The sequence below is a fragment of the Bradyrhizobium ontarionense genome (genome assembly GCF_021088345.1).
Classification (GTDB): Bacteria; Pseudomonadota; Alphaproteobacteria; order Rhizobiales; family Xanthobacteraceae; genus Bradyrhizobium; species Bradyrhizobium ontarionense.
The window spans coordinates 173,014-403,699 of the sequence record NZ_CP088156.1 but is presented as its reverse complement, the minus strand read 5'-3'; the positions used below and the strand labels follow the sequence as shown (position 1 = coordinate 403,699).

General features: G+C 63.4%; 199 protein-coding genes, 2 tRNA genes and 3 pseudogenes (2 of these 204 running past the window's edge). 67 read left to right on the top strand and 137 right to left on the bottom strand.

Translation table 11 applies throughout. From position 1 onward, the window contains the following. A protein-coding gene (locus tag LQG66_RS01580) for a Ppx/GppA phosphatase family protein (protein ID WP_231322669.1) crosses the window boundary here: on the bottom strand, positions 1 to 940 show its 5' portion. It extends 134 nt beyond the left edge of the window; the window shows 940 of its 1,074 coding nt (coding positions 1–940); its start codon is at positions 938 to 940; the stop codon falls past the left edge of the window. A gap of 200 nt (positions 941 to 1,140) precedes the next feature. On the opposite strand from LQG66_RS01580, the gene LQG66_RS01575 reads away from it, so the two are divergent. After that, a complete protein-coding gene (locus LQG66_RS01575; protein ID WP_231322667.1) occupies positions 1,141 to 3,513 on the top strand; it encodes a xanthine dehydrogenase family protein molybdopterin-binding subunit in 2,373 nt (790 codons plus the stop codon). A gap of 480 nt (positions 3,514 to 3,993) precedes the next feature. On the opposite strand, the gene LQG66_RS01570 is transcribed toward LQG66_RS01575, so the two are convergent. Next, a complete protein-coding gene (locus LQG66_RS01570; RefSeq protein WP_231322665.1) occupies positions 3,994 to 4,794 on the bottom strand; it encodes a hypothetical protein in 801 nt (266 codons plus the stop codon). A gap of 124 nt (positions 4,795 to 4,918) precedes the next feature. Between LQG66_RS01570 and LQG66_RS01565 the strand changes: the two genes are divergently transcribed. The 3 genes from LQG66_RS01565 to LQG66_RS01555 all read left to right on the top strand — a co-directional run bounded on the left by LQG66_RS01565 (position 4,919) and on the right by LQG66_RS01555 (position 8,481). Beyond that, positions 4,919 to 5,425: a YaiI/YqxD family protein gene (locus LQG66_RS01565; protein ID WP_231327661.1), complete on the top strand. Its 507-nt coding sequence runs from the start codon at positions 4,919 to 4,921 to the stop codon at positions 5,423 to 5,425. A gap of 4 nt (positions 5,426 to 5,429) precedes the next feature. Continuing rightward, positions 5,430 to 7,250: an ABC-F family ATP-binding cassette domain-containing protein gene (locus LQG66_RS01560; RefSeq protein ID WP_231322661.1), complete on the top strand. Its 1,821-nt coding sequence runs from the start codon at positions 5,430 to 5,432 to the stop codon at positions 7,248 to 7,250. Positions 7,251 to 7,401: 151 nt separating this feature from the next. Further along, on the top strand, positions 7,402 to 8,481 hold the full coding sequence (locus tag LQG66_RS01555) for a D-TA family PLP-dependent enzyme (RefSeq protein WP_231322660.1): 1,080 nt from the start codon (positions 7,402 to 7,404) through the stop codon (positions 8,479 to 8,481). 364 nt (positions 8,482 to 8,845) lie between these two features. On the opposite strand, the gene LQG66_RS01550 is transcribed toward LQG66_RS01555, so the two are convergent. The 10 genes from LQG66_RS01550 to LQG66_RS01505 form a co-directional block, all read right to left on the bottom strand. Then, a complete protein-coding gene (locus tag LQG66_RS01550) occupies positions 8,846 to 9,136 on the bottom strand; it encodes a hypothetical protein (RefSeq protein ID WP_231322658.1) in 291 nt (96 codons plus the stop codon). After that, positions 9,129 to 10,403, bottom strand: coding sequence for a TIGR03862 family flavoprotein (locus tag LQG66_RS01545; protein WP_425601280.1), 1,275 nt, complete (start codon positions 10,401 to 10,403; stop codon positions 9,129 to 9,131). The genes LQG66_RS01550 and LQG66_RS01545 overlap by 8 nt, the downstream gene beginning before the upstream one ends. A 130-nt stretch (positions 10,404 to 10,533) precedes the next feature. Next, the gene (locus LQG66_RS01540; protein ID WP_231322656.1) at positions 10,534 to 11,451 is read right to left on the bottom strand and encodes an SDR family NAD(P)-dependent oxidoreductase; all 918 of its coding nucleotides are present in this window, start codon (positions 11,449 to 11,451) and stop codon (positions 10,534 to 10,536) included. A 154-nt stretch (positions 11,452 to 11,605) separates the two neighbouring features. Further along, positions 11,606 to 12,082: a MaoC family dehydratase gene (locus LQG66_RS01535; RefSeq protein ID WP_231322654.1), complete on the bottom strand. Its 477-nt coding sequence runs from the start codon at positions 12,080 to 12,082 to the stop codon at positions 11,606 to 11,608. Positions 12,083 to 12,145: 63 nt separating this feature from the next. Further along, positions 12,146 to 13,876 (bottom strand): AMP-binding protein, encoded by a 1,731-nt coding sequence (locus LQG66_RS01530; protein WP_231322652.1) that lies wholly within the window; start codon positions 13,874 to 13,876, stop codon positions 12,146 to 12,148. Next, on the bottom strand, positions 13,876 to 14,766 hold the full coding sequence (gene mmsB / locus LQG66_RS01525; protein ID WP_231322650.1) for a 3-hydroxyisobutyrate dehydrogenase: 891 nt from the start codon (positions 14,764 to 14,766) through the stop codon (positions 13,876 to 13,878). The genes LQG66_RS01530 and mmsB overlap by 1 nt, the downstream gene beginning before the upstream one ends. Positions 14,767 to 14,794: 28 nt before the next feature. Next, on the bottom strand, positions 14,795 to 15,871 hold the full coding sequence (locus LQG66_RS01520; protein ID WP_231322647.1) for an enoyl-CoA hydratase/isomerase family protein: 1,077 nt from the start codon (positions 15,869 to 15,871) through the stop codon (positions 14,795 to 14,797). Beyond that, entirely contained in the window at positions 15,868 to 17,013 is a 1,146-nt protein-coding gene (locus LQG66_RS01515) for an isobutyryl-CoA dehydrogenase (RefSeq protein ID WP_231322645.1), read from the bottom strand. The genes LQG66_RS01520 and LQG66_RS01515 overlap by 4 nt, the downstream gene beginning before the upstream one ends. Before the next feature lie 206 nt (positions 17,014 to 17,219). Beyond that, the gene (locus LQG66_RS01510) at positions 17,220 to 18,716 is read right to left on the bottom strand and encodes a CoA-acylating methylmalonate-semialdehyde dehydrogenase (protein WP_231322642.1); all 1,497 of its coding nucleotides are present in this window, start codon (positions 18,714 to 18,716) and stop codon (positions 17,220 to 17,222) included. A 165-nt stretch (positions 18,717 to 18,881) separates the two neighbouring features. After that, entirely contained in the window at positions 18,882 to 19,538 is a 657-nt protein-coding gene (locus tag LQG66_RS01505) for a TetR/AcrR family transcriptional regulator (RefSeq protein WP_231322640.1), read from the bottom strand. Between the two features lie 152 nt (positions 19,539 to 19,690). Here LQG66_RS01505 and LQG66_RS01500 point away from each other — a divergent pair, with 152 nt between their 5' ends. The 3 genes from LQG66_RS01500 (at position 19,691) to LQG66_RS01490 (ending at position 23,174) form a co-directional block, all read left to right on the top strand. Then, complete coding sequence (locus LQG66_RS01500) at positions 19,691 to 20,461, top strand: enoyl-CoA hydratase (RefSeq protein ID WP_231322638.1); 771 nt, start codon at positions 19,691 to 19,693, stop codon at positions 20,459 to 20,461. Between the two features lie 139 nt (positions 20,462 to 20,600). After that, complete coding sequence (locus LQG66_RS01495; protein WP_231322636.1) at positions 20,601 to 21,809, top strand: thiolase family protein; 1,209 nt, start codon at positions 20,601 to 20,603, stop codon at positions 21,807 to 21,809. Positions 21,810 to 21,890: 81 nt separating this feature from the next. Then, entirely contained in the window at positions 21,891 to 23,174 is a 1,284-nt protein-coding gene (locus tag LQG66_RS01490) for an MFS transporter (protein WP_231322634.1), read from the top strand. 78 nt (positions 23,175 to 23,252) lie between these two features. On the opposite strand, the gene LQG66_RS01485 is transcribed toward LQG66_RS01490, so the two are convergent. Beyond that, positions 23,253 to 24,812 (bottom strand): acyl-CoA carboxylase subunit beta, encoded by a 1,560-nt coding sequence (locus LQG66_RS01485; RefSeq protein ID WP_231322632.1) that lies wholly within the window; start codon positions 24,810 to 24,812, stop codon positions 23,253 to 23,255. Next, positions 24,742 to 25,728 carry an IclR family transcriptional regulator gene (locus LQG66_RS01480; protein WP_231322630.1) on the bottom strand — a complete coding sequence of 329 codons (987 nt, stop codon included), beginning with the start codon at positions 25,726 to 25,728 and terminating at the stop codon, positions 24,742 to 24,744. The genes LQG66_RS01485 and LQG66_RS01480 overlap by 71 nt, the downstream gene beginning before the upstream one ends. Before the next feature lie 396 nt (positions 25,729 to 26,124). Here LQG66_RS01480 and glsA point away from each other — a divergent pair, with 396 nt between their 5' ends. Then, positions 26,125 to 27,987 carry a glutaminase A gene (glsA, locus tag LQG66_RS01475; RefSeq protein WP_231322628.1) on the top strand — a complete coding sequence of 621 codons (1,863 nt, stop codon included), beginning with the start codon at positions 26,125 to 26,127 and terminating at the stop codon, positions 27,985 to 27,987. A 660-nt stretch (positions 27,988 to 28,647) separates the two neighbouring features. Here the strand turns inward: glsA and LQG66_RS01470 are convergent. The 4 genes from LQG66_RS01470 to LQG66_RS01455 form a co-directional block, all read right to left on the bottom strand. After that, positions 28,648 to 29,004, bottom strand: a complete 357-nt coding sequence (locus tag LQG66_RS01470) for a Zn-ribbon domain-containing OB-fold protein (RefSeq protein ID WP_231322625.1) — start codon at positions 29,002 to 29,004, stop codon at positions 28,648 to 28,650. Next, complete coding sequence (locus LQG66_RS01465; protein ID WP_231322623.1) at positions 29,001 to 30,137, bottom strand: thiolase family protein; 1,137 nt, start codon at positions 30,135 to 30,137, stop codon at positions 29,001 to 29,003. Before LQG66_RS01465 ends, LQG66_RS01470 begins: the two co-directional genes overlap by 4 nt. 139 nt (positions 30,138 to 30,276) lie before the next feature. Further along, a complete protein-coding gene (locus LQG66_RS01460) occupies positions 30,277 to 31,443 on the bottom strand; it encodes an acyl-CoA dehydrogenase family protein (protein ID WP_231322621.1) in 1,167 nt (388 codons plus the stop codon). 4 nt (positions 31,444 to 31,447) lie between these two features. Beyond that, the gene (locus tag LQG66_RS01455; RefSeq protein ID WP_231322620.1) at positions 31,448 to 32,653 is read right to left on the bottom strand and encodes a CaiB/BaiF CoA transferase family protein; all 1,206 of its coding nucleotides are present in this window, start codon (positions 32,651 to 32,653) and stop codon (positions 31,448 to 31,450) included. A gap of 260 nt (positions 32,654 to 32,913) precedes the next feature. On the opposite strand from LQG66_RS01455, the gene LQG66_RS01450 reads away from it, so the two are divergent. Then, positions 32,914 to 33,339 (top strand): GFA family protein, encoded by a 426-nt coding sequence (locus LQG66_RS01450; protein ID WP_231322618.1) that lies wholly within the window; start codon positions 32,914 to 32,916, stop codon positions 33,337 to 33,339. 1,027 nt (positions 33,340 to 34,366) lie between these two features. Here LQG66_RS01450 and ybaL read toward each other — a convergent pair. After that, positions 34,367 to 36,109 (bottom strand): YbaL family putative K(+) efflux transporter, encoded by a 1,743-nt coding sequence (ybaL, locus tag LQG66_RS01445; protein ID WP_231322616.1) that lies wholly within the window; start codon positions 36,107 to 36,109, stop codon positions 34,367 to 34,369. Between the two features lie 169 nt (positions 36,110 to 36,278). Here ybaL and LQG66_RS01440 point away from each other — a divergent pair, with 169 nt between their 5' ends. Continuing rightward, the gene (locus LQG66_RS01440) at positions 36,279 to 36,842 is read left to right on the top strand and encodes a DinB family protein (protein WP_231322613.1); all 564 of its coding nucleotides are present in this window, start codon (positions 36,279 to 36,281) and stop codon (positions 36,840 to 36,842) included. 252 nt (positions 36,843 to 37,094) lie between these two features. Here the strand turns inward: LQG66_RS01440 and LQG66_RS01435 are convergent, their stop codons facing one another. From LQG66_RS01435 to LQG66_RS01420, 4 genes are all read right to left on the bottom strand, one after another. Beyond that, positions 37,095 to 37,268 carry a hypothetical protein gene (locus LQG66_RS01435; RefSeq protein ID WP_231322610.1) on the bottom strand — a complete coding sequence of 58 codons (174 nt, stop codon included), beginning with the start codon at positions 37,266 to 37,268 and terminating at the stop codon, positions 37,095 to 37,097. A 298-nt stretch (positions 37,269 to 37,566) separates the two neighbouring features. Then, positions 37,567 to 37,737 (bottom strand): hypothetical protein, encoded by a 171-nt coding sequence (locus tag LQG66_RS01430; RefSeq protein ID WP_231322607.1) that lies wholly within the window; start codon positions 37,735 to 37,737, stop codon positions 37,567 to 37,569. Between the two features lie 78 nt (positions 37,738 to 37,815). Further along, on the bottom strand, positions 37,816 to 38,031 hold the full coding sequence (locus tag LQG66_RS01425) for a hypothetical protein (protein ID WP_231322604.1): 216 nt from the start codon (positions 38,029 to 38,031) through the stop codon (positions 37,816 to 37,818). 52 nt (positions 38,032 to 38,083) lie between these two features. Then, complete coding sequence (locus LQG66_RS01420) at positions 38,084 to 40,090, bottom strand: PatA/PatG family cyanobactin maturation protease (RefSeq protein WP_231322601.1); 2,007 nt, start codon at positions 40,088 to 40,090, stop codon at positions 38,084 to 38,086. Positions 40,091 to 40,283: 193 nt separating this feature from the next. On the opposite strand from LQG66_RS01420, the gene LQG66_RS01415 reads away from it, so the two are divergent. Continuing rightward, positions 40,284 to 43,343, top strand: a complete 3,060-nt coding sequence (locus LQG66_RS01415) for an ATP-binding protein (protein ID WP_231322599.1) — start codon at positions 40,284 to 40,286, stop codon at positions 43,341 to 43,343. An 8-nt stretch (positions 43,344 to 43,351) separates the two neighbouring features. On the opposite strand, the gene LQG66_RS01410 is transcribed toward LQG66_RS01415, so the two are convergent. From LQG66_RS01410 to LQG66_RS01375, 8 genes and pseudogenes are all read right to left on the bottom strand, one after another. Next, positions 43,352 to 44,455, bottom strand: a complete 1,104-nt coding sequence (locus LQG66_RS01410) for a catalase family protein (RefSeq protein ID WP_231322596.1) — start codon at positions 44,453 to 44,455, stop codon at positions 43,352 to 43,354. 169 nt (positions 44,456 to 44,624) lie between these two features. Further along, positions 44,625 to 44,774 (bottom strand): annotated as a pseudogene (locus LQG66_RS01405) (VOC family protein); the annotation flags it as partial. A 250-nt stretch (positions 44,775 to 45,024) separates the two neighbouring features. Next, positions 45,025 to 46,194: an acetyl-CoA acetyltransferase gene (locus LQG66_RS01400; RefSeq protein WP_231322594.1), complete on the bottom strand. Its 1,170-nt coding sequence runs from the start codon at positions 46,192 to 46,194 to the stop codon at positions 45,025 to 45,027. A 31-nt stretch (positions 46,195 to 46,225) separates the two neighbouring features. Further along, positions 46,226 to 47,209 carry a D-erythronate dehydrogenase gene (denD, locus tag LQG66_RS01395; RefSeq protein WP_231322592.1) on the bottom strand — a complete coding sequence of 328 codons (984 nt, stop codon included), beginning with the start codon at positions 47,207 to 47,209 and terminating at the stop codon, positions 46,226 to 46,228. 265 nt (positions 47,210 to 47,474) lie between these two features. After that, positions 47,475 to 48,383, bottom strand: a complete 909-nt coding sequence (locus LQG66_RS01390; RefSeq protein WP_231322590.1) for a carbohydrate ABC transporter permease — start codon at positions 48,381 to 48,383, stop codon at positions 47,475 to 47,477. Further along, positions 48,380 to 49,336 carry a carbohydrate ABC transporter permease gene (locus LQG66_RS01385; RefSeq protein WP_231322587.1) on the bottom strand — a complete coding sequence of 319 codons (957 nt, stop codon included), beginning with the start codon at positions 49,334 to 49,336 and terminating at the stop codon, positions 48,380 to 48,382. The genes LQG66_RS01390 and LQG66_RS01385 overlap by 4 nt, the downstream gene beginning before the upstream one ends. Before the next feature lie 222 nt (positions 49,337 to 49,558). Beyond that, entirely contained in the window at positions 49,559 to 50,881 is a 1,323-nt protein-coding gene (locus LQG66_RS01380) for an ABC transporter substrate-binding protein (protein WP_231322584.1), read from the bottom strand. Between the two features lie 66 nt (positions 50,882 to 50,947). Further along, a complete protein-coding gene (locus LQG66_RS01375) occupies positions 50,948 to 52,009 on the bottom strand; it encodes an ABC transporter ATP-binding protein (RefSeq protein WP_231322581.1) in 1,062 nt (353 codons plus the stop codon). A 268-nt stretch (positions 52,010 to 52,277) separates the two neighbouring features. On the opposite strand from LQG66_RS01375, the gene gntR reads away from it, so the two are divergent. The 7 genes from gntR (at position 52,278) to LQG66_RS01340 (ending at position 59,013) form a co-directional block, all read left to right on the top strand. Further along, positions 52,278 to 53,357: an HTH-type transcriptional regulator GntR gene (gene gntR / locus LQG66_RS01370; RefSeq protein WP_231322577.1), complete on the top strand. Its 1,080-nt coding sequence runs from the start codon at positions 52,278 to 52,280 to the stop codon at positions 53,355 to 53,357. 179 nt (positions 53,358 to 53,536) lie between these two features. Then, positions 53,537 to 55,360, top strand: coding sequence for an IlvD/Edd family dehydratase (locus tag LQG66_RS01365; RefSeq protein WP_231322573.1), 1,824 nt, complete (start codon positions 53,537 to 53,539; stop codon positions 55,358 to 55,360). Positions 55,361 to 55,497: 137 nt separating this feature from the next. Then, on the top strand, positions 55,498 to 56,232 hold the full coding sequence (locus LQG66_RS01360; RefSeq protein WP_231322571.1) for an SDR family oxidoreductase: 735 nt from the start codon (positions 55,498 to 55,500) through the stop codon (positions 56,230 to 56,232). Between the two features lie 193 nt (positions 56,233 to 56,425). Beyond that, positions 56,426 to 57,172, top strand: coding sequence for an SDR family NAD(P)-dependent oxidoreductase (locus LQG66_RS01355; RefSeq protein WP_231322569.1), 747 nt, complete (start codon positions 56,426 to 56,428; stop codon positions 57,170 to 57,172). Positions 57,173 to 57,424: 252 nt separating this feature from the next. Beyond that, positions 57,425 to 57,814 (top strand): GFA family protein, encoded by a 390-nt coding sequence (locus LQG66_RS01350; RefSeq protein ID WP_231322567.1) that lies wholly within the window; start codon positions 57,425 to 57,427, stop codon positions 57,812 to 57,814. Positions 57,815 to 57,870: 56 nt separating this feature from the next. Continuing rightward, on the top strand, positions 57,871 to 58,551 hold the full coding sequence (locus LQG66_RS01345; protein WP_231322565.1) for a site-2 protease family protein: 681 nt from the start codon (positions 57,871 to 57,873) through the stop codon (positions 58,549 to 58,551). A gap of 57 nt (positions 58,552 to 58,608) precedes the next feature. Continuing rightward, a complete protein-coding gene (locus LQG66_RS01340; protein ID WP_231322563.1) occupies positions 58,609 to 59,013 on the top strand; it encodes a hypothetical protein in 405 nt (134 codons plus the stop codon). 16 nt (positions 59,014 to 59,029) lie between these two features. Here the strand turns inward: LQG66_RS01340 and tolA are convergent, their stop codons facing one another. The 7 genes from tolA to LQG66_RS01305 form a co-directional block, all read right to left on the bottom strand. Further along, complete coding sequence (gene tolA / locus LQG66_RS01335) at positions 59,030 to 59,818, bottom strand: cell envelope integrity protein TolA (protein ID WP_231322561.1); 789 nt, start codon at positions 59,816 to 59,818, stop codon at positions 59,030 to 59,032. Positions 59,819 to 59,837: 19 nt separating this feature from the next. Then, on the bottom strand, positions 59,838 to 60,305 hold the full coding sequence (exbD, locus tag LQG66_RS01330; RefSeq protein WP_231322559.1) for a TonB system transport protein ExbD: 468 nt from the start codon (positions 60,303 to 60,305) through the stop codon (positions 59,838 to 59,840). Positions 60,306 to 60,311: 6 nt separating this feature from the next. Then, the gene (gene exbB / locus LQG66_RS01325; protein WP_231322557.1) at positions 60,312 to 61,247 is read right to left on the bottom strand and encodes a tonB-system energizer ExbB; all 936 of its coding nucleotides are present in this window, start codon (positions 61,245 to 61,247) and stop codon (positions 60,312 to 60,314) included. Further along, complete coding sequence (locus LQG66_RS01320) at positions 61,244 to 61,933, bottom strand: Fe2+-dependent dioxygenase (protein WP_231322555.1); 690 nt, start codon at positions 61,931 to 61,933, stop codon at positions 61,244 to 61,246. Before LQG66_RS01320 ends, exbB begins: the two co-directional genes overlap by 4 nt. 2 nt (positions 61,934 to 61,935) lie before the next feature. Further along, positions 61,936 to 64,365, bottom strand: a complete 2,430-nt coding sequence (locus LQG66_RS01315; protein WP_231322552.1) for a TonB-dependent receptor — start codon at positions 64,363 to 64,365, stop codon at positions 61,936 to 61,938. 253 nt (positions 64,366 to 64,618) lie between these two features. Next, positions 64,619 to 64,879 (bottom strand): hypothetical protein, encoded by a 261-nt coding sequence (locus LQG66_RS01310; RefSeq protein WP_231327659.1) that lies wholly within the window; start codon positions 64,877 to 64,879, stop codon positions 64,619 to 64,621. Between the two features lie 442 nt (positions 64,880 to 65,321). Next, complete coding sequence (locus LQG66_RS01305; RefSeq protein ID WP_231322550.1) at positions 65,322 to 65,783, bottom strand: MarR family winged helix-turn-helix transcriptional regulator; 462 nt, start codon at positions 65,781 to 65,783, stop codon at positions 65,322 to 65,324. A gap of 157 nt (positions 65,784 to 65,940) precedes the next feature. Here LQG66_RS01305 and LQG66_RS01300 point away from each other — a divergent pair, with 157 nt between their 5' ends. Continuing rightward, complete coding sequence (locus LQG66_RS01300) at positions 65,941 to 67,110, top strand: efflux RND transporter periplasmic adaptor subunit (protein ID WP_231322548.1); 1,170 nt, start codon at positions 65,941 to 65,943, stop codon at positions 67,108 to 67,110. Then, the gene (locus tag LQG66_RS01295; RefSeq protein ID WP_231322546.1) at positions 67,107 to 70,253 is read left to right on the top strand and encodes an efflux RND transporter permease subunit; all 3,147 of its coding nucleotides are present in this window, start codon (positions 67,107 to 67,109) and stop codon (positions 70,251 to 70,253) included. The genes LQG66_RS01300 and LQG66_RS01295 overlap by 4 nt, the downstream gene beginning before the upstream one ends. Positions 70,254 to 70,367: 114 nt before the next feature. Here LQG66_RS01295 and LQG66_RS01290 read toward each other — a convergent pair whose 3' ends face one another. The 12 genes from LQG66_RS01290 to LQG66_RS01235 form a co-directional block, all read right to left on the bottom strand. Continuing rightward, complete coding sequence (locus LQG66_RS01290; protein ID WP_231322543.1) at positions 70,368 to 71,402, bottom strand: Gfo/Idh/MocA family protein; 1,035 nt, start codon at positions 71,400 to 71,402, stop codon at positions 70,368 to 70,370. A 6-nt stretch (positions 71,403 to 71,408) separates the two neighbouring features. Beyond that, positions 71,409 to 71,858, bottom strand: coding sequence for a type II 3-dehydroquinate dehydratase (gene aroQ / locus LQG66_RS01285; RefSeq protein WP_231322540.1), 450 nt, complete (start codon positions 71,856 to 71,858; stop codon positions 71,409 to 71,411). Between the two features lie 13 nt (positions 71,859 to 71,871). Beyond that, positions 71,872 to 72,618, bottom strand: a complete 747-nt coding sequence (locus tag LQG66_RS01280; protein WP_305879309.1) for an amino acid ABC transporter ATP-binding protein — start codon at positions 72,616 to 72,618, stop codon at positions 71,872 to 71,874. 62 nt (positions 72,619 to 72,680) lie between these two features. After that, positions 72,681 to 73,508, bottom strand: a complete 828-nt coding sequence (locus LQG66_RS01275) for a transporter substrate-binding domain-containing protein (RefSeq protein WP_231322538.1) — start codon at positions 73,506 to 73,508, stop codon at positions 72,681 to 72,683. Between the two features lie 51 nt (positions 73,509 to 73,559). After that, positions 73,560 to 74,216, bottom strand: a complete 657-nt coding sequence (locus LQG66_RS01270) for an amino acid ABC transporter permease (RefSeq protein ID WP_231322536.1) — start codon at positions 74,214 to 74,216, stop codon at positions 73,560 to 73,562. A gap of 10 nt (positions 74,217 to 74,226) precedes the next feature. Then, the gene (locus LQG66_RS01265; protein WP_231322534.1) at positions 74,227 to 74,895 is read right to left on the bottom strand and encodes an amino acid ABC transporter permease; all 669 of its coding nucleotides are present in this window, start codon (positions 74,893 to 74,895) and stop codon (positions 74,227 to 74,229) included. A gap of 51 nt (positions 74,896 to 74,946) precedes the next feature. Further along, positions 74,947 to 75,801 (bottom strand): shikimate dehydrogenase, encoded by an 855-nt coding sequence (locus tag LQG66_RS01260; RefSeq protein ID WP_231322531.1) that lies wholly within the window; start codon positions 75,799 to 75,801, stop codon positions 74,947 to 74,949. 15 nt (positions 75,802 to 75,816) lie between these two features. After that, positions 75,817 to 76,644: a shikimate dehydrogenase gene (aroE, locus tag LQG66_RS01255; RefSeq protein ID WP_231322527.1), complete on the bottom strand. Its 828-nt coding sequence runs from the start codon at positions 76,642 to 76,644 to the stop codon at positions 75,817 to 75,819. A 3-nt stretch (positions 76,645 to 76,647) separates the two neighbouring features. Beyond that, complete coding sequence (locus tag LQG66_RS01250; protein WP_231322525.1) at positions 76,648 to 77,874, bottom strand: CaiB/BaiF CoA transferase family protein; 1,227 nt, start codon at positions 77,872 to 77,874, stop codon at positions 76,648 to 76,650. Next, positions 77,871 to 78,341, bottom strand: coding sequence for a MaoC family dehydratase (locus LQG66_RS01245; RefSeq protein WP_231322523.1), 471 nt, complete (start codon positions 78,339 to 78,341; stop codon positions 77,871 to 77,873). The genes LQG66_RS01250 and LQG66_RS01245 overlap by 4 nt, the downstream gene beginning before the upstream one ends. Before the next feature lie 19 nt (positions 78,342 to 78,360). Next, on the bottom strand, positions 78,361 to 78,747 hold the full coding sequence (locus tag LQG66_RS01240; protein WP_231322521.1) for a VOC family protein: 387 nt from the start codon (positions 78,745 to 78,747) through the stop codon (positions 78,361 to 78,363). A gap of 4 nt (positions 78,748 to 78,751) precedes the next feature. Continuing rightward, entirely contained in the window at positions 78,752 to 79,696 is a 945-nt protein-coding gene (locus LQG66_RS01235; protein WP_231327657.1) for a ketopantoate reductase family protein, read from the bottom strand. Positions 79,697 to 79,800: 104 nt separating this feature from the next. On the opposite strand from LQG66_RS01235, the gene LQG66_RS01230 reads away from it, so the two are divergent. Continuing rightward, entirely contained in the window at positions 79,801 to 80,796 is a 996-nt protein-coding gene (locus tag LQG66_RS01230) for a LysR family transcriptional regulator (protein WP_231322518.1), read from the top strand. A gap of 65 nt (positions 80,797 to 80,861) precedes the next feature. Next, positions 80,862 to 81,152, top strand: coding sequence for a hypothetical protein (locus LQG66_RS01225; protein ID WP_231322516.1), 291 nt, complete (start codon positions 80,862 to 80,864; stop codon positions 81,150 to 81,152). 16 nt (positions 81,153 to 81,168) lie between these two features. Here LQG66_RS01225 and LQG66_RS01220 read toward each other — a convergent pair whose 3' ends face one another. The 4 genes from LQG66_RS01220 to LQG66_RS37370 all read right to left on the bottom strand — a co-directional run bounded on the left by LQG66_RS01220 (position 81,169) and on the right by LQG66_RS37370 (position 84,247). Continuing rightward, entirely contained in the window at positions 81,169 to 81,927 is a 759-nt protein-coding gene (locus LQG66_RS01220; protein WP_231322514.1) for an aldo/keto reductase, read from the bottom strand. 265 nt (positions 81,928 to 82,192) lie between these two features. Continuing rightward, complete coding sequence (locus LQG66_RS01215) at positions 82,193 to 83,032, bottom strand: acyl-CoA dehydrogenase family protein (RefSeq protein WP_231322512.1); 840 nt, start codon at positions 83,030 to 83,032, stop codon at positions 82,193 to 82,195. Between the two features lie 185 nt (positions 83,033 to 83,217). Next, positions 83,218 to 83,904: a class I adenylate-forming enzyme family protein gene (locus tag LQG66_RS01210; RefSeq protein ID WP_231322509.1), complete on the bottom strand. Its 687-nt coding sequence runs from the start codon at positions 83,902 to 83,904 to the stop codon at positions 83,218 to 83,220. Then, a complete protein-coding gene (locus LQG66_RS37370; RefSeq protein ID WP_425601279.1) occupies positions 83,894 to 84,247 on the bottom strand; it encodes an AMP-binding protein in 354 nt (117 codons plus the stop codon). Before LQG66_RS37370 ends, LQG66_RS01210 begins: the two co-directional genes overlap by 11 nt. A 171-nt stretch (positions 84,248 to 84,418) precedes the next feature. Here LQG66_RS37370 and LQG66_RS01200 point away from each other — a divergent pair, with 171 nt between their 5' ends. Beyond that, positions 84,419 to 84,805 carry an ectoine synthase gene (locus LQG66_RS01200; RefSeq protein WP_231322503.1) on the top strand — a complete coding sequence of 129 codons (387 nt, stop codon included), beginning with the start codon at positions 84,419 to 84,421 and terminating at the stop codon, positions 84,803 to 84,805. Between the two features lie 446 nt (positions 84,806 to 85,251). Here the strand turns inward: LQG66_RS01200 and LQG66_RS01195 are convergent, their stop codons facing one another. From LQG66_RS01195 to LQG66_RS01125, 15 genes are all read right to left on the bottom strand, one after another. Next, complete coding sequence (locus LQG66_RS01195) at positions 85,252 to 85,959, bottom strand: hypothetical protein (RefSeq protein WP_231322501.1); 708 nt, start codon at positions 85,957 to 85,959, stop codon at positions 85,252 to 85,254. Between the two features lie 155 nt (positions 85,960 to 86,114). Further along, positions 86,115 to 86,726 carry an HAD family hydrolase gene (locus LQG66_RS01190; RefSeq protein ID WP_231327656.1) on the bottom strand — a complete coding sequence of 204 codons (612 nt, stop codon included), beginning with the start codon at positions 86,724 to 86,726 and terminating at the stop codon, positions 86,115 to 86,117. Positions 86,727 to 86,762: 36 nt separating this feature from the next. Beyond that, the gene (locus LQG66_RS01185; RefSeq protein WP_231322498.1) at positions 86,763 to 88,067 is read right to left on the bottom strand and encodes an FAD-dependent oxidoreductase; all 1,305 of its coding nucleotides are present in this window, start codon (positions 88,065 to 88,067) and stop codon (positions 86,763 to 86,765) included. Continuing rightward, the gene (locus tag LQG66_RS01180; RefSeq protein ID WP_231322495.1) at positions 88,064 to 89,200 is read right to left on the bottom strand and encodes a DegT/DnrJ/EryC1/StrS family aminotransferase; all 1,137 of its coding nucleotides are present in this window, start codon (positions 89,198 to 89,200) and stop codon (positions 88,064 to 88,066) included. The genes LQG66_RS01185 and LQG66_RS01180 overlap by 4 nt, the downstream gene beginning before the upstream one ends. Before the next feature lie 518 nt (positions 89,201 to 89,718). Beyond that, the gene (locus LQG66_RS01175) at positions 89,719 to 90,306 is read right to left on the bottom strand and encodes an NADPH-dependent FMN reductase (RefSeq protein ID WP_231322492.1); all 588 of its coding nucleotides are present in this window, start codon (positions 90,304 to 90,306) and stop codon (positions 89,719 to 89,721) included. A 157-nt stretch (positions 90,307 to 90,463) separates the two neighbouring features. Then, positions 90,464 to 91,339, bottom strand: a complete 876-nt coding sequence (locus LQG66_RS01170; protein WP_231322489.1) for a phytanoyl-CoA dioxygenase family protein — start codon at positions 91,337 to 91,339, stop codon at positions 90,464 to 90,466. A 66-nt stretch (positions 91,340 to 91,405) separates the two neighbouring features. Beyond that, a complete protein-coding gene (locus LQG66_RS01165; RefSeq protein WP_256460600.1) occupies positions 91,406 to 92,566 on the bottom strand; it encodes an MFS transporter in 1,161 nt (386 codons plus the stop codon). Continuing rightward, the gene (locus tag LQG66_RS01160; RefSeq protein ID WP_231322485.1) at positions 92,557 to 93,288 is read right to left on the bottom strand and encodes a DUF6182 family protein; all 732 of its coding nucleotides are present in this window, start codon (positions 93,286 to 93,288) and stop codon (positions 92,557 to 92,559) included. The genes LQG66_RS01165 and LQG66_RS01160 overlap by 10 nt, the downstream gene beginning before the upstream one ends. Beyond that, positions 93,285 to 94,451 (bottom strand): hypothetical protein, encoded by a 1,167-nt coding sequence (locus tag LQG66_RS01155; protein ID WP_231322483.1) that lies wholly within the window; start codon positions 94,449 to 94,451, stop codon positions 93,285 to 93,287. The genes LQG66_RS01160 and LQG66_RS01155 overlap by 4 nt, the downstream gene beginning before the upstream one ends. Continuing rightward, positions 94,451 to 96,136, bottom strand: a complete 1,686-nt coding sequence (locus tag LQG66_RS01150) for a GH3 auxin-responsive promoter family protein (RefSeq protein ID WP_231322481.1) — start codon at positions 96,134 to 96,136, stop codon at positions 94,451 to 94,453. Before LQG66_RS01150 ends, LQG66_RS01155 begins: the two co-directional genes overlap by 1 nt. After that, entirely contained in the window at positions 96,133 to 96,873 is a 741-nt protein-coding gene (locus LQG66_RS01145) for a hypothetical protein (RefSeq protein ID WP_231322479.1), read from the bottom strand. Before LQG66_RS01145 ends, LQG66_RS01150 begins: the two co-directional genes overlap by 4 nt. 519 nt (positions 96,874 to 97,392) lie before the next feature. Next, on the bottom strand, positions 97,393 to 98,145 hold the full coding sequence (locus tag LQG66_RS01140; protein ID WP_231322477.1) for a DUF3102 domain-containing protein: 753 nt from the start codon (positions 98,143 to 98,145) through the stop codon (positions 97,393 to 97,395). A 298-nt stretch (positions 98,146 to 98,443) separates the two neighbouring features. Further along, positions 98,444 to 99,190, bottom strand: coding sequence for a thioesterase II family protein (locus LQG66_RS01135; RefSeq protein WP_231322475.1), 747 nt, complete (start codon positions 99,188 to 99,190; stop codon positions 98,444 to 98,446). Beyond that, positions 99,183 to 101,765 (bottom strand): non-ribosomal peptide synthetase, encoded by a 2,583-nt coding sequence (locus tag LQG66_RS01130; RefSeq protein WP_231322471.1) that lies wholly within the window; start codon positions 101,763 to 101,765, stop codon positions 99,183 to 99,185. The genes LQG66_RS01135 and LQG66_RS01130 overlap by 8 nt, the downstream gene beginning before the upstream one ends. After that, on the bottom strand, positions 101,762 to 103,681 hold the full coding sequence (locus LQG66_RS01125) for a class I SAM-dependent methyltransferase (RefSeq protein WP_231322468.1): 1,920 nt from the start codon (positions 103,679 to 103,681) through the stop codon (positions 101,762 to 101,764). The genes LQG66_RS01130 and LQG66_RS01125 overlap by 4 nt, the downstream gene beginning before the upstream one ends. 43 nt (positions 103,682 to 103,724) lie before the next feature. Here LQG66_RS01125 and LQG66_RS01120 point away from each other — a divergent pair, with 43 nt between their 5' ends. Then, positions 103,725 to 109,475: a type I polyketide synthase gene (locus LQG66_RS01120; RefSeq protein WP_256460599.1), complete on the top strand. Its 5,751-nt coding sequence runs from the start codon at positions 103,725 to 103,727 to the stop codon at positions 109,473 to 109,475. Between the two features lie 10 nt (positions 109,476 to 109,485). Next, on the top strand, positions 109,486 to 112,626 hold the full coding sequence (locus tag LQG66_RS01115; protein WP_231322464.1) for a non-ribosomal peptide synthetase: 3,141 nt from the start codon (positions 109,486 to 109,488) through the stop codon (positions 112,624 to 112,626). A 61-nt stretch (positions 112,627 to 112,687) separates the two neighbouring features. Here the strand turns inward: LQG66_RS01115 and LQG66_RS01110 are convergent, their stop codons facing one another. The 15 genes from LQG66_RS01110 to LQG66_RS01040 form a co-directional block, all read right to left on the bottom strand. Next, the gene (locus LQG66_RS01110; RefSeq protein WP_305879308.1) at positions 112,688 to 113,284 is read right to left on the bottom strand and encodes an NUDIX hydrolase; all 597 of its coding nucleotides are present in this window, start codon (positions 113,282 to 113,284) and stop codon (positions 112,688 to 112,690) included. A gap of 73 nt (positions 113,285 to 113,357) precedes the next feature. Then, positions 113,358 to 116,825, bottom strand: a complete 3,468-nt coding sequence (locus LQG66_RS01105; RefSeq protein ID WP_231322462.1) for a non-ribosomal peptide synthetase — start codon at positions 116,823 to 116,825, stop codon at positions 113,358 to 113,360. Positions 116,826 to 116,937: 112 nt separating this feature from the next. Continuing rightward, positions 116,938 to 118,209, bottom strand: coding sequence for an MFS transporter (locus LQG66_RS01100; RefSeq protein WP_231322460.1), 1,272 nt, complete (start codon positions 118,207 to 118,209; stop codon positions 116,938 to 116,940). Positions 118,210 to 118,247: 38 nt separating this feature from the next. Then, entirely contained in the window at positions 118,248 to 119,174 is a 927-nt protein-coding gene (locus LQG66_RS01095; protein ID WP_231322458.1) for a cupin-like domain-containing protein, read from the bottom strand. Positions 119,175 to 119,422: 248 nt separating this feature from the next. Next, the gene (locus tag LQG66_RS01090; protein WP_231322456.1) at positions 119,423 to 121,165 is read right to left on the bottom strand and encodes a condensation domain-containing protein; all 1,743 of its coding nucleotides are present in this window, start codon (positions 121,163 to 121,165) and stop codon (positions 119,423 to 119,425) included. Further along, a complete protein-coding gene (panD, locus tag LQG66_RS01085) occupies positions 121,162 to 121,701 on the bottom strand; it encodes an aspartate 1-decarboxylase (protein ID WP_425601278.1) in 540 nt (179 codons plus the stop codon). Before panD ends, LQG66_RS01090 begins: the two co-directional genes overlap by 4 nt. Before the next feature lie 156 nt (positions 121,702 to 121,857). Further along, positions 121,858 to 123,021: an LLM class flavin-dependent oxidoreductase gene (locus LQG66_RS01080; RefSeq protein WP_231322453.1), complete on the bottom strand. Its 1,164-nt coding sequence runs from the start codon at positions 123,019 to 123,021 to the stop codon at positions 121,858 to 121,860. A gap of 159 nt (positions 123,022 to 123,180) precedes the next feature. Continuing rightward, positions 123,181 to 123,843 carry a DUF3102 domain-containing protein gene (locus LQG66_RS01075; protein WP_231322451.1) on the bottom strand — a complete coding sequence of 221 codons (663 nt, stop codon included), beginning with the start codon at positions 123,841 to 123,843 and terminating at the stop codon, positions 123,181 to 123,183. A gap of 294 nt (positions 123,844 to 124,137) precedes the next feature. Then, positions 124,138 to 124,497, bottom strand: a complete 360-nt coding sequence (locus LQG66_RS01070; RefSeq protein WP_425601277.1) for a PPC domain-containing DNA-binding protein — start codon at positions 124,495 to 124,497, stop codon at positions 124,138 to 124,140. 25 nt (positions 124,498 to 124,522) lie between these two features. After that, positions 124,523 to 125,056, bottom strand: a complete 534-nt coding sequence (locus LQG66_RS01065; RefSeq protein WP_231322425.1) for a PPC domain-containing DNA-binding protein — start codon at positions 125,054 to 125,056, stop codon at positions 124,523 to 124,525. A 192-nt stretch (positions 125,057 to 125,248) separates the two neighbouring features. Continuing rightward, entirely contained in the window at positions 125,249 to 126,001 is a 753-nt protein-coding gene (locus LQG66_RS01060) for an SDR family NAD(P)-dependent oxidoreductase (RefSeq protein ID WP_231322423.1), read from the bottom strand. A gap of 68 nt (positions 126,002 to 126,069) precedes the next feature. Further along, complete coding sequence (locus tag LQG66_RS01055) at positions 126,070 to 127,704, bottom strand: acyl-CoA synthetase (RefSeq protein ID WP_231322420.1); 1,635 nt, start codon at positions 127,702 to 127,704, stop codon at positions 126,070 to 126,072. Then, the gene (locus tag LQG66_RS01050) at positions 127,701 to 128,870 is read right to left on the bottom strand and encodes an acetyl-CoA acetyltransferase (RefSeq protein ID WP_231322418.1); all 1,170 of its coding nucleotides are present in this window, start codon (positions 128,868 to 128,870) and stop codon (positions 127,701 to 127,703) included. Before LQG66_RS01050 ends, LQG66_RS01055 begins: the two co-directional genes overlap by 4 nt. 31 nt (positions 128,871 to 128,901) lie before the next feature. Continuing rightward, complete coding sequence (locus tag LQG66_RS01045; protein ID WP_231322416.1) at positions 128,902 to 130,806, bottom strand: TRAP transporter large permease; 1,905 nt, start codon at positions 130,804 to 130,806, stop codon at positions 128,902 to 128,904. Between the two features lie 16 nt (positions 130,807 to 130,822). Further along, positions 130,823 to 131,845 (bottom strand): TRAP transporter substrate-binding protein, encoded by a 1,023-nt coding sequence (locus LQG66_RS01040; RefSeq protein ID WP_231322414.1) that lies wholly within the window; start codon positions 131,843 to 131,845, stop codon positions 130,823 to 130,825. Between the two features lie 208 nt (positions 131,846 to 132,053). Between LQG66_RS01040 and LQG66_RS01035 the strand changes: the two genes are divergently transcribed. Together LQG66_RS01035 and LQG66_RS01030 are read left to right on the top strand one after the other, a co-directional pair. Continuing rightward, positions 132,054 to 132,920, top strand: a complete 867-nt coding sequence (locus LQG66_RS01035; RefSeq protein ID WP_231322412.1) for an IclR family transcriptional regulator — start codon at positions 132,054 to 132,056, stop codon at positions 132,918 to 132,920. Positions 132,921 to 133,240: 320 nt separating this feature from the next. Further along, on the top strand, positions 133,241 to 133,480 hold the full coding sequence (locus LQG66_RS01030; RefSeq protein WP_231322410.1) for a hypothetical protein: 240 nt from the start codon (positions 133,241 to 133,243) through the stop codon (positions 133,478 to 133,480). Between the two features lie 160 nt (positions 133,481 to 133,640). On the opposite strand, the gene LQG66_RS01025 is transcribed toward LQG66_RS01030, so the two are convergent. From LQG66_RS01025 to LQG66_RS01015, 3 genes are all read right to left on the bottom strand, one after another. Then, entirely contained in the window at positions 133,641 to 135,113 is a 1,473-nt protein-coding gene (locus LQG66_RS01025) for a ketol-acid reductoisomerase (RefSeq protein ID WP_231322406.1), read from the bottom strand. A 346-nt stretch (positions 135,114 to 135,459) separates the two neighbouring features. Then, positions 135,460 to 135,666, bottom strand: coding sequence for a transposase (locus LQG66_RS01020; protein ID WP_231322404.1), 207 nt, complete (start codon positions 135,664 to 135,666; stop codon positions 135,460 to 135,462). 243 nt (positions 135,667 to 135,909) lie between these two features. Then, positions 135,910 to 137,160 (bottom strand): MFS transporter, encoded by a 1,251-nt coding sequence (locus LQG66_RS01015; protein WP_231322401.1) that lies wholly within the window; start codon positions 137,158 to 137,160, stop codon positions 135,910 to 135,912. A 496-nt stretch (positions 137,161 to 137,656) separates the two neighbouring features. On the opposite strand from LQG66_RS01015, the gene LQG66_RS37365 reads away from it, so the two are divergent. Continuing rightward, positions 137,657 to 137,980 (top strand): pyridoxal-phosphate dependent enzyme, encoded by a 324-nt coding sequence (locus tag LQG66_RS37365; protein WP_425601276.1) that lies wholly within the window; start codon positions 137,657 to 137,659, stop codon positions 137,978 to 137,980. Here the strand turns inward: LQG66_RS37365 and LQG66_RS01010 are convergent. Next, a complete protein-coding gene (locus LQG66_RS01010) occupies positions 137,956 to 138,123 on the bottom strand; it encodes a hypothetical protein (protein ID WP_231328092.1) in 168 nt (55 codons plus the stop codon). The genes LQG66_RS37365 and LQG66_RS01010 overlap by 25 nt on opposite strands. Positions 138,124 to 138,563: 440 nt before the next feature. Here LQG66_RS01010 and LQG66_RS01005 point away from each other — a divergent pair, with 440 nt between their 5' ends. Beyond that, positions 138,564 to 139,337 (top strand): helix-turn-helix transcriptional regulator, encoded by a 774-nt coding sequence (locus LQG66_RS01005; RefSeq protein WP_231322399.1) that lies wholly within the window; start codon positions 138,564 to 138,566, stop codon positions 139,335 to 139,337. 151 nt (positions 139,338 to 139,488) lie between these two features. Here LQG66_RS01005 and LQG66_RS01000 read toward each other — a convergent pair whose 3' ends face one another. From LQG66_RS01000 to LQG66_RS00985, 4 genes are all read right to left on the bottom strand, one after another. Next, positions 139,489 to 141,291 (bottom strand): AMP-binding protein, encoded by a 1,803-nt coding sequence (locus LQG66_RS01000; protein ID WP_231322396.1) that lies wholly within the window; start codon positions 141,289 to 141,291, stop codon positions 139,489 to 139,491. Between the two features lie 171 nt (positions 141,292 to 141,462). Further along, positions 141,463 to 141,879, bottom strand: a complete 417-nt coding sequence (locus LQG66_RS00995) for an NUDIX hydrolase (RefSeq protein WP_231322394.1) — start codon at positions 141,877 to 141,879, stop codon at positions 141,463 to 141,465. Positions 141,880 to 142,015: 136 nt separating this feature from the next. Further along, entirely contained in the window at positions 142,016 to 142,774 is a 759-nt protein-coding gene (locus LQG66_RS00990; protein ID WP_231322391.1) for a sulfotransferase family 2 domain-containing protein, read from the bottom strand. Positions 142,775 to 142,778: 4 nt separating this feature from the next. Then, positions 142,779 to 147,239, bottom strand: coding sequence for a non-ribosomal peptide synthetase (locus LQG66_RS00985; protein ID WP_231322389.1), 4,461 nt, complete (start codon positions 147,237 to 147,239; stop codon positions 142,779 to 142,781). A gap of 326 nt (positions 147,240 to 147,565) precedes the next feature. Here LQG66_RS00985 and LQG66_RS00980 point away from each other — a divergent pair, with 326 nt between their 5' ends. Both LQG66_RS00980 and LQG66_RS00975 read left to right on the top strand, forming a co-directional pair. After that, positions 147,566 to 148,432 (top strand): TauD/TfdA dioxygenase family protein, encoded by an 867-nt coding sequence (locus LQG66_RS00980; RefSeq protein WP_231322386.1) that lies wholly within the window; start codon positions 147,566 to 147,568, stop codon positions 148,430 to 148,432. 77 nt (positions 148,433 to 148,509) lie between these two features. Beyond that, positions 148,510 to 149,382, top strand: coding sequence for a class I SAM-dependent methyltransferase (locus LQG66_RS00975; RefSeq protein WP_231322382.1), 873 nt, complete (start codon positions 148,510 to 148,512; stop codon positions 149,380 to 149,382). 246 nt (positions 149,383 to 149,628) lie between these two features. On the opposite strand, the gene LQG66_RS00970 is transcribed toward LQG66_RS00975, so the two are convergent. Beyond that, positions 149,629 to 149,711 (bottom strand) — tRNA-Gln (locus tag LQG66_RS00970). Further along, positions 149,691 to 151,970, bottom strand: coding sequence for an arylsulfatase (locus LQG66_RS00965; RefSeq protein WP_231322379.1), 2,280 nt, complete (start codon positions 151,968 to 151,970; stop codon positions 149,691 to 149,693). Before LQG66_RS00965 ends, LQG66_RS00970 begins: the two co-directional genes overlap by 21 nt. 161 nt (positions 151,971 to 152,131) lie before the next feature. Between LQG66_RS00965 and LQG66_RS00960 the strand changes: the two genes are divergently transcribed. Next, entirely contained in the window at positions 152,132 to 152,854 is a 723-nt protein-coding gene (locus LQG66_RS00960) for a TetR/AcrR family transcriptional regulator (RefSeq protein ID WP_231322375.1), read from the top strand. A gap of 409 nt (positions 152,855 to 153,263) precedes the next feature. Continuing rightward, positions 153,264 to 153,337 (top strand) — tRNA-Gln (locus LQG66_RS00955). 121 nt (positions 153,338 to 153,458) lie between these two features. Here LQG66_RS00955 and LQG66_RS00950 read toward each other — a convergent pair. Beyond that, entirely contained in the window at positions 153,459 to 154,754 is a 1,296-nt protein-coding gene (locus LQG66_RS00950; protein WP_231322373.1) for a sulfotransferase family protein, read from the bottom strand. A gap of 225 nt (positions 154,755 to 154,979) precedes the next feature. On the opposite strand from LQG66_RS00950, the gene LQG66_RS00945 reads away from it, so the two are divergent. Beyond that, entirely contained in the window at positions 154,980 to 155,138 is a 159-nt protein-coding gene (locus LQG66_RS00945; RefSeq protein WP_231322371.1) for a hypothetical protein, read from the top strand. Between the two features lie 87 nt (positions 155,139 to 155,225). Here the strand turns inward: LQG66_RS00945 and LQG66_RS00940 are convergent, their stop codons facing one another. After that, positions 155,226 to 155,759: a hypothetical protein gene (locus tag LQG66_RS00940; RefSeq protein ID WP_231322369.1), complete on the bottom strand. Its 534-nt coding sequence runs from the start codon at positions 155,757 to 155,759 to the stop codon at positions 155,226 to 155,228. A 201-nt stretch (positions 155,760 to 155,960) separates the two neighbouring features. On the opposite strand from LQG66_RS00940, the gene LQG66_RS00935 reads away from it, so the two are divergent. After that, positions 155,961 to 157,523, top strand: a complete 1,563-nt coding sequence (locus tag LQG66_RS00935) for a toll/interleukin-1 receptor domain-containing protein (protein WP_231322367.1) — start codon at positions 155,961 to 155,963, stop codon at positions 157,521 to 157,523. Positions 157,524 to 157,575: 52 nt separating this feature from the next. On the opposite strand, the gene LQG66_RS00930 is transcribed toward LQG66_RS00935, so the two are convergent. Continuing rightward, entirely contained in the window at positions 157,576 to 158,364 is a 789-nt protein-coding gene (locus tag LQG66_RS00930; protein ID WP_231322365.1) for a hypothetical protein, read from the bottom strand. A 514-nt stretch (positions 158,365 to 158,878) separates the two neighbouring features. On the opposite strand from LQG66_RS00930, the gene LQG66_RS00925 reads away from it, so the two are divergent. Then, on the top strand, positions 158,879 to 159,886 hold the full coding sequence (locus tag LQG66_RS00925) for a toll/interleukin-1 receptor domain-containing protein (protein WP_231322363.1): 1,008 nt from the start codon (positions 158,879 to 158,881) through the stop codon (positions 159,884 to 159,886). A gap of 62 nt (positions 159,887 to 159,948) precedes the next feature. After that, the gene (locus LQG66_RS00920; RefSeq protein WP_231322361.1) at positions 159,949 to 160,110 is read left to right on the top strand and encodes a hypothetical protein; all 162 of its coding nucleotides are present in this window, start codon (positions 159,949 to 159,951) and stop codon (positions 160,108 to 160,110) included. Positions 160,111 to 160,258: 148 nt separating this feature from the next. Here LQG66_RS00920 and LQG66_RS00915 read toward each other — a convergent pair whose 3' ends face one another. The 3 genes from LQG66_RS00915 to LQG66_RS00905 all read right to left on the bottom strand — a co-directional run bounded on the left by LQG66_RS00915 (position 160,259) and on the right by LQG66_RS00905 (position 162,418). Beyond that, entirely contained in the window at positions 160,259 to 161,074 is an 816-nt protein-coding gene (locus tag LQG66_RS00915; RefSeq protein WP_231322359.1) for a TIGR02391 family protein, read from the bottom strand. Between the two features lie 268 nt (positions 161,075 to 161,342). Further along, positions 161,343 to 161,843 carry a hypothetical protein gene (locus LQG66_RS00910; protein WP_231322357.1) on the bottom strand — a complete coding sequence of 167 codons (501 nt, stop codon included), beginning with the start codon at positions 161,841 to 161,843 and terminating at the stop codon, positions 161,343 to 161,345. After that, positions 161,840 to 162,418 carry a hypothetical protein gene (locus LQG66_RS00905; protein WP_231322355.1) on the bottom strand — a complete coding sequence of 193 codons (579 nt, stop codon included), beginning with the start codon at positions 162,416 to 162,418 and terminating at the stop codon, positions 161,840 to 161,842. The genes LQG66_RS00910 and LQG66_RS00905 overlap by 4 nt, the downstream gene beginning before the upstream one ends. Before the next feature lie 1,140 nt (positions 162,419 to 163,558). Here LQG66_RS00905 and LQG66_RS00900 point away from each other — a divergent pair. After that, positions 163,559 to 164,008: an NUDIX hydrolase gene (locus LQG66_RS00900; protein WP_231322352.1), complete on the top strand. Its 450-nt coding sequence runs from the start codon at positions 163,559 to 163,561 to the stop codon at positions 164,006 to 164,008. Positions 164,009 to 164,021: 13 nt separating this feature from the next. Here the strand turns inward: LQG66_RS00900 and hpaD are convergent, their stop codons facing one another. Together hpaD and LQG66_RS00890 are read right to left on the bottom strand one after the other, a co-directional pair. Then, entirely contained in the window at positions 164,022 to 164,939 is a 918-nt protein-coding gene (hpaD, locus tag LQG66_RS00895; RefSeq protein WP_231322349.1) for a 3,4-dihydroxyphenylacetate 2,3-dioxygenase, read from the bottom strand. A gap of 213 nt (positions 164,940 to 165,152) precedes the next feature. Beyond that, positions 165,153 to 165,482 (bottom strand): annotated as a pseudogene (locus tag LQG66_RS00890) (Hsp20/alpha crystallin family protein); the annotation flags it as partial. A 300-nt stretch (positions 165,483 to 165,782) separates the two neighbouring features. Here LQG66_RS00890 and LQG66_RS00885 point away from each other — a divergent pair. Continuing rightward, positions 165,783 to 167,537 carry an ATP-binding protein gene (locus LQG66_RS00885; protein ID WP_231322346.1) on the top strand — a complete coding sequence of 585 codons (1,755 nt, stop codon included), beginning with the start codon at positions 165,783 to 165,785 and terminating at the stop codon, positions 167,535 to 167,537. 114 nt (positions 167,538 to 167,651) lie between these two features. Further along, positions 167,652 to 168,236: a peroxidase-related enzyme gene (locus tag LQG66_RS00880; RefSeq protein ID WP_231322344.1), complete on the top strand. Its 585-nt coding sequence runs from the start codon at positions 167,652 to 167,654 to the stop codon at positions 168,234 to 168,236. 6 nt (positions 168,237 to 168,242) lie between these two features. Here the strand turns inward: LQG66_RS00880 and LQG66_RS00875 are convergent, their stop codons facing one another. After that, the gene (locus LQG66_RS00875; protein WP_231322342.1) at positions 168,243 to 168,869 is read right to left on the bottom strand and encodes a ParB-like protein; all 627 of its coding nucleotides are present in this window, start codon (positions 168,867 to 168,869) and stop codon (positions 168,243 to 168,245) included. A 258-nt stretch (positions 168,870 to 169,127) separates the two neighbouring features. Between LQG66_RS00875 and LQG66_RS00870 the strand changes: the two genes are divergently transcribed. The 7 genes from LQG66_RS00870 (at position 169,128) to LQG66_RS00840 (ending at position 174,453) form a co-directional block, all read left to right on the top strand. Continuing rightward, a complete protein-coding gene (locus tag LQG66_RS00870; RefSeq protein ID WP_231322340.1) occupies positions 169,128 to 169,478 on the top strand; it encodes a hypothetical protein in 351 nt (116 codons plus the stop codon). Positions 169,479 to 169,693: 215 nt separating this feature from the next. Beyond that, on the top strand, positions 169,694 to 169,975 hold the full coding sequence (locus LQG66_RS00865) for an acyl carrier protein (RefSeq protein WP_006609130.1): 282 nt from the start codon (positions 169,694 to 169,696) through the stop codon (positions 169,973 to 169,975). A gap of 9 nt (positions 169,976 to 169,984) precedes the next feature. Beyond that, positions 169,985 to 170,455, top strand: coding sequence for a 3-hydroxyacyl-ACP dehydratase FabZ family protein (locus LQG66_RS00860; RefSeq protein WP_231322338.1), 471 nt, complete (start codon positions 169,985 to 169,987; stop codon positions 170,453 to 170,455). Beyond that, entirely contained in the window at positions 170,452 to 171,657 is a 1,206-nt protein-coding gene (locus tag LQG66_RS00855) for a beta-ketoacyl-ACP synthase (protein ID WP_231322336.1), read from the top strand. Before LQG66_RS00860 ends, LQG66_RS00855 begins: the two co-directional genes overlap by 4 nt. Positions 171,658 to 171,691: 34 nt before the next feature. Continuing rightward, positions 171,692 to 172,969, top strand: a complete 1,278-nt coding sequence (locus LQG66_RS00850; protein ID WP_231327654.1) for a beta-ketoacyl-ACP synthase — start codon at positions 171,692 to 171,694, stop codon at positions 172,967 to 172,969. A gap of 16 nt (positions 172,970 to 172,985) precedes the next feature. Beyond that, positions 172,986 to 173,918, top strand: coding sequence for a lipid A biosynthesis lauroyl acyltransferase (locus LQG66_RS00845; RefSeq protein ID WP_231322333.1), 933 nt, complete (start codon positions 172,986 to 172,988; stop codon positions 173,916 to 173,918). A 157-nt stretch (positions 173,919 to 174,075) separates the two neighbouring features. Next, a complete protein-coding gene (locus LQG66_RS00840; RefSeq protein ID WP_231322331.1) occupies positions 174,076 to 174,453 on the top strand; it encodes a VOC family protein in 378 nt (125 codons plus the stop codon). Positions 174,454 to 174,553: 100 nt separating this feature from the next. Here LQG66_RS00840 and LQG66_RS00835 read toward each other — a convergent pair whose 3' ends face one another. The 13 genes from LQG66_RS00835 to LQG66_RS00775 form a co-directional block, all read right to left on the bottom strand. Next, on the bottom strand, positions 174,554 to 175,660 hold the full coding sequence (locus tag LQG66_RS00835; RefSeq protein WP_231322329.1) for a polyamine ABC transporter substrate-binding protein: 1,107 nt from the start codon (positions 175,658 to 175,660) through the stop codon (positions 174,554 to 174,556). Between the two features lie 12 nt (positions 175,661 to 175,672). Next, positions 175,673 to 176,836: an aminotransferase gene (locus tag LQG66_RS00830; RefSeq protein ID WP_231322327.1), complete on the bottom strand. Its 1,164-nt coding sequence runs from the start codon at positions 176,834 to 176,836 to the stop codon at positions 175,673 to 175,675. Between the two features lie 9 nt (positions 176,837 to 176,845). Further along, positions 176,846 to 177,169: a rhodanese-like domain-containing protein gene (locus LQG66_RS00825; RefSeq protein ID WP_231322325.1), complete on the bottom strand. Its 324-nt coding sequence runs from the start codon at positions 177,167 to 177,169 to the stop codon at positions 176,846 to 176,848. Positions 177,170 to 177,301: 132 nt separating this feature from the next. Further along, entirely contained in the window at positions 177,302 to 179,224 is a 1,923-nt protein-coding gene (locus LQG66_RS00820; protein WP_231322322.1) for a potassium transporter Kup, read from the bottom strand. Between the two features lie 152 nt (positions 179,225 to 179,376). Further along, complete coding sequence (locus LQG66_RS00815; RefSeq protein WP_231322320.1) at positions 179,377 to 181,275, bottom strand: potassium transporter Kup; 1,899 nt, start codon at positions 181,273 to 181,275, stop codon at positions 179,377 to 179,379. A 159-nt stretch (positions 181,276 to 181,434) separates the two neighbouring features. Continuing rightward, entirely contained in the window at positions 181,435 to 182,265 is an 831-nt protein-coding gene (locus LQG66_RS00810) for an OmpA/MotB family protein (RefSeq protein ID WP_231322318.1), read from the bottom strand. 36 nt (positions 182,266 to 182,301) lie between these two features. Continuing rightward, complete coding sequence (locus LQG66_RS00805; RefSeq protein WP_231322317.1) at positions 182,302 to 183,075, bottom strand: motility protein A; 774 nt, start codon at positions 183,073 to 183,075, stop codon at positions 182,302 to 182,304. Between the two features lie 178 nt (positions 183,076 to 183,253). Then, complete coding sequence (locus LQG66_RS00800; protein ID WP_231322316.1) at positions 183,254 to 183,610, bottom strand: Hpt domain-containing protein; 357 nt, start codon at positions 183,608 to 183,610, stop codon at positions 183,254 to 183,256. Continuing rightward, entirely contained in the window at positions 183,607 to 185,802 is a 2,196-nt protein-coding gene (locus tag LQG66_RS00795; protein ID WP_231322315.1) for a hybrid sensor histidine kinase/response regulator, read from the bottom strand. The genes LQG66_RS00800 and LQG66_RS00795 overlap by 4 nt, the downstream gene beginning before the upstream one ends. A gap of 369 nt (positions 185,803 to 186,171) precedes the next feature. After that, positions 186,172 to 186,891, bottom strand: coding sequence for an RraA family protein (locus tag LQG66_RS00790; protein WP_231322314.1), 720 nt, complete (start codon positions 186,889 to 186,891; stop codon positions 186,172 to 186,174). Positions 186,892 to 187,004: 113 nt separating this feature from the next. Then, positions 187,005 to 187,892, bottom strand: a complete 888-nt coding sequence (locus LQG66_RS00785) for a CDP-alcohol phosphatidyltransferase family protein (RefSeq protein WP_231322313.1) — start codon at positions 187,890 to 187,892, stop codon at positions 187,005 to 187,007. 87 nt (positions 187,893 to 187,979) lie between these two features. Next, complete coding sequence (locus tag LQG66_RS00780) at positions 187,980 to 188,678, bottom strand: phosphatidylserine decarboxylase (RefSeq protein ID WP_231322312.1); 699 nt, start codon at positions 188,676 to 188,678, stop codon at positions 187,980 to 187,982. A 294-nt stretch (positions 188,679 to 188,972) separates the two neighbouring features. Then, complete coding sequence (locus tag LQG66_RS00775) at positions 188,973 to 190,916, bottom strand: ABCB family ABC transporter ATP-binding protein/permease (protein WP_305879307.1); 1,944 nt, start codon at positions 190,914 to 190,916, stop codon at positions 188,973 to 188,975. 231 nt (positions 190,917 to 191,147) lie between these two features. Here LQG66_RS00775 and LQG66_RS00770 point away from each other — a divergent pair, with 231 nt between their 5' ends. Next, positions 191,148 to 191,750 carry an LOG family protein gene (locus tag LQG66_RS00770; protein ID WP_231322309.1) on the top strand — a complete coding sequence of 201 codons (603 nt, stop codon included), beginning with the start codon at positions 191,148 to 191,150 and terminating at the stop codon, positions 191,748 to 191,750. 3 nt (positions 191,751 to 191,753) lie between these two features. Here the strand turns inward: LQG66_RS00770 and LQG66_RS00765 are convergent, their stop codons facing one another. The 5 genes and pseudogenes from LQG66_RS00765 to cysS all read right to left on the bottom strand — a co-directional run. Then, positions 191,754 to 192,131 carry a VOC family protein gene (locus tag LQG66_RS00765; RefSeq protein ID WP_231322307.1) on the bottom strand — a complete coding sequence of 126 codons (378 nt, stop codon included), beginning with the start codon at positions 192,129 to 192,131 and terminating at the stop codon, positions 191,754 to 191,756. 115 nt (positions 192,132 to 192,246) lie between these two features. Further along, positions 192,247 to 193,854, bottom strand: a complete 1,608-nt coding sequence (cimA, locus tag LQG66_RS00760) for a citramalate synthase (RefSeq protein ID WP_231322306.1) — start codon at positions 193,852 to 193,854, stop codon at positions 192,247 to 192,249. Next, positions 193,851 to 194,354, bottom strand: a complete 504-nt coding sequence (locus tag LQG66_RS00755) for a GNAT family N-acetyltransferase (RefSeq protein ID WP_231322305.1) — start codon at positions 194,352 to 194,354, stop codon at positions 193,851 to 193,853. Before LQG66_RS00755 ends, cimA begins: the two co-directional genes overlap by 4 nt. 114 nt (positions 194,355 to 194,468) lie before the next feature. After that, a complete protein-coding gene (locus tag LQG66_RS37360; RefSeq protein ID WP_425601321.1) occupies positions 194,469 to 194,795 on the bottom strand; it encodes a CysS/YqeB C-terminal domain-containing protein in 327 nt (108 codons plus the stop codon). A 78-nt stretch (positions 194,796 to 194,873) separates the two neighbouring features. After that, a pseudogene (gene cysS, locus LQG66_RS00750) lies at positions 194,874 to 196,121 on the bottom strand (cysteine--tRNA ligase); the annotation flags it as partial. Positions 196,122 to 196,522: 401 nt separating this feature from the next. Between cysS and LQG66_RS00745 the strand changes: the two are divergent. Together LQG66_RS00745 and LQG66_RS00740 are read left to right on the top strand one after the other, a co-directional pair. After that, a complete protein-coding gene (locus LQG66_RS00745; RefSeq protein ID WP_231322303.1) occupies positions 196,523 to 196,831 on the top strand; it encodes a hypothetical protein in 309 nt (102 codons plus the stop codon). Between the two features lie 152 nt (positions 196,832 to 196,983). Further along, on the top strand, positions 196,984 to 198,156 hold the full coding sequence (locus LQG66_RS00740) for a DUF2865 domain-containing protein (RefSeq protein WP_231322302.1): 1,173 nt from the start codon (positions 196,984 to 196,986) through the stop codon (positions 198,154 to 198,156). A gap of 24 nt (positions 198,157 to 198,180) precedes the next feature. Here the strand turns inward: LQG66_RS00740 and LQG66_RS00735 are convergent, their stop codons facing one another. The 4 genes from LQG66_RS00735 to pip all read right to left on the bottom strand — a co-directional run bounded on the left by LQG66_RS00735 (position 198,181) and on the right by pip (position 204,133). Next, positions 198,181 to 199,884 (bottom strand): NAD+ synthase, encoded by a 1,704-nt coding sequence (locus LQG66_RS00735; protein WP_231322299.1) that lies wholly within the window; start codon positions 199,882 to 199,884, stop codon positions 198,181 to 198,183. 10 nt (positions 199,885 to 199,894) lie between these two features. Continuing rightward, positions 199,895 to 200,248: a diacylglycerol kinase gene (locus tag LQG66_RS00730; protein ID WP_231322296.1), complete on the bottom strand. Its 354-nt coding sequence runs from the start codon at positions 200,246 to 200,248 to the stop codon at positions 199,895 to 199,897. Next, a complete protein-coding gene (locus LQG66_RS00725) occupies positions 200,248 to 201,636 on the bottom strand; it encodes a class II 3-deoxy-7-phosphoheptulonate synthase (protein ID WP_231322294.1) in 1,389 nt (462 codons plus the stop codon). The genes LQG66_RS00730 and LQG66_RS00725 overlap by 1 nt, the downstream gene beginning before the upstream one ends. A gap of 1,537 nt (positions 201,637 to 203,173) precedes the next feature. Then, a complete protein-coding gene (pip, locus tag LQG66_RS00720; protein WP_231322292.1) occupies positions 203,174 to 204,133 on the bottom strand; it encodes a prolyl aminopeptidase in 960 nt (319 codons plus the stop codon). 356 nt (positions 204,134 to 204,489) lie between these two features. On the opposite strand from pip, the gene LQG66_RS00715 reads away from it, so the two are divergent. Further along, positions 204,490 to 204,813 (top strand): hypothetical protein, encoded by a 324-nt coding sequence (locus tag LQG66_RS00715; RefSeq protein WP_231322290.1) that lies wholly within the window; start codon positions 204,490 to 204,492, stop codon positions 204,811 to 204,813. A gap of 93 nt (positions 204,814 to 204,906) precedes the next feature. On the opposite strand, the gene LQG66_RS00710 is transcribed toward LQG66_RS00715, so the two are convergent. After that, the gene (locus LQG66_RS00710; protein WP_231322288.1) at positions 204,907 to 205,953 is read right to left on the bottom strand and encodes a sensor histidine kinase; all 1,047 of its coding nucleotides are present in this window, start codon (positions 205,951 to 205,953) and stop codon (positions 204,907 to 204,909) included. Positions 205,954 to 206,824: 871 nt separating this feature from the next. On the opposite strand from LQG66_RS00710, the gene LQG66_RS00705 reads away from it, so the two are divergent. Then, positions 206,825 to 207,340: a hypothetical protein gene (locus LQG66_RS00705; RefSeq protein WP_231322286.1), complete on the top strand. Its 516-nt coding sequence runs from the start codon at positions 206,825 to 206,827 to the stop codon at positions 207,338 to 207,340. Between the two features lie 489 nt (positions 207,341 to 207,829). Here the strand turns inward: LQG66_RS00705 and LQG66_RS00700 are convergent, their stop codons facing one another. Together LQG66_RS00700 and LQG66_RS00695 are read right to left on the bottom strand one after the other, a co-directional pair. Further along, positions 207,830 to 208,558 carry a sulfite exporter TauE/SafE family protein gene (locus LQG66_RS00700; RefSeq protein WP_231322283.1) on the bottom strand — a complete coding sequence of 243 codons (729 nt, stop codon included), beginning with the start codon at positions 208,556 to 208,558 and terminating at the stop codon, positions 207,830 to 207,832. Between the two features lie 39 nt (positions 208,559 to 208,597). Next, on the bottom strand, positions 208,598 to 208,780 hold the full coding sequence (locus LQG66_RS00695; protein WP_231322281.1) for a hypothetical protein: 183 nt from the start codon (positions 208,778 to 208,780) through the stop codon (positions 208,598 to 208,600). Positions 208,781 to 209,143: 363 nt separating this feature from the next. On the opposite strand from LQG66_RS00695, the gene LQG66_RS00690 reads away from it, so the two are divergent. The 4 genes from LQG66_RS00690 (at position 209,144) to LQG66_RS00675 (ending at position 210,937) form a co-directional block, all read left to right on the top strand. Beyond that, entirely contained in the window at positions 209,144 to 209,467 is a 324-nt protein-coding gene (locus LQG66_RS00690) for an ArsR/SmtB family transcription factor (protein ID WP_231322278.1), read from the top strand. After that, entirely contained in the window at positions 209,464 to 209,874 is a 411-nt protein-coding gene (locus tag LQG66_RS00685) for an SRPBCC family protein (protein WP_231322276.1), read from the top strand. The genes LQG66_RS00690 and LQG66_RS00685 overlap by 4 nt, the downstream gene beginning before the upstream one ends. A gap of 36 nt (positions 209,875 to 209,910) precedes the next feature. After that, on the top strand, positions 209,911 to 210,132 hold the full coding sequence (locus LQG66_RS00680) for a hypothetical protein (protein WP_231322273.1): 222 nt from the start codon (positions 209,911 to 209,913) through the stop codon (positions 210,130 to 210,132). 169 nt (positions 210,133 to 210,301) lie between these two features. Further along, positions 210,302 to 210,937, top strand: a complete 636-nt coding sequence (locus LQG66_RS00675; RefSeq protein ID WP_231322271.1) for a LysE family translocator — start codon at positions 210,302 to 210,304, stop codon at positions 210,935 to 210,937. A gap of 25 nt (positions 210,938 to 210,962) precedes the next feature. Here LQG66_RS00675 and gor read toward each other — a convergent pair whose 3' ends face one another. Genes gor through rpiA form a run of 3 tightly spaced genes read right to left on the bottom strand, consistent with a single transcriptional unit; the run spans position 210,963 to position 213,667 of the window. Next, entirely contained in the window at positions 210,963 to 212,348 is a 1,386-nt protein-coding gene (gor, locus tag LQG66_RS00670; protein ID WP_231322268.1) for a glutathione-disulfide reductase, read from the bottom strand. Positions 212,349 to 212,379: 31 nt separating this feature from the next. Continuing rightward, positions 212,380 to 212,919 (bottom strand): DUF2059 domain-containing protein, encoded by a 540-nt coding sequence (locus LQG66_RS00665; RefSeq protein WP_231322266.1) that lies wholly within the window; start codon positions 212,917 to 212,919, stop codon positions 212,380 to 212,382. Between the two features lie 49 nt (positions 212,920 to 212,968). Next, positions 212,969 to 213,667 carry a ribose-5-phosphate isomerase RpiA gene (gene rpiA, locus LQG66_RS00660; protein WP_231327653.1) on the bottom strand — a complete coding sequence of 233 codons (699 nt, stop codon included), beginning with the start codon at positions 213,665 to 213,667 and terminating at the stop codon, positions 212,969 to 212,971. Positions 213,668 to 213,840: 173 nt separating this feature from the next. Between rpiA and LQG66_RS00655 the strand changes: the two genes are divergently transcribed. From LQG66_RS00655 to LQG66_RS00630, 6 genes are all read left to right on the top strand, one after another. Further along, positions 213,841 to 214,527 carry an HAD family hydrolase gene (locus LQG66_RS00655; protein ID WP_231322264.1) on the top strand — a complete coding sequence of 229 codons (687 nt, stop codon included), beginning with the start codon at positions 213,841 to 213,843 and terminating at the stop codon, positions 214,525 to 214,527. Between the two features lie 245 nt (positions 214,528 to 214,772). After that, entirely contained in the window at positions 214,773 to 215,252 is a 480-nt protein-coding gene (locus LQG66_RS00650; protein ID WP_231327652.1) for a hypothetical protein, read from the top strand. A 161-nt stretch (positions 215,253 to 215,413) separates the two neighbouring features. Beyond that, positions 215,414 to 216,445 carry a GTP 3',8-cyclase MoaA gene (gene moaA / locus LQG66_RS00645; RefSeq protein WP_231322262.1) on the top strand — a complete coding sequence of 344 codons (1,032 nt, stop codon included), beginning with the start codon at positions 215,414 to 215,416 and terminating at the stop codon, positions 216,443 to 216,445. Between the two features lie 447 nt (positions 216,446 to 216,892). Continuing rightward, complete coding sequence (locus tag LQG66_RS00640; RefSeq protein WP_231322260.1) at positions 216,893 to 217,525, top strand: DUF1326 domain-containing protein; 633 nt, start codon at positions 216,893 to 216,895, stop codon at positions 217,523 to 217,525. A 36-nt stretch (positions 217,526 to 217,561) separates the two neighbouring features. After that, positions 217,562 to 218,383 (top strand): DUF2182 domain-containing protein, encoded by an 822-nt coding sequence (locus tag LQG66_RS00635; protein ID WP_231322258.1) that lies wholly within the window; start codon positions 217,562 to 217,564, stop codon positions 218,381 to 218,383. A 137-nt stretch (positions 218,384 to 218,520) separates the two neighbouring features. Further along, complete coding sequence (locus LQG66_RS00630; RefSeq protein WP_231322255.1) at positions 218,521 to 219,201, top strand: spermidine synthase; 681 nt, start codon at positions 218,521 to 218,523, stop codon at positions 219,199 to 219,201. 109 nt (positions 219,202 to 219,310) lie between these two features. On the opposite strand, the gene LQG66_RS00625 is transcribed toward LQG66_RS00630, so the two are convergent. Continuing rightward, entirely contained in the window at positions 219,311 to 219,610 is a 300-nt protein-coding gene (locus LQG66_RS00625; protein WP_231322252.1) for a hypothetical protein, read from the bottom strand. A gap of 739 nt (positions 219,611 to 220,349) precedes the next feature. On the opposite strand from LQG66_RS00625, the gene LQG66_RS00620 reads away from it, so the two are divergent. Continuing rightward, positions 220,350 to 220,745, top strand: a complete 396-nt coding sequence (locus tag LQG66_RS00620) for a nuclear transport factor 2 family protein (protein WP_231327651.1) — start codon at positions 220,350 to 220,352, stop codon at positions 220,743 to 220,745. Between the two features lie 159 nt (positions 220,746 to 220,904). Here the strand turns inward: LQG66_RS00620 and LQG66_RS00615 are convergent, their stop codons facing one another. Next, positions 220,905 to 221,972: an aldo/keto reductase gene (locus LQG66_RS00615; RefSeq protein WP_231322249.1), complete on the bottom strand. Its 1,068-nt coding sequence runs from the start codon at positions 221,970 to 221,972 to the stop codon at positions 220,905 to 220,907. 289 nt (positions 221,973 to 222,261) lie between these two features. Between LQG66_RS00615 and LQG66_RS00610 the strand changes: the two genes are divergently transcribed. The 4 genes from LQG66_RS00610 to LQG66_RS00595 all read left to right on the top strand — a co-directional run bounded on the left by LQG66_RS00610 (position 222,262) and on the right by LQG66_RS00595 (position 226,430). After that, positions 222,262 to 222,534, top strand: coding sequence for a hypothetical protein (locus LQG66_RS00610; RefSeq protein WP_231327650.1), 273 nt, complete (start codon positions 222,262 to 222,264; stop codon positions 222,532 to 222,534). Between the two features lie 307 nt (positions 222,535 to 222,841). After that, positions 222,842 to 223,732, top strand: coding sequence for a cation diffusion facilitator family transporter (locus tag LQG66_RS00605; protein WP_231322247.1), 891 nt, complete (start codon positions 222,842 to 222,844; stop codon positions 223,730 to 223,732). Between the two features lie 560 nt (positions 223,733 to 224,292). Continuing rightward, the gene (locus LQG66_RS00600) at positions 224,293 to 224,832 is read left to right on the top strand and encodes a TRAP transporter small permease subunit (RefSeq protein ID WP_231322245.1); all 540 of its coding nucleotides are present in this window, start codon (positions 224,293 to 224,295) and stop codon (positions 224,830 to 224,832) included. Continuing rightward, the gene (locus LQG66_RS00595) at positions 224,829 to 226,430 is read left to right on the top strand and encodes a TRAP transporter large permease (RefSeq protein ID WP_231322243.1); all 1,602 of its coding nucleotides are present in this window, start codon (positions 224,829 to 224,831) and stop codon (positions 226,428 to 226,430) included. Before LQG66_RS00600 ends, LQG66_RS00595 begins: the two co-directional genes overlap by 4 nt. 183 nt (positions 226,431 to 226,613) lie before the next feature. On the opposite strand, the gene LQG66_RS00590 is transcribed toward LQG66_RS00595, so the two are convergent. The 4 genes from LQG66_RS00590 to LQG66_RS00575 form a co-directional block, all read right to left on the bottom strand. Next, a complete protein-coding gene (locus LQG66_RS00590; protein WP_231322240.1) occupies positions 226,614 to 227,702 on the bottom strand; it encodes a TRAP transporter substrate-binding protein in 1,089 nt (362 codons plus the stop codon). Positions 227,703 to 227,877: 175 nt separating this feature from the next. Next, positions 227,878 to 229,041 carry a TRAP transporter substrate-binding protein gene (locus LQG66_RS00585; RefSeq protein ID WP_345778930.1) on the bottom strand — a complete coding sequence of 388 codons (1,164 nt, stop codon included), beginning with the start codon at positions 229,039 to 229,041 and terminating at the stop codon, positions 227,878 to 227,880. Positions 229,042 to 229,145: 104 nt separating this feature from the next. Next, entirely contained in the window at positions 229,146 to 230,276 is a 1,131-nt protein-coding gene (locus LQG66_RS00580) for an Mrp/NBP35 family ATP-binding protein (protein WP_231322236.1), read from the bottom strand. A gap of 132 nt (positions 230,277 to 230,408) precedes the next feature. Beyond that, positions 230,409 to 230,686 carry the 3' portion of a VOC family protein gene (locus LQG66_RS00575; protein WP_231322234.1) on the bottom strand. Its footprint extends 169 nt past the window's final position, so 278 of the gene's 447 nt are visible here — the last part of the coding sequence; its start codon lies beyond the right edge, outside the window; it ends in the stop codon at positions 230,409 to 230,411.

Sequence of the window (230,686 nt, the reverse complement as noted above, 5' to 3'; positions counted from 1 at the left end):
GCACGAGGTCAGCCCGGTCGATGCTGATGCAGTTGTTCTCGGCCCGCTGCTGATAGCTCATCGCCAGCAGCCGCGCGATGGTCGCGGTGATGTCGGCGTCGTTGATCCAGATGCCGTCGACCCGGCGACGGTCATAGCGGGCCAGATTGAGATGAATGCCGGCGAGCGTCGTCACCGTGCCGGATGTGCCGAGCAGATGCATGCCGCCGAGATCGCCGCCATGCTCGGCCGCGAACGGGCCGACGTGCCCGGCCACCGCTTCGACCATGCCGGCATAGACCTCCGGCGTGACGTCACGGCCGCCGAAGCGCTCGGCCAGGGTGACGACCCCGAGCGGAATCGACATCCAGGCCTTGATCCGCGGTTCGGCGGTGCGATCGGCCGGATTACGTTCGATCCGGACCAACTCGCTGGAACCACCGCCGATGTCGAACAGGATGGCGCCTCGCCCGACCGGATCGAGCAGCGGCGAGCAGCCTTTGACAGCCAGCGCCGCCTCGGTCTCGCGGTCGATCACCTCGAGCTCGATGCCGGTCTCGGCCGCCACCCGGCTGCGGAACCCCTCGGCATTGGAGGCGGCGCGGCAGGCCTCGGTCGCGATCAGGCGCAACCGCCGCGCCTTCTTCGACTGGATCTTGTCCCGGCAGATGCTGAGGGCGGCGATGGCGCGATCCATCGCCGCATCGCTGATGCAGCCGGTGGTCGAGATGCCCTCGCCCAGCCGGACGATGCGCGAGAAGGAGTCGACCACGCGGAAACTGTCGCCAGAGGGACAGGCGATCAGGAGCCGGCAATTGTTGGTTCCGAGGTCCAGTGCCGCGTAGACGCTGCTGCCATTGCTGGCGCAGGAAGGCGTCGCGACGTCCAGACCCGGACGCAAGCCGGGCTCCAGGTTCCCGCGCGGCGTCGGACTCTCCCGCAGCCGCGTGTCATTGATCATTCAAATGTCTTTCCGCTGGCCGAACCGGCCCAGATGGAAGTTCTCTTTCATGAGACATTATCAGTGGATAGCGCCGGCGCAACAGCCCCTCCGTCAGGCGTGATGCACCATTCCTAATCAACCGTTGTCCGGCCGCGGGCGCTGCACTATCTGGGAACAGCCCGCATTTGCGACCAATCCAGCTTCCGGATCCTCAATCCATGCAAGATCACACCTCCCCGGCCCTCGAAAACGCGATCGCGCTGCAGAAATACGGCGTCGGGCAGCCGGTCCGGCGCAAAGAGGATGACACGCTGGTCCGCGGTCACGGCAAATATACCGACGATGTCAACCTGCCCGGCCAGGCTCATGCCTGGATCGTGCGCTCCAGCCACGCCCACGGCGTCATCAAGGGGATCGACACCAGTGCGGCCAAGACGATGCCGGGCGTGCTCGGGGTGTGGACCGGCGCCGACCTCGCCGGCGCCAATTACGGCCCCTTCACTTGCGGCCTGCCGCTGAAGGGCCGGGACGGCTCGCCGCTGCTGCAGACCAACCGCGCCGCGCTCACCAGCGACAAGGTGCGTTTCGTCGGCGACCCCGTCGCCTTCGTGGTGGCGGAGACCCTCGCTCAGGCCCGTGACGCCGCGGAGGCGGTCGAGCTCGACATCGAGCCCCTGCCCGCGGTGACCAATGCGGAGGAAGCGGCCAAGCCGGGCGCGCCCCAGCTCTATGATCACATCCCGAACAACGTCGCGCTCGACTATCATTATGGCGACGCCGCCAGGATCGAGGAGGCCTTCGCCAAGGCCGCACACGTGACCAAGCTCGACATCGTCAACACCCGCGTCGCCGTGGTGTCGATGGAGCCGCGCGTGGCGCTCGCCGCGTTCGACGGCAAGACCGAGCGCTTCACCCTGCAGGTGCCGACGCAGGGCGTTTCGGGGAACAAGGCGACGCTCGCCAAGATCCTCAACGTCGCGCCGGAGAAGGTCCGCATCCTCACCACCAATGTCGGCGGCTCGTTCGGGATGAAGAACGTCTCCTATCCCGAATATGTCTGCATCCTGCATGCCGCGAAGCAGCTCGGCCGGCCCGTGAAGTGGCGCGACGAGCGCACCACGAGCTTCCTGTCCGACAGCCAGGGCCGCGACCAGATCATCCATGGCGAGCTGGCGCTCGCCGCCGACGGCAAGTTCCTCGCCGTGCATCTCTCCGGCTACGGCAATCTCGGCGCCTACATCATGGGCGTGGCGCCGCTGCCGCTGTCGCTCAACACCGGCAAGAATCTCGCCAGCGTCTACAAGACGCCGCTGCTCGGCGTCGATATCAAGACCGTGTTGACCAACGTTACCCTGATGGGCGCCTATCGCGGTGCCGGCCGCCCCGAGGCCAACTATTTCATGGAGCGGCTGATCGACACCGCCGCGCGCGAGATGGGCATCGACCGGCTGACGATCCGCAAGCGCAACTTCATCAAGCCGAGCCAGATGCCGTTCCCGGCGGCGTCGGGCGTCACCTATGATTCCGGCGATTTCGCCGCTGTCTTCGAGAAGGCGCTGGAGGTCTCGGATTACGCCGGGTTCGCCAAGCGCAAGCGCGAGAGCCGCAAGGCCGGCAAGCTGCGCGGCATCGCGGTCGGCTCCTATCTCGAGGTCACCGCGCCGCCGTCAGGCGAGCTCGGTAAGATCACCTTCGATGCCGACGGCGGCGTGACCTTGACGACCGGCACGCTCGATTACGGCCAGGGCCATGCCACGCCGTTCGCGCAGGTGCTGTCGGCAGAGCTCGGCGTGCCCTTCGAGAAGGTCCGGCTGGAGCAGAGCGACTCTGATCTGGTGCGGTTCGGCAACGGCACCGGCGGCTCGCGCTCGATCACCGCGACCGGCCAGGCCATCGTCGAGTCCTCGCAGCTCGTGATCGCCAAGGGCAAGCAGGCCGCCGCGCATCTGCTCGAAGCGTCAGAGGCCGACATCGAGTTCAACAACGGCCGGTTCACGATCGCGGGCACCGACCGCAGCATCGACATCATGGAGCTGGCGCGCCGCATGCGCGAGGGCAAGATGCCCGACGGCGTGCCGGCCTCGCTCGACGTCGACCACAACTCGACCGTGACCGAGTCGACCTTCCCCAATGGCTGCCATGTCTGCGAGGTCGAGGTCGAGCCGGACACCGGCGTGGCGCAGATCGTCGCCTATACCGCCATCAACGATTTCGGTACGGTCATCAATCCGATGATCGTCGCCGGCCAGCTGCATGGCGGCGTCGCCCAGGGCATCGGCCAGGCGCTGATGGAGCACCTGCGCTACGACGAGAGCGGCCAGCCGATCACGGGCTCGCTGATGGACTACGCGCTGCCGCGCGCCTCCGACGTGCCGATGATGACGGTCGACAACCATCCGGTGCCCGCCAAGAGCAATCCGCTGGGCACCAAGGGCTGCGGCGAGGCCGGCTGCGCCGGCTCGATGGCCTCAGTGATCAATGCCGTGATCGACGCGTTGTCGGACTACGGCGTGAAGCATCTCGACATGCCGCTGACCACCGAGAAGCTCTGGCGCGCGATCCAGGACGGCAAGGCAACCAGGGCGGCGTAGTTGGTCAACGTGGACCAGTGCGGCGTGCGGACAGTGCAGCGCTGCACGGAACAGCGCGGCCTCACATCACGGCAATTCTCTCGTCATGGCCGGGCTTGACCCGGCCATCCACGAGCCCCGAGCGAGGAAAGACGTGGATGCCCGGGCCTTCGCCGCGCCGAAGCGGCTTCGGCCGCGCAGGCAGGACATGCCCGGGCATGACGAGTAGTTGTCGAAAGACGGCGTCATTGCGAGCGCAGCGAAGCAATCCAGACTGCCTCCGCGGCAACACTCTGGATTGCTTCGCTGCGCTAGCAATGACGGGAGTGTGGGGCGACCAGCGTGCCCCAATCTCAACTGTCATCGTCCGCGCAGGCGGACGATCCAGTACGCCGAGGCGACTGTGATCAACAGAGAGTTCACAGCGTACTGGATGCTCCGCCTTCGCGGAGCATGACAGCTGTTTTGTGGATGCCACGTGCCTCTTACCGGTTCTACCCGCTACGCCGCCGCCTGCACGCGCGGCTGGTAGATTGCGACATGATGACAATGCGCCAGCGCGCGGCTGCCATTCGCCACCACCAGCGCGTCGATCTCGACAAAGCGATGGCCCTTCTTGTCGTAGTTCGCGATCACGCGGCCGCGCGCGGTGATCTCGTCGGTCTCCTCGATCGCCGACAGCAATTGCATCCGGCTGCCGACGTGAATCCAGGGTCCGAGGACGACATTGTCGACGAGCAACCGGTTCATCACCCGCTGCAGGATGCCGGGATGACCGAGCCGCCCGCCGGCATAGATCGGATCGGACTCGCGGATCTCGGCGAGATAGGTCGTGGCCGCCTGCCCCGGCCACGCGCGGGGCGCGGTGCCGAGCCAGCTGCCCACCGCGAACGACTCCGCGCTAACCGGCGGCCGCACGCCGACGGCCGGAACATCGCGATACTCCGCCAATGCGACATCAGGCGCCGACGCCGGCAGCGACGCGGAACCGGTGGCGCAAAGCTCGCCTTTGCTCATCACCTCGAGGCTGAGCCCATCGCCCGCCTCGCTCGCGCGGACCTCGGCGATCTCGCCGTCATAGACCGGCTTGATGAAGCGCGCCTCGATCAGGCCGCGCTCGAGGAACGCCCGGCCCCAGCGCGCCACCGGCTGATGCAGCATATAAGCCAGCACCTCGACACCGGGCACGAGGCCACCGGAGAAGCCGAAGCGGCGCGCCACACCGTCGTCATGCATCTTGTTCTCGGACTGTTTGGCCGTGTTGAACGCCTCGACCGCATAGGTCGTGATCGACCCCGTCATGAACACCTCCGTTTCGCCCATTTTGGGCGATGGTAACCGCCGGAAAGGTCCTGGCAAGCGGCGCGTTCGGCTCGCAATTTGGCTTGCGATAGGGTACCAACCGGCCATTCGAACAGATGGCCCGATGACGACCGAAACCACCGAACTCGCCCCTATCAGAATCTATGTCGACGCCGACGCCTGTCCGGTGAAGGACGAGATCTACCGGGTCGCGCTCCGGCATGGCGTGCCGGTCAGCGTGGTCGCCGGCAATTTCATCCGTGTGCCGCAGGACCCGCTGATCGAGCGCATCGCGGCCGGCTCGGGCATGGATGCCGCCGACGACTGGATCGCCGAGCGCGCCAGGACGGGCGATATCGTGATCACGTCGGACATCCCGCTGGCGAGCCGCTGCGTCAAGCTGGGCGCAGCCGTCATTGCCCCCAACGGCAAGGCGTTCACAGAGGAATCGATCGGAATGGCACTGGCCGTGCGCAACCTGATGACCGACCTGCGCTCGTCCGGCGAGGTGACGGGCGGGCCGCGCGGCTTCACGCCGCGCGACCGCTCGGCGTTCCTGTCCGCACTCGACCAGGCCATTCGTCGCAGCCAGCGCCAGCGCGCCGACCAACAAGCGCAGCAACAGAGTTAGCATCATGGCGCCCCCGCTCATTCAACTGAAAGACATCCGCCTGACGTTCGGCGGCACGCCGCTGCTGTCCGGCGTCGAGCTGTCGGTCTCGCCCGGCGAGCGCGTCTGCCTGATCGGCCGCAACGGCTCCGGCAAATCGACGCTGCTGAAGATCGCCGCCGGTCAGGTCGAGTCCGACAGCGGCACCCGTTTCGTGCAGCCCGGCGCGACGGTGCGTTATCTGCCGCAGGAGCCGGACTTCTCCGGCCACGCCACCACGCTGTCCTATGTCGAGGCCGGCCTCGGCCCCGGTGACGATCATTACCAGGCGCGCTACCTCGTCGAGCAGCTCGGTCTCACAGGCGAAGAGGATCCCGCGCATGTCTCCGGCGGCGAGGCCCGCCGCGCTGCGCTGGCACGCGTGCTCGCCCCGAACCCCGACATCCTGCTGCTGGACGAGCCGACCAACCATCTCGATCTGACGACCATCGAATGGCTGGAGAACGAGCTCGACGGCCGCCGCTGTGCACTGGTGCTGATCAGCCATGACCGCCGCTTCCTCACCAATCTGTCGCGCGCGACCGCCTGGCTCGACCGCGGCCAGATCAAGCAGATCGACCGCGGCTTCGCCGGCTTCGAGGCGTGGCGTGACGAGGTGCTGGCGGAAGAAGAGCGCGAGCAGCACAAGCTCGACCGTAAGATCGTCAACGAGGAGCACTGGCTGCGCTACGGCGTCTCCGGCCGGCGCAAGCGCAACGTCAAGCGGCTCGCCAACCTGCACGCGCTGCGCCAGCAGCGCCGCGACTATCGCGGCGCGGCCGGCAGCGCCAACCTCGCTGCCGCCGAGGCCGACAAGTCCGGCAAGCTGGTGATCGAGGCCAAGGGCGCATCGAAGGCGTTCGGCGATCGCAAGATCGTCGACAATTTCTCCATCCGCATCCAGCGCGGCGATCGCATCGGCATCGTCGGCCCCAACGGCGCCGGCAAGACCACGCTGGTCAATCTGCTGACCGGCGCGGAGCCGCCGGACTCAGGGATGATCCGGTTGGGCGTCAATCTGGAGATGGCGACGCTCGACCAGCATCGCGAAAGCCTCGATCCGAAGACGACGCTGGCGGAAGCGCTGACCGGCGGGCGCGGCGACCATGTCATGGTCGGCGGCAAGCCGAAACACGTCGTCGGCTACATGGAGGACTTCCTGTTCGCGCGCGAGCAGATGCGCACGCCGCTGGAGGTGCTCTCCGGCGGCGAGCGTGGCCGGCTGATGCTGGCGCGCGCGCTGGCCAAGCCATCGAACCTGCTGGTGCTGGACGAGCCGACCAACGATCTCGACCTCGATACGCTCGATGTGCTCGAGGACATGCTCGGCGACTACGAAGGCACCGTCATCCTGATCAGCCATGACCGCGACTTCCTCGACCGGGTCGTCACTTCGGTGATCGTGCCGGAGGGCGACGGCAAATGGCAGGAATATGCCGGTGGCTACAGCGACATGCTGGTGCAACGCGGCGCCGATCTCAAGCGCGCGCATGCCATGGCAGCCGCGACCGCAGCCGACGAGAAGAAGCCGGCGAAGACTGCCGCCTCACCATCGAGCGCGCCGAAGCGCAAGCTCTCCTTCAACGAGAAGCACGCGCTGGAGACGCTGCCCAAGACCATCAAGAAGCTGCAGGCCGAGATCGCGAAACAGCAGAAGCTGCTCGACGACCCCGCGCTCTACGCCAAGGATCGCAAAAAATTCGACGCCGCCTCGCTTGCGCTGGCCACGGCGCAGGCCGAGCTCACCGCCGCCGAAGACCGCTGGCTGGAGCTCGAAATGCTGCGTGAGGAGATCGAGGGCGCGTGAGCGGTCCCGTAGGGCGGGCAAAGGCGCAGCGCGCACAACGCGTTGCAACGTGCCCACCGCGTTCTTGCACGACAGAAGACGGTGGGCACGCTTCGCTTTGCCCGCCCTACCTTGATGGCGCGATGCCACGACCAACCATGGAGCATCAGATATGACCACGCCGCTCGCCGCCAAGATCGCCAGGGAGTACGGCACCCCGTGTGCCGTCATCGACATGGACAGGGTCGAGCGCAACATCGCGCGCATCCAGGCACAGTGCGAGGCGGCCGGCGTCGCCAACCGTCCGCACATCAAGACGCACAAGAGTCCGGTGCTGGCGAAGCTGCAGATCGAGGCCGGCGCGCAAGGCATTACCTGCCAGAAGATCGGCGAGGCCGAGATCATGGCGGATGCCGGCATCGCCGATATCCTGATCAGCTACAATCTGATCGGCGAAGAGAAGATGGCGCGGCTCGCGGCGCTGCAGGCCAAGGCCGGCATGACCGTGGCCGCCGACAACGCCACCGTGATCGCCGGCCTGCCACAGGCGGCGAAGCAATCGGGCCGCACGCTCTCGGTCGTGGTCGAATGCGACACGGGCCGCAAGCGTGCCGGCGTCGAGACGCCGACCGAGGCGATCCAGCTCGCGCGCCAGATCGCAGCATCGGACGGTCTGCGCTTCGCGGGCTTCATGATGTACCCGACCGAGACCGGCTGGGACGACGCGCAGCGGTTCTACGACGAAGCGCTGGCCGGCGTCCGCGCTGAGGGACTGGACCCCACTATCGTCTCGACCGGCGGATCGCCCAACCTGAAGAATCTCGGCAAGCTCAAGGGCGCCACCGAGCACCGGCCCGGCACCTACATCTACAACGACCGCATGCAGGTCGCCGCCGGCGTCGCCAGCTGGGATGACTGTGCGCTGAACATCTATTCGACCGTCGTCAGCCGCGCCGCGCCCGAGCGCGGCATCCTCGACGCCGGCTCGAAGACGCTCACCACCGACACCGGCGGGCTCGACGGCCACGGCCTGATCCTGGAGCACCCGGAAGCGAAGATCGCCCGCTTCGCCGAGGAGCACGGCTTCCTCGACCTGTCGCGCAGCAACACCCGCCCCAATGTCGGCGACGTCGTCCGCATCGTCCCCAACCACGTCTGCGTCGTCGTCAACATGATGGACGAGGTCGTGATGGTCCGCGGCGAGGAGATTCTGGGCACGCTGCCGGTCGCCGCGCGGGGCAAGCTGCGGTAGACCGCGCTCTCTCCATCGTCATTGCGAGGCGGCCCTTGCGCCGAAGCAATCCAGGGTCACGCACGCCGCCCTGGATTGCGTCGCTTCGCTCGCAATGACGACAAACAAGTAGGGTGGGCAAAGAAGCGCACGCGGCAACGCCGCGTCGCATCGTGCCCACCGTGGTTAACGCAAGAGCGGATGGTGGGCACGCTGCCGGTCGCGGCGCAAACTGCGATAGGGCAAGACTCTCTCTACTCGTCATTCCGGGGCAGCCGCGCCAGCGGCTGAGCCCGGAATCCATACGCCCGATCGTGGTTATGGATTCCGGGCTCGTCCTTGCGGACGCCCCGGAATGACGGTGAGTTTGTGGCGGTCGGCCTGGCTACTCACCGCAGCTGTTCCGCCAATCATCCATGGAATCGTAGATCACGGCCTCGGGCCAGCGAGGGCCAAACTCCCGGCGCCGTGTCCACGTCAAATGGACTTGAGCCACGCGGCCTCCGTCGAGGGCAACAAGAACGTCGTCGCAGTCATCGCGTCGGGCGACGATCCTGAGGGACAGATTGGCCAGCGCATGATTGGGACCAACTTCGCGCGTAAGTTCTTCTTCGAACGTGGCGCGGAGCCGATCGTCAGTCATCCAATACCACGGCTCAGGAAGCTGGTCAGTCATTGCCTGCCGTTCCCCCTGCAAGCCACTTCAACACGCCCTTCCCCGCAGCCACGCCGGTCGCAAATGATGCCTGCAGCAGATAGCCGCCGGTCGGCGCTTCCCAATCGAGCATTTCGCCGGCGGCGAATATGCCGGGCAGCCGCTTGAGCATGAAGTCCGCGTCGAGCTCATCGCGCGCGATGCCGCCGGCGCTGGAGATGGCGCGCGCCAGTCCGGCGGTGCCCGTCAGCCTGACCGGTACGGCATTGATCAGCGGCGCGAGGCGGTCCGGCGGCAGCGATGACAACGCCAGGCCTTGCGCCTTCGCCGCCTCCTGCAACAGCCCGGTCGCCACAGGTGACAGCTGCACCAGCTTGCGCAGCACGTTGGACAACGACTGCTTGCCGCGCGGCGCCGACAGGCGTCTGATCAGCTCAGTGGCCGCAAGGTCGGGCCGCAGCGCGACGTGTAGGATCGCCTCGCCTGTCGCCGCGATCGCCTCGCGCAGCTCGGCCGACAGCGCATAGACCGCGCCGCCTTCGATGCCGTCGCGCGTGATCACGGCCTCGCCGCGCACGCTGCGGTCGCCGAACGACAGCGCGATGCCCTTCAGCGGCTGGCCCTCGAAGCGGTCGCGGAAGATATCCGACCAGGCGATGGTGAAGCCGCAATTGGCCGGCCGCAGCGGCGCGATCGCGAGACCCTTCGCGGCGAGAAGTGCTGCCCAGCCGCCGTCGGAGCCGAGCCGCGGCCAGCTGGCGCCGCCGAGCGCGAGCACGGTCGCATCGGCCGTGATCGCACGCAATCCAGCTGGTGTCTCGAACGTCAGCCGCGCCTCGCCGTCCCATCCGATCCAGCGATGCCGCAGCTCGAAGCGGACACCCTGCGTGGCAAGCCGGCGCAACCACGCCCGGAGCAGCGGCGAGGCTTTCATCGCCACCGGAAACACGCGGCCGGAGGAGCCGACGAAGGTGGGCTCGCCCAGCGCCTCGCACCAGTCGCGCAGCCGCTGCGGCGGGAACGCGCGGATCGCGGGCTCCAGCCATTCCGCCGCCTCGCGATAGCGCGACAGGAATGCTGGCAACTCCTCACTGTGGGTGAGGTTGAGCCCGCCGCGGCCGGCCATCAGGAACTTGCGCGCCACCGACGGCATCGCGTCGTAGACAGTGACGGCGGTGCCGCCCTCGGCCAGCACCTCGGCCGCCATCAGCCCAGCCGGCCCGGCTCCGATGATGGCGACATTCTTGTGAAGGCGGCTGGTCGCGTCCGACACGACATCTCCAGGCATCGGCTTAGCCCCTCATCCTGACGAGCGGCTGCAAGCCGCGTCTCGAAGGATGAGGCCCGTGCACGGCCTCATGGTTCGAGACGCACGGCTTTGCCGTGCTCCTCACCATGAGGGTCTTCCGACTTTGCACTTACAGCTTGAGCCCCAGGCGCGCTGCGGCCTGACCGACGTATTTCTGCGTCTGCTCGAACGCGCCCTGCAGCGCCCTCGCCTTCGACATGTCGCTGATCTCGGCGAAATGTGCAGCGATCGCGTCCGGCGTCCACTCCTCCGGCGGCAGGTTGATGCCCTCGCTCTCCAAAATCTTGATCACCGCGAATGAGCCGGCACCGGCGCCCATGATGGTGCGGGTCGGGGCGTCCTCGCTGAGCAGATACTCCACCGCCGGCGTGATCGATTCCGGCCGCATCAGCTGCAGCGCCTGCGGCGGCAGCAGTTCCTCGGTCATGCGCGTCGCTGCCGTCGGCGAGATGATGTTGACGCGGATGTTGGTCTTGCGCCCCTCCTCCGCCAGCACGTTCATCAGGCCGACCATGCCGGTCTTGGCGGCCCCATAATTGGCCTGGCCGAAATTGCCGAACAGGCCGGATGACGACGTCGTCAGCACGATGCGGCCGTAGCTGCGCTCGCGCATGCCGTTCCACACCGCCTTGCAGCAGTAGAAGCTGCCGACGAGATGCACGTCCAGCACCTTGGCGAAATCGGCCACTTCCATCTTGCCGAACGACTTGTCGCGCAGGATGCCGGCATTGGCGCACATGATATCGACGCTGCCCCACTCCTTGGTGGCGCGCTCGACCATCGCGGTGACCTGCTCGAAGTTCGAGACGTCGGCACCGTCAGCGATCGCCGTACCGCCCGCCTTTCGGATCTCCTCAACGACGGTCTCGGCCGCCGTCATCGAGCCGCCGGTGCCGTCGCGCGCACCGCCGAAATCATTGACCACGACCTTGGCACCGCGGCTCGCCAGCCCCAGCGCATGCGCGCGTCCCAGACCATTGCCTGCGCCGGTGACGATGGCGACACGTCCGTCAAATCTGATTGCCATAATTGCGTTCCTGTTTGTTCGTCGTCATGCCCGGGCTTGACCCGCCTGCGGGGCCGAAGCCCCTTCAGCGCGGCGAAGGCCCGGGCATCCATCAACTTGGAGAAACCCTCGGTCTTGATGGATCGCCGGGTCAAGCCCGGCGATGACGATTGAGTTAGCTGAGATAGATGAGGCCGATCCAGTCGGCGAGCAACGCGGGCTTGTCCTCGCCTTCGATCTCGACCGCCACGTTGGTGACCGATTGCAATTCCTTCGGCTTGCGCAGCGTGGCCTCGGTGAGAACGAAGCGTCCGCGCACGCGCTTGCCGGATTTCACCGGCGCCAGGAAGCGTAGCCGGTTGAAGCCGTAGTTCACGCCCATCGTCGTACCCTCGATCGCCGGCATCACCTCGTAGGACATCACTGACAGCAGCGACATCGTCAGGAAGCCGTGCGCGATGGTGGTGCCGAACGGCGTCGCCTTCGCCCGCTCGGGATCGACATGGATGAACTGGTGATCCTCGACCACGTCGGCATAGGTGTCGATCCGCTTCTGATCGAGCACGTGCCACGACGATACGCCGATCTCCTCTCCGACCATGGCCTGATAGGCTTGGAGCGAAATCGGAGGCTTCTTCCAGATCTGATTCATTCGTCTTCGTCTCTCTCCAACACCATCAATCATCCTTCAGCACTGATCGGTGCCACCACCGCTCTAGCCTTCCGGCCCCGGCCGCGCCTTCTGCAGCTCCGGAAAATCCTCTTCACGAAACTCGACGCCGCGCAAGCCATCGCTGCGGTTGTCGTCATGCTCCAGCCGGCGCAGCTGCACGCGGCGGATCTTGCCGGAGATCGTCTTCGGCAGCTCGCTGACCAGCTCGAGCCGGCGGATGCGCTTGAACGGCGCCAGGCGCGCCTGCAGATGCGTGAAGATCGACAGCGCTGTCTCGCGAGACCGTTCTGCGCCTGATGTGAGCAGCACATAGGCCTTGGGGATCGCAAGGCGTATGGGATCGGGGCTCGGCACCACGGCGGCTTCGGCGACGGCTTCGTGCTCCAGCAGCACGCTCTCCAGCTCGAACGGCGAGATGCGGTAGTCGGACGATTTGAACACGTCGTCGGAGCGGCCGACGAAGGTGAGGTAGCCCTCCTCGTCCTGGAATACGACGTCACCGGTGCGGTAGCGCTCACCATCGGCGCCCGAGAGCTTGCCGTCGTCGCCCTGATAGCCCTGCATCAGGCCGGCCGGACGCTCGCCGTACAATGCGAGCGTGATCTCGCCCTCCTTCGCCGGACCACCGTCGATGTCGGCGACCTCGACGCGATAACCCGGCAGCGGCCGTCCCATCGAGCCGATCTTCAGCTTCTGGCCCGGCGAGTTGCCGACGATCGCGGCGGTCTCGGTCTGGCCGTAGCCGTCGCGGATTGTCAGGCCCCAGGCGGCGCGCACCTGATCGATCACCTCGGGATTGAGCGGTTCGCCAGCGCCGCAGGCCTCGCGCAACGCGATCTTGAAATCCGCGAGATGCTCCTGGATGAACAGCCGCCACACCGTAGGCGGCGCGCATAAGGTCGTCACGCCGCAGCGTTTGATGATCGCGAGCAGCCCCTTGGCATCGAAGCGCGGCTGGTTGACGACGAACACGGTCGCACCGGCATTCCATGGCGAGAAGAAGCAGCTCCAGGCATGCTTGGCCCAGCCCGGCGAGGAGATGTTGAGATGCACGTCGCCTGGCTGCAGGCCGAGCCAATACATCGTGGAGAGATGACCGACCGGATAGCTGCGATGGCTGTGCCGCACCAGCTTCGGCTTGGCGGTCGTACCCGAGGTGAAATACAGCAGCATCGGGTCGTCGGGCTTGGTCGGCCCGTCCGGCGTGAACGCCTCGGGCGCATCGGCGGCCTGCTCGAACGCCAGCCAGCCCGGGGGCGTGGCCGGTGCACCCGCCACGATGCGGACCAGACCATCAGCACCGAGATTGGCGAATTTCGCGACCTGGTCCTGCGTGACGACCACTGCCCTGGCGCGGCCGCGCTCGAGACGATCGCGCAGCTCGTCGATGGTCAGAAGCGTGGTCGCTGGGATCACGACGATCCCGAGCTTCATCGCCGCCAGCATCGTCTCCCACAGCGGCACGACGTTGCCGAGCAAGAGCAGCAGATGGTCGCCGCGCTTCAGCCCCTGCGCGCGCAGGAAGTTGGCGACCTGGTTGGAGCGGCGCGACAACGCCGCGAAGGACAGCTTGGTCTGGCGATCGTGCGCGGCATCGAAGATCCACAGCGCGGCACGGTCGCGGCTGTCGGGATCAGCGGCCAGCTCGGCATCGAACCAGTCGAGCGCCCAATTGAACGGCACGGCATCCGGCCAGCGAAAGCCTTTCACCGCCGCATCGTAGTCGGTGCGATGCGCGAGCAGAAACGCGCGTGCGTCCTTGAATGTCGTCATCAGGTGATCCCGGCAAGTGTCCGAACGTGCTGGATGATTCCCGAAAAATCGACGCCGCCATGGCCGGCCGCCTCGAACGCCTTGTAGATCTCCTGGGCATGCTGGCCGAGCGGCGTCGCAGCACCTGCGGCCTTGGCCGCGTCCTGCGACAGCGTCAGGTCCTTCAGCATCAGCGCGGTCGCGAAGCCGGGCTTGTAGTCGTTGTTGGCGGGCGAGGCCGGCACCGGTCCCGGCACCGGGCAATAGGATGTCAGCGACCAGCACTGGCCCGACGAGGTCGAGGCCACGTCGAACAGCGCCTGATGCGACAGGCCGAGCTTTTCACCGAGCGCGAAGGCTTCGCTGACCGCGATCATGGAAATGCCGAGGATCATGTTGTTGCAGATCTTGGCCGCCTGACCGGCGCCGGCGCCGCCGCAATGCACGATCTTCTTGCCCATCTTTTCCAGGATCGGCTTGGCCATGGCGAACGCGCCCTCCTCGCCGCCGCACATGAAGGTGAGCGTCGCGCCCTTGGCACCGCCGGTGCCGCCGGACACCGGCGCGTCGACAGCGGCAATGCCGTGCTTCGCGGCCAGCGCATGCGCCGCGCGCGCGCTCTCCACATCGATGGTGGAGGAGTCGATGATCAGCGCGCCCTTCGACATTGCCGGCACGACCTCGGTCCAGACCGCCAGCACATGCTTGCCGGCCGGCAGCATGGTGACGACGGCATCCGCACCCTTCACTGCCGCGACGGCGCTGTCGGCAATGTCAGCACCGTCAGCCTTGGCCTGCGCCCGCGACGCCTCGACCAGATCGAACGCCACCACCTTGTGGCCGGCCTTGATCAAATTGGCGGCCATCGGCCCACCCATGTTGCCGAGGCCGATGAATGCGATCGTTGCCATGGTTCGTTGTCTCCCCTCGACGTGCTTGTTATCTGCTTTGCGGGAATGTCAGCTCGTCGGCGCCGATCTCAGCGAGATACGGCGCCAGCATCTCGGGCGTCACCTGATCGACGTCCGGCGGCGACCATCTGGGACTACGATCCTTGTCGATGATCGCCGCACGCACGCCTTCGCGGAAATCGTCGCTGCGGAACACTTCGAGCGCCGCGCGGTATTCGCGCACGAGGCACGCTTCGAGCGAGACCGCTCCTCGCGCCAGTCGCAGCAGCTTCAAGGTCACGACCATGCCGCGTGGCGATTTCTCCCGCAGCGTCTTCAGGGTCGCAAGCGCCAGCTCCGAACCATCCTTTTCAAGCGCGGTGAAAATGTCGTGCATGCTGTCATGGGCGAACCATGCATCGATCCGCGCCTGCTGCGCGGCGACCGGCCCCGCAGCATCGCTCGTGGCGAAGCCCGCGATCAGCCGATCGACCTCAACTGACAGCGTGCCGGGCCCGACCTTGGTCAGAACGTCGCGCAGCGCCGGCCACTCCTCGGTCGGCACCACGGCGTCGGCAAAGCGGGCGTGAATCGCGTCAGGCCCGTTCATCGTCTGCCCAGTCAGGCCGAAATAGGCGCCGAGCTCGCCGGGCGCGCGCGACAACAACCAAGTGCCGCCGACATCGGGAAAGAAGCCGAGGCCCACTTCCGGCATCGCCAGTTTCGTCTTCTCGGTCACGATGCGGTGGCGGCCATGCGCCGACAGCCCGACGCCGCCGCCCATCACCAGCCCGTCCATGTACGCGACATAGGGCTTCGGGAACGCCGCGATGCGCGCGTTCATGATGTATTCCTGGCGCCAGAATACCTTGCCGAGATCGCCATTCGCCTTCGAGCTCTCGTAGAGCCCGCGGATGTCGCCGCCCGCGCACAGCCCGCGCTCGCCGGCGCCTTCCAGCACCACGACGGCGACGGCAGGATCCGCCTCGAACTGATCGAGCGCGGCGTCGATGCCCATCGACATTTCGAGCGTCATCGCATTGATCGCCTTGGGACGGTTGAGGCGGATGATCCCGGCCGAACCTTCGCGGCGGACGATCAGGTCGCCTTCCACGGCCTCGCTCATCGCGCGCCCTCGATCAGCTTGCGCGATACGATCAGCCGCATGATCTCGTTGGTGCCCTCCAGGATCTGGTGCACGCGCAGATCACGCACGATCTTCTCGATGCCGTACTCGCTCAAGTAGCCGTAGCCGCCGTGCAGCTGCAGCGCCTGGTTGGCGACCTCGAAGCCGACATCGGTGCCGAAGCGCTTGGCCATCGCGCACAGCATGGTGGCGTCAGCATCCTTGCGGTCGAGTGCGGCCGCGGCGCGCCAGACGAACGTGCGGGCGGCTTCCAGCTCGATCGCCATGTCGGCGATGCGGAACTGCAGCGCCTGGAATTCGTCGAGCCGTTTGCCGAACGCCTTCCTCTCCCTGGTGTAAGCCAGCGTCTTGTCGAGCGCCGCCTGCGCGCCGCCGAGCGAACAAGCCGCGATGTTGAGGCGGCCGCCGTCGAGCCCGGCCATCGCGATCTTGAAGCCGATGCCCTCCTCGCCCAACCGGTTGGCGACAGGCACCCGGGCATTCTCGAAAATGACGGCGCGGGTCGGCTGCGCGTTCCAGCCCATCTTGCGCTCGTTGGCGCCGAACGACACGCCGGGCGTCTTGGCATCGATCACCAGCGTAGAGATGCCGCCGGGGCCGTCAGCACCCGTGCGCACCATCGCCACGAGGATGTCCGTTGCGCCGGCCCCGGAGATGAACTGCTTCTGACCGTTGAGCACGTAGTCATCGCCGTCGCGCACCGCGCGTGTGCGCAGCGCCGCCGCATCCGAGCCGGCGCCCGGCTCGGTCAGGCAGTAGCTCGCGATCAGATCCATGGTGCAGAGCCTCGGCAGATAGGCCTGGCGCTGCGCCTCGCTGCCGAAGGTATCGATCATCCACGACGCCATGTTGTGGATCGAGATGAAGGCCGACACCGTCGGACATCCCGTCGCCAGCGCCTCGAAGATCAGCGCCGCGTCGAGACGCCCCAGCCCCGAGCCACCGACGTCGTCGCGGATGTAGATGCCGCCCATGCCGAGACCAGCCGCTTCCCGCATCACGTCGAGCGGGAAATGCTTCTCCTCGTCCCAGCGCAGCGCATGCGGCGCGATCTTCTCCGCCGCGAAGGCGCGCGCCATGTCGCGCACTGCGATCTGATCCTCGTCGAGAGCGAACTGCATCCGTTCTCCGCGTTTCCGTGGCTTTGTTATGTTGGCCGTGGCGCTTCTTCACACTCCGTCATTGCGAGCGACGCGACGTGTCCGCCGAAGCCTCTTGGCGTAGGCGGAAGCAATCCAGAATCTTTCCTCGGAGGCAGTCTGGATTGCTTCGTCGCTTCGCTCCTCGCAATGACGAACGTGGGAGCCCTTGCAGGCCCCCACGCACATCACTTCATCAGCGGGATCGAGAACTCCGCGCCTTCCTTGACGCCCGACGGCCAGCGCGAGGTCACCGTCTTGGTCTTGGTGTAGAAGCGGATCGAATCCGGACCATGCTGGTTGAGATCGCCGAAGCCGGACTTCTTCCAGCCGCCGAAGGTGTAATAGGCGATCGGCACCGGGATCGGCACGTTGATGCCGACCATGCCGACATTGACCTTGGCGGCAAAATCGCGCGCGGCGTCGCCGTCGCGGGTGAAGATCGCGACGCCATTGCCGTAATCATGCTCCGACGGCAGCGCCAGCGCTTCGGCGTAATCCTTGGCACGCACGACCGACAGCACCGGACCGAAGATCTCTTCCTTGTAGATCCGCATGTCCTTGGTGACGTTGTCGAATAGCGACCCGCCGAGATAGAAGCCGTTCTCATAGCCCTGCATCTTGAAGCCGCGACCGTCGACGGCGAGCGTCGCGCCCTCCTTGATGCCGATATCGATGTAGCCCTTGACCTTCTCGACCGCCTCGCGCGTCACCAGCGGGCCGAAATCGGCCGACGGATCGATCGAGGTGCCGATCTTCAGGCTCTCGACGCGCGGGATCAGCTTCTCCATCAGCCGGTCAGCCGTGGTCTTGCCGACGGGCACAGCGACCGACACCGCCATGCAGCGCTCGCCGGCCGAGCCGTAGCCGGCGCCGATCAGCGCGTCGACGGCCTGGTCGAGATCGGCGTCCGGCATGATGATGGCGTGGTTCTTGGCGCCGCCGAAGCACTGGCAGCGCTTGCCGTGCGCGGCCGCGCGCTCATAGATGTACTGCGCGATCGGCGACGAGCCGACAAAGCCGATCGCCATGATGTCCGGATCCTCTAGGATGGCGTCGACCGCCTCCTTGTCGCCGTTGACGACGTTGAGAATCCCGGCCGGCAGCCCGGCCTCGATCATCAGCTCCGCGAGCCTCATCGGCACGCCCGGATCGCGCTCCGACGGCTTCAGGATGAAGGCGTTGCCGCAGGCGATGGCGGGCGCGAACTTCCACATCGGAATCATCGCCGGGAAATTGAACGGCGTGATGCCGGCAACGACACCGAGCGGCTGGCGCATGGAATAGATGTCGATGCCGGGGCCGGCACCTTCGGTATATTCGCCCTTCATCAGATGCGGGATGCCGCAGGCAAACTCCGCGACCTCCAGGCCGCGCTGGATGTCGCCCTTGGCGTCCGGAACGGTCTTGCCGTGCTCGCGGGCGAGCAGCTCAGCGAGCTGGTCATAGTCACGCTGGACGAGCTCGACGAATTTCATCATCACGCGTGCGCGGCGCTGGGGATTGGTCGCCGCCCAGGCTGGCTGCGCCGCCTTGGCGTTCTCCACGGCGGCCCGCAGCTCCGCACGGGAGGCGAGTGCGACCTTCGCCTGAACGTCACCGGTCATCGGCTCGAAGATATCGGCCGTCCGACCAGACGTGCCCTTGACCTCTTTGCCACCAATGAAATGACCGACTGAACGCATGGGGTATCCTCCGCAGGGGTAAGCAGTGCCGATTTGGCCGGCATCTTGCAGTCTTTGCGCCGTTTGGGAAGGGTCTAAGCGCTGACCGGCGCTGCGAAAATGCCGCCCCTTCGCTCCGCGGAGAAGACCCGCGGCCACACCCCGTGTCCCAGCGTGGCCGCCGGCTCAGCGCTTCCCTGCAGCCGACTTGCTGACGCGCTTCTTGACCGGAGGCCGCGCCGGCGACTTGGCGGCCGATCCGCAGCCGCTGCCGATTGCCAGAGCCACCTCGCGCCCGGAGTTCAGGATCTCATCGGACAATTCGCCGCTGCCGGTCACACGCGCCATGACCAACGTCCCCATCAGCGTCGCTAGCATCGCCGACGCCCGCTTTCGTGCGGCCTTGCGTGGCACGTCGACGATGTAATCGGCGAACAGGTCGATCAGCTCTTCGAGCTTCGCCGCAAAGGCCTTGCGGGTCTTCGCACTCTCGCGCGCGATCTCCGCTCCGAGCGCGGGAATCGCACAACCGTGACCGGGATCGTCGCGATGATCAGGCGAAAGGTAGCCGTCGACGATCGCAGCCAGCCGTTTCTGCGGTGGAAGTTCATCCAGCTGGTTGCGCCAGCGCTCCACCGAACGGTCGATCGCATAGCTGAACGCCTCGACGACCAGCGCCTCGCGAGATTCGAAATGCGCGTAGAATCCGCCATGAGTCAGCCCGGCCTCCTTCATCAGGTCGGCGACGCCGACGCCGTGAGCGCCCTTCTCGCGCAGCCGCACCGAGGCCTTGCGCACGATTCGCGCGTGGGTTTCCGCCTTGTGTTCCGGAGAATAGCGCATTGCCGTCCCATTGAATGTCTGTAGTCATACAATAGCAGTTTTGCGCCCTGCTTGCCGCATGAATTTGATGAATTCGAGTTGATCTGGATCAAGAACGCTGATCCGATTCCGGCCCGCTGCTTTCCCGTCCGACAATCCCGATGAGGCCCGCCATGGACATGCTCAATTCTCACTGCGGCGTGAGTCGCGACAGCCGCGGCGTCGTCCGGCTTGCGATCTGCAATGCCGGCGCGCTCAACATTCTCGGATCTGCGGCGATCCTTGACCTGCAGACCGCTCTGCAGACGCTCGCCTCCGATGACACCGTCCGCGCCGTCGTGCTGGCGGGGGCGAGCGAGAAGAGCATGATCGGCGGCGCCGACATCAAGGAAATGGCGACGCTCGACCAGGCCTCCGCGGAAGCGTTCATCACGCGGCTCGCCGGGCTCTGCGAGGCGGTGCGGCGATTCCCCGCCCCCGTGATCGCACGGATGCCCGGCTGGTGCCTCGGCGGCGGGCTGGAGGTCGCGGTCGCCTGCGACATCCGGGTCGCGGGACACGACGCCCGATTCGGCATGCCAGAGGTGCGCGTCGGCATCCCCTCGGTCATTCATGCCGCGCTGCTGCCGCGGCTGGTCGGCTGGGGCCGCACGCGCTGGCTGCTGATGACGGCCGAGACGATCGACGCGCCGACCGCATTGGCCTGGGGCCTCGTCGATGCCGTTGCAGCCGAAGGAGAACTGGACTTCGCGGTCGAGAAGGTCGTTGCATCGCTGCTCGCCTGTGGCCCCGAGGCGCTGCGGGCTCAGAAGGCCTTGCTGCGGCAATGGGAGGACCTGCCGCTGAAGGACTCGATCGAGGTGTCGATCGGCGCCTTCGGACGATCGTTCCTGACCGACGAGCCAAGACGGCTGATGCAGCAGTTCATCGACAGGAAACGGTAGCAAGTTTCTCCAAGATTGCTGCCGCAGACCCCAGGCAGTCTCGCTTCGTCTTCACGACAAGTTCAGCGTGGCCGCCGGGGTTTGCTTTTCCAGGACATCATTATATGATGATCGTAATATTTTCTTGAAGGAGCCTGCCATGGCCTCGTCCGATCCCGTCGTCATCCTGTCCGCCGTACGGTCCCCGCTCGGGCGTTTCATGGGCGAATTGTCGCCGCTGAGCGGGCACAAGCTTGGGGCGCACGTGATCCGGTCCGCGCTCGAACGCGCCACGGTCGCGCCCGATGCGGTCCAGGAGATCTTCATGGGCAACGTGCTGCCCGCCGGTCAGGGCCAGGCTCCGGCGCGGCAGGCCGCGCGCGGCGCCGGACTGCCGGACGCGACCGGCGCCACCACGATCAACAAGGTCTGCGGTTCCGGCATGAAGGCGACCATGCTGGCGCACGACATCATCCAGGCCGGGTCCGCCGACGTCGTCGTGTCCGGCGGCATGGAGAGCATGAGCAACGCGCCCTATCTGCTGATGAAGGCGCGCGGCGGCTATCGCGCGGGCCATGATCGCATTCTCGACCACATGATGCTGGACGGGCTCGAGGACGCCTATGAGACCGGCCGTTCGATGGGCGATTTCGGCGAGGCCACGGCTGAAGCCTATCAGTTCACGCGCGCCGACCAGGACGCCTACGCCATCGAGACCCTGACTCGCGCCCGCAGGGCGGTCGAGGGGGGCGCGTTCAAGGCCGAGATCGCGCCGATCACGATCGTCGAGAAATCGGGCCCTCGACTGATCACCAACGACGAGCACCCGCTCAAGGTCGATCCCGCGAAGATCCCGACGCTGAAGCCGGCGTTCCGCAAGGATGGCACCATCACGCCGGCGGCGTCTTCGGCGAATGCCGACGGCGCCGCGGCGCTCGTTCTCGCGACACGATCGCGCGCCGACCGCGGCGGGCTGCCGGTGATCGCGGAGATCAAGGGCCACGCGACGCACAGCCAGGAGCCGCAATGGTTCACGACGGCGCCGATTCCGGCGATCAGGAAACTGCTCGACAAGGTCGGCTGGCGCGTCGAGGACGTCGATCTGTTCGAGATCAACGAGGCCTTCGCGGTCGTCGCCATGGCGGCGCAGCGCGATCTCGGCATTGACCGCGACCGGCTGAACGTCAACGGCGGCGCCTGCGCGCTCGGCCATCCGATCGGCGCCACCGGCGCACGGCTGATCGTGACGCTGCTGCATGCGATGGAAGCCCGCGGGCTGAAGCGCGGTGTGGCAGCGCTATGCATCGGCGGCGGCGAAGCCACGGCGATCGCGGTCGAGCGGGTCGCAACATCGCCGGCAATGTCCTGAAATGAGGGAACATTGTCATTCGCGTCACGCGCTCGTTCTGGCAGGATGAGCCAACCTCTCCCCGATCGGACCAGGAATCTCATGATCTCGAACCAGCTCGCGGCGGCACTCGACAGGCGCAACATCCACTACGGCTGGGTCATGGTCGCCGTGACCTTCTTCGCGGCGCTGGTGTCCGCCGGCACGGTGGGCGCACCCGGCGTGTTCATCGTGCCCCTGCAGCAGGAGTTCGGCTGGAGCACCGCGGAAATTTCCTCTGCGCTGTCGATCCGCTTCGTGCTGTTCGGGCTGATGGCGCCGTTTGCCGCCGCCCTGCTCAACCGCTACGGCCTGCGCAACATCACGCTGCTGGCGCAGCTGATCGTGGTGTCGGCGCTCGTGGGCTCGCTGGCGATGACGCAGGTCTGGCACCTGGTGCTGCTGTGGGGCGTCGTGATCGGCATCGGCACCGGCATGACTGCGCTGGTGCTGGGCGCGACCATCGCCACGCGTTGGTTCGTCGCGCGCCGGGGCCTCGTCGTCGGCATCCTGACCGCCAGCGTCGCCACCGGACAGCTGGTGTTCCTGCCGCTGCTCGCGAGCCTCACCGAGCGGCTCGGCTGGCGGGTGGCGCTCGCCCTCGTCTGCGGCATGCTCGGCGTGTCCGCGACCGCCGTGCTGCTGCTGATGCGGGACCGGCCTAGCGATCTCGGCCTGCGCCCGTTCGGCGACAAAGGCACCGAGCCGATCGCCGCGCCTGCGCCCGTCACCACGCCGATCCTCGCCGCCGCGCTCGGCACGTTGCGCGACGCCTCGCGCGCGCCGGTGTTCTGGATGCTGTTCGCGACCTTCTTCATCTGCGGCGCCTCGACCAACGGGCTGGTCCAGGTGCACCTGATCCCGATGTGCCTCGATTTCGGCATTCCGCAGGTGCAGGCGGCGAGCCTGCTGGCCGCGATGGGCATCTTCGATTTCTTCGGCACGATCGTCTCAGGCTGGCTGTCGGACCGCTACGACAACCGCTGGCTGCTGTTCTGGTATTACGGCCTGCGCGGCCTGTCGCTGCTGTTCCTGCCGTTCAGTGACTTCTCGTTCTATGGCCTCTCATTATTTGCGATGTTCTACGGCCTCGACTGGATCGCGACCGTGCCGCCGACGGTGCGGCTGACCGCGCAGCGGTTCGGCACCGAGCGGGCCAATCTGGTGTTCGGCTGGGTGTTCGCCGGACACCAGCTCGGCGCCGGCACCGCGGCCTTCGGCGCGGGCCTGTCGCGCACTTTGCTGCAGAGCTATCTGCCCGCTTTCTTCATTGCCGGCGCGCTGTGCATCGTCGCGGCCCTGTTGGCGCTCGCCATCGCGCGGCAAGCCAAGCCGGCGACGGCGTGAGACCGGCGAATAGTGAGTAGCGAATGAACTTTCAGTTTGCTCTTCCCTATTCGCCACTCCCTATTCGCCATTCGCATCTCAAGGCCGCGTCGTCATCGCCGAAGGCGGCCCCGGGGTGCGCAGCGGTTCGGCGAGACGCGCGAACTCGCACAGCAGCGTCCGCGTCTTGCGTGGGTCGATGATCTCCTCGACCCAGAACTTCTCGGCCGAGCGGAACGGCGAGCGCAGCTTGTTCAACCGGTCCTCGATCTCCTTCAGCTTGGCCTTCGGATCCGGCGCGGCATCGATCTCGGCGCGGTACGCCGCCTCGATGCCGCCTTCCAGCGGCAGCGAGCCCCAATAACCCGACGGCCAGGCGTAGCGGATCGAGAACCGGTCCGCCGGCTGATGCACGACACCGGCGACGCCGAAATTGTTGCGCACGATCACCGTGCACCACGGCACCGTCGACTGATTGACCGCGGCCATCGCGCGCACGCCGTGGCGGATGGTCGCGGCCTTCTCCGCCTCGAGGCCAACCATGAAGCCGGGGCAGTCCATCAGATAGACGATCGGCAGATGGAAGGTTTCGGCGAAATCGACCCAGCGGATCACCTTCTGGCAGGCATCCGCCGTCCACGAGCCGCCATAGTGATAGGGATCGCTCGCGAGCACCATGACCGCGCGGCCTTCGAGGCGCGCCAGCCCCACGATAATCGGGCGGCCGTAATTTTGCGCCACCTCGAAGAACGAGCCGTTGTCGACGACCGCCTCGACGATCGGCCGCATCTTGTAGACGTGCCGGCGATGCCGCGGCACGGCGCTGATCAGCTGCTCGTCGGTGCGCTGCGGATCATCCGTGCACGACAATGTCGGCGGCAGCTCATAAACGGAGGACGGCAGGTAGGACAGGAAGCGGCGCGCGCAGGCAAACGCTTCCTCCTCGGTGTCGACAGCGTGGTCAACGCCGCCGGCACGAGTCTGGATGTCGGCGCCGCCGAGCTCCATCTTGCCGAGGTCCTGCCCCAGCCGCTTCACCACCGGCGGTCCGGCGACGAACATCGCCGACGTCTTGGTCATGACCGAGTAATGGCTCGCTGCGAGCCGCGCGGCGCCTAACCCGGCGACCGAGCCGAGGCCGAGCGCAATCACCGGCACCAGCGACATGTTCTCCGTGGTGTAGCGGTACCAGCGATTGCCGCCGATGCCGCCCGGCAGATTGGCCGCGCCCTTGGTCTCGATGGTCTTGACCGAGCCGCCGCCGCCCGAACCCTCGATGATGCGGATGATGGGCAGGCGGAAGTCGTGCGCCATCTCCTCCGCCATCAGCGGCTTGGCCGCGATCGACGCATCGGCTGAGCCGCCGCGCACGGTGAAGTCATCACCGACCACGACGACGGTGCGGCCGTCGATGCGGCCGCGTCCGAACACGCAGTTGGCGGGCGTTACATGCGTGAGCTCGCCCTGCTCGTCATACTCGCCGAGGCCGGCGACGGCGCCGATCTCGTGAAAGCTGCCGGGATCGACGACCCCATCGATGCGCTCGCGGACAGTGAGACGGCCCTGATCATGCTGACGCTTGACCTTGTCAGGCCCGCCCATCTCCCGCGCGAAGGCCTCGCGCCGGGCCAGTTCCTCGAGCTCCGGCTGCCAACTCATTCGTGTCCCCCGTCCCGGTGATGGTCTTGTTCTTCTGGTTGGTCTTCGCGTTCACCTGGAGCGGCTTTCTCTCCACCCGGCTGTTGAAGACATCGGCTTCGGCGCCCTGCAGCAACGCGGCGATGCTGCGGCCGAGCTCGCGCATCGGCTGGGCGACCTCGTCATGCAGGCGCTGCTCGTCGTACATCGCCGACAACAGGCCGATCGTGAGGACGACATAGGTCTGGTATTGCGGCGACCAGATCGGCAGCGCGACGCCGTTGATGTGCGGGCTCCACAGGCCACAGGCGACGACGTAGCCATGCTCCTTGAGGAACTGCCTGTTGTGCTCGAGACGCGGCCGCAGCAGCTTGGCCGCGTCCGGCAGCTCCCGCTCCATCTCGGTGAGCAGCGCGTCGCCCATTTCGGGCTCGAGCGCGGCGACATAAGCGTGACCAGCGGCGGTCGAGGCCATCGAGATGCGGCTGCCGGTGGTCTCGTGCAGACCGAGCGCGTTCGCGGCGCGGCCGAACTCCAGGTAGACGAGATGAAACTGGTCCGGAATGACGAAGCCGACGGTGCCCGGCAATTGCTCCGCGACATCCTGCAGCCGCTGCCGGATCAAATTGCGCAGTTGCAGCCCGCGCGTCATCGACGTGCTCATCGCGACCGCGCTCGGGCCGATGCGGTATTTCTGGTCGCGCGGCAGATAGACCAGCTGTCCCATGCGGGTCAGCGTGTGCGTCAGGCGCGACACCGTCGACCGCGGCAGACCGCAGCGATTCGAGATTTCGAGATTTCCGAGCCGAGAATCGTGCCCCTCGAAACAGCGCAGCACGTCGAACGCCCGCGACACCACCTGAATGACCTCGCCTTCGCCAGCGAGATCTCCGGGCAGCATGCCCACCCTGCTCAATCGCTCAGACCGTCGTCCCATGCGTTTCCCACCAATTCCATCCTGCGGAATGATATTCCGCTTATTGAACAAGCTAGCCCAGCCGTTTTGCCGTCACAACACCGGACCATGCCGGAAAACCATCGTTCTTCAGCGTGTTGGCACAAGACTCGGCATCGCCATGCCAATCGGGCGTGGCCCGCCGGTGATGGGGTAACGGCCGGTGCCGGCGCGGCAGCATCGGGCCCAGAGCGACCCGTTCGGCAACGAGCCGAGCACGCCGACATCGCCCTGAGTCGCGGTGACCGCGAGCCCCGCCCCCCGCTCAATCGGTGAGCAGCGGCAACATTTGACCAGCGTTGCGACAAGTGTGGGCTGGCTGCCCCGTCGCGGCTGCGACATAACCAGCGCGCAACCTTGTCCCCGCCGAGCTTCCCCATGACGACGCAACATCCGAGGCCGATCCGCCATCCGCAGCATTGGGCGTCCGCCGCGATGCCGCCGCTGCAGCGCTTCCTATCGGCCTGCCACGCCGACTTCTGGCCCGATCATGACGGCGCGGTCGCGAACTACATCCCCGAGCTGGGCAAAGCCGATCCGGCGCATTTCGGCATCAGCCTCGCCACCCTCGACGGTCATGTCTACGAAGTCGGCGACAGCCGCGTGCCGTTCACGATCCAGTCGATGTCGAAGCCGTTCGTGTTCGCGCTCGCGCTCGATGCGCTCGGCTCGGATCAGGTCGAACGCGTGATCGGCGTCGAGCCGTCCGGCGATCCCTTCAACTCGATCCGGCTCAATGCCGAGAACCATCCGTTCAATCCGATGGTCAATGCCGGCGCGATCACCTGCAGCGGCTTGATCCGCAAGGCGAGGGGCGCGGATGCCTTCGAGGCCATCAGGGATGCGCTCGGCCGCTTCGCCGGCCGCAAGCTCGACGTCGACGATGCCGTGTTCGCATCGGAAGTCGCGACCGGCGACCGCAACCGCGCCATCGCCTATCTGCTGCGGACCTCCGACGTCATCAAGGAGCCCGTCGACGACGTGCTCGCGGTCTACTTCCGGCAATGCGCCGTGCTCGTCACCGCGCGCGACTGCGCGATCATGGCCGCAACGCTGGCCAACCGGGGCGTCAATCCCGTGACCGGCGAGCAGGTGGTGACGCCCTACGCCGTGTCACGCACACTCTCGGTCATGACCTCCTCGGGCATGTATGATTTCGCCGGCGAATGGATCTACCGCGTCGGCATTCCCGCCAAGAGCGGCGTCGGCGGCGGCATCCTGGCGAGCCTGCCGGCGCGGCTCGGGCTCGGCAGCTATTCGCCGCGGCTCGACGGCCACGGCAACAGCGTGCGCGGCATCAAGGTCTGCGAGGCGCTGTCGGCGCATTACGGGCTGCACATGCTGAACCGCTCGGATGATGCCCGCACCTCGATCATCGCCGACTACGACATCGGCGCCAATCCGTCGCGGCGCAGCCGCCGCGCGCAGGAGCGCAAGATCCTGGCCGCGCATCCTGACGCGGTGCGCGTGCTCGAGCTGGTCGGCACGCTGTCTTTCTCCAATGTCGACTACGTCTCGCGCCAGCTCGCAGCGAGCGCGCGCCCGCAATTCGTGATCTTCGATCTCCACCGCGTCACCGCCATGACGCCCGCAGGCCTGCGCCTGCTCGCCGAGCTGTTTCACGAGCTGGCCGACTTTCAGGTCACCGTGGTGCTGTCGGGCATCCGTCGTTCCTCCTCGGAGTGGCAGGAGATCACCGCGCTCACCGGCGACATCAGCAACGTGCGTGATTTCTACCTGCTCGACACGGCCATCGAATGGGCCGAGGATCAGATCGTCTACCGCTACGGCGGCGCGATCGATTTCCTCGAGACCACCGAGCTTGCCGAGCAGCCGCTCCTTGCGGGACTTTCCGGAGACGAGCGCCACGAACTCGCCGCGCTTGCCACCATCAGACACTATCAGCAGGGCGAACGCATCCTCGCCGCCGGCGAGCCGGCGACCTCGCTCTTCTTCCTGCGCTCCGGCGTCGTCCACGTCACCCTGCCCGACGGCATCCGGCTGGCGACGCTGACGGCGGGGCAATGCTTCGGCGAGATGGCACTGCTGGAGCCCGTGCGCTCCGCCGATGTCATAGCCGACTTCTCGGCCACCGCCTTCGAGATCACGCTGGATGATTTCGAGCGCTTCCGCGCGCGGCATCCGAAGGCGGGCGAGCGCATCATGCGCAACCTTGCCCAGCTCCTTGCAGAGCGCCTGACGATCGCGAATGCGCGGCTCAACCTGCTCGCGGCGGACTAGGACAGTCATCGCAGCGTCACATCCACGCGACGCAGACGAACACTCAAGGTTGCAATTCACAGCAACTGATAGCTTCCGGTCGAGATCTTTCATCACTCGTAATTGTACGGGCTCGCCTAAACGTTACCGGAACTCGGTCGCAGGACAACCATAAGCGAGCCCAATTCGCGCCGCATTACCCGACGATGTTCTGAACCGTCGATGAACGCCGAGTGGGGACTCGCGAAGCAGACGTCGATGTGGGGTGTTCCGAGTAAAATTCCAGCCGCCGTCGCGTGTGTAGTTGCGCAACGGAGAGTCGTGTCCAGTGTCCAGGGAGGAAACGGCATGAAGGAAGCCACTAAGAGGGCAACATCGGAAGCACTCGCGCACATGCTGGCGGTGACGTCGATGATTGTCATCGCCAGCGTCCTGTTCTACGGGCGATGAAGGGCTGTCTGGAGGTTCTGCGTCGCAGTTTCTTCATCGCCCGTAGGTAGGAATGTGAGCTTGATTGCTCACGCGAACGACCGAGTAGAGTTGCGTTTGAGTTAGTAAGCGTAGCGTAACAGTTTTGCGTCAATCGCGCGGCGATCCGGGTCGGGACGAACTTGTAATGCGTATCGTCCCGCCTCGGTCGCCCGCGTTCGACCGCTTGCCACGCCGTTCGGCGACATCGCGTCATTTCGCTTTCCCAAAGTAAGGCACAATGCCGCCTGCAAAGGCTGTGAAGCGCGCTTCGACCGAATCGCCGATCGCAAGATCGTGGTCGCCATGGGCCATCATGCGAAAGCCCTCCCGCATATCCACCAGCACGATGTTGTACGGCACATGCGCGCGCGTCTCCGGCGTCGCGGCACGGCAGACCAATGACGCCGCGTAGACGGTGCCCTCGCCGCCCGCTTCGTGCTCGGTGAGCGCGGGCGAGCCGCAGGCCGCGCAGAAGTCGCGGCGGAAATACTGCACGTGGGCGCAGCACGCGCAGCGCTGATAGCTGATCGCCGCAAAGCCCTTGGTCCAGTCGGCCGATTCGCTCATCGCACCCGCTCCCAGAACATGCTGACATGGGACGACAGCACGCCACCATCACCATGCAGCAAGGTCAGCGTGGCGTCGCGCACCTGACGGTGACCCGCCCGCTCCGTCATCTGCAGATGTGCCTCGCTGAGATGCGCCATCGCGCCGCCGACGCCGCAATGGCCGTAGCTCAACAGCCCGCCATGGGTGTTGAGCGGCACCGCACCGTCGCGGCTGAAATGGCCGGCCCTCACACGCGCCGCAGCCTCGCCGCGACCGGCGAGGCCGAGGTCCTCGAGCAGCATGCACAGCGTGATCGTGAAGCTGTCATAGACGGCGGCATAGTTGATGTCTGCGATCGCCACGCCGGCAGCAGACTTGGCCTTTGCAATCGCGATCTCGGCGCCGAGCTCGCTCAAGGCGGGTGCCGCCGTGACGTGCTGGTGGGTGTGCGCCTGGGCGCAACCGCGCACGCGCACGGCGATGGCGCCGGTCGGCTCGCGGCTGACGATGATGGCGGCGCCGCCGTCGGACACCGGGCAGCAATCGAGCAGCTTCAGCGGCCGCGCCACCGGCTTCGACGCCATCACCTCGGCAACGGTGATCGGCTCATGGAATTGCGCGCCGGGATGGTCCAGCGCATGCGCGCGCATCAGCACGGCGAACTCGGCGAGATCCTGCTCGGTGACGCCGTGCTCATGCATGTAGCGCGAGGCGACGAGGCCGTAATAGGCGGGGATCGTCGGCCCGAGCGGCAGCTCGTAGTCGGGATGACCGACCTGGGCCAGCGCCTGGATCGAGACATCGCGGCTCTGCCCGGTCAGGCGATTCTCTCCGGCGACAACGAGCATATGCTTGACCACGCCGGCCTCGACGAGGTGATGCGCCAGCATCACCATCGCCAGCCCGGTGGCGCCGCCGACCTGGACGGCGTGGGCATAGGATGGCTGGATGCCGAAATGCTCGGCGAACATGGTGGCGAGCATGATGTGCGGCGACACCGTCGAATAGCCGCACAGGATGCCGTCGATGTCGCGACGGGTGAGCCCGGCATCGTCGAGCGCAAGCTGGGCGGCCATGCTCATCAGGTCGAGCGAGGAGCGGCCGTCATGCCTGCCGAACGAGGTGAGGCCGGTGCCGGTGATGTAGGTCATGGTGCAACGCGCTCCGCCGTCATTCCGTGGCGCGCGTCAGCGCGAGCTACGATGCGCAATTGCGCATCGTAGCTCGCCCTTCGGGTGCCCCGGAATGACGCGTGGAGAGAGCGCGTGCATGTCATGATCAGAGCCATCCTCAATACGATTTCGGCAGGCCGAGGACCTTCTCGGCGATGAAGCTCAGGATCAGTTGCGGGCTGATCGGGGCGATGCGGGGGATCAGGGATTCGCGCAGGTAACGCTCGACGTGATACTCGCGCGCATAGCCGAAGCCGCCATGGGTCATCACGGCCTGCTCGCAGGCCTGGAAGCCGGCCTCGGCGGCGAGATATTTCGCAGCGTTCGCCGCCGGGCCGCAGGGCATGCCCTGGTCGTATTGCCAGCCGGCCTGCAGCACCATCAGCCAGGCGGCTTCCAGCTCCATCCAGTTCTTCGCCAGGGGATGCTGGATGCCCTGGTTCTGGCCGATCGGGCGATTGAACACGTTGCGCGCCTTCGCATAGGCCGACGCGCGCGACAGCGCGAGATGGCCGAGCCCGACGGCTTCAGCGGCGATCAGGATGCGCTCCGGATTCATGCCGTGCAGGATGTAGTCGAAGCCGCGCCCCTCCTCGCCGAGGCGATCCTCGACCGGAATCTCGAAATCCGCGAAGAACAGCTCGTTGGAATCGACCGGCTTGCGGCCCATCTTCTCGATCTCGTGCACCGTGATGCGGCTGCGATCGAAGTCCGTGTAGAACAGGCTGAGCCCGTGGGTCGGACGCTTCACCTCCTCCATCGGCGTGGTGCGCGCCAGCAGCAGGATCTTCTCGGCGACCTGCGCGGTCGAGATCCACACCTTCTGGCCATTGACGACGTAGCGGTCGCCCTTGCGCACCGCGCGGGTCTTGAGCTGGGTGGTGTTGAGGCCGGTGTTGGGCTCGGTCACCGCGAAACAGGCCTTCTCGCTGCCGTCGACGATGCCCGGCAGCATGCGCGCGCACTGCTCCTTCGTGCCGAACACAACGACCGGGTTGAGCCCGAACACGTTCATGTGGATTGCCGAGGCGCCGGACATGCCGGCGCCGGACTCCGAGATCGCGCGCATCATGATCGCGGCATCGAGAATGCCGAGACCGGAGCCGCCATACGCCTCGGGAATGCAGATGCCGAGCCAGCCGGCATCGGCCAGCGCCTTGTGGAAGTCGAAGGGGAAGCCGCCCTCCTTGTCCTTCTTCAGCCAATAGGCATCGTCGAAATCAGCGCAGATTTTCGCGACCGCATCACGGATCGATTCCTGGTTGGCCGAGAGCGCGAAATCCATCGTCTCACTCCTTGGCAGGCGCCGGCGTCGTTGCACCGTCGCGGATCATCGCAGCGATCTCCTCACCCGAGAAACCAAGCTCGCGCAGAATCTGCTCGCCATGCTCGTTCGGCCGCGCCGCCAGACGTTGCGGCTCTGCCTTGGTCTCGGACCAGGTTGCGGAGACGCGGGTGCTGCGGATCGGGCCTTCGGTCGGATGGTCGACCACGGGAAAGAAATCGGTCGCCACCAGGTGCGGATCGTCCAGCAGGCTTTCGAGATCGTGCATCGGCATCACCGGCACATCGGCCGCATCCAGCAGTGCCGTCCACTCGGCGGTCGTGCGCGTCTGAAAGATGCGCGCGAGCTCGGCATAGACCAGATCGATATTGGCGGCGCGGCTCGCGAACGTGTTGAACCTGTCATCCGCGCGCAGGTCGGTGCGGCCGGACGCGGTGAAGAAGGCGTCCCATTGCTTGTCGTTGTAGACGATCACGCAGATGTAGCCGTCGGCGGTCTTGTAGGGCCTGCGGTCGGGCGACAGGTGGCGCGGATAGCCGCCTCTGTCGAGCGGCGGCTCATAGGTGAGCCCGCCCATGTGGTCGCCCATGATGAAGGCCGACATGGTCTCGAACATCGGCACGTCCAGGCGCTGGCCGCGCCCGGTGCGGTCACGATGCACGAGGCTCGCACAGATCGCGCCCACGGCGGTGAGGCCGACGATGCGGTCGACCAGCGCATTGGGCACATAGCGCGGGGTGCCGTCGCCGGCGACCGCCATCAGATGCGACAGCGCCGCCCCGCCCTGGATCAGGTCGTCATAGGCGGGCTTGGCCGCATAGGGCCCGTCCTGGCCGAAGCCGAACACGCCGGCATAGACGAGTCGCGGATTGAGCACCGAGACCACGTCGTAACCGAGGTTCAGCCGGGCCATCGCCTGCGGACGGATGTTGTAGAGCAGCACGTCGGCGTCCTTGACCAGCCGCAGCACGGCCTCGCGCCCCCTGGGCTTCTTGAGATCGAGGCAGATCACGCGCTTGCTGCGGTTGGTATTGAGATAGACCGGGCCCATGCCGGGATGGTGCCACGGGCCGATCTTGCGGGTGACGTCTCCTTCCGGCGATTCCACCTTGATGACGTCGGCGCCGTAATCGCCGAGGGTCTGGGCGGCATACGGCCCCATCAGCACGGTGGTCATGTCGATGACCTTGATGCCCGCAAGCGGTCCCATCGCGGCGTGTGCTCCCTCGTTCCCTGTTGTCACCGGAGCTAACGGCACCACGGGTTCCGGAGCAAGCCGCCGCGTGCGTATGGAGCCATGCGTCGGGCCTTTCTGCCGCAACATTCCGCCGCGCGGATCACGGAACGATAGCCGCTGCGTTGCACCAGATGTTCCCTGCGGCGAGGCGCATTCTGCGATTCCCTTTCGCCGCTCTTGTGTGTCAGCATGCTGGTCCAACAATCGAAAAACACCACATCGGGAGAACGCTCATGACGCTTTATCAGGGCAAATGCTTCTGCGGCGCGGTCGAGCTCGAGACCGACGGCGAGCCGGAGGCGATGGGCTATTGCCATTGTTCATCCTGCCGCTCCTGGTCGGCTGGTCCCGTCAACGCCTTCACCTTGTGGAAGCCGGCAAATGTGCGCGTGACCAAGGGGGCGGATGCGATCGGTACCTATCACAAGACCGACATGAGCCATCGCAAATACTGCACGCGCTGTGGCGGGCACCTGATGACCGACCATCCGCCGCTCGGCATGATCGACGTCTATGCCGCGACGCTTCCGACGCTGAAGTTTGCGCCCGGCGTCCACGTCAATTACGCGGAGAGCGTGCTGCCGATCAAGGATGGCCTGCCGAAGCTGAAGGATTTTCCGGCGGAGTTCGGCGGCTCCGGCGAGATGATGCCGGAGTGAGGCAGGCCTAAGATCAGTCGTAGCCCGGATGAGCGCAGCGACATCCGGGGTCACACGCGCCGTGTCGATGAACCCGGATGTCGCTGCGCTCATCCGGGCTACGCGCTCGCCGGCGGCGAGGTGATGCGGCCATGAGGCAAGGTCTTCGTCCAACAGTGCGCAAGCATCCATGGCCTCGCGACAGGATCTGTCCGAGCTTTGCTGATCGAGCCCGCCCTCTCCGAGAGAGAGGGCGCAGGGAAGGCCGGGTGCCGACTGGCACCCGTGGCCCCCGTGCGAAAGAAAGCACGGGGAGAGAACCACAGGTTCAGCCGGATCAACCCGGCCCTCCCTGCGCGATGGTCTTCACGCTTATATCGCGCTCTCCTCGGTGCACCGGGCTCTTTGGCCACCGTCGCCGGCTGGATCATCACGCCCCGCCGGCTTGGCATCAGCGTCGGGATGCCGGGACCACGCGACTTCACGTCCGCGCCACGTCGTTCGTCCGCGCAGGCTAGCTACGCTGCGACATGTCGCGGCCACCGCATCCCACCTCAACGTTCGTGACGATCGCGAAGCGCCCCTCGTGGCGAAGCAGGATGGCGACACTCAACCACATTTTCTGGAAAAACGAAAGTTAAATATTTTTCGCGACAGGACTGGACAGCCAAATCAGCCTTGAACGGACGGGTGAAATTCGCCGATTGGCGCAGCGCGTAGCCCGGATGAGCGTCAACGACATCCGGGTTCACACGCGCTGCGCGGCCGGACCCGGATGTCGCTTCGCTCGTCCGGGCTACGCACTGTTGCCTCCGGCCGGTGCGTGATCGATCACGCCGCCTGCGGCCATCCTTCGAGACGCCCGCCTACGGGCGGGCTCCTCAGGATGAGGACCAACTACGCCACGCCATCTCGTCAGACCCTCATGGTGAGGAGCGCCGCGAGCATCAGCAGGCTCATCCAGGCGAGCCCTCCGAGGAGCGGCGCGTCTCAAACCATGAGGCCCGGCTCTGTGCCGGTACGTGACGGTCTCGGCGGCGCGATCAGTTCACCCCTGAACACTCAACGCCGCCCGCTGCGGCACCAGTTCAGGCGCGGCATCCGGCGGCCGCCGGTCGAGCTCCTCGATCATGCCGCGCGCGATCTCCCGTTCGCCCATGATGACGACATCCGCCCCCAGCGATTTGAGATGATCGACCTCGGCATCCGAATGCGCCCGCGCGACGATGCGCAAAGCAGGATTGGCACTGCGTGCCTGCTCGACGATCTGTCCCGCTTCGAACGCTTCGGGAATGGCGATGACGAGCGCATGCGCAGCCGTTGGATTGGTGGCGCGCAGCACGTTGCTGCGCGCCGCGTTGCCGATGATGGTCTCGACGCCGGCGCTTCTGAGCTGCTTCAGGATGTCGTCCGACGTCTCCACGGCGAGGAAGACGTGCCCGCGCTGCTGCAGGGCCTCGCCGACGAGGCGCCCCACGCGGCCATAGCCGACGACGATGGTGTGGTCGCTCAGCCGCGTCACCGGGATGTCGGCCGGCGGCGGCGCGGCCGGCGCGGATGGATCGGCACGGCGTTGCTCCAGCCGCGACAGCAGCCAGTCGAGCGCCGCGAACAGCAGCGGATTGAGCATGATCGAGATGATGGCGCCGGCCAGGATCAGGTCGCGGCCCGCCTTGGGAAGAAGATTCGAGGCGCCGCCAAGCTCGGCCAGGATGAAGGAGAATTCGCCGATCTGGGCGAGGCTGGCCGAAATCGTCAGTGCGGTCGAGACCGGATGGCGGAAGGCAACGACGATCAGGAACGCCGCGGCTGATTTGCCGAAGATGATGATGAACAGCGTCGCGAGCAGCGGCCAGGGCTCGCGCATGATGCTCGCCGGATCGAACAGCATGCCCGCCGAGACGAAGAACAGCACGGCGAAGGCGTCGCGCAACGGCAGCGATTCCTGCGCGGCGCGCTGGCTCAGCGGCGACTCGCCGAGCATCATGCCGGCGAAGAAGGCGCCAAGCGCGAGCGACACGCCGAACAGCTTGGTCGAGCCGAAGGCGACGCCGAGCGCGATCGCCAGCACCGCCAGGCGAAACAGCTCGCGCGAGCCGGTGTGGGCGATGTAGTGCAGGATCCACGGGATCAGCCGCCGGCCGACCACCAGCATCAGCGCCATGAACACGCCGATCTTGACGAAGGTCAGCAGCAGCACGCCGGTCAGACCGAGGCCGAACCAGGCGGCGAGCGGGTCGGCGGTGAGCGCCTCGCCATTGCCGTTGGAGAGGCTGGCGAAGGCCGGGATCAGCACCAGCGCCAGCACCATCGCGAGATCTTCGACGATCAGCCAGCCGACGGCGATGCGGCCGCGCTCGGTGTCCATCAGCCGCCGCTCCTGCATCGCGCGCAGCAGCACCACGGTGCTGGCGACCGACAGAGCGAGACCGAACACGAGGCCCGCGCCGATCGACCAGCCCATCATCCAGCCCAGCGCCATGCCCATCAAGGTGGCGGCGGCGATCTGTACGATCGCGCCGGGCACGGCGATGGCGCGCACCGACATCAGGTCCTTGAGCGAGAAATGCAGGCCGACGCCGAACATCAGGAGGATGATGCCGAGCTCGGCGAGCTCGGTCGCCAGCGCCTGGTCGGCGACGAAGCCGGGCGTGAACGGGCCGACGGCGACGCCGGCGAGGAGATAGCCGACCAGCGGCGGAAAACGGAACCGCTGCGCCAGGGCTCCGAAGACGAAGGCAAGGCCGAGGCCTGCGACGATGGTCGCGATGAGAGGTGTGTCGTGCGGCATCTGAACTTCTTGCACAGGTCGGGCGCCGATGCACCGCGACCAAGTGAGGCAGAGTTCCGGCGGTTTCAGACAGACAAGCTGTGGAACCTTCGGCGGTACGTCGAATCCATGATGAATGATCGCGCGGGTTCCGTATGATCGGCGTCGACAGCACGGGGACCGCCAGCCAATGCCCGCCGATCTCGTCCAGCCGTTTCGCGCCTTCGCCTACAACAATGCGTGGGCCAATCACCGCCTGCTGACCGCCTGCGGCCAGCTCAGCGCCGAGGAATTCGGCGCCGACCGCGCGGGTTTCTTCCCGAGCCTGCAGAAGACGCTGAACCACATCTACATCATCGACCTGTTCTACATCGATGCGCTGGAGGGCGGCTGGCTCGGCCCGATGGCGTGGCAGGATCAGATCCCGTTCCCGCGCCTGCCCGACCTCGTCAAGGCGCAGGGCGCGATGGACCGCCGCCTGATTTCGTTCTGCGAGGCGCTGACGCCGGCGCGGCTCGACGACACCGTGCGGATCAACCGCGAGACAAGGGTGCAGAACGAACGCTGCGACCGCCTGCTGCTGCATCTGTTTCAGCACGACATCCATCATCGCGGCCAGGCCCATGCGATGCTGTCGAGCACCTCCGTCAAGCCGCCGCAGCTGGACGAGTTCTTCCCGGCCGACGATGCGGCCTTGCGAGCCAGCGAGTTCAGCGCGCTCGGCTTCAGCGAGGAGAAGGTGTGGCGGAGCTGATCGGGCCATAGGGTGGGCGAAGGCGATGCTTGGCTGTCTCCTCACGGGCGATCACAATGGCGCCGTGCCCACCATCTCACTCTGAGTGCGCCGAGCTGGGCGACGTTCTCTGGACCGCGCAGCAAAACATACGCAGCTTGCAGGACCAGGCGCATATGAGCGGCCCGGCGAGTGCAGGACGGAGCCCACGCACGCCGGACCGCCCACAAGCTGGCGGGTACGCGACAAGCCGACGCGCGTGCGCCAGCTCCGTCACAGCCTGCTGCAAACCTCCATGCAGGCGGCCTGCATCGGTGCGGGCAAAACCTTGCAGCCGGCCGCACACAACTGCTTCAAATCAAGCGACGGCGTGACCCGGGATCCAAAATCCACGGCAACGGTGTTGCCGCTTCTTTGAACCGGGGTGTTCTGGATCGGGAGTTTCATCGGCATTCTCCTTTGGATGGTTAATCGAAGACCACGCTAGCCGGTGACGGCCGGACCTCTGCCGTCACCATTCGAAGATGCAGAAGGAGCCCAACGGTGTGTTGATTTTACCAAAACACCAAGACGGCTGGATCTGGGGCTTCGGCGTCGCAGACTGTGGCAGTTGCCGGTCTACGGGCTTACTCTGATTGGGCAGTCTCATCTGACGATCCTTTCCTGTTGTGACCGGTGCGGGACTTCCGGCCGCGTTGACACAGCACCCGCTCCCGCTACGGGTATCGTGGCGCATGCGCCGCGATCAGTTCGGCCAGTCGCATTGCGACTTGCACATCGATCGTGCCGGCTCGGGCAAGCGGTTGCAGGCGATCTTGCAGGCCGCGGTGTCTTTGTCAGACGCGGCGAGGTGCGGAACGAACATCGTGGTGGCCGGTGTTCTCGTGACCGGTGCAGCTTGGGTGGGCAGTCTCATGGCTTCTCTCCGTTGCTGGGACAGGCGCGGCCGACGTGTCGGCCGCGGAATTGGCGATCAGGGTTGCGACGCCGTCTGTCAGGACAGGCAGTCGACGCAGGAGGTCTGGCCGAGCGCCGCGAAGCAGGCAATGCAGGCTTCCGGGCCGACGAGGCAGGTGTCGGCGCACAGTCCGACTGCGGCGGCGCAGGCCGCAGCCTTGTACCAGGGGCAGTCCGACGGCTGCAGGCCGCCGGACAGGCGGTCCATGCCGAGGTTTCGCGTCACAGGGATGGTCTGGCTGGGCAATCTCATCGTCGTCTCTCCTCTGCTTGCTTGTGGTCAGTGATAGATGGTGGAATTTGCGTCAGCGCGGGCGGCAGTCGCGCTGGGCCCAGCCGCGGGCCGGGCCGATGCTCACCGGCATGCTGTCGGTGACGTCGACGGTCAGCTTGATCACCTGGTCCGACTCCAGGACGTTCTTCGGATTGAAGAAGCACAGCTTCACGTCGTAGCATTCGGAATCGACGCGGCAGATCGGGCTTCGCTCGACGCAGATCGTGTCGAGCTCGTATTCCGAGGTGACCCGCTTGTGCGCCTCGAGCGACTGCACCAGGTTGGTCGCCGAGAAATTGAGGGCGCGGTCCTCGCCGGTGAGGCCGAGATTGCGCAGGTCGTAGTAGACGCGGAAGATGAAGGTCCTGATCGCCTGCGTCTGCGCGTCGAACGCGCTCCGTGCCGCGGCCTCGTCCGGACGCGGCCCCATCACCCGCTCGACCAGGGCCTTCGACGACCAGGCGAACATGCCGAGCGCGCGCGGGACGACCACCGGAACGACCTGCCCCGAACGAAGCCGCATGCTGCCGGCGATGATCCCGGGCACCGAGACCAATTCGACCACGGCATCCGGATCGTTCTGCTTCGGCAGCTGATCCGCCAGCGTGCTGACCAGGAACTCGTAGATCTGGTTCGCAAACGGGCCCGCCGGCTGGATCGCGTAGATCGGCGTCTGGTCCAGCTTCAAGAGCCAGGTCAGCGACGCCGCTTCGAACTGGAAGTCGTTCGAGCGGAGATAGGCGATCATGTTGGCATGAAGCTCGGGCTGGTTGGCACCCGCCGGCATATGCTGGATGAAGGTGTCGCGCCGGGCTTCGCTGGCGAACTCATAGTCGAGCTGGCCGAGCGCAAACACGAGCGCGGGTGCCTGCTGGCCGCCGCCGCAACCGCAGCCCCCACCACCGCCACCGCAGCTGCACTTGCCGCCGCCGCATGAGGGTACAACTCCGCCGCCCCGCGGCGTCGACCGCGCCGGCATCACACCACGGGCCGCGACCGCCGATGGTGCGAGCACGTCAGCAGCGGCAGATGACGGTGCGTCTTCCGACATATGCACGCCACCGCCGGCCCGCTGCATGCTCGGCTCCACTTGCACCGGCACGAAGGTCTCCTGCAGCGAGGACTGCGTCGCCTCGCCGAATTCCATTGCATCTTCCGTCATCGCGTCGTCTCCCTCTGTGATGGCCCTGATGGCCGCATCGATATCGAGGACTCCGGCCAGTGATCTGCGGCAGTCGGTGGAGTCCGTTGGCACGCATGGCGTTGCGTTCTGCAGGACGGCGGCACGGATCGCCTGCGGGTTCGGGCTTTCGCCGTGCGCGACCTGCCGGCTCGCGAGCAGGCCGACCAGTCCGGAGACAAAAGGCGCAGCGAAGCTGGTGCCGCTCTTGCGCGTGGTGCCGCCACCGGGCACCGCCCCCAGCACATCGGCGCCGGGTGCGAGAATTCCCTGGGTGCGGTAGGCTTCACCCCAGTTGCTTGATGAAAGCGGTGCGCCTGCCGGGTCCATTGCGCCGACCGCGAGCACCGAGCGGGCCGCGGCAGGAACATGCAGGCAATCGCAGCCATCATTGCCGGCGGCTGCCACGATCAGGATGTTGCGCCTGGCGCAGGTCTCGATCGCCTGGGCCAATACCGGCGCAGGCTCACCCGACCGCGTCAGTTCTCCGCCGCTGATGTTGATCACGTGCGCACCATTTTCGGCGGCCAGCAGAATCGCCCGGGCGAGATCGAGCTGAGAGCAGCCGAGATGATCGTTTCGCCGATCGGATGCGAAGACGGGGATGAAGAGACCGCGGCAGCGCGGCGCGACGCCTTCGACGTCCGAGCCCGGCTGGCCGAAGATGATGCTGGCGACGTGCGTGCCATGCGCCAGCGCCGGCCCGCACGCCTCGCCCGGCGGCAGCAGGGCATTCACGACCGTGACCTGCGCACCCGCAAAACAGGGATGCGTCATGTCGACCGGCCCGTCGAGCACCGCAATGCAGATGCGGTCATCACCCTGGCCGAGATGTGCGTATGCTTCGGCGTTGTGCACGGGACATGTCTCCGCTGAACGATTGACTCAGGGCAGCTACGGCGGCGTCGAATGGATCACCGGCAGGACGATGGTCTTGTCTTGCCCTTGGACTTGCACTGACGATGCTAGGGCCCCCGCCGGCCGGACGTCCTTAGGATGTCCTTACATTTCGCTGAGGCTTCTCTTAAGATCGGGCAACGGGAGGTTGCATGTGAAAGCAAGGCAGCTCACCTTCGGCGAATTCAGGCTCGATCGGGCCAATGCCCTGCTGTGGCGGGGAACTGATCGCGTCTTGCTCGCGCCGAAGCCGTTCGAGGTGCTCTGCCATCTCGTCGAACACGCCGGCGAGCTCGTCACGAAAGACCATCTGCTCGACGCGGTGTGGGCCGGTCTGCATGTCAGCGAGTCCAGCCTCTCCGTGGCGATGAACACGCTCCGCGCCGCGCTCAGTGATGACCGGCAGACACCGCACTACATCGAGACCGTGCCCCGCCGCGGATACCGCTTCATAGCGCCGGTCGGTGTGGCCGAAACGGTGGCCGCCGAAGCGGCGACACTCGCCGCGGATTCAGCCGTGCCGGACGACACCCCGGAGCGGCGTCGCGTCTGGCGCGTCGGGCGCGCGCCAGCGCTCGATGGGATCGACCGCGCGCTGCAGAAAGCGGTGGCCGGCCAGCGCCAGATCGTCTTCATCACCGGCGAGGCCGGAATCGGCAAGACCACGCTGGTGCAGATGGCCCTCGAGCGCATGCAGCAAAGCCGCCTTGCCGTGCTGCACTGTGCCTGCAACGAGCTATTCGGAACCCGCGAGGCGCTGCTGCCGCTGATCGAAGCGCTGCACGAGCGATGCCGCGGGCCCGACGGCGCGGATCTGCTCAAGTCGCTCCGGCAGTTGGCGCCGACCTGGCTGGCGCAGATGCCCGGCATTCTCGGCGAAGACGACCGCGCCGGCGTTCAACAGGAGATCTTCGGCGCGACGCGGGAGCGCATGCTGCTCGAATTCGCCGATCTGATGGAGAGCCTCAGCACCCAGCGGCCCTGGACCATCATTCTGGAGGACCTGCACTGGAGCGATTTTGCGACCGTGGACGTTCTGTCACGACTGGCGCGGCGCGATCGCCGGGCCGCCATCCTGGTGCTCGCCACCTACCGGCCCATGGAGGTCGCGGTCGCAGGCCATCCGATCCGCTCCGTGCACGAGGATCTGCAGATCCACGGCCAGAGCACCGAGATCGCCCTCGACCGGCTGTCGCAGGCGGAAACCGAACGCTATCTGCTGATGCGCTTCGATTCACCTGCACTCGCGCGGGAGCTCTCGGAGCGGATCTTCGCGCGCACGGCCGGACAACCGCTGTTCGTGGTCTCGCTGGTTGATCACCTTGTCGCCGAGGGTGCGATCATCGAGACCGCCGGACAGTGGCGGCTGGGCAGCGTCGAGGCGATGTCACGCGAGAGCCTGCCGCGCGACCTCGAAGGCATGATCCTCCGACAGATCGATCACCTCGGCACCGAGGAGCGCGGCCTGCTCGAAGTCGCGAGCGCGGCCGGCGCCGAGTTCTCCGCGCTTCACGTCGCGGGCGCGCAGGAGCGCACCGTGCTCGAGGTCGAGCAGCTATGCGAAGATCTGGTGAAAGCCGGCCGCGTCATCGCCGGCGCCGGCATGGCGGAATGGCCGAATGGCGCGGTGTCCGGCCGCTACACGTTCCAGCACGCGCTGTATCAGGAGATCCTCTACCAGCGGCTTGCACCGGCCCGCCGCATGAACACGCATGCGCGGCTCGGCGCCAGCCTCGAACGCGGCTACGACGCCAAGGCTCAAGAGGTGGCCGCGGCGCTCGCCTTGCATTTCGAGCTCGGTCGCGACTTCGTAAAGGCGATCCACTATCTCGCGGCGGCCGCCGAAAGCTCGGCGCGCCGGTTCAGCAGCCGTGACGCGGCAACCTATCTGACCCGGGCGCTCGGTCTCGTGCCGCTGCTGCCGGAGAGCGCTCAGGTCGGCGCACGCCTGAAGCTGCTGCTGCAGCGGGCCTGGGCCTGGCGTGCCGGCGGCGACTTCGTCCGTTCGATCGCAGATCTCCAAGCCGTGGTGGCCCATGCGGCGGAGAACGGGCTGCTGCGCGAGGAGGTCAACGCGCTGGTCGATCTCAGCCGGTTCTGTCTCTACGTCGACCGCCGGCAATGCCTGCCATACGCCGACCAGGCGCTGGCCAAGAGCCAGGCCATCGACGATCCCACGTTTCGCGCCCTGGTCCAGGGCAACGCCGCCAATCTCCGGCTGATGCTGTGCGGCTGGGACAAGAACGATGCCGAATTCTGCCGCCGGGCCGCGGCATCGATGGCCGGCGCCACCGACCTCAGCATGCGCCTGCGGCGCTGCGCCTTGAACATGGTGCTCGAGTATCTGGAATCGAACTACCAGGCCTGCTGCACTGCGACGGCCGAAGGCAAGGAGTTGACCCGTGTCGTCGGCGACGTCTATCTGTACGTTCTGTACAACACCGTCGAAGCTTTCGCCCTGCTCTATTCCGGCCAATGGGGCAGACTGCGCAGCAGCGTCGCCGCCGCGCTAGCGATGTCCGAGCGGAACGTGAACCCGCAGGCGAGCGCTCTGAGCCAGGTCACGATCGGCTGGCTGCAGGCGGAAGCACAGGATTTCGAAAGCGCTGCGCGCTCCGGGCAGAACGCGCTCGACGCCCAGGTCGAGGCAAACCCCTTCACCTTCTTCGTCGGCAGGACCCTTCTGGCAAGGGCCCATACCGGGCTGGGCGATCTCGCCTCGGCTCGCCAACATCTGGACGCGATCGAACGGCGCATGGTGCTAGCGCATGCGCCGATGGAGTCGCTCGTTGTTCCGCAATATCTGCTGTGCCTTTGCGACTACGCGATCGCGGCCGGAGATCTCGAACAGGCGCGCAACTCGGCCACCCGGCTCCGCGAGGCGACCCGCGCCGCCCCCGATCGGCCCTTTCTTGCGCTCGCCCATTGGGCGCTGGCCAGGATCTCATCGCGGACGGGCGACACCAAGGCTGCCAGGCACCATCTCGCCCAGGCTCACGCGATCATCCGCCGCGCGCAGTTGCCGCTTGCCGCCTGGCGCGTCTACGACGCCATCGCAGACTTCTATGCAGGCGTCGGCGAGGCTGCGAAGGCGGACCGATGGCGCCAGCGCTCGAACTCCGTCACTTTCGCCTTGGCGGCCTCGCTCGCGCCCGACGATCCCTTGCGATCCGCGCCGCTGCTGGCCGGCCGCGGCCCGGTGCAGATGTCCTGACGGCGCCCTCAATCCGGAAACTCGGAGATGTCGGCGGGCTCGCGCAGGCGCTGGCCGTTCTTCTCGTCGCGGAACGTGCGCGACAGCCGATAGGCGTCTCGCCGCACGCGCATGATCGAGCCGAGCGGGCGATGCGCGGCCAGACAGCGCCACGGGTCGAACGACAGCACGTCATCGGCATAGGCTCGGCGTGCCGGGCTGTCGGCAATCTGGGCTGGCAGCCGAATGCTGCCGAGCGCCTGCGCCGGCGCGACGTCTTCCGGCCAGTCGATCGACGCGTCCTCGACCGGCGTCCGTGCCAGATCGGTGCCGAGTTGCGCGCAGATCTGATACTCCGCCGCATTCGCCCTGAAGAATGCGGTCACCGCGTCCAACACGGCATGGTCGCCGTCATGGCACGGCTGACCTGCCAGGCTGCGGAGTGCAGGAGAGACCGGATTGGCGCAGAGTCTTGCGACGTAGTCGCCGAACCTGAGTGCCGCCTGGGAATAATATCGCTCGCCGAGGATGTTGTTGCCGTCGTCGCCGAGCGCCCTGGCGACCATCAGGAGCGCATGGCCGCGAGGCTTGGCAAACAGCCGCACCACGCCGCGAGAGATCAGACCGATCGCGCGGAGCGCGATGTCCGGCGTGCTCGGCTGCAGCTCGAAGCTGCGCTGCGCCGTCAGATAGGCGCGTGCATCGGAGAAATAGCTCTTGTGATTGACGAGGAGGAAGTCCTGGTTGGCCGAACTGTCCTCGGGCAGCGCCTTCGCGCCAGTGATGCCGAGAACCTTGATGGCCATGCCGCGCGGCACGCGGATGCGGTCGCTGCGAATGTCGCCAAAGGCGGTGGAGAGCCGGACGATGATCGGATAGCTGCCGGGAGTGGCGAACAGGCCCTGCCGGAGATGGTCCGGCAGGCCGTCATGGACGGTCAGCTCGCCTTTCAGATAGCCCTGTCCTTTGGCGTGTTGCTGGCGGATGCCATGGTTGTGAGCTTTGAAGCTTGCGACGTTGGTCCGCGCGATCGACTCCAGGATCGCCTGCGTCACCTCCGTCTCGTCCGGCAGCGCCTGTTCGATGGAGGGGTCGTAACGAAGATAGGGATCGGACTGACGATCACGTGACATGGCACTGACCTCCGTCCACGAGCCGCATCCGAGAATGCTGGCGCGGGCCTCGCGGCGGATCCAGTGTAGAAGCATGCCCGGTTCGCGCGCAACCTGCGAAGCGAGCATATGCTCGCCTCCGCTCGATGCGTTGAGCACATCACCGGTCATTGCGCGCGGCAACCGCCGCTCAACACGGCGGCGGCTTGCCCGTCTGCTCGCGGGTGATGTAGTCGGCATACCAGTCCGGCCAGTTCTGATCGTGGCCGCCGAGGCGCGCCTCGTGATCGCCATGAGCGGCGGCCGCACGCCGGAGCGCCGCGGTCAGATCGGCCGCCGACGAGGACGTCACGACATCAGGCGCGACCCTAGCCCGGATGAGCGAAGCGATATCCGGGGTCACACGAAATGCCGCGATGAACCCGGATGTCGCTTCGCTCATCCGGGTTACGCGATGGCGCTCGGCACGTAGCCCATCACCGTCATTGCGAGGAGCAACGCGACGAAGCAATCCAGAGTCGCGCGCCTGGCTCTAGATTGCGTCGCTTCGCTCGCAATGACGAAGGATAGATCTCTGCTGAAACGACGCGCTACTTCGCCGGCTCCAGGATCGACACGTAGTTGGCGACAGCCGCGCCACCCATGTTAAAGATGCCGCCGAGCTTGGCGTTGGGCAGTTGCATGCCCTCGGGCGCGGTGCCGGTGAGCTGCATCGCCGTCATCACATGCATCGAGACGCCGGTGGCGCCGATCGGGTGGCCCTTGGCCTTGAGGCCGCCGGACGGATTGACCGGCAGCTTGCCGTCCTTGAGCGTCCAGCCTTCCTTGATGGCGCGGGCGCCCTGCCCCTTCGGGGTCAGGCCCATCGCCTCGTACTCGATCAATTCGGCGACCGTGAAGCAGTCATGGGTCTCGACGAAGGAGAGATCGGACAAGGTGACGCCGGCCTTCTCCAGCGCGCGCTGCCAGGCCACGGTGCAGCCTTCGAAGGCCAGGATGTCGCGCTTGGACATCGGCAGGAAATCCTGCGCATGCGCCGTGGCGCGAACGTTCACCGCCTTGGCGAACGACTTGGCGGTCTCGCTGTCGGCCAGCACCAGCGCCGCGGCGCCGTCCGACACCAGCGAGCAGTCAGTGCGCTTCAGGGGGCCGGCGACGTAAGGATTCTTCTCGCTCTCGGAGCGGCAGAACTCGAAGCCGAAATCCTTGCGCATCTGCGCATAGGGATTGGCGACGCCGTTCTTGTGGTTCTTGGCCGCGATCAGCGCCAGCGCATCCGACTGGTCGCCATACTTCTGGAAATAGCCCTGCGCGATCTTGCCGAACACACCGGCGAAGCCGCCGACCGTGTCGCCGTCCTCCGGCAGATAGGAGGCCTTGAGCAGGTTCTTGCCGATCTCGGCCGAAGGCGTGCGCGTCATCTGCTCGACGCCGACGACGAGCACGATTTTCGCGGCGCCGGCGGCGATGGCGCGGATACCCTGATGCACGGCGGCCGAGCCGGTGGCGCAGGCGTTCTCGACCCGGGTCGCCGGCTTGAAGCGCAAGGCGGGGTCGGCCTGCAGCACCAGCGAGGCGGTGAAGTCCTGCGGCGAGAAGCCGGCGTTGAAATGGCCGAGCACGATCTCATCAACGTCGCCGGCCGTAATGCCGGCGTCGGCGAGCGCTTCGTTGGCGACCTTGACCACAAGGCTTTCCACGGTCTCGGCGTCGAACTTCCCAAACGGCGTGTGCGCCCATCCGACGATGCTGGCTGTCATGATGTCTCTCCCAAATTTGCGCGCGGCGTCTTTAGGCCACGAACTTACCACCGAGTTCGTCCTCGATGTGAATCCGGATGATGTCGTCGAAGGTCTTTTCCTCGGTGGTGAAGCCGAGCTCGCGGGCCCGCTTGGCCTCGAAGTTCCGCGGCCAGCCGGCGACGATGCCGACGATGAACGGATCGGGCTCGCGGCGGATGCGGGCGGCGACGGCGTCGCCGGCGACGCGCTTGAGCGCCGCGATCTGCTCGCCGACGGTCGCCGACAGGCCGGGCATGGTGAGGTTGCGGCGCGGGCCGATCTTGCCCGTGTCCATGGTCGCGGCGTGCAGCAGGAAGCCGACGGCCGAGCGCGGCGTCGCGTGCCAGTGGCGGACGTCCTCGGACACCGGCAGCACGGCCTCCTTGCCGGCCAGCGGCTCGCGCAGGATGTTGGAGAAGAAGCCGGAGGCCGCCTTGTTGGGGGCGCCGGGGCGGATGCAGATGGTCGGCAGGCGGATGCCGACGCCGTCGAAGAAGCCGCGGCGGCTGTAGTCGGCCAGCAGCAGCTCGCCGATCGCCTTCTGGGTGCCGTAGCTGAGCAGCGGCGCATTGACGAACTCGTCGCCGATGGCATCGGGGAACGGCGCGCCGAACACCGCGATCGAGGAGGTGAAGACCAGCCGCGGCTTGTAGCCGTCGCCGATCAGCCTGACCGCGTCGAACAGCATCCGCGTGCCGTCAAGATTGATGCGGTAGCCCTTATCGAAATCGAACTCGGCCTCGCCCGAGACGATCGCGGCGAGATGGAAGATCACGTCGGGACGCGCGGCGACCAGCTTCTCGGCAAAGCCCGCGACGGCAAAATCGCCGGCGACGGTCTCGACCGCGATGCTCGTGTCGGGCTTGGCCGGCGCCACGATGTCCTGCAAGGTCATGCGGGTGATGGCGCTGTTGCCGAGGCGGCCGTCGCGAACGAGACGCTCGACCAGTTTGCGCCCGACCATGCCGGCGGCGCCGAGAACGAGAATATGCAAGGGATGCTCCTTGTTTCTTTTTGTTTGATCACGTCAGCCGCGATGATCGGCGCTGCGCCCGCGGTCCACATTACTGCGCCCTCTCCCCCTGCGGGAGAGGGCATCACCGCCGGTGCCGCACACGCACACGGGTGAGGGGTTGGTCCCACAAACTCCGTCTTCGCGGAGAGAGACCCCTCACCCGGCGCCTTCGGCGCCACTCTCTCCCACAAGGGGAGAGGGTGCACTACCCGTGCGGCAACGTCGAAATCACTCGAGAGCCCGCCTACTCCTTCACCGCGCCGGTCATGGCCGACACATAATGCTCGACGAAGAAGGCGTAAAGGATCACGAGCGGCAGCGAGCCGACCAGGGCGCCGGCCATCAGCGATCCCCATTTGTAGATGTCGCCGTCGACGAACTCGTTGACGATCGCGACCGGCACCGTCTTGTTCGGCGTCGACTGCAGGAAGGTCAGCGCGTAGATGAACTCGTTCCAGCACAAGGTGAACGAGAAGATGAAGGCCGAGATCAGGCCGGGGATCGCCAAGGGCACCACGATCTTGACCAGGATCTGCCAGCGGCTGGCGCCGTCGATCAGGGCGCATTCCTCGAGCTCGAAGGGAATCGTCTTGAAATAGCCCATCAGCAGCCAGGTCGAGAACGGGATCAGAAGCGTCGGATAGACCAGGATCAAGGACAGCGGCGAGTCGAACAGGCCGTAGGCCTGGATCACCGAGGCCAGCGGGATGAACAGGATCGACGGCGGCACCAGATAGGCGAAGAAGATCAGCACACCCACCGTGTCGGCGCCCTTGAAGCGCAGTCGCACGATGGCATAGGCCGCGAGCACGGAAGCGAAGATCGACAGCGTGGTGGCGCCGACCGCGACATACATCGTGTTCCACAGCCAACGCGGATACTGCGTCTCGAACAGCAGCTTGGAGATGTGCTTGAAGGTCGGATGCACCACCCAGAACGGGTTGTACTTCTCCATGTCGATCAGCTGCTCGTCGGGTTTGATCGACGTCAGGCCCATCCAGTAGAACGGGAACAGCAGCACCACGAGGATGATGAACAGCGGCAGATAGAGCGTGATCAGCCGCCGCGGCAACGACTCCAGGTAGCTCATGCCCTCGGATTCGTCGGTGCCGGCCGTGGTGGGCGCCTTTGTGTGCAGCGTGGTGTCGGTCATTGATCTGATCCTTGCTGCCATTTGCGCCGTTGCATGCCGAACCAGGAGATCGCGATCGCGGCCATCAGGAACGGGATCATCGCGGTGGCGATCGCGGCGCCCTCGCCGAGCCTCCCCGAGATGATGCCGCGCTGATAGCTCAAGGTCGCCATCAGGTGGGTGGCGTTGACGGGGCCGCCGCGGGTCAGCGCCCAGATCAGCTGGAAGTCGGTGAAGGTGAAGAGCACCGAGAACGTCATGACGACCGCGATGATCGGGGTCAGCAGCGGATAGGTGATGTAGCGGAATCGCTGCCAGCTGGTGGCGCCGTCCAAGGTCGCGGCCTCGTAGAGCGAGGGCGACACCGTCTGCAGACCGGCCAACAGCGTGATCGCGACGAAGGGCACGCCGCGCCAGATGTTGGCGATGATGACGGAAGCGCGCGCCCAGCTGGTGTCGCCGAGGAAATTGATGTTGTGACTGATCAACCCGAGCTTGGTCAGCGACCAGGAGATGATCGAGAACTGCGCGTCATAGATCCACCAGAACGCGATCGCCGACAGCACGGTCGGCACGATGAAGGGGATCAGCACGATCGCGCGGATCATCGCCTTGAACGGCATATGCCGGTTCAACAGCAGCGCGAGATAGAGGCCGATCGCGAATTTGATGGCGCTCGCCACGATCGTGTAGAGCAGCGTGTTGAACACCGACAGCCAGAAGATCGAGTCGTCCCACAGCCATTCGTAGTTCTCGAGCCCGACGAAGACGCCGCTGCGGCCGATCTTCTCGTCGGTGAAGCTCATCCAGACGCCCAAGCCGAGCGGATAGGCCAAGAACAGGATCAGGAAGGCCGCCGCGGGCAGCATGAACCACAGCGCGATCACGTTGCGGTTGGTCGAAAGGCGTACCCACAGGGATGGCTCGCCGATAGCGGCCGCACGTGCGGGCAACGAGGTCTGAATGGTACTCATTCTTCGAGCAGCTCCCTTCGCGACGGATCCGTAGGGTGGGCAAAGGCCCTCGGCACGATGCATGCATCGTGCCGAGGGCCGTGCCCACCGCCAGGTGTGCGACCGATCCTCGGTGGGCACGGCGCGGGAGACATCACGATCACTCGCGTCGATCTCGGCGCGCCTTTGCCCACCCTACGGCGATGACGACCGGCGCTCTCTCACGCGCCAGCCGTCCTCGCCTCAGCGGAAGATGCGCTTGGCCGAGCGCTCCGCGCTCGCCATCGCCGTCTTCACGTCCTCGCGTCCGGTGCAGTAGTTCGCGAACATGTCGACCAGGACGAAATCCGCGATCGCGGCCGCAGCCGCCTCGCCGAGCTTGCCGACGCCGGCCGGCGTGGTCGCGGTTGCGGCGACCTCGCGATACGGCGTGTTCTTCGGATCGACCGTCCAGATCGGGTTGGCGTCGTAAGCCTTCAGGAAGTGAGACAGGTAGCCCTGCGCCGCTTCGATCCACGGATTGAACTGCTCCGGCTCCAGCATGAACGCGGTGAACGCCTTGCAGGTCTGCGGATACTTCGAGAAGTTGAAGACCAGGATCGGGAAGCCGAGATGCATCTCGCGGGTCTTGCCGTCGAGGCCGGGCGGCAGATGCGCGTGGTTCATGTCCTCGGCGATCTGCGGCGCCTCCTTCTTGGCGGTGACGTAGATCGAAATGCCGTTGACGGTCGCATAGAGCTGGCCGGCCAGGAACGCCTTGTTGTTGGAGCTGTCGTTCCACGATGCCGTGCCCGGCACGAAGTTGTCGTACAAGCCCTTGACGTATTCGAGCGCCTTGGCGGTCTCCGGCGAGTTGATGACGACCTTGTTGTCCTTGTCGATCAGGTTGCCGCCATGCGCCCACAGCGCCCAGTGCACCCAGCCATTGGCGTCGCCCGAGGCGTGGCCCAGCGCCATGCCGCCCGGGGTGCCGTTCTTGTTCATCGCCTTGAAGAACTCGGAGAGGCCGGCGAGATCCTTCGGGAACTGCTTGAAGCCTGCCTTCTCGGCCGCCGAGATGCGGTAATTGACCAGGCCGCCGGTGGCCGCCACGGGAATGCCGATCCACTTGCCGTCGAGCATGCCATAGGCCTTGCCCGAGTCGCTCCAGCCGCCGCACTTCTTGCCGAGGTAGTCGGCGACGTCGGTCATGTCGACGCACTTGTTGGAGAACAGGAACGGCAGCGTGTAGAGGCCCCACACCATGTCGAGCCCCTGCCCCGTATTGGCCGCCACCGAGGCCTTGGGCTGGACGTCGTCATAGGATTCGTTGGAGATGTTGATCGTGACGTTGTTGGCTTTCTGGAAGGCGTCGACGATCTTCATGAAGGCCACGTCCTCGGCCTCGACGAAGCGCTTCCAGCGCATCATGTTGATCTTGGCGCCGGGCTCCGGCTTGAACGGCGAGGTCTGCGCCCAGGCCTTGGCGTAGCCGAGCAGGTCCTCGGCCGACATCGTTGCCGCAGCCGCCAGCAAGGTCGCGCCGCCCTTGAGCAGAGACCGTCGGTCAGTGGGGAAATGAGTCATCTGAAGTTTTCTCCCGTTGAATATTTTGCTTGTTTTGTTTGTTGTATTCTTGCGTCGACGGCCGGATCAGAGCCTCCGGCCGCTATCCTTGTCGAACAGATGCGCCGCCGACGCGCGTGGGCGCAAATGGATCTTCTCGCCGGGATTGACCTCGTGGCGATCGCGGAACACTGCGATGATGTCCTGGGTGCCGATGCGAGCGACGATCTGGGTCTCCGAGCCGGTCGGCTCGACCACGACGACCTCGGCCTCGATGCCGTCATCGGCGAGCTCGAGATGCTCGGGCCGCACGCCGTAGACGACGGGGCGGCCGTCGGACGCAGCCGGTGCGGTGAGGATCGGCAGCTTGGCACCGTTCTCGGTCTCGACATAGACCGAGCCGTTGGACTTCAGATGGCCATTGAGGAAGTTCATCGCGGGCGAGCCGATGAAGCCGGCCACGAACTGATTGTCCGGCTTGTCGTAGAGATCGAGCGGCGAGCCCATCTGCTCGACGATGCCGTCATGCATCACCACGATCTTGTCGGCCATGGTCATGGCCTCGATCTGGTCGTGGGTGACGTAGACCGTGGTCGTCTTGAGCCGCTGATGCAGCTCCTTGATCTCGGTGCGCATCGCGACGCGCAGCTTTGCGTCGAGGTTCGACAACGGCTCGTCGAACAGGAACACCTGCGGATCGCGCACGATGGCGCGGCCCATCGCCACGCGCTGACGCTGGCCGCCGGAGAGCTGGCGCGGATAACGGTCGAGCAGTGGCGTCAACGCGAGGATTTCCGCCGCGCGCGCCACGCCCCTCTTGATGTCTTCGGGCCTGGCGCCGCGCAGCTTGAGCGAGAAGCCCATGTTGTCGGCGACCGTCATGTGCGGATAGAGCGCGTAGTTCTGGAACACCATCGCGATGTCGCGCTCTTTCGGCTGCACGTTGTTGACCACGCGCTCGCCGATCGAGATCGTTCCAGCAGTGATGTTCTCGAGCCCGGCGAGCATGCGCAGCAGCGTCGACTTGCCGCAGCCGGACGGCCCGACCAGCACGACGAACTCGCCGTCCTCGATCGGAATCGTCACGCCGTGCAGGACCTCGAATCCGCCGAACGATTTGCGCACGTCGCGAATTTGCACCGACGACATCAATTTCCTCCTCAATGACCGACAGCGCTGGCTGCATGTCGGCGGCATCCTGACCGTTGTTCTCGGCCGTTTTTGGTGGCCGCTTGTCGTTGTCTGCTCTTGCTGTCTTGTTCTTGTTTTTTGTCGTTCTTGCCGCTTGCGGAACTGGGACCAGCTCCGAACACATTGTCGGCAGTTTGGATCTCTTCCGCAATGCTTCGCTTAGCAACCGCGTGATAGCGCTGTCAATATCGCTTGTGTACCAGACCGCCTATGCTATGAGCAGCGCATGGGACGGACACGCATCAAGCCGGGCAAAGTGCGCCTGACCGAAGTCGCGGAGCTCGCGGGCGTCAGTCCGATCACCGTCTCACGTTTCTTTCGCAATCCCGACACGGTCTCGCCGGGTCGCCGCGCCAGGATCGAGAGCGCCGCCAAGGAGCTCGGCTATGTGCCGAACCTCGCCGCGCGCGCGCTCGCCTCGCAGCGCACCGAGGTGATCGGCGTGCTGATCCCCTCGCTCACCAACAACGTGTTCGCCGACCTCCTGCGCGGTATCTATGACGCGTTCGAGGGCAGCCGCTACGGCATCCAGCTCGCCAACACGCGCTACAGCGTGCTGCAGGAGGAGCGCCTGCTGCAACTGTTCCTGATGCAGAAGCCGGCCGGGCTGATCGTCACCGGCCAGGATCAGACCGCCGAAGGCCGCACCGTCATCGAGGCGGCGGACTGCCCGGTCGTGCAGATCATGGAGCTCGGCGCCGATCCGATCGACATGATGATTGGATTTTCCCACGTCGACGCGTGCTACGCAGCAATTTCGCATCTTCTCGGCCAGGGCTGCCGCCGCATCGGTTTCATCGGCGCGCGCATGGACCCCAGGGTGCAGCGTCGCCTGCAGGGCTACCAGAAGGCGATGAAGGACGCTGCATTGTTCGACCCGCGGCTGATCGTGACGGCGCCGGTCCCGACGTCCGCGACGATGGGCGGTAGCCTGTTCTCCGACCTCCTGCTCAAGGCGCCGGATCTCGACGCCGTGTTCTGCGCCAACGACGACCTCGCGCTCGGCGTCCTGTTCGAATGCCAGCGCCGGCACATCGCGGTCCCCGAGCAGGTCGCGATCGTCGGCTTCAACGACATGGAGTTCATGGCCGCGGCCGTGCCGAGCCTGACCAGCGTGCGCACCAACCGCTACGACATGGGCCGGCGCGCGGCGACGATGATCATGGACGCGATCGAGGGACGTCCCGTCGCGCAACGCGTCGTCGACCTCGGCTTCGAGGTGATCCAACGCGAGAGCTCGACCCTGCAACGCGCCGCGGCGACGCTGCCGCCGCAGGCCGGTCGGATCTCAGGAACAAAATGGTAGCGCAACCAAAATTCGTGAACTAGAACGACTTCATCCAGGACGACTTGAACGAAAGACGTAGGCGATCTTCGACGGCTGGCCAATCGCACATGACTGCGGCGCTTCGTCTCGGATGAACGATGCGCCGGTCAGCATCACGACGGACCGGCATCGCCACGTTTGCACTGCGGGAGAAAACGATGACAAAATCCAACGGACATGCCGGCAACGGCGCTGACAAGGGCCGCAAGCTGCGCTCGCAGGCGTGGTTCAACGATCCGCACAATCCGGGCATGACTGCGCTCTATCTCGAGCGCTATCTGAACTACGGGCTGACGCGCGCCGAGCTGCAGTCCGGCAAACCGATCATCGGCATCGCACAAACCGGCAACGATCTCTCGCCCTGCAACAGGCATCACATCGAGCTGGCGCATCGCGTTCGCGAGGGTATCCGCGCCGCCGGTGGCATCGCGATGGAATTTCCGACCCATCCGATCCAGGAGACCGGCAAGCGCCCGACTGCGGCACTTGACCGCAACCTCGCCTATCTCGGCCTCGTGGAAATCCTGTTCGGCTACCCGCTCGACGGCGTGGTGCTGACCACCGGCTGCGACAAGACGACGCCGGCCTGCCTGATGGCGGCGGCGACGGTCAACATTCCCGCGATCGTGCTGTCGGGCGGGCCGATGCTGAACGGCTGGCACGAAGGCGAGCGCACGGGCTCCGGCACCGTGGTGTGGAAGTCGCGCGAGCGGCTCGCCGCCGGCGAGATCGGCTACGAGGAGTTCATGGAGATCGTCGCCTCCTCAGCGCCCTCGATCGGCCATTGCAACACCATGGGCACCGCTTCGACCATGAACGCGCTGGCAGAGGCGCTCGGGATGTCCCTGCCCGGCTGCGCCGCGATCCCGGCGCCCTATCGCGAGCGCGGCCAGATCGCCTACGAGACGGGAACGCGCATCGTCGACATGGTGTGGGAGGATCTGAAGCCGTCCGACATCCTGACACGCAAGGCGTTCGAGAACTGCATCGTCGCCAACTCCGCGATCGGCGGCTCGACCAACGCGCCGATCCACATCAACGCGCTGGCGCGGCATGTCGGGGTCGAGCTCGATATCGACGACTGGCAGAAATTCGGCCATGACGTGCCGCTGCTCGTCAACATGCAGCCGGCCGGCTTCTATCTCGGCGAGGAGTTCCATCGCGCCGGCGGCGTGCCGGCCGTGATCGGCGAGTTGATGCGGCACAAGCGGATCCACGAGGACGCGATCACCGTCAATGGCCGCAGCATGGGCGACAATTGCCGTGACGCGCAAAAGCCCGACGGCGACGTGATCTGGTCCTACGACAAGCCGTTGGTGAAGGATGCCGGCTTCCTGGTGCTGCGCGGCAATCTGTTTGACTCCGCGATCATGAAGACCAGCGTGATCTCGAAGGAATTCCGCGATCGCTATCTGATCAACCCGAAGGACCTCAACGCCTTCGAAGGCCGCGCCATCGTGTTCGAAGGGCCGGAGGACTATCACGACCGCATCGACGATCCCCAGCTCGAAATCGACGAGCACTGCGTGCTGTTCATCCGTGGCGCCGGCCCGATCGGCTATCCCGGCGGCGCCGAGGTCGTGAACATGCAGCCGCCGGCGGCGCTGATCAAACGCGGCATCCTGTCCCTGCCCTGCATCGGCGACGGCCGCCAGTCCGGCACCTCGGGCTCGCCCTCGATCCTCAACGCCTCGCCGGAGGCCGCGGCCGATGGCGGGCTCGCGATCCTCAGGACCGGCGACAAGGTGCGCATCGACCTCAACAAGGGCTCGGCGAATATCCTGATCTCCGACGAGGAGCTCGCCAAGCGCCGCGCCGAGCTCAAGGCCAAGGGCGGCTTCCCGCATCCGGCCAACCAGACGCCGTGGCAGGAGCTCTATCGCAACACCGTCGGCCAGCAGTCGACCGGCGCCTGCATGGAGTTCGCCACCCGCTACCACGACATCGCCGGCACCGTGGGTGTGGCAAGGCATAATCACTAATCACAGCGTACAAATCCAACCAACGTCATTGCGAGGAGCGAAGCGACGAAGCAATCCAGAGTCCTCGTCCGGCCCTGGATCGCTTCGCTGCGCTCGCGATGACGGAAGAAGATCAAATCGCATTGCAGGGAGACCCCATGTCCGACCGCCTCAAGGGCAAACGCGCCTTCGTCACTGCCGCCGCCGCCGGCATCGGCCGCGCCTGTGCGATCGCCTTCGCGCGTCAAGGCGCCACCGTGTTCGCCACCGACATCGACGAGAAGGGCCTGTCGACGCTGAAAAGCGAGGGCATCACCGAGGTCGCGACGCTCGACGTCCGTAACACCGCCGCGGTGACTGCCATGGCGGAGCGGGTCGGCAAGGTCGAGATCCTGCTCAATGCCGCCGGCTTCGTTCACAACGGCAGTATCCTCGACTGCTCCGACGACGACTGGGATTTCTCCTTCGACCTGAACGTCAAGTCGATGCACCGGACCATCCGCGCCTTCCTGCCGAAGATGCTGGCTGAGGGCGGCGGCGCCATCGTCAACATCGCCTCGGCCGCCGGCGTGTTCAAGGCGGCGCCGAACCGCTACGTCTACGGCGCGACCAAGGCCGCGGTGGCGGCGCTGACGCGCTCGGTCGCCGCCGACTTCGTGGGCAAGCACATCCGCTGCAACTGCATCTGCCCGGGCACCATCGAGACGCCGTCGTTGCTCGGCCGCGCCGCCTCGGCCGGCCCGAACGGGCTTGAGATGTTCATCTCGCGCCAGCCCATGGGCCGGCTCGGCACCGCGGAAGAGATCGCCCATCTCGCGGTCTATCTCGCCAGCGACGAGAGCGCCTTCACCACCGGCGTCGCCCACACCATCGACGGCGGCTGGACGTTGTAGCTCTTACCTCTCCCCGCCTGCGGGGAGAGGTAAGATTGCATCGAAGATGCAATCCGGGTGAGGGGTACGGGTCTCACCACGCGCACCACCCGTGCGTCTGCCCCTCACCCCTGCCCTCTCCCCGTGAAGAACGGGGAGAGGGAGCGCACCGAGCACGCCGCAGGAAGCCGGGCTCTCAGGAGGGGAAACACCAATGAACCACATCGACCTCACCCACCGCTGCGCCGTCGTCACCGGCGGCGCGCAAGGCTTCGGCCGCGCCATCACCGAGCGCTTCAAGGCATCGGGAGCGAAGGTCGCGATCTGGGACCACGACATTGCGCTGGCCGAAAAGACGGCGAAGGAGATCGGCCCGGAGGTGCTGGCGCTGAAGGTCGACGTCACCGACACCGTGGCCGTCGAGGGCGCGCGCGACGCGACGCTGGCCGCCTTCGGCACCATCGACATCCTGGTCAACAATGCCGGCATCGCCGGCATCAACAAGACAGTGTGGGAGACCGATCTCGAGGAATGGCGCAAGGTGCTGCGCATCAATCTCGACGGCCCCTTCATCTGCGCGAAAGCAATCGTGCCGGTCATGCTGAAGCAGGCCTATGGCCGCATCGTCAACGTCGCCTCCATCGCCGGCAAGGAAGGCAATCCGAACGCGGCGCATTACTCGGCCTCCAAGGCAGGCCTGATCGCGCTGACCAAGTCGCTCGGCAAGGAGCTCGCGCAGCACGACATCACCGTCAACGCGGTGACGCCGGCCGCGGCGAAAACCGCCATCTTCGACCAGCTGACGCAGACCCATATCGACTTCATGCTGTCGAAGATCCCGAAGGGCCGCTTCGTGCTGGTCGAGGAGCTCGCGGCGCTGGTATCGTGGCTCGCTTCAGAAGAGTGTTCGTTCTCGACCGGCGCGGTGTTCGATATTTCGGGCGGACGCGCGACTTATTAGTCTCGATATGAGCATGATCGTTGAGGGCAATCTGTCATCGCCCGGCTTGACCGGGCGATCCAGTAATCGCCGGCGGCGGTGCTGGACCGAGAGGCCGCAGCGTACTGGATCACCCGCCTTCGCGGGTGATGACAGCGTGTTTCGTGGCGACATCACGGGTTTAGGAAGCATCCTGTCGGCGAACTCTCTCCGTACAGCTTCGACTGCGGCTGCGCTGGGCACCCGATCCCCTCCCTTCAGGAAGTCCACATCATGACCCACCACGGCGGCTGTTTCTGCGGCGCGGTGCGCTTTCAATGCGAGGGCGAGCCGATCAATGTGCGGATCTGCCATTGCCGCAACTGCCAGCGGGCGACGGCCGCACCTTTCTTCGCACGCGCGCTGTTTGCGCATGACGCGCTCACCATCCAGGGCGAGACCGCGCGCTTCCCCTCCTCCGATGCGCTCGACCGGATGTTCTGTCCGCGCTGCGGCACACGGCTGTTCTCCTGGCGCAAGACCCGTCCCGTGGTCGGCGTGGCGCTGGCCTGCTTCGACGACTGCAACGCATTTGCACCGACCGAGCACATCTGGGTGTCGGAAAAGATGGACTGGGTCCAGCTCAACGACGGCCTGCCGCAATTTCCGGAAAATCCGGCGTAGCATCGGGGAACCGTCGTGCCTATGTAGGTGGTCGAACGCGTCCGGAACCTTAATCCTTGAACATCTCGCTCTACGGCATCTCCATCTGGATCCTGCCGGTCATCATCGCCATCACCTTCCATGAGGCCGCCCACGCCTTCGTCGCCTGGCGCTTCGGCGACGACACGGCGATGAAGCTCGGTCGCGTCAGCTTCAATCCGATCAAGCACATCGATCCGTTCGGCACGATCCTGCTGCCCGGAATGCTGCTGCTGTCCGGCTCGCCGTTCCTGTTCGGCTATGCCAAGCCGGTGCCGGTCAATTTCCGCAACCTGCAGCCGCTACGGGCCGGCATGGTCATGGTGGCGCTCGCCGGGCCCGCGACCAACATCGCGCTGGCGCTGGCCGCCGGGCTCGCCTTCCATGCCCTGCCCCTGGTGCCGCCGGACGCCGCCCGATGGGTTGCCGGCAATCTGCTCAACGCGTTTTCCTTCAACATCCTGCTCGCCGTGTTCAACATGCTCCCGATACCGCCGCTCGATGGCGGCCGGGTGGCGGTCGGCCTGCTGCCCGGTATCCTCGCGCGCCCCCTGGCCCGGCTGGAGCCCTATGGCATGCTGATTCTGATCGGATTTTTGATCATTCTGCCGCTGGCGGGTTCCCAGTTCGGTCTCAATCTTGATCTTGTGTCAGGGCTGCTCCGCGCCACGACTGATTCACTGAAGCAGCTGCTTCTGCTATTGACGGGCAACGCCTAAATTTGACGCCAGGGATGGTGAACGAGCTCCGAGGCACTCTTGGTAAAAGCCGCTGACATGATGATTGCACGCCGCGCCGACACGCGGGCTCGCGCCGATTTCGCGACATGGAAGATGATCGCCAAGCTGAACGGCGCGTCCGGCCTGCCGCCACCGGCGCAGGAGTTCCTGGCGAGCTACAAGACCCGTCTCAACGACGTGTCGGAGGACGAGGCGACCGAGGCCACCATCCGCGAGATGTACAAGGCCTATTATGCCGAGATGGGCGGCGGCGGCGCGCCCCCCGAGGTCAAGCCGGTCGCAGCCGAGCCCGTGACCGACAACGTCACCGCCTTTCGCAAGCTGCCGCCCAAGCCCAAGGCGGCACAGAGCAGGCCCTCGACCCGGCCGCGGCTTCCGGTCGCGCTGATCTTCGCCGGCCTCGCCGTGGTCTATGTCGGAGTCAGGCTGTATCTTCAGTAAGCGCCGGCCGATCCGCTCATTTCGGCGGCTTGAAGTTGACCGGCAACGTGAACGGGAATTCCTCGTCGGTCAGGCCGGCCGGCGGCTTTGGCACGGGATCGGAACGGCGCACCATCGCAAGGGCCGCTTCGTCAAAAACTGAAATGCCGGACGATTCCTTGACGCTCAATGCAACAATTCGTCCAAGGCGATTGAGCACGACGCTCAGCTTGACCGTCACGTCCTTGTCCTGACCGGGCGGGTATTTCTTGTGTAGATAGACATAGGCGCTGATCTTGCGGCCCCAATTGGCCGTGAGCTTCTCGCGGTCCTTGCCGATGCCGACATTCGGCGCCTTCGTCTTCTCGGCCTCCGGCGCCTTGTCGTCGAGCGCCTTCCGCGCGCTGTCCTGCGAAGCCTCGTTGTAGTCCTGCGCCTCGGTCTTGATTGCGACCTTCTGTTCTTCCTCGACGGGCTTCACGATCTCGCTGGTCGTGACCTGCTGATCGGCCTCCTCGGCCGTCGTCGGAGTGGCCTTGATGGCGGCGGTCTGCTCAGCCTCCTTGACCTGCTCCGGCATAAACTGACTGGCGTTCTGCGCCTCCGAGTCCTGCCCGACCGGCACATCGTCGTTCTCGACCTTCGGCGAGGCGAGATCGATGTCGATGACCTCTGCGCCGGCCGCGCCCAGGCCGCCGATGTCCTCCTCCTCCCTGAGATGCGTCAGGGCCAGCGCCGCACCGCCGACGTGCAGCATGAGCGCCCCGATCGCGGCGAAGAACCACATGCGGCGGGAGGAGCTGTGTCCGGTGTCGAGATCACTCATCGGCAAGCGGCTCACGGTCTCATGGCTGTGCAGGCTGAGGCGCCGCCGGCTGTAACGGCGCCACGGGCGGCGCCTCCAGCGCCACCAGCTTGATCTTGGTGTAACCGCCGGCGCGCAACAGCTCCAGCACGCCCATCAGCTCGCCATAGGGCACTAGCTTGTCCGCGCGCAGGAAGATCGGCCGGTCCTTGGGGACATCGGGCATTGCATCGAGCTCGCGCACGAGATCGACGCGCTTGACCAGCGTTTCGCCGATCGCGAGCCCGAGATCCGGCTTGATCGACACATAGGTCGGCTTGTCCGGCTTCTTCTGCGGCGTCGCGCTCGACGACGGCAGGTCGATCGGCAGGTCGACGGTCGACAGCGGCGCCGCCACCATGAAGATGATCAGCAGCACCAGGATGACGTCGATGAACGGCGTCACGTTGATGTCATGGGTCTCGTCGAAATCGTCGTCGAGATCGCCTTCGGAAAGCGAAACGGCCATCGCCTGCTACTCCGCCGCCCGCACGTGAATGCCGATCTGGCTGCGATCGAGATCGCGGGAGTCGCGATCGAGATCGCGCGACAACAGCCGCCCGGCCGCGCCCGAGGCGCGGTTGACCAGCTCGAGATAGCCCTTCGTGACACGGGAGAAGTGATTGTAGATGATGACCGCGGGGATCGCGGCGGCGAGCCCGATCGCGGTCGCCAGCAGCGCCTCGGCAATGCCCGGCGCGACCACCGCGAGGTTCGTGGTCTGCGATTTGGAAATGCCGATGAAGCTGTTCATGATGCCCCAGACGGTGCCGAACAGTCCGACGAAGGGCGAGATCGCACCGACGGTGGCGAGCAGGCCCATGCCGGTCCGAACGCGGCGCGCCTCGGCACGCACGATTTCGATGAAGCTCGACGCGGCGCGCTCCTTGATGCCTTCGTCACTGCCGAGCCCAGCCGACAGCCTGGTCTCGGCGATCGCCGCCTGAAGCAGCACCGCCGCGACGCTCCTGCCATTGCCGAGCGCAAGCTGCGCTTCGGCCAGCGTCTTCGCACCGCTAAGCTTGCGCAGCGCGCCGCCGAGCCTGCGACGCAGGACGGAGAATTCGAGGCTCTTGGCGATCAGGATCGTCCAGCTCGCCACCGAGGCCAGCGCCAGCGCCAGCATGACCGCCTTGACGACGATGTCCGCCTTGAGGAACATGCCCAGAGGCGAGAGCTCATCGAGACCGGTGGCAATCCCCTTTCCACCCCGCGCATTCGCCGCCGACGGCGCCGCAGCGCCTGCCGAACTGCCGTTCACGACGTTGCCGTCGCTCGGCGTCGGGACCACCGGATCGATCGAGGTCGCCGCCGCCTGCCCCGTCACCTGCTGCGCATGTGCAGGCAAGCCGGCCGAAACACTCAGAAATGACAGGACGATTGCAAACCTAACGAGGAACGATGTCATCATATCTCGGCCCAGTGGCGGATCAGATTGTGATAGATGCCGGTGAGCTTGACGGCATCGGGATCGTCCCTCCCGAGGCGTTCGGTCAAACTCTGGATCGCCGTATCCAGATCGAAGATCATGCTCCGGACGTGGGACTCCCGTACCATGCTCTGCATCCAGAAAAAAGAGGCGACGCGGGCGCCGCGCGTCACCGGCGTCACCATGTGAAGGCTCGATGACGGATACAGCACCGCGTGCCCAGCCGGCAACTTGACTTCGTGCGAGCCGTAGGTGTCCTCGATCACGAGTTCGCCACCGTCATAGGTGTCCGGCTCGGCCAGGAACAGCGTTATCGACAGATCGGTGCGGATGCGCAGGCCGGTAAGCGGATCGCCGCGCACGGCATTGTCGACATGGATGCCGAAATGGTCGCCGCGAGACGCCGTATAGCGGTTGAACAACGGCGGAAAGATCTGCAGCGGGATCGCCGCCGAGAGGAAGCGCGGATGTTTCGTCAGCGCCGTGATGATGCGCTGGCCCAACGTCCGCGCCACCTCGCCGTCGGGCGGCAACTGCTCGTTGCGCTTGACCATGGCCGACTGCGCCCCGGCCGTCGAGCGGCCGTCCTCCCATTCCGCCGCATCCATGATGCGGCGGAACTCGGCCACCTCGTCCTTCGACAGCACGTCGGGGATGCAGATCAGCATGATCAGAACTTCGCGGTTGTCACGACGTAGAAGGCGCGCCCCGGGGCGACGGCCACGAATGGCGCCGCGCTCCGGTACAGCGTGTCGTAATAGAGCTTGTTGGTCAGGTTCTGCGCATAGAGCTTCATGGTCCAATGCGCGTCGATCTTCTTCTCGACGAACGCGTCGAACCGCCAATAGCTCGGGATCAAGGTGCCGGTGTTGGCGCCGAACGTGCCGCCATATACCTTCGACCTGAACACCGCCTGGCCGCCGAGCTCCCAGCCGTCATCGAACTTGTACTTCGACAGCAGACTGAACGATTGATGCGCGACGTTGGCGAGCTGCAGGCCGATGTTGGAGGCGACGCCGCTCTGCGTGACCTTGGACTGCATCAGCACCAGGCCGCCGAAGATGCTCCAGCGGTCCGTGAGATTGCCGCTCGCCTCGAGGTCGATGCCCTGGATGCGGTAGGCTGCGCCCGAGGTGAGAACGCCATTGATGGTCTCGCGCGCATTCTCCTTGGTGGTCTGGAACAAGGCGCCGCTGACCAGCAAATGGCGGTTGAACAGCTCCCATTTGGTGCCGAGCTCGGCGCCCTTGTTGCGCTCGGGCCCGAGGATCGTGCCGCCCGGGATCGGCGCGCCATAATCGGTACCGGTGCCGTCGAGCTCCGAGCCGAACGGGTTGGTCGAGGTCGCATAGGCCGCGTAGATGCTGCCGATCGGCAGCGGCTTGTAGACGACGCTGCCGTTGTAGTTGATGAAGTCCGAGTTCAGCTTGGTGGCATTGGCCGCGGTGGTCGAAGCCCACATGTTGTAGTTGTCGTAGCGGACGCCACCATTCAGGATCACCGTATCCTGCCAGTTGGCGGTGTCGGTGACGTAGAGCGAGCGGGTGTCGACGTCATAGCGCGTTGGCGTCGGTCCCAGCGAAGGCAATGTGCTGAACGGGATGCCGGTATAGGCCGGCGCGGCAATCGACTGGCCCGCCAGCGCACCGGTGCCGCTGAACGCACCTCCGCCGAAGAATTCCGACGACAACCCGGTGTAGCGGTTGATGTAGACCTTCTCGTTGGAGACCTCGGTGCCGACCACGGCGGTGTGCTTCACCGAGCCGGTGTCGAACTTGATGTTGACGTCCTGCTGGTTGGCGACGACGTCGACCCACTGGTTGCGGCTCTGCGGGCTCGCCGTGAACGTCCACAATTGCGGATTGGAGCTCGTCGTCACCGGACTCTGCGGCAAGGTGCCGATATAGATCAGGTCCGAATGCTCCATGCGGGTGCGGCTGGTCAGGGTCACGCTGTCGGTCAGCTTGAACTCGCCGGTCAGCGTGCCGAAATCCTGCCGCGCCGTCTGGAAGTCGCGGTTGAGGAAGCCATACCAGGTGTTGCGCGAGATGCCCGCTTCCGTGACCGGCACGTTGCCCTGCTTGTAGTAGGGCACGCCGAAATCCGGCCGGCCGCTGGAATCGGTGTGGACGTAGTTGGTAGTGACCTTGATGGTGTCGGTCGGGGTCCATTTGGTGGAGATGAAGCCGCCCCAGCGATTGTCGGTGACGTAGTCGCGGCCCGCGACATTGGCGTCCTGGAACAGCCCGCCGGTGCGCACCGAGAAGGTCGGCGAGATCACCTGGTTGACATCGAGCGTCACGCGCTTGGTCTGGTCGGTGCCGAACGTCGACTCGGCGTTGTAGAAGTTGCGGTCGCCGGCCTGCTTGGTGACGATGTTGATGGCGCCGCCGGCGGTGCCGCGCCCGGCATAGGCCGATGCCGGTCCGCGCAGGATCTCGATCTGCTCGGTGAAGAAGTTCTCGCGGATCGAGACGGCGGGATCGCGGATGCCGTCGATGAACACGTCGTTGCGCGCATCGAAGCCGCGGATGAAGAAGCGGTCGCCGAACGCGTTGCCGCCCTCGCCCGAGCCGAGCGTCACGCCCGCGGTCGAGCGGCCGACTTCCCTGAGCGAGGTCGCATTCTTGTCCTCGAGCACCTCCTTGCTGAGGACGGTGATCGTCTTGGCCGTGTTGAGCAGCGGCTCGGTGAACTTGCCCGACGCCACGCGGTCGATCTTGTAGGGCGCCGCCGCATCCGCATAGGGATTGGCGTCGGGAGCGGCCAGGCCGCCCGCGTTCGGAAACGGGACTGCAGCCTGCTGTGCGGCCTGCTGACGGGCCGCGCGACGCAGGGCATTGCGGGCGCGAACCTGCTCGGCGGTCGGCTTGGAGGCCGCAGGCCTGGCGCGCGCGATCGGCGCATCGACGTTGACGGGCGGCAAATCGGACGCCGGCTGTGCTTCAGCTGCCGACATCGTCGCCGCGGCCATCAATCCCGCCACCGCCGACGCTCTGCCGAGGGAAGGCCCCTCCGCCCTTCCGTCTGCTTGTCGTCCGTCCGCGAAGCTCATCGCTGCCACCGCTCGCAGCGAACGCGGTGCTCTCACCTGTCCCATTTTGTTTTCACGCGCCCCAGATTTTTCATTCCAACGTCGCGAACGCGGATCATTCGCGCTGCAAACATGCATCGTTGGTATCGAGGGCGTTTCAGGGGGTCAATTTGAGGAGCCCCAATTTGGCCTTGAATAGTTCCAGATCAAAACAATTCTAAACACACTCAACTAACAACGCGCGGAACTTGAAATCATTCTAAACAGCGCAATTTGACCCGCGCTGTCCGAGAATCGTCGATCGCAGCTCGTGCGCGGTTCAGTTCGACGAGCCGATCTGCTCGTCGCTGCTCGGCGGCTTCATCAATGAGAACAGCTCGTCGACGGTCTGCACCGCGATTTGACGCACGCGATCCGCATCGTCGACGCCCGCGATTCGCACGCCCTTGACGACGGCCCTGATCTCGTCCCGGAAATCGGTGAGGAATCGCAACGGATCGCGCTGCTCGTTGGCAACGCGCGCGATCAGGCCGGTCACCAGGATCTGGCACGCGAGCATCTTTCCGTTCAACTCTTCCATCTTCGGCTCCAAATCCTCGTTGTCATCACATGCCCGGCCCTCGCGTGTGCGGACGACGGGCCCCGGCCGGTTGAAATCGGCAGTCGTCCGGCGGCAGCATCGCGCCACCGGATCCATCCGCTTCTAATCAGCTCTCATCGGACGCGACAAGAAGGCGACAATAGGTCGGATCGCGGGCAGGACGACCAGGCAGAGTGCCGTGCGCGGCACCGGATGCGCAGCGTGCAACGAAGCATTCGGCTGGTTCGAGCCCCAGCGAGCCGTACTGACACCAGCACCGGCACCGTTGTGGCATCCTTGTTCGGGCACGCTGCGGGGAATGCTCCCCGCGCGCGATCGCCGATGGGAGAACAAGCTTCCCGGCAAAACTTCGCACTCAAGATGTTATTACGAGACGACACAACTCAAGATCGGACTTTCTCGTCCCGCGATCGTTGCTCGGCTACTTGGCGGCAACGCCGGCCTCCGTCTCGGACAGCGCCTTGATCCGCTCCTTGACGCCGCGCAGCGTGGCCAGGCTGGTCGCCACCGCATCGTCCGGAATGTCGTGCAGGACGTCCGCAGCGATCGCATCGCGCAGACCATCGAGGTCGTCGACGAGCTTTCGGCCGGCCGCGGTGAGATGGAGCCGATTCGCGCGGCGATCCTTCGGATCGTGCCGACGCTCCACCAGCCCCTGCTCCACCAGCCTGTCGAGCAGGCGCACCAGCGAAATCGGCTGCAGTTCCAACACGTCCGCGAGATCGACCTGTGACAACCCCTCCTGCGCGCGCAGCCGAAACAACACCACCCATTGCGCGCGCGTCGTGCCGCGCTGCTTGGCACGATGATCAATATAGTTGCGCAGAATGCGCGAGCTTTCGACAAGCTGCGCAACGAGCTGGCGTCTCTCGTCCAGCGACATGGCCGTGACTCCCTTGGCGTCCCTCGAAGCTTGCGAATTGTTTAGGTTTGTCCACGCCCTCGTGTGTTTACACATTAAGTGCGTGCATACTATATCTGGCGCGCTGGGAATGGTTTTAAAGACCGGTTATCCTGTCCGTCTCAGCATATGGGCCACCATGAAGACATCACGAACCATCGGTTGGATCCTGCTGGTCGCAGCGCTCGGCGGTACCGGCTATTACGGATGGCAGCGTTATCAGGACGCTGACGCGGCGAAGAAGACGGCGGCGAAGAAATCGAACCGGCCACCGGCCGTTCGGGTCTCGGCCGTCCCGGTCGAGAAGGCCGACTTCCCGGTCTTCCTGACCGGCCTCGGCACCGTGCAGGGCTTCAACACCGTCCAGGTCCGCACCCGCGTCGACGGCCAGATCGACAAGATCGCCTTTACCGAAGGCCAGCTCGTGAACCAGGGCGACCTGCTGGTCGAGATCGATCCGCGGTCCTTCCAGGCCGCGCTCGATCAGGCCAAGGCCAAGCGGGCGCAGGACGAAGCCAACCTCAACAACGCCAATCTCGATCTGCAGCGCTTCACCAAGCTCGGCGAGTTCGCGACGCGGCAGCAGACCGATACCCAGCGCGCCACCGTGGCGCAGCTCACGGCACAGATTGCGTCCGACGAGGCCGCGATCTCCAACGCCCAGACTCAGCTCGATTACACCCAGGTCAAGGCGCCGATCTCCGGCGTGGCCGGCCTACGTCAGGTCGATGTCGGAAACATCGTCAACGCATCGACCCAGACCGGCGTCGTCTCGATCGCGCAAATCGAGCCGATCGCGGTCATCTTCACCGCGCCGGAGGAGCAGCTGCCCTACATCAACGAGGCGCAGAAGGTCGCTCCCCTGAAGGTGATCGCGTTCTCCACCGACGGCAAGAAGCAGCTAGCCGAAGGCAAGCTCATGGTCGTGAACAACCAGGTCGACACGACCAGCGGAACAATCCGCCTGAAGGCGGTGTTCGACAACAAGGAGCACGTGCTCTGGCCCGGGCAGTCGGTGTCGACGCGGCTGCTGGTGCGGACCCTGAAGGACGCCACGGTGGTTCCTGACGACGCGGTCCAACACTCGACCAGCGGGCTTTACTCATACACGGTGAGCCCGGACAGCAAGGCCGAGTTGCGCAAGGTGAAGGTGGGCGTCTCGTTCGATGGCCGTACTGTCGTGGAAGAAGGCCTCACGCCGGGCCAGCAGGTGATCACCGGCGGTCAGTTCAAAGTGCAGCCAGGATCGGTCGTGACCACCGCGGTGGCCAGTTCGGACCCGGCGCCAGCTAAGGTCCGGGCGGAATGAACGGCGGCGGCATCTCGGCACCCTTCATCAAATACCCCATCGGCACATCGCTGCTGATGGCGGGCATCCTCTTCATCGGCCTCGTCGCCTATCCGCTGCTGCCGGTCGCGCCGCTGCCGCAGGTCGACTTCCCGACGATCCAGGTGACGGCCAACCTGCCGGGTGGAAGCCCGGAGACCATGGCGACGTCGGTCGCCCAGCCGCTGGAACGGCAGTTCGCCCAGATTCCCGGCATCGCTCAGATGACCTCGACCAGCTACCTGGGCACCGCCGCGATCACGATCCAGTTCGACCTCAACCGCAACATCGACGGCGCTGCCAACGACGTCCAGGGCGCGATCAACGCCGCCTCCGGCCAGCTGCCGAAGAACCTTCCATCGCCGCCGACCTATCGCAAGGTCAATCCGGCTGATTCACCGATCCTGCTGTTGTCCGCGACCTCGGAGACCCTGCCGCTGACCACGGTCAGCGACGCGGTCGACGCCGGCCTCGCCCAGCAGATCAGCCAGATCGCAGGCGTCGCCCAGGTGATCATCGGCGGCCAGCAGAAGCCATCCATCCGCATCCAGATCGATCCGGCCAAGCTCGTCGCCAAGGGCCTGTCGATGGAGGACGTGCGCAGCCAGATCGCGATCACCACGGTCGACGCGCCCAAGGGCAACATCGACGGCGAGCGGCGCGCCTACACGATCTACGCCAACGACCAGCTCACCGAGTCGAAGGACTGGAACGACGTCATCATCGCCTACCGTAACGGCGGTCCGCTGCGCATCCGCGACATCGGCAAGGCCGTGACGGCGGCCGAGGATGCCAAGCAGGCGGCCTGGGCCAACGGCCAGCGCGGCGTGTTCCTGGTGATCTTCAAGCAGCCGGGCGCCAACGTCATCGAGACCGTCGATCGCATCAAGTCGCTGCTGCCGCGGCTGGTCGCAGCGATCCCGCCCGCGATCAAGATCGACCTGATCTCCGACCGCACCACGACCATCCGCGCCGCGGTCGAGGACGTCCAGTTCACGCTGATCCTGACCATCTTCCTGGTGGTGATGGTGATCTTCGTCTTCCTGCGCAGCTTCTGGGCCACGGTGATCCCGACCATCACGGTGCCGCTGGCGCTGCTCGGTGCCTGCGCGATGATGTGGGGGGTCGGCTACACGCTCGACAACCTGTCGCTGATGGCACTGACGATCGCGGTGGGCTTCGTGGTCGACGACGCCATCGTGATGCTCGAGAACATCTCGCGCTACGTCGAGGAAGGCGAATCGCCGATGGCCGCCGCCTACAAGGGCGCCAAGGAGATCGGCTTCACCATCGTCTCGATCTCGATCTCGCTGGTCGCGGTGCTGATCCCGCTGCTGCTGATGGGCGGCATCATCGGCCGCCTGTTCCGCGAATTCGCGGTGACCTTGGCGATGACCATCTTCGTCTCGATGATCGTCTCGCTGACGCTGACGCCGATGATGGCCTCGCGCTTCCTGCGCAACGAGCACGCCGCCCAGCACGGCAAGTTCTACCAGTGGAGCGAAGCCGCGTTCGACGCGCTGCTGCGCGCCTATGAGAAGGGTCTCGATCTCGCCCTGCGCTGGAGATTAGTCACCCTGATGGTGTTCTTCGCCACCCTCGGCCTGTCGGTCTACCTGTTCATCCTGATCCCGAAGGGCTTCTTTCCGCAGCAGGACGTCGGCCTGATCACCGCGACCTCCGAAGCCTCGCAGGACATCTCGTTCCAGGCGATGCAGTCGCGCCAGGAGGCGCTGGCCAAGATCGTGATGGCCGATCATGACGTCGCCAGCATCGCCATGAACATCGGCGGCTCCGGCCGCGCCGGCAACAACGGCAACATGTTCATCACGCTGAAGCCGCGCGAGGAGCGCTCCGCGACGGCACAACAGATCATTGCGCGCCTCAGGCCGCAGCTCGAAAAGGTTGAGGGCGCGCGCCTCTACATGCAGGCGGCGCAGGACATCCGGCTCGGCGGCCGCCCGTCCCGCACCCAGTTCGAGTTCACGCTGCAGGATCCCAATGTCGCCGAGCTCAACGAGTGGGCGCCCAAGGTCCTGGAGAAGATGCGCTCGCTGCCGCAGCTGCGCGACGTCGCCACCGACCAGCAGGCCGACGGCACCACCGTGCAGCTCGTCATCAACCGCGACACCGCCTCGCGCTATGGCATCTCGCCGCAGCTGATCGACGACACGCTCTATGACGCCTTCGGCCAACGGCAGGTCGCGCAGTACTTCACCCAGCTGAACTCCTATCGCGTGATCCTGGAGATCCTGCCCGAGCTGCAGGGCAATCTCGACACGTTGAACAAGCTCTATGTGAAGTCGCCGACGACCGGCGACCAGGTGCCGCTGTCCACCTTCGCCAGCTGGACCACGGTGCCCGTGCGGCCGCTGTCGATCAGCCACCAGGGCCAGTTCCCGTCGATCACGATCAGCTTCAACCTCGCCCAGGGCATAGCCCTCGGCCAGGCCACCGACGCGGTGCAGCGCGCCATGGTCGAGATCGGCGCGCCGTCGACGCTGAATTCGAGCTTCCAGGGTACGGCGCAGGCGTTCCAGCAGTCGCTGTCGACCGTGCCGCTCCTGATCCTCGCGGCCCTGGTCGTGGTCTATCTGATCCTCGGCATCCTCTACGAGAGCTACATCCACCCGATCACGATTCTGTCGACGCTACCCTCGGCCGGTGTCGGCGCGCTCGCGATCCTGATGGCGTTCGGCTACGACTTCAGCCTTATTGCCTTGATCGGTGTCATTCTGCTGATCGGCATCGTGAAGAAGAACGGCATCATGATGGTCGACTTCGCGATCGCAGCCGAGCGCGACCAGCATCTGGCGCCGGAGCAGTCGATCCGCCAGGCGGCGCTGCTCCGCTTCCGTCCGATCATGATGACCACCATGGCCGCGCTGCTCGGCGGCGTGCCCTTGATGCTCGGCAACGGCACCGGGTCGGAGATCCGCCAGCCGCTCGGCTACGCGATGGTCGGCGGCCTGATCGTCAGCCAGATGCTGACCCTGTTCACGACGCCGGTGATCTATCTCTATCTCGACAAGGTCAACAACGCCTTCTCGCGCTGGGGCCGCGCGCACATCGATCACGAGACCGACACCGCGGCGCCCGACCCGGTCAAGGAAGCGGCGGAATAATCAGTTTGATTATTCAATGATTTCAATCCGCGTTTGGAAAAAAGCGCAGAATTCCGCCCTAGTAATGTCAATAGCTTGGCGGTTGTTTCCAAATGAAAAGCGAGCTTGCGAATTTCAGACCGATACGAAATCTCCAGTTTCCGCCGCGCGTTTAACCGCCTCGATCACTCTGAGGGTTTTCAGCCCTTCACGCCCGCTCACCACAGGCTCGGCCGTACTGCGGACGACTCCGCAGAAATTGGCGATCTGCAGCCCGAGCGGGTCTTCCTTCTCGTACCTCAGCCGCTCGCGCTCGATCGGCGCCCACCAGCTAGCCTTGCTTGGGTGATGCCATAGATCGAGTTGCGGAATAGCCAGCGAAGCCTTGGTGCCGCCGATCTGGTAGCAAGTCTCCCGCGTATGGCTATAGGCTGGATTCTCACCAGCAGTGAATTCCCAGCTCCAGGGCGACTGGATGGCATCGGAGACATTGACCGTTCCCAGCGTGCCGGAGGCGAAGTGCAGGATGATCACCGCCGTCTCTTCAACCGCATTTCCACGCAGTCGATTGGATTGCGCAGCCTGTACCCCCACGATATCCCCACACAAGTACCGCAGCAGGTCGACATCGTGGATGAGATTTAGGAAAACAGGGCCCGCCCCTTTTTCGCGGCGCCAGGACACTTCGAAATAATCGTCCGGCTTGATCAGCCAGAACATGCCATGCACGGATATGATCTGACCGAGCCGGCCGCTGTCGATCTCCGCCTTGGCGCGCTGGATCATCGGGTTGTGGCGGCGGTGGTGGCCGGTGAGCAGCGGCACGCCCGCCCGCTCGGAGGCTTCGACCAACGCCTGTGCAGCCACGACGTCATCCGCTAACGGCTTTTCGATCAGCGCCGGAATGCCCGCAGCAATGCAATCCATGCCGTTCGCCACGTGCATCTGGTTGGGGGTGGCGATAACCACCCCCTCCGGCCGATTTTCCGAGACCAAGTCCCGAAAGGACGGAAACCAGTCCACCTTCAGCGATACCGCCAACTCTCGTGCCGCCGGCATCGGATCGACGATCGACGATAGTGCCGCCTCCGGCCGTGCGAGAATGTGCTCAATATGTCGCTTGCCGATGAGACCCGCTCCCATCACTGACAGGCGGACGGGGGCACTCATACGATACTATCCCTTCTTCTCATCAAGCAACTTGGCAACACGACGCAAGCCGAGCAGATAACCCTGAGTGCCGAAGCCTGCTATGACGCCATCAGCTCGTTTGGAAACGAACGAGTGGTGGCGGAATTCCTCGCGTTTGTGCACGTTGGAAATGTGCACCTCGATCACTGTACCCTCGAACGTGTTCAGAGCATCCAGGATGGCGATCGACGTATGGGTGAAAGCTGCAGGATTCATCACGATACCGGCAGCCGTCTCGCGCGCCTCGTGGATCCAATCGATCAGCTCGTATTCTCTGTTCGACTGGTGAAAGCGCATCTCCAGCGCGAGCTCCGTGGCTAGCCCCCGACAATCTCGCTCCACATCCGCAAGCGTCTCGTGGCCATAGATGTCGGGCTGGCGCTTGCCGAGCAAATTGAGATTTGGCCCGTTCAGGACGTAGACAAGACGACTCATGGAAGAACTCCGTTCAGTGATGGGCAAGAATCTCTCCAAGGAACTGCCTGGTGCGGGCGTGCTGCGGATTGCGGAAGAAAGCGTTGGGCGCGCCTTCTTCGATGATCTGCCCTCCAGCCATGAAGATGACACGGTCGGCAACCTGGCGGGCAAAACCCATCTCGTGGGTAACGCAAATCATGGTCATGCCGTCGTTGGCGAGGCCGATCATCGTATCGAGCACTTCCTTGACCATTTCCGGATCGAGAGCCGAGGTCGGTTCGTCAAACAGCATCACCTTGGGCTGCATGCAGAGCGCACGCGCGATCGCGACACGTTGCTGCTGACCGCCCGAGAGCTGAGCCGGATACTTCTCGGCCTGATCACCAATGCGCACCCGCTCGAGATATTTTTGCGCGGTCGCCTTCGCCTCGGTCTTGCTGATGCGGCGCGCGCGAATGGGGGCGAGCATGCAGTTCTGCAAGACCGTCATATGCGGAAAAAGGTTGAAGCTCTGAAAGACCATGCCGACGTCCTGACGTACGACATCGATGGCTTTGATGCTGTCGTCCAACCGATGACCGTTCACCACGATACCACCCTGCTGGATCGCCTCGAGGCGGTTGATACAGCGTATCAGCGTCGACTTGCCCGAACCGGACGGACCGCAGAGCACGATCTTTTCGCCTCTGCGCACAGTAAGATCAACGTTGCGGAGGGCCTGGTACCCGCCGTACCACTTCTGAACGCCCTTCATTTCGATCAGGATCTTGTCCTGCATGGATTCGGCCTCCGCTATCGGACGGCGGCCAACGCGCCCAGCGCGTCGGCCGCTTGCAGTGATTATTGAACTGTGAACGGAACGCCGGGGATCGAGTCGGGGAAGGTCGGCACCGCCACCTTCATCCACTTTGCGTAGAAACCGGCCAACTTGCCGTTAGACTTGATCTGGTCGATGAATTTGTTCGCCGTCTCGTTCCACTCCTTCTCTCCCAGGCGCGTGCAGGCCCCGTTGTACAAAGCGGTGAAGTGAAGCTTGGGCTCGAACCCAAGTTCCGGCTTTGCGGCGTTCAGACGCTGCGGGTAGAACAAGTTCGCACCGACGGCCTGGACCTGGCCGGAGAGCAGTGCCTGGATCGTGGCCGCGTCATCGTCGAATCTGCGGATCTCGGTGCCCGACGGGGCGTTGTTGGTAACCTGAGTATCTTGCGTGGAGGAGCGCGGGACGCCGATGACATATTTGCCCATATCGGCATTGCTGTTGATCGGCGTTGCCTGGGCAGCGACAAGGGTAATCTCGTTGGCAACATATGGTTTGGAATATTGTACCGCCTTCGCGCGCTCGGGCAGCATGGCCATCGTCGCGAACAGAATGTCTACGCGGCCTGTGGTCAGCGCCGGAATACGATTGGCCACCGCCAGCGGGACGAACTCGGCCTTCACGCCGAGATATTCAGCGAAGGCGCGCCCCATGTCGGCATCGATTCCGTCCTGCTTTCCTGAGCTATCGACATAGCCCCAGGGCGGATTATCGCCCTGAATGCCGATGACGACGACGCCCTTCTTCTTCACGTCCTCCAGAGTGCCCGCCTGCGAGCCGCCTGCGGCAACGATGGCAGACAGCGTCAGCAGCGCAATGCCGAACTGGCGGCGATTGAGCGAAAACAACATGAGTATCTCCTCCTGGTGATGGCTGTGTTTGATTGAGTAGGTGCGCCGAACCTACCTTTGACCGGCCAGGGCGAGCCTGGCCTCCACCCGACTGCCCCACCATGAGAGTGGCCAGCAGAGGATGAAATACATCGCGCCGACCACACCGAAGACGAGCAGCGGCTGGTAGGTCTGGTTCGATATGATTTGACCGGCGCGGGCGAGTTCGATGAAGCCGACGATGGCAGCGAGCGAGGTGCCCTTGATGAGCTGCACGAGATAGCCGATGGTCGCCGGCAGCGCGATGCGAATGGCTTGCGGCAGCACGATGTCGCGCATGCGCGACGAGTAATGCAGACCGAGCGCCATTGCGGCCTCGGTCTGACCGCGAGGCACGGCCTGGATTGCGCCGCGCCAGATCTCGCCCAGAAAAGCCGAGGCGTTGACGGTGAACCCGATCGCGACCGCAACGAATGCTGACAGCTTCAATCCGAGGAGCGCTAAGCCATAGTACACCACGAACAGTTGCAGCAGCAGCGGTGTCCCCTGGAAGATTCCGATATAGATCCGGACCATCCATTCCACGGTCGTGCGACCGCAGGTGCGCAACAGTGCGACGATCAGGCCGGCGGTACAGCCACCGACGAATGCAACCAGCGTCAGCAGCACCGTCCATTGCAGACCACGCAGGAGGAAGCCGAACTCCGGAAGACCGAACTGCGGTGTCATGATCTGCTCCTCAGCGCGTCGGATATGAGAAGAAGCGGTGGGAGATGATTGCGAAGCCCGACATCAGCAGCCAGGAGATCGCGAGGTAGAGGAAAGTGACGAAGAAATAGACCTCGAAGCTGCGGAATGTGTCGCTTTCGATGCGCTGCGCAACCGACGTCAATTCATAGGCGGACACAGCCGAACAGATCGACGAGGTCAGCGTCAGCATGATGAACTGCCCGGTGAGCGAGGGATAGATCGCGCGAAGCGCGGGCTTGAGTACGATGGAACGGAATACCTGCCCTTTGTGCAGTCCGAGCGCGTAGCCGGCCTCGATTTGCCCTTTGTGAATCGATTGCACGCCGCCGCGGATGATCTCGATGGCGTACGCGCCTCCGTTCACACCGAGTGCGATAATGGCGGTGGCGGTCGGATTGAGCTTCAACCCGACGAGCGGCAGTGCAAAGAACAGAAAGAAGATCTGCACCAGGAACGGCGTATTGCGCACGATCTCGACGAAGCCGATCACGATGGCGCGCAACCAGGCCGACTTCGCATCGCGGGCCGCGACGCCCGCGACGCCGATCATCATGGCGAGCGTCATGCCAGCAAGCGCCAAACCCAACGTCCCCACGCATCCCCACAGCAGCGCGGGCATTGCGTACCAAACCACCGAGAAATCGAGCGTGTAGCCCATCTTGCGTTTCCTCTCGGGCGTTGTGAGTGCCGCTCGCCCATCGGCCGGGTGTCACCCTCCCAGGGATGCGAAAGTTGCGAAGAAGACGTCTGGATCAGGCGAGACGCCCGTGAACAGGCGGAATGCTTCGGTGCCCTGGAAGATCGCCATTCCGCCACCATCGACCGTGCGGCAGCCGAGGGTACGCGCCGCGCGCAGCAGCGCGGTCTCGAGGGGGAAGTAGATGATCTCAGCGACCCAGAGCCTGGAACGCAGCATCGCCAGCGGCAGCGGCGTTCCCGGATACTTGTCCATGCCGATCGGCGTCGCGTTTACAATTCCGTCTGCGGCAGCCACGGCCGCTGCGACATCCTGGCCGGCCCTCAAGCGCCCGTCTACAAATCGAGGGGACAAGCCGTCGACTACGCTCTGCGCCTTGGCCAAGTCGACGTCTATGATGGTCAGTTCCTGCACGCCAAGCTTCATGAGCGCGAAAGCAACCGCTGCGCCCGCGCCGCCTGCACCGAATTGCACGACGCGACCGAGTGGTGCACCTTGCATGTTGCGGCGAAAATTCTCGGCAAAACCGAACCAGTCGGTGTTATGGCCGGTCATTCGACCATTCCTGACGACCACGGTGTTCACGGCACCAAGCGTCTCCGCGTCAGGCGAAAGCTCGTCCAACAATGGAATGATCGCCTGCTTGCAGGGATGGGTCACATTCAATCCGTCAAAGCCAAGCCGCCTTGCGGCCGTGAGCAATTCCGGCAACGCTTCGACCCCTAGGTTCAACTCGGTCAGATCGATCTTCTTGTAGAGATAGCGGATGCCAGCGGCGTCGGCGGCCGCTTCGTGCATGGGCGGCGTGCGAGACGCCGCGATGCCGCTGCCGATCAGGCCGACGAGAAAGCTGGGTTTTGGATGCATTGTCGGCGTCGTCCGTCAGCTCAATGGGACAGTCAATTCGGCGATGACCTGGGCCGTGCTTGGTCGGACGCCACGCCACCAGACAAAGGCTTCCGCCGCCTGCTCGACCAGCATGCCGACGCCGTCAGCCAGCTTGGCCACGCCTTCGGCGCGGGCCGCTTGCAGAAAGGGAGTCAATCCTTTGCCATAGGCAAGTTCGTACGCCAGCTCCGCGCCCTGGAAGACATTGCCCGGAAGCGGCGGCATTTCACCTCGCAGGCTGGCAGACGTCGCGTTGACCACGACGTCATAGCCCTCGGCAAGGTCGGCCAGTTCAGCGTAGCCGCTCACGATCAGGGGACCACAGCCGGCAAACTCTTCGGCCAATGCCACGGCTTTGGACAGCGTTCGATTGACGAGAGCCAGCTCCGACGGTTGCTGGCGCAGGAACGGCAGCAGCGCGCCACGCGCTGCTCCTCCAGCGCCGAGCATCAGGACGCGCCGGCCGGCCATTTTGACGCCGAGATTGACGGTGATGTCACGCACCAGGCCGATCCCGTCGAAATTCTCGGCGATGATCCGATCGCCGTCGAATTTCAGGCAATTTGCGGCACCTGCCCGTCTGGCGCTCTCTGAAAGTTCGTTTGCATAAGCGAAGGCATCGAGTTTGAACGGGGCGGTGATGTTCAGCCCTTTGGCGCCCTCTGTCCGGAATTGGTCAACCCGTCCGCTGAAGCCATCGATGGGTCCCTCGATCGCCTCGTAGACAAGATCCTGTCCCGTCATTTTTGCGAAAGTGCCGTGGATGAAGGGTGATTTGCTGAAGCCGATCGGATTGCCAATCACCGCATAACGATCGCTCATCGCTCACTCCTGCACTGAAACTTCGTTGTACAGCACGCCGTCGCGCACCATCGCGTCGACGGTCTGCTTCGACAGCCCCAGCGACGCGGCGATGCGGCGATTGTCCTGTCCAAGCAGTGGCGCCGGAGTGCGCAACGTGGTGTCGCAATCGGAGAACCGGAACGGCAGGTTCGGCAGCGTTACCTTGCCGAGCACCGGATGCTCCTGCTCGACCAGCATGCCGCGCGCATGGATCTGCGGATCCCTCACGACCTCTTCGATGGTCTGCACGGGAGCGGACGGCACTCCTGCTTCCTCGAGTGCCGCAAGACACGCGTCCCGAGACGGCTGCGATAGCGTCCAGTTGCGCACCATCTCCATGGCTTCGGTATAATGGGCGTTCCGCGCAGCGGGCCTGGCGAAGCGCTCGTCCGATGCCAGCGTGTCTCCTCCAATCAGGCGCGCCAATCGTCGCCAGGCGTCATCGACTTGCGCAGCAATGACAAGATTGCCGTCCTTGGCCGGAAAGACGCCGTAAACCGTCGAATCCGGCTGTCCGCTGCCGGTCTGCTTCGGCAGGTCAGCGCCGCCGGAGAGGAAGTAACGCTGAACTGCATAGTCGTGCATCGAAACCATGCAGTCGTACAGCGCAAGATCGATATGTTGGCCGCGCCCGGACGACGCGCGGCCAACCAGCGCGGCATTGATAGCCGCGACGCCATGAATGCCAGTGTACATATCGGCCAGCGGCATCCGCAGCAGCGGCGGCGCTTCGCCGGGATTGCCCAATTGCGCCAGGGCCCCCGACATCGCCTCTGCGATCAAGCCAAAACCCGGACGGTCGGCATAGGGACCGGTATGGCCATAGGCGGAGACCGAGCAATAGATCAGTCTGGGATTCCGCGCCGACAGCGCCTTGTAACCGAGCCCGAGACGTTCGAGTGCGCCGGGTCGGTAATTCTCGATGAAGACATCGGCTGTGTCGACCAGCTTCATCATCATGTCGAGACCACGCTTGTCGCGCAGGTCGATGCAAAGTCCCTGCTTCCCCATGTTCTGCTGCAGGAAGTAGCCGGATTGTCCGTCCTTGAAATACCCATGGGCGCGGCCTGCGTCCCCGCTCTTTGGACGCTCTACCTTGACGACCTCCGCGCCCATCGCGGCGAGGCAACGCCCCATGAACGGGCCCGCCAGGAAATGGCTGTAGTCGATGACGCGAATGCCCTTGAGCGGCAGGTTCTGCGTGCTCATGTGTGCTCTCCCGCCGCCTTGGTCGTCGGGCGCATCGGGATCATCAGCCGATGTTCGCCTAGCTGAACCACTTCGCCCCGCTGATTGATGAGCTCCGAGGGCAGCACAACGATGCCCCACCCGTCCCGCTTTGTGCTGCGCATTGAACCAACGCGAAACTTCACGTGCACGGTGTCGCCGAGCTTGATCGGCAGCTTGAAATCCCACGTCCAGCCCAGCGACATTCCCGGAAGGAAGCGATAGTCGGCACGGGTCTTCAAACCGTCGGCCAGTGACAGACCAAACAGCCCGTGCGCGACGCGCGTGCCGAATGGTGTGGTCTTGGCGTATTCCTCGTCGACGTGGACCGGCGTAAAATCACCCGTCAGTTCGGCATAGGCATTCACCATCGCTTCGGTGACCGTCACTGAGGGGGTGACGCATTCGTCACCGACCTTGGCATCGTCCCAGTAGCGCTCATCGGTCATGTCGCGTCTTCCTCTAACTCTAGGCACGGGGATTGATCGCCAGGGCGGCTTCCACGGCGCCTGCACTGGCTTGCAAGATTTCGACGTTGAGCCCGCCCGGCAGTTCGAGCCAGTTCGGCCCGGCGGGCAGTACCTTGGCACCCCAGGCGGCGGTACGGGCGAGCACACCTTCGTAATCGTCGACCATGATGCCGAGATGGGCGAGACGCCCCTCTGGTCCGACGAAATTCGGATCCTCGATGAGTTGCACGCTTCCTAGCACCCACACCTGGCGCGGCCGCGCACCATCGGCGATTTGCTCGTCGCGAATCGCGAGACCGAGCACCTCACGAAAGAAGTCGACGTGACGATCAACGTCCGGCACACGGATCGCGACGTGTTCGACATAGGCGCGGGGCAATGACATCGTCTCAGGACTTTCCAGGATAGTCGCTGCGGGCGTATTCAAGCCCCTTGACCAACGCGACGAGGGTTGAATTGACCGGAGTTGGCACGTTGAGCTTGGCGCCCCAACGCACGACGGAGCCGTGGATGTAATCAACCTCGGTCAGATTGCCGGACTGCAAGCTCTGCAACATCGACGTCTTGAACTCGGGCGGCAGGCCAGCGGATGCCATCGACCAGGCGCGTCGCGGATCGGTAATCGAGATCTTGACGCCGGCGGCCTGCGCGACCGCGATGCCCTCTGAGATCGCGGCCAGCGCACAATTTTCCAAGATCGGTAGCGAATAGAGGCCGCCATAGGTCAGCCCGGTAATGGCGGTAACCCCGCCGCCGGCGACGTTGATAAAAAGCTTGTCCCACATCGTGCCCAAGATGTTGTCACTGAGCAGCGTGAGGATGCCGGCGCGATTGAAAGTCTCGGAGATTCGTTGCGCACGTTCTGTCAAACGGCCATCGAGCTCGCCGATGATGGTCTCCTTGCCGATGATCCCGGAGCGAACATGACCGGGGCCCAGCAGCACGCCACCAACGTAGGTCTTGCCCGCCATGACACGGTCGCGACCAACCTCCTCCGACAGGATGTCCTCGTGGCCAAGACCGTTCTGAAGCGACATCACGATCGTCTGCGGCCCGATGATCGGCGCCGCCGCACGGATGGCATCCTGCGTGTGGTAGGATTTGACGAGAACAATGACGAGGTCCGCCTCTACCCCAACCTGGGTCGCGGAGGTGCACGCAGTGACCTTCACAACGGTCTCGGCGCCACCTTCGAGCAACCGTAGACCACCGGCGTTGATAGCGTCGACATGAGCTTGGAACGGATCGATAAGCCAGACCTCGGCTCCACCACGCGCCAGCGTGCCGCCGATGGTCGAGCCCAGAGCTCCCGCTCCGATAAAGCAGATCCTCATCCGAACGCTTCTCCCGCGCGCCTTTCTCGGCGTTGGAAGCATGGTAGCCGGCCGCTCGACATTTAGATATATTATGATTCTTATATCAATTATTGTGAATCGCAATGAGGCACCAGGATCACGCCGAGACCAACCTGCTGGACCCGCGCCTGCTCCGGCTCTTCGACGCATTGTTCGCAACCGGCAGCGTCACCAAGGCAGCCGAGAAGCTCGGCCAAAGTCAGCCGACCATTTCGATCTGGCTGGCGCGTCTGCGAAAGGAATTGGACGATCCGCTCTTCGTCCGGTCAGCAGACGGCATGCTGCCGACGCCGCGCGCGGAGGCTCTCATCGGCACGGCGAGGCAAGCGCTGGAGATGCTGCGTCGTCTGGCCGAGCTTCGCACGGACTTCGATCCGACAACCGCAAAGCGCCGTTTTGCGATCTGCATGACGGACGGAAGCCACGTCACGCTGCTTCCGTCCATTCTCGCTCACGTTCGCCGCGTTGCCCCGCGCGTTCGTATCGAGGCGACACTGATCGGCGCCGACACTCCACGCATGCTGCAATCGGGCGAAGCCGACCTGGCGCTCGGCTACATCTCGGATCTCGATGCTGGACACTTCCAACAGGCTCTGTTTCCGCAGGATTGGGTCTGCCTGGCGAACGCAAAACATGCTCGAATCCGCGACCGTATCACGGTAAAGGAGTTCAGGCGGGAGGCGCACGTTCTCATTCGCTCCGGCACTGGACATCAGTTGCTCGCGGGCGCGCTGCAGGAGCAGCGAATGGTCCTGGACGTTGCGCTGGAGTTGCCCGGCTTTTTGGGACTACCCGCAATCGTCGGGACGACTGACCTGATCGCCACCCTGCCAAGGCACATTGGCGAAACGCTGGCTCACTATTACGGGTTGCGCGTGCTCAACTGCCCGCTCGCGATCGCCGAGTTTACAGTGAAACAATATTGGCACGCCCGCTTCCATCACGACCCCGCAAGCCAATGGCTGCGTGGCGTCTGCGCGGAGCTTTTTCAACAACAGGAAGTGCGGGGTCTGCATCGTTCTAGTCGGTCACGGAAACGACGGCCTCGCGATTTGCAGTCGCAAGGGAGCGCTCGCTGAGGCCGGCTTTCGGCCCTTCTTGCGTCTGGGTCTTGAGGGAAACCACAGAATGGCTGCAGCCTCGGTTGCAGCAGACCAAATACAACAGCGGCGCTCTGCGACCTTTTGCTCACTGTCTCATTTCAAATTGCCGGCGTCTTGATCAGATTGCGATGGCAATGGACAGCAGGCACAGGACTGGCTTTGGCAACAATGGCCAGCAGCCGAACAAGGCTGAGAGCCCGCCGCCCCTGCTCCATCCCGAGATGGCGACGTTCTACCGCGAACAAGTCAACGCTCTTCACGAGGCGTTACAGGATGATACTGAGGCAACGCGCCTCAAACTCGAGATGACCGCCACCGCCGCGCGACAATAGCGGCGGACCGTTCGCATCACTGGGATTTGCGAACGGCTGCCTGAAACGCCGCGACATTTTGGAGAAGATGCGCTTCGCGCGAGGTGCCGGTCAGAACGACACCCGACGACATGTGCTCGAGTACGAATTTGTAAGCGGCGGCCAGGGAGGCCGGCTCTCCATTTGCAAGGGCACCCATTGCAAGCGGCCGATTGACGATCGGTCTCATCCCACGTGCCGCCAGCAGATCGAAGGCAGGCTTCATTGCCTCGTTCTGCCGATTGAAGGCAAACTGGACGAATGCGTATTGGCCGGACTTGCACGCGAGTTCCGCCGTTTCCAGATCGCTCACCGACACGCCAAATTGCCGGACATCGCACGTGCGGGCGTGGTCAAGGGTCTCCAGCACCGCGTCGGCTCCGACATTGGCCGCAGACGCCTTGTGGATCTGCAGGATATCGATGCGGCCAAGCCGGCTCAGGCTGTTCTCCAGGCTGCGGACCAGATCCTCCCGCTCATGACTGACCCAAGAAGTCTGGGAGCGTTCATCCCAATGCTCACCCATCTTGGTCGCAACGAGACTGTCCTTGGCCAAGGCCGGATTCCTGCGCAACACCCGGCCAAGAATGAGCTCACTGCGTGCATAGGCCGGAGCCGTGTCGAAGAAGCGGATGCCCGACGCGAACGCCGTTTCGATCAGGCGCTCCGCCATGACCTCGTCCGGTGGAAGCACATTGGATACGCCCCAGGTGCGGCCTATCGACAGTAGGCCCAAGCCGAGTTCTGCCGCTTTCACGTTCGGGTCTCCAGATGAAATTCCATCGATGGCAAGCGTGGTGCGGGTGGAGGCAATTCGGCTCTCGTCGCGAGGCGACGAACGGCGAGACTACAGACCCATCCGCCGACTTTCTCCCGCCACACCATCGAGGCCGGCAGCCTTACCTACGAGTGTGAAGCCGGATTGGCAAACTCAAAGAGTCGGTCGCCGCGGCGGAAACCGGCACGTTTGACGGTGAGCTAGCGGACGCTCGGATGTTTGCAGGCTGCGGACGCACTCGCTTTCAGCCTTGCGCAAGAACGGCCGTGCCGTAGTCCGCTATGGCACTGTCCCAGCTCACATCCATGTGCGCCGCCATCACCTGGAGATCGCACCAGTGCCGCTGCACGGGATGGTCCTGCGTAATCGCGGAGGTTCCGAGCAGGGACACGAGTTTCTGCACGGCATTCAGACGCACGCGCGTCAGCTTGGCCCGGTCTCGCCTGATCGCGAGATAGTCCCTGACGGAGATGTCGCGGTCGTCGCACCCGGCGCGGTGCAGCCTCGCCAAAACGTCATGGTAGAGCAGACGTGCGCATTCGATGTCGGCCACGATCTCTCCGGCGCCCGTCGCGAGCGCCCATTGGCTCCCGGTCGGCTGACGTGCAAAGCGCGCGCGCATGTGCGCAAGCCCTTCGGTGACGGCGCCTTCCGCACAGCCGAGCACGGGTCCGATGATGGCGCTGGTCAGATGGGGAATGAGCGGCACCGACTGCAGATAGTGATCACCGCGCCCGGTTGAACGGCCCAGAACCTCCTCCAACGGACGCACCCGGTCCTCTGCAATCGGCCGGTCACGAACGACGATGTCGTGCGACCCCGTTCTGGCCATCCCGATGGCCTGCCACTCACCGCCGATCTCGATGTCGGCGATCGACAGCAGCGCCAGAACCTTTCGATCCTTTCCCGGAGACGGATGCCAACATGAACCGGACACGACCACCCAGGTCGCATGGTCCACGCCTGAGCCGAGCCGCCAGCGTCCATCGGCCCGGTATGCGCCGCGATCGGAAGAGATTCCACCGTCGCTCGGTGATCCCGTCGCGACGAGCTGACGGGTGCCACCGCGGAAGCCGGCGTTCACGACCTCTCTCGGAAATCGCGATGCGATATGGATGTGTCCGCCGACGAGTGCGATCGTCTATGCCGTCGACGGACACGCGCGGGCGGCAATCCTTGCCACTTCCGCAATGACCGGCCAGTCCAGCTCAAGTCCACCGAAGCATTTCAGCATCACCAATTGCAGCAATCCGGCGTCGAACAGCCCGTCTATGGTCTCGCGCGGCAATTTTCCGTGCCTGCGCGCTCCTCGGTCCGCCCGCGCCATCGCGGCAGAGCAACCGCGGGATGAGATATGAGCAGTTGCTCGACCTCCCTCGGATTGACCTTGAAGCCGCTCCGCGCGAAGGCGTCGTCCTTCCTCGCGACATGATAGAGATATCCTTCGTCATCGACGCGAAACAGATCGCCTGTGAGAAACACCCGCGCTTCGCCGGCCACGTTCTCGATCATGCGACGAGCGGTTTCTTCCGGCATGTTCCAGTATCGCTGCATCGGGAGCTCGCCGGCGACGCCGAGCTCACCGACCTGCCCCGGCACGGTCAAAGGCGCATCGTCCTCGCCAAACAGATAGGTTCGCACGCCGGGAATGGCGCGCCCGACCGACCGCGGCCGGCGGTCAATCTCGTCGGGCGGCAGGAACGACACGCGTTTGCACTCCGTGAGGCCGTAATAACTGGAGAAGATCTGAACGCCCGGCCAGGCTTCCCGCAACCGGCGGATATGCTTCACCGGCAGCGCCTGACCGCTGGTCGAGACATAGCGGACCGATTTGGGCAGACGCCCCTCCAGATCGGGCAGCTTCAAGAGGTGGAAGATGAAGGGAGGAAAGACCTGGAGTCCGGTGACGCCATAGGCCTCGATGGCATCGACGATCCGGCCGGGATCATCCGGCAAGGCCCGCTCGATGATCGCAGTGATATTCTTCTCCGTAATCATAAGCCGCCACACCCGGCCGCGTCTCCCGCACCTCGCTTGCGCGATCGGTGATGACGGCGCGCGCGCCGGAGTCCTGAAGCTCGAACATCAGCTTCCGCAGTCCGAAAGTGTGATGAACTCCGACCAGGACCGCGCCGGCCTTGAAGATGCCGAGGACCGCACCAAGCAATTGAACGGAGATCTGGCCATAGATCGCGACACGGTCTCCGGCGACGATGCCGTCATCGACGAGACGTCCGGCGACCTGAATGGCGATATCATCGCGCTCGCGATAGGTCGCACCGACACCGTCGATCCTCACCGCGATTTTGTTTGAATGGTCTCGAACGCTTCTCTCGACATAGTCGGTGGAAAAGGCACAGCCGAGACCTCGACCCAACCTAAGGATGATTTTCCAATAACAGAAAGATGCTACCCATGGTAGATACTTTTCTCGCGCGCGTGTTGTGTTGCACGAGATGACTGAGGAAACATGTTTGTACGCAATCTCGAAGACGTCGAAAAAACCGGCAGATATGTCGAGTGGGGAAATGGCACGAGCCACCGGCTGTTGACAGCGAGCGATGGCATGGGCTTCACGGTGTGCCACACCGTCGTTCGCGCCAGCACGGAGTCGCGGCTGCAATACCGGGCTCACCTGGAGGCCTGCTACTGCATCGCAGGCGAAGGCGAAGTGGAGGACATGAAGGGTAATGTCTATTCGCTGCGACCGGGCAGCATCTACGTGCTCAACGATCATGACGAGCACTTTCTGCGCGCCAGCCCGACGCAAGACCTGGTTCTGGTGAGCGTATTCAATCCGCCGCTCGCCGGTCACGAGCGGCATAGTCTCGACACGGGCAACGGATCCTCTTACTGAGGCCGGTCCGCGGCAGGGTCAAGGTTGCCCGATGGGCTTGAAGAAGCCAAGCTTTCTTCCACTCCCTCTTCCTTTCACGGCTCGCGGACCAGATCATTCTTTTTCTGGTCCCGCTGCTGGTGTTTCAGTTGACCGGCAGCGTGTCCCGGTCCGACGCGGCGTGTTTCGTCGAGACGCTGCCGCGCTATCTGTCATTTCCAGTCTGCGGCGCGCTGTGCGATCGGAAGTCGCCGCTGATGTTGCTGCACGTCAGTCAGCAGCTCCGTGCGGTCGCCTGTTTCGCCGGCATGATCGCCCACGCCGCCTTTGGCGGCGTCGGCTGGCTGATCGGAATCTCGGCCGTCTGCGGCGTTCTGACGACGCAGGGCCTGATGGCCCGCGAGGCTGCCACAGGTCTTTCATCAGCACCGATTCGAGAAGATCATCTCCTACACCCAGATCGCCGATCAGCTCGGTCTCGTGCTCGGCCCCCTCGTCGCCGCGGCTCTACTCAAACTGTGGTCGTGTGAATACGTCGTGATTTCGGCTGCCGCATTGTTCCTGGCGGCGGACGGCGCCATAATCATCTGGCAGAGGTTGGCACGGCCGGTGCTGCATGAGCCCGCGACGGCGCCGAACGGCTGCGCCTTGCCGCTGACGACCGCGCTACGGCACATCATCGATCGACCTGGATTGATGGAAACCGTTCTGCTTGCGGCCGCCGTCAATCTCGTCATCGGCGTGACGCTTGCAACATCGGCGGCGATAATGTTTGCTGCCAATCCTGGCGCCGCGATCCCCAATGCCCTTGGGACTCCACCGCAAGCGCGGGACGTCGCAAGGTCCGATATCTCGTCGGCTGCCATTGCACGCAGATCCAGCCGGATTGTTTGACGAACGGCAATCGCCAGAGCCCAATCGTCAACCGGATGGCGCTCCGCGAACTGCCAGCCTTGGGAATATTCCGGGACGTGCATCCGCTGCGATATGAACCTGATGCGTACCGTATCCAATGAAAATGAAAATGAGAGGAGCGGACGGCTCAGCCCGTCGCCTTCACAAACGTCTCCTTGAGCGTCCAAAGCCAAAAGAACAATGATGCGCGCATATCGGGAGGCGAAAACCTTCGCCAGTACGACAAATGTCGCGCGCCGATCTGGTCGATCGGCTCCCACCGTACCCTAACCTCGTCACCGCCCAATGGCTTCATCATCGCCTCTTGCCCAGCTCCTCAGGCGACGGACGAAAGCAACATCTCGCCATGACCGCTTCGGCTCGCCAGCATGCACGTCGAATTCCCGACACCTGGGCACGCAAGGCCTGGTCGATCTCAGATGAGCTGATACGCGGCCAATTCTTTCTCGAGGGCCGCTGCGGATTTGAAATGATGCGCCGCCATTCCCACCGCTCTTGCGCCGGCGACGTTATCAGCGGAATCGTCGATGAACAGGCACTCCTCTGCCTGTAGCCTATAGCGCGCGAGCAGCAACTCGAAAATCGCGCGCTCGGGTTTCAGGAGCCGTTCGTGGGCCGAGACGATCGTGCCACGGAAGCGATCGAAGAACGGAAAGCGCAGACGCGACTCGGCGAATTTCTCGGCCGAGAAATTGGTGATCGCGTAGAGGGGCGCGCCGCGCGCCTCGAGCCGTTCCATCAGCGCCAGCGTACCCGGGACGAGACCGGGCACCATCTCATTCCATCGCCCGTCGAACGCGCGAATTTCCATCTCATGTTCGGGGAAGCGGGCAACGAGCTCCTCGACTGCCTCGGCAAACGGCTTGCCGCCATCGATCTCCAGGTTCCAGGCACTGGTGCAAACATTGCCGAGAAAATGCTCGACCTCATCGTGCGTCGCGAAAATCCGCCGATAAAGATGGCGGGGGTCCCATTGGACCAGCACATTGCCGATGTCGAAGACGACCGTCGTAATTCTCTGCGTCATCGTCCCCACCGCCTCACACCAAAGCCACGGTTCGGTCTACCTCGCGGAGCGGACATCGTCCAAATTGGACGCCGCTTCGTCCAACTTGTAGCCCGGCCTGTCGCGGTCCATTTGAAGGCTACGCCTTGCCTGAAGCAGGGCTGCCGCCACGAGCTCATGTTTCGGAGTGGCCACCATCGCCGTGTCGCGGCGGCCCGACAAGGCTGTCGACGATGGAATGTCTTTTCCCTCCATGACGCGAAGCGCGAGATTGTGCGCCAACAGAAAGGCGAACGAGAATTTCCCTGGGATCGCGCCGATGACATTGCGCTCCAATTCCACAATCGTCGGAGAATAATCCCGCCGATCCTCGCGATGCAGCCGATCGACCTTCGTTCCAAAGTACAGTTCGTGCGACGACGCATCAAACCTGGATGGGAAATGGGTTCTTGTAACCTGCTTCAGCAGCATTGCGGCCCGGTGGCTGCCTTCTTCATCGCCGACGTCCGCGCTGTATGCCCCGGACACCACGGAATACCTCTGTCCACGGTGGCTGTGCACGATGTGCGAGAACGACGCGTGATCCTTGGCCTCGACCACCACGATGTTCTCATTGCACAGTGCCGGCGTGACAACCATGATCGGACTGCGTCGCACGACCAGGCGGTGAGCATTCCAGCCGCAGGACGCCAACTGCTCGCCGGAACAGACGACGCACACGTCGGCATGAACTGTCGTGCCATCCACGAGCGTGACCTTGACTCCACCCGCCGCTGTCGAACCATGCGACAGGTATTTTGACGAGAGTCTTATGTCGCCCCCGTTGGTCTGGAAGCTGCAGACCAGATCATCGAGTATCTTCTTGGTCCTCATCGGAAGATCGGAGCTGACGATCTTCACCCCGGACCACACCCTGTTGAACTTGAGAAGCTGCCCCAGGGCCGCTCCCGCGGACACGATATCCTTCGAGAAATGCAGAAACCCGTCCAGCTCCTTGCTGTAGGCCCCCTGCCTGACGTCGTAAGGCAAATGCCAACCGCCCGGGAAGAGATAGCTGATCGGCTCGTCGACAAACCACGTGTTCCGATTTCTGTTTCCCGGCTCAGCGGTTTCCTGATTGACATAGCTCTCATAGTAGCGCGTCAGAATTCTGACGTTCTTGACCGCCGAGGTGACGCTTTCTTCGAGGCTCTGGATGGAATAGAGACTGCCCATGTGGAACCAGCCATGCTGGTCCATGCTCGCGCCGGTGCCGATCTGGCTCTTTGCTTCGATCAACGTCACGCGATTTCCTGGATATCGCTGCAGCAGCTCCGCGGCAGCGACACCAGCGACACCCGCACCGACGACAACTATCTTCATGACGGTGATCTTTGCAGAACGCGCTTCACGGCATTCGCCACACGATGCGCGTCGTTGACGTCCATGCTGGACGTGATCGGCAGGCAAAACTGGCGCGGGCACATCTGCTCCGATATCGGACAGGGCGCGTTCTGCTTGGAGAGCGCGCTGAACACCGGCTGCCTGTGACATGGAACGTCGTAAACCGCTCCTCCCAGGAAGATGTCGTCCTTGGCGAGCTCGCTCTTGATATCGACGTCCGTGGACGGCGACACTGCAATGACCTTGTAATTGCTGCATCGATCCATATGACCGGTCGAGACGTATGCGATGCCCGCAGATTCAAAGCAGTCGACGTACACCTTGGCTATCGACGCGCGCCGATCGAGCATCGCATCGAGCTTCTTCAATTGCGACAGGCCGAAAGCCGCCGCGAATTCGCTCATTCTCCAGCTATTGCCGAGATCGACATGGAGCGCATTGTAATTCCCCGCTCTCTTGCCTTGGTTGCGATAGGAACGCACAGCAGTAGCGTATTCCTCGTCGTCGGAGACGATCATCCCCCCTTCCATCGTGGTCATGACCTTGGTGGGGAAGAACGAAAATGCTCCGCTCACACCAAATGTACCAGCGTGCTTCCTCTGCAGGACACTGCCGTGCGCGTGGGCACAGTCTTCAATCAAGAACAGACCGGCCCTGCCGCAGTACTCGACGATCTCGAGCATATCCGGGGCGATAACGCCTCCGATGTGGACACATACGAACCCGGCAAGATCCGGATGAATGCGATGAGCGCCTTCCAGCATCGCGGGAGTTGGCATGAACGTCGACGCGTCCATGTCCAGGAATACCGGCTTCCCACCGGCATGGATAATGGCTGCCACGGTTGCAAAGTTCGTGTTGGTCGGGACGGCAACTTTCCGATCGACGACATCGGCCAGTCTCAGCTGGATCTCCAGGGCGCTGGTCGCACTGTTGAGCGAGACCGCGTACTTCGTGCCGACATAGGCGGCGAATGCCTTTTCGAATTCATCCGTATACTTGCCGAGAATGAGCGTGCCGGAATCGAGGATGTCGTCCAACGCACCATGCAGGTAGTCGCGATCCTTCGGCGTGATGTCCAGATGAAACGGACGTATGATTTTAGGGCTCACCTTGTTCCCTCTGCAGCCGTTGCCGATTTGCGTTTCTTGAAGGCGCGTGACGCGACCGCCTTGCTCGTCCTATCCGGCGCCTGTGAAACGGCTTCGACTAGGCCGTAGCCGGCGCGAGATTTCCAACCGCCTGCTGACGTCGATTCCCGTCGCAGGACACAACGCGCTCGACAACATCGCGCCGCGCTCCGCGGCTGTCGACATCGCCCTTGAGATGAATGTCGGAATTGCACTGGGTGATTTTCCGAGGCGGCCGAATGTCGTCTTGTCGCGCGACGGTGTGACGACTTGCCGATTGTAGCAGTCACTCGTACCACGCACTATGAGTATTTCCTGCGTGAAAACATGCATCGCATGAGGCCGATCTTTTTGCAGACGATCAATCATCGTAAATTGTAAATTGGAATTCTTCGACACACCGCGTAGCGATTTTCCAAGGCGATCAGCTGCGCTGACGTCGCCCCCGCGCGCGTCGCCCGGCGGCATCGCACTCGAGCGACCCGCCTATCGATGACGATCTACATTGATGCTTCGCGCGCGTCGCAATGGACCCGACGCAGCTCTGCGAACTCGACGACCTGGGAGCCGACGATCGAGAGCTGCCTTTGAAGCTCGGGATCAACGCGCCTGCCTTCGCCGAACATGTATTCCGACGTATTGATGCCCACGCCGAAGGGCGTCGGCCACCCGCGAAGCGCATGAATCACCGACCGCAGGGCCGACAAGGTTGACCCCGCAGCCTGCCAGCCGGCCGCGCAGGCAATGCAACCGACGGCCCGCTCGTCGAAATACGGGCGCCTGTCGTCGCGCATGTCTTCAGTATAGTCCAAGGCGTTTTTGATCAGCCCCGAGATCGACCCGTGATAGCCGGGCGAGCTGATGATGACGCCATCGGCACGCCGCAGCGCCGCGATAAAGGCCGTCGCATCCGCACCGCGCTCGGAACGTTCCGGTGTGAACATCGGAAGCGCGATCGCGCGCCCGGCAAATATCTGCGTCCGCGCGCCCAGCCGTTCCGCAGCCTCCATGGCGATCCGTAACGCAGCCTCCGAAGATGATCCAGCGCGAGTCGTTCCACCGACGCCCACTATCAGAAGATCGCGCATTCTACCCTCCTCTACAGTCCTCTACGCGGGCATTCCACATTGGCCATGCCCTGTTGGGCATTTCGCCTGCGCGTTCACAGCAAGCTGGATCTGGATTTGGAAGCCGGCCGCCTGCCGAACGGAAGTGGCGTGGAAGGACCGCAAACCCGGGCTGGGCTCACGCCTTCATCGCAATACGAAACTCTTCCATGCGCGATCGGTACGGAGGGGCCGGGCGACGCAATATGTCATCATCCTGATGACTGGCCAACGCCACGATCTCGCGTTCCGCCAAGTGGGCGTGCGAGGCATCCGTGCCTGCCGTAAGCACATTGCTGACGGCGTTGTAGGTGACCAAGGCCAAGGCCCGGTTGAACGGCGATATGTTTGGCGGCGATGCATGAGCGATGAGGCCGCCGAACACCAGTAGCGTTCCGCGCGGACCGGTCGCCGCTTCTATACCAAGTTCTGCAACCAATTCTTTGACATGGTCATGCGGCATCAACTCCTTGCCCTGTGACGGAGCCAGGCCGCGCTCGTGAGAACCAGGCAGCAGATAGATCGGCGCATTGAATATGTCGACATCATCGAGAAACACGATGAAGTTGACGACGTTCGGCTTGGGCATCCCATCGCGACCGTGCCAGAACGCAAAGTCCTGATGCCATTCGAATCCGCTGCCCTGGAAGCCAGACTTCATGTTCAACTTGGATTGGTGGACATAGACTTGTTCGCCAAGAAGACTCATCGCCAGTGGCAGCATCCGTGGATGACGCGTCAGCGCGTCGAACAACGGACTTATTTGATGCACGCCGTAGAAGATCCTGACGGATTTCTTGTCCGCCTCCGTCGTGCGGCCTGGCGAGTCGTGATTCAGAAGGCTTGGCAACTCGGCGCGTAGAGTGTCGACCTCTTGATTGTCAAACCAGTCCGGCAACAGAAGATAGCCGCGACGATGGTAACGCTCTATCTGTTCACACGTAAGCATGATGGCACCCATGTCGACACGAAACGAAGCCGACTCTACCTCAAATTTTGTTCTATGAAAATACATCTACACATTGAGTTGCTCCGGATGACTGAACAGAAAATTATTTCGTCGGCAGGTGAAGATTCGGCCTCATGCCTTTCTGGATTCGCTTCCGTTCGAAGCAAGGGAGAGGCCCAGCGCGATCATCATGGCAAGAGCACCAATCGAAGGTATGGTCGCAACGCCGAAGAAGGCGACGACAGCGCCGCCGACGAGTGCACCAAGCGACTGCCCGAAGAAGCTCGATGATGAATTGAGCGAAACGGATGCCGTCGCCAGCGACGGCGCGGTCGCGATCAGTCGGTACTGCTGCGCACTGTTCACCGCAAACGAGCTCAAGCCCCAGAGGAGGATGAGCAGCGTCACCCCTGGAACGCTTCCGCCGATGAAGGGCCACACCGTCATCACCGCGCACATCAGAATGATCGATGCATTGGCAACCAGAGCCGCCCCCACCCGATCCATGAGACGGCTGGCGGCGAACGTCCCGGCGATCCCTGCCCCGCCAAACACCATGAGCAACGCACTGATTTCCGCGACCGACGCATGACTTTCGACCCGCAGCAATATGGCGAGGTAAGTCAAGATGGTGGCCTGCCCCAGCACCTGAAACAGCGTTACCGCCAGCATGAAGATGATGGCGCGATGCGCAAAGACCTTGCGCCAACCGCCGAGGTCGATGGGTGGGATATTGAGCTGCCCTGGCACCGCGAGGCGGACCCCGACAGCCCCGGCGAGCGCGAGCAGGGAAATCACGCCGAAGGCCGCACGCCAGCCGAAGACAGCGCCGACCATGGTGCCGAGCGGCACCCCGAACACGGTCGACGCTGCAAAGCCCAGAAGCACGAGAGCGATCGCTCGGCCCCGGCCGCTCTCCTCTGCCAGCAAGGATGCGGTCGTCGCGGCATGCGGCGTCACCAGGCTGCCGGCAACCCCCGCGACGATCCTCGACAGCATCAGGACGCCGTAGTCGGGGGCCAGCGCCCCCAGCACTGCGGCCAGCGAAAACAGGAGCAGTCCCGCCGTCAGCAGAGTCCGCCTATCAAAGCGGCTCGTCGGAGAGGCAAGCAGCGGCCCGCCAAGTGCAAACGCGACGGAAAATGCCGTTGCGGTCTGTCCGATCTCGAAGACCGTGCTTTCCAGACTGTCGGCAACCATCGGGAGGATGCCTGAGATGATGAAGGCGCCGGTCCCGACTGCAAAATTTCCAAACGACAGTGCCGCAATGCTGAGGTTCGGCCCTACTCGCACGCACTCACCCCCGCATAGGCACGTAACCGGCTTCCATCGGTCCTGTCATTGAGCACGCGCAACCACAGAAACTCCTCCGGACAGCCATGAAGTCGCGGGACATGCCGGATTCTGATGGCGCTTCCCGGGGCGATCAAGCCAAGCAACACCGATTCAGCGAGCGTATGGTTCAAATGAACCAGATAGTCGACCGCTGTCATCCCTGCGGTTCCGAGATGGATCTGCATTTGCCGCGGCGTTTCGGTCGCACCACATATCTCTCCGTCCGGCAGACCAATGGAAAACTCACCCGAGGGTACGCTGCTCTCGCTTCGGAATGGCACCAACAGGCGCCGCAACGTCATGGCCACGTTGGCGGGCGCCGGCCCGAGCCACGCACAGGACCGATCCTCGGTCACGTGCTGGAATGGGAACCGCGACAGGAGATTTGCCGGATTACCGGCAAGGAAGATGGTCCGGGTGTAGGTTCCAAACCATCTGTCACGCCAGCGTTCGGGCAGCGAGGCTGCGAAGGCAAGCGACGACTGGGCAAATACTTTCGGATTGAAATCACGCAGCACGGCAAAGGCTGCGATGTCGGCCCCGGCGACCGCATCGCCAACGACCGGGCTCCTCATTCCGGCTGACGAGGGAACAGCCGCCGCCGCATACGCCCATTTATGCCGCGCGATCTCAATCCGGCGCGAGAGCTGCAACGAAAGCGAGGTCTGCGTAATCGTCATGTGAAGATCGCTTTCACAAGATCGTGGATTGGTACATGTCTTCCGCGGATCAGCAAAGCCCCAGCAAGCCGGTACGGATCCACATAGGCCTTGTGGCCCGTCAAGCGCAGGAGAAATTCGTGCATCTCGGTATCGCGCTCTTCGGGGTCCGCGTGGCCAAGGAGCCTCTCCGCATCACGAATGCGGCGGCGGAGCAGGCGAAAGTCGAAGGACAGCCCCAGGCCGATACCTATCGTCGCCAGAAGGAACAGTCGCAGCCCCAGCCGAAACCGATCCGGATATTCGTTCGCCGAACAGGCTGATGCTATCTCCGGAACGGTATATCCCGCCCATCCGCCCATCCGACCTGAGCGCACGACCCCATCGATCGCCACTCGATCGACCGCTATGCGCGTCGCCTGACCGCCCAATTGACCAATGGCGCGCTGCAGCAGCAGATAGTCTGCCGTCATCTCGCGATCATGCAGCAGAACGATCTGATCGTAGCGACGAACGAGCGGAACGATGTCGCGGAGCGTACACGCCAAATGGTTCATCAGACCATCAGCCGTGACGAGCTTGCGCAACGGCAGGCCGAATGCCGTCAGGTCCATGTAGATCCCGTCCGACTCTGAACGCATGTCGAGGCACAGATCATGGGCGCTCAGAACATCGACGAGCTCTTCGATGTCCATCGAAGCACGAGTGGGTCGCCTCAAACCCGGATCGTACACTCCCAACGTCTCGTAGTGCTCGTTCCAGGCATGCAACAGACGAGCACTCGCCGGATGAACCCAACCGTGATTTTCGTAGGCGTCGCGATATGGCGCCAATGCGCTGCCACACGCTTTGACCGGCTCCGCCTGATACGCGATGTATTGATTTCCGACGTCCTCCTCCGACCAGCTCGCATAGTCCGTATCACCGCTGGTGCGGTCGAGATATTCCCAGAAACCGAGCGTCTGCTGGCAGGCGTTCCCGGTCGTGTGGCCGTAAAGAAAGTCCACCGTGGTGATCCGCGATGTCGCGCGATAAAGCACATCGACCCACAGGAGGAATTTGACGTGGCTCGGCGTCAACGGCTTGGTCGGCGTGACCGGGATCGGTGCGACGAGCACGCGGGGACGCGCCGTCGTCGCGGCCAAGGCAGACAGCTCGGATCGAGACCGCGCGCGCGCATCCATCAGACGCTCCGCAGTCCTTCGGCGGTTCGGCCTATCAGCCGCCGCCAAATCTCGGCATCGCTCGTGAAGATACGGTCCTTTGCCTGCGCCGGCCGAACGCCGCTCGTGATCCGTGCCTGCCACTCCCTGAAGAATGCGTCCGGCTCGGTGACGTGGAATACGGACTTCCCCAAGCGACCGCTCTCGCGGGCATGTCTATAACATCGGGAAACATCCTGAAGCGCCCGATCGAACCTGACTTCCAGCGCCCCAATCTCGTGCGCCTGGAACGACCCGCGAGGCGCTATCGCAACCCCGTAGCCCATGTCGTCCCCCCGCTGCTCAACGTGACACGTGACGTTGCCGATTTCCATTCCCGTACTCAGCAAGGCGTCCTTCACCGCGCGAACGACCTGCGATTCCCGCAGTCTTTCTCCGGCCACGTTCGAGAGCGTCCGGCGACCGGCGTATTCAAGGCGAGGTACCCCTTGCAGCCGATCGACGACGCGGACGACATCACCCAGCGCGTAGCGATACAGTCCTCCGAGTTGACTGATGATCACGTGGTATTCCCGCCCGGCGTCGAGGTCGGAAAGCCCCAGGGTTAGGCTATCAGGCAAAATGTCCTCGTCTGCTTCGATGAACTCCAGGAGCATCGCGGCGACGACGGGAGATCCTGCGCTCCGGTGTCCGTCAACGGTCACGGCCACGGGACCTTCAGAGGCAGCGACCGGCGCAGGAAAGACGCGCACATTCGTGCCGAAGCTCTCCGCAAGACGCGGCATATAGAGCGAGGACACACCGGTATTCCAGCAGAAGAGGCTCCGCAGGTTCGGCCAGAGATGCGACGGCAACAGCGTGCCGAAGTACGTGGCGAGCCGCTCGAGCGTGGCCGCACGCTCAGGATTTGGTGTCATTGCGGGCACTCCGCCGACCGTTCCGTCACGAATATCCTTGGCCAACCGTGGCCACCACAGCGCGAGCTGCCGGGGGAGAGCCGCAACCATCGCCGGGTTCAAGCCGACGATGCACAGCAGGTCGTGCTGGGCAGCCATGCACAGGCGCGCATAGGCTCGTCCCAGATGATCGTCGTCCGCGAGCTTGACCGGCAAATGCTTCCAGGGCGCACGTGTCCCGGGCTCGATCAGGCTTTCGCCAAAGATCCCTTCGAAATCGGTCTGACTGACGCCGAGATGCGGTCGCCCGGAGTTGGTCGATGGATATCGGCCATGCGGATCGAACTTCAGGCTGTAAGTCGCGTCGTCTCGCAACAACGCCTCGGGCACGGACTCGACCAGACCCGCCCACATCGCAAAATAGAACGGAAAAAAGCTCTGGCGCATGAAGCTCCGGGTCACCGGGATCTTCTTGTTGCGACCCGTGGTGCCGCTGCTCATGAAGAACAGGACTGGGTCTTCTGCCGTCAGGACATTGCTCTCGCCGTCCGCGGCACGGTCGATCCATGGTTCAAACTCGGCATAGTCGCGAATTGGCACGGCCTTCTTGAAATCAGCGATCGACCCCAGCAGCGAGAAATGGTGCAGCCGGCCAAAATCGGTATCTGCGTTCTCGGCAATGAGCTGCCGCAGGACGCGCTCCTGACAGGAGTTCGTATCGGTCAATGACCTGGCGAGCTGGTTTCGCTCGGCCATCATTCTCAGCCGGCAGTTCTCCAACTGATCATCGTGCGCCTGACGTGCTTTCATCGGGCACTCCATTCTCGAATGGTGATCTCGATTTCGTCCAGGACGCACCGCGGCTCGCAGTCGGCCGCGACTCTGCAGACCGGGACATCGTCGACTTCGCGCAGCAGCGCGTTGGCGAGATCGCGTTGAAACATCCGGAATCCATCCCGGGTCGGTTCGGACCCGTAATGCTCGAACGGATTAAGACGATCGGTTCCTACGCGCTGCCAGGTCGTTTCCGGGTTGGTGTCGAGGTAGATCACGAGCGCCGGACGCGGAAATCGTCGCCATGATGCAAACAGCTCGTCATCGACGAGCCCCAGCAAGCGGCACTTCGACAGTATCTTGTAGTAATATCCATCAACGATGATCCGCTCTCCTGCTTCTGCAGCCATGACCTGTTCGCGCAGATAGGCGACGATCGGCTGCAGCAGGCTCAGCAGGAATTTTTCGGAGAGGCGGAAAGTGCTCCGCATGTCGAGGCGGCGAAGAAATTCGCGTTTCAGGCAACAGATCAGAGACGCATCATCTCCCAGAAATACGTCGTCGTGGGAGACGAATTTTCCCTCCAGGCGTTGCATCAGCCCCTTCATGGCCGAGGTCTTGCCCACATAATCAGGCCCCAGCAGAACAAAGAAGTTCGAAACGACGGCTGGCGATCTGGTTTCCTGCTCTCCGACCAGGGTTTCGTGAAAGACCATACCCGGATGCGGACGATGCAGATCCCACTTCACCTCTGTCTGTTGTCTGTCACTCATCACTAGCCAACTCCCTGCTTAAAAGAGCGGCACTGGCAGTTCGGCTCGCGCCGACTGCGGCACTGCACGTTGAACGAACTCATGTGATCGACCTCAGCGCGGACGAACGATAACTGCCTTATGCTGCTCGCTCATCTTCGATCGTCGCCGTCGCGATGAAGTCGACAGGTGTTGGCGAAGTATGACACTGGCGCGACAAACCGACAACGCGAAGTGGGGGCGTCCACTTCTGCCACTCTGCCGGGCACCCACAATTCCCATCTATTGGGTCGCGCCCTTCTGCTTTGGCTTTGTCAACCATCGCTGTCGCTGATGGTGCTGGCCTATCCGCATGATCGCGCTCAGTTTCGACAGCGCAGTCCGAGATCACGGCTTGATCAGGAAAACCGGAACACCAAAAAAGGACGGCCGGCATCTCGATGAACCGATTTGCCAGCTACGAAGTCCCAGCCCCGAAGGCGATCTGGAATTCTGCAAGCCGCGGTCGCTCGATCAACCGGCCGTCCGATGCTCGCCGTTTCACATCCGTGGGACGAGCTCGATCAGCTCGACATTGGCCGCCGTGCGCAGGAATGGTGGCGGATTTTCAAACGCACGCCGAAGCTTGTTCGGCAGTTCCGGATCGTTGAGCACCGTCGTGCTGGTCATGATCTGCTGCACCCGCTCGAACTCCATCGCGGACAGCCGTGTCGACAGCATCTCGACGAATTCGGTCAATTCGCTGGAACCTCTGCAGGTTTCGGAGCCGATCGAGTCCGACCGTCCGACACCCGACATCAACACGGCTTCGAGATCGTTCTGGCCGCCGGCGCGCTCCTGCATTCGCCGCACCTTCAGCGCCTTGCGCAGGGCCGAAGGTGCAATCGGCTCCCCGGCTTCGACCTGAGCAAGGATTTCCGCCGAGAAGTCCTCGGGCGTGCTCGGCGCCGAGAGCAGATAGAGCACCGTCGGAGTCAAATGCGCAACCGTTGCGCGTTTGTTTGAGGCCCAGCTCGCAACCCGCATGTACGCCTGAGCCGTGCGCACGGGAAGATGAACCTCGTATTGCACCCACCGGAGGAAGGCACCGTGTGACAGGTGCCGCTTGGCTTCAACCAGCGATTTCCCGATTTGGATGATCGAGGTCACGCACTGGTGCTGTATCCGTTCCGCTTGTCCCTTTAGAAATTTGGCCAGCGACGGCGATACACTGCTGTAGTCAAAACGCTCGTTCGGGCAGTTAGCATCGCTATCGACATTCGACTTAACATTGACGCTTGCTCGGCTACTCATGTCTTTGTCCTCGATCAGTCGTACTACTGGTTAGAACCAACGTAGGCGCGGTCTTGCTCTCGCACTTCGCTCTTAAGTTGTTCAGATTCAATATGTCCACTTTAAGGAATGGCCTCATTTTCGGTCGGATGAATCCGCGAGCTGGATCCTTGCCCATCTCATCTATTAAAAATGGACTCGAAAGCTGCAGACGGTCGCCTGCTTTCCGGGCGCAGCCGTTTGACGACGACAATTCGAGGGATGTCGTGCAAGCCGCCTGAGCGCGTCTTTGACGGGCTCGCGCTCCACGCGGCTCTTCCTAATGCCTGTCCAGGATACTTCGCTTGATGGCAGGTCTGACGACGCAATTCGGATCCGCTGCCAACAAATGGCCATAGGGAACGGTGACGCAATTCCATGGTCCTCGCGTAACTCCGGCCCACCTCTCGAAGACGACCGGATCGAGCCGATCCTCCATGCCGATCAGGCCCGTGATGGGACAATCGAGCAGCAGATCCGCGCCTTCGAACAGCTCGCAAATCCTGAAATCGGCCAGTATCTGCGGCAGGAAAAATTCGATGGTTTGTGGATTCGCAGCGAGCTCCGGCGGAATGAATCCGAGGCCGAGAACCTCGTCCCTGAACGCGTCCGGCGCCAGGGCGTGCAGTTTTCCCGAGGCATGTCCCGGGGGCGGATAGCCGGCAACGAAAAGGTGGGCGACTTTCTCTCCGTAGGTCTTCGCCAGTTCGTCGACCAACGCCGTAGCGATGAGCGCCCCGGTGCACTCGCCATATATGGCCAGCGGCGCGCGGTTCTGCCGATCATGAAGAGCCCGTGCGAGACGTCCCACCAGTTCCTGCATCGTGTCGCACGCGGGTTCGCCAAAGCGCACACCTCGTCCGGGCAGGCAAATCGCGCCAATGTCGATCTCCGGCGCAAAGAACCGGACCCATCCCTCGAATACGGCGTGAGTTGCTCCGGCATGAGGAAGGCAAACCAGACAAACCTCTGCGCTCGTTTCGTCCTGAAGCCATTCGGTCGCGAGCCAACTGTCCGAACTATCCATGAAGCCCGCGTTCTCCATTCCGTGCGACACGGCGCATGGCGGCCCGCGAACGGGCACTGGCCACGCTGGCTCCCTCATCGACCCCATTCAGGATTCTCGCCGCCAATGTGCGCGGGGTCGGAAACTGAAAGAAATCGGACAGCTCGAGCTTGCAGCCGGTCATTCTCTGCAATTGACCCCGGATATCGACGATCGCGAGGGAATCGATCCCGACATCCATGATCCTGTCGTCGAGCTCGACATCATCGGTGCCGGAATATTCCTGCCAGAGAAGCCGGATCAATTGCTCCAGTCCCTGCTGCGAACGAAAGTCCATGTTGGGCATCGCGGCGGGGTGAGCAATGACCGCGCTCAAGGCGCGCCTGTCCACCTTGCCGGATTTCGTCATGGGGAACTCGTCGAGGCGCGAAAACGCACTTGGAATCATGAACCTCGGAATGCGCGCTGAAAGATAGGCCCGTAACACACCACGACTGAGCGGCTCATCGGCGCAATAGAAGGCGTGCAGAGCGCGCCGGCGCACCGAGGATTCGGTGACAAACGCGATGGCGTCCCTGATCTTTGGATGAGCCTTCAAGGCGAATTCGACATCCCCCAGGGCGATGCGAAAGCCGCGAAGCTTTATCATGTGGTCCATCCGGCCGAGCAACTCGACGTGCCCGTGCCCGTTCATGCGTGCGCGGTCGCCCGTGCGGTAAAGGACCCGATGCCGGCCGTCCGCTGCCGCGAACGGATTGTCGATGAATTTGTCTTGAGACGAGCTATCCCGGTCGAGATATCCGTCTGCAAGGCACGCACCGGAAACGCACAGTTCGCCGATCCCGCCAAGGGGAACGACCGCCAGATCGTGATTGAGAATGTACAGCCGTACATTTGCGATCGGCTTTCCGATCGGGACCCGGTCCTGATGGGGATGGAGGTCCATGGAATCGAACCAGGTGGCATTCGACGAGCATTCCGTCGAACCATAGAGATTCAGGAGCTGCGTCCTTGGAAATTTCTGATGCCACTGCTGCACCAATTGCGGCGTCAGCGCGTCGGCGCTCGAGTACACGATCCGCAAAGACGATTTCATGCCGTTGCCGGCGCCATCGCCAATCAGCAGATTCTCCAGGACCGGGGGCGATCCCGCAATACGGGTGATCTGATGTTTCCGGACGAAAGCTGCGAACCTGTCGGGATCCGTGATGTCCTGTGGATCGGCGATGACGGTGCATATGCCCGCCAGCAGCCCGCCATAGAGCTCCCAGAGCGCTCCGACGACGGCGGGCGATTTCTGCAGCAAGATCTTGTCGTCGGCCGCGAACGGAAAATGCTTCCACATCCAGGACAGCCGGTTGAGGAGAGCAGATTCCAGCAGCACGACCCCCTTCGCCCTCCCCGTCGAGGAAGAGGTGTAAAACACGCTGAAGCGCCCCTGAGATTTCGACGCCGGCGCCAGATGACGTTGCTGCGGCCGCGCGAGCTCCGACGAGACGACCGTCGGCCAGATGTCGGGCACCGAACCCGGGCTGTCGGTGACGACCAGGGCGGCGCGAGTGTCCGCGACAATCTCGTTCAAGCGCAGCGCCGGATAGTCGAACGGCAGCATGACGTACACCGCGCCGATACGATGTGCCGCGATCACGCACGTGATCAGATCGAGGCCCGGCCGCAAATGCAGCGCGACGGTAGCCCCTTCGTCCACGCCCCTGGACGCCAACCCGGCCGCGAAGAGGTCCGCACGATCGCTGAACTGCCGATAGGTTACCTTCTCGTCTTGATAGACCAGCGCGCAGGCGTCCGGCCTTTGCCTGGCCACATCGGAAAATCGCTCGAAGATTCCTCGCGACTCCAGAGATAGCGGCTCGCCCAAGAGAGCAGCCTCGAACGCCGCAAACTCGTTGTCCCTCACGCGAACATGGGGAAATCGCAACAGCCGATCCAGAGCAACCCCGATGTCTCTGCTCAGGTCGGCCGCCGTGGACCTTGCGAAGAGATCGGTTCGATACAGCAGCGTCGCCGAGTGACGTTCCCCCTGCCAGCTCACCCGGACCTCGAGCGGCCATCCTCCCTCATTCGCCGCGGCACAGCGGTCGTCAAACGCCAGGAGAAGATCGACCCGCCGGATCTGGGTTTCCGCCGCGAGCATCTGCTTCAGCGAGCCTTGAGAGCCGGCATTCGCTCTCGCATAGGCTCCCATCAGCGCGCGATAGGTCGCCTGCCATGTCGCCTCGAACGTCTGATCCGGCTCGAACGGGACGAGAATTGGCAGCACGTCTCCTGCAACGCCCGCCTTCTCCGACAACGGCGGCACGCCAATGACAATCGTCCCCGACAGCCGAGCCTGCACCGCCAAGATGATCGCAGTAGCCAGAAGCGATTCCACGGGCGACGGATCAACCGCCCGGGCAAGGGCCAATCGGCGCTGACAGGCATCCGAGAACGGGATCTCCAGCTCGGCTATACTTATCTGTCGGCCATTTTCGCGATAATCCGTCGGTATCGAGGCGACTTCATCGTGCCCCCCCAAACGCCGAAGCCATGACTGCCGAAGCGCGCGAGATGCCGTGAGCCCGGCGAGAGCGCCGATCATAGGCCGTGCTCCAGAACCAATGCCGACGGCATCGCGACCGTTCGATAGACGAGCTCGCTGCTCACGGACCACGTCATGCTGAGACCTCCAGTCGCGCTGTTCCATCGTTCCACTGTCGAGAATCCCGCCAGGGACAAAGCGAGCTCGAACTCCACGAACGGCATCAAGAATTGATTCGACGGAAAGTGAACGCCCCATACCGCGGGCGCGGGATCGACCTGGGTTCGATCGCGATTCGAGCCGTTGATCTCGTCCAGTCTGGGAACATGAGGCTCGACGATGACGATGCCGAACGGCGCGTATGAACGCCAACGCTCGAGCAACGCAATCAAGTCTGCTCCCACCACGACCGCCGGAACGAGCTCGCCTCGATCGCAACACGACGTCGTGAAGGCATTGACGATTTCGGCGCCGACCTTGCCGGATTCGCTCTCGGACCAGGGCGGCGGCGGAATGTCTTTCCCGACAGACGAAATTGCATCCTCGATCGCAAATGGGGATGTCCGGCTGATCGCGATATTCAACTCCTCGGAAGCCTGCTCGCAATCATCGATCAGACGGCGCCGATCATGCAGGAGAAACAACTGGGTATGCAGGAAACTCGACGCATTCGCGCGGCCCTCATCCCAATGTAGGGATCGAAGCGCCCGATCGAAGGCCGACGGATCCGAAACATCGCCCTCGATGACGGCCGTCATGACGCCCTTGCGCCCGGCGAACCTCTTCAGGTTTCGCGAAGCGGCCGCGCGTGAGATCGGGCTGATGTCTGCGCCGACGAGATGCAGCGGGTGCGACGCGAGATTTTTGCCGCGCTGCGTCCCTTCGATGACAAATTCGGCGAACTCCGCGAGAGCGCGCCCGTCTCCGCATCCCATATCCGCAATGCCAAGCGGCTGCTCATCCAGCGGCAGCTCGTCAAACAAGGTCGTCAGGACACACTCGCAGATGTTCTGACGGATGGCTTTGGCCGTGGTTGATCCGCTGCTGCCCCAGATATTCAACGCGCGGTCCACATGCTCGTCCAGATCGACATCGAACACGTCGCTTGCGCCCGCCAGATAGTCCCTGAAATGAGCGAACGTATTGAGATATGACGTCACGACACCGAAATTGGCCGCCTCTGACGCCAGCGACTTGCCTTCGTCAGTCAGGCTCCAGCCCTCGTCGTCCGAGACGACAACGCCTTGATCCTGCAGAAATTCGAGCATCGCCGTCAGCAGCGAGCCAAGCGGTTCCGCGTACGATTGAAGCGGCCAGTCCGCTCCAGGACGACCTTTAATCATTTCAAAGACCGACAATTCGCCCAGCAGCCCGGGCCGGGCGAAGAGAACGAGGACGGGACACAATATAAGTGCATCGACATAGCGGGCTATCTGAACAGAGACCGCATCCTGATCGTCGTCGGACGTCGGTAGAAGCTCCCAGCCGGCGGAAGACAGCTCGGCGAGATTCCGAATTGCAGCCGTGCAATTCGCGACGCCGGACTCATTCGCGTTGACAACGATATCCGGGAGCCGCGACAACCACGCAATTTCGGCAATGGCAATCGAAATCGTCGTCGCAGTCCGATCGAGCAGCGCGAGAGCCATCGTGCCTTCGCGCGTCAACTCCAGGCGCGTGTCAAGCCCGCAATCTTCGAGCGACAACCATCCCTGGAATGTCAGCGTGCGAAACGCGCCGAGCAAACATCCCGCGCGCATCGCCGGGTGTTTTTCCTGAACGCGTTTCAGAAAATTTCTGAATCTCAGGCGCTCTTCGCCATCACCAAGCCGCAGCAACGGAAGGACATCGAGTTGATGAAGCGCGTGCCATATCGGAATCACAGCGATTCCATTCAGCCACTGATAGATGTGCGGATTGTTAGCGAGTCGCCGCGAAAAATTTACGGAAGTTGCGTCGGATCTGATGACACTCATTTCGATATCAGCGCAATGTTGACAACCTGAATTAGAGTATACAATGCTTAGTCGCTGTCAACGACCTCTCGATTTCGCGCAACGTCAGTTCGACTCCGCATTCGCAGAGGTGCTCCTGAAAGAGGGATTCAAGGTGTCAAGTGATAGCGACGTTTCTTCGCCCAATAACATAGCCGTGGTTGGAATGGCCGGTCGGTTTCCCGGCGCGTCCGACCTCGATGAATTCTGGCAACTGATCCGGCAAGGCCGTGAAGGCATTTCCTTCTTCTCGGATCAAGAGCTCGTCGCTAATGGCGTTCATCCTCGACGACTGAAAGATTCCAACTACGTTCGGGCAAAGGGAATCATCGCGGACGCAGACGCATTCGATGCCGGCTTTTTCGGCTACGCCCCTGCTGAAGCAAAATCGATCGACCCGCAGCAACGGGTGTTCCTCGAGTGCGCATGGCACGCGCTGGAAGACGCCGGATACGATCCGCGGAATATCGACGCTCTCGTTGGCGTGTACGGCGGAGCGCGATTCAACACTTATGCGTTCGGCCTGAAGGCCGGCACTCCCTATGATGCGCAGGATCTGGACGAGATCGATTTTCTGACGGGAAACGACAAAGACTATCTTACGACCAGGGTTTCGTTCAAGCTCGGTTTGCGCGGCGCGAGCGTCAACGTCCAATCCGCTTGTTCGACATCCCTCGTTTCGGTCGTGCTCGGGATTCAAAGCCTTCAGAACTTTGAAAACGACGTCGTTCTCGCGGGCGGCGTACGCGTCTCCTATCCGCTCAAGGCCGGGTACCAGTTCAGCGAAGACAGTATTCTGTCAAGCGACGGCCATTGCCGCACCTTCGATGTCGACAGCTCGGGCACGGTTTTCAGCGACGGCGTCGGAATTGTCGTGCTCAAGCGGCTGGCGGACGCCATCCGCGACCGCGACCGAATTCGCGCCGTCATCAAAGGCGGCGCTGTCAATAATGACGGCAGCCTCCGCGCCGGCTTCACGGCGCCCAGCGTGACCGGACAGGCCGACGTCGTTGCGATGGCGCTTGAGAATGCCGCGATCGATCCGGAGACCGTTGGCTATATCGAATGCCACGGAACGGCAACGCAACTTGGCGATCCGATCGAGGTGACTGCGCTCACGCAGGTCTTCCGGAGCTACACGGCGAAGAATGCGTTCTGCGTGCTTGGTTCCGTCAAACCAAATATCGGGCATTTGAGCGCGGCTGCGGGTATTGCCGGCCTCATCAAGACCATCCTCATGCTGGAACGGCGCGAGATCCCTCCCCTCGCTCTGTTTCGAAAGCAGAATCCCGCTTTGCCGCTGTCGGACGCTTCACCCTTCATCATCAACACGGAGCTGCGTGAGTGGCAATCGACCGGCGGTCCAAGACGAGCCGGGGTCAGTTCCTTCGGCCTGGGAGGCACCAACGCACACGTCGTCCTGGAAGAGGCGCCACAGCTGCACCAGCCGATCGAGCGCGACATGCAGACTGAGATCTTTCCCATTTCGGCGCGTTCGCGATCGACCCTCGATCAAACGCTGCACCGCCTTTCGCAGCATGTTCAGAACTCGTCCGGGCCTCTCTCGGACATTGCGTATACGCTTCAAAGCGGTCGCACGGCGTTCACGCATCGACGGGCGATCGTCACGCGCGAAGGCGCAGCCCCCAATTTTCTCGGCGAAGACACCGTCGAAGGAGCCGCCGACCCCACCGCGCCCGACGTGGTATTCCTGTTTCCAGGCCAAGGGGTCCAGATCCCAGGAATCGCGCGGGGCCTTTCGCGAAGCGACCCCGCATTTGCCGAGGCTGTCGAGACCGCAGTCTCCCTGCTCCCCGACAGTATCAAGGACGACATCAGGCTGGTTCTGTTCGCGACGGGCGAGAAGGCACGGCTTACGTTCCTCGACACCAGCATCGCCCAGCCCGCGCTCTTTATTCTCCAATATGCGCTGGCTCGCCGCTTCACTGACCTCGGCGTGCGCCCTTCTCTCCTGATCGGACACAGCGTCGGGGAGTATGCGGCGGCTCACTTCGCGGGGATTTTGGCGCTCAAGGATGCATTGAACTTGCTCGTCGAGCGTGGGCGGCTGCTCAAGTCGACGGGCGAAGGTTCAATGCTCGCACTCGCCCTGGGAATTGAGGAGGCCCGTCGCCTTTTGGGTCCCGGCTGCAACATCGCCGCTTTCAATGCGCCTGACTCGGTTGTCGTGTCGGGTCACCCGGCCGCAATCGACGCCCTCGCAGCTTCCGCCGAAAACGCCGACTTGCCTTTTGCCAGATTGCAGACGTCTCGCGCATTTCATTCCGCCCTCGTCGAACCGATCCTGTCGCAATTCCGGGCGTGCGCCTCGGCGGTCGCGTTCTCGCCTGCCAAGGTGCCCGTTATTTCCACCGTGACTGGAATGATCGTCCCCCCCGGGGATCTCATGGACGCCGACTATTGGACGCTCCAACTGCGACAGCCGGTTCGCTTTCAGCAAGCCATCATGACGGCGCTCGAAAAGCCCGGGCGGGTGTTTCTGGAAATCGGTCCCGACGCCACGCTTTCGCGCCTCGCCCAACGAAACGACCAGAAGCACACCTCCAAGGCGATCATACCCGCAATGGACGGATCGAACGATCTGCCCGTGGCGCACAGGCTGGCTCGGTCAGTCGCGAGACTATGGACGACTGGTGTCCCGATCAAATGGGACGCATGGCGTGACAGAAGCACTTCGCGGCGCGTGGCTCTTCCCCTCACGTCTTTCGAGCGCACGCGCCATTCTTTCGATCCGCCGCGATATGACGCGACCGATGCGAACGATCGGCCGCCTGCTGCGATCGAGCGCCGCGCCGTTGACCGCTGGCTGTATCAGCAGGCCTGGCGCCCAGCCAAACTCGACGATTTGCCGGCAACGCCGGCGGGCCAGGGGACGGTCCTGATCCTTGCCAACCAGAATGCATTCGGCGTCGCGCTCGAGCGAGAGGTTCGACAACATGGCTGGGAAACCGTCAAGGTCACACCGGGCACGGCGTTTCGGGACGACGGCGCCGAGATTACCGTCGACCCATCCGAGGAAAATGCCTGTCGCAAGCTTGACGAGCTCCTGGCGGCACGCGGCGTCAGGCTCAGCGCGATCTTTCATGCGTGGCTGATCACCGACCAGACGGCGTCGCACGACCGGACAGTCGAGCTCGGCTTCAACACACTCTTGAATCTGAGCGCGGCGTTCGTGGACGGAGCCGACGATCCCCCGTCCGTCGTCGCTTTTTCGCGTCAGCTCTTTGGTGTCGTGCCTGGCGATGACGTGTCGCCCAACGCAGCGCTGTTGCAGGGACCGATCAAGGTCATCCCGCAAGAATATCCCCATGCGCGAAGCCGGCTCGTCGACCTGCCCGCCGGACGCTTCTCCATCGCAGCCGCCGTTCGAGCTGCCCTGGCTCCCTCACTCGGCGACGTTGTGGCGTTGCGCGGGGAGGATGTTTACGTTCCCTTCTTCGAACCGATTCCAAAAACAGTCCGCGAAGATCTCCGCCTGCGAGACGGCGGCACCTATCTGATCACCGGTGGACTCGGCGGGATCGGCCTGTCGATCGCGACGTACCTCGCCCGCAACTATCGAGCCAATTTGATCCTCACAGGCAGAGAAGGACTGCCCGAACCGGCCACCTGGGAGCGGCTCCTCGCGGAGCGCGATCCCAACGATCGCGTATGCAAGCGAATACGATCCGTGCTGGACCTGAGGAAGCTCGGCGCGGATGTCACGACCTGCTGTGCAGACACCTCCGACGCCCGCGCGATGGGTGAGGTCGTCCAGGCAGCGATCGCCCGTTTCTCCACCATTGATGGCGCCATCCATGCCGCCGGCCTTCCCGGATCCAGCCTGCTGTCCACGCTTTCCACGACCAAGGCCCTCGCTGTCCTCAGGCCGAAGACGCAGGGCGCCCTCGTTCTCGCCGACGTCCTTCGGGCGGCGTCGCCCAAATTCATTGCGCTCTGCTCCTCCCATAACTCCGTGCTCGGCCGCGTTGGACAGAGCGACTATTGCGCCGCCAACGCGTTTCTCGATGCGATGGCGACGGCCGGCCTCGATTACACGCATGTCGTTTCGCTGAATTGGGGGGCGTGGAAAGACGTCGGGATGGCGGTCGACACCGTCGTTCCCCAGGAGCTCAAGGACTGGCGCGAGCGAACGCTGGCCGGTGCAATTTCGCCACGCGAAGGAGCGGAGGCTTTCGAACTCGCGGTGACCACCGGCCTGCGCCAGGTCATCATCTCGGTCGACGATTTTCAGACCGTGGTCGAGCGGCATCTGCATTCGGAGCAGGACCGGATCGGTCATGCCCTGCACGAGCTTGCGGCAACAAAGCCGACGCATGTTCAATCCGAAGGACGTGCCGACTACGTCGCCCCCCGGAACGACCTCGAACGTCAGATTGCCCGAATTTGGGAGCAAGTCCTGGGCGTCGCGACGATCGGCATTCGAGATGACTTCCTTTCGCTCGGCGGTCACTCGCTCGTGGCGACAAAGCTGCTTGCCCGCTTGCGGAAGGAGACCGGCAAGCACCTCAGCCTCCGCGACTTCATGGCGGCGCCGACCATTGCAGGCATAAGCGAGGCGCTGAAGGACGGCGCATACCAGCAGGCGCCTTCGCTGGCAGCACCAACGATCACCCGCGTCGCGAGGCTGCAGAGTGCCAGCGTGCCGCAATTGTCCCCTAACTGGCTGAACTCGGACGAGACCCTCACACCCCTGGGATTCAGCCTGTTCTTCTTCTCGGCTTGCGACAGCTCGCAAGGGCGCTCCAAATACGATTTGCTGATGAACTGCGCGCGATTTGCCGACGAGAGAGGCTTTGAGGCCATCTGGACGCCGGAGCGTCATTTCAACAATTTCGGCGGGCTTTACGCCAACCCGGCGATCACAGGCGCAGCTCTTGCCACCACCACCTCCCGTGTTGGAATCCGCGCCGGAAGCGTCATCCTGCCTCTTCACCATCCCGTTCGCGTCGCCGAGGAATGGTCGATGGTCGACAATCTGTCCGGCGGCCGCACAGCGATCGCTTTCGGCTCGGGCTGGCACGTCAACGACTTCGTTCTGGCGCCAGACGCACATCAAAAGCGCAAGGACATGATGCTAAAAGGCATTGAGGTCGTTCAAAAGCTTTGGCGCGGCGAGACCATAGCCGCGGTCAACGGCGCGAACCGCAATGTGACAACGCGGACATTTCCGAGACCGACGCAGAAGGAGCTGCCGATCTGGCTGACCGCAGAATCACCGGATTCATTCGTCACGGCCGGGAAATTGGGCTTCAACGTGCTGACGGCCCTGCTGCATCAGTCGATGAACGATCTGGAAAAGAACATCGCAGCTTATCGTCAGGCCTATGTCGCATCGGGACGCGATCCGCGGGGCGCCAAGGTTACGCTCATGCAGCATACCTATGTCGGAGACGATGAGCCGACTGTTCTGACGAAGGCCAAGGCCGGCTACACGGAGTATGTCCGATCCAACATGTTGCTGCAGTCCAGCAACGCCCAGGGCATCGGCGGCGAGGACTTCGAGACCGCGTCCGAAGCCGACATCCGGCAACTTGCCGACCGTGCGTTCGACCGAATCCGGGAAATAACGGGGCTCGTGGGAACCGTCGAAAGTTGCGTGAGGAAAGTCCAGCGTCTGCGGCAGGCGGGCGTGAATGAAATTGCGTGCCTGATCGATTTCATGCCGAACGAGGACGAAATCCTGGAGATGCTCGAGGCCCTCGATCGTCTCAGGCTCGAAAGCGCCGCCCATCCCCTAGCGACCACAGCGTGACGAGATACGAATGAGCGTTGATAGCCAGCAGACGTTTCCCGCGACCCACGGCCAACAAGGACTCTGGCTGCTCGATCAACTCGATCCAGGGCGGCCGATCTTCAACGTCCCGCTGGAGCTTGAGCTTGACGGCCCGCTCTCCGTGCCTTGCCTGCAATCCAGCCTCAACGCGCTGGTGGTCCGGCACGAATCCTTGCGAACGATCTTCCGCAGCGAGGGAGGGCTACCATACCAGGTGGTGGTCGAGCCGGCGCCTGTAACCCTGTCTTACAACGATTTCGAACGGCATGATGCGCAGGAGCAGCGCTCCAGGATCGACGCCCTGCGCGCCCTGTCCATGTCGACCAGGTTCGACTTGTCGCGGGGGCCGCTGATCGCGGCCACGCTGGCACGCAAGTCAGCCGATCATCATGTTCTGCTCATCGTGATGCATCACATCATCACGGACGGATGGTCGCTGACCATCCTGAGGCGCGACCTGCTCGCGTTCTACCGGGCCGCGATCCGGCGCCAGCCGGTCGAACTGGCGGATCTCGCCATCCAGTTTGGCGACTTCGCCGTTCATCAGCGGCGCTGGCTGGAGGATGGAGGAGCCCTGGAGAAGCTGAGCGACTATTGGCGACAGGCGCTGGACGGCGTGCCTCCTCCGATCGACCTTCCCCCGACACTCCGCTCCGCCCCCGAGCCGACTTACAGATCGGCCACGCTTCGCGCCACCCTGGGAGCCGGCACCCTGGCCGCACTGGAGCAATGCGCGCGAGGCCTTCGGTCGACGCCATTCTGCTTGCTGGCGACCGCGCTTTTCATCACCCTCAACAGGTACACGGGAAGTCGAGACCTCGTCATCGGCACGCCCATGGCCGGACGCGACCAAGTCGAGATCGAAGATCTGGTGGGCTTTTTCGTCAACGATGTCCTTTTGCGGTACCGGCTCGATGGTTCTCCGACGTTTAGGGAGGCCGTGACCGAGCTTGACGGGATCGTTCTCGGCGCACGCCAGCACCAGGGCTTTCCGTTCCTGAAACTGGTCGAGTTGGTGCGGCCGGCGGAGGGATTGAGCCACGATCCGTTGTTCCAGGTCTGGTTTGCCTACCATCACTTTCCGTCGACGGCCGACCGCGCCGGCGATCTCTCCGTGCGCGCATGCCCCGTCGACAAGACCGCCAACTGGACGGGAGTGGCCGTGGAATTCACGCGGCACGCCGAAACGCTCGAACTCGCCGTCACATATGCGGTGGAACGATACGACGCGGCTTTCATAGAGCAGTTCACCAAGCACTATATGGCGATCGTAGAAGCTGCATTGGCGTCCCCAAACGGCGCGATCGACAAATTGGAGATGCTGTCACCCGAGGAGCGAGACCGATTGATCGCGTCGGGACGCGGACCCGTCCACGAAATCGGGCATGCTACCGTCGTCGAACGATTTCGGCGTAGCGCAGCCCTTCGGCCGACAGCCATCGCCCTGCGAGCTGGCGACACGACACTGACCTATTCGGAGCTGTCCCGTCGGGTCGATGAGATAGCCGGCCACCTCGCGCTTCCTCCGGGAGGGATCATCGCCGTCGCCCTTCCACGAGGGGTCGATCTCGTCGCAACGCTGCTGGCTGTCCTTGCCTCCGGCTGCGCGTATTTGCCACTCGATGCCGGCTATCCGATCGATCGCCTGGCCTTCATGCTGCGCGATTCCGGTGCCGAGCTGATGGTCACGCACAGCACGCTCACCGGCACTCTGCCTGCGTTCTCCCACCGACTGCTGATAGACCGACTTGGCGAGGTGGAGGCCGGCGCAGCGCCCCTCCCGAAGGGTCCAGGTCCCGACCACACCGCGTATGTCATCTATACTTCCGGCTCCACCGGCACGCCCAAGGGAGTCGTGATTTCCCACCGCGCCCTGACCAACCTGCTCTTGGCCATCGAAATCAATCCGGGGTTTGACAGCGCGGATCAGTTCCTTGCCTTGACCACGATCAGCTTCGACATCGCCACCCTTGAACTGTTCTTGCCTCTCGTCACCGGCGGGACCCTCATCATGGCGAGGGACGTGGAGGCGCGCGATCCGAACGCCTTGATCGCACTTCTCGCCTCGACCTGCGCGACCGTCATGCAGGCGACGCCTTCGACATGGCGGATGCTCATCGACTCGGGATGGGAGGGGCGTCGCGGCCTGCGCGCCTGGTGCGGCGGCGAGCGGCTCCCCACCTCGCTGGCGTCCGATCTCCTCACACGGGTCGACTCCCTGTTCAACATGTACGGACCAACCGAGACGACGATCTGGTCCGCGGCGGCAGAGTCCCTTGGAACGGGGACTTATAATGGATCGGAGCCGCTGGGTGGGATTCTCGCCAACACCCAGATCGTAATCCTCGACGAGGAGGGACGGCTCGTCCCCAGAGGCGTCGACGGGGAAATCCATATCGGCGGCAGCGGCCTGGCGGTGGGCTACCATGATCGTGCGGACTTGACGGCTCAACGGTTCGTACCGCTGGATCTGCCCGAACACGGAGGAGAACGAATTTTCTACAAAACCGGCGATCGTGGACGCTGGATCGACTGCGAGAGATTCGCCTTCGGCTCCCGCGTCGACCGGCAGGTCAAGCTCCGCGGCGTGCGCATCGAACTGGGCGAGATCGAAGCCGCACTCATAGCCAGTGGGCTCTTCAAGGAAGCCATCGCCGACGTCTTCGACAACAGCGCCGGCTCACAGTTTCTGGTCGCCTATGTCGTGCCGAAGGCCCCGACGTCCGTCGACGAAAATGCCCTGGACGAGCATCTCCGGAAGATGCTGCCACAGCAATGCGTGCCCAACAAAATCGTATCGCTGGACGCCATTCCCCGGACGAACAATGCGAAAGTGAACCATGCCGCCTTGCCAAGACCGGTCGAAGCTCCCCGGGTTACGCGGGTCGGCGGCGATCGCGACGACGTCACGGAACGTATCCGCACCATCTGGGTCAAGCTGCTCGGCAATAGCAGCTTCGACGTCAACGACAACTTCTTCCGAATAGGCGGGCATTCGCTGATCGCATCGCGGATGATCCACGATCTCGGACAGGCCTTTTCGTTCAAGGCTCCCCTCCGGCTCGCTTACGAAGCTCCTACCGTTGCCTCCCTCGCGCGTCGCGTCAAGGAGATGGCTGGACCCGGTTAGCACGTCACTCCGGGTACTGGCCGCGTCAGCCTACGTCCAAAGTTCTGCAGCAGCGGGATCGCTACGGCGAACTCGCCGGGCTGCGCTCCGCCCGGAGCGGAGAGCCTTCGCGCAAATACTCCAGACACAACAATCCGGCATCCAGATCCGTGAGCTCGCCGCTTTTGAGCACGCCCACGAATTCCTCCAGTGACACATCGAGGACGCGCAACAATTCCGAGTCGGCGATATCGGGCTCTTTCACCCGGCGGGCGTTCCTCATCAGGAAAATATGCTTTCGCGCGCGCGAGTATGCCGAAATCCAGGTCGAAACGAGATGAACGGACTCCCCAGCGTATCCCGTTTCCTCTAGGACTTCCCGCTCCGCGGCTTTCACTATCGATTCACCCGGATCCACGTTTCCGCCGGGTATCTCGAACAGCGAACGATCCGGTCCATGCCTGAACTCTTCGACCAGGATGCAGGTCTGCTTTTCCGTAAACGGAAGGCACACGACAACATCCGGCTCGTCTCGGAGATAGAAGGCCGCTTCGGCCCCGGATGGCATGGCCTTCACGACCTTCCTCACAACCAGCCAAGGCGATTCATAGACCACGCTCTCGGAAACGCTTTCCGGCCTCACAAAGGTGCTCTGAAGGCGCCTGTTGCGTAGCGACATGATTCCGATACCTCATTGTGACGCGCGCAAAGAGGCGGCTGCGCCGTGCCGGCACAGCCGCCTCGTTCCAACGTCATACTATCCGGTTCGCTTCCAGTGCCAAGGCCATCAGACTCGGCGCCGTGAACAGGGTCCGGATATTCAGATGGACGCCTGCGCGACGCAGGCGATTGACCACGTTCAGGGCCGCAAGCGAATTTCCGCCCAGCTGGAAGAAATTGTCGTTCCGGCCGACACGCTCGACACCCAGGATCTCCATCCACACCGAGCTCAGGATTTTCTCGATATCACCGAGCGGCGGCTCATACGCTTGATAGAGATGTGCCTTTCCATCCGGGGCCGGGAGCGCCATGCGGTCGACCTTGCCGGAAGGCGTGAGCGGGAACTCTGCCAACTCGACAAACGCCGCCGGCACCATGTAGTCGGGAAGCGCATCGCTCAAATGTGCATACAGGCGCTTTCCCAAATCGTCGGTGCCAACGGTTTCCGGAACCACATACGCGACCAGACGCGCATCCTGCGGGGCCGTCTCCCGCGACACCACGACCGCCTCGCGAACCTCCGCGTTCCGGACCAGGCATGCCTCGATTTCGCCGAGCTCGACCCTGAACCCGCGTATCTTGATCTGCTGGTCGTTGCGCCCGACAAACTCGATTGTGCCGTCCGGCAGATACCGCGCCAGATCACCGCTGCGATACATCCGCGCTCCAGCGGCTTCGCAGAAGGGATCTGGAAAGAAGCGCTGCTCCGTCAGTTCCGGCCGACCGAGATATCCAAGCGCGACGCCCACCCCTCCGACATACAACTCTCCAACCACACCAACGGGCACAGGCCGCTTGTATTCGTCCAGCAGGTACACCCGCATATTCAGGATCGGTTGGCCGATGGGCACCGAGCCGTCCTCCGTGCCCTGAACGACGAAATATGTGGCGTCCCAGAACTCCGATGCGCCATAGACGTTCACAAGTTTCGCCTTGGGATGTTGAGCGCAGAACTCCCTGGCTAACGCCAGGGGCAACGGCTCTCCACTGCTCTCCCAGTACAGCAAATCCGGCAAGCGCCTTCCGAGCTCCGTTCCGCTCTCCATTAAGGCGCGCAACAGAGACGGGACCAGAACAATTCTGGTCACCTTGTGTTTCGCCAGGATCGGAATCAGTTGGGATGGATCCTTACTTGCCGCTTCCGAAACGATCAGCACGCGCTGACCGCGCACGAGCGGCATGAAGATTTCCCACAACACGTCGATGAAGTTTGGCGTGGTCTTCTGGACGTACACCTCATGCGCCGAACCGGCATCCCATTGCACCCGGTTTGCAATGCCGCGATGGGTCCCCATGACTCCCTTCGGCGCGCCGGTCGATCCAGACGTGTAAATGACGTATGCGAGACTATCGGGCGTCGTTCGCAACGCCGGGTTGGTTGACGGCCGCCCGTCGACGACACCGCTGTCATCATCGATCAGAACCGTTTTGATCGTATGTTCGCCCAGCCTTTCCCTGAAAGCGCCTTGCGTCACGATGACTTCAGCTCCGGAATCATCGAGCATGTAGCGCAAGCGCTGCGCCGGATAGTCCGGAGCAAGTGGCACATAAGTACCACCGGCTTTGAGGATGCCGATCAATCCGACCACCAATCCTGGGCCTCGATCGACGCAGATGGCGACACGGGTATCACCATCAACCCCACACGCAATCAGGTGGTGCGCAAGCCGGTTCGCCCGCTCGTTCAACTCGCGATAGGTGATATTCGGGCCGTCATGGATCAGCGCCGTCGCCTCCGGCGTCCGTTCCACTTGCTCCTCAAACAGTTGGTGAACACACCGACCGTCAGGATACTCCCCTTCCGTCTGATTCCAGCGGTTCAGGATCAGTGACCGCTCGGACGCGGAGAGAATATCGAGCTGGCCGATCGGCATCGTCGCAGCGCCGTTTGCGACAAGGGCGTTGAGGACCGCCAGAAAGTATCCGACGTGACGCTCGATCGTGGATCGATCGAACAGCGCTGTCGCGTAGCGTAGGACACCGCTGACACCCTCCTTCTCCTCGCATAGATCGAGGTGCAGGTCGAAATTCACGTGATTGGTGACAAACTCCGTCGCCTTGACATGAATGCCGGGCAATTTGAACGTGTCCCGCCCGTCGTTATGCCAGTCGAACAACACCTGGAACAGCGGCGTGCAATCCAGTCGGCGGGTCGGCTGCGTCAATTCCAGGACCTGCTCGAACGCCAGATCCTGATTGTATTGCGCATCCAGGGTGACTTGCCGTACCTGCGACAGCAGGTCCTCGATATTTAATCCACTGGACAATTTCAGGCGCAAGGCGAGAGCATTGATGAAGCAGCCGATCAGCGGCTCGACTTCCGGGCGCTTGCGATTGGCCGTCGTCGTTCCGATGATGACGCTGTCCTGGCCAGACACTCTGGCAAGCACGATCGCCCACGCGGCAAGCAGCGTCATGAACAGCGTGATCCCACGATCCTGGCCAAACCGCTTGAGATTTTGCGTCAACTCGCCATCGATCCGGATCGGAACTCCCGCACCCGCGAACGATTGCTGCGGCGGACGTGGACGATCCGTAGGCAAATTGAGGAACGGCGGCGCATCGGCCAGCGTTTTACGCCAATATTCTGCCTGCTTTGGCAACTGATTGAGTGACTGCCACTGCGACTGCCACGCGGCATAGTCCGCGAACTGCACCGACAGCGGCGCAAACGGGTCATCCCGACCCTGGCTGAATGCCTCGTACAGCGCACTCAGTTCACGCACCAATATGCTCATCGACCATCCGTCGAAGACGATATGGTGCACACTGAGCAGGAAGACGTGTTGATCGTCGGCAAGTTGGATCAATGTGCCGCGAATGAGCGGCCCGCACATCAAATCGAACGGCGCGGCTTGCTCCCGTTGCAGGAGACGCGCCAACTCTTCGGGCGATTTCCCGCTATCTCTCAGATCGTATTCCACGACTGGCAGCCCGGCATCCGCAGGCAGAAGATTGACGTACAGCAAGCCGTCATGAACGACAAATATCGAGCGAAGTGCGTCATGACGTTCGAACAGGCGATTCAAGCTGCGGCGCCACGCCGCCTTGTCCAACGGACCCTCCAGATGCCTGACCAGATGCAAGTTCAAGTTTGCGCCGGCATCGTAGAGCCGCGTGAGAAACCACAACCTCTGTTGTGAAAAGGACGGCGACAGATCCTTGCCGGCCGGCACAGCGCTGATGGCCGGCGCCGTGACGGGGCTATGACGAGCCTTCTCGTCAACGATCGCCTGCGCCAATGCCGCAATCGTCGGCTGCTTGAACAGGGCGACGAGTGGCAGCTCCACGCCAAACAGTTGGTGCACTTGATTGAGCAATCGAACGACGTGAAGGGAGTGTCCTCCAAGCTCGAAGAAGTTGTCGTGGCGGTTGAGTTTCTTCAGCCCGAGGAGCTCGCTCCACACTTCCCCGAGGATCGTTTCGATCTCACCTTGCGGCGGATCGTCGGACTTGTTGACCCGCGCATCACCGCGATACGTAGCACGATGGCCGGCCACCGATTCACTCACATCCCTGGAGCTTGCATTGGTACGTTGTGAGCACATTTCACACCCTCCTTGATTCCTGGATTACGGATTGCGCCCGGGCCATGGTTGCGCTGTGGGCCATTCAGCGAAATGATTCGATATCCGCCCATCGAACGCTTCCGTACACCCCGATCGAGCCGATCAACGCGCCTGCGAGACCGATGGCGCTGACGGCCCCGAACTTGCCGAACAGAAGTGGCCCGAGTCCCGCGCCGATCATCATCGCGGCCGCCATCAATGCGAGGCGAAGCCGGATGACGCTTGCAAGGTCCGGTCCATCGAATTGGGTTTGCAGATAGGTCATCATCGGGATGAAGAACATGGGTCCGCCCGTCGCCGCGACGAAGGCGGCGACCATGGTCGCCGATAGCCAAGTGGACTCCGGCAGCAGCCAAAGCGAAATCGGCATCAAGACAAGCGCCCCGCCAAAGACGGCGTAGCCGCTGAACATGAACCGACCGAGCCGGCGCGGCTGATAGCCGGCGGTCAACACGCTCGACACCAGGTCGCCGGCACCATAAGCGGCCGCCAGGGCGGCCACCGCTCCCAGCCCGGACAAGCCAAATCCCGCCATGTGCGTACCTGCCACCAGGAACGGCAGGCCAAGGGTGATTCCAATTGTCCAGGCGACCAGGACAGTCGTATTCGCAACCAGCATGATGCGCGCGTCCGGTCGTTTTCCTATGATTAAAACACCCCGCATGAGCCGCGCCATCGCCGTATCGGTTTCAGCGACGATCGATGGCTTGCTTGCACCCGCAGCCCTCACCATGGCTGCGATGCTCCACGCGGAGACGAGGAAGCTCAGCGCGTTCAGGGTCAGAAAATGGATGACGGGGAGCGCGGTGCTCAGAACGCCTGCGGTGAAGGGGCCAACCAGTCTCGACAGCCGGGCCGTCGCGTCCAGCAGCCCGTTGACGGCTTGAATGCGTTCTCCGGTTCTGGCGATATTCGGAATGCTCGCCCAAAGCGCGGGCTGAAACACAGCGGTCAGTGCGGCCAGGCTCATCGCGGAAACGATCAGGACCGGCAGGGTTACCCCGTAGATGCTGGCGTAGACGACGGGCAGAACCGCAGCGACTGCCGACAACAGGTCGGCGCCTATCATCAGCGTGCGCGATGAGAATCTGTCGACGACGATGCCGGCGCTGAGGCTTACGGCCAGCACCAGCGCGTTCTGTGCGAAAGGCAACAGACTGGCATTTGGGCCGGCAACTTCGATCGCGAGCCACAAGACGGCCATTCTGTTCAGCTCGTTACCGAACGCCGAGAATGCAAGGCCCGCCCAGAGGAAACTGATATTGCGATCGTTCAACAAGTCGATGAATGGATGCGCCTTTATTGATAACGCCATCGAATCCTCTGCGTAGTACGGACTTCAAACCGGGCGTGTCAGGCGTGCGCTGCGCGAGATGCCAGGTGACGACGAACGACCCTCGCGATCTCGGACGCGGAAATACCCCGATCGATCATGCCGGCCAGAAAGAACCGGACGGCATCGAGCTCGCCGCCGCCGGCTTCATTCTCCAGACATTCAAGGAACGGCTCGGCTCGCGCATCGCAGACGAAGTTCCATGTCACCGATATGGAATCGGAGAGGCATGTCACATCGTGGAACCAGCCGTCTGGAATGAACAGGATTTCGCCCGGCTCAAGCGTATCCCGGAACACGGGCGTTGCGTCTGCATGCCTGGGAAACTTGTTCGCGTCGGGGCTTATCGGATCGAAGAACTCTCGACCGTCACGTAGCAGTCTGTCGTGCTTCGGATGATAGAACGTGACGTCCTTCTCTCCATAAACCTGCCACAGGATCGCCTGGCTTCCGAGCGGGTCACGATGAAGCCTCGTCCTGGCGCTTCGGGCGCTGATGAACAATCCGCGATAGGGAAAGAAATTCTCGGCTGCCGAGACGTGCTCCGGGGCGGTACAGAACGGAAGCAGGTAGGAACTCGAGGGCAAAAAGGATGGATGCTGCCAATCCTTCGAAAGCTCGTCAAACACGGAATCCGACCAGGGTATTTCAAGGTCGCTCAAGCGCGAGTACCAGCGGATATACTCGTGCGTTTTCTGGTCGGGCTTGTTGAAATTACGCTTCACGTAATCCGACAAAGTCGTCATGTCAGTCAACGAGAACAGCGAGTTGTAGACCAGAACGTCCCTCTCGCCAAAACGATCGACGAGGTATTCGGGAGACCACTTGCCGTGAGCAGGCCATCTTGTCGCCTCGCCGGTAACAATGACTGGCTGATTGCCTTGCAAGAACTCTTCCACGAACCGGCGCTGCGTCAGCGTGTAAGCTCTGGGGATCTTGCTCGTCATGTCGACCTCTCTGCGGATCTTTCCGAAAGAACCCTGGCCATAGCACTATCTTGGCGTGTGTCGGTCAAGTACCTCCAGAAGATGTCGCTTCGAATCTTCGAATCCAATTGAAACAGATCTGCAGTCGAGCACGTCAGATGATTGATAGCCGGACTCTGCCTGTCGCTTCTGACGCTTGGGCGACGACGAACATCATCCAATGTGCAGGACTGGAAGATAGAGTGCATGAGGTGGGTCCGAAGCACCTCTCACCCGAAAACGGCGCCTTCCTCGAGAACGCTTTGCCGCCTCCAGCTCTGCTCGCTTTGATTTGCCGCGGGCGCCGCATCGCACCTCACGTACCTCCTCGGAAGCATCGTCGTTCGCAGGCTGAGTAGCTCCTTCCGGATTCCACCAAAGAATTCCCGGGCGTCGAAATCGTCCCTGTCCGAAGCCAAATAGGATACCAACCCCACGCCTGCTTCCTTGCTCATTGGAAAAACGGCGCAATGCTGCACAATCCCCGTGCTGCAAATGGAATCCGACACGGCCTCCAGATCGACCCAGCAATTATCTATCTGGACCCAGTTTGCTCCGGTCTTGAGGCGACCGACGCCCGCCTCCCGGACGACATCCCAGGGTGATCCCTGAAAATCCTCCGCAGCGCCGCAAATCAGGCGCTCTACGCCATGGAGAAGCAGCCGTATGTCTTCCTTGCTTATGAACTGCGTATCCGCGCAGAGGGTTATCGACGACGGATCGAACGATTCGACATAGAACCGGTTGTGATCGAGTTCCGCCGAAGATCTCCATCGAAACGTGGGCGGAGTCTTATCAACGCTTCGTTCGGGCGGCGGCTTCGCATCGACATCCCTTCCCACCCGCGCTCCGATATTGAACAGAATATCCAATTCAATCTCGATTCCCCGCTGCTCCCCAGCCCGACTTATTTCCCGGTTTATTTCCGGCGGCCAATAGGATCCGCACATGTACCCCTCGAGCGCGTCGTATTCCGTGCTTCTCAGGATGTCTCCGAATGTCGCACCGCGTAAGCTCAGGAAATTCGGAGCGTTCTGAGGGAAATTTCCGACGGCCGCGATCAACTCGGGCTGAAAATGGTTCGAAACAACGGACGATATTGCGCAGAACTCAGTTCTGTTCATATACGCGAAGAACATCGAAAACGCGCTGGTGAAGATGGTCGCGATCGAGACCCCGTACTGCTTGGACAGGGCGCCGCAGGCCGCTCCCAACCTTGGTGATTTCAACTCACCCCGCCACCAGCGCGGTCGTTCGACCGCCGGAGATTGAGCAATGAACATCGCCCTTGGAAAGACCTTCAGTTGATTTTTCCAATAGTCGACGATTCTCCTATTCTCGCTCTGACCTTCGGGCGACTGCTCCCAAATCGCCTGCTCCGCCGGGCTTCTCATCACGGACTCAGGAATCTCCTGAGAGCCGTGCTCGATGGCGCGGGCCAACTCGTCACATATGATCGCCTTGGACCATCCATCGGCGTTCAAGCGACAAAGTACAAAAACAATTCTCCTGGGCTCATCGTCGACCAAGATGACGGCGCAGCGGATCAGCTGCTTCGACGAGAGGTCGAATGGCACCTCTTGAAGTCTGGACGTGATCGCGGAGGTCGCGGAAGCCAAATTCTCCGGTTCCGCCGAAATGATGTTGACCGGAATGGTCCCCTGAAACAGCACACGCTGACGCGGGTCGCCGCCGTCGCTCCCGCGTTCATAATAGGTCCTGAGCGATTCATACCGCTCGATGAGCCACCCTATGCTCGCCAGCACATCGCCCAACTGCTTCCCGGGAGATATGTCGACCGATGCCGACATGTTGAGCTGAGGCGCGCCGTCCTCATATAGTGAAATGATGTCCCACAGATGCTTCTGCGCGTTGGTCAATCGCGCGCCTTCCTCGATTTTGCCCGGGCGGCAGAACTGTACGTGGCGGATCTCGGCCGCCTCCGGGCGAAGGCTCAGATCCAGGCCACTCATCGAGCCCTCTTGAGATGGCAAGCTATGAAATCCGCAATCGCGTGATCGGTTAGACCGCGTTTGCGAAGGTCGGCGCTGATCGCAGCGACGTCGATTTGATCGACAGCCCTGACGCGGTTAGCCGATTGTTCCAACACCATCTTGAATTCGAATTCCGCCTCGGGCGACTTGGTCACCTCGTAATGCAGCGTGTCCTCGATTTCATTCGACGGCGTGAACGTCAGCACCCGCGGCTTGATCGCGTAAAGCTGCTCTTCCTCGATATAGGCCGACGCACATATGATGACGGCATCCCCATTCTGGCAGTTTCTGGCCGAGGGACCATTGAGGACGCAACAGCGAGAGCCGCGCTCCCCGTAAATGACATAAGTGTACCAGCGCGCTCCATTGGACTTGTTGAAGATGTCCACGAACTCCAGCGGCCTGATGCCGGCCTTCTCGCAAAGTTGAGGGTCCAGCGTAATGGAGCCGTGATAGTCGAGCTCGGTGCTCGTTACCCTGATCCCATGAAGCTTCGCTCTAACGACCTGCAACATCTACAACCTCATTTTGCTCAGAATCTATCCTGCAATGTCATGCTGGATCGCATGACTTCGTTGGCATCCGGCGGATAGAGGCGGGCATTGTTGAAGGTAAGTGCCCTTTCCAAAGGGCAGCCGGTGGCCCCCCGCGCCACATCGTCTTCGGCGCAATCACCGCTTCATGGACAGCACCGTCTCGCGTGGCGTGGATCGAAACGCGGGAAGAACCTGATCCCGGAAAAGCGACATTCCGTTGAGAACGTCCTGGTTCTTCATGTTGCCGACCTGGAACTGAAGACTGATGGTCCCCACGCCCAACTGTTCTTCGAGATCCTTGATCTGCTCTATGACGGCCTTTGGGTCACCCGATATGATGATCTTGTTGGCCATCCGCTCTTTGTAGGTCGGCGGGTTCTCCTCGATGGGCGTGTACCCATAAGAGGAGTTCTTTGCCAGCTCTCGCTTCTGCTCGTTGAATGTTCCGGACAGGATCCCGAACTGGTAGTCCAGCGCCGGCGTGAAGAGGTCCTCCGCCTGCTGGTTGCTTTGGGCGATGCAGACCTGCACGCCGATGAAGAAGCGGTCGGCAGGCGGATCCCAGCCATCCGATCTGGCCTGGCGCTTATAGGCATCGATCGACGTGCGCATGATCTCGATGGCGTTCCTGCTGTACAGATGGATCGCGGCGATGGTGACCCTGTGTTTCGCCGCCAACGTCGCCGACTCCAGGCTGTTTGCGGAATAGATCAGCGGGGGATGCGGCGTCTGTATCGGTCTGGGCCACAGCGACACGGTTGGATAATTGTAATAGTCCCCCTTCCACGAGAAGACGTCCGGCGAGGTCCAGGCCTTCTTTATCAGCTCGCTCGCCTCGCTGAAGCGCGCGCGAGATTCGTCCGGGCTGAAGTTGTAGGCGGCATAATTTTGCGGAACGCCGCGAATGAAGCCCGCCACGACCCGCCCATTACTGAGGACGTCCAGCATCGCAACTTCTTCGGCGACGCGGATGGGATTCAGCAGCGGGATCGGCAGGCCCAAAATCGCAAGCTTGACCCGGCTTGTAAGCTGGCTGAGCACGGAGATCAGGATGTTCGGGTTCGGGATGATCGAATACGCCGTGAAATGATCCTCGGCGATGCCGATCCAGTCGAAGCCGCACTGCTCGGCAAAAACGAGTTGATCGATATAGGAGCGATAGAGGAGATGACCGCTCGCGGCGTTGAAATGATGATTCGGATAAGGCCACTTCGATGGCTTCCGATCAACGTTCGGCCATGGCATCGGATTGAAACAACAAAAGCTAGGCACACCGCCCTCCGATCGTCTGCTTCTCATTGAATACGTCGCGCCATTTTATTCCCATGCCTTGCTCTCGTCGAGCCTCGAGCGTGATCGCGCCAACGCTGAACTCCACCGATCATTTTTCGCGCACGTGAACGCATCGCGCGCTTCATTCAATGAAGAATACGATCCGACAAATCGAAGAGAGCGAGCTCAATCAGGAAAGTCGTGCGTCAGAGTCGTGGCGGCAAAAGCGCGACGAAGATTGTTCGGAAGTTCTGGATCGTTGAGCACCGTCGTGCTGGTCATGATCTGCTGGACCCGCTCGAACTCCATCGCGGACAATCTCGTTGTCAGCATCTCGACAAATTCGCTCAGTTCATTTGAGCCGTTGCAGGATTCGGATTCGATCGGATCTGACGAGCCGGCATCCGGCATCAGCGTCGTTTCAACATCGCTCTGGCCGCCGGTGCGCTCCTGCAATCGCCGCACCTTCAGCGCCTGGCGCAAGGCCGAAGGTGCAATCGGCTCCCCCGCCTCGACCTGAGCCAGTATCTCTGCCGAGAAGTCCTCAGGCGTGCTTGGTGCCGAAAGCAAATAAAGCATCGTCGGCGTCAAATGCGCAACCGTTGCGCTTTTGTTTGAGGCCCAGCTCGCAACCCGCATATAGGCCTGAGCCGTGCGCACCGGGAGATGGACCTCGTATTGCACCCAGCGAAGGAAAGCACCGTGCGACAGGTGCCGCTTGGCTTCGACCAGCGATTTTCCGATCTGGATGATCGACGTGACACACTGGTGTCGTATCCGCTCCGCTTGTCCCTTGAGAAACTTGGCCAAGGATGGTGATACACGGCCGTAGTCGAAGCGCTCGTTCAAGCAGTTGGCATCGCTATCGACATTCGACCTAACATTGACGCTTGCTCGGCTACTCATGTCCTTGCCCTCGATCAGTCGGACTGCTGATGAAAAGCAACGTCAGCGCGGTTCTCTTGTGATCACCGGTCTTCCCGCTTACGTTGTTTAACGATAACGTGTTTGGTTTAGGGACAGATTGTTGCTCTCCATTGCCGACGAAGGGCGCGCTCGGAGAGGTGCCGCATGCCCATGCGCCGCCTTTCCTAGTCCATGCCTCGGCACCCGACAGCCCCCTGTTGGACCGTCCGTCGGAGTTCAAGCGTCCGGCAGCCACTCTTCCAGCGTCACTTCGAAAGTTACGCAGACCGGGTTGAGACCTGCCGCGAACGGCCCGCCGAACACGTTGCCCTCCGGGTCCGCGATCACGCCGGTTAGTGACGCCTTGAGCGATCCATCGCTGCGTTTACGCACCTCGCCGGCGAGGCTGACGACCTCGACCGCGGGACCTTTGACGTGCTTGACGCCGCCATCCCGGGTCCCGATGCAGCCGTCAACCAGGCTTCCGAGCGCTCCCCGAACGAAGGCGTTGGAAAAGCCTTCCGCAAGGCACAGCTTCTCGACGCCCACGACAAGGTCTTCGTTCGGTGCGATGCGCGCGTAGGCGACGCGGCCCATAGATCCCATTTCGACAACGCTGTTCTTAGTCATGGCGCGGTCCTTCGTGCGGCTGGAGCAGCGGAATATTGGTCTCGGGATCCAGCGCCTGGCGCAGCTCGAAGGCATCGAGCGTCGTCACCAGCACCGAGATCGGTTCCGGACCGACAATGCATCTATCGGGTAGAATGTGGCCGCCCTTGACCGCTCCGCCGCGCGTGCGGACGACCGCATGGCAGTGGACCAATGGTCCACCGTCGATGCGCGCGCCGAGAGTGGCGTTGCCGAATATCATGTACGCCTCGCCTGCATTGATCGGCTTGCCGTAGGCGACGACCGCTAGTCCGGACGGATCGGGGGGGGCCACGCAATAGAACAGTTCGGCGAACGCCCCTCCGAGGATTGTCGTCGAGGCGCTGTGGACGCCCTCCTCGGACAGTGGACGCACCAAGGCGTCGAACAGGCTGAGCCCCGGTTTCAAGGCGAGGCGGATGTGTCGCGCCGCGCCGCTGTGCATGCTCTGGATTCGCACCGGGTTGAATCGGCCGGGATGAACAAGGGTCCTTGGCCGCGGCGCCACTTTGGGATCGTGAGAGGATTGCACCGAACGATGTCCCTTTGATGTGAGTGAGTTTGCCGAATTATAGCGATGGTCGGCCTCGAGCAGACAGATTGCGGCGCTGCTGAACTTCGACCAACTCTGACGCGAGAGGTTTCAGGGAGAATAATGGCATGGGCTCCGCTCCGTCGCGTTCAGATCCGGACCTCGGCATCAGGCATCCAACAGACCGGCCGCTGTAAATCCACCGTCGACTGCGATCACTTGGCCGGTGATGAAGCTGGAGGCGCGGGGATCGAGCAGAAACATCGCCGCGCTGGCGATTTCGCCCGGCGCCCCGTATCGCCTCTGCGGGATCCCGCTGATCCATTTCTGCCGGGCTTCGGCGGAATGAAGCTCACTGACCAATGGCGTCTCAATCGGCCCCGGAGCGATCGCATTGACGCGAATACCAGACTGGGCGAGTTCGACCGCCATCACTTGCGTCATCAAGATCACGCCGGCCTTCGAGGCGCCGTAAGCTAGGCGGCCCCGATTGCCGCGTAGTCCCGACACCGAAGCGACATTGACGATCGAGCCGATCCCGCGCGGTTGCATGCGCCGGGCGGCCTCGCGCGCGACGACGAAATTTCCGACCAGATTGACGTCGAGAATCTTGCGGAATATTTCCGCACTGGTCTCGAGCGCCGGGATGTCGCGGGCAATGCCCGCAGAATTGACTACCCCGCTGAGAGGCCCGAATTCTCGCTCACAACGGTCGATCGTCGCAATGACGGCAGCCTCATCCGAAACGTCGAACTTTTCGTACCGTACACCCTCGGCCTGTCCGAGCCGCGCGCGAGCATCATCGAGGTTCTTGTCGAGGACGTCGCTGATGACGACCCGCCAGTCTTGCGCGACGATGGCAGCCGCAACCGCGAGCCCGATGCCCGATGCACCGCCCGTAACGAGAATTGTCTGCCGCATTGTGTTCTTCCCGTTCGCAGGTTTCAAGGATTGCGTACGACCGAAGGGACGTAGCCGCGCTTCGCGTATCAGGCGGCAGGTTCTCGCACCGTCAGGGGCGGAAGAACGCCGCGCGCGGCCAGCTCCTCTTTCACGATCTTCTTGGTGATCTTGCCGTAGCCGGACTTCGGCAGGCTGTCCCAGAACACGACCCGCTTTGGCACCTTGTAGCGCGCGATCTTGCTGCCGATCCAGGAGAGCAACTCGCTTTCGGTAAGCGATTGTCCCGCCGTGAGCACGCAGACGGCGATGCCGACCTCACCCCAGGTCTGATCCGGCACACCGACGATCGCGACTTCGGCGACGGCGGGATGCGCCAGCATCTTTTCCTCGATCTCGCGCGGATAGATGTTCGAGCCGCCCGAGATGTACATGTCGGAGGAGCGGCCCGTGATATAGAGAAATCCATCGTCGTCGACGTGACCGAGATCTCCGGTCCGGAACCACCCGTCGCGAAACGATTTGGCGTTGGCTTCCGGATTGTTGTAGTAGCCCGCGAACACGGCCGGGCCGCAAACGCAAATCTCGCCATCCGATCCGGCGACCACCTCTCGTCCCTCGTCGTCCTGGATCGAGATCTGCATACCGGTGCGTGCGATGCCGCAGGTCCCAATTCGCGCGCCGGCGTGATCCTCGGCATCATGGAGATGAGGCGGCAGCACGGTGATGTTGCCGGTGACCTCTCCCAGTCCGAAATACTGGACGAGAACCTTGCCGAGCCGAGTCAGGGCGAGCTTCTGATCCTCGCGATACATCGGCGCGCCGGCGTAGATGACGTAGCGCAACGAGGAATGGTCGTGCATCTCGCGCGAAGGATGCTCGATCAGCATCTTGAGGATCGTCGGCACGGTGAACATGTTGGTGATGCGCCAATGCTCGACCAGGCCCCAAGCCTCCGCGATGTCGAAGCGATCGCCGGCAAGCAGCACGGTTTTCACGCCGCGCGCAGTCTGCACGAGCTGATGGATTCCCGCGCCATGGGACAGAGGCGCCACCACGAGCGACGCATCGCGCACCGTCGTGCCGGGCATCAAGTCGCAAAGATGATTGGTGATGACGAACGCCATCTGGCCATGGGTCAACACCGCGGCTTTCGGCCGGCCCGTCGTTCCCGAGGTGAAGAAGAACCAGCACGGATCGTCGTACACGACCGCCGCTTCCGGCGCGCTCCTGCCGGCATGCTGGCGCACGAGATCGTCGTAGTCTTCCGCGAAATCGGACGCCCCGATCGACACCAGCACGCTGACATCAGGCGAAGCCGCGCGCACGGCCACCGCATGGTCGGGAAACTCGCTATGGCAGATCATGGCGGTCGCGCCGCTCGCCTCTGCAAGATAGGCGATCTCGTCGGGCGTCTGGCGAAAATTGGCCGGGACCCAGACTGCACCGAGCCGGAAGCAGACGAACATGGATTCGAACAGTTGATTGCAGTTCTTCGACTGCACCAGCACCCGGTCGCCTTTGCTCACGCCCTTCGCCGCGAGGGCCGCCGCCATCGCATCGATGCGGCGATCGAGGTCCGACCAGGTCCAGGTCGCCTCGCCCCAGACCAGCCCGATCTCGTTGCGGTGGAGAGATGCCGCCTGCCGCACGAAATGAGCCAGGTTCATCACGCGCCGCGAGACGGGCGCAACGCCGCCGCGCGGGGAGGATGCCGCTATCATTTCGAGCGCTCCATGATCGAGACGTAGTTCGCAACCGCGGCGCCGCCCATGTTGAATACGCCCGCGAGCTCGGCGCCGCCGACCTGCATGTCGCCGGCCTCGCCCATGAGCTGCATGCAGGCCATCACGTGCATGGAGACCCCGGTGGCGCCGACAGGGTGGCCCTTCGACTTCAATCCGCCGGACGGATTGACCGGAAATCGCCCTCCCTTCTCGGCGATCCCTTCGCGTACGACGCGGAATCCCTCACCCGGCTTGGCGAGGCCCATGGCTTCGTATTCGATGAGCTCGGCGATGGTGAAACAATCATGGGTTTCAACTAGGCTGAGATCGTCGAGCGCAATGCCGGCCTCGGCCAGGGCCCGGCCCCAGGCGAGACGACCGCCGCCGAACGCGGTCGGATCGCGCCGCGACAACGGCAAGATATCGTTGACGTGCTGCCGGGCGCGGAAACGTACCAAGCGAGCAAGCCTGGCCGCGGTCTCCTCGTCGGCGACCACGAGCGCTGCCGCGCCGTCCGTGATCAACGAGCAGTCGGTGCGGCGCAGCGGAGCGGCCACGTAGGGGTTCTTGTCGCTGACGGTATTGCAGAAGGCGTAACCGAGATCGCGGCGCATTTGTGCAAATGGATTGGCCACTCCGTTCCTGTGATTCTTGGCGGCGATGAGGGCCAGTTCCTCGCTACGGTCGCCGTAGCGCTGAAAGTAGTTCTGCGTAATGCGCCCGAACAGACCGGCGAACCCGCCGGAGATGTCGGCCTCCTCCTTGCGATACGAGGCGCCGAGCAGAATATCGCCCGTCTCGGCCGTCGGCTTCGCCGTCATCTTCTCTGCGCCGATCACGAGCGCGATGCGGCCACGGCCGCTGTCGATGAAATCCAGCGCAGCGTAAAGCGCCGCCGAACCCGTCGCACAGGCATTTTCGACGTGGGTCGCCGGCACGTGAATCAGTTCCGGATGCGCGAGCGCGACCTGCGCGCCCTCGAATCCCTGCTTGGAAAATCCGTTGTTCATGACGCCGACATAGATTCCGTCGACGTCCTTGGTGGTTACACCGGCGTGGCCGAGCGCTGCGCCGGAGACGCGTGCCATCAGGCTCTCCGTATCCAGATCCTCGAGCTTTCCGAATGGTGAGTGGGCCCAACCGACGATGCATGCACGCGTCACGAATTTCTCCTGGGGTTGAATGCGATGAAGGTCATTTGAGGAAACCGATGGAAAGCCAGGGCACGGCGGCGACGACGACCGTGCCGATCAGCAGCGCAAGCATGTAGCCCCAGATCGGCTTGATGCCTTCGGCGGGATCGATGCGGCCGATGGCGCAGGCTGCGTAATAGCCGACGCCGAACGGCGGCGCGAAGAGGCCGATGCCCATGGCGAGGACCACGATGATCGCATAGTGCACCTCGTGCACACCGACCGCGCGTGCGATCGGAAACAACAGCGGTCCGAAGAGCACGATCGCCGGAATTCCCTCGAGCACGCTGCCCAGAACGATGAAGGCCGCGATCGACACAGCGATGAAGGTCGCCGAACCACCGGGCAGCCCGGTCATCGCGGCGGCCAGCGCGCGCGAGAAGCCGGATTGAGTGAGGCCCCATGCCATGCCCGTGGCGGCTCCGATAATTAGCAGAATCGCACCTGACAGGCTCGCCGCCTCGATCAGCATGGGCATAAGCCTGCGCCAGTCGAAACTGCGGTAGACCAAGAGCCCGTAGACGAAATAGCCGACGATCAAGGTATAGACGATCCCGACGGTGGAGACTTCGGTCGCCGTCGCAACGCCCTCGACGACGGCGTAACGGATCACAAAGGGCAGCGTGATCGCGGGCAACGCGACGACGAACGCTTTTGCGATGTCGCCGCCACTGGCGCGCTTGACGTGACTGAGGTCTTCACCTCGATATCGCCACCAGACCAGCGCGCACAACGTCACCGCGAGGACCATGCCGGGCAGCAGCCCGGCCGTGAACAACGCCGCGATCGAGACGCCCGTGACGGAACCGATCGTGATGAGCACCAGGCTCGGCGGGATCGTCTCGGACTGAGCGCCGGTGGCGGCGAGCAAGGCGACGAGGTCACCAGGCTTGGCACCGCGTTGCCTCATCTCGGGAAACAACACGGGTACGACGGCCGCCATGTCTGCGGCCTTCGCTCCCGAGATGCCGGACACCAGATACATCGCGCCGACTAATACATAATGGAGGCCGCCGCGGACGTGGCCCAGGAGAGTTGCGAGGAAGGCAACCATGGCACGCGCCATGCCCGACATCTCGATCAGCAGCCCCAGAAACACGAACAGCGGCACCGAGAGCAGAATCAGGTGGCTCATGCCTTCGTCCATCCGGCCGACGAGCACCACCAGCGGCGTACGCGTGGTCAGGGCGAGATAGCCGAACACCGAAAGTCCGAAGCCGAAGGCGATCGGCACGCCGGAGAACACACAGAAGCCGGCAAGCCCCACGAAGAAGACGATGAGGTTGATGTTGCCCAGCGTTTGCAACCATGGCTGCGCCAGCCAGAACACGCCCATCAACAGGACGACCGAGAGGGCACCTGCCGCATCGAGCCTGAAATCGCCGATGCGCACAAGTCGAAGCAGCGCGAACACCGCCATCAGGAAGATGCCGACCGGTAGCGCCGCGGCGCGCCAAGTACCGCACAGCTCCAGGGCCGGCGTGATGATGAAGCTCTCTTCGTACGCGTACTCATAGGCAGGGCGTAGAATAAGAAGAAGGAAGGCCAGCGCCGCGGACGTTGCAAACACCTCGAGATAAGCCCAGAGCCGCGGGCCGGCGCTCGCCACGATCGCCGTCATGCGCATGTGCTCGTTGCGGCGGAACGCCACGACGGCGCCGAGCATCGCCAGCCATATGAAGAGGATCGACGCCAACTCGTCCGACCAGATCAGCGGCCGATGCAGAGCGTAGCGGCTGACGACTCCCGCAAACAGGAGCGCGATCTCGGCGACCACCAGAAACATCAACGGGATTTCGACGAGCGTACCGAGGCCACGTTCGAGCGATGCTGCAAGCGACCGGAAGCGGGACGGCTCGCGCGCCATCTCCGCCAGATGCACATCCGAGATTTCAGCGTGAGCCATGACGTCCTCGCTCGCTTTACGACAGCCTGCCGCTCACCTTCTCGAGCAGCGACCAGGCCTGCTCGCCGTATTTTGCTTTCCACTCGGCATAGAAGCCCGCGGCCCGGAGCTTCTCGCGGAACGGCGCCACGTCGGGCTGGTTGAACACCAGGCCCTTCGACGCCAGATCCTGCTGCAGGCCGGCATTGAGCTTGGCGACGTCAGCCCGCTCGTTCACGGCGGCCGCATTGATGTGCTTGGTGATGACAGTTTGCACGTCCGCGGGCATTGCCTTCCAGGCGCGGCGATTGGCGAGGAACCAGAAGCCGTCCCACATGTGACTGGTCAGCGAGCAATATTTCTGCACCTCGTAGAGCTTGGCGGTCGAAACGATGGCCAGCGGATTCTCCTGGCCGTCGACCACCCTGGTCTGCAACGCCGAATAGACCTCGCTGAAATTGATCGAGGCGGGCGCAGCTTCCAGTGCCTTGAACATCGAGGTCCAGAGCGGCGAAACCGGTACGCGGATCTTGAGGCCCTTGAAATCATCCGGGCCCGTGATCGGCTTGCTCCATGCCGTGGTCTGCCGGAAGCCGTTGTCCCAGATCTTCTCCATGACTTCGAGGCCAGCCTTGTTGATCTCGCCGCGCACGTAGGCGCCGAGATCGCCGTCCATGGCCTTCCAGACCGCGTCGTAGTCGGGGAACGCAAATCCGAGGCCGTTGATCGAGGCCGCCGGTACCAGCGTGGACAGGATCAGACCTGACAGCGTGAAGAATTCGAGGCCGCCGGAACGCACCTGGCTGAGCATATCGGTGTCGGAGCCAAGCTGGTTGTTCGGGAAGATCTGAATGTCGACCCGGCCGCCCGTCTCCGCCTTGATCGCCGCGACCATCTCGCGGGCCCGCACGTTCATCGGGTGCGTGTCCGGCAGATTGTTGGCGAATTTGTAGACCAGCTCGGCGTCTGCGGCGCGCGCGATGAATGGCGCGCCGATGGCGCTCGCGGCAGCGATGGTCGAGGACACGGTGGACAGAAAGGTACGGCGGGACAATCGCATGCTGGCCTCCAGAATGATGAACGTTCGGCTCCCAGGGAGATCCAAATAGCGGACCTCCTCTTGTTTCTTTTGACGGCGTGAAAAAGGTCCAGAAACTCGATCTCGTCAACAGGCCTGCGTTCAGACTATATTTCCAAGGCAAATTCACACAGCTCGCGGCAAGGGCGGTCCATATTGTGGATCGCTGTCGACAACGAAGGAAGGCATCGTGGATCAGCAGCGCCTCGTCGCCGCCCGCAAGGTGGTCCAGAAATCCAATCGCGCCTCGGAGGGCGGCGCACAGAGCGTCGACCGGGCCGCGACGATGCTCTTGCTGGTCGGCCGGGCCGGCACAGCGGGAGCCCGCCTCGCCGATTTGGTCGCTCAGTCCGACCTCACGAAGCCCACCGTGCACCGCATCTTGCTTGCGCTTGTACGGGCTGGCCTCCTCGACCAGGATGCGACCACGCGCGCCTATCATCTGGGCCCGGAGCTGTACGCACTTGGTGCTCTCGCCAGCCCGCGTTTTGGTATCCATGGCGCGTCGATCCGTTCACTTGTCCGGATGAGCGCACATTCGGGAGATAGCGCCTTCCTGTCAGTGCCGCGCGACGTCTACTCGATCTGCCTTCATCGAGAGGACGGCCCCTATCCGATACGGGTACAAGCCCTAGCGGCCGGCGACCGGCACCCGCTTGGCGTCGGCGCGGGAAGTCTGGCCATGCTGGCGGCCATGAGCGACACGGAGGTCGAAGCGGCCATTGCCGCGAATATCGCTGACGGATCCCTGCAGCCGCATCCGAACTACACGGTCGCGCGACTGAGGGAATTGGTGCGGGAGACTCGTGCAAATGGCTACGCCCTGAATCCGGGCCTGATGCTGGCGGGCTCCTGGGCGATCGGCATCGCTATCCGCGGCCCCGATAAGCGCCCGATCGGCGCACTCTCGATCGCGGCGATCGAGCATCGCATGAGCCCTGGCCGCCAGCGCGAGCTCGTGCCGCTGCTCAAGGCCGAGGCGCGGGAGGTCGAGAGCCGTTTGGGCAAGACGAAGGTCGGCGCGCTCCCCCGGACGAAACCGCCAGGCGTAAAATGAATGCGATGGTTTGCCCCATCGCGACTCGCGCGACGAACGGTCTTTGCAATGATCAGGCGAAGCCGGTCAGAGCTTAAGCCGTCGCCTTGGACAACAGCGCCTACTCGGCAACCAATGCTGGCCCACTGCCGGTTGCTCGGGGCGACGGCCGAGGTGATCAATGTTGTTCGTCGTCGGACATTCCTGCTTTTGGCTCCTTGTCTCCTTAAACTCATGACCATGCGAGACGGGACGTCGCCAGAAGAACGGCGGCGTTCTTGAGCAGAATGTCTGATTGATCTCGTGATCGATCGCCTCGGCAACTCTGTTGAGGCAATCTCATGACAGGCAAGACAAGACCAATCTCGATCCGTCTCGCAACGAGCGAGATCGAACAGATGCACGCGCGTGCTCACAGGCTTTCAGCAAACATTAGCGGCGTGATCCGCGACCCGATCCGCACCGGGCTTACTGGCGGCGACAACAAGGCGCTCGCCGATCGCTTGATGCGGATTCGAGCGCCGGATCGTCACTCTCGAACAGCAGGGCCAGGAGACCCACACGCGGGTTCAATCGATTGATAAGGCGGCGGGCAACCTGCTTGCGATGTTCGAGGCGCTGGGCCGCGCCGCTTCATTTTGAACAGCCGATCCGATCGCCTCAGGATGTGAGAGTGGCAGCCGCCATTGAGCGCATATGCTCCTGCGCCGAGATGCATTCGAACACGGGATAGAGGATCTGCTATCGAGGCACCACAGAGATGTCCAGCGAGGGGCGCAGTTCGGCGCAGACCGTCAGTACATCATGGATATCATTGGACATGAAGTCGTCGAACGGCGCGCTGTCGCTTGCGATGCCTTTGTCGATGGAAGGAAAGGCTTGCTGCTTGAGAATGTAGTCGAACCGTGATGCCCATTTGCGAGCGCCCAGCCGGGCCGTGGTCGAGCAATTGTCGATCATATAAGATGCGCCCTTGTAGCTCATGTATGGATTGAGCGAATCTACTGCCTCGATGATCGACTCGTTTGCGATTTCCGAGTACGGATGCCCCCTGTCCTTTAGGACATCGACCTGAGCCATCATGCAGGCGAGATAAACGCCAGCAGTCTCCGGATTGATGGGGGCATAGTTGCGCTGCGTGTTGGCGCGTGCCCTTTCCCCGACCACCCACATCTCCGTGTCGTCAATCTTACCCATCGGATAAGCGCTGTGCCGGCGGGTGGCCTGGATCACGCTACGGACTTCGTTTCCCGAGGCGACGTCGTCGTAGATTTCCTCGAGGATCTCGCGGCAGGGGCCGTATGATGCGTTGTAGGCGGCACGAAACATCGCCTTCTCATTCTCGTTGAGTTGCTCGTAGACTGCCTTCAGCCCCGAGCGTGAGATCAGCTTGCTGATCGGGCCTGTTATTGACTCTGCCGTGTTGATGAAGGCTTCATCCTCGGCCATACCTTGCCCTACAAAACGTGCATAGAGGCTCTCCGCAATCCCGTGCACGGCGCCAAGCAAAACCCCGCGCTCGCCGAAGATATCCGACTTGTACTCTGACTCGAGCGTGGTCTCGAAGGTATAGGGCGAGCCCAGTGCTACCGACCAGCCGAGCGCGTAGTCGATAGCCTTGCCGTCGACGTCCTGATGCACGGCAAAGCTCGCGTTGATGCCAGCGCCGTTGACGGCACGGCCCTGCTCGTAGAGCCGCCTCACTGACGGGCCCATTCCCTTTGGACAAACCGCAATAACATTGATGTCCTTTGGAAAGTCTTCTCCCTGCGCCCGTAAATGCGACAGCAGAAAGCCGTGGCTCAGTCCCAAAGTCGTGCCCGGCCGGAAGGCCGCGAAGACCGTCCGGTAGTTCTCGGCGAGCGCGGCGTCTGAGATCAACAGAAGCGACATCTCACTCTCTCGAATGACATCATACATCTCTCCCAGCGTTTTGCTCTCCTTGGTGAAGCCGAGGGCCGCGGCCTGCTTCATCGAAGCCGAGCCTTCACGCAGGCCGACCTTGACGCGGATACCCGAACCGTCCAGCGACTCACGGAGATTCTGCGCCTGAGCCGGCCCCTGCGAGGACCAGCCGATAACGCCAATCTGCCTGATGCCGTCAAAGGCTTTCGGCAGTATCGGAAACAGATGGCGGCCGCCGGCCAGAATCGTCTCTTCGCGGTCAGCCATTTTGATCACGCGGGTTTCGAATATCTTCGAGGCGAAGGTCATCTGGCAAGTCCCTCATAACGCATTGATTGTATCAACGAGAGCTGGTGGGTGGGTTCGATCGGACATATGCAGGCCAAAGATCTCTAACGGCGAACCTTCCGATCGAGCACGCTTTGCTCTTCAGCTCGACGCGACACCATTACGCAAGCGTGGACGACGGCCGTAATTGTCGATCTCATTGAGCGTAGGCCCAAGGCCGGTGCGGCGGGAAGCCTTCGGATCGGGCACTTCTGAGGGCTGACGCTGCAATTCGGACGTTGCGCTCCATCTGCTTTCCTTCGACATCCGTCAAATTGACCTCGGCACGATTACATCGATGAGTTGTATCCATATTATGGAGACCTCTCTACTCCAATTTTCGATGTCGTGTGGACTGTCCGCGCGCGAACAGGCTCGCCAAATTGTCGAGAACCTGCTTCTTCCGGCCATAGATCTGGTTCGGGTGAACGCCGTGCCGCTTCGCCAGCTCCGGCACCGTCGCGACCTCGCGCAGGGCCTCCAGAGCAATCTTGGCCTTGAATGCGGCATCGAACTTCTTGCGTGACTTCGTCATATCCGGGCTCCATCGGTTGAGACAGAGCAGGACGCTTCACACCTTGACGTCTGGTCCTATTTCCGGAGTCCACTTCAACCTCGCTCAATTCCACGGTGCATGCAGCAATCGAGATCGCCGGCCACCCGGCGACGGCGAGCCAGCCGCGCTCTGACACAACTCGCGCGCTTACCCAAAAGCGCAGTTGTTGCGCATTTCCAAAATCCCCCTGCCCCCTCTTTTAACCCCGTTGTGCGAACCCCACTACGCCTGGTCCGCGTTGGATCCGATGATTGGCCGCAACGGAACCGCCCAGCCCAGGAAAAGCGAAGCGGTCATGAATGCGCCGGACAGCTGCATCGCAAAGACCAGTCCGAACTCATTCGCAAGTAGGCCGGAGATCCAGCTCCCCACGGTCAGACCACCAACAAGAACGGTGTGAAAAATTGCGACGACACGCCCCACGATCCTTGCCGGTGACGACGCCTGGATGCTCACGTTCAGTGTCGAGACCGCGACCACCCAACAACCTCCGGTGATGATCTGGGCAGCCATCGTCACATGCTCCCATTGGCTCGAGGCGGTGAGAAGGATGCCTATCCCCACACCCGCGGACGAAACCCGCAATACTAGCTCGTTGCTGAAACGCAGCCGAATTGGGACGCCATAGAGCGCACCCAAAACGGCTCCGGCACCCCACCAGCCGAACAACCAACCATACAGATCAGCATTTCCACGCAGGAGGTCTTGAGCAACCAACGGCATCAGAGCCCATGTCGCGCTGCCCAGGAGACCAAACACCGCGCTGCGTAGGAGCAACGTTCGGATGACACGGCAGGAGCAGGCGTGACTGATTCCTGCTGTCATGGCGACCAGAACCCGCTCCCTTCCAGGCTGCGACGGCTGTCGCTCCTTGAGCCCAAAAGCCAGCACCGCGATGAGACCGACATAAGTTGCGCAATTCACGAGGAACGCGATCGCCGGCCCCGCCGCGACCAGGAGCACACCACCGATCGGCGGGCCTAACGTTCGCGCCAGGCTGAGCGAAAGACTATCTAGCGAAATGGCTGCCGATAGATCGGATTGCGGCACTTGCTCCGAGAGCGAGGACTGCCATGCAGGCTGGTATAGCGCCGCACCGCAGCCAGTGATAAACATTAGCAAGAGCAATGTCCAAGGCCCAATACAGTCCGCATAGGCCAACAGGGCGAGGGCCACAGACGCAGAAAGGCCCAGGTACTGCGAGATCAGCATTACGCCTCGCCGATCCCAAGCATCGGCGGACGCGCCCGCTACGAGAGAGAGCAACATGGTTGGCATCAAAATCGCCGTCTGGACCAGTGCGACCATGTCGGCCGACTTTGCCAAAGACGTCATCAGCCACGAAGCGCCCACGATTTGAACGAGGCTACCAAATCGCGAAAGAAGGCATGCTAGCCAAATCGATGTAAACACGCGATACCTGAACGGTCGTGCTATGGGCTCGCACCAGGCCGCTAACGGTTTTCCGATCATCCCGCGGCCTCACCATCCAGACAGCTTCGGGGACATTCGCGCGCTCACGTGATGCATTCGCTGCCGCCGCAACTTCCTACCCGGTCCCCGTCGGCACAGCCGTTAGCTGAGTACACATACACTCCCTCCGGCACTCGATATCTCCTTCGCAGTTCCGACTTGGCTGTTCGCACTTGTTCTAGAAGATCGCCACAGGAACGCTACTCGTCGAAAGCGACGCCCCCGCTCGGATCGCCCCACCTGCACATCGTCCACTCGACCGAAGCGGAAGAGGCAACGCAACCGCTATTCACAAACGCTGCCGCTAGCGACGTGCAGCCAGACACTCACACCAACCCAACCAAGGAAATCAGTTGCCGAGGATAATGGCCGGTATCAGACTCACTCGCCACATCGACGGCGTTCCGATCTAACAAACCACCCTGGTCGCGCTGCGCAGATTCGAGCCTGGACCCTAAACGAACGCGAACCGCTTTCGATCAAAGGACCGAACGAATTGATTGCGAATACGGTTCTCGAATTGGGTCGCGATTCACTCTTCCTAACCCTTCCCGATGCGATTGACCGGTGCGAGACTCTTCTGAAGATCGAAGGATTCAATCCCGCCGGATCAATCAAGCTACTACCCGCGATAGAGATGGTTTCCCAATTGGAGAGGCTCGGATCGATCGCACCGGGAAAACATACTCTCATAGAGCCTTCATCAGGAAATCTGGGCGACGCTCCAAGCATCGTTTCGAAGCAGCGTGGCTATCGGTTCATATGCGTTACAGATCCCAATATCACCGCACGCAGTCATCGACAGTCCTCCTTCGAATAGAGCGTGCCCAAAGTGCGGTTCAGGTCGCCAAGACCGTCTCGCACCAGTTCCCTGATCTTGCGCAGCGGGTGGTCCTTCGGGACACGCGCCTCTGGCGAAACATAAGAAAACAGGCCCCCCTGATCCTCGAACTTGCCTCGCATTCACCCCTCCGAGACTCGCCAAAACTGTTGAATCCCGAAAGTCGGATCAAAACGATAGTTCTTCAGCAGACTGCTAGAGCTCATCCGCAGCGCCCCTGGTTCGCGCTTAGCTCGATATGTGCAGGCCGGCGAAGTCACATATGCATCGTGCGATGCGCGTCGCATCGCTCGGATAGCAACCGGGCAAAAACGAACGACGGCTCTGCCTGTCAGAGCACCTCCACTCCTGCAGACTCACCACCAACGGCGCGATCATGCGCCGCGACTCATCACTCAAACGGGAACACCGTTCGTGCTACAAGCAGCATCGATCTCGAGACAATCGGTGATAGACTCTGTCTCCGAGCAGGACCATCGGCGCGATGAGGCATTTAAGACCGCCCGACCGGCTGATGCACGCTTGCGCTCGGACATGGCAACTCGCTGCAATGGAGAACGTGGTGGATGATGTGAACCGTCTCTCAACAATGTGCCCACGGCTCACCACCGCGCGATCTCAAGAGCGTCTCTTCGAGATGGTGAAGTCGATGCTAACGGAGTTTGGCATCGATCATTTTCTGTATCGCATTATTGAAATCCCCCGAACGAAAAACCGCGTACCGGTCATACACAGCTCTTATCCGCCGCACATCACAAAGCGCTATTCTGAAGCGTGCACGGTGGCAGATCCAGTCCTCTGGGCCTGCAGCAAATCGCGCCTCCCGATCGTGTGGGATGATTTCGACGATCGGGTTGCAGTTGACTGCTTCGGTTACGGGACCGGCATTAAGGTCCACGGCCTGAGCTTCCCTATCAGAGGTCCCGCCAGGGAATTTGCCATCTTCTCGGCAATTTACCGCGCTTCCAATGACAGCCTCTTGCGTCAGTATATTCCGGATCTCCTGCTGTTCGCGCATACAGTTCATGCGCAGGTATTGGTGCTCGCCGGGGTGGAGGAGAACACGCTCCAGGCGCGCAAATTGGCGCATGAGCCCCCACGCATTACCAGGCGAGAACTGCAGTGCCTGTCGTTGGCGGCCGACGGCCTGCAAAACAAGCAGATCGCGGCTCAACTCGGAATTTCCGAGCGGGTTGTGAGGGCCTATTTTGACTCAGCACGGGTCAAACTTGAATGCGAAAACCGAACGCACGTCGTGTCACGTGCAGTGGCCCTGAACTTGATCGCGCCGAAGCTTGGCTCTTTGAGCAGGATGGCCTGCCCTGCGGCCAGCTGACCAGCTGGAGAACGCCACCGAGCGGACGGAACCCTGCCGCGCACAGCCTATGACCCGCTCTCCGCGGCATAGCACGATTGACTCGTCTCCATCATCCTTCGCAAGTTGTTCCGCAAACTCTTCAATGGCCCTGCACGCCATTACGCACCCACTAGATTGCCGCCTGCGGAATGCTAAAACCATACTCAGCCGCAAACAATGACTCGATTTGCGTCCGACGAGCCGTCCGAAACCGATGCAGGGCGATGGTTCCCTTCTCCGTCAGCTCACCGGATGACAGCGAGGGCGGGATGCCAAGAACGCACGCGCGAACGATCCGCTCGGCATTATCGACACAGCCGGCATTGTGCTCACCAATAACCATTTTCAGAAACTCCTGCAGCGCGATCGAGCCCTGATCATTTCCCTCACAACTCTCCGACCACCGAAAATCCCGAACCGCGACCTCCTCGTTTATCCAGATCAAGGCGACCAGATACGGGCCATCAGGGCCTTCCAGAATCACGTCTCTGACGAGTGGCCCAGCACGGGATAGAAGTGATGCCTTGATACTGCTCGGTTGAACCCATGTGCCGGTCGCCAGCTTGAATTGTTCGGCAAACCGGCCTTCAAATCGAAGTCCGCGGCTGGGATTCTCTTCGTCAACAAACGACACCGAATCGCCCGTGATGAAGTACCCCTCGTCATCAAAGGCTCTTGCCGTCGCGTCCGTGTCGCCGAAATATCCGGGAGTGACGTTGGGCCCTTTCACCGCGATGGCGTAGTGGCCGTGACGTTTCGTCAGCCGGCACGTCATTCCGGGCAGCGGAACTCCGATCTGCCCCGCGCCCGAGATTGGAAAGTGCGTGACTGTGGTCGTAGAAGCCGTCTCAGTGAGACCCCAGCCGCACGCCCAGGGAGCCGGCGTTCCCCTGGTCGACCTGGCAAGCTCATCAATACCGGCCCAGAGGCCTGGCGAAAGCCCCGCACCGCCATACACCAACAGGTCCAGTCGGGAGAAGAACCGTTCCGTAAGCAATCTGCTCCTCTGCAGCATTGGCAACAGCAGAGAATATCCAGCAGGAACGTTTGTGTACCAGGTCGGACGAACTTCGGCGACATTGCGCAACGTCAGTTCGATCCCGCTCAGTGTAGGACGACCATTGTCTATGTATAGCGTTCCTCCATTTCGAAGCGTCATATTGAAGCTGTTATTACCTCCGGACGTATGACTCCAAGGCAACCAGTCGCACAGAACCGGCGGACGCTCCTCGACAAACTGCCAAAGCTGCGCCATTTGTTGTTGCTGAGCGCATAGCATGCGGTGCGTATTGATAACGCCCTTCGGGCTACCGGTTGTTCCTGAAGTGAACATTATCTTTGCGATCGAGTCCCCATGTAGGGCCGATCGTCTCATCTGCAGTTCGGCGGTCGCGTGATCTCGACGGTCTCCGGCGCCGGCAGGTCCAAGGGCGATCACGCGGTCAAAACTCACCCCTACGGCCTCGCCTATCGGCAAAGGACCGGCGGCGGCTAGCAGCGCTTGCGGACTCGCAAAGAGATATCCGGGCCGGGCCACCTCGCAGATCTCGCGGACGCGCTCTAGGCCGGTCCGCGTCGTCAAATAGCTTGGTGATATCTGTACCACAGCAATGCCCACCGACATCGCGGCCAATGACACGACACCATGCGCGATGCTGTTCTCGCTGATGATCAACAGACGGTCGCCATATGCGGAATTCAGCTCCACCAACAGCTCCGCAACAGAATCGACCCACCTCATTGCAGCCGAATAGGTGAGCTCGTACCAACGGCCCGCCGCTGATCGTTCGGCAAGAAATGCTCTCGACGGAGCTGCCTGCGCCCATTTCTGCAGGTGTGTCAGCAGGACATCCGGAAAGGGCCGCAGCGGCGCGCATGTCGAGAACAGGACGTCCTCTTTCCGCCGAACAACTCGTGTCAACGGTTCGGCCAAGACCGACGATCGACGGTCGGGACACTCGATATGCACTACGTTCCTCCCGTCAGTCACTTCCTCTGACCTGAGGCAGCGCCCTTTCCGCGCCTCAGTCTCTTGCGGTCGATGTGGGCCCGCTCCGCCGCAGACATCCTCCAATCGGAAAAGGAGGCGCGATTGCCTTGATGCTCAATAACCGGGCGGAAAATGCCCCCTCGGTATCAGCGCGCGCCAGTCCATTGCCTTGAGCGCTTCGTCTGCCTCCGGAACCATGAGACCGCTGTTTCGCAGCTCGCACAATTCCATTTGATCGAACCAAGCAACACTGTTCGTCGTCTCCGGCGGTCCTCCGATCAGTTCGGCTTTCACATAGAGAACCAGCAAGTGTTGATCGGCCGTTGTCTCAGTGAGGTGGACAACACCACCAACACGGAAATCCCGCCCGACTCGTTGGCGAGCTACCCGGAGCGCGGCTTCGCTATACTTCTCAAACGGCTCCACCGGCATCCTCGGGAAATCCCACCCGCTTTTCACGCTGACGAGAGGCCGCTGCATGAGGATGCGCGCTTTGTAGAGCGCAACGAGTGCGCATTGCAATCTGATCATCCGTATCCATGTCCGCTTCTGACGCTGGCGCTGTTCCCCACTTAATCTTACACCAGAACCTTCATTCCCACTCTCAAATCGGACGTCGTTGGAGTGCGATCACCGACGCTGGAGGCTTACAGAGCTCGGCCAACTCCTAGCTCACAGCCAGGACCCGGGCAGCGAAGAGCTCCTGCGCTTCCTGATAGAGCATGATATCCCATTCGTTCCGGCGGCTGACCAGATCCAGGCATCTCATCGAGATGTTATGGTCCTTAGGATAGTCTCCTACATTCCCGCTCACATACCTTGGAAGCTCCCAACCGAACAGCCCGGCAAACAACGCCATCGAGGCCCCAAACCTCTCCGTGATCCCGAACACGGAAAACTGGTTCCTGAGATTGCGCCTGGCGAGCTGAAAATGATCCCTGGTAACCCTCCCACGCTCGGAGACGGACATTCCAGAGATCGCCCGAACCTGGTAATTGTCCAGCTCCACGGTTATTTGGCTCATCAAGAATTCCTCGAGCCGTATCCTTCTTTGCGTCAGATAACCATTCAGATAGTTTCCACGCTCCTTCAGCGCATAGAAGTAGTACGACACCAGTCGATCCACTGGATCTCTCAACAACGTGACGTAGTTTGCATCTTTGATCTCGGGATCGAAGCCATACACAAAATGGCCCTTCAAGACTCTGAAGGAATTCTTCCGCCGCTTATCCTCTCGCAAGAAGTTGTCTAGCTTGTCATTGATGACGCTCGACAGTTTATCTCCATAGAAATTGGCGATCTCGCCTTCGCCATAGAGCGTTTCCAGCAGCCGACCGAACGTCACTCCTCCGGTCCGCGGTATGTGCACAAAGGCGATTTTGGGATAGTCTGTTCGCTGCGGGCCAATGTCGGTCATTTCGACCATCGAATCAGCTGCATCGCACGGCGCCTTGCCGCAGAGCGATCAGCGTATCCGCAAGCTCCTTGGCACAATCCCGAAGCAAATAGTGCCCGCGGTCCTCATATTCCACCAAGCCGACATGCTCCGATAGACAACCCCAGTCGCTGTATCTCTCTCTGTAGTTTGGCACGACTGCATCTTCGGAACCCACTATGCAGCAGACAGGCGCCGAGATTCCCCCCAACGCCGCCAGCGCTCTCTGCTCCAAGAGCCAATCGTAATACGCGTCGGCCATCCGGCAATCATAGCGAAAGTCGTTCAGAAAGAACGCGACCTCGTCCGGGCGCCGCGGAAGGCTCGCGCCAAGCGATCTCAGGCCTTCCAGGATTTCGGCGTCGCTCCGTAGATCAGTTGGCGCGTTGGCCGACCTGAAGAGAGCTCCACCGATGGCCAGTGCGCCGACCGGATCTCCTTGCCTGCAAAGGTGGATCGCAATGCTGATCGCCAGCGCTGACCCGTTGCACTGTCCAAACAATATGACCGGGACCTTCTCTTCGCTCGTCAACTCCTCGATGACCTTGCGCGTAATTCGCTCGATTTCCGCAAGCATCTCGTCCGCTGTGTTCACGAGGATTCTTGGCAGCTTCACGGCCAGGAGCGCAATGTCATCGGTTCTCGACGCGATTTCACGTCCCAGATCGTGGAAACTGATTGGATCGCCGCCTGAATTGGCGATCCCGACGACAACGACTTTCGCCGTCTCTCGCGTCCCTGCGACCGGAACGAGATAGCGCTCGCCCTCACTTTCGCTCAGCTCGATAGCACATGATATCGATCCCACCGTTCGCAAGTTGTAGATGTCGGTCACTTCCAGCGGCGGCCCGTATTTCGCGGCTACACGGATCGCCATGAACGAGTCCCCGCCCAAATCGAAAAAATCGTCCAGTTCTCCGACCCTTTCGACGCCGACGACTTCACCGATGATTCGCGCAAGTCGCAGCGCTGTATCGGTCGACGGAAGAGCGAACTCCGCACGGGGTGCGACCTCGCCCACCATGTCCCGGAGCGCATTTCGGTCCACCTTGCCATTTTCGAGCTTTGGCAACTCCGTCAAGACCTGAATGACTGCGGGTATCATGTAGTGAGGGAGCCTATCTCGCAGGCTCACCGCTGCCGCTTCCGGCTGCCCCTCTCCGACACCGACAACAAACGCACTCAGACTTGCGTCGCCGTTATGTCTCCTCACGTCGATTACCGCGGCCTGCTTGATCCAATCGATATCCAGGAGCGCACGCTCGATCTCTTCCAATTCGATCCGATGACCGTGCACCTTTACCTGCCTGTCCTTGCGACCATGAAACAGCAGGCTGCCATCCGGCAACATCTGTCCGATGTCGCCGGTCCGGTAGAGACGACCTCGGTATTTGTCAGGGAATGGGCTCTTCACGAATGCCGCATTGGTGGCGACGGAGGCGTTCAGGTATCCGCGGCCGACACCGGCTCCTGCTACGACGATTTCGCCTTTCTCACCGGTCGCCACGGGGAGCAGGTTCTCGTCAACGACGAACACATCGAAATTTGCCAGGACCTTGCCGATAGGAACTGGATTGCGGAGCGCTTGTCGCTCGCTCATGACATGGTGCGTGATGTCATCTCCTGCCTCCGTCGGGCCGTAAGCGTTCACGACGCAGGTCGTTGGCATGATGTCCCACCAACGGTTCACAAAGGCTGCGTCGACCGTCTCCCCTGTCAGGACAAGAACTTCCAACCGAAGCTTCCTCACTTCGCCGGCATGCTCCTCCAAGTGCTCGACCAGCAGGATCAGATAAGAGGGCACCAGTTCGAGCACACTGACGCTTTCGATCGCGGTCGTGGCTGCAAATCGGGCAACGTCGAATACTTCCTCCTCGCTGTAGACGACTGTCGTCCCTCCCGCCGTCAGCGCAGCAAACATCTGCCATACGGATATATCGAAGTTTGGGGAGGCGTTCTGCGCAACAACGCTGCGCTCCGTCATCCCGAAGTCGATCGTCTTGTTCAGAATGTTGTTCAGGACAGCCATATGCTCGATCATCACGCCTTTCGGACCACCGGTCGATCCCGATGTATAGATGACGTAAGCCAGGTCGCTGCCGGACACGTTGATGTCCGGGTTGCGGTCTGCTCCTGCCCTCCGATCGATGTCGTCTCCGATACTGTCGATATCGACCACGGAGGTGCGCCAGCCGTCAAATGGCTGGTTTGCTCCATCCGTTTTGATAACGAGGAGCATCTTGGAGTCTTGCACGACCGTGCGCAGGCGGTTAGCCGGCATATCCCGGTCGAGAGGAACGTAGGCCGCGCCAACCTTCCAGACCGCCAGAATCGCGATGATCAGCATGTCGCTCCGTGGCAGCATCAGTCCTATCAGCGTGTCGGGCTTGATGTCGGCGAACTCCGCCAAGAGATGGTTGGCCAGACAATTCGCGGCACGGTTCAGCTCCCCGTAGGTCCATCGTTTGCCATTATGGACCACAGCGATCTTATCCGGATCGCGCTCCGCCTGATTCTCGACGAGCTGGTGGACAAGATACCGGCCCAGACGCAATTCACCCTGCCGACATACCTTGCTAACGGGCTCGAGCAGCTCGTCGGACCCATGATCTTCTGGAAGCCACAGTCCAGCAACTGGATCGTTGGCTGATCGCCTGGAGATGTTCGTAACGCTCCGTTCCAACAGCTCCAGAAGTGGAGTGACATCGGCCTCACCAAAGCGAGCTCCATTGTAATAGAGCAGGAACTCCATATCGTCGTCTGGCGTCACCACCAACGTCAGATCATAATGGGTCCACCCTTCGTGATTGTAGTCGCCAAGCTGCAAGGCTCCAGTCTTCCATTTTTCCGCCTGCGGAAAGCTTTCCACCACGATTAGGGCGTCAAACATCTCCGAGACGGCTTCGAAATGCCCGCACTTTCGGATCGTCACCAAATCCAGACCGGCATACCTCTCCCGTTCGACCTGTTGATCTTGAACAGTCTGCAGCCAAAGGCCCAGCTCGCACTCCGGGTCGACGAGAATGCGCACGGGAACGGTCTCGATCAGCAGGCCGACAATGCTCTCTACGCCATCCAGCTCTATCGAGCGCCCGGAAGAGGTCAACCCGAATACAATGTCGCGCTCCCCACTGAGGAGAGACACCGCGTAAGCCCAGCTTGCCTGCACGACAGTCGCAATGGTGACCCGGCTGCCTCTGGCCCATTCCATGAGGCGAGCCGTTTCTGGCGCATTCAGAGTGAAGCTCGCCTTACGCCCCAGGAACTTCTCTCGTTTTCCGTTTGTATTTCTCTGCGGCAGCCCGGCGGCTCGCGTCAGTCCTGCAAGGTTCTTCCGCCAGTATTCGAGCGCCGGCTCTTTGGGCTGATGAAGGCGCCACTGAACATAATCTTCATAGGATACGGGCGATGGCAACCGATGCGGCTCGCGCCGACACTCGGCCTCGTATATTGCCGACAGTTCGTTCCACAGCAGCAATATGCTCCATCCGTCGAGCACACAGTGATGGTAGGTCAATACGATCTTTACGGTCTGGTCGACATCCGTAACCGACATAATTCGTATGAAGGGCGGGCGCTCGAAATTGAACGGCCTCTCAATTTCGCTCCTCAAAATATCCACGAACGCGGGTTGTTCCGATCCCTCCCTATTTGATAGATCGCACTCTCTCCACTCCAATTCAGCCTCGCCAAGAACCAGCTGCAGCGGCTGCTCTCTATCGAATCCGACGAATATGGTTCGAAGAATCGCGTGCCGCTCGACGATGCGGTTCCAGGCTGCCTTCAGCACGTCGCGCTCAACACCGGCGGCGACTCGTCGCCACATTTGCCCGGCGTACGCGCCCGGGCCCGCCTGCTCGTCGCGAGCGTTGCCGATGCCGTTCTGAAACAACAATCCGCGCTGCATGCCCGTCATCGGGTAGAGCGCCACCATTCCAGGATATCTCGTCAGCCAAACGTCCCGCTCATCGGATGTCACCCACTCGCAGGGCGATGCTCGCCTCTGCAGTGCCTTGGATTGACTACCATCCGTTACCGAGGACGGACTGACCGCGGCTACCAGCTCCTTGACGGAGTGGGTTTGAAACAGCTGTCGTGCCTGAACTGCAATTCCCGCCTCTTTCGCGCGGGTCGCGACTTGAATCGAGAGAAGCGAGTCTCCGCCCAGTTCGAGAAAGTTGGCTTCGTCGTCTATATGCTCGAGGCCGAGCACACTCTTCCACACATCGCGCAGCACACGCAGCTCGTTGTCGATCAACGCCTCCGTTTCGTCCTCGTACAGCGCGCCGTTGGTGTAGATGCCGTCAATCTGAGCGTGCGAATCACCGCAATCTGGAACACCCGGCAATAGCGTCGCCGTCCCTTCTGAGCCCTGGCTGAGAGTCTTGTCTGTCGTGGGCTGATCGCAATCAACACCCTTCGCAAGGATCGGTGCCGCCCTCTCAACTCTGTCCATGATCGATGTTGCCTCCACACCGCCCAACGGTCGCGCCTATGCCTCGAGACATTGCCCTCGAGACATTGCGCTCGAGACATTGCGTAAGGCGTCATACTCCGTCGCAACGATCCGTCACGAAGCGCGTACCGGACGCGACTCTACGCCCCCGGAATACCCCGGTAACCCCGTCGGTTTCGACGGGGGGCAAGACCCAACGTCGTCAGCGACGGCCGCAGATTCGTCCTGGCAGTGTCAAAAACGACGGGGTTACCAGGTTGCGAAGTCGGACTAGGCTTCCTCGGGAATCCTACCTTGAGCTCTCTAGTGAGGCCGGAGATCCCAACATGACGACAGATCTTCTAGTCAGGCCGTTGAGCGGAACGATCGGAGCCGAAGTTTCCAAAGTACGGCTGTCGCGCGATATTTCGAAGGAGACGATTTCTGCCATTCAGGCGGCCCTGTTGCGTTACAAGGTGCTATTCTTTCCGGACCAGTGCTCTTTCACCGAAGACGATCAGATCGCCTTTGGCATGCGGTTTGGCTCTCTGGAAACAGACTACCCATCCTTCGCCACGCGAATGAAAGATCGGCCCGAGGTCATCGTCTTCGATGGCGCCGCTCCGGCCGGACGCGCTTCGGTATGGCACACGGACGCAACGGTGTCCCGCACCCCTCCAATGGCAGGAATCATCCGCATTGCCGAGGTACCCGATCGGGGCGGCGACACAATGTGGTGCGACACCGCTTCAGCCTTCAATTCGCTTTCAGATCCGCTGAAGCAATTCCTGGCAACAAAGACCGCGGTTCATGACCTGTTTAGCGAGGAATACATCGAACGGACCGGAGTTCACCACCGTCACAGGACCGATGTAGATCTTTCAAAGGTGTCCCGATGCGAGCATCCGGTCGTGAGAGTCCATCCAGAGACTGGTGAGCAATGCTTGTTCATCAATCCGCTCTTCACGTCCCATATTGTGGGTCTCCATTCGCGCGAGAGTGCCTTGCTCCTCAACTACCTCTTTGAGCAGATGCAAAGACCGGAATTCACGGTCCGACGTCACTGGTCAAGGAACGACGTTGGCTTTTGGGACAACCGGTGCACCATGCACGCCGCCATCGATGACTACGGCACCGGCCGACGGCTCGCCTATCGGGTCTGCATCAAGGGAGACGTTCCGGTTGGATCGCCCTCACTTTCGATGCAGCATTAGGCTTGGTCCGAACGACGAGGGGCGCCCACGTCGGCGAGGGACGTTCGCATGCGCAGGACCCTTTTCGGGAAACGTCAATGAATGTCGATTTTAGCAATTCTTGCTTCCTCCGGTCCAGCAATGTCCTTGCGCACGTCAATCGTCTGAATTGGCGGGCTGAGGTCCTCATCGCGAGAGCTCCTGACGCCGTAAGAGGCAAGCGAATACTCGATCTTGCAAGTCACGATGGTCGCTTTGCTTACGCGGCGCTGCAGTGCGGAGCCAAATCGGTTGTCGGCGTTGAGGCTCGAGAAGCGCACGTCGCGAGTGCATACGGCAATCTACGCACATTCCCCGAATTCGACGGACGCTACGAATTCATCGAGAGCGATCTCGTCACCTTTCTCAGCAACACACCCGCACATGCGTTCGACACCATCCTGTGCTTCGGCATCTTCAGCCACCTGATCGAACAGGTCGAAGTGTTACGCGAGGTCCGGCGAATACAACCCGAGTTTTTCATACTTGACTGTTGGGTCGCAAGAGAGGCTTTGAACGTCCTCGAACGCTGGCGCAACATTCGGGTCAATTCTATCGTTGCTGTCTTGCAACAAGGAAAAGCCACTGTCGACTCGATACCGCTCCGGCTCATGCGCCTCGTTAGCGAATTACGAAATCCGCGGATCTACAAGACCGGAAAACTTGTATTCCTATACGAAGACGCACAAGCGAACGGCGCGACGATCCGGGAAAGCGGGCTCATGGCTTGGGCAAACGGCTCTCTCATAGAGATGCTGCTTGATCATTTCGCCTTTGATTGCAAGGAGATCGATTGGCTTGATCAAAGCGTCGTGGACTGGTCTGACCTATGGGACTATAAGACGGGTGATCGGAAGTCCTGGATTGCTCAACCTAAAAACCTGATTAGATCGACGCGGGGTGGCGTTCCTCGAGCACCGCACCAGCAATAGGCTCCGCAAACCTAGACTAGCCGACAGCCCACCATTATCCCGCAGTGACACCCTAGGCGTCCAGCTTGATGCCGCCCACGCAACTGCGCGCTGGCTGATCTGCGCTGCCTCGGTCCGCCGCTCTCCGGCGGAAAACGAAACCAGCACAGAATTTCCAAATAAGGGGGATGCCGAATTTCCAAATGCGACCGAAAGCATGACGGAAGCATGCGACTTTATTCAACGACATCATAGGAATAGACCGGCTGGGGCGGGAGGGATCGAACCTCCGAATGGCGGAATCAAAATCCGCCGCCCTTCATCCCCTGTCACTGCCGGGCCATCTCGGCATTGCCGACGCTCTCGCCGTCCAGGCTCTGCTCGTCCTGCATCGTCACGATCACGTGCGAGAGCCGTCCAGTGAACGCGAACGGCGCGGTGTAGTCCGACACCGGACTGCCGCGGTCATGGCCGATGTCGAGCCCCGACCACGAGATCAGCGTGTGGAAGGCGAGCTGCGTCGTCAGCGCGCCCACCTCCTCGCCGTCGATCAGCAGCGTGTACTGGCTGATGCCGGTGCGCGCGCCCTTGGCCGGCTCGCTCTCGCGCCTGAGACGCTCGACGCGCAGACCCAGGCGATGTGATCCCGCCGGAACCCGGCGGGTCGAGCTGATAATCTCGTGGCGGCCGCCGATGTTGAGATCGTGCACGAGGTGGCCGTCCTTGACATAGAGGCTGTAGCCGGAGGTCGCATCGCCATGGGCGATGAGCACGCCTGACGCGCCGTCCTCGCCGATCTCGATATGGGCCTCGATCAGGTAGTCGCGGCTGCGCACGTCGGGCGCGACGTCGGTCGGAACATGACCCATGCCGGCGTGGAACACGAAACGCGTGCGCGCGCCGTGGAAGCGCGCGGCGTTCTCCGCGAAGCGCGGGCCGAAGCGGTCGTCGAGCGGCAGCACCTGATGCGCCTCCGCCTGCTCCCACCACAGCCTCACCAGCGCCGCGAGGCGTTCCGGCTGCTCCGCGGCGAGATCGTGCGTCTCGGAGAAGTCCTTGGCGAGGTGGAACAGCTCCCATCTGTCGTTGTCGAACGGCGTGCCCGAGGGGTGAAACGCCACCGCCTTCCAGCCGTCGTGCCAGAGGCCGCGATGGCCGAACATCTCGAAATATTGTGGCGCCGGCTTCGACGGCGCGGCAGCATCGGCGATCGAAGCGGCGAAGCTCACGCCTTCCAGCGGCATCTGAGGCACGCCGGCGATCGTGGCCGGCGCGTCGATGCCGATCAGCTCCAGCAGCGTCGGCACCAAGTCGCAGGCATGGACGAACTGGTGGCGCAGCTCCCCGCGTGCAGCGATCCGCTGCGGCCATGACAGCACGAAGGGATCGCGGATGCCGCCACCATGGGTGTTCTGCTTGTAGCGCTTGAGCGGCGTGTTGGACGTCATGGCCCAGCCATGCGGGAAATTGGAATGCGTATCCGGCCCGCCGATGTCGTCGATGCGCGCGAGCTTCTCGGTGATCGGCTCGGGCTTGAAATTAAACGGCCCCATGGCGTTGACGAAGCCGAGCGGCCCGCCCTCCTGGCTGGCGCCATTGTCGGACATCACGATAACAAGCGTGTCGTCGCGCTGGCCGGTCTTCTCCAGGAACGCGATCAGCCGCGCCAGATGCTGGTCGGCGTGATCGAGCATGCCGGCGAAGGCCGATTGCAGCCGGGTGAAGACGCGCCGCTCGTCGTCGGAATGCGCCTCCCAGGCCTTTACGCCGTCGTTGCGCGGCGGCAGGCGTGTATTCTCCGGTACCAGGCCCATCGCCTTCTGCCGCGCCAGGCGCTGGTCGCGCTCGACGTCCCAGCCATGGGCGAAGACGGAATCGTAGCGCGTGATGATGTCGCGCGGCGCCTGGTGCGGCGCGTGGCAGGCGCCGAGCGCGAGCCACGTCAGCCACGGCAATTCCGGGCGATCGGCGGTGTGGTCGGCGATGAAGCGGATGGCCTGATCGACCAGGTCGGCCGTCAGGTGATAGCCATCGGCGAAGCTTCCGGGCGGCGTGATGTGCGTGTTGTCGAGCACGAGCTCCGGCGCATATTGATCGGTCTCGGCGTCCAGGAAGCCGTAGAAGCGGTCGAAGCCGCGGCCGAGCGGCCAGCCGTCGAACGGCCCCGTCGCGCCGCTCTCTGTCAGCGGCGTCACGTGCCACTTGCCGACCATGTAGTTGCGATAGGCATGAGTGCGCAACATCTCGGCCAGCGTCCCCGCCTCGCGCGCGATCTTGCCGCGATAGCCGGGATACCCGCTGTCGAAATTGGCGAGACATCCGACGCCGACGGAATGATGGTTGCGTCCGGTCAGCAGCGCCGCCCGCGTCGTCGAGCACATCGCCGTGGTGTGGAAGCCGGAATAGCGCAGGCCCTGCGCCGCCAGCGCATCGATCGCGGGGGTGCGGATCGGCGAGCCGTAGCAGCCGAAATCGGAGAAGCCGACATCGTCGAACAGCACCACCAGGATGTTCGGCGCCGCTTTCGGCGGCTGCTGCGGCGTCGGCCACCACGGTTTGGAGCCTGCGATGGTCCTGCCGATCGTGCCGCCGAATGCGGGTTTGCTCATGGCTCGTCCTCCCTGTCGCTCCCGGATCGGCCGCAGCTTCACCGTCGTGAGCTTTTTTTGATTTGCATCCGTCCGCGATGCCCATGCCAAGCGGCACAACGGCGCTTGCCTCAGATAATAATCATAATTATTATTCTTGTTCCAGACCGGAGAGAGCGGGAATGCCCCAGCCGACCGCGCAGCTCGACCTGCCCGGCGTCACGCCGTCGCGGCAGCGGCGCAGCCGGGAAATGACGCTTGCCCTGCTCGAGGCGGGTGCGGAGCTGTTGTGCACGCGCAGCCTCGCGGAGCTGTCGATCAGCGAGCTCTGCGCGCATATCGGGGCGACGGTCGGCGCCTTCTACAGCCGGTTCGACAGCAAGGAGGCGTACTTCAACGCCCTGCTCGCGCTCACACTGCAAGATGGGCGGGAGCAGCTGCTGCGGCTGCCGCCGGTCAACCCCGTCACGAGCGGCGGCCTTGACGCGCAATGCCGCCTGCTCGTCCGCGGCATCGTCCTCTGGATGCGCCGGCACAAGGGTGTGCTGCGTGCCGCCCTTGTGCGTAGCGAGCGCGGACCGCACGACTGGACCGGCTTCAAGGACCTGGCGCAGGCGCTGTCGGAGCGCGCGGCGGTGGTCCTGTTGCCCGTCATGTGCGGCACGGCGGCGCCGCGCATGCGGGCCGGAGCGGCGGACGAGAGACGGACCATCGCCTTCGGCTTTCAGGTCGTGCTCGGGACGCTGGTGAACGCGATCCTCAACGATCCCGGTCCGCTGTCGATCGACGATGACGAGATCTCGGACCGGCTCGGCGAATGCCTGTTTCTGCTGCTGCGCGCCCGCCGGGACACCGCGCCCCCTCGGCCGCCGCGGAAGCCTCAGGCCGGCCGAGGCCCGCGATAGGAGGTTTTCGTCCAACCGGTTCGCGGGCCGCGGTGGTGGGCTGCGCTGTCAGACGCCCCTGCGGCCGGGGTGGCGGCGCGCTGCGCCCTGTCCGGACCTGCAGTCAAAGCCCGGCGGTCAGGGCGGACGATGACGCCGGCGCAAGGCGCAGTTTTCCCGATGATTCCATGCGCCGCAGCAGACCGCCCCGACTTGGCAGCCAAATCCGGCTACCCCGGCCCGATCCGGGTCGACAGCGCGGCCCACGCACCGCCAGACCACGTTGGAAATCCGTCATCCAGCGGCTTGCCAAAGCCTGAGACATGCGGGTAGAAGGACGCGTCGCCGCCGCAGCCGCGCTTTGCGCGGACCGGCTCGCAGAACGGTGCCAGACAGTTCGGCAATTGGTTGAAACTGCACGGCATTCCGGTGGGGAATGGTGTAACGGTAGCACAACAGACTCTGACTCTGTTTGTCTTGGTTCGAATCCAGGTTCCCCAGCCAGCGCCGGTTTTCGGCTCACTCGACATCCAAAGGCACGGCCGCATTCCGCGCGCCGCATCGAATGGCTGGAAAGCGCCGTGGGCCGCGAAGCCATCTTTCCTTCCCGCGGAGGGCGCGGTGATCAGGGCCGGCACAGCCTCGCGCCCGTGCGTCGTTCCAGCCACGACAGGTAGGCTTCCGACCGGGCCATGACCTGGGCACGGGACAATCCGAACTGCTCGAGCGTGTAGACGTGCTTGAACCGGCGGCTGACGGACTCCGTCTTCAAGTGCCGCCGCATGAGGGTCTCGAACTCGGCCGTGTCGTCGTAGCCGAACTTTGCATAGATCGCGCGGACGGTTCCGATCGGATCCCTGGTCAAATCGTCAAACAGGACGTCGACCAAACAGTCCGAACTCACCTCCTTGTCCGCTTGCATCATCCTGTCCATGGACTGTTCGAACAGGTCCAGCATCCGTCGACCGAGGTCATGGAAGTCGCTGCGCGCCGTATAGGGGATCTGCAGATGCGCGATCAGGCTGGCGAGGGCCGGAATGATCTGGCAGGGATCGCGGTGCAGCCGAACGATCCGCGCATCGGGAAAGACGTTGGACAGCACCGGAAGAAAGTGGGCATGGGCCAGGGACTTGCTGACCCAATGCCCGCCGCGATGAAACAGCTGCAGGTGCTGGACTTGACGCTTGTAGCCTGCATAGAGCTCGTGAAGCTGAGACGGGCTCAGATTACGAAACCATTGCCAATAGTCCGGCGACCTGAGCCCAAGGATGCTGTGCTGTGGGCCATGCCACATCATGTGCTGGCACTCCTCGGGTGCCTGCACGGCGAACTCATGGATCTTGTGCAGATCCGGCATCACCGCCGAGCGGAAATCGGACTGCGAACGCACCCGGCCGATCCGCGGGTCCGTCGCGTAGGTCTCTGGCCGAGGCGGCGGCGATGGCTCCTGCAACTCCCATAGCAGCGGGGCGCGCGCCCGCGGATCGAGGGCAAGCAGATGATGCAGGAACGTGCTGCCCGTTCGGCCGAAACCGATGAGAAACAGCGGTTTTGCAACGGGGACATCGACGATGTCCGGGAAGTCGGCCAGATCCTGCTCGAACTGGACGTATCTTTCGATCCAGCCGTAGATGTAGTGGCTGGCCATGTACCTGCCGAGGTCATCATAATAGGGGTCTCGCCCGATCGAGTCCGCCAGCCGCCTGATCCCTTCAAGATGAAGATCGGCGCGCGCGCCCAGCGACACCGGACCGACGCGGCTTTGCGCGAGGTCCAGGAACTGATCGACGTCCAACACGCCCCTCGCGCCGAGCTCGCGGTCCAGCGACAGCAGCATGGTGAGCAGCTGTGCCGCCTTGGGCGAGCGCTGCTCGGGAGCGACGACGATCGTTTCGTCGGGATCGGCTGTCCCGCGACGCATAGGCATGCTTCCGTGGATTTGGGCTCGCTCGCACATGCTAGCGAACGGGATGTTCGATCACAACAAAGCTCGCGTGTCAGGTCGCTCAAACGCGACCACCCCCCGCGCGCCACGCCGCCGCCGCCGGTGTGCGCCCGGTCACGGATTAACCCGCCATTCACCACGATCCTCACCCTGCGGGAACGATACAATTTGCATCAACTTGTCCGTGTCAGGAGGCGGGACATGACCAGGCTGCAGGATCTCGAAGACCAGATTGAGCGGGCCGAGCGGCTCGAGCGGAGCATCGGCGACATGCTGACGATCGAGCGGCTGCGACAGTTCGCGGCCGCGTGCCGGCATGAGGCGGAGCGACTGTCGCACCATCACCCCCGCGCCGCGTGAACGTCGCCGACGCGGCGCCCTGCTGACCGGCCTCGCATGCCAAGAGCGGCACCGCGTTCCGCGCGCGCTGATCGGAAAGCGGGCCGCTCAGGAGCAGGTCGTCACCATGTTGGTGCAGAGCTGCCGGGTCCAGCCGATCCCCGCCTTCACACGGACCTTCGCGAAGTCCCCGAAGCAGCCGAGCAGCTCGACCGCCTGATCACCGCTCGCATGCCCATCGAGCTTCGCGCTCGAGGTGGCATGATCGCGATAGATGACGGCACCATTCTGCAGGCCGCCGGCGCCGACCACGCCGCGGTGCACGAAGCCCCTGCCCTGGAAGATCACACTCTCCTTGCCCTGCTCCTTGTCCTGGTCGAGGTCGATCAGAACAGCCCGGTCGATCTCGAACCAGTCACCCTGCTGCGCGGTCAGATGCACGACGATCCAGCCATCACCGGCGGGGTTCTTGAGCGCGGTGACAATGCTGCCGCCGGGCGCGGCACGGACGTTGGCGCCATGCGGATCGCGGTCGGTGATGTCGACCTCGACGTTGCAGGCGTCCCGCCCGGGGGCTTGTGCAGACACCGCATGCGGCGCCGCGAGCATCAGGGTCAGCAGCAGAATTCTGGTCGGGATCATGCGGTCGACAACGCCTCGGACTCGTCCGCATTGGTCGTGCCGACAGCCCCGAAGTTCAACGCGCGTAAATGCCTGCACGCGGACCCGGCTGTCGTGATCAGGTATCATGACACTTCCAGGGTCAATGGTTGCATTCCGGCGCGATCGCAATCAAGATGACCTCTGATATTTTAAGTCGTTTTGCCGAGTTTGGAGAGCGTCATGGCGTTAGCTCCAGTCGCGATGGCCGCCGCAGCCCGATCCGCCAATGATCTAGGCCCCTATCGTCCCGCCGGCGTGTTCATTTCCTATGCGTCCGAAGATCACGACGTCGCCCAGGCCGTCTATCAGACCATGCAGGCGCTGAGCGAGACGATCTTCGACCGGGTCCGGATCTTCCTCGATTCCAAATCGATCGAGGCCAGCGACGAGATCCGCCAGGACCTGCGCGCGGGCTTGCGCAAATCCGACTTCCTCGTCGTGCTCTACACCGGCCAGCTCAAGAAGAGCCACGGCTACACCGGCTGGGAGCTCGGCTTCTTCGAGGCGCTGATGGATGAGGAGAAGAAGCAGGGCACCGGCGAGACGTCACGCCGGATCATCTATCTCTATTGCGGCGAGACGCCGCCGACCGGCGAAGGCATTCTCGGCATCAACATGGAGGTCGAGACCGACGACCTGTCCGGACCGCGCGCGGACTATGTCGCCAAATCGGCGCAGTCGGTCGACGATCCCGATGCGCTGGCACGCGTCATGCTCGACATCGCCGAGCGCGCCGAGAGCCGGCTGCCGCCGCCTTTGAACGAGGACCGCGACACGCTGGACCGGCTGCGCGGCAAGCGTCGCCAAAAGATCGCCACCGAGATCATCCCGACCTTGAAGGGCAAGCTGTTCGACAGCATGAGCATGCGCGTGACGCGCCACTCGGTCGAGCAGCGGCTGATCGAATTCCTGCTGCCAAAGCCGCCCGGCGACCAGGCCATCGGCACCATTCCGGACGACACGACGCTGACGCCGCATTCGCGGGCACTGGAGATCTTCGGCATCGCCGAGCCGCGTGAGACGCTGAAATGGGGTGAGTTCCGCAAGAAGATGCGGGTCCGTGACACGCTCGGCGCATCCTCCATCCTGGTGGCGATCGAGCAGGCCGTCGTCAGCGCGATCTCGTCGGAGACGCCGACCGACAGCGACCAGATCCTGAAATCGGTCGATGACGAAATCTTCCGCGTCATCGTGACCCGGCAGCTCGACTACTACAACGGCCAGAAGCTGGTGCATGTCTACTTCATCAAGAAGCTGTCGACCCGCCTGCTCGGCGACAACGCCACCTCGTCCATTCTCGGCTTCATCAACGTGGCGGCCAAGTACCGCTTCATCTTCGTCGAGCCCGACAGCGCGCTGTCGGTCGATTCCTTCATCCTCGAGCACGAGCCGGCGAAGATCCTGTACAAGGTGCGGCAGCTGGTCCGCGAGCTCTTGCTGATCGAGGAGGAGGCGCGTGCCCTCAAGCTGGATCAGGTCGCGGCCATCCGGCAGTATTTCGGCGCCGACGGCGACCATCTGAAGCTCGCCAAGCAGCTTCAGGACACATGGTACGGAGCCCGCTCGCAGCTGATGGCCGCGGCCGAGAAGATCCTCGGCACCGACCTCGCCAGCCCGGCCTTCGCGGCGGCCGCCGAGCAGTGGATCGCCACGCTGCGCTCGTTCCGCGAGACCTCGGCGCAGATCAACTCGACCGTCACCGTGAAGGCGCTGGACAATCTGAAGCAGAGTTTTGCGATCTGAGCGCGCACCGTCGGGACGCCTGTCCCGACGGACAATGCCACGCTGACCCGCGTCAGGCGACCGACAGCCGGGAGATGTCGACGTTCGAGATCCAGCCCAGCATGGGCGCGTCGCTCTTGCCGGTTGCCGTCACCACGACGTCCTGGCATTGCGGCTTCGCCTCCATGGCCGCCTTCGCGTCCGCCAGACTCGCCGCCTCGGCGACGTAGGCCACGCTGTTGGTCACGAAGTCGGCGAAGGTGCTGCCGAGCCGAGACTGGCAGGACAGTGGCAGCAGCTTCGCCAGTGTATCGGTGGCATCATTGAACGGCGGCGTCAGCTTGGCGCCGCTGACCAGCATCTCGAGCCACAGACCGCGATGGAGAAACCCGACGCAGGCGCCATCGCTGGCGACGATCGGCAGGCGCGAGATCTTCTGGCCATTGGCGCCGACGGTGCCGAACAGCGCCTCGACGTCCTTGGCGAAGAGGTCGACCACCTGCTTGCCCGCGGGCACCTGGATCTTGATGATGGTCCCTGCCCGCATCATCTGGTCGGCCACGCGCGTGGTGCTCAGCCGCTGCGAGATCGAGCGGACCAGATCCAGCGTCCCCTTGCTCGCGGCCTCGAAATTGTCCTTGGAGTAGTAGAACGCCAGCACGGTGCCGACCCAGGTGCCGAGCAGCGGCAGCACGGCGGTGAGGATGATCTGCGCGGTGTCCTTGACGTCCTTGGCGCCGCCCCCCACTCCCGCCGCGACGATGATGGCGATGCTCAGGAACAGCACGCCGATCGACGAGCCGATCACCAGATACGACCCGAGCCTCGCCCGGTAAGTCGCATCATCGTCTCCGGCAGCCATGCCGTTCCTCCCCCGGGGTTGCACCACGTCTCGTTGCGGAGAAGCATACAACCAAAAGAGCTGTTTTCAACAGCCCGCACGCACTGGTCTGAGCCGCCGCGTGCCATCATGCAGCCGGATCATCCAACACACAGCGCAAGGATCATCGATCTGGATCGCGGCACAGCCCGATCTCGGCGGCCCGCTCAGCAAGCGCGGCGCGATGCCGCGAGGCGGCGCGTGCTCACAATCAGCCGGGTCTTATAGTCGCGATCTGGGGACAGCGACCGGGCCTGCCGCCGGCTCGACCAAGTGGTGAGTGACCCAAGGCCGACCTTTGCAACCGAGCTACCGGCGTCCGCATTCAGCCCTAAGCGGATGTCAGCGGCATCCCAACTGCGGGTACTCGCGAGACACGGACTTCCTATTGGCTCCAAGGACGGCTTCGAGAGCAAAAAACGAACTTCCCTATCAGCCGGTTGCGCGGGACCTCGTGTCCCCATATACTTAAAGTTTAATTACAAATGGATTTCCCGTGGCAAAACCCGCTGTAACCGTGATCGCGACCGAACCGAAATACGATGTGGCGATATCCTTCCTGGCCAAGGATGAGGTGATCGCGAAGGAACTTTATGACCGCCTAAGCGAGGTCCTCAAGGTCTTTTACTTCCCACACAACCAAGAAGACCTGGTCGGCACCAACGGGCTCGAAAGCATGCGAGAGCCATTCTTCGATTCGCGCGTAGTCGTTGTCCTATACCGCGATCCTTGGGGTAAGACGCCGTGGACCGGCGTTGAAGAGACAGCAATCGGCGAGCGGTGCTTGAAGCAGGGCTGGCCTGGGTTGGTGTTCGTGAACCTTGACCAAACGAGTGTAACGCCGAAATGGGTGCCGACGACTCAGGTGCGCTTCGGAATGCAAGCCTACGGCATGGAAGGCTTGGTGGGCGTCATCAAAGCCCGCGTACAGGAACACGGCGGCAAGTTGGTGCCAGTCGATGCCATCACTGAAATGTCACGCATTCAGCGTGAGGCGAAGTTCCTGGAAGACCGTGAGGCCTTGATGCGGGACCGGCGCTGGATTGAAGGCACCGTGCATGCGAATATCAAACAGTCGCTACAAGATGTTATCGCCTTGGCGGAAAGGGCCAATGCCGATCATGGATTTAATATCGTCGGCAAAGCGGAGGGCACGGTATGCGTCATGCGTTCCAGTTTCGTGAGCCTCGGTATCGGCTGGCACCAGCCGATCTTCAATCGCGTCGAAGATGACCAGCAAAACGGCGAGTGTTTTCTGCGCGCCTCAGAGTTTTCGGGTACGCTGATCCTGCCCGGTGAGCGCGCGTGGGTCATGCATGAGCCGACCGAATTGAAGCGGCATAAATTCAAGGTCGATATTTCAGAGACGCGAGAGCTGATCTGGAAGGAATCTGGCAGGAATACGGTCATTGCTGCGCCGCTGCTGGCCGACCACATCATGCGCATCTTCCTGGACCTGCTCTCGCGGGCAAACCGCGGAAACGTGCGGCGTCCGCCGCTGTAGACGTGCATCAGAGCTTCTAGTGACGATCATTTGGCGCGACCAGCAGATCAAGGATAATTAGAATGACGAAAGCTCAAGCTATTGAACGATGCGGCAAAGCCCTCCTGCGCAAGCAGGGTTATAATACTCAGTCGTTAGATGATTATCCGAAGTCTAAAGAAAAGGCGGAAGAGCTTGTGATTTGTCTTGTGGAGTTAGGTCTGCTGCATCTCGATGATGCTTAGAGACGGCGGGCGTTATCAATAGTGGTCGGGCAGGTCTGTTGATGTCTGTTGGTGGGCAGGCCGGAAGTGTCCGGCGTACGGTCGAAACGACGCGAACAGCCCAAAACGGACAGGCGCTCAAACACTAACGGGTCAGCCCGTCGCCGGTTTATTGCTCTGCGCCGGGTCGAGGTGGCATTTTTGCTGCATCCACGCGGCGGTGAACCAGAGAGAGCAGCGTGAATACCTCTTCGGCATCGTCCTTGTTGACCGCCCAGGAGATTTTCGGCGCATGCGCAACGGGGTTACGAAACATCCCGAACATGCCCTTTACCAAGTTGGCGAAGCCCTTCTGTTCTGACTTCTCGCTCTCACTTTTCAGATCGTTGATGGCGAGTAACGGATGCTCCCCGCCAAATACGCGGTCCACTAGCACTCCGCCATCATCGGTTAGCCCGGTTCGACTTCGAAGCTTGTCGGCTACGCTCTTTGTGGCCTCCAAGACGGCATGAAAGTAATTCTCCTGGAGCAGTTCTTCCCGGCAGAAACGCAGCACGTCGTGATGCACACGCCTTACTTCGAGGTCAGCGCGCAATGCGCTCGCTCGCCGCTGCGCTTGACCAAGCGTTTCGACCGCCTCCATGCTCACAAGTTTACCGGAGGGCTCTACGGCCAAACCAACAAACGCGAGAGCGCGGTTTAAGTTGGTGCGCATGGGCTCGAACCGCCGCGCGTCGCGAGCGTACTGCTCAGGTTTCATAGCAAAACGTATGAACGCCAGAATCAGCCTCCGATCTTGCTTCGTATTTTGCGCTAAGGCGAACGCGTTATAGAGGCGGTGACGCTTGGCCAGGCCCGCGTCCGGATCATCCATTCGTGCAGTTCTAAGCAGGTACCCAATCTCGGAACCCGTGAGACCTTCATCCGTGTCCCCCAGCGCATCGGCTATCGCTTGAAGCTGCATTTGCGTGAACATTTTAGCCATGGGCCGCCCTTCTCTCGGCGGCACCCGACCAGTGCATCAGCAACACAGTAGTAAAATGCCACCGCCCGGCCGTACCATAAAGCAAGGAGCAAGGAACGCGATAGCCAGAAGCAAGACGGGTTTTCTGTTCTGCATCAACCGATGATGGGTGGAGCGCCTCATGTCGGGGTTCTACTCTGAGCTGGCTCGGTTGGCCGCCTGAGCGGTCTCGGACTACGTCCGCTGATCGCGGTTAGTCATGTTGGCAAGCAAGCTCAGTCCAAATGATTTATACCGTCGATGTGAAACGAGGATTTTGCATTCGAGACGTAAGGAACGTGATCAGCAAATGGATGACCTCGACGAACTCATCTTTCGTCACTGCGAGTGAGCCCACGTCTCGCATTGCGTTCATGCCGGCGACCAGCCGAACAGTGCTCGGATTCTCGAAATCGAGCGGACGGATGCCATGGGCAAAGGCATTCCGAATCTCGCGTACGACTTCCAAATCGTCCCTTGTCTTCGCGCCTATCATGCCAAAGACGTAATTAGCTTTGATTTTGGCGGAGAAGGTCGAAAGCGGTTCCATGCCGTCCAGCAGATCGGACTTCTCAGTTTCAGCGAGGTGCGCGCACCAGAAGGCAATTACGCCTCGAAGAACATCCTCAAGCATTGCCGTCCCGACCAGAACAGCGGCTCTCGAACTTTCGCCGCGCATCTCGGCGAACACTTTGGCCAATTCGTCACCAGAGGGTCGCGCCTTCCAGTATTTGCGAAACGACTTGCTCATCCTCGATAATCTTCAGCGTGCATTGTGGCGCTACCATCCAAATAAGTCGTGATGCCATTATGCGCCCGTATCAGCCCTTCAATCTCAACCCACTTCGGCTCAAATGGCCTTCCTTTGATGTCCAGCGGATATCGGAATCGGTCACCCTTCGGGTCAACATCCTGCATATGCGCAATCTGTTTTCGAACGATGCGGCCCCAATCATCGTCTGCAGACACGCCCCAACGGTCCATGTATCCAGCAAGCTGGTCCCACAAATCAAGCAGGTGGTGTCCAGCCAGCTCAGGCTCTTTCTCGTCGGTCCTAGCGTATTCGTCGATCGTGCTCTTGAGAGCAAGTTCGACCGAATGCCTCGCGAGAAAGAATAGCGGATTCGAGAGGTTGCTAATCCTGTGCCTTCCCTCTTCGAAGACTTTCCTGGCCAACTCTTCAAAGGCACGTTGATAGCTGTAGGCCACAAATTCCCATGTGCTGTTGTAGGCGTTTATGTCACTGTCCTTGTGGACGAATTGTATGATTTGGGAGTGCCCATCGAACTCTGACAAATCTAATAGCTCATCAAAGGTTTCTGCCATTATTTTTTCCGCCCGCGCGCTTCCCACGTCTCAAGGATGAATAGCGTCATCGTGTGCGCCGCATGAACCGCCAGCCGCGCTGGTCTGGACTCAATCCTGTAGGTTTCGTTGCCGTGTCAGGAAGAACCCAGCGCAGCATTTTATCATATACTACTCGCCGGAGATGCTTTTTGACGAAAATCTTGAGGGAAATCCGCCTCAATCACCTCGATCGTCGTCATGCACTACCCCACCGCCCAGACGCAGAGCCTTGCCTTTCACCTGTCGGCCGATGGGCTGAATATCCGAAACTGAAATGTTGATGCTAATATCGACGAGATCGAGATAGACAATCCCATCTCATACTTGGTGGAAGCAGCCAATTTTCGGAAGCGAGATACTTGAGCCACATGCTCCAATGAACGGGTGTGCTGTGGGTCATTCACGATTTGATCGGACTGCCTCGTCATGTCCGCAATTCACCCTTAAGGGACATTCCCGGACTGTGCTGAGAGGTGCGTTGCCCATCGCGACATATTGCCGTGCCGCACGACCTTGGTCGCTGCAGGAGTAAGCAACCGTAGCCTTCTAGCGTCACGCCGCCGGACTTACGCGTACACGGCCTAATAAATTCTGCCCGTCGGGCGACCATGTCGCGAAGAAAAGCCTTGCGCCGTCGGGCAAATCACCTCCATTTTCTCGCGCGTCCCGTGCTCGTCATGAGGGGCGCTTCGCGATCGTCACGAACGTGGAGTGCGGGATGCGATGGCCTGTCGGCGTTGCAGCGCGCTATTCGCGAGCGGACGAACGATGCTGACGGGACGGTGAAGTCGTGTGGTTCTGGCCTCCCGACGCTGAGGCCAAGTCGGCGCTGATGATGCGCCGATGACGGGGGCAAAAAAGCCCGGTCCCCGGGGAGATCACGTATAAGCCGTAAGCCCATCGCGCAGGGAAGGCCGGATGTATCGGCCAATCCTGTGGTGACTGCCGCCTGCTTTCTTGTTGCAGGCGGGCCATGGGTGCGGCCTGCACCCGGCCTTCCCTGCACCCTCTTCATTTTCGAGGGTGATGAATTTGCAAAACTCGGGCACGAGGTGTCGCGAGAGCGCGGAACCTCGCGCATGAGCCATCACGTCGCGTTGACCAGAGGCCCTCCCCGCCATGCGCAACCGCCCCTCCTCCCGCCTGCTGGTCATCGATCCCGACGACAGGCTTCTCCTGTTCAAATTCGTCCACCTTGCCGGCGCGCTGACCGGACAGCAGTTCTGGGCGACGCCAGGCGGCGCGCTCGATCCCGGCGAGAGCTACGAGGCCGCGGCCTGCCGCGAGATGTTCGAAGAGACGGGACTCCGCATCGACGATCCCGGCCCGCAGATCGCCCGGCGATCGGTTACGTTTACGCTGGTCGACGGCGAGCGCGTCGCTTCGGACGAGCGCTACTTCCTCATCAGGGTCATCGGCGCCGACATCTCGTCGACGCACTGGACCGAGCTGGAGCGGGCCGCCATCGCCGCGCAGCGCTGGTGGACGCGCACCGAGCTCGCGGCGACGAGCGACACGGTCTATCCCGAGGATCTCGCTGACATGCTGACGCGTGCGGGCGTGTGGTGAGGCGCCCTCGCCTTCACAACCGTCCGCCCGCCAGCGCGGCCACACGCGGCCGGCCGATGTCGTCCAGCGCGTGCGGCATCGGCGTCACCGGAAAGACCGCGTTGATCTGGCCGGTGCCCGACGACGGGAAAAACGGCGTCACCACCTCGACGCCGCGGTCGTAATGGTTCCAGCCGAGCGCCCCCAGCAGCATCGCGGTATCGTGCATGAAGCCCTCGCCATGGCCCTTGCTGGCATATTCCGGCAGCATGTCGCAGAAATCCGGCCACTCGCCGTGCTCCCACATCTGGATCACCTCGTGATCGAGGCGCTCCAGGAATGGGCTGAACATCCTGTCGCGATACGCGTCGGCGGTGCCGTTCTGGGCGAAGCGATGGCTCAGCGAGCCCGAGGCGAAGAACGCCACCGTGCCCTCGTAGTGGTCCTCGACGGCGCGGCGGAAGGCCCAGCCGAGCCTGGCGCTGTCAGCGAGATAATGCGAGGTGCACAGCGCCGAGACCGATACCACCTTGAAGTGGCGGTCGGGGTTCATGTAGCGCATCGGCACCAAGGTGCCGTATTCCAGCGTCAGCGAGGTCGCCGCATGCGCCATCGTGGCGATGCCATCGGCATTGGCGCCCTCGGCGAGGATGCGGCCGAGCTCCGGATTGCCGTCATACGCGTAGGTCATGTTGGCGATGAAGTGCGGCAGCTCGTTGGAGGTGTAGAGCCCTTCGAAATGCGGCGCGCAGTTGATGTGATAGCCGGCATTCACCAGCCAATGGGTGTCGAACACGACGATGGTGTCGACGCCGGCCTCGCGGCAGCGCCGCCCGATCTCGATGTGGCCGTCAATCGCCGACTGGCGCTTGCCCTTGGCCGGGCCATCGAGCTCGCTGAGATACATCGACGGCACATGCGTGATCTTCGCCGCCAGCGCGAGCTTGCCCATCTCCTCGTCTCCCTTTCGATCGTTTCCCGGTCCGATACCGCGGACCGCTTGCTTGGAGCACAGAGTAGCCGGACAGCCTCGCGAAAAAAAGGGCCGCGAGGACGGCCCTTCGTCGGAGACGAGCCCGGCGGCCGTCACATGACTATGGGACAGCGCGGCGCGCCGGCCCCTCGCCTGCGCGACCGCGGCGCGCCTGGGGGACGTCGAGCGAGCTCAGGCAGCCTTGATGTCGATAGTCTTGGCGGCCTTCTGCACGTCCGGCTTCTTCGGCAGGGTGACCTCGAGCACGCCCTGCTTGAACACCGCTTCGATCTTGTCGGTGTCGACGCCGTCGGGAATCTGGAAGGAACGCTCGAAGGAGCCGAAGCTGCGCTCGCGGACGTCATAGTCCTTCTTCTTGTCCTCCTTGTCCTCCTGCTTCTCGCCCTTGATGGACAGCACGCCGTTGGCGACCTTCACCTCGATGTTCTTCTCGTCGAGCCCTGGCAGTTCCGCGGAGACTTCATGGGCGTTGTCGTGCCCGGCGACGTCGACAACCGGCTCGCTCAAGAGGCCCAGGCGCTGTCGCCGATCAATCGGCGATTGCCGGCGCAAGGCACGAGGAGCCCTCGAAGATGGTGAATGCATCGTAAACCGGATCCGCTCGCAACCCGCTTTAGGTCAAACAGTAGAAAGCTTTATATGCCAATGCGTTAGGAGACAAAAGCGGAGCACTCTCACAGCGCCGAAGGCGGCGCTTCGGAGCCCGGATTGTGGCCGCATGACGCGCAAAGTGCGGGCCGCTTAACAGATTTTCCAGTCACAGCGACGAAGCTGTCAGCTCAACAATTCACCACAGGCTTCATGACCGTGACTTCCTTCGGACGTGTGATCTCGGTACGAGGCTCCCAGGCCCGCGTCGGCATCCTGTCGACCAGGCAGATGACCGTCTCCGACGTCCGCGCGACAGTCGGCCGTTTCATCAGCATTCGCTGCCCGAGCGCCACGATCATCGCGATCATCACCGAGGTCACCAGCGAGGACCTCTCGCATGCCGACGAATACGTCGCGACCGCCTCGGTGGACCTGCTCGGCGAGATCCTGGGGCCTGCCGAGCGTCCCAAGTTCCAGCGCGGCGTGACCCACTACCCGACCATCGGCGACGCCGTCGACATGATCACGAGCCAGGAGCTGCGCACGATCTACACGCCGACGGCGGGAGACCATATCGACATCGGCGCGCTGCAGCAGGACAACACCGTCCGCGCCTGCGTCAATGTCGAGGAGATGCTGTCGAAGCACTTCGCTGTGCTCGGATCGACCGGCGTCGGCAAATCGACCGGCGTGTCGCTCCTGCTCAACGAGATCCTGAAGGCGCGGCCGAACCTGCGCATCTTCCTGCTCGACGTCCACAACGAATATGGCCGCTGCTTCGGCGAGCGCGCGCTGGTGCTGAACCCGCGCAATCTGAAGCTGCCGTTCTGGCTGTTCAATTTCGAGGAGATCGTCGACGTCCTGTTCGGCGGCCGGCCGGGCGTGCCGGAAGAGCTCGACATCCTCGCCGAGGTCATTCCGCTGGCGAAGGGCATCTACACCCAGTACCAGAGCACGGACCGCATCGGGCTGAAGCGCATCGATCCCAAGACCGTCGGCTACACGGTCGACACGCCGGTGCCCTATCGCCTGGTCGACCTGATCAACCTGATCGACGAGCGCATGGGCAAGCTCGAGAACCGCTCGTCGCGCATCATCTATCACAAGCTGATCTCGCGCATCGAGACCGTGCGCAACGACCCGCGCTACGCCTTCATGTTCGACAACGCCAATGTCGGCGGCGACACCATGGCGGAGGTCATCAGCCATCTGTTCCGCCTGCCCGCGAACGGCCGGCCGATGACGGTGATGCAGCTCGCCGGCTTCCCGGCCGAGGTCGTCGATTCCGTCGTCTCGGTGGTGTGCCGCATGGCGTTCGACTTCGGCCTGTGGAGCGACGGCGTCTCGCCGCTGCTGTTCGTCTGCGAGGAAGCGCACCGCTACGCCTCCGCCGACCGCTCGATCGGCTTCGGCCCGACCCGCAAGGCGATCTCGCGCATCGCCAAGGAAGGCCGCAAATACGGCGTCTATCTCGGCCTGATCACCCAGCGGCCGGCCGAGCTCGACTCCACCATCATCTCCCAGTGCAACACGCTGTTCACGATGCGCCTCGCCAACGAGCGCGACCAGTCACTGTTGCGCTCCGCAGTCTCGGACGCCGCCGCCAACCTGCTGTCGTTCGTGCCCTCGCTCGGCACCCGCGAGGTGCTCGCGTTCGGCGAAGGCGTCGCACTGCCGACGCGGCTGCGCTTCAAGGAGGTGCCGCCGCATCAGTTGCCGCGCAGCGAGGCGACGATCGCCACCGTGCGCTCGGTCAGCGCCGGACACGACATGCATTTCGTCGCCGCCGTGCTGGAACGTTGGCGCGGCGCCACGTCAAGCCGGGACGCAGCCGGTGACGGCGGCGTCGTCAGCAGCGGTGGCGATCGCGGCAGCCTGTCGACCTCCCTGGATGCCCCGATGCTGCAACCGTCCATGGGGCTCGATCCGGACCGCTTCTCGCTGTTGAAGAAACCGCTGCGCTGAGCCGGCGCATCCCGGGACCATCGGCGGCGGGGGGCGAACGCTCTCGCCATTGCGCCGTGGCCGCGATCGACTATGTTTCGCGCATAGGACATGCAAGCCGGACGCCCCGTTGCCATGACGCAAGCCCCCATCAGCCGCTTTCCCGTCCCCGCGATCGCCGCACTGCCCGACGACATCCGCGGCCGCCTGCTGGCGGTGCAGGAGAAGAGCGGCTTCGTGCCGAACGTGTTTCTCACGCTGGCGCACCGGCCGGACGAATTCCGCGCCTTCTTCGCCTATCACGACGCGCTGATGGACAAGGACGGCGGGCTCACCAAGGCCGAGCGCGAGATGATCGTGGTGGCGACATCGAGCGCCAACCAGTGCCAGTATTGCGTGATCGCGCATGGTGCGATCCTGCGCATCCGCGCCAAGAGCCCCGTCATCGCCGACCAGATCGCGATCAACTACCGCAAGGCCGACATCACGCCGCGGCAGCGCGCCATGCTCGACTTCGCGATGAAGGTCGCGCTCGAGGCTCAAACGGTCGGCGACGCAGACTTCAAGACGCTGGCCGGCCACGAATTCAGCGACGACGACATCTGGGACATCGCCGCGATCGCGGCGTTCTTCGCGCTGTCCAACCGGATGGCGAACGTGACGGGCATGCGCCCCAATGACGAGTTCTATCTGATGGGGCGGCTGCCGAAGACGGCGTAAGGAGGATCAGTCGTCCGATGCCGGGCCGCACCAGCCGGGCAGATAGACCGCGTCGTGGCTCTTGGCGAACGCAAGCGCGTGCTCCATGGCCGCCGCGAAATGGGTCTCGATGGTCTTGCGCTTGATCTTGCGGCGCAGGAAGTCGGCCCACAGGAACTCGCTGAACGGGGTCGTGTCCTTGGCGAAGCCCCCGGCCCGGCGCAGCTCGCCGGCGAGGCTGCGGAACGGATCGTCCTTCAGGTCCGCCATCGTCTTCGGCAGGTCCTTGAAATGCCGCCGCTCGCCCTTGGCGTCATAGGGATAGACCCAGCGCTTGTTGTCCATCACGCCCCAGAAGGCGTCGCGATCGACCATCGTGAGATCGCCGATGATGGTGACCAGCACATCCTTCACGCCCTCGTCGTGCAGCGCGCGTGCCAGGTGATGGTGGTCGACCACGTAATTCCGCTTGTCGGGGCCGAGCACGACCGGGATCATGTGCTTGCCGAGCAGCTCGGCCTGCTTCTTGGCGGATTTGTGCTCGCGCCAGCGTTCACGCTTCTCCTTCACCTCGCGCATGCCGACCGTCATCTGCGTCGGGCGCAGCGACAGGATCGGCACGGGATGAAGCAGCGGCTCGCGGGTATTGGCCATGCGTGAGCTCCGATCGATCGGGAATGATGCCGTTCAAGAGATCAGCATTATGCCATGCCGGGTCGGCGATTGCAGCGCCCCTGTCCGCTCCTGCGAAGCGCTGCCGATCGGCCGTGGCGGATTCCACGATGCGCGCGACATGCGGCGGCGAGCGCACACCCGAAGGGCGAGATGTTGGCTCGATACAGCCCGATCGTGGCAAAGTTTCTTTGTGAGAGGATGCGTCCGCATGCTAAGAAAGGGCACCGGAGTCGAGGCATGAAGACCCAGCGCCCCATTGCAGTCGAGGAAGAGCATCGCGTGGTGCCGTTCCGGCCGCGCAGCGGTCCGGCGCGGCAGGTGACCGAGGGCGGCAGTCCGCCCGTGCCGCTGCATCGGCGCGAACCGGCGCAACTCGATCTGTCCCGCTATGAGCAGCCGCGCGAGGAGCCCGACGAATTCCGTCACCGGATCCTCGCCAACATTGCAGCGATCGCCTTTACGATCGCGCTGACCACAATCGGGATCTGGCTGGCCATGAGCATTGCGGATCTGCGCAAGACCCAGGACTGCCTCTTGACCGGACGGCGCGACTGCGCGCGCATCATCACCGAGACCTACACGCCCTGACCCATAACGGACGCGGCAGAGCCGCTCCTGGCGGGGTATCACAATCCCGCCACAACCGGCGCGTCCGGCTCCATTGAACTCACCGCGGCGCTCCGATATACGGGCACACGACTCCTGGGCGACGGGGGTAAAGGGCTCGCATCAGACCTCCGGGGGCGCGGTGTCCTCCTGTTGCCCCGCAACGGAATTAGTTCCAATATATCAAAGGCTTAGTGATGTCCTCAACATTCGATCAGGTCGCCACGATCATCGCTGAAACCTGCGACATCCCGCGCGACACGATCACGCCGGATAGCCACGCCATCGACGATCTGGGCATCGATAGCCTCGATTTCCTCGACATCGCCTTCGCGATCGACAAGGCCTTCGGGATCAAGCTGCCGCTCGAGAAGTGGACGCAGGAAGTCAACGACGGCAAGGCCAGCACCGAGCAGTATTTCGTGCTGAAGAATCTGTGCGCCCGCATCGACGAGCTGGTCGCTGCCAAGGGCGCCTGAACGCCCGCCATGCAGATCGAATATTTCAAGCTCATCGACCGCATTCTCGACCTCAACGTGGCCGAGAAAACGATCATCGTTGAAGCCACGGTTCCCCTTCAGAGCACGATTTTCGAGGGGCACTTTCCAGGGCATCCAATCATGCCCGGCGTGTTGTTGATCGAATCGATGGCACAGACATCGGGTTGGCTGCTGCTGGCGCTGATGAAGTTCGAGCGGATGCCGTTCCTGGCCGCCGTCAAGGAAGCCAAAATGCGCGGCTTCGTGACGCCGGGCGAGGTGCTGAGCGTGGAAGCGAGCGTGATCCACGAAGGCTCCGGCTACGCCATGACCGAAGCGCGGGTGAAGGTCGGGGGCAAATTGCGCTCGAACGCCAGCCTCACCTTCAGCCATGTCCCCTTCCCCAATCCGGAATTGCGCGGACACATGGACGCCGAGGCCCAGCGCATCGGCTTTCCGCAACAGGCTCTCCAGCTATGAATGAAACGACAGCGGTGACCTCCGAGCCCGTCGAAGTCTGGATCACCGGTATCGGGCTTGCGACCTCGCTCGGCGAGGGGCTGGACGCGAACTGGGAGGCACTCAACTCCGGTCGCATGAATGTCGATGAGCAGGGTTTCGCGCCCTATATCGTGCATCCCTGGGCCAAGGTGAATCTGGAAGCGCAGATCCCCAAGAAGGAACAGCGCCAGATGGAAGCCTGGCAGCGCATCGGCACCTATGCCGCCGGGCTTGCGCTGGATTCCGCGGGCCTCAAGGGCAACAAGGATATCCTGTCCCGGATGGACATGATCGTCGCCGCCGGTGGCGGCGAGCGTGACATCTCCGTCGACACGGCCATCCTCAACGCGGAGGCAAAGGGCAACTGTACCCCGAGCTTCCTCAATGATCGCCTGATGAACGACCTGCGCCCCACGCTATTCCTGGCGCAGCTGTCCAACCTGCTCGCCGGCAACATCGCGATCTCACACGGCGTGTGTGGCACGTCGCGCACCTTCATGGGCGAAGAGGTCGCTGGTGTGGATGCCTTCAAGATCGCGCTGGCCCGCATCGCCGGCGGCCAGAGCGACATCGCGCTGGTCGGCGGCTCGCACAATGGCGAGCGCAAGGACCTGCTCGTCCTCTATGAGTTCGGCGACTACAATCTGAAGAACGAGTTCGCACCGGTCTGGGCCCGCAAGGACCACCCGGGTTTTGCGCTCGGTTCGGCCGGCGCGTTCCTGGTCCTGGAATCCAAGCCGCATGCCGAGGCTCGTGGGGCCAAGCCGCTGGCGCGGCTCAGCACGGTCGTCGCCGATCGCGCCCGTCGCAAGGAGGCAGGCGCCGTGACCGGAACGCTGGACCGTTTGTGGTCGGCGCTGGATGTTCACGAAGCGCCGGGCGCCATCATCACGGGCGCCACGGGGGCCGAGCCCGTGACGTCGGAGGAGCGCGCGTTCCTCGACCATCACAAGTCCTTCGCCGTGCGATCGAGCGGGACCCGCTTCGGCCACGCGATGGAAGCGCAATTCGCGCTCGGTCTTGCGCTCGCGGCGCTCTCGATCTCACGTGGCGCCCTGTTCGCGCCGGGCGACTCCTCGGGCGTCGAGATCGACATGAAGGAGGCTCCGACCCAGATCGTCGTGGTCGGCGCCGGCCACTACCGCGGCGAAGGCATGGCCTTGGTCGAAGCAGTGAAGTGAACGCGGTACAGCCTGCGAAGACGCGACGGGGGATATCATGAGTACACGCGACAAGTTTGGACGCCCCATCGTGGTCGTGACCGGGATGGGCATCGTCACCTCGCTCGGGGCCGGCAAGTCGGACAATTGGAACAAGCTCGTTGCCGGCGAGTCCGGCATCCGCACCATCACGCGCTTCCCGATCGACGGGTTGAAGACGACGATGGCCGGCACGGTCGACTTCGTCCCCGTCGCCCCGTTCACCTCGACGGGTCTCTCCGAGCGCCTGGGCCACATGGCGGTCGAGGAAGCGATCGCGCAATCCGGGATCGGCACCAAGGGCGACTTCCCCGGTCCGCTGTTCCTCGCCGTCGCGCCGGTCGAGATCGAATGGCCGCAGCGTCTGGAGCTCGCCCACGAGGTCGGCGGCACCGACTTCAGCTATGACGACCTGCTGAAGGCCTGCGGCGGCGGCAAGTTCCTGTCCTATCACCACCGTTTCCTGTTCGGCTCGGTGGCAGATTCGCTGTCCGATGCCTTCGGCACCAAGGGTTCGCCGATCTCGCTGTCGACCGCCTGCGCCTCCGGCGCCACCGCGATCCAGCTCGGCGTCGAAGCCATCCGGCGCGGTGAGACCGACGTTGCGCTGTGCGCCGCCACCGAAGGCTCGGTCAATCCGGAAGGCCTCGTGCGCTTCTCGCTGCTGTCGGCGCTGTCGACCCAGAACGATCCGCCTCAAGGGGCCTCGAAGCCATTCTCGAAGAACCGCGACGGCTTCGTGATGGCCGAAGGCGCCGGGGCGCTGGTGCTGGAGAGCTATGATGCCGCGATGGCGCGCGGAGCCAAGATCCTCGGCGTTGTCGCCGGCTGCGGCGAGCTGACCGACTCTTTCCACCGCACCCGTTCCTCGCCCGACGGCAAGCCGATCATCGGCTGCATTCGCAAGGCGCTGGCCGACGCCGGCATGGCGCCGGAACAGATCGACCACATCAACGCCCACGGCACCGCCACGCCCGAGAACGACAAGATGGAATATGTCGGGGTATCAGCCGTGTTCGGCGAGCGCGCCAGCAAGATCCCGGTGTCGTCCAACAAGTCGATGGTCGGCCACACGATCTCCGCAGCCGGCGCGGTCGAGGCGATCTTCTCGCTGCTCACACTCGAGCATCAGCGGATTCCGCCGACGATCAACTACGACGTCCCGGATCCGGCGATCCCGTTCGACGTGGTCGGCAACAAGGCCCGCGACGCGCGCGTCACGGCCGTGATGTCGAACTCGTTCGGCTTCGGCGGCCAGAACGCCTCGCTGATCCTGACCCGCGAACCGGCCTGATGCGCCTCGAACATCGATGAGCCTCCTGCCCGCCCGGACCAAGGCCAGGATACGCGAGGCCTCGAAATCGCTCGGCGCCTCCGCCATCGGCGCGCTGACGGTCGGCATGCTGCGCACGACGCGCTATTTCGATCCGATGAAGACGGCCAATTTGTTCGCGCGCATCGCGCAGACGATCGGTCCGCGCCTGCGCGAGCAGCGGATCGCCCGCAACAATCTCACGGCAGCCTTTCCTGAAAAGTCGCCGCAGGAGATCGAGACCATCATCGCCGGCGTGTGGGACAATCTCGGCCGCGTCGGCGCCGAGTTCGCCCATCTCGACAAGATCTGGGATTTCGACGAGGCGCATCCGGAGCGCAGCCGGATCGAGCTGACGCCGCGGACCCACGAGCTGTTCCATCAGCTGCGTCTCGACGGCAAGCCTGCGCTGATCTTCGCGAGCCACCTCGCCAACTGGGAAATGCCGGCGCTCGCGGCCGTTGCCCATAAGCTCGATACGGCGATCCTCTATCGCCGGCCGAACATCGCCGCCGCCGACCGCATCATCCAGGAGATGCGACAGGTGAAGATGGGGACTCTGATTCCGGCCGGTCGTGATGCGCCGCTGCGGCTCGCCGAAGCGCTCAGGAACGGCCAGCACGTCGCGATGCTGGTCGATCAGTACCTGACCGGCGGCGTCGAGGTCACCTTCTTCGGCCGCAAGACCCGCGCCAACCCGATGCTGGCGCGCCTGCTCCGCCAGGTCGAATGCCCCGTCCACGGCGTCCGCATCATCCGCCTCCCCGGCAACCGCTTCCGCGCCGAGCTGTCGGAGGAAGTGAAGCCGGTGCGGACGGCCGACGGCCAGATCGACATCCAGGGCACGACGCAGGCGGTCACCAACGTCGTCGAGAGCTGGATCCGCGAATATCCGGAGCAATGGCTCTGGCTGCACCGGCGCTGGCGCTAGTCGGCGTAAAATTCCACCACAAGGAAGGTCATCGGTAGGATAAATTACTGCCAATGAGCGTCATTCCGCAAGAAACGACTTACGCGTTCTAGCAAGCCTGCTACCTTTGGTCACGATCCCGACCGGCGTTCGGGACCACGGGGGAGGACAAGCGGGAATGTTTTCACACATCATGGTCGGCACCAACGACCTCGACAAGGCCAAGGCCTTCTACGACAAGCTCCTGGGGACGCTAGGCGTGAGGCCGGCCAGGGTCGACGGCCACCGCATCTTCTACTTCACCCCGACCGGCATCTTCTCGGTGTCGAAGCCGATCAACGGCCAACCGGCCACGCCCGCCAACGGCGGCACCATCGGCTTCACCTGCAGCTCTGCCGAACAGGCCGACGCTTGGCATGCAGCAGGCCTCGATGCCGGCGGCACGACGTGCGAAAATCCACCCGGTGTCCGCGAAGGCTCGGCCGGCAAGCTGTACCTCGCCTACTTGCGCGACCTCGACGGCAACAAGCTCTGCGCAATGCATCGGATGACCTGATCGAGCCTCGCCGTCGTTGCGAGGAGCAACGATAAAGGAATCCAGACCTTATTCTCGGCCCTGGATTGCTTCGCTTCGCTCGTAATGACGGCAGCGCCGGCTACCGCCCCGTCTTCACCTTCGTCCACAGCCGGTTGATGATGCGCTGCGTCGCCGGCTCGCGGGCGGTGATGACGAACAGCTTCTTCAGCGTCGCTTCGTCCGGATAGATGTTCTTGTCGCCGAGGATCTTCGGGTCGATCAGCTTCTGGCTGGCCAGATTGCCGTTGGCATAGGACAGGAAGTCGGAATTCTTGGCGGCGACCTCGGGGCGGTAGAGGTAGTCGATCAGCGCATAGGCCTCGGCCACGTGCTGGGCGTCGGCGGGGATGGCGAGATTGTCGAAGAACATCTGCGCGCCCTCTTTCGGGATCGCGTAGCCGATCTCGACACCATTCTTCGCCTCCTCCGCGCGGCTGCGCGCCTGCATGATGTCGCCCGACCAGCCGACCACGAGGCAGATCTCGCCGGTGGCGAGCGCACTCAAGTACTCCGACGAATGAAACTTGCGTACTGACGGTGCGACCTTGCCGACCACATCGGCCGCCTTATCGAGGTCCGCCTGCTTGGTTGAGTTCGGATCGAGGCCGAGGAAGTTCAGCGCAGCCGGGAAGATGTCGTCGGCGGAATCCAGCATATGGACGCCGCAATCCTTGAACTTCGCAAGGTTCTCCGGCTTGAACACCATGTCCCAGCTGTCGATCCTGGCACCGGGCCCGAGGATCTTCTCGACCGCCTTGACGTTATAGCCGATACCGGTGGTGCCCCACATGTAGTTGGCGGCGAACTGATTGCCGGGATCGTATGTCGCCAGGCTCTGCGTGACCACCGGCCATGCATTGGCGAGGTTCGGCAGCTTCGCCTTGTCGAGCGGCTGGAAGATCCTGGCCTTGATCTGGCGCTGCAGGAAATAGGCTGTGGGCACCACGACGTCGTAACCCGACTTGCCCGCGAGCAGCCGGGTCTCCAAGGTCTCGTTGGCGTCGAACGTGTCGTAGACCACCTTGATGCCGGTCTCCTTGGTGAAGTCATCGAGGACACCGGGCGCCACGTAGTTCGACCAGTTGTAGAAGTTGACGACGCGCTCCTCGGCGCGAACGGCGGAGAGCGGGAGCGTCAGCGCGACGACAGCGAAGCGCAGAGCCCAACCAATATAGCCGCGCGTCATGAACCTCGTCTCCTACCGTCGATGGATGGCGTCGGCGAGACGCTCCAGCGCCGTGTCCAGCGTCGCGTCGTTCTTGGCAAAGCAGAACCGCACCACCGAGGTCACGGGGTCCTGCTCGTAGAAGGCGGAAACCGGGATCGCGGCAACCTTGTAGTCGTGGACGATGCGCCGGCAGAACTGCTCGTCGGTCTCGTTGAGGCCGAGCGGCGACAGGTCGACGGTGAGGAAGTAGGTCCCCTGCGCCTTCAGCACCGGAAAACCAAGGCTTTCGAGGCCCGCCGTGAGCCGGTCGCGGCTGCGCGCGAGCTCGGTACGCATGTTGACGAAGTAGTCGTCGGATTTGCCGAGCCCGTAGGCCACCGCCACCTGCAGGTTCGGCGCCGTCGTGAAGGTCAGGAACTGATGCACCTTGGCGGCGACGCGCAACAGCTGCGGCGCGGCGCAGACGAAGCCGATCTTCCAGCCCGTGAGCGAGAAGATCTTGCCGGCCGAGCCGACCTTGATGGTCCGATCACGCATGCCGGGGATGGTGATCAGCGGGATGTGCTCGCGGCCATCGAACACCACGTGCTCCCAGACCTCGTCGCAGATCGCGACCGCGTCGAACTCCTGGCAGAAGCGCGCCAAGAGCTCGAGGTCCTCGCGCGGATAGACCACGGCGGCCGGGTTGAGCGGGTTGTTGAACAGCACGGCCTTCGTCTTCGGCGAGAACGCCGCGCGCAGCATCTCCTCCGAGAGCCGCCAATGGGGCGGCTCCAGACGGACCAGCCGCGGGATGCCGCCGGCCTGGCGGATGATCGGCAGGTAGGAATCATAGACCGGCTGGAAGCAGATCACCTCGTCGCCGGGCTCGACGACGGACAGGATCGCCGATGTCAGCGCCTCGGTGCCGCCGGAGGTGACCATCACCTCGGTCATGGGATCGAGATCGAGCTTGTGCCAGTGCCGATAATGCGAGGCGATCGCCTGACGCAGCTCGGGCAGGCCCATCATCGAGGGATACTGATTGTAGCCGTTGAGGACCGCGTCCGCCGCAGCGCGGCGGATGTCCAGGGGTCCCGGATCGTCGGGAAAGCCCTGCCCCAGATTGATGGCGTTGTTGTCGCGCGCAAGCTGCGACATCACCTCGAAAATCGTGACGGGCAGGTCGGCAAAGACCTTGTTCTGCGAGATCATGAGAAGCCGTCAGCCGCCGGTTTTGGTCGGCAGGCCTGCCGCCTTCCAGCCGAGCATCCCGCCCTGGAGATGCTTGTCGTAGGGCAGGCCTGCCGCCTGTGCGGCCATGGAAGCCGTTACCGAGCGCTTGCCGGAACGACAGGCGAACACGACGTCCTTGCCGGCCGGATCGGGAATCAGTTTCGGATCGAAGGCCGACAGCGGAACGACAATGCCATCGGGATAGGCTTCCGCAGAAACTTCATTCGGCTCGCGCACGTCGACGAGGAGATAGCGCCCTTCCGCGATCCCCTTGGCCACGTCCTGCGGCGTCAAATCGTGCACTGCTGCCACGGCCCATCCTCCAACCTTGAAGGGACCGCAGCGGCCCCCGTTCCGGCCGCCAAACTCACCCCGGACGCGCGGAAAATCAAGCGCTACGGCGACACATGCCCTCTGCTCGCGCCGGGCCCCTCGTGCGTGCGGTCAGACCGTGACCTGGGTGCCGACCTCGACCACGCGCCCGCTCGGGATCTGGAAGTAGTCGGTCGCGTCGTTGGCGGAGCGGCTCATCGAAATGAACAGGTGATCCTGCCAGCGCGGCATGCCGGAATGCGCCGCCGGCTTGAGCGCGCGGCGCGACAGGAAGAACGACGTCGACATGATGTCGAATTGCCAGCCGAGCTTGCGCGCGATCGCAAGCGCGCGTGGCACGTTCGGCGATTCCATGAAGCCGAAACGCAGGGTGACCTTGGAGAAGGTCGGGCTGATCTGCTCGAGGCGCACGCGCTCTGCCGGGTCGATGCGTGGCGTCGTCGCGGTCTCGATGGTCAGGATCACGTTCTTCTCGTGCAGCACCTTGTAGTGCTTGAGGCTGTGCATCAGCGCGGTCGGCGCGCTCAAGGGATCGCTGGTCAGGAACACGGCCGTTCCCGCCACCCGCTGCGGCGGACGCTTCTCCAGCATGGTGACGAGGTCGGCCAGCGGAAATTCCAGCTTGCGTGATTTCTCGAACAGCAGCCGGCTGCCGCGCCGCCACGTGTACATCAGCGTCATCACGAAGCCACCCAGCGCCAGAGGCACCCAGCCGCCTTCGAACACCTTCAGGAGGTTCGCCGCCAGGAAGGTCAGGTCCAGGAACAGGAACGGTGCAATCAAGGCGGCCGCCGCCAACGGCGACCATCTCCAGACCTTCCAGATCACGACGAAGCCCATCATGGCGGTGACGACCATGGTCCCGGTGACCGAGATGCCGTAGGCCGAGGCCAGCGCGCTCGACGACTTGAACATCAGCACCAGCAGCATGACCGAGATCAGCAGCAGCTTGTTGATGCGCGGAATGTAGATCTGGCCCGAATGTGCCTCGGAGGTGTGGCGGATCTCGAAGCGTGGCAGGAGACCGAGCTGGATCGCCTGTCGCGTCAGCGAATAGGCGCCGGTGATGACAGCCTGGCTGGCGATGACGGTCGCCATCGTGGCAAGCGCGACCATCGGGATCAACGCCCAGTCAGGGAACATCAGGAAGAAGGGATTCTCGATCGCCTTGGCATCGGCGATCACCAGCGCCCCCTGCCCCAGATAGTTGAGCGCGAGCGACGGCAGCACGATGAACAGCCAGGCGGTCTGGATGGGACGTTTGCCGAAATGGCCGAGGTCGGCATACAGCGCCTCGGCACCGGTCACAGCCAGGAAGACCGCGCCCAGCGTGATGAAGCCGATGATGCCGTGATGCAGCATGAACGACACGGCATGCAGCGGGTTGATCGCCCACAGCACCTCCGGATGGTGCAGGATCGGCGGCAACGCCGCGATCCCGATCACCAGGAACCAGATCAGCATGATCGGCCCGAAGAACGCCGCCACCTTGGCGGTGCCGCGCACCTGGACCGCGAACAGCAGCACGAGAATCACGACCGTGAGCGGCACGACGTAGGGGTCGAACGCCGCCGTCACCAGCTTGATGCCTTCGATCGCCGACAGCACCGACAGGGCCGGCGTGATCACCGCGTCGCCATAGAACAGCGCGCCGCTGATGATGCCGAGCAGAACGATGACACTGGCGCCGCGCGTGACCCCACGCTGGGCGAGCGCCATCAGGGCCAACGTGCCGCCCTCGCCGTGGTTGTCGGCGCGCAGCAGGATCACGACGTATTTGAGGGTGACTACGACCACGAGGGCCCACAGGATCAGCGAGACCACGCCCATCACGGCGTGGGGCGCGGCTTCGCCGCCGCTGCTGGCGGCCATCACGGCCTCGCGCAGCGCGTAGAGAGGGCTGGTACCGATATCGCCGTAGACGACACCGATGCTCCCCAGCGTCAGCGCGGCGTAGCTGGCCGTCGAATGAGTATCGCCATGCCCATTGGTCGCCGGCGTTTCCGCGGGCGTGGCTGCGGCGTCGAATGTCATGGGATAGCCCCCTCGAGGACTCGTTGATGCTTCGCTGCACAAGATGGCAGAGCGCGCGGCTTATAGCTGTAGTGCTCTGTACCTGACCCGATACAAATGCATTCCTGACATGCAAATATGCATTTTAGAGATACTGCCGATGGCCAAAGACCTCAAATCGTTACCTGAGTACCAACCTCGACCACTCTGCCCGTTGGAATTTGGAAGTAGTCCGTCGCGTCATTGGCCGAGCGGCTGAGCGCGATGAACAGCTGGTCCTGCCAGGACGGCATGCCGGACTGCGACGACGGCTTCAGAGAGCGTCGCGAGACGAAGAACGACGTCGACATGATGTCGAACTGCCAACCAAGCTTCCGCGCCACCGCGAGCGCCCTGGGCACGTTCGGCGACTCCATGAAGCCGAAGCGCAGCCGCACCTTGGAGAACTTGTCGCTGATCTTCTCCATGCGCACGCGCTCCGACAGGTCGACCCGCGGCGTCTGCGCGGTCTCGATGGTCAAGACCACATTGTGCTCGTGCAGCACCTTGTTGTGCTTCAGATTGTGCAGCAGGGCCGTCGGCACGGAGGTGGGATCGCTGGTGAGAAACACCGCCGTGCCCTTCACGATGTGCGGCGGCCGCTTCTCCAGGCTGGCAATCAGCACGTCCAGCGGAACTTCGATCTTGCGCGTCTTGAGCACCAGGATGGCCGAGCCGCGCCGCCAGGTCCAGATCGTCACCACCATCGCGGCACCGAACAGCAGCGGCACCCAGGCTCCCTCAAGGAGCTTGAGGAGGTTGGCGCTGAAGAAGGTCATGTCGACAATGACGAACGGAGCGATCACGGCCGCCGCCACGGCGGCACGCAGGTTCCAGAGCTTCCAGATCACCACGAAACCCATGATGCCGTCGGCGACCATGGTGGTGGAAACGGCAATGCCGTAGGCGGATGCAAGATTGCTGGAGGTCCGGAACAGCAGCACCAGCAGCATCACGCCGATCAGGAGCAGCCGGTTGACGCGCGGCAGATAGATCTGTCCGGCGTGGCTCTCCGACGTGTACCGGACCTCGAACCGCGGCAGCAGGCCGAGCTGCACGGCCTGGCTGACCAGCGAGTAGGCTCCGGTGATCACGGCCTGGCTCGCGATCACTGTTGCCGCCGTCGCGAGCCCCACCAGCGGCAGCAGCAGCAGATCCGGCACCATCCGGTAGAACGAATTCTCGATGGCGCCGGGATCGGACAGCACCAGCGCGCCCTGCCCGAAGTAGTTGATCAGCAGCGATGGAAGCACGAAGAACAGCCACGCCGACTGGATCGGCTTGCGGCCGAAATGACCGAGATCCGCATAGAGCGCCTCGCCGCCGGTCACCGCGAGAAACACCGCCCCCAGCGTGACCAGACCGATCGTCCCATGCGAGAGCAGGAACTGCACTGCATAATATGGATTGATCGCCACGAGCACGGAGGGATCGTCGCTGATGTGAACGATCCCCATCACGGCCAGAGACGTGAACCAGACGACCATCACGGGGCCGAAGGCGGAGGCGACCCGCGCCGTCCCCTTGCTCTGGACCGCAAACAGCACGACCAGGATGAACACCGTGAGCGGCACGACGTAGTGCTCGAGCGCGGGTGCTGCGAGCTTGAGGCCCTCGACTGCCGAGAGCACCGAAATCGCCGGCGTGATCATGGAGTCGCCGATGAACATCGAGGCGCCGACAACGCCCAACGACATGAGGAAGAGGCTTCGCCGGCCCAGCGCCCGCTGGCCGAGCGCCATCAGCGACAATGTTCCGCCCTCGCCGTTGTTGTCGGCCCGCAACAGCAGCAGCACGTATTTGGCGGTGACCACGATAAAGAGCGACCAGAGGATCAGGGAGAGCACGCCGAGCACGATGATCCGCGACACCGGCTGGCCCTGAGCGGCGCCGGTCGCGGCCTCGCGGAAGGCGTAGAGAGGCGAGGTCCCGATGTCGCCGAACACGACCCCGACGCTGCCGAGCGTCAGCCCCCAAAACCCCGAAGTACTCGCGGCTTCCTGGTCTTCGGTCGATGTGGCGTTGGCCGTCATGTCGCGCGGAACGCATCTTCCCTGCTTGGCCCGGCGCGTTTGGACGCATACCGGCCGCAGGTCAAGACTCTACCGTAGCAGACCTTGGTTCCCCGGTTGCGACCAAAGAAGCATGCCCCTCGTGGATCTCCACTGCCACCGCGGCCAGTTGCCGGCCAGCTAGGGCTTCAGGTCCGGCGGCAACGGCGGGTCTTCCCGCATCAAGGTGATGGTGACGCGTCGATTGGCCGACAGCGAGGGATCGTCCGGAAACAGCGGTTGCGTGTCGGCCTTGCCGGCCACGGCGTAAACGTGACTTCCGGGAAGCCCTTCCCGCTCCAGGATCTGGCGGACGGCGTTGGCACGGTCGGCCGACAGGTCGAAGGCCCCATAGTCGCTGCGCGCCGGGACAAAGCCGGCTGCCGTATGTCCGGTGATCTGGATCCGCAGCGGCGTCGCCTTGAGCGGCGCGGCCAGCTTCTCGATCAGGCGCCGGGTGCGGTCATAAGGTACCTTTGAGCCGTCGGCGAACATCGAGCGACCGTCCTGGTCGACGATCTCGAGGTTGAGCCCCTGCTTGGTCTCCTCGAACATGATGTGCTTGGAGATCTCGGTCATCTCCGGCATGTCCTGCAGAGCCTGGCGGAGCGAGGCCGAGGCGAGCGCGAACTGGCGGTCGGTCTTCAGCTTGGCGCCGTTGGTATGTTGCCGCTCCTCCTGCTCGGGGCTCGGCTCGTTTGAGGTCTCCTCGGGCGAGACGTGAGCGGCATTCTTGAGTCGCGGCCGGGTCGGCAGGCCGTCGGATTCGACGATGCCGGAATAGCGTGATTCCGACTGCACGCCGAAGGCGTCACGCATCGAGCCGGCGACGACCTTCAGCTTGTTGTTGTCCATGGTCGAGAACGCGACCAGCATCACGAAGAAGCTGACCAGAAGACCCATCAGGTCGGCGAACGTCACGAACCAGCCGTGACCGCCGCCATGCGCATCGCCTCGTTTCTTCTTGGCCATCGCTCACCCCACCCCAGTTCGCCCTGCTGCCGCCGATCAGGCCGGCACAGGCTCACCTTCGGCGTGGCGATGCTTCTCCGGCAGGTAGGCCAGCAGCATTTCGCGGACCAGCGCCGGGCTCTTGGAGTCGCGGATCATCAGGATGCCGTCGATGATCAGGGTACGGTTGGTTTCCTCATCCAGCAGCTTGCCATGCAGCTTGTCGGCGATCGGCAGACAGATCAGGTTCGACACCAACGCGCCGTACAGGGTTGCGAGCAGCGCGGTTGCCATGAAGGGGCCGAGCTTCGAAGGGTCGGTCATGTTGGCGAACATCTGCACCATGCCGATCAGAGTGCCGACCATGCCGAACGCCGGGGCGCAGTCGCCGATGGCGCGGTAGATCTTGCTGCCCTCATCGAGGTGCATGAGAAAGTTGTCGCGGTCGCGCTCGAGATTGTCGCGGATGAATTCGAGGTCGTAGCCGTCGGCGACGTACCGGATGCCCTTGGCCAGGAACGGCTCGTCGGTCTCGACCTTTTCCAGCCCCACCGGTCCCTGCTTGCGGGCGATCTCGGCGATGCGGGCCAGTTCGTCGACCAGGTCGCGGGCCGACAGGCGGCTCATCGTGAAGACGAACTTCATTCCGAGCGGAATGCCGTGCAGCATCACGCCCAGGGGGAAACGGATCATGGTTGCCGAGATTGAACCGCCGAAAATGATGATGGCGGCGTGCTCGCTGACGAACATCTCGAGATCGCCGCCCAACAGCATCATCGTCGCAATGACGATCACGCCAGCCACGAGCCCCACGGTCGTCATAATATCCATGAGTCAACTCCACCGCCTACGCGAACCATCGATCCTGCCGGACTGACGCGACACTTCTGAACCACGTGCCACGACCCTAAATGGCTGCGATTAAGGACGAGTTACCGAATTTGGTAGGCATAATGAGAGGTAAACAAGATCGCGGAATCGGTGCTTAGAACACGCGTTCCACGCGGCCTCATGCGGCGGCAGGCTTCAGCAGCTTCGTCTCTGCGAACAGAACCGCCTGCTCGAACGATTGCTGCATCTTGTTGACCAGCTCCAGCATCTGCGCCGGAGCCATCGTCGCCGAGCCGACCTCGAGTTCGCGGGACAGCCGCGACAGGGCCGAGAAGCCGAACGTCGCCGACGAGCTCTTGATGGAATGCGCCTCGCGCCTCAGTTCCAGCGGGTCCTCGAACCTGGTCGCCATCCGGGCAAACTTGCCGGACGTATCATCCAGGAACGTCCGCAGCACTTCCAGCGCATCCTCCTCGCCGAGTTCGGAGACGAGGATCTGATAGACGGATTCATCGAATTGCACCAAGTCGGTCATGCGACAAGCCTCTCCTTGTGTGTGGCGGCGACCGCGCGAAGCAGAGCGGCGTTCAGTCGATCGCGAGTGACCGGCTTGGTCACGAAGTCGTTCATGCCGGCATCCGTGCACGCCAGATGGTCCTGGCTGGTGGCGTTGGCCGTCAGGGCGATGATGTAGATGTCCTGGGCGGGCGGCGGCAGCGAGCGGATCATCCGCGTCGCCGTCAATCCGTCCATTTCCGGCATCATCATGTCCATGAGCACGAGGTCGTAGGTGTGCTTCTGCACCGCCGCGATGGCCTGGGTGCCGTTCTCGACGATGTCATGGCGATGGCCCAGCTTGTCGAGCAGCTTCTTGATCACGAACTGATTGGTCAGATTGTCTTCCGCCACCAGGATCTTGAGCGGGTCGGTCGCGGCCGGCCGCTCCTCGTGCGCGGCCTCCCCGACGGGCGCGATGACGGCCTCGAGCGCGCTGACGTGGTCGACATCCTGCTGCGGTTGCGGCTGGACCTGGATGGAGAACGTGAAGGTGCTGCCTTCGCCCACCTTGCTCTGCACCTTGATGTCGCCACCCATGCAGGTGACGAGGCGCTTGCAGATCGCAAGGCCAAGTCCGGTGCCGCCGAAGCGGCGCGAGATCGAGTTGTCGACCTGCGAGAACTGCTTGAACAACCGGCCGGCGGCTTCCGCCGGAATGCCGACGCCGGTATCGGCGACCGAAAACACCAGGGTCAGATTCGATTCGGAAAGATCCTCGGCACGCACGCCGACATGCACACTGCCCGCCTCCGTGAACTTGATGGCATTGCCGACCAGGTTGAACAGCACCTGCCGCAGCCGTGCGGGATCGCCGACCACGAAATTGGGCACCTCCGGCGCGATCGAGGTCGTCAGTTGCAGGCCCTTCTCCTTGGCGCGAGACACCAGGAGCTCAGCCGTCGCCGTGACCGACCGGTGCAGGTCGAACTCGATGTGCTCGATCTCCAGGCGGTCGGCATCGAGCTTGGAAAAATCCAGGACGTCATTGAGCAACTGCAGCAGATAGTCCGCCGACTCGCGCAGGGTGGTTGCGATCTTGCGCTGTTCCGGCGCCAGGTCGGCCGACAGCAGCAGGTCGGCGAGCCCGATGACGCCGTTCATCGGGGTGCGGATTTCGTGGCTCATCATGGCCAGGAACTCGGAACGCGCGCGCGTTCCGGCCTCGGCTGCGTCGCGCGACGCAGCGAGCCCGGCCTGGTAGCGCGCGATCAGGATCGTGACGATGCCGATGATCACCGTCAGCAGCGCGCCGACCAGCAGATCGCGATCGCGGTCGATCTTGAAGGCGTCGAAGATCTCGTCCGACGCCTGGCCCACGACGACCGCCAGCGGGTAGTGCGTGATCCGCCGGAATGAATAAATGCGGGTGACGCCATCGATCTGGCTGCGACCGGTATAGGCGCCGGTGCCCTGCTCCAGAACTCCGGCGAGCATCTTGCTACCGACCAGCGAGGCGCCGATTGCGCTGGGTCCGGCGGAGGCGCGGGCACGCACGATGCCGTCGAGCCCGACCAGGGTGACATTCCCCTTCTTGCCGATGTCGACCGAGTTGTAGAAGCTCGAGAGGTATTCGGGGTCGAGCGAGACCACGACGACTCCGCCGAACGAGCCGTCCGACAGGATGATCCGGCGTGTCAGCTGGATCGACCATTTGTTGGAGACCCGGCCGAAGATCGGCTTGCTGATGAACAGAAAATCATCCTTACCGTCGGCATGCACGCGGAAGTGCTCGCGGTCGTGCAGGTCGAGGCCGCGCATCTTCGGATCGATGTTGCTGGACAGCATGACACCGTCCTTGCCGATCACGACCACCTGGAAGGAGAAGTCGGACAGGAACTGGCTGTTCTTCCACCACAGCGACATGTCGAAGTTCTGCGGATCCTTCGCGTAGGAATCGCGGACATAGAGCAGCGTCTGGTCGGCCGCGCGGATCGAGCGGATGATCTGCTCCTCGAAGGCGCGCGCGAGATTGGCGCCATTCTTCAGCGCCGACTGCTCGGTGCGCGAATGCTCCTCGGTGATGGTGTAGAAGATGCCGGCCCAGACCAGTGCGATCGCCGACAGGCCGATCATGGCGCTGCCGAAATGCCCGATCAGACGCACCGCCCGGTCGACGGCCCGGTCGAGCCAGCCGAACAACGGCATCGATTTGGATATCAGCCTGCGCATGTCTCTTCGTCCTCGACGACATGGCATAGCGATGCAGGCTAGCGATCCGGTAAAGCTTGATGGATAAAATCTTCCCAACGCGAGAGTGCCCGTTAATCCTCGGCACATCTCTGATGATCAGCGGGTAATCGGCCACCATGCCCGATGGGTTCTGGGCAGGCCGAGCCTCTCTCCCCGTAATCATCCGGATCAGGTGGTCACGCAGCCGCGCCGTAGCCGACGTTGCGGATGCGACAGCCGATCGCCTTGGCCGCGGGCGGTCTCACCAAGACCGGCCCGCGTTTCAGTTGCAGGACCCAACGCCGTCACTCACGTCCAGGGCGCAGCGCAGCGGCGGCGGTCACCCGACGGCGCATGCCTCCCGGACGCTCAGTGGATCTCAGCCGACCGCTTCAGCGCATCCTTCAGCTTCTCGAGCGAGAAATCCGCCGCTCGCGCGATCTCCAGGATCGGCGTTTCGCGCCGGGCACAGAGCTCGGCAGCCTCCGGCAACTTGGGAGCAATGTCAGCCGGAATCACGATCGCGCCGTGGCGATCGGCGTGGATGAGATCGTCCGAACGCACCGTCATTCCGGCGACGCGAACCTCGCCGCCGAAGCTCTCGGCATGAACCCACGCATGCGACGGACCGATCGAGCCGGCCAGCGCCTGGAAGCCGGGCGCCCATTGCGGGATGTCACGGATCGAGCCGTCGGTGACCACGCCGAGGCAACCGAGCGCCTTGTGCACATTGCTCTGCACCTCGCCCCAGAAAGCGCCATAACCGATATCCGGCCCGTCGATGTCCTGGATGACCGCGATGCGGGGACCATGCCCGGTGCCGACATACTCATAATAGGCGATGCGGCGCCTGCCCTGCTCGTCGGCCGGCAGGCCGGACTTCACCACCGAGCGGATCGTCACCGTGCGCGCGTAGCCGACCATGGGCGGCAGATCGGGAAACGGACAGACCAGCGGCTTGGTCGTATAGCCGATCAGGCGTCGCTCGGGCGCCACGATCTCCATCGCGTTGCAGATGGTCGGCGTATCGTAGCGCGCGAGCGCCTCGAGGACGGATGGAGCGAGCGGCGCGGCAGCGGAACTTGTCACAGGCGTTTTTCTCCGGATGATGCGGACGGCATTCTGACCGTCCTTGCCTCCGGTATAACCGACGCCAGTGCAGCCGGCAAAAGCGCCGGGCGCGGGCCTGACGCGCGGGCCGTTCAGTGCAGCCGTTCCGACGGCCGGTCCTGCTCGGTCGCCGCCGCGCCCGGCGGCGCAAAAGCTGGCGTCGACGCCGAGGCTGGCGATGCGGCAGCCGCAGTACCGAGCGCCGCCGCATGCCGTACGGCCTGCTGGCGATACGACCGCCAGCCCAGCGGCAGGCTGAGGATGTAGAGGATCGAGCCGGCCGACAGGATCTGCCAGGGATAGACCACCAGCAGCGCCACGAAGAACACCACCGCCGCGAACACCGGCAGGACGAATTCCGGCGAGACACGCATCCGCGTCGTCTTGCCGGAAAAGACCGGAAGCCGCGACACCATCAGGAACGCGATCAGCAGCGTGTAGAAGGCCGTCACCAGCGCCGGCGGTGTCGGCACGCCCAGGAACGCCAGATAGACCGGCAGCAGCACCGTGATGGCGCCCAGCGGCGCCGGCACGCCGGTGAAGAAATTGGCGGCGAAGGGCGGCTTGTTGGGATCGTCGATGCTGGCGTTGAAACGCGCCAGCCGCAGCCCGCCGCTGATCGCATACATCATCGCAGCGATCCAGCCGCCGTCGCGCAGCTCATGCAGCTGCCAGAAATACAGGATCAGGCCGGGCGCGACGCCGAAATTGACGAAATCGGCCAAGCTATCGAGCTCAGCGCCGAATTTCGACTGGCCCTTGATCAGGCGTGCGATGCGCCCGTCGATGCCGTCCAGAAAGGCGGCAAAGGCGATCGCGCCGACCGCGAGCTCCATGCGGCCTTCCGTCGACAGCCGGATCGCGGTCAGGCCGGCGCAGATCGCCAGCAGCGTGATCATGTTCGGGACGAGCAGCCGCACCGGGATCGGGCGAAAGCGGCGGCGACGTAGCAAGTCAGAAGAATTCGGATCGAAGCTCATGATGACACCGCAGGCTGGCTGGCCGGGACTTTGTGCCCAATGACGACCCAAGGTCCCGTTAATGGGTCATTTAAAGCCCACGGGGGTTCATGCGTTTCGGAATGTCAACCCCGGGGTGGTCACGTCGAAATCAGCCAGGACCGTTTCACCGGCGATGGCGGTCTGGCCCTCGGAGACCAGGACCTCGGTGCCGTCAGGCAGATAGACGTCGAGCCGCGACCCGAAGCGGATCAGCCCGAAGCGCTCGCCGGCCCCGATGGTCTGGCCTTCCCGCACGAAGGAGACGATCCGGCGCGCCACCAGGCCCGCGATCTGGACCACGCCGATCCGGCCATGCGGCGTCGAGATCGCGAGCGAGTTGCGCTCATTGTCCTCGCTCGCCTTGTCGAGCTCGGCATTGAGGAAGGCGCCCGGGCGGTATGAGATTTTCTCGATCCGGCCGGCCACCGGGCTGCGGTTCACGTGGACGTTGAACACACTCATGAAGATCGAGACCCGCAGCAGCGGCCGATCCCCCAGGCCGAGCTCGGCCGGCGGCAGCGCCCGCGTGATCATCGAGATGCGCCCGTCGGCCGGCGACACCACGAGCCCTTCACGCTGCGGTGTCACCCGAATCGGATCGCGGAAAAACAGCGCGCACCACACCGTGAGCAGCGTGCCGATCCAGCCGAGCGGCGTCCAGATCCAGAACAGGATGAGGCTGCCCAGCGCAAAGCCCCCGATGAACGGATAGCCTTCGGGATGGATCGGCGGAATCTGGGCGCGGATGGAATTGCTGATCGACATGGCCTGCTTCGTTGAGATGGGATCCCTCTAACGTCAGAGCGGAGACGTCAGAGCGGACCGCCGCATTGAATAGTGCTTCGTTTCCGAAGTTCGTATCATATCATGGCGCGTTCGTTTGCGAACTTCGGAAACGAGGCGCGCCGGCAGTTCTTCGATTCGCTTGCAGCTTTGAATTCGAACGTCTGACGACGAACGGGCCGGGGAATTGACGAGAACTTCGAATTCGCCGCACGAGGTCGGTGGACCGCGAAGGTCGACATGAATTCCTCCGCTCAATGATGGCAAAATGCGTCATTATTCCGCAGCACTTGCCACCGTTTCACCCGTGCCGGGCGGATTGCTATTGGGCGCCCCGACTGTATCGTCGATCTGCGCCAGCCGTTCGCGGGCCGCCTCGGCCTCGCGCTGCCGGTTCCACATGCCGGCATAGAGACCACCCCGCGCCAGCAGCTCGCCATGGGTGCCGCGTTCCGCAATCCGGCCCTGGTCGAGCACGATGATGTCGTCGGCCGCGACGATGGTGGAGAGCCGGTGCGCGATGACGAGCGAGGTCCGGTTGCGCGACACGCGCTCCAGCGCTTCCTGGATCTCGTGTTCGGTATGGCTGTCGAGCGCCGAGGTCGCCTCGTCCAGCACCAGGATCGGCGGACCCTTGAGAATCGTGCGGGCAATCGCGACGCGCTGCTTCTCGCCTCCGGAGAGCTTGAGGCCGCGTTCGCCGACCTGGGTCTCGTAGCCCTTGGGCGCCATCCGGATGAAGCCGTCGATCTGGGCGAGCCGCGCGGCCTCCTCGACCGCGGCATCGTCGGCATCCCAGCGCCCATACCTGATGTTGTAGCGGATGGTGTCGTTGAACAGCACGGTGTCCTGCGGCACCATGCCGATCTGGGACCGCAGCGACGCCTGGGTCACCGAGCGGATGTCCTGGCCGTCGATCAGGATGCGGCCCCCGGAGACGTCGTAGAGACGGAAGATCAGCCGTGAAATGGTCGACTTGCCGGCGCCGGAGGGACCGACGATCGCAACCGTCTTGCCGGCCGGCACGTCGAAGCTGAGGCCCTTGAGAATCAGCCGGTCGGGCTCATAGGCGAACCGGACATCCTCGAAGCGCACCGCGCCGGAGGTCACGAGGAGCGGTGTGGCCCCGGGCACATCCTTCACCTCCGGATCGCGCGTAAGCACGCCGAACATCATCTCGATGTCGATGATCGCCTGCTTGATCTCGCGATAGACCATGCCCATGAAGTTCAAGGGCTGATACAGCTGGATCATCATGCTGTTGATCATGACGAAGTCGCCGACCGTGTTGCGTCCCTCGCGTACGCCCTGGGCGCACATCAGCATCGCCGCGGTCAGCCCGATCGTGAAGATCACCGCCTGCCCGGCATTGAGGACGGCAAGCGACGTGTAGGTCTTCACGCTGGCCCGCTCGTAGCGCTCCATCGAGCGGTCGTAGCGCTCGGCCTCGCGCGCTTCGGCGCTGAAATATTTCACCGTCTCATAGTTCAGCAGCGAGTCGATCGCCTTGGTGTTGGCGTCTGTATCCGAGTCGTTCATGCGGCGGCGGATCTCGATACGCCACTCGGTCGCGATGTAGGTGTAGTACAGGTAGGCTGCGACCATCGTCAGCGTCACCAGCACGTAGCGCCAGTCGAACTGCCACAGCAGCACCGCGGTCAGCAGCGAGACCTCGACGATGGTCGGGATCAGCTGCAGGATCACCATGCGCACGATGGTCTCGATCGCGTTGCGGCCGCGCTCGAGCACGCGCGTCAATCCGCCCGTCTTGCGCTCCAGATGGAAGCGCAGCGACAATTCGTGCATGTGAACGAAGGTGATGGTCGCGAGCTTGCGCACCGCGTGCATGGCCACACGCGCAAAAATACCGTCGCGCCATTGCGTCAGGATGGCCATCAGCACGCGCACCACGCCATAGCTCGCCGTCATCATTACGGGCGAGACCACAAGCCAGAACGCCCAGCTCGCAGGCGCCACCGGCGCGGTGTTGGCGCCCGTCAGCGCATCGGTGGCCCATTTGAAGGTGAAGGGCAGGATCAGCGTCGCGACCTTGGCCACGAGCAGCAGCACCACCGACCACGCCACGCGCATCTTCAGATCGGCCCGATCGCTCGGCCAGATGAAAGGCCACAGGCGCCTCAATGTGCCAGCCATCGTTCCCTGCTCCAGGGACGCGGGCGGCTGAGTGGCGCCGGAATGGGGGTGTGAATCGGGGGGCATCAAGCGATCTGGAACAGCGGAGGTCTGGGCGTGTCGTGGCGCCGGGCGGTGCAGGCCTCATATAGAGAGTCCGGCCGCCACATGCACCCGCACTTCAACGGATTCCGTTGCGGCGGCGCAGTATTTGCATCACTGAATTCAGCCCGTCTGTACCATTTCGTGAAAATTGGCGAGCAGAGCCCTGCCCGCCTCCGTCTTGACGCCTTCCAACTGCAGTGTCACATCCGTCCAATGACTGAAATCCGCACCGTCTGTGTCTATTGCGGCTCCGGCCCGGGGACCAATCCCAGCTTCATCGAATCAGCGAGAGCACTCGGCAAGGTGTTTGCCGAGAACGGCGTCAGACTCGTCTATGGCGGCGGCTCCATCGGTATGATGGGCGCAGTCGCCAAGTCCGTGCTCGATCATGGCGGCGATGTGACCGGCATCATCCCCGATTTCCTGGTGAAGAAGGAAGTCATGATGCCGCTGAAGGACCTCATCGTCACCCCCGACATGCACGAGCGCAAGCGGCTGATGTTCGAGCATTCCGATGCGTTCGTCGCCCTGCCCGGCGGCATCGGCACGCTCGAGGAACTGGTCGAACAGCTGACCTGGAAGCAGCTCGGCCGCCACGCCAAGCCGGTTCTGATGGCCAATATCGACGGCTTCTGGGAGCCGCTGTTCGGGCTGCTTGCGCACATGCGCGAGACCGAGTTCATCCGGCCCGGCTTCCAGATCGAGCTGCTGAAGGCCGATCGCGTCGAAGACATCCTGCCGCGGCTGCGCGAAGCGGCCGCGCGCGTCGCCAAGGAAGATGCCGAGATGGCGCCGGAGATCGCCAAGCGACTCTGACTCCTACTCCGCAGGAAACGTCACCGCCTCGATCCGATTGCCGTCGGGATCGAGCACGAAGGCGGCATAATAGCGTACGCGGTCATGCGGCCGCAGTCCGGGCGCCCCGTCCGACACACCGCCGGCCGTGATCGCCGCGGCATGGAACGCATCGACCTCGGCCGTGCTCTTCGCGCGGAAGCAGAGATGCGAGCCGGTCTCGGCCGAAACTCGCGCCATCGCGGAGCGCAGATTGATCCAGAACTCCGGATAGGCCTTGCCGAAGCCGACCGTGGCGGGACGCTCGATCAGGCGCGTCAGGCCGAGCGGCGCCAGCGCGAGCTCGTAGAAGCGCGCGCTGCGGACGAGATCGCTGACGCCGATGGAGACGTGGTCGATCATGCACTTGCTCCTGGCCTCTCCACGTCAGTGCGAGGATAGCGACGAAGCAATCCAGACTCAATCCGCGGAAAGACTCTGGATTGCTTCGCTGCGCTCGCAATGACGGCCACCTAATTCACCCCGGCGCGCCGGACTTCACCAGCTTGTAGAACACCGAATCCATCAGCGCCTGGAACGAGGCGTCGATAATGTTGGGCGAGACGCCGACCGTGGTCCAGCGTTCGCCCGTCTCGTCCTCGCTCTCGATCAGGACGCGCGTGACCGCCTCGGTGCCGCCATTGAGGATACGCACGCGGTAGTCGATCAGCTTGAGGCCGTCGATATAGCCCTGATACTTGCCGAGATCCTTGCGCAGCGCGACGTCGAGCGCGTTGACCGGACCATTGCCTTCGGCGGCCGAGATCAGCCGCTCGCCGGCGACGTCGACCTTGACCACGGCGAGCGCCACCGTGACGCGCTCACCGAGCGCGTTGTAGCGCTGCTCGACATTGACGTCGAACTGCTCGACCCGGAAGTAATCCGGCACCGAGCCGAGCGTGCGTCGCGCCAGCAGCTCGAACGAGGCGTTGGCGGACTCGTAGGCATAGCCGGCCGCCTCGCGCTCCTTCAGCTCCTCGACGAGGCGCGTCAGCTTGGGATCGCTCTTGCTGAACGGAATGCCGCCCCGCTCCAGCGCCGCAATGACATTCGACCGGCCGGCCTGGTCGGAGACCAGCACCTTGCGACGATTGCCGACGCTCTCGGGCAGCACGTGCTCGTAGGTGTGAGGGTCTTTCAGCACCGCTGACGCATGAATGCCGGTCTTGGTCACGAAGGCGCTCTCACCGACGTAAGGCGCGTGGCGGTTCGGCGCGCGGTTGAGCATGTCGTCGAGCGTGCGCGACACCTTCATCAGCCCGGCGAGCTGCTGGTCCGAGACCGCGATCTCGAACCGGTCCGCGAACTCTGTCTTCAGCTTCAAGGTCGGGATCAGCGAGCACAGATTGGCATTGCCGCAGCGCTCGCCCAGGCCGTTCAGCGTGCCCTGGATCTGGCGCGCACCGGCGCGCACCGCGGCGAGCGAGTTCGCCACCGCCTGCTCGGTGTCGTTATGGGCGTGGATGCCGACGCGGTCGCCGGGCACATGCTTGACGACCTCGCCGACGATGGCCTCGATCTCGTGCGGCATGGTGCCGCCATTGGTGTCGCACAGCACCACCCAGCGCGCGCCGGCCTCAAAGGCCGCGCGTGCGCAGGCCAGCGCAAAATCCGCATTCTCCTTGTAGCCGTCGAAGAAATGCTCGCAGTCGAGCATCACTTCGCGGCCGGCAGCCTTGGCCGCGGTGACGCTGTCGCGGATGGAAGCCAGGTTCTCCTCGTTGGTGGTCTCGAGCGCCACGCGCACCTGATAGGCCGACGCCTTCGCGACGAAGCAGATCGCGTCCGCCCTGGCCTCCAGCAGCGCGGCCACGCCGGGATCGTTCGAGACCGAACGTCCCGCGCGCCGGGTCATGCCGAACGCCGTGAACCGGGCGTGGCCCAGCTTCGGCTTCTCGGCGAAGAACTCCGTGTCGAGCGGATTGGCGCCGGGGTAGCCGCCCTCGACATAGTCGATGCCGAGATCGTCCAGCAGCCGCGCGATCGCCTGCTTGTCGGCCAGCGTGAAATCGACACCGTTGGTCTGCGCGCCGTCGCGCAAGGTGGTGTCGAACAGATAAAGCCGTTCCCTGCCTGTCGTGCTCATGTCTTCGCTCCGCCCGGCGCCAGCTCTTTCTTCATCGTGGTATTGGCGAGCCATTCGTCGTTGACGGTGACGCTGTTGCGCTGTTGCGCGACGTAGCCGCGCGTCTTGAAAAAATCGACCGCGGTGTCGCTGGCATCGACGGACAGGTGGGTCGCACCGCGGGCGGCTGTGAGTTTTTCCAGCGCATCACACAGCAGTGTCCCGACGCCCTGCCCGACCACGCTCGGATGCACATAGAGCATGTCGATATGGTCGTTGCCCCGGAGCGAGGCGAAGCCGACCGGCGAGCCCTGCATGGTCGCAATCAAGGTGAGCCCGGCGGCGAGCTTCTTGCCGAACTCCACTTCATCGTCGGCGGCGGAGGCCCAGGCCTCCTGCTGCTCCGCGCTGTAGTCGTCCGATGTCAGCTCCTGGATGCTGGCGACGAAGATCGACGCCAGCAGCGGCGTGTCGGCGGGCAGGAACGGCCGCAATGCGGGCCTCGGAAGAGCCTGTCCCATGGCGTCACCACATGCCGTAGAGTTTCGTGACCAGCGCCACCGCGCTCACGATCAGCACCAGCTTCAGTCCGATGTAGTACAGCCAGTGCCGTGGAAACGGCGTGTCGGGCTTGCTCATCGCGCGATCTCCCAGGTCGTGACCGGCTTGCCGTCGGGGCCCTTGCGATCCTTCAGAACTATGCCCATGGACGCGAGCTCATCTCTGATACGATCAGACTCAGCGAAGTCCTTACGAGCACGTGCCGCATTCCGCTCGCCGATCAGATGCTCAATTTTTTTCCGGTCGCGCTCGACGTCCTCTGATTTCCGTTCCAAGAACAGCTGCCCTGCAGGACCCAAACTGACCTGAATATTCAGCTGTTGAAGAAAATCACTGACTTCTTCTGGGATGGAAGCTTGATTGAGCAGTGCAATCTGAATTCGTCGACCGATCAGGCTCATCGGCTTGATCGCCTCGGGATCATAGATCCCCCGAAGTATTGGAAAGCCGTTCAGAAGAATGGTTCGACGATCGACTACGCCCAAGAGCTCCAAGGAACTCAGGACTTGAGACGCGACATACGGATCCTTACCTACGTTATTGTACCTGGATCGAATGGCAGCCAATGCTGCTGGGGTATTGAGGTCATCGCAGATGTGGAAGAGCATTTCGTCTAGCGGAGCAGCAACGTCTGTCTCTATCCAGCTAGAAAACGAGTGCAGGTCATTGTTAAAGCAGTTCGCGCAGAGGCCGCTAAAGTGATCCGCTACAAACGCCATCTCTTTCTCAGCTTCCGAGATGCGCTCTTTAGACCAATCGAGCGGCGTTCGATAATGCGAGCTAAGCATAGCCAAACGAACCGCGTTTCCTGCCCACTCCCTCCCTCGCCAACCCTGTAGAATTTCTCGAATGGTGACGAAGTTGCCGAGGCTCTTCGACATCTTCGCGCCCTCGACCTGCACGAACTCGTTGTGCAGCCAGTAGTTCGCCATTACCGAGGTGCCATGGGCACAGCGCGACTGCGCGATCTCGTTCTCATGGTGCGGGAAGATCAGGTCGAGCCCGCCGCCGTGGATGTCGAAGACCTCGCCGAGATAGGCCGCGCTCATCGCCGAGCATTCGATGTGCCAGCCCGGACGGCCACGACCCCACGGGCTATCCCAGCCCGGCTCGTCCGCCGACGACTGCTTCCACAGCACGAAGTCAGCCGAATTCCGCTTGTGCGCATCGACGGCAACGCGGGCGCCGGCAAGCTGCTCGTCGAGCTTGCGGCCCGACAGCGCGCCGTAGTCCGGCATCGACCTGGTGTCGAACAGCACCTCGCCGCCCGCCTCATAGGCATGGCCGCGCGCGATCAGTTGCTTGATCAGCGTCACCATGTCCGCCTTGCCATCGGCGCGCGGCAGCACGAAGTCGGTGGCCCGCGGCTGCACTGTCGGCTCCAGGCAGCCGAGCGCCGCGGCATCCGCATAGAACTGGTTCGCCGTTACCTCCGTGACCTTGCGGATCGCCTCGTTCAGCGGCAACCCCGGAAAGTCGCGCGCGGCGCGCGCGTTGATCTTGTCGTCGACGTCCGTGATGTTGCGGACATAGGTGACGTGATCCTTGCCGTAGACATGCCGCAGCAGCCGGAACAGCACATCGAAGACGATCACCGGGCGCGCATTGCCGATATGGGCGAAGTCGTAGACCGTCGGTCCGCAGACATACATGCGGACATTGCCGGGATCGAGCGGCACGAAGGGGCGCTTTTCCCGCGACGCGGTGTCGTACAAACGCAAGTCCATGGTCCGTCCTCGAATGCCCTGTGCTTCCGCCTCGCCGGACCGGGCCTGCCAACGGCCGATCCCCCGCGAAACGCAACGGCTGTCCTACGCCCCATGACGGCCCGCAGGCGGGCAGCCATGGCGCGAATCACGCGTCCGACCTACCGGCCGGGCGTCCTGATCATCTCTGTTGAGAAAAGACGGCCTCAGCCAGCGAATCGCTAGCGCGTAATCTCGCGGCAAATGCAGCAGATGGCGAGGAAACCGTTCATGAAACTCACCATGATGCAGCGGAATGTTTCCGTCAAGAGCCGCAAAACGGCCGTTTTCGCCGCCCAAATGCTCGCGCCCTGCCTCATGGTTAATCATTTTTAACCTTTTTGGCCTAACCATGAGTTGTATCCCTCACCGACCGGTGCACCATGCGATTCTCCTCGGCGCTGCTCGCCTGCTGTGTTCTCATTGCCGCTGCGACGGCCGCTTCGGCGGAGAGCCGCATCTTCATCATCGCCAACGAAGCCGACGGCTATGGCGTCGACCAGTGCCTGGCTAAGGGCGACAGATGCGGCGCCTCGGCCGCCCGCTCCTACTGCCAATCACGGGATTTTGCTCAGGCCTCATCCTACCGCCGCGTCGACCCCGACGAAATCACCGGATCGGTGCCGAAAGCCGGCGCAAACTGCACCCACAGCGGCTGCAACGAGTATGTCGCGATCACCTGCCAGCGCTGACGGGCCCGGTCGCGGTGTTCCCGCCATCTCAGCGCCCCGGAAACGACGTGACGCTGCCGAACAAAGCGGCTATGGGAGGCCGGCCGCTGCCGCGAATATTCCGAAATCTGTGCTAGTCCCGCGGCAGCACCCATGGACCGGAATACCGCATCTTGATCGCTTCCCTGTCTCCGCGCCTGTTGGCCTCCGCTGCGCTGCTTGGTTTCGCTCTGACGAGCTCTCACGCCTCTGCGCAATCGAGTTCCGACACCTACGCCCAGATGGCGCCGGGCCAGCCCGCGCCGCAGGCCGGTGTCAATCCCATCTGTCCCCGGCTCGAATCGCAGCTCGCCTCGATCGACCGCGGCGGTGGCGGTGATCCCGGCCGCGAGGACCAGATCCGGCGCTATCAGGACGCCGCCGCCAAGCAGCAGTCCGAGCTCGATCGCGTCAGCATGCAGGCCAAGCGGATGGGCTGCGATAGCCCCGGTTTCTTCTCGATATTCAACGGTCGCTCGGCCGAATGCGGCCCGGTCAACAACCAGATCCAGCAGATGCGCACCAACCTGGACCAGATCACGAACAGCCTCGAGCGGCTGCGCGGCGGCGGGTTCGGCGGTGAGCGCGACAACCAACGCCGTTCCGTCCTGGCCGCCTTGGGCCAGAACAATTGCGGGCCGCAGTACCAGCAATACGCCAACGCCAACCGCGGAGGCGGCGGTGGTGGTGGCGGCGGCAACTTCCTGACCAGCCTGTTCGGCGGTGGACCCGACAGCAACCCGGCAGCCTCCCTGCCCCCGCCCAGCGCCGACCTTGCGGCGCCCCAGGGCACCTATCGCACGGTCTGCGTGCGCAGCTGCGACGGCGCCTATTTCCCGATCTCGTTCGCGACCGTTCCCGGCCGCTTCTCCGACGACGAGCGTGCCTGCAAGGCGCAATGTCCCGCCGCCGACGCGACGCTGTTCACCTATCGCAATCCTGGCGAGGACATGAACCAGGCGGTCTCGGTCAACGGCCAGCCCTACAGCGCGCTGGCCAACGCGTTCAAATATCGCACCGAGTTCAACCCGACCTGCTCCTGCAAGGCGCCCGGACAGACCTGGGCCGATGCGCTGAAATCGATCGACGACAAGGCCTCCGCCGAGCAGCAGGGTGACATCATCGTCACCGAGGAGAGCGCCAAGCGGATGCAGCAGCGCCAGACCGGCAAGCCGCCGGCGAACGCCGCCAGGAAGGGTGCCGCGCCGGCCGAAGCCGCAGCCCCCTCGGCCACCGACACCACGACCGGCGCCGGTGGCGACAAGCAGATCCGCACCGTCGGCCCGACCTTCATCCCGACGCGCTGATCGAGATCGCCGGGCCATCCGCCGTTACCCTTCGAACGCGTCGGTCGACGCGCGGCCACTGCGTTCGATCAGCGTCTGGTCCGGCTCAGGCGGCAGCGCGCCGTCATCGCGAAAGCGGTTGGTGATGGGGGAGAGGCGATGACGCGTCGTCAGCTTCACGCCGGGTGCCGCTTGTCGCCGTCTGGCTTCGGCCGATGTCACCAGCCGATCGATGTGCGTGACGGCGGCGCGATCGAAGCCCACGGCGATGATCGCGGCGAGCGGCTCCCCGTCGATGATCCGCGCGAGAATGGCGTCGAGCACGTCATCAGCCGGCAGAGGCTCGCCGCGCTGCTGCGCGCCCGACGAACGCGCGATGAGATCGGGCGGAACGACCTCGCCGGATGGTCCGCGCGCATCGTCGGGCTTCCAGCCGTTGCGCAGCGCCGCCAAACGAAGCGCCTCGCTCGCGGTGATGTCCTTGAGCGGGGCGAACGCACCGGTCACGTCGCCAGCATCGCGCGTTCGGCCGATCAACAGCTCCGACTTGCTCGTCGCGGTGACGACCACCGCGCCGGACGTATTGGCCAGCGCCATCAGCAGCGTGCCGCGCACGCGCCCCAGCAGATCTTCATGCGCGTCGGTCGCGAGCGTTCCCGACAGGACGCTCTTGAAGCCCTCGACTGCCGGCTCGATCGGCAGCACCTCACAGGCGATGCCGAGATTCGCGGCGAACCTGACAGAGTCACGCTGCGGCGGGTCGCGATCAGGCATCACCACGCCGCGCACCTTGTCGGCTCCGAGCGCGTCGACGGCCATCACCGCCGATAGCGCGGACTCGATGCCGCCGGACAGGTCGAGCATGACGCCAGCGAAGCCGTTCTTGCCGACATGGTCGCGCAGGCCGAGCACGCAAGCCGCGTAGTCCGCCTTGTCGCCCTCGAGCAGGGCCGTCACCGGGCCCTCGCATTGCCAGCCGTCCGGCGCCCTGCTCCAGCTCAGCGTCACAATCGCCTCGACGAAGCCGGGCAGTTGCGCGGCGACCGACAGATCGGCGTTGAGCGCGAAGGACGCACCGTCGAACACCTGGTCATCCTGGCCGCCGACCTGGTTGAGATAGATCAGCGGCAGGTCGCTTTCGGTGACGCGGGCCACGGCGGCGGAGAGGCGCCGGTCGCCGCCGTCGCGGATATAGGGCGAGGCGCTCGGCGCCACGATGATCTCGGCGCCGGTTTCGGCCAGGGTCTCGACCACGTTCTCGTAGCCTTCGGCCTCTTCGACCCCGATGTCGTCGCCGATCGCCACGCCGATGCGCAATCCCCGCACGCTGACCGGGCCGGCGGCGGGGCCGCGCGCGAACAGACGCTTCGGACCGAGCGCACGGTCATCAGGCAGATTGGTCTTGAAGCGCAGCGCCGCGATGCGGCCGCCGTCGAGCAGCGCGCTGGCATTGTAGAGTTGACCATCCTCGACCCAGGGCGTGCCGATCAGCACCGCAGGCCCGCCATCGGCGGTCTCGCGCGCCAGCGCCTCGATCGCGGCGCGGCAGGCGGCCTGAAAGGCCGGCTTCAGGACGAGATCCTCCGGCGGATAGCCGGACATGAACAGCTCCGGCAGCAGCACCAGGTCGGCGCCGTCGGCTGCAGCTTTCGCGCGGGCCTCACGCGCCTTCGCCGCGTTGCCCTTGGGATCGCCGACCGTCGGATCGAGCTGCGCCAGCGTGATCCTGAACCCGTCGGCGGCGGTCATGCGCGGCAACTCAGAGCAGCCCGAGCCGCTCGGCGATCGCGAACAGCCAGAAGCTGCCGGCCATCAGCAGCGCGACGCCGACCGCGGCCGAGCCGAGATCCTTGACCCGGCCGATCTGCAGATCGTGCTCGGTGGTCAGGCGGTCGGCGAGCTTCTCGATCGCGGTGTTGAGCAGCTCCACCACCAGCACCAGCACCACTGCACAGACCAGCTCGACGCTGCGCATCGGCGTCGCGCCGACCAGATAGGCGAGCGGCAGCGCCAGCAGGAACGCAACCACCTCCTCGCGCACCGCCTGCTCGGAGCGGAGCGCGAACGACAGTCCATTGCGCGAGTTGAGCGTCGCGCGCCAGATCCGCAGCATCAGAAGCCCGCGACCGCCGGCATCGGGGCGGCCTTGCCGCCGCGCTGCTGCTTCAGCAGCTCGGCGATCAGGAACGCCATGTCGATCGACTGTTCGGCATTGAGCCTGGGATCGCACACCGTGTGATAGCGGTCGTTGAGATCCTCGTCGGTGATCGCCCGCGCTCCGCCGATGCACTCGGTGACGTCCTTGCCGGTCATCTCGAGGTGGATGCCGCCGGCATGCGTGCCCTCGGCAGCATGGACCGAGAAGAACGCGCGAACCTCGGAGACGATGCGGTCGAACGGCCGCGTCTTGTAGCCGCTCGTCGACGTGATCGTATTGCCGTGCATCGGGTCGCACGACCAGACCACGCTGCGCCCTTCACGCTTCACCGCGCGGATCAGCTGCGGCAGGTGATCGCCGATCTTGTCGGCGCCGAAGCGGTTGATCAGCGTCAGCCGGCCCGGCTCGTTGTCGGGGTTGAGGATGTCGATCAGCTTCAACAGCTCGTCCGGCTTCAGCGACGGGCCGCATTTCAGGCCGATCGGATTCCTGATGCCGCGGAAATATTCGACGTGGCCGTGGTCGAGCTGCCTCGTACGGTCGCCGATCCAGATGAAATGGCCTGAGGTCGCGTACCAATCTCCGGTGGTGGAATCGACCCGGGTGAAGGCCTGTTCGTAGCCCAGCAGCAGCGCCTCGTGGCTGGTGTAGAAGTCGGTGGCGCGCAGTTCCGGATGGCTCTCGAGGTCGAGGCCGCAGGCGCGCATGAAATTGAGCGCCTCGGAGATGCGGTCGGCCAGCTCCTTGTAGCGGCGCGACTGCGGGCTATCCTTGACGAAGCCGAGCATCCACTGGTGCACGCTGCCGAGATTGGCGAACCCGCCGGTGGCGAACGCGCGCAACAGGTTCAAGGTCGCCGCCGACTGCCGGTAGGCGTCGAGCTGGCGCTGCGGATTGGGAATGCGCGCCTGCGGCGTGAACGCGGTGTCGTTGACGATGTCGCCGCGATAGCTCGGCAGCTCGACGCCGTCGATCTTCTCGGTCGGCGAGGAGCGCGGCTTGGCGAACTGGCCGGCGATGCGGCCGACCTTCACCACCGGCACCGCGCCGGCATAGGTCATGACGACGGCCATCTGCAGCAGCACGCGAAAGAAGTCGCGGATGTTGTTGGCGCCGTGCTCGGCGAAGCTCTCGGCGCAGTCGCCGCCCTGCAGCAGGAAGGCTTCCCCGGCCGCCACCCGCGCCAGCGACTTCTTCAGGTTGCGCGCCTCACCCGCAAACACCAGCGGCGGAAAGGTCGCAAGCTGCGCCTCAACGTCGGCCAGCGCCTTCTGGTCGGGATAATCAGGCACCTGCTGCACCGGCTTGGAACGCCAGCTTTCCGGGCTCCAGCGCTCGGTCATGGCTTCAACTCCCTTGCGAAACACCGCGCGTCTAGTCCCCAGCTGCGGCGCGCGCGTTATACACAGCCTGTCCCCGAACCGCCATCTGGAATTTAAGTCGCCCCGCCAAGCCGTTGCGGCTGCGAAGGGATTCCGCTCGGCCCGAGATTCCGGATGATGATGGCAGGCGCACGCTCTCCTCCGTCCTTGCGAGCGCTGCGAAGCGATCCGGATTCCTGGCCTCGGCACGAGTCCGAATTGCCTCCAGGCCGCCCTGCGGGGGTGGGGCAAATACGTCGCCACACCCTCCGCTGTCGTCCCGGCGAACGCCGGGACCCATCGCTACCGCATGACATCGTCGCGCGAGATGGCCAGGCTTGCACAAGCCAACTGCTCCCTGGGAGTGGATCCCGGGTCGGCGCCCTGATGGCGCTCGCGCAATCAGGGCTTGCCCGGGATGACAGCGGAGTTTGGCGCGGGGCTGAGGCCCAGAGCTGCAAGCCTCGCCTTCCGCCATCGCATGCATCCTGCGATACGATCGTCGATTGGAAGACACCGTTTCTCTTCCGTCATTGCGAGCGCAGCGAAACAATCCAGAGTCTTTCCGCAGCACCAGCCTGGATTGCTTCGCTGCGCTCGCAACGACAGCATGGCTGACTCCTCGACATTCAACGAGACCTTGCCCGGGCGCACGCTTGCATTCCCGCGGCATGGATGCCCGAGTTCTACTGCAGCATCTCACCCTCCCGAGACGTCGGAGGGCGCAGGGAATGCCGGGTGAAGGCCCCACCCATGGCCCGCCTGCGGAAAGAAGTGCAGGCGGCAGGTACCACAGGCAAAACCGATCAACCGGCATTCCCTGCGCGACGGTCTTAACGCTTATACGCAGTCTGCCTGGTGCACCGGGCTTGTTGGCCACCATGCGCACAATGCGCTTCAAACGCATTGCGCGGGACACCAGCATCGGGGTGTCAGCACGCTGCGACTTCACGTCCGCGCGCTGCCGTTCGTCGGCGCGCCCGAAGACACGCTGCCGGCAGCCTCGCGGCCATCGCTCCCCGCCCCGCGTGTCGTGACGATCGCGCGCTACGCCCCTCCGTACCGAGGCGGGATGGCGGACAGTAGAGCATAATTTCTGTAAATCGTAAAGCCTATTTTCAATACTTCGGACGAAACCCGAAATTGGCTGCCTCGGCCGCAGCCGCGAATCGCTTCATATGAAGTTACCCACCGCGGAATTCTCTCGCCTTTTGATTGTACAGCGGCATGACCTTTTCCAATCTGTCGCCTGTCTCATACCTCTCAAATCTGAACGGGCATGATACGCGAATTGCGGTGACGCTGCATAAGATCAATCGATCTGAGCACGCTAGCTTGAAAAAGCCGCGCTGCCGACGCGCCCCGACCGCGCTGGAATGAACGATGCGGCCCGCACAGTAGTGCCCGGGAACTTTAGTGCACTGTCATCGCAACTCTGTCCGAACTCGGATGTCAGCGTCTCGTCGTTTTCCGGCACGCATCGATCAGCGAAGTTCAGTGCGATATCGCGGTAATCACACTACGTAGATGCAAACTGGTTCAAGGCACCAACGACTTTGGCGATGAGGGTGACGCCCCCACCATGGCCTGCATCGTCCAGGACGTGAAGCTGTGTGGTGCTCCAGCGCTGCGACAGCTGCCAAGCGACATCGAGCGGGCTGCTGACGTCGTAGCGACCGTGGATTAGGACCCCGGGAATACCGCTCAGTCTTGAAGCATCACGAAGCAGCTGATCGTCTTCAAGGAAGGCACCGTGGCGCCAGTAGTGCGTGACTAGGCGCGAGAACTGCAGGCGGAATTTCGGGTCTTCGTACCGCCGATTCGGCAGATGGCCGGGAGTGAGTGAGATGTGGGCGTCTTCCCAGGCGCACCATTCCCGTGCCGCATGGTCCCGAACTGCAGGGTCGGCATCAAAGAGCAGCGTGGCATAGGCGTCTACCGGCGGAAGGTGCCGCAATGAGTCCGGCAGGGCTTTCGTGAAGCGCTCCCACTCGCGGGGAAAAATACGTCCGACATCGCGGGTAATCCATTCGACCTCACGACGCGATGTGGTCGTGACCAGCGCCAGCACCAAGGCCTCGACTCTGTGCATATGGGCTTGTGCATAGGCCAGAGCCAGGGTCGTTCCCCAGGACATGCCCAAGATCGTCCAGCGCTCGACCCCATGAAGCCGACGTAACGCTTCAATATCGGCGATGAGATGGGCTGTCGTATTGACGCGCAGGTCAGCATCCGGAGAGCTTGCGAGCGGCCTGCTCCGCCCGCATCCACGTTGGTCGAAGAGGACGACCCGATAGGCACTTGGATCAAAGAAACGCCGCTGGCCCGGCGAAAAGCCGGAGCCTGGGCCACCGTGCAAGTAAAGCGCTGGCTTGCCGGCAGGATTCCCGCAGCACTCCCAATATACGCGATGGCCGTCACCCACGTCGATCATGCCGCTGTCGTGCGGTTCAATGGCTGGGAATCTATCGTCCTGCATTCGAAACCTTCCGCTACCCTCGATCACCCCTTGGATCACGCATGATCATCCCACTGATTCAGGGCCGCGGTAGTCACCGATAGGATAGCGCGGTTGCGAGACTCTGCAGTCGGCGCCGATGTTCGAGGTGATCGAATCCTCGCGTGAAGAAGGCGATTTCCGGATGAGGAAAACGTTTGAGCCGTTCCATCGACGGCTCCGCCCAAAGCGTCTCGCGGCGATGCCCATGCCAATCCGACGATCGAAGAGAATCTTGTCCGGATTTTCCAACCGACGTTGGACCTTTTTCCGCGTCATGCCACATCTGGCTTCTACCCTTACTCGAAAAGGCTACGATGTTTGGCAGATTCTAGCGGATGCCCGATGACGTCGTCCATGTGCGAGCCACCGTCAGGCTGCTCCCCAGCGAAGAGAGCGGCCGGAGCCGACCCGTCTACGGCGGCTATCGTCCGAACCACAATTTCTTCGGGCCTGACAACCGCGCCATGACCATGGGCGTCATCGACCTGCCCGCGGGCGTCGCGTTACATCCGGGCGACAGCATCGAAACAACCATCAGATTCCTGAACTGGCCGGGCCTGGAGGGACAAATCTACTCCGGCCGCCAGTGGCGAATCCAGGAAGGCGCCCGAGTGGTCGGAATCGGGACGGTGATCGAGATCGTACGCGCGATTCAGTAGGCATCGCCAGACGATACCACCTTGGCCGCATCCGGCTGTTCTCCGAGTGACGGTGACAGTGCTGGACAGCACGGCTTGAAATGAGCTCCGACGCTATTCGGGAGGCGGCCTCAGATTGTCGAGCGGAGCCGTCAGCCGGCACATAAGCCCGGTCGAATCATAAGACACCTCAACGGTGCCTCCGAAATCGTCTTGCAGCACACGAGAGATGAGGCGCGACCCAAAGCCGACACTGGCCGGCTTCGACGCAGCCGGGCCACCGGACTCCTGCCAGACGAAAACGAACCTTGGCTCGCCCTCCTGATCGTCGGACGTCCACGTGATGGACACACGTCCGTTTGCCACGGTCAGAGCGCCATACTTCAAGGCGTTGGTCGCGAGCTCATGGATGGCCAAGCACAGAGCGAGGGCCTGCCGGGATTTCACCACGAGGGGAGAACCCGAGACCTTGAACTGGTCTTCGCCTGTCCTGTAGGGAATCAGGGCAGCGTCGATCACGTCCTTGAGGGGAGCCGCAGCCCAGTTCGCGGCCGTGAGCAGATCGTGGGCGCGTCCGAACGCAGCAAGTCGTCCCTGGTACTTGTCGAGATCGGCCTTGCTCGAAGGATCTCTGAACGTCTGAGTGGCCACGGCTCCAAGGATCGCAAGCGTGTTCTTGACGCGGTGGGTGAGCTCCTCGTTGATGAGGTTCAACGAACTCCTGGCCATGTGCTCGGAGGTGACATCTCTGCAGACGACAAGCACGCCGCCCACCTTGCCGTCGAGATCAATCGGACCAAAGCTATAAGTCCACCAGACATCCTCGCGACGGCCATGGCGCGTCACCGGGACCAACTGGTCCTCGTTCCAGGTCGCGCCGTGACCGGCCATGACATAAGCGATCTGGGGGCCGATGATGTCCCATATCTCGGCCCAGCACTCTTGGCCCCGAGCCCCCAAAGCACTCGGATGCCGTTCGGGCCCCATCGTCTCACGGTAAGCGTCGTTATAGAACTGGATCAGCTCCGGTCCCCACCACACGAACATCGGGTGGCGCGAGGTGAGCACGAGCCGAACCGTCACCCGCAGACTTTGCGGCCATGTGTCCGGAGGGCCGAGCGAGGTTTTTGACCAGTCGAATGCGCGCGTCAGGGCGCCCATCTCGCCACCTCCCGCCAAGAAGTCGCTTACTCCTTCCGCAGCCATGCCAGAAAACCCTACTCTTTCCTGCCACGAACCTATCGTCACAGCTCCCGACTGTACAATGGGGTGCGTAGATCAAAGCCGCCAGACTCTGATCGAGCTGACGATGCCGAGTAGCCCCAACGGCCGATATCGGCACTTCACGCGTGCATATCGCCACGATGAGCGCAACCCGCCAAAATCAAAGTGGTCGTCGCCTTCCAGCACGCCGCCAAGGCATCGATCCTGCGCCTCTCCGACACGCGCCGAATGACCGGGAGGTCAGATGACCGAAGCAGGAAGGCTGCACGGTCATCGGCAAAGTTGAATGCACTGCCACCGTAATTCTGAGGCGAAGCAACCGCCCTGATCGGCGACGGCCCAACGGGCGCGTTCGGGTGACCGAGGCGGGTCGGCTGCGCCGCGGAGAGGGTTGTTCAGTGCACTGTCAACAACAGTCCAATGGGCAAGATGCTTGAACAAGTGGTGTTTCCGACAAACGCGCGCATCACATCGACTCTATCAATAATTGCGATGAATGACTTACTCTCTTTTTGATTGCCTTGTTAGGCTGTCGCGTGCTACAAACAACATCAATGACCAGTTCGACGATCAGCTCGCGGGCGCGTTTCGAATTGGCACGAGGTGAGCGCGCACAGAATTGTAGATCGAGTCCTCAGGCGAAGAAGCCACCCCTTGCCGGCGCGTACCCAACGAGTTCGGATGAACGAGACCTATCGGCCGCTGGCCGGATGCGCAATTGAGCGCACTGTCCGAAACGCTGCGTCCTCCGCTTCAGATCGGAGATGCCGCCTGCCCACGAGGACTGCGTCGACCAAGGAGGAATGCCTTGAAGCGCCATTGGATGTCCCTGCTCGGATGCGCCAGCGTCATGATCCTTCTCGCCGTGCCGTCAGAGGGCTGGTCGAGGACGACCAAGCGTCATTGTGTCGTCACCCCTGAGAGGGTCAAGGCGCTCCTGAAGAATTGGCAGACGGCGCTGAATGAATCGACGGCGACCAAGCCGGGCCCTATCGTCGCGACCTACGCCGACCGCGCGGTCCTGCTGCCGACATGCGCCAACGGGCCCTTGACGACCAGGGAACAGATTACGTCATACTTCTTTGTTTTTCTGCAAGACCGCCCGAAAGCCGACATCGATCCCGACAAAGCGATCATCAGCGGCGACTGCAATTTCGCCTTTGCCAGCGGGCCGTATACTTTCACGACGCAGGACAACGCGGTGCTGCGCGCACGATATACCTATATCTTTCACCAGAACGAGATCGTGCAGCATCACTCCTCATTGGAGCCGCAAGGCAGGGGGAATGTTCCGAGGGCCCTCTGCAAGGACAAACCGGAGTAGGATCTCGACCGACCGGCATCGCGAACTACAGTGTTCGCGAAGGACGAAGTGGTCCCTCTCGCGGGCCAGCGGCGTCGACGCCTCGCTCATCCTGTGCGGACGCAGCCATATTCCGCGCATCGTCAGGCTCAGCGATGGCCGGCTCATCGTCAACCCCGGCAGCGTCGGGCTGCCCGGCTATCGACTCTCCAAGCCGATCTCTTATCAGGTGGAGACCGGGACGCCGGATGCTTGTTACGCGATCGCGGAGCGCCAGCTCGGGTGCTGGTCGATGACGTTCCGCTACGTACCGTATGACCCCGCGCCGATGGCCGCACTCGCACGTCGCAGGGGCATGCACGACTGGGCCAACGCCATCGCCACGGGCTGGGTGGAGTGATCGACCGACGGCCGCGCCGTCATTGCCAAGCTCTTTGGCGCCGAACCTGCCTCGTGTTGTCACCGGACTGCTCAGAGAATGGCGTGCCCCGTCAGCCGCTCCGCGACAGATCAGACAACGAGCAGGAGCCCGGAGAGAAGCAGAATACCCAGGATGATCCGCCTGAACAACGCGTCGTTGACTTTGCGAAAGGCGAGGATACCGAGTGCCGTCCCGGCGAGCAGAGCCGGGATGCTCAAAGCCAGATCGATGATCACCTTCGACGACAGGTCCTGTCGCGCCAGCATCATCGCCAGCGAGGCGATCTGCATCACGGCGATGAACGGCTGCACCAGGCCGCGCTGCTCGGTTTTCGGCAGGCCGTGCATTTCGCACCAGATGGTCGGCAAGGCGCCGGGCATCGCAGTGAGCCCGCCGATGAGACCGCCGCCGAAACCGATGATCGCCATGCGATTCCTGCTCATGTGCTGGACGCAGCCGAGGGCGGGCTTGAACAGCATATAGCCGGCGTAGATCGCGATCGTCAGGCCAAACACCTGCTGAAACATGCGGGTATCTGCATTATGAAGCAGCCACAGCGCCAAGGGCACGCCGAGCAGCCCGCCCAGGATCAGGACCAGGCTTTCCTTCCATCGGATGCTGGTGCGCAGCGCCCAGAGATTCGTCGCCTGCACGCCGACGCTGCAGGCCATCATCAACGGCACCGCCTCCAACGGCTGCAGCATGTGCAGGAGGATCGCGCCGGCCACAGCCGAAAAGGCGAAGCCGGCCAAGCCGGAGACGAAGGCGCCGAAGAACACGGCGGCGCTGAGCAGCAGAAACGAGTCGAGCCCGGGCATGAAATATCTCCGGCTGATGAGCCTGAAAATGAGTGATCTTCAATCGTAGTCTTGAAGCGTCGAAACCGGCGTCGCGGGGGATCCATCGCGCGTGGCAGCGCCCTGCAGGATCGCGCCGGCGACAAGGTGCAGGAGCAGGAACATGACGACGACGCCCGCGGCCAGCACCGCCTGCGGCGTGATCGACAGCTTGCGCCGCGGCGGAACCTCATTGGCCTGCATGTCGTGATCTCCAGCAACTGATTTCAGGTTGCTAGCATCGCAGCGTCCCCTGGGCGTCCCCCGAGCGGAGTATGCGGAGCGCGCCGTGTCACCTCTTCAGCGCCCGGGGGCGCATTTGCGCTCACTCTCTCCCCAAGTCATTCCGGGGCGCCCCGAAGGGCGAGCCCGGAATCCAAAACCACGATCGGGAGGATGGCCTCCGGGCCCGCGCCGCTGCGCGGCACGTCCCGGACCGACACGGCCCTCGCGGTGAATTGAAGACCAGCGCGATCGACCTGATCCAGCCGGGCGTCAAGTTCCGGCTTGACCTATTCATAACCCATCGGTTATGCATTTATCCATAACCGACGAGTTATGAATAACATGCCGCGCACGCCCGACCTCTTGTTCAGAACGCTGGCCGACCCGACGCGGCGGGCCATCTTCGAGGGCCTGTGCCGCCACGGCGAGCAGACGGTCGGCGCGCTGACCACCAAGGCCGGCGTGTCGCAACCGGCCGTATCCAAACATCTCGGCGTTCTCAAGCAGGCCGGCCTGGTGCGCGAGCGCCACGAAGGCCGCCAGACCCACTATCGCGCCCAGCCGAAGGCGCTCTCCCCCCTGCTCGACTGGACCAGCCGCATGGCTGCGTTCTGGGAGAGCCGGTTCGACGAACTCGAAAAATTGCTCAACAGGATGGATCAATGACCCGTACTGCGTCCGAGACCCGCACCGTCGTCGTCGAGCGCGAGTTTGCGCATCCGCCCGAAAAGCTCTGGCGCGCGCTGACGCAGCCGCACCTGATCGCGGAGTGGCTGATGAGGAACGACTTCACACCGGTGGTCGATCATCGCTTCAAGCTCGAGGCCGACTGGGGCGTGGTCGACTGCCAGGTCGTGACCATCGAGCCGCATCGCAGCCTGTCCTACACCTGGGCGGCGCTCGGCCTCGACAGCGTCGTGACCTGGACGCTGACGCCGACGAATACGGGAACGCATCTGCGCATGGAGCAGACCGGCTTCGGTCCGGACCAGACCCGCGCCTATCAGGGCGCGCGCTATGGCTGGCCGAAATTCTTCGATGCGCTCGAACAGAGCGTCGCGCGCCTCGGCTGAGGCGTGCGCATCACGACGTCATCAGGGGAGGAGCAGTTGAACTGGAACAACACCATCCGGCAGGTTCATCGCTGGATATCGATCGCCTTCACGGTCGCCGTCATCATCAACATCGCCGCTATGACGCAGACGCAGCCGGCTTTCTGGATTGGCCTGCTGGCGCTGATCCCGCTGATCGTGCTGCTGGGCACGGGTCTGTATCTGTTCGCGCTGCCCTACGTCGCGACGAAGTTGACGGCCTCGCGGGCAGAGCGCTGAGCGGGCAATCGCGCCCAGGTGCGTTTTCCGAGAGGGAGCCGAGCCTCGCGATCCGGCAGGTCGAGCGCGGGTCAGCGAAGACGATCGCTGGCCGCCTGCTGGAATGTCTTGCCTTCGCGGCCGGACCGCGCCCTACTGGCGCGTCTTCCGCCAACGAGGCCATTCTGACGTGAACGCTCTTACGCTTTTCAGCTTCGCCATCGTCGCCTTCATCGGAATCGCGACCCCCGGTCCGACGGTGCTGCTGGCCCTGACCAACGGCTCGCGCGTCGGTGTGCGCCGCGCCTGTGCCGGCATCGCCGGCGCGGTGGCGTCGGACTTCATCCTCATCGGCGCCGTCGCGGTCGGCCTGGGCGCACTGCTCGCCGCTTCCGAATTCTGGTTCTCGGTCGTGAAGTGGATCGGCGTGGCCTACCTCGCCTATCTCGGGCTCATGCTGCTGCGGTCCAGCGGGTCGATCGACCTCGCGACGTCCGCAGACGGCAAGGACGGGTCACGACAGCCGCACGCGCTGTTTCTGAAGAGCTTCCTCGTCGCGATCACAAATCCGAAGGGCTATCTGTTCTTCTCGGCATTCCTGCCGCAGTTCGTGGTGCCGTCCGCGCCGCAGCTGCCGCAATATCTCACGCTGGCCCTCACCTTCGCGATGCTCGATGTCCTGATCATGCTCGCCTACGCGAGCGCGGGCTCGCAAGCGATGTGTTTCCTCAAGCGCTCCGGTGCACTCTGGCTCGATCGCATCTGCGGCGGCGCGCTGCTGAGCCTTGCTGGCGCCCTTGCGCTTTACCGGCGGGCCGGCCCCTGACTCGCCGCGCGTCGCGGCGGTCCGGCTACTCCGCCGCCTGCCGGACGTGCCGCTCGGTTACCGTCCGCATCGTCACCAGCTCTTCGGCGGCGGACGGATGCAGCGCGACGGTGGCGTCGAAATCGGCCTTGGTCGCCTTCATCTTGATGGCGATGGCGACGGCCTGGGTGATCTCGGCCGCCATGTCGCCGACGATGTGGCAGCCGAGCACGCGGTCGGTCGCGCCGTCGACGACGAGCTTCATCAGCACACGGGTGTCGCGGCCGGACATCGTCGCCTTGATCGGCCGGAAACTGGTCTTGTAGATGTCGACGCGGTCGTGCAGCTCGCGCGCCTGCGTCTCCGTCAGGCCGACCGTGCCCACTTCCGGCTGGCAGAACACCGCGGTCGGGATGTCGGCGTGGTCGACACGCACGGTCTTGTTGCCGAACACGGTGTCGGCAAAGGCATGGCCCTCGCGGATCGCGACCGGCGTCAGGTTGAAGCGGTGGGTGACATCGCCGATCGCATAGATGCTCGGCACCGAGCTCTGCGAGAACGCATCGACCGCGATGCCGCCGTTCCTGGGATTGATGGCGACGCCGGCCTTTTCCAGGCCCAGATTGGCCACGGCCGGATGCCGGCCGATCGCGAACATCACCTTGTCGGAGGCGATGCTGGAGCCGTTCGACAGATGCGTCGTGTAGTCCTTGCCGTGCTTGTCGACGCTGGCAACCGTGCAGCCGGTCAGGATGGTGATGCCTTCCTTCTCCATCTCGGCACGAACGTGCTTGCGCACGTCCTCGTCGAAGCCGCGCAGGATGTTGTCGCCGCGATAGACGACGGTGACGTCGGAGCCGAAATTGGCGAAGATGCAGGCGAATTCCAGCGCGATGTAGCCGCCGCCCTGGATCACGATGCGGCGCGGCAGCTCGTCGAGATGAAACGCCTCGTTCGACGAGATGACGTGCTCGATGCCGGGAATGGGCGTGCCATGATTGGGCGCGCCGCCGGTCGCGATCAGGATGGTTTTCGCGCGCACCGTCTCGCCGGTCGCGAGCCGCACGGTGTGCGCATCCTCGAGCACGGCGCGTGTCTTGACGATGCGGGCGCCACTCTTCTCGACATTGGCGGCGTAGGCCGCCTCGAGCCGCGCGATCTCCTTGTCCTTGTTCCTGATCAGCGTCGGCCAGTCGAACGTCGCGGTCGGGATCGTCCAGCCGAAGCCGGCGGCGTCAGCGATCTCCTGGCGCACATGCGAGCCGATCACGAACAGCTTCTTGGGCACGCAGCCGCGGATCACGCAGGTGCCGCCCATGCGGTATTCCTCGGCGACCGTCACGCGGGCGCCATGGCCGGCGGCGATGCGGGCGGCGCGCACGCCCCCCGACCCGCCACCGATCACAAACAGGTCGACGTCGAAATCAGCCATCTCGTCCTCGACCTGCTCTCTGTTGAATCAGCTAGATCTGCTTGCCGCGCTTGCGCATCTCGGCGCGGAACTGCGCGGTCACGGTGTCGGAGAACTCCGCGGCCCACTGGTTCATGGCGCCCATGCTCATCTGGATCGCCTTCGGCTCGGCCGCAAGCAGCTTCTGGCCGATCGTCGACTTGTAGAAGGTGACGAGGCTCGCGATCTCGGCATCGGTGAACTCGTTGCAGTAGATCTGCGCCATCTTCTCGCCGATCTCCTTCTCCTTGCCGGCATAGGTCTGCGCGACCACCACGGCGACCTCGTCGAGGTCCTTCTGATAGTTCAGGTTGGCCTGGAGCAGCGTCTGCTTGGTCTGCTGCACGATGCCGGGGACGGCATTGGCGTACATTGCAGCCGCATTCTTCATCCCGAGAATATCGCGTGCGCCGGCCATGCAGGCGGCCGACGCCGGCTTCAGCGCCGGCGGCTGGCCCTGCGCCTGCGCGGCAGCGGGGCTTGCCGAGGCAAGGACCGCCCCCACGGCCAGCACTATTCCGGCGGCCGGCAAGATTCTGAACACGCTCTTCATTCCAAGTCTCCTGTGAGATTGCGGCCTTAAGCGCAGGTTCCTGCTGCGCTTAAGGCCGCTGGATAACGCGAATTCCCTGTGCGCCTGCCAGGATGGCCGTGCTGCCAAGGCCGATGAACAGCCCGTGCTCGACCACGCCCGGAATTGCGCTCAAAAGACCCGCCAGACGCGGGGGATCCTCGATCTCCCCAAGGCGGACATCGATAATCCAGTGGCCGCCATCGGTGACGAAAACGTGGCCATCTCCGGCTCCGGCCTTGCGCAGCACCATCTGCCCGGAAACGCCTGCCTTGGCGAAGGCCTCGGTCATCGCCCGCTGCGTGGCGGCGAGGCCGAACGGAATCACTTCGACCGGCAGCGGGAAGCGGCCGAGCCGCTCGACCCATTTGGTCTCGTCGGCGATCACGATCATGCGATCGGACGCGTTGGCAACGATCTTCTCGCGCAGCAGCGCCCCGCCACCGCCCTTGATCAGGTCGAGCGCCGGATTGATCTCGTCGGCGCCGTCGATCGTGAGGTCGAGATGGTCGACGTCGTCGAGCGTGGTCAGCGGCACGCCGCACGCCTCGGCCTGCGCCCGCGTGGCCTCCGAGGTCGGCACACCCACCACTTTCAGGCCGGCGCGGACCTTTTCCCCGAGCAGATCGACGAAATGCTTGGCAGTCGAGCCGGTGCCGAGGCCGAGCTTCATACCGCTTCGGACCTCCTCCAGCGCGCGCGCCGCCGCCTGCCGTTTCAATGCGTCCATGTCGACCAACGAACCCGCCCCTCGGATCGGGGCCCCCGAAGGACGGGGGCCGAAAACCGGCGCATATCTAGCGGTGTTTTGCCGCGACGAATAGCGGTTGCGGGTCACGAAATCGGACAAAAAGGCTGTGCGAGCCTCTTGCAAGGCCGCGGCGCGGCCGCTACCGGATACCGATGCGCATCTCCAGCACCATCGTCTTCGATCTCGACGGCACCCTGGTCGACACCGCGCCGGACCTCATCAGCGCACTCAACCACATATTGCAGCGCGAAGGCCTGCGGCCGGTGCCGCTGGCTTCGGCCCGCAAGATGATCGGACATGGCGCGCGCAAGCTGATCGAGCGCGGGCTGGAGGCCGAGGGCCGCCAGGCCAGCCCCGACGACATCAACCGCCTGACCACCGATTTCATCGACTTTTACGCCGAGAACATCGCGGTCGAATCGCAGCCCTTCGAGGGGCTCGAGACCGCGCTCGACGAGCTCGCCGCCCGCGGCTGCCAGTTCGCGGTGTGCACCAACAAGCTGGAATGGCTGTCGAAGCGGCTGCTCGACCAGCTCGGCCTGTCGTCCCGCTTCGCGGCCATCTGCGGCGCCGACACGTTCGGGGTCGCCAAGCCGGATCCGGCGATCCTGCGCCAGACCATCGCGCAGGCCGGCGGCGAGATTGGTGCGGCGATCATGGTCGGCGATGCCGGCACCGATGTCGGCGCCGCCCGCCGCGCCGGCGTACCCGTGATCGGCTGCACCTTTGGTTATACGGACGTGCCGATCGCCGAGCTCAACCCGGACCACCTGATCGACCACATGCGCGAGCTGCCGGCAGCGGTCAGCGCGCTCGGCCCTTCGCTGAAGATCGGCTGAATCGCAGGAGGTTCTCCGCCGCTCGGAGCGGGCCGTAGAAGGCCGAACCGAGCTCGCGCCACCGCTGCGATTCATCCGCTGCGTCGCGCCTAACTCCCTGACCCCTCATTCGAAATCTGCACCACGACGGGCGTTAACGTTCTGTTGAGAATAGGGTTGACCGCAGTTGCGCCGCTGTTCTGACGCTCTTATGGTCGGCGTGGGATTGCGGCCGATGGCCGCAGGGTTGTGGGGCGGACATCATGATTCGGCGCGTCATCGCAATTGCGGTTGCGGGAGCTGGCCTGGCCGGCTGCTCGTCGTTCTCCATGGATGCTTTCAAGATGGCGCCGACGGAAGTTCCCGTGCAGCTCGACTCGGTCCCGCAGGGCGCGGACGCCAAGACCTCGCTCGGACCGGGCTGCAAGACGCCCTGCTCCGTGTCCGTCCCGGCGCCCGACTCGGGCTTCAGCGTCACCTTCACCATGGACAGATACCAGCCGGCCACGGTGCCGGTGCAGGTGATCCGCAACACCGGCGATTTCAACAATTCGCCGCCGGTGGTGATGGAGCCGAATCCGGTGGTCGCGGAGCTGCTGCCGGCGCCTGGAGCGCCGCCGAAAGCCGTCAAGCATATGCGGCCGAAGAAGCCGAAGACCCCCAAGGCCGCCGCAGCGCCGACCGCGGCGCCGGCGACGACCGGTTCTGCCTTCCCGGCACCCGCGCCTGCCGCCGCGCGTCAATAGCGGACAAATCTCGCTTCGGCGAAGCTGCACCGCAGCATCGAAGCCCCGGCGTCAGCGATTGTGGGGCGGCGCGATCGTGACTAGATTGGCTTTGTATCGATGATGTTCGGCCGTGTCTCGTGCGGCCACCTCGTGGCAATGCTGCCACCGCAAGGCCCTCCATGACCGCTGAGACGTTGAGTGACACCGCCCTGACGCGCCCGATGACCGACCCGTTCGGCCGTCGCATCAGCTATCTGCGCGTCTCGGTCACCGACCGCTGCGACCTCAGATGCTTCTACTGCATGTCGGAGGACATGGCCTTCCTGCCGAAGGCCGACCTGCTGACGCTGGAGGAGCTCGACCGGCTCTGCTCGGCCTTCATCCACAAAGGCGTGAAGAAGCTGCGGCTGACCGGCGGCGAGCCGCTGGTCCGGCGCAACGTCATGGGCCTGGTGCGCTCGCTGTCGCGGCACCTTGCGAGCGGCGCGCTCGGAGAGCTGACGATGACGACCAACGCGACGCAGCTCGCGAAGTACGCCGCCGAGCTCGCCGATTGCGGCATCCGCCGCATCAACGTCTCGCTCGACACGCTCGATCCCGCCAAATTCCGCGCCATCACCCGCTGGGGCGATCTCGACCGCGTGCTCGATGGCATCGAGGCCGCGCGCACAGCCGGTCTCGCCGTGAAGATCAACGCCGTCGCGCTCAAGAACATGAACGAGGACGAGATCCCGGTGCTGATCGACTGGGCGCATGGCAAAGGCATGGCGCTCACCCTGATCGAGGTGATGCCGATGGGCGAGATCGGCGAGGGCCGCATCGACCAGTATCTGCCGCTGTCGCTGCTGCGGGCGCGGCTGGCGCAGCAGTACACGATGACCGACCTCGACGAGACCACCGGGGGCCCTGCCCGCTACGTCCGCGTCGCCGAGACCGGCGGCACGATCGGCTTCATCACGCCGATGACGCATAATTTCTGCGAGAGCTGCAACCGCGTCCGCGTCACCTGCACCGGCACCCTGCACACCTGCCTCGGCCACGAGGATGCGTCCGACCTGCGCAAGCCGCTGCGGGCCTCGGCCAGCGACGAGGAGCTGAGCGCCGCGATCGACCGCGCCATCGGCCTGAAGCCAAAGGGCCACGACTTCATCATCGACCGCCGCCACAACCGGCCGAGCGTCAGCCGGCACATGAGCGTGACGGGGGGCTAGGGCGCGGTGTTTCTTGGTTAAATCGACTTAGCCGCAGGCTCAGTTCACCTCTCCTGCTTGCCGGGGAGGTCGGCGCGAAGCGACGGGCCGGGGCTCTCTCCACTCGGGCAGCCTCAATCGTGGAGACACCCCCACCCCAGCCCTCCCCCGCAAGCGGGAGAGGGAGCGCACCTCCTTCGCGGTTCGCAACCAGACCTCAACTCATAGCGCTCTAGGCGGAATCCATCACCACCGAGCCCTGCGATCACCGCCGTCGGAGCCAAGCTTGTTGACCGGCCATTCGGCCTATGACGCACATTCCAGATGAAGGGATCGGCGAGGCGCGGTCACGGTGCTGACGCAGAGAGAATAAATTACCGGCTTGCGGCACGTCCCCACGCGGCGTAACTTTGACGTGCAGATCGCGTTCGAAAACAATTTGTCGGTTTGGCCTAGCGGGAGACAGCGATGGCAGACCCGGTCGCATGGCACCTGTCCGGTGACTATTTCGAAAATTGCAGTTGCAGCCTGCTGTGTCCGTGCCTGATGTCGGCCGCCCCTCCCCTGACCGCGCAACCGACCGAGGGGTTCTGCAACGTGCCGCTGCTGTTCCACATTGAAACCGGCCGCTACGGCGATGTCGCGCTCGATGGCCTCAACGCGGCGGTGATGCTCCATGCGCCCGGAGTGATGGCGGAGGGAGACTGGTCGATCGCCGCCTATGTCGATCAGCGCGCCGACGACCAGCAGACCGAGGCGATGGCCGCGATCTTCACCGGTGCGGCCGGCGGCCCGATGGCCGCGTTCACGCCGCTGATCAGCACCAATCTCGGCGTGCGCAAGGCCGCCATCACCTTCCGGATCGACGGCAAGACGCGGTCCGCCGAAGTCGCTGACATTCTGCACATGTCCGTCGATCCGCTGCCGACCATGCATCCGAGTGGAGAGATGTGGGTGAACATCGGCCATCCCGTCAGCCCCGACAGGATGGCGCTGGCCGTCGGCGCGGCGGGCAACACCTACAATGATCACGGCATGCACTGGGACAATTCCGGCAAGAACGGCCTGTACGCCTCGATCAGCTGGTCCAACCAGGCCTGATGCGACGTGCGGCAAGGCCGGCAACCCGCCTTGCAGATGACCGGTAGCGCCCTGGAAGCCGTACTGCGGCGCGATCGCTGGATTGTGGGTGGCGCGATCGCGATCATGATCGCCCTCGCATGGGCCTATGTGCTCTGGCTCGCCAACGACATGGACATGGGCGGCATGGACATGACCGGCTTCCGCATGATCCCGGCCGGCATCGGAATCATGTTGCCGGCCAGCGAGCCGTGGCACGCGATCGAGTTCGCCTATGTGTTCCTGATGTGGGCGGTGATGATGGTCGGGATGATGGCGCCTTCGGCCGCGCCCATGATCCTGATGTACGCCCGTGTGGGTCGACACGGCCGAGCGCAGGGCCAGCCGTTCGCTGCGACCGGCTGGTTTGCGGCCGGCTATCTGCTCGCCTGGAGCGGCTTTTCGCTGCTGGCGACCTGCCTGCAATGGGTTGTGGAGCGGACTGCGCTGCTGGATTCGCGGATGGCGATCGACAACCACCTGCTCGGCGCGATCGTGCTGATCGCGGCGGGCGTCTATCAGTGGACACCGCTGAAAAGCGTCTGCCTTGCCCAATGCCAGTCGCCGTTTCTGTTCCTGATGCGCCACGGCGGCTTTCGCGGCGACCTGCAGGGCTGCGTGCTGCTGGGCCTCCGGCACGGCGGCTATTGCGTCGGCTGCTGCTGGGCTCTGATGGCGCTGCTGTTCGTCGGTGGGGTGATGAGCGTGATGTGGATCGCCATTCTGACCCTGCTCGTGCTGTTTGAGAAACTGCCTCCGGTCGGACGATGGATCGCGCGCGCGGCCGGCATTGCATGCGTGGCCGCGGGCGCCTGGATGCTGGTGTCCCCACCACAATGACGCACAACGGCGCGATGCAGGTCGTCGCGCGAGTGGCGGCTGCCCTTGGTGTTGGACGCAAGCAATATGGTAAGCAGGCGCCCAGCGTGGCGACTCTGTCGCCCGGAATACCGCCATCGAACTGACGCGAGACGCCCGTGATTCCCTGGAAGCTGATCGACACCGCAGACGTGCCCGGCGGCGGTGAACAGTTGCGGCTCATGCAGCGCGGCAAGGAGTTCACCATCAAGCTCGGCCAGAATGAGCTGATGAGCAGCCGGCTGTACGGGTCCGAAGAGGCGCTGGCGACGCTGAGTTGTTCCCGCATCAAGGCACGCCCCGCGCCGCGGCTGTTGATCGGCGGCCTCGGCATGGGCTTCACGCTGCGGGCGGCGCTCAAGGTGCTGGGTCCGAAGGCGCGCATCACTGTCGCAGAGCTGGTCCCGGCGGTGATCGCCTGGGCGCGCGGGCCGATGGCCGAATTGTCCGGCGACAGCCTCAATGACCCGCGCGTCGACATCCGCGAGGCGGACGTGGTGAAGCTGATCGCGGCCGCGCGCGGCAGCTATGATGCAATCCTGCTCGACGTCGACAATGGCCCGCAGGGCCTGACCCGGACATCCAACGACGCGCTCTATGACGCCTCCGGCCTGCGGGCCGCGTTCACGGCCCTCAGCCCCGCCGGTGTACTGGCTGTGTGGTCGTCACACCCGGCCGACCACTTCGCCCCGCAATTGCGCAAGGCCGGCTTCGTCGCCGAGGAGATCAAGATCCGCGCCACGGGCGCCGGCGGTCGCGGCGCGCGTCACGTGATCTGGATCGCGACGCGGCCGGCGTGATCGCGCGGCGCGCAGCTTCATGCGTTGCTCCCGGCCACGCAGGCCGCTGCCCCGCGCGTCCCAGTCTCTTCAGCACCGTCCCGTCAACGTTTTCGAACGACGATCTCTGTCACTCGACAGAATGGCGCCAGCCGTTGCAGTGAGCGACCTCGTGCGTCGTGATCGCGCGCACAAGCTGCGACCTCTCGTGGATCGTGATGTAGATGACGCAGGGAGGGGGATCCGAATCCCGTCCGAAAAACACCTGGCAGCCGTAGACTTTCGCGCCGGCAGAGTGCGGCACGCGCAAAAGGTCACAACGCCATTGCGTGTCGGCCTGCGAGCCGACGACGGTGAGGAGCGGGCCGGCGTAGCGGTGGACATAGGCCGGACGTGGCTCGAGGATGTGGACGGAAGATGCATCGACCATCACTTCACTCCTTGCGCGAGCTCACGAGCCTCCGCGTCAAGCAGCGCCCGCCGCTCGGCTGGCGTCATTCCCTTATGCTTCCCACGAAAGGTCGATCGGCACCTTGGCAACCGCGGGAGCCAGGACGGAGTTCCTAGGCAGCTCCCGTGAACCCACGAAATGCGATCCCAAAGCACGTAAAGCCGGGCGAGCGGACTCACGCGAGTTAGGGGCCCGTCGTTCAGGAGCCATCGACCGAAGCTCTCGAGGGACGCGCCGACGGTCGAGCGCTCATCCCTTCGGCGCGCCCAGTTCAGACGTTCATTCGATCGATCTCAGCGGCGGCGCAATCTAACCAACAGTTGCGCCTGCCCGCGTGCATAGTCCCACGGCCGATGCGCTCGGCGGCGCGCAGGCGACCGAGCGGTTCGTCCTCGTCCTCCAGCGCGGCCCAACAGGCCTACGATATCCGGAAAGACTCCTTCACCGCCCGCGCGCCGTCACGCCGCCATCGCTGCCGCGCAGATGCGCGCGCCCGAGCACGCGCAAAGATCAATCGCTCACATCTCCGGCGCCCGCTCAGATCGGAGTGGCGACACGTCGGCCATCGTCATATGCTGCGTCATCGGCTGCGAAGCCTTCGCGGATGCCCGCATCCGCGAGCCGAGGGCGCAGGGAATGTCCCATCCTCCGGCACGCCAAGCGGAGCGCCGCGGCATGGCCCGGTCGGTGAGAGCGGGAGACCTGAATGGAAAACGCGATGGACGACGGCGGCAGGCTGGCTGCCCTGCAGCGCCATTGGGATGCGTCGGACGCAAACGATTTCGAGGCCGAGCATGACATCTATCGCGACGATGCCGTGCTCGACTATCCGCAATCAGGCGAGCGCATCCACGGCCGGCGCAACATTCAGGAAAGCCGCTTCGTGCAGCCGAACAAGAAGCGCTTTGCGGTGCGACGGATCATCGGCGGCGGCGATCTCTGGGTGACAGAACTCGTTCTGACCTACGACGGGGCCCCCTCCTACGTGGTCAGTATCATGGAGTTCGGCGACGGCGGAGTGGTTCACGAGACGCAGTATTTCGGCGATCCCTTCAAGGCGGCGCCCTCGCGCGCGCATCTCGTCGAGCGCGTCGGTCCGACCACCGCGGCCTGAACGGCCGCGGCAGGTCAGGATGGCATCAGCCGCTTGTTCGGCCCGGCCAGCTCAGACGTTCATTCGCGCAGATGCGCACGCGTGCTCGACCGTAGCGATCCTCAGCGCGCAAGATCAATTTGTGCACTGTCACCGATATTGCAGCCGACCGTCGTCCGGCTAGGCGCTGGCAAATGCGCGCTGCTGACGAAACGCCGCGTAGATCGATGCGGCGTGAGCCTCGGACAGGCGTTTTTCCGGGGCGGCCGCGATTTCTCTGAGGTTGTTGAGGTTCGTGGTTCCGAAGATGCAGGCCGAAACCTGCTGAAGTCCGAGAATGTAGGACATCGCAGCTTGCGCCGCCGACATCCCGTCGACCGACGCGAGCGCGGGCCGGACGTCACGAGCGGCCAAGGCAAGTCGGCGGGCATCCGGCTTCAGCAGCGCCCGGGCCAGATACCAGAGATCGGCAGCGCTTCGGATGTGGCCGATCTTGCCCCGGATCAAATGCCCTTGCGCCAGAACCGTGCCGGCAACGACGGCAATGCCTGCCTTGTGGAGTTGGTCAACGATCGGGAGCCGGTCCAACTGCGCCACGTTCAGGTCGATCAGCGCGACATCGAAGACGCCTTTGAGTCGGGCGACATATTGCATGTGCGCTTCGGAATGCGTGTTGATGCCGAGCAGTCTGAACATGCCGTTGCGGCGCATCGACGCGAGCTTCGTCAACAACGCATCCGTGATCGATGCCGGCGCGAAATTGTGGAGATAGAGGACGTCGATGAAGTCCGTGTTCAAGTTCTTGATCGCGCGAGCGCACGCAAGCTCGACATACTCCGGACTGTGATCCTGCGTCTTGACCTCGCGCAGAGAGATGAGAGGGCGCGGGCGCAATGTCCCGACCTTTGTCGAGACGACGATCTTCGATCGATCCGCGCGCTTCAGGATTTCCGCCAGTGCGCGACCGAGCCTGGGCTCTGCATTGTAGTTGCAGTAGTTGTGCCCCGTATCGAAGAGATTGACTCCGAGATCGAACGCTTCATGCACGATTCGGATGGCTTGCCTGTCCTCGAACTGTCGATTGCCCCAGAATCCGGAACAACCAAGACCGATTTCAGAGACAGGAAGAGGACCAAGCTGCCGGTATTTCATTGACTGACGCAAAAGATTGAACGGTATCTGAGAACCACATTCAGAAACATTTAGCAATATCCAGATTCCGATCAGACACACTTTTTCCGGCCGCACGATGGCCAGTTTCGACGACTGTTCTCGTATCGCCCTGGATCAGCGCTCAACCGCCCTGCTGGATCCCCGAACACGCGGCAAGCGCGAAGGTGACAGTCAGGCGGCCATCGCCGGCTCGACCAGCTCCGGCTCGGCGAAGCGCGTCCGGCCGCACCGTTCTGAACGCGTGATCGGAACCCCCGCCCCTGACGTGAGTTGCACAGCCGCGGGAGAGGATCGACGGATGGAACAGCAACACTGTTCGTCGCGCAGTCCTCGATTTCGGCAGTACCTGGAAAGAGAGGCGACCATGAAAGCACCCCTTCTTCTTGCTGGCGCAGTGATCATCGGATCCATGGCCCCGGCACTCGCTGATGAGTACTACGTCGTGCAGGGTCCCAGCCATCGCTGCACGATCACCACGACGCGGCCCGCGGACAGGGAAATCGTGACGCAGATCGGACCGATGGCGTTCACGAGCCGCGTGGAAGCCGAGGATCGGATCAAGCAGACCAAGGTCTGCGAGGACGAAGGCACCGTCGGCAGCAGCACCAGCACCACCACGATCATCAAAGAGAAGTAGTCGGCGGCGTCTCAACCGAACTCCGGCGACGGGAAAGGTCGCGCCCATGTCCGTGGGCGCGACCTTTTCGTTGGCAGGCTGCTGCGGGATCGGCGGCTCGAATCTCGAATCACGTGGTCAGGCCGCTGCAGCGATCGACATCCGAGTTCAACGTCTCATCAGTTTCGTCCAGCGCCCTGCTCGCGTCGACCAAGTCCCGGCGACCATCGGCATACCGTCACCCTCGGCACGGATATCCGGCTCTCGACGCAGCCGTTGCGTTCGGTCGCCGCCTTGAGTACCCCACCCGGGGTCTGGACGGGACATCATGCATTCGCAATCGCTCAAGCTCGCCGCCGGCAGCCTCGTGGTCGGGGCGGTCGTCCTCGGCCTGAAGTATTTCGCCTATTGGCTCACCGGCTCAGTCGCGCTGTATTCCGATGCCCTCGAGAGCATCGTCAACGTCGTCACCGCTGGCGTCGCGCTGCTCGCCGTGCGCATTGCCGCCAAGCCTGCCGACGCCAACCATCCGTTCGGCCACCACAAGGTCGAGTACTTCAGCGCCGTGATCGAAGGCGTCATGATCATCGTCGCGGCGCTGCTGATCGTCCACGAGGCCTACGGCAACTTTTTCAATCCCCGGCTGCTGTCGGCGCCGATCGAAGGCCTGGCCGTGAACGGACTGGCGAGCCTGCTCAACGCCTTCTGGTGCTGGCTGCTGATCACCCGCGGCAAGCGGCTGCGGTCACCGGCGCTGGTGGCGGACGGCCGGCATCTGCTGACGGACGTCGTCTCGTCGGGCGGGGTCGTGATCGGACTTCTCTTCGCGGTGATGTTGAAGCTGCCGATCCTCGACCCGGCGCTGGCCCTGCTGGTCGCCATCAACATCCTGTGGTCGGGATGGCAGGTCCTCAAGGAGTCGACCGGCGGGCTGATGGACGAGGCCGTCTCCGACGAGACGCTCGCGCGGATCCGCCGGATCATCAGTGAACACGCGGACGGCGCGCTGGAAGCGCATGATGTCCGCACCCGCCACGCCGGCAAGATGACCTTCATCGAGTTTCATCTCGTCGTTCCCGGCCAGATGTCGGTCCAGCAGGCGCATGAGATCTGCGACCGGATCGAAGCGGCCTTGCGCGGCGACGATGAGCACAGCTGGATCACGATCCACATCGAGCCGGAAAGCAAGGCCAAGCACTCCGGCGTGGTCGTGCTCTGAGGCGCAGATCGCGTCGCCAGGGCGCGCGCTTCGCGATCGTCGCGGAAACGTCGAGTGCGGGATGAATGCGGCCTCATCCTGAGGGCCCGCCCAGGCGGGCGTCTCGAAGGCGGGACCACGGATGCGCCTACAAGGCCAGCACCCGCCCCTCCATCATCGGCGCTCGCATTCGCCCGCAGCGATCGCGTCGCAACAGCCCGCAGAGGCCGCCTCCAGCCAGAGCGCCCGCTTTTTCGGCATCGCTCCGTCGCCCGCGCCCCGGCCGGTTTACGAAGCGCCAGCAAGGTGTTGGCCCGGCGTCAATCTGTCCATTTTCCGATTGACGGCAGGACGGCGCGCTGAAATGGTGCCCCCGCTTTCAGGCCCCGCGCGGCCATCGGGCTCCGCGCCCTCACACAAGCGCCGAACAAGAGCCGGAAGCAGTCGAGGGGGAGGACGTTTCGTTGCATTCGCTCCAAGCGCGTCGTCATCAAGACATGCACGCCAAGCGTGATCGCGAAACCGCGCCTTCCTTGGGCTCAGGCGCGCTGTCCTGATCAGCGCCCGCAGCGGAGACCATGATGCGCCCCTTGTTGGCAGTCAGTTCAGCCATCGATCAGCTCAACGAAAAGATCGGTTACGTCTGCAATCTCATGGTGCTGCTGGCCTGCCTGGTCAGCGCGATCAACGCCATGATCCGTTACGCCTTCAGCTATTCGTCGAACGGCTGGCTGGAGCTGCAATGGTACATGTTCGCGCTGCTGGTGATGTTCGGCGCCTCCTACACGTTCCGCCGCAATGAGCATGTCCGCGTCGAGCTGCTCTATCTCTATCTGTCCGAGCGCGGCCAGCTCTGGCTCGACCTGATCGGCACGCTGTTCTTCCTGATCCCGACCTGCCTGCTGCTGGCCTATCTGTCGTGGCCGTTCTTCATGCAGTCCTACTCGGTCAACGAGATGTCGGCCAATGCCGGCGGCCTGCTGCGCTGGCCGGTCAAGCTCGCGATTCCCGCCGGCTTCGTCCTGCTGGCGCTGCAGGGTCTCTCCGAGGTGATCAAGCGCGCCGCCGCGCTGCGCGGTGAAGTGACGATCGACGCCAAATACGAGAGGCCGACGCAATGATTACGCTGGAGATGATGCCGCCGCTGATGTTCGGCGGCCTGGTCCTGGCGATGCTGATCGGCTTCCCGGTGGCGTTCACGCTCGCCGCCGTCGGCCTCTCGTTCGGCTTCCTCGCCATCCATCTGGGCTTCTTCGACCTCAACTTCCTGCAGGCGATCCCGGGCCGCATCTTCGGCAGCGTGCTCGCCAACGACCTCCTGCTCGCGATCCCGTTCTTCACCTTCATGGGTGCGATCCTGGAACGATGCGGGCTCGCCGAGGACATGCTGGACTCGATGGGCCAGCTGTTCGGTCCGATCCGCGGCGGCCTCGGCTATTCCGTCATCATCGTCGGCTTCATCCTGGGCGCGATCACCGGCACGGTGGCGGCGCAGGTGATCGCGATGGCGATGATCTCGATGCCGGTCATGATGCGCTACGGCTACAATATGCGCTACATCACCGGCGTGCTGGCCGCCTCCGGCACCATCACCCAGCTGGTGCCGCCGTCGCTGGTGCTGATCGTGCTCGCCGACCAGCTCGGCAAGTCGGTCGGCGACATGTATCTCGGCGCCTGGGGCCCCTCGATCTTCCAGGTGCTGCTGTTCGCCGGCTACACCTTCGTGCTCGGCCTGATCAAGCCGGGCCACCTGCCGCCGGTGCCGAAGGAGGCGCGCACGCTGACCGGCTGGGCGCTGTGGAAGAAGTGCCTGATGGGCATCATCCCCTCGGCGGTGCTGATCTTCGTCGTGCTCGGTACCATGATGATGGGCCTGGCCACGCCGACCGAGGCCGGCGCCATGGGCGCGGTCGGGGCCATCGTGCTCGCCGTGATCCACCACAAGAACTTCACCTCGAACGACCGCACCATCCTGATCGTCGGCGTCGCCGCCGCCGGTGTCGGCACCATCGTGGCGATGCTGTTCACCGAGAACCTCGTGTTCAAGCTCAGCTTCGCGGCCACCTATCTCGCCGTCGCCTGGCTGTGCATCCGCGCCGCCGCCATTCCCGACCTGCGCGACCTGATCAAGCAGGGCTACGAGACCACCATGCGCATCACCTGCATGGTCACCTTCATCCTGATCGGCTCGACCTGCTTCTCGGTCGTGTTCCAGGGCGTCTCCGGCGGCGAATGGCTGGAGCACCTCTTGACCTCGCTGCCCGGCGGCGTCTGGGGCTTCCTGATCTTCATCAACATCTTCATCTTCTTCCTGGCCTTCTTCCTCGACTTCTTCGAGATCGCCTTCATCATCCTGCCGATGATCGCGCCGATCGCGCAGAAGATCCTGGCGCCGGTGGTGGGACCGGAGGCCGCGCTGATCTGGTTCGGCGTCATGCTGTGCGTCAACATGCAGACCTCGTTCCTGCATCCGCCGTTCGGCTTCGCGCTGTTCTACCTGCGCGGCGTCGCGCCGAAGGAAGTGAAGAGCTCCGACATCTATTGGGGCGCGATGCCCTGGATCGGGCTGCAGGCGATCATGGTGCTGCTGGTGATCGCCTTCCCGATCACGGTGACGGGCCTGCTCGACAAGCCGGTCGCGGTCGATCTCGACAAGGTCAAGATCGAGGTACCGCAGATCGAGCTGCCGCCGCTCGATTTCGGCCAGCCGAAGCAGTAGCCGGCGGCTCCGAACTAATGCAGAAAACCCCGGAAGCCACGCTTCCGGGGTTTTTGTTTGGGCCGTCTCTATCAGCCCGTCATTGCGAGGCGCCCTTGCGCCGAAGCAATCCAGGATCACGCGCGCAGCCCTGGATTGCTTCGCTGCGCTCGCAATGACGCGGAAACAGCGCTGGCCGCCGCCTCAGCTCTGCGAACGCCGCGCCATGAAGTTGTCGTAACCGACCTCGGCGACCTGGAACCAGGAATAGCCGGCGGCCGAATAGGCGGTCAGCGACTCCAGTGCCTTCTTGAAGTTGGGATTGGTCGCAGCGACCTCGGCATGCAGCTCCTTGGCGGCCTTGAACGAGGCCTCCATGACCGGCTGCGGGAACGGGTGCAGCTTGGCGCCGCCGGCGAGCAGCTTGCGCAGCGCCAGCGGGTTGGCCGAGTCGTACTTCGCCATCATCCAGTTGTTGGCATAGTGGCCGGCCAGCTCCAAGAGCTTCTGATAGTGCTTCGGCAGCGCGTTCCACTTGTCGAGGTTGATCATGGCGAGCAGCATCGGACCGCCCTCCCACCAGCCCGGGAAGTAGTAGTGCGGCGCGACCTTGTAGAGGCCGAGCTTCTCGTCGTCATAGGGACCGACCCATTCAGCGGCATCGATCGTGCCCTTTTCCAAGGCAGGATAGATATCGCCGCCGGCCAGCTGCTGCGGCACGCAGCCGAGCTTCTGCATGACCCGGCCGGCGAAGCCGCCGATGCGGAATTTCATGCCGTTGAGATCATCGACGGTGTTGATCTCCTTGCGGAACCAGCCGCCCATCTGGCAGCCGGTGTTGCCGGCGAGCAGCGAGGTGACGTTGTAGCTCTTGTAGAAGTCGTTGAGGATCTCCTTGCCGCCGCCCATCAGGTACCACGCCTGATTGATGCGCATGTTGGGGCCAAATGGCACCGACGAGCCGAAGGTGAAGGTCGGGTCCTTGCCGAAGTAATAATACGACGCGGTGTGGCCCATCTCGACGGTGGCATTCTGCACGGCATCGAGCACCTGCAGGCCGGGCACGATCTCGCCGGCCGCGAAGGTCTGGATCTGGAATTTGTTGTCGGTGGCCTCGCCGACCATCTTGGCCATCATCTCGGCGCCGCCGTGCAGCGTGTCGAGCGATTTCGGCCAGCTCGTGGTCATGCGCCATTTGATCTCGGGCAGCGACTGCGCGATCGCGGGCGCGGCGATCGTGGCGGCGCCGGCAGCGCCGAGCCCGGTGACCTTGATGAAGTCTCTCCGCTTCATAGTCCTTCCCTCCCGTGTGATGTGTGTCCATTCCTGGGCAGCCTTCTTGCGAGGCCTCGGTTCCAGTGTGGATCAAACAGCGCAGGAGTGCCATCGCGAAACGTTGTCGCAACGCGAAAGCCCGGCCTCTTGCGAGGCCGGGCTTGAACTCAAACCGCCGATCGAACTTTTCAGATCAGCCGCGGGTGCGCGAGCGGATCATGAAGCTGTCGTAGGTGTACTCGGCCACCTGCCACCACAGATACTCATCCGAGCGGTAGGCCTGCATGGCGTCGATCGACTTCTTGAAGTCGGGATTCTTCGCCGAGATCTCGCCCCACAGCTCGTTGGTCGCCTTGAGGCAGGCTTCCAGCACCTCGTTGGTGAACGGGCGCAGCTGGGTGCCGCCGGCGACCAGGCGCTTCAAGGCCGACGGGTTCTGCATGTCGTAGCGCGCCGCCATCCAGGTGTTCGCGGCCATCGTCGCGTTGGTCAGGATGGCCTGGTAGTTCTTGGGCAGCGAATTCCACTTGTCCAGGTTGGTATAGGCATGGACGGTCGGACCGCCCTCCCAGAAGCCCGGATAGTAGTAGTACTTGGCAACCTTCTGGAAGCCGAGCTTCTCGTCGTCATAGGGGCCGACCCACTCGGCCGCATCGATGGTGCCCTTCTCCAACGCCGGGTAGATGTCGCCGCCGGCGAGCTGCTGCGGCACCACGCCGACCTTCTGCAGCACCTGACCGGCGATGCCGCCGATGCGGAATTTCAGGCCGGACAGGTCAGCAACGGTCTTGATCTCCTTACGGAACCAGCCGCCCATCTGGGTGCCGGTGTTGCCGCAGGGGAAACCGATGACGCCAAACTTCTTGAAGAACTCGTTGGCGAGCTCGTTGCCGCCGCCCTGGAATAGCCAGGAGTTCTGCTGCCGGGCATTGAGACCGAACGGCACAGAGGCGTAGATCGCGAAGGTCGGGTCCTTGCCCACATAGTAGTAGGAGACGGTGTGGCACATCTCGACGGTGCCGTTGGCCGTGGCGTCCAGCGCCTGCAGGCCAGGCACGATTTCGCCGGCCGCGAACACCTGGATCTGGAACTTGTTGTCGGTCATTTCGGCGACGTACTTGGCGAGCTCCGTCGCGCCGCCATAGATGGTGTCGAGCGACTTGGGGAAGCTCGAAGTCAGCCGCCACTTGATCTCCGGCGACGACTGCGCAATCGCCGGCGAGGCGATCGCGCCCGTCGCCGCGGCGCCCGCGGCCGAAACCTTCAGAAAATCACGACGCTTCATCTTAAGGCATCTCCTTGTTGGGGGCGTTTCCCGTTTGCAATTGCGTTGATCCGCCGATGCGATTGGCCGCATCGAGTCGAAGACGATCCGGCCGCGGCTTTAGCACGGAACCGGTTAAGCGAAAACGCGACGATGGGCTGACAAACCGTCCAATAGTCGCACTTCGCTGCACTGCATCAAGCAGCGGCGATAGCGTCCTTGAGCTGGTCCCGGACGGCCGACGCGATGGTTCGATAGATCGCCGCGTGCGGTCCGTTGGGCTCGCTCTCGACCACGGGATTGCCGGCGTCGGACGTGGCGCGGATGTCCATGTGCAACGGGATCTCACCCAGGAACGGCACGCCGAGCCGCTCGGCCTCGTGGCGCGCGCCGCCATGGCCGAAGATGTCGGACCGGGTGCCGCATTGCGGGCACTGGAAGTAGCTCATATTCTCGATGATGCCGAGCACGGGCACGTTGACCTTGCGGAACATCGCGAGCCCGCGCCGGGCGTCGATCAGCGACAGGTCCTGCGGGGTCGACACGATCACCGCCCCCTTGAGCGGCACGTTCTGCGCCAGGGTCAGCTGGGCATCGCCAGTACCCGGCGGCATGTCGACGATGAGCACATCGAGCGTGCCCCAGGCAACGTCGCGCAGCATCTGGTTGATCGCCGACATCACCATCGGCCCGCGCCAGATCATCGGACTGTCCTCCTCGACCAGGAAGCCGATCGACATGATCGCAAGGCCGAAGCGCGACAGCGGGATCATCTTCTTGTCGGACGTGAGCTGCGGCTTCTCGTGCAGGCCGGTCAGTTTGGGCACGGACGGTCCGTAGATGTCGGCATCGAGCAGGCCGACCTTGAGCCCGAGATCGCGCAAGCCCAGCGCGAGATTGACGGCCGTCGTCGACTTGCCGACACCACCCTTGCCCGAAGCCACCGCGATGACCGCGGTGATGCCGGGAATGGCGGCCTGGCGCGCCATTGGCGAGTCGGCCGGGTGCTGGTGCTGGTGCGGCGGACGGTGGGCTGCAGCCGGCTGCACACCGGACGGCCGCGGAGGCGGCGTCGCGCCCGGCTTGCGCTCGGCGGTCAGCGCCACCATGACCGTGGTCACGCCCGGAATGGCGCGCACGGCGGCCTCAGCCTGGGCACGGGTATCCTCCCAGGCGCGCGCCTCGCTGGCCTCGACATTGATCGAGAAGAACACCTTGCCGTCATTGGCCGTGATCGGCGACAGCGCGCCGGCGTCGGGCAGCGCCACGCCGCGCGGGGAACGAACCCGCTTGAGAGCCTCGATGACCTGTTGCTGCGTCACGCTCACGGCGCGTCTCCTGAAAACGTTCAGAACGCGCCACATCGTCGCGCCCTATCATATTGGCCGGACATGATCTTACGTCGTCGCCGACGGGATTGATCCGGCCCTCCGCTGCGCTGCTTCATAATGCCGGCCGGCTCAAAACGCCACCTTGGTTCCGATGTCGGACGCAGTCTCCACCGGCGCGTCCTCGGCCTGCTCCTTGGCTGCCTCGTAATTGAGCTCGATCATCACGCCGTTGGGGTCGCGCACGAAGATCTGCCACAGCTCCCCGCCGGGCACCTGCCGCGCGTCGAACGGCATGCCCTTGGCGGCCAGCCGCGCCTTCATTCCGGCAAAGCCGCGGCTGACGAAGGCGACGTGGTGGACGACGCCGGAGTCCGGCTTCTGGGCTTCCTCTGTCGAAGAGATGTCGA

Excerpts from the sequence above, each read along its gene's own strand:
- LQG66_RS01365 (WP_231322573.1), top strand. The coding sequence starts at position 53,537 with ATGACAAAATCCAACGGACATGCCGGCAACGGCGCTGACAAGGGCCGC.
- LQG66_RS00975 (WP_231322382.1), top strand. The coding sequence starts at position 148,510 with ATGAATGTCGATTTTAGCAATTCTTGCTTCCTCCGGTCCAGCAATGTC.
- LQG66_RS00810 (WP_231322318.1), bottom strand. The coding sequence starts at position 182,265 with ATGGCCAAGAAGAAACGAGGCGATGCGCATGGCGGCGGTCACGGCTGG.
- LQG66_RS01535 (WP_231322654.1), bottom strand. The coding sequence starts at position 12,082 with ATGAATCAGATCTGGAAGAAGCCTCCGATTTCGCTCCAAGCCTATCAG.
- LQG66_RS00995 (WP_231322394.1), bottom strand. The coding sequence starts at position 141,879 with ATGATCAGATTGCAATGCGCACTCGTTGCGCTCTACAAAGCGCGCATC.
- LQG66_RS01510 (WP_231322642.1), bottom strand. The coding sequence starts at position 18,716 with ATGCGTTCAGTCGGTCATTTCATTGGTGGCAAAGAGGTCAAGGGCACG.
- LQG66_RS01070 (WP_425601277.1), bottom strand. The coding sequence starts at position 124,497 with ATGGGCCGCGTCGCCTACGCGCGCATCGCACCGAACGAAGACCTTGTC.
- LQG66_RS00860 (WP_231322338.1), top strand. The coding sequence starts at position 169,985 with ATGCAGATCGAATATTTCAAGCTCATCGACCGCATTCTCGACCTCAAC.
- LQG66_RS01555 (WP_231322660.1), top strand. The coding sequence starts at position 7,402 with ATGACCACGCCGCTCGCCGCCAAGATCGCCAGGGAGTACGGCACCCCG.
- LQG66_RS00795 (WP_231322315.1), bottom strand. The coding sequence starts at position 185,802 with ATGCGCAGGCTGATATCCAAATCGATGCCGTTGTTCGGCTGGCTCGAC.
- LQG66_RS01390 (WP_231322590.1), bottom strand. The coding sequence starts at position 48,383 with ATGACCGACACCACGCTGCACACAAAGGCGCCCACCACGGCCGGCACC.
- LQG66_RS00655 (WP_231322264.1), top strand. The coding sequence starts at position 213,841 with ATGCGCATCTCCAGCACCATCGTCTTCGATCTCGACGGCACCCTGGTC.
- LQG66_RS01175 (WP_231322492.1), bottom strand. The coding sequence starts at position 90,306 with ATGCGCGATCTTCTGATAGTGGGCGTCGGTGGAACGACTCGCGCTGGA.
- LQG66_RS00765 (WP_231322307.1), bottom strand. The coding sequence starts at position 192,131 with ATGATCGACCACGTCTCCATCGGCGTCAGCGATCTCGTCCGCAGCGCG.
- LQG66_RS01130 (WP_231322471.1), bottom strand. The coding sequence starts at position 101,765 with ATGATCGGCGCTCTCGCCGGGCTCACGGCATCTCGCGCGCTTCGGCAG.
- LQG66_RS00990 (WP_231322391.1), bottom strand. The coding sequence starts at position 142,774 with ATGGTCGAAATGACCGACATTGGCCCGCAGCGAACAGACTATCCCAAA.
- LQG66_RS37360 (WP_425601321.1), bottom strand. The coding sequence starts at position 194,795 with ATGAGCCTGATCGGTCGACGAATTCAGATTGCACTGCTCAATCAAGCT.
- LQG66_RS01135 (WP_231322475.1), bottom strand. The coding sequence starts at position 99,190 with ATGGATAGTTCGGACAGTTGGCTCGCGACCGAATGGCTTCAGGACGAA.
- LQG66_RS00815 (WP_231322320.1), bottom strand. The coding sequence starts at position 181,275 with ATGACGGCCAACGCCACATCGACCGAAGACCAGGAAGCCGCGAGTACT.
- LQG66_RS01155 (WP_231322483.1), bottom strand. The coding sequence starts at position 94,451 with ATGGATGCGCGCGCGCGGTCTCGATCCGAGCTGTCTGCCTTGGCCGCG.
- gor (WP_231322268.1), bottom strand. The coding sequence starts at position 212,348 with ATGGCTGATTTCGACGTCGACCTGTTTGTGATCGGTGGCGGGTCGGGG.
- LQG66_RS01570 (WP_231322665.1), bottom strand. The coding sequence starts at position 4,794 with ATGACGGGGTCGATCACGACCTATGCGGTCGAGGCGTTCAACACGGCC.
- LQG66_RS00910 (WP_231322357.1), bottom strand. The coding sequence starts at position 161,843 with ATGAGCAAGTCGTTTCGCAAATACTGGAAGGCGCGACCCTCTGGTGAC.
- LQG66_RS01250 (WP_231322525.1), bottom strand. The coding sequence starts at position 77,874 with ATGAGCACGCAGAACCTGCCGCTCAAGGGCATTCGCGTCATCGACTAC.
- LQG66_RS01120 (WP_256460599.1), top strand. The coding sequence starts at position 103,725 with ATGCTTAGTCGCTGTCAACGACCTCTCGATTTCGCGCAACGTCAGTTC.
- LQG66_RS00950 (WP_231322373.1), bottom strand. The coding sequence starts at position 154,754 with ATGCGTCGCGGGACAGCCGATCCCGACGAAACGATCGTCGTCGCTCCC.
- LQG66_RS01115 (WP_231322464.1), top strand. The coding sequence starts at position 109,486 with ATGAGCGTTGATAGCCAGCAGACGTTTCCCGCGACCCACGGCCAACAA.
- LQG66_RS00725 (WP_231322294.1), bottom strand. The coding sequence starts at position 201,636 with ATGACCGAGCGCTGGAGCCCGGAAAGCTGGCGTTCCAAGCCGGTGCAG.
- LQG66_RS01355 (WP_231322569.1), top strand. The coding sequence starts at position 56,426 with ATGAACCACATCGACCTCACCCACCGCTGCGCCGTCGTCACCGGCGGC.
- LQG66_RS01485 (WP_231322632.1), bottom strand. The coding sequence starts at position 24,812 with ATGAGTTGGCAGCCGGAGCTCGAGGAACTGGCCCGGCGCGAGGCCTTC.
- LQG66_RS01515 (WP_231322645.1), bottom strand. The coding sequence starts at position 17,013 with ATGCAGTTCGCTCTCGACGAGGATCAGATCGCAGTGCGCGACATGGCG.
- mmsB (WP_231322650.1), bottom strand. The coding sequence starts at position 14,766 with ATGGCAACGATCGCATTCATCGGCCTCGGCAACATGGGTGGGCCGATG.
- LQG66_RS00785 (WP_231322313.1), bottom strand. The coding sequence starts at position 187,892 with ATGAGCTTCGATCCGAATTCTTCTGACTTGCTACGTCGCCGCCGCTTT.
- LQG66_RS01150 (WP_231322481.1), bottom strand. The coding sequence starts at position 96,136 with ATGAAAGCACGTCAGGCGCACGATGATCAGTTGGAGAACTGCCGGCTG.
- LQG66_RS01055 (WP_231322420.1), bottom strand. The coding sequence starts at position 127,704 with ATGATAGCGGCATCCTCCCCGCGCGGCGGCGTTGCGCCCGTCTCGCGG.
- LQG66_RS01470 (WP_231322625.1), bottom strand. The coding sequence starts at position 29,004 with ATGAGCGAATCGGCCGACTGGACCAAGGGCTTTGCGGCGATCAGCTAT.
- LQG66_RS01315 (WP_231322552.1), bottom strand. The coding sequence starts at position 64,365 with ATGGGACAGGTGAGAGCACCGCGTTCGCTGCGAGCGGTGGCAGCGATG.
- LQG66_RS01080 (WP_231322453.1), bottom strand. The coding sequence starts at position 123,021 with ATGAGAAGCAGACGATCGGAGGGCGGTGTGCCTAGCTTTTGTTGTTTC.
- LQG66_RS00805 (WP_231322317.1), bottom strand. The coding sequence starts at position 183,075 with ATGGATATTATGACGACCGTGGGGCTCGTGGCTGGCGTGATCGTCATT.
- aroQ (WP_231322540.1), bottom strand. The coding sequence starts at position 71,858 with ATGAGTCGTCTTGTCTACGTCCTGAACGGGCCAAATCTCAATTTGCTC.
- LQG66_RS01260 (WP_231322531.1), bottom strand. The coding sequence starts at position 75,801 with ATGCATCCAAAACCCAGCTTTCTCGTCGGCCTGATCGGCAGCGGCATC.
- LQG66_RS00930 (WP_231322365.1), bottom strand. The coding sequence starts at position 158,364 with ATGGCTGCCGGAGACGATGATGCGACTTACCGGGCGAGGCTCGGGTCG.
- LQG66_RS01010 (WP_231328092.1), bottom strand. The coding sequence starts at position 138,123 with ATGCGAGGCAAGTTCGAGGATCAGGGGGGCCTGTTTTCTTATGTTTCG.
- LQG66_RS00940 (WP_231322369.1), bottom strand. The coding sequence starts at position 155,759 with ATGATCCCGACCAGAATTCTGCTGCTGACCCTGATGCTCGCGGCGCCG.
- LQG66_RS01540 (WP_231322656.1), bottom strand. The coding sequence starts at position 11,451 with ATGGCAATCAGATTTGACGGACGTGTCGCCATCGTCACCGGCGCAGGC.
- LQG66_RS01170 (WP_231322489.1), bottom strand. The coding sequence starts at position 91,339 with ATGTATTTTCATAGAACAAAATTTGAGGTAGAGTCGGCTTCGTTTCGT.
- LQG66_RS01575 (WP_231322667.1), top strand. The coding sequence starts at position 1,141 with ATGCAAGATCACACCTCCCCGGCCCTCGAAAACGCGATCGCGCTGCAG.
- LQG66_RS00960 (WP_231322375.1), top strand. The coding sequence starts at position 152,132 with ATGCCCCAGCCGACCGCGCAGCTCGACCTGCCCGGCGTCACGCCGTCG.
- LQG66_RS01385 (WP_231322587.1), bottom strand. The coding sequence starts at position 49,336 with ATGAGTACCATTCAGACCTCGTTGCCCGCACGTGCGGCCGCTATCGGC.
- LQG66_RS01015 (WP_231322401.1), bottom strand. The coding sequence starts at position 137,160 with ATGATCGGAAAACCGTTAGCGGCCTGGTGCGAGCCCATAGCACGACCG.
- LQG66_RS01560 (WP_231322661.1), top strand. The coding sequence starts at position 5,430 with ATGGCGCCCCCGCTCATTCAACTGAAAGACATCCGCCTGACGTTCGGC.
- LQG66_RS00620 (WP_231327651.1), top strand. The coding sequence starts at position 220,350 with ATGGACGACGGCGGCAGGCTGGCTGCCCTGCAGCGCCATTGGGATGCG.
- LQG66_RS01090 (WP_231322456.1), bottom strand. The coding sequence starts at position 121,165 with ATGAGTGGCCTGGATCTGAGCCTTCGCCCGGAGGCGGCCGAGATCCGC.
- LQG66_RS00595 (WP_231322243.1), top strand. The coding sequence starts at position 224,829 with ATGATTACGCTGGAGATGATGCCGCCGCTGATGTTCGGCGGCCTGGTC.
- LQG66_RS01450 (WP_231322618.1), top strand. The coding sequence starts at position 32,914 with ATGACGCTTTATCAGGGCAAATGCTTCTGCGGCGCGGTCGAGCTCGAG.
- LQG66_RS00855 (WP_231322336.1), top strand. The coding sequence starts at position 170,452 with ATGAATGAAACGACAGCGGTGACCTCCGAGCCCGTCGAAGTCTGGATC.
- glsA (WP_231322628.1), top strand. The coding sequence starts at position 26,125 with ATGACGACGCAACATCCGAGGCCGATCCGCCATCCGCAGCATTGGGCG.
- LQG66_RS00865 (WP_006609130.1), top strand. The coding sequence starts at position 169,694 with ATGTCCTCAACATTCGATCAGGTCGCCACGATCATCGCTGAAACCTGC.
- LQG66_RS00875 (WP_231322342.1), bottom strand. The coding sequence starts at position 168,869 with ATGGCCAATACCCGCGAGCCGCTGCTTCATCCCGTGCCGATCCTGTCG.
- LQG66_RS00905 (WP_231322355.1), bottom strand. The coding sequence starts at position 162,418 with ATGGCAGAAACCTTTGATGAGCTATTAGATTTGTCAGAGTTCGATGGG.
- LQG66_RS01040 (WP_231322414.1), bottom strand. The coding sequence starts at position 131,845 with ATGCGATTGTCCCGCCGTACCTTTCTGTCCACCGTGTCCTCGACCATC.
- LQG66_RS01480 (WP_231322630.1), bottom strand. The coding sequence starts at position 25,728 with ATGGGACGACGGTCTGAGCGATTGAGCAGGGTGGGCATGCTGCCCGGA.
- gntR (WP_231322577.1), top strand. The coding sequence starts at position 52,278 with ATGGGACGGACACGCATCAAGCCGGGCAAAGTGCGCCTGACCGAAGTC.
- LQG66_RS01045 (WP_231322416.1), bottom strand. The coding sequence starts at position 130,806 with ATGGCTCACGCTGAAATCTCGGATGTGCATCTGGCGGAGATGGCGCGC.
- LQG66_RS01160 (WP_231322485.1), bottom strand. The coding sequence starts at position 93,288 with ATGACGATTACGCAGACCTCGCTTTCGTTGCAGCTCTCGCGCCGGATT.
- exbD (WP_231322559.1), bottom strand. The coding sequence starts at position 60,305 with ATGGCCGTTTCGCTTTCCGAAGGCGATCTCGACGACGATTTCGACGAG.
- LQG66_RS01300 (WP_231322548.1), top strand. The coding sequence starts at position 65,941 with ATGAAGACATCACGAACCATCGGTTGGATCCTGCTGGTCGCAGCGCTC.
- LQG66_RS01460 (WP_231322621.1), bottom strand. The coding sequence starts at position 31,443 with ATGGATTTCGCGCTCTCGGCCAACCAGGAATCGATCCGTGATGCGGTC.
- LQG66_RS01495 (WP_231322636.1), top strand. The coding sequence starts at position 20,601 with ATGGCCTCGTCCGATCCCGTCGTCATCCTGTCCGCCGTACGGTCCCCG.
- LQG66_RS01465 (WP_231322623.1), bottom strand. The coding sequence starts at position 30,137 with ATGACCTACATCACCGGCACCGGCCTCACCTCGTTCGGCAGGCATGAC.
- LQG66_RS01545 (WP_425601280.1), bottom strand. The coding sequence starts at position 10,403 with ATGCCTGGAGATGTCGTGTCGGACGCGACCAGCCGCCTTCACAAGAAT.
- LQG66_RS00585 (WP_345778930.1), bottom strand. The coding sequence starts at position 229,041 with ATGCGGCCAATCGCATCGGCGGATCAACGCAATTGCAAACGGGAAACG.
- LQG66_RS00590 (WP_231322240.1), bottom strand. The coding sequence starts at position 227,702 with ATGAAGCGGAGAGACTTCATCAAGGTCACCGGGCTCGGCGCTGCCGGC.
- LQG66_RS01235 (WP_231327657.1), bottom strand. The coding sequence starts at position 79,696 with ATGAGGATCTGCTTTATCGGAGCGGGAGCTCTGGGCTCGACCATCGGC.
- LQG66_RS00885 (WP_231322346.1), top strand. The coding sequence starts at position 165,783 with ATGACCGTGACTTCCTTCGGACGTGTGATCTCGGTACGAGGCTCCCAG.
- LQG66_RS00915 (WP_231322359.1), bottom strand. The coding sequence starts at position 161,074 with ATGGCTAAAATGTTCACGCAAATGCAGCTTCAAGCGATAGCCGATGCG.
- LQG66_RS01425 (WP_231322604.1), bottom strand. The coding sequence starts at position 38,031 with ATGAGATTGCCCAGCCAGACCATCCCTGTGACGCGAAACCTCGGCATG.
- LQG66_RS01025 (WP_231322406.1), bottom strand. The coding sequence starts at position 135,113 with ATGACCTTCGCCTCGAAGATATTCGAAACCCGCGTGATCAAAATGGCT.
- LQG66_RS01305 (WP_231322550.1), bottom strand. The coding sequence starts at position 65,783 with ATGTCGCTGGACGAGAGACGCCAGCTCGTTGCGCAGCTTGTCGAAAGC.
- exbB (WP_231322557.1), bottom strand. The coding sequence starts at position 61,247 with ATGATGACATCGTTCCTCGTTAGGTTTGCAATCGTCCTGTCATTTCTG.
- LQG66_RS00965 (WP_231322379.1), bottom strand. The coding sequence starts at position 151,970 with ATGAGCAAACCCGCATTCGGCGGCACGATCGGCAGGACCATCGCAGGC.
- ybaL (WP_231322616.1), bottom strand. The coding sequence starts at position 36,109 with ATGCCGCACGACACACCTCTCATCGCGACCATCGTCGCAGGCCTCGGC.
- LQG66_RS00880 (WP_231322344.1), top strand. The coding sequence starts at position 167,652 with ATGACGCAAGCCCCCATCAGCCGCTTTCCCGTCCCCGCGATCGCCGCA.
- LQG66_RS00700 (WP_231322283.1), bottom strand. The coding sequence starts at position 208,558 with ATGCCCGGGCTCGACTCGTTTCTGCTGCTCAGCGCCGCCGTGTTCTTC.
- LQG66_RS01190 (WP_231327656.1), bottom strand. The coding sequence starts at position 86,726 with ATGACGCAGAGAATTACGACGGTCGTCTTCGACATCGGCAATGTGCTG.
- LQG66_RS00730 (WP_231322296.1), bottom strand. The coding sequence starts at position 200,248 with ATGCTGCGGATCTGGCGCGCGACGCTCAACTCGCGCAATGGACTGTCG.
- LQG66_RS01340 (WP_231322563.1), top strand. The coding sequence starts at position 58,609 with ATGATGATTGCACGCCGCGCCGACACGCGGGCTCGCGCCGATTTCGCG.
- tolA (WP_231322561.1), bottom strand. The coding sequence starts at position 59,818 with ATGAGTGATCTCGACACCGGACACAGCTCCTCCCGCCGCATGTGGTTC.
- LQG66_RS00710 (WP_231322288.1), bottom strand. The coding sequence starts at position 205,953 with ATGGGCGCCCTGACGCGCGCATTCGACTGGTCAAAAACCTCGCTCGGC.
- LQG66_RS00685 (WP_231322276.1), top strand. The coding sequence starts at position 209,464 with ATGACCCGTACTGCGTCCGAGACCCGCACCGTCGTCGTCGAGCGCGAG.
- panD (WP_425601278.1), bottom strand. The coding sequence starts at position 121,701 with ATGTTGCAGGTCGTTAGAGCGAAGCTTCATGGGATCAGGGTAACGAGC.
- LQG66_RS00900 (WP_231322352.1), top strand. The coding sequence starts at position 163,559 with ATGCGCAACCGCCCCTCCTCCCGCCTGCTGGTCATCGATCCCGACGAC.
- rpiA (WP_231327653.1), bottom strand. The coding sequence starts at position 213,667 with ATGGACGCATTGAAACGGCAGGCGGCGGCGCGCGCGCTGGAGGAGGTC.
- LQG66_RS00870 (WP_231322340.1), top strand. The coding sequence starts at position 169,128 with ATGAAGACCCAGCGCCCCATTGCAGTCGAGGAAGAGCATCGCGTGGTG.
- LQG66_RS01500 (WP_231322638.1), top strand. The coding sequence starts at position 19,691 with ATGGACATGCTCAATTCTCACTGCGGCGTGAGTCGCGACAGCCGCGGC.
- LQG66_RS00820 (WP_231322322.1), bottom strand. The coding sequence starts at position 179,224 with ATGACATTCGACGCCGCAGCCACGCCCGCGGAAACGCCGGCGACCAAT.
- LQG66_RS00980 (WP_231322386.1), top strand. The coding sequence starts at position 147,566 with ATGACGACAGATCTTCTAGTCAGGCCGTTGAGCGGAACGATCGGAGCC.
- LQG66_RS00770 (WP_231322309.1), top strand. The coding sequence starts at position 191,148 with ATGACTGAAATCCGCACCGTCTGTGTCTATTGCGGCTCCGGCCCGGGG.
- LQG66_RS00800 (WP_231322316.1), bottom strand. The coding sequence starts at position 183,610 with ATGACCGACTTGGTGCAATTCGATGAATCCGTCTATCAGATCCTCGTC.
- LQG66_RS01565 (WP_231327661.1), top strand. The coding sequence starts at position 4,919 with ATGACGACCGAAACCACCGAACTCGCCCCTATCAGAATCTATGTCGAC.
- LQG66_RS00935 (WP_231322367.1), top strand. The coding sequence starts at position 155,961 with ATGGCGTTAGCTCCAGTCGCGATGGCCGCCGCAGCCCGATCCGCCAAT.
- LQG66_RS00635 (WP_231322258.1), top strand. The coding sequence starts at position 217,562 with ATGACCGGTAGCGCCCTGGAAGCCGTACTGCGGCGCGATCGCTGGATT.
- LQG66_RS01295 (WP_231322546.1), top strand. The coding sequence starts at position 67,107 with ATGAACGGCGGCGGCATCTCGGCACCCTTCATCAAATACCCCATCGGC.
- LQG66_RS01435 (WP_231322610.1), bottom strand. The coding sequence starts at position 37,268 with ATGAAACTCCCGATCCAGAACACCCCGGTTCAAAGAAGCGGCAACACC.
- LQG66_RS01265 (WP_231322534.1), bottom strand. The coding sequence starts at position 74,895 with ATGGGCTACACGCTCGATTTCTCGGTGGTTTGGTACGCAATGCCCGCG.
- LQG66_RS00945 (WP_231322371.1), top strand. The coding sequence starts at position 154,980 with ATGACCAGGCTGCAGGATCTCGAAGACCAGATTGAGCGGGCCGAGCGG.
- LQG66_RS01520 (WP_231322647.1), bottom strand. The coding sequence starts at position 15,871 with ATGAGCGAGGCCGTGGAAGGCGACCTGATCGTCCGCCGCGAAGGTTCG.
- LQG66_RS00640 (WP_231322260.1), top strand. The coding sequence starts at position 216,893 with ATGGCAGACCCGGTCGCATGGCACCTGTCCGGTGACTATTTCGAAAAT.
- LQG66_RS00985 (WP_231322389.1), bottom strand. The coding sequence starts at position 147,239 with ATGGACAGAGTTGAGAGGGCGGCACCGATCCTTGCGAAGGGTGTTGAT.
- LQG66_RS00690 (WP_231322278.1), top strand. The coding sequence starts at position 209,144 with ATGCCGCGCACGCCCGACCTCTTGTTCAGAACGCTGGCCGACCCGACG.
- LQG66_RS01125 (WP_231322468.1), bottom strand. The coding sequence starts at position 103,681 with ATGAGTGTCATCAGATCCGACGCAACTTCCGTAAATTTTTCGCGGCGA.
- LQG66_RS01110 (WP_305879308.1), bottom strand. The coding sequence starts at position 113,284 with ATGTCGCTACGCAACAGGCGCCTTCAGAGCACCTTTGTGAGGCCGGAA.
- LQG66_RS00625 (WP_231322252.1), bottom strand. The coding sequence starts at position 219,610 with ATGGTCGATGCATCTTCCGTCCACATCCTCGAGCCACGTCCGGCCTAT.
- hpaD (WP_231322349.1), bottom strand. The coding sequence starts at position 164,939 with ATGGGCAAGCTCGCGCTGGCGGCGAAGATCACGCATGTGCCGTCGATG.
- LQG66_RS01270 (WP_231322536.1), bottom strand. The coding sequence starts at position 74,216 with ATGACACCGCAGTTCGGTCTTCCGGAGTTCGGCTTCCTCCTGCGTGGT.
- cimA (WP_231322306.1), bottom strand. The coding sequence starts at position 193,854 with ATGAGCACGACAGGCAGGGAACGGCTTTATCTGTTCGACACCACCTTG.
- LQG66_RS01440 (WP_231322613.1), top strand. The coding sequence starts at position 36,279 with ATGCCCGCCGATCTCGTCCAGCCGTTTCGCGCCTTCGCCTACAACAAT.
- LQG66_RS01200 (WP_231322503.1), top strand. The coding sequence starts at position 84,419 with ATGTTTGTACGCAATCTCGAAGACGTCGAAAAAACCGGCAGATATGTC.
- LQG66_RS01400 (WP_231322594.1), bottom strand. The coding sequence starts at position 46,194 with ATGACAGCCAGCATCGTCGGATGGGCGCACACGCCGTTTGGGAAGTTC.
- LQG66_RS01030 (WP_231322410.1), top strand. The coding sequence starts at position 133,241 with ATGACAGGCAAGACAAGACCAATCTCGATCCGTCTCGCAACGAGCGAG.
- aroE (WP_231322527.1), bottom strand. The coding sequence starts at position 76,644 with ATGAGCGATCGTTATGCGGTGATTGGCAATCCGATCGGCTTCAGCAAA.
- LQG66_RS01230 (WP_231322518.1), top strand. The coding sequence starts at position 79,801 with ATGAGGCACCAGGATCACGCCGAGACCAACCTGCTGGACCCGCGCCTG.
- LQG66_RS00600 (WP_231322245.1), top strand. The coding sequence starts at position 224,293 with ATGCGCCCCTTGTTGGCAGTCAGTTCAGCCATCGATCAGCTCAACGAA.
- LQG66_RS00830 (WP_231322327.1), bottom strand. The coding sequence starts at position 176,836 with ATGATCTCGCAGAACAAGGTCTTTGCCGACCTGCCCGTCACGATTTTC.
- LQG66_RS00755 (WP_231322305.1), bottom strand. The coding sequence starts at position 194,354 with ATGGGACAGGCTCTTCCGAGGCCCGCATTGCGGCCGTTCCTGCCCGCC.
- LQG66_RS00695 (WP_231322281.1), bottom strand. The coding sequence starts at position 208,780 with ATGCAGGCCAATGAGGTTCCGCCGCGGCGCAAGCTGTCGATCACGCCG.
- LQG66_RS01490 (WP_231322634.1), top strand. The coding sequence starts at position 21,891 with ATGATCTCGAACCAGCTCGCGGCGGCACTCGACAGGCGCAACATCCAC.
- LQG66_RS01290 (WP_231322543.1), bottom strand. The coding sequence starts at position 71,402 with ATGAGTGCCCCCGTCCGCCTGTCAGTGATGGGAGCGGGTCTCATCGGC.
- LQG66_RS00665 (WP_231322266.1), bottom strand. The coding sequence starts at position 212,919 with ATGAAGAGCGTGTTCAGAATCTTGCCGGCCGCCGGAATAGTGCTGGCC.
- LQG66_RS01350 (WP_231322567.1), top strand. The coding sequence starts at position 57,425 with ATGACCCACCACGGCGGCTGTTTCTGCGGCGCGGTGCGCTTTCAATGC.
- LQG66_RS00735 (WP_231322299.1), bottom strand. The coding sequence starts at position 199,884 with ATGACCGCCGCCGACGGGTTCAGGATCACGCTGGCGCAGCTCGATCCG.
- LQG66_RS01410 (WP_231322596.1), bottom strand. The coding sequence starts at position 44,455 with ATGTCACGTGATCGTCAGTCCGATCCCTATCTTCGTTACGACCCCTCC.
- LQG66_RS00610 (WP_231327650.1), top strand. The coding sequence starts at position 222,262 with ATGAAAGCACCCCTTCTTCTTGCTGGCGCAGTGATCATCGGATCCATG.
- LQG66_RS01275 (WP_231322538.1), bottom strand. The coding sequence starts at position 73,508 with ATGTTGTTTTCGCTCAATCGCCGCCAGTTCGGCATTGCGCTGCTGACG.
- LQG66_RS01310 (WP_231327659.1), bottom strand. The coding sequence starts at position 64,879 with ATGGAAGAGTTGAACGGAAAGATGCTCGCGTGCCAGATCCTGGTGACC.
- LQG66_RS01095 (WP_231322458.1), bottom strand. The coding sequence starts at position 119,174 with ATGACGAGCAAGATCCCCAGAGCTTACACGCTGACGCAGCGCCGGTTC.
- moaA (WP_231322262.1), top strand. The coding sequence starts at position 215,414 with ATGACCGCTGAGACGTTGAGTGACACCGCCCTGACGCGCCCGATGACC.
- LQG66_RS01060 (WP_231322423.1), bottom strand. The coding sequence starts at position 126,001 with ATGCGGCAGACAATTCTCGTTACGGGCGGTGCATCGGGCATCGGGCTC.
- LQG66_RS00780 (WP_231322312.1), bottom strand. The coding sequence starts at position 188,678 with ATGTCGATCAGCAATTCCATCCGCGCCCAGATTCCGCCGATCCATCCC.
- LQG66_RS01140 (WP_231322477.1), bottom strand. The coding sequence starts at position 98,145 with ATGAGTAGCCGAGCAAGCGTCAATGTTAAGTCGAATGTCGATAGCGAT.
- LQG66_RS01145 (WP_231322479.1), bottom strand. The coding sequence starts at position 96,873 with ATGAGTGACAGACAACAGACAGAGGTGAAGTGGGATCTGCATCGTCCG.
- LQG66_RS01240 (WP_231322521.1), bottom strand. The coding sequence starts at position 78,747 with ATGTCATTGCCCCGCGCCTATGTCGAACACGTCGCGATCCGTGTGCCG.
- LQG66_RS00745 (WP_231322303.1), top strand. The coding sequence starts at position 196,523 with ATGCGATTCTCCTCGGCGCTGCTCGCCTGCTGTGTTCTCATTGCCGCT.
- LQG66_RS01505 (WP_231322640.1), bottom strand. The coding sequence starts at position 19,538 with ATGCGCTATTCTCCGGAACACAAGGCGGAAACCCACGCGCGAATCGTG.
- LQG66_RS00835 (WP_231322329.1), bottom strand. The coding sequence starts at position 175,660 with ATGACGCGCGGCTATATTGGTTGGGCTCTGCGCTTCGCTGTCGTCGCG.
- LQG66_RS01430 (WP_231322607.1), bottom strand. The coding sequence starts at position 37,737 with ATGAGACTGCCCACCCAAGCTGCACCGGTCACGAGAACACCGGCCACC.
- LQG66_RS00715 (WP_231322290.1), top strand. The coding sequence starts at position 204,490 with ATGCCCGATGACGTCGTCCATGTGCGAGCCACCGTCAGGCTGCTCCCC.
- LQG66_RS00840 (WP_231322331.1), top strand. The coding sequence starts at position 174,076 with ATGTTTTCACACATCATGGTCGGCACCAACGACCTCGACAAGGCCAAG.
- LQG66_RS01380 (WP_231322584.1), bottom strand. The coding sequence starts at position 50,881 with ATGACTCATTTCCCCACTGACCGACGGTCTCTGCTCAAGGGCGGCGCG.
- pip (WP_231322292.1), bottom strand. The coding sequence starts at position 204,133 with ATGCAGGACGATAGATTCCCAGCCATTGAACCGCACGACAGCGGCATG.
- LQG66_RS01375 (WP_231322581.1), bottom strand. The coding sequence starts at position 52,009 with ATGTCGTCGGTGCAAATTCGCGACGTGCGCAAATCGTTCGGCGGATTC.
- LQG66_RS01245 (WP_231322523.1), bottom strand. The coding sequence starts at position 78,341 with ATGACCGATGAGCGCTACTGGGACGATGCCAAGGTCGGTGACGAATGC.
- LQG66_RS00920 (WP_231322361.1), top strand. The coding sequence starts at position 159,949 with ATGACGAAAGCTCAAGCTATTGAACGATGCGGCAAAGCCCTCCTGCGC.
- LQG66_RS01020 (WP_231322404.1), bottom strand. The coding sequence starts at position 135,666 with ATGACGAAGTCACGCAAGAAGTTCGATGCCGCATTCAAGGCCAAGATT.
- LQG66_RS01280 (WP_305879309.1), bottom strand. The coding sequence starts at position 72,618 with ATGCAGGACAAGATCCTGATCGAAATGAAGGGCGTTCAGAAGTGGTAC.
- LQG66_RS01100 (WP_231322460.1), bottom strand. The coding sequence starts at position 118,209 with ATGGCGTTATCAATAAAGGCGCATCCATTCATCGACTTGTTGAACGAT.
- LQG66_RS00845 (WP_231322333.1), top strand. The coding sequence starts at position 172,986 with ATGAGCCTCCTGCCCGCCCGGACCAAGGCCAGGATACGCGAGGCCTCG.
- LQG66_RS01320 (WP_231322555.1), bottom strand. The coding sequence starts at position 61,933 with ATGCTGATCTGCATCCCCGACGTGCTGTCGAAGGACGAGGTGGCCGAG.
- LQG66_RS01550 (WP_231322658.1), bottom strand. The coding sequence starts at position 9,136 with ATGACTGACCAGCTTCCTGAGCCGTGGTATTGGATGACTGACGATCGG.
- LQG66_RS00605 (WP_231322247.1), top strand. The coding sequence starts at position 222,842 with ATGCATTCGCAATCGCTCAAGCTCGCCGCCGGCAGCCTCGTGGTCGGG.
- LQG66_RS01360 (WP_231322571.1), top strand. The coding sequence starts at position 55,498 with ATGTCCGACCGCCTCAAGGGCAAACGCGCCTTCGTCACTGCCGCCGCC.
- LQG66_RS01530 (WP_231322652.1), bottom strand. The coding sequence starts at position 13,876 with ATGACGACATTCAAGGACGCACGCGCGTTTCTGCTCGCGCATCGCACC.
- LQG66_RS01455 (WP_231322620.1), bottom strand. The coding sequence starts at position 32,653 with ATGGGACCGCTTGCGGGCATCAAGGTCATCGACATGACCACCGTGCTG.
- LQG66_RS00775 (WP_305879307.1), bottom strand. The coding sequence starts at position 190,916 with ATGCCCCCCGATTCACACCCCCATTCCGGCGCCACTCAGCCGCCCGCG.
- LQG66_RS01185 (WP_231322498.1), bottom strand. The coding sequence starts at position 88,067 with ATGAAGATAGTTGTCGTCGGTGCGGGTGTCGCTGGTGTCGCTGCCGCG.